The organism is Agarivorans sp. QJM3NY_25, from assembly GCF_050870875.2.
In the GTDB taxonomy this organism is placed as follows: domain Bacteria; phylum Pseudomonadota; class Gammaproteobacteria; order Enterobacterales; family Celerinatantimonadaceae; genus Agarivorans.
The window spans coordinates 288,148-518,833 of record NZ_CP194041.2 but is presented as its reverse complement, the minus strand read 5'-3'; the positions used below and the strand labels follow the sequence as shown (position 1 = coordinate 518,833).

The following is a 230,686-nucleotide window of genomic DNA, read 5'->3' as shown; positions in this document are numbered from 1 at the left end:
TGCCTTAGGTCTGGGGTTATTGGCGGTTGCTGCGAGTCAAGGTACTCTGTTAAGCCTAAAGGATGTGTTGTCGGCCAATCTCCCGCTGTTAGCCATGTTTAGTGCGGTGTCTTTTTTAGCGCTCACCAATAAAACCGACAATCAAACACCATTACCCAAAGGAACCGCGAGTATTTTATCTAGCGCGCTTGGCATTAACCTTTTAGGTGCGATCATCAATCTTTCGATCGTGTTTATCGCCGGAGATCGTCTCTCAGAAAAGAGCCCCTTAAGTGATGCGCAGCAAAAAGTGCTCACCCGCAGTTTTTGCGCTGCCGCATGGTGGTCTCCCTTCTTCATCGCAACCGCGGTCTCGATCACTTATGTGCCGGGTCTGCAGTGGAGTGATACCTTGTTACCCGGTCTGGTGATGTCATTGATTGCTCTCGGCTTCACGAGTACAGAAGTATATTTAAAACACCGAGATAACTTCGAAGGCTACCCAATCAAACCGGATAGCTTAATGATCCCGCTCTGCTTAGCGCTATTGGTAATTGGCTTGCACTTTGGTTTACCAGACTTAAGCATTATTTTAATCATCACCTGTCTTGCTCCTTTAGCAGCACTCGCCTTTAATCAAGGTACATCGCGCACTAGCGTTCGTCAGTTCATTAATCACAAACTGCCCAATGTCGGCGGTCAGTTTCTGCTGTTTCTTGCTGCAGGGGTATTTTCGGCAGGCATCAAAGGGATCCTGTTAGCCTATCCAGACACAATCAACCTCGCAAATTTTAGCTTTACAACCCCCGTATTTGCGACAGTATTGGCGCTGATGATTATTGCTGGCATCCTCGGTATTCATCCGGTGATTAGCATTTCGCTGGCCAGTCCCTTATTACTGCCGTTGGAGCCAAGCCCCAGCCAACTGGGTTTTTTGTTCCTAAGCTCTTGGGCCATTTCAACTGGTAGCAGCCCTCTATCGGGAGTGGGCCTCACCATGACCGGCCGTTATCATTGTTCGAGCCGGCGAATTTTGCAAAATAATTGGTACTATGCATTGGTGATGTGGTTACTCAGCGTGGCGATGAGCACCCTATTATAAATACAGTCAGCATTATTTCTCCGAGCGGGATGATAAAGGTCTGATGATTCTCCATGCCCCTCAGCCCATTTAACAACCACCCATACGGAAAGTTTGGTCAAGCTCAAGTAGTCTGCTCGCGCCGCTGGGGACTGCTGTTGGTAGCCGCTAGACTAACAAGCCACCGTCTGAAGCTCGGGCCTAACCCCCAAAGTATGACAAATCGCATAAGAGAGTTCGGAGCGATTGAGGGTATAAAAGTGGAAATCCTTGACCCCTTCACGCGACAAGACTTTCACCATTTCGATAGCCACGCTCGCCCCCACCAGATTACGAGTCATCTGATCATGCTCTAAACCTGCAAACTGTTTATGTAACCACTGTGGCACCTTCACGTTGGCAAAAGAAGCAAACTTCTTCAAAGTATTATAATTAGAGACAGGTAAAATTCCCGGGACAATTTCGCCCTCAATACCTATCGCTGCACAACGGTCACGAAAGCGCAAATAACTTTCAACATCAAAGAAAAATTGCGTAATAGCCCGATTAGCACCCGCATCCATTTTTCGCTTTAAAGCCAACAAGTCTGCCTGCGCACTCTTTGCCTCAGGATGCATTTCAGGATAAGCCGCTACCGAAATATCAAACTCAGCCTCTTCCCTCAATAAACTGACCAAGTCACTCGCATACATCTCGGGTTTGGCCGCTCCGACCGGTAAATCACCACGCAGCGCAACAATATCCCGGATCCCACTTTGCCAATAATCGCGAGCAATTTGCCGTAATTCTTCAGGGGTAGAATCAACACAGGTAAGATGAGGCGCGGCAGCTAAACCAGTTCTGTCTTTAATCGCCTTAATCACCTTATGGGTGCGATCACGAGTCCCTGAATTCGCGCCATAAGTGACCGAGACAAACTTCGGTTTTAGAGTGTGCAAACGCTCGATAGAAGCCCAAAGCGTTTGCTCCATGGTTTCGGTGGTTGGCGGGAAAAACTCAAAAGACACGTTAATATCACGATTAAGTTCGCTTAAGCTTTGATTGAGTGATTCAATTTGTTGTGCGTGATGAAATCCCATTAACCTTCTCCATAAAAGACATTTAGACGTCTATACCGCTAAATATGAAGAAAAGTTTCTATATAGTCAATCAGCTCATGTTATTACTTGCTTTAAATGAAAATAATTCAACATCAGCAAATTAGGCTCAGTGCTCAAGATCCATCCTCGTACTCTTCAAATGCTTGATATTGAATCGCCGTCACCCACCATTCCTTGATGCCTGCAGGAGTATTCACAAATACATCGTCATCCACTTGTTTGCCAATTAAAGCACGCGCCATCGGTGAATCGATGGTGATATAACCCAGCTTTGGATCAATCTCGTCAGTGCCAACAATTCGATAACGTACCTTATCCCCATCCTCATTTTCTAAGGCGACCCAAGCCCCAAAATAGACCTTGCCGTTTTGTTGCGGAGAATGATCAATAATTTGCAGTACATCTAAACGTTTATTTAGGAAACGCAAACGAGAGTCGATACGGCGTAACTCTCGCTTCCCTTCTTTATATTCAGCATTCTCCGAGCGGTCACCCAAGGCGGCGGCCTCAGAGACGGCTTGAGTCACCTCCGGACGTTTTATCTTCCACAAGTATTTCAACTCTTGGTCGAGTTTATGCCAACCGGCACGAGTTATTAAATTACTTTTCATAACATCCAGGCCTCTAAGCGCAGTTTGTCTTTGGTGATTAAATTTATAGCTGTTGGTTATTGATTTAGACTGAAAGCCGATCGAATGCGCGCCCTATAAATCAAGCACCGAACTTGCTAGGTGGTTCGACCTTGCGAGCAGAGCTTATGCCAATTACTAGCCGAGACCAATTTATACTTGAAGCAAAAACAGAACGCCATATGATAGTGGCCATTATCTGCCGCCTTGCGGCTCTCTCAATGTAAGCAAGCATATGTCAACACTAGAACAACAAATTGCCGCCGATATTCAGGCGAAGCCAGCGCAGGTCAGTGCTGCAATTCAATTACTAGACGAAGGCTCCACCGTTCCTTTCATTGCCCGCTACCGAAAAGAAGCCACCGGAGGTTTAGACGATGGTCAACTGCGATTATTGGAACAGCGTTTAACTTACCTGCGCGACTTGCAACAACGACGCAGCAGCATTCTAAAATCGATTCATGAACAAGAAAAATTAACCCCGCAACTCGAACAGCTAATTATGGGAGCCAATACCAAAACTGAGCTCGAAGATCTTTATCTGCCTTACAAGCCAAAGCGCCGAACCAAAGGACAAATTGCCATTGAAGCGGGTTTAGAGCCACTGGCAGAGCAACTATTAGCTCAACCCGATACCGCCCCCGAGCAACTTGCCACGGCCTACTTCAATCCACAAGCAGGCTTCCACGACAGTAAAACCGTCCTCGATGGTGCCAAGTTTATTCTCATGGAACGTTTTGCCGTTCAAGCACCACTGCTTGCATCACTCCGCCAATTATTACAAGCACAAGGCTTAGTGAGTACAACGGTCATTGAAGGACAGCAGCAAACAGGCCAAAAATTCCAAGACTACTTCGATTACCAAGAAGCGCTCAGTAAAGTTCCTTCCCACCGCGCCTTAGCGATTTTACGCGGCCGCAACGAAGGCATCTTGATGCTTAATCTGGTTATAGCTCAGCAAGATCAGCAGCAGAGTCACCCAGCAGAGCAGCTCATCCGAGATTACTTTCAGCTTGCGCCTAAAGGCTACGCCAGTGACACTTGGCTGAATACAGTGGTGCAATGGACTTGGCGAGTCAAGCTTAAGCTCCAGTTAGAAACTGAATTACTCAACCAGCTTCGAGAACGCGCCGAAGAAGAAGCCATTAGTGTCTTTTCCCGTAATCTCAATGATTTATTAATGGCGGCGCCAGCAGGCCCCAAAGCAACCCTCGGTCTCGACCCAGGGTTGCGCACTGGTGTAAAGGTTGCAGTTGTGGATGCCACTGGTAAATTACTCGCTTACGACACCATCTATCCCCATGCGCCACGCAATCAATGGCAGCAATCTTTAAATACTCTCGCCAAGCTAGTCCAACAACATCAAGTTAAATTACTGAGCATCGGCAACGGTACCGCCTCCCGAGAAACCGATAAACTTGCCGCCGATTTGCTCAAGATGCTTCCTAAACAGAATTTGCAAAAAGTCATGGTGAGCGAAGCTGGTGCCTCGGTGTATTCGGCTTCAGAATTGGCTGCTCACGAATTCCCCGACTTAGATGTATCAATCCGTGGAGCGGTGTCCATTGCTCGCCGTCTACAAGATCCATTAGCCGAGCTGGTAAAAATTGAACCAAAGGCCATCGGGGTAGGCCAATACCAACATGACGTGAGCCAAAGTAAACTGTCACACCAGCTCGAAACCGTGGTGGAAGATTGTGTGAATGCGGTCGGAGTCGACATCAATATGGCTTCGGCTCCACTACTGAGTTTTGTCGCCGGGCTTAACCCGACTATTGCACACAACATTGTTAGTTATCGCGATGAACATGGTGCCTTTCAGTCACGTAAACAAATTAAAAAGGTCGCCCGCTTAGGTCCTAAAGCCTTTGAACAAGCTGCTGGTTTCTTAAGGATCCCTCAAGCTGCCAACGCTCTGGATAGCTCAGCAGTGCATCCCGAGGCTTACCCTCTAGTCGAGGCCATCGCGAATCATAGTCAATGCCAAGTGAGTCAGCTGATTGCCAATTCCGAGCGCTTGGCTAAACTCGACCCCAAGCAATTTACCAATCAACAATTTGGTTTACCCACGGTAACCGATATCATCGCTGAATTGAACAAACCAGGTCGAGACCCTCGTCCAGAGTTTGCGACCGCCAATTTTAAAGAAGGCATCGATAGCATTAGCGATCTGAAACCAGCGATGCAACTCGAAGGGGTCGTGACCAATGTCACCAATTTTGGTGCCTTTGTTGATATCGGAGTTCACCAAGATGGCTTGGTCCACATTTCTTGCTTGGCCGATCACTTTGTCAAAGATCCTCATCAAGTGGTGAAGGCGGGCGATATCGTGAAAGTTAAAGTGCTAGAAGTCGAGGTTCAACGCAAACGAATCGCCTTAAGCATGCGCTTAGATGATGAGGTGCACAGCGGCCCTAAATCTGCAGACCGCTCTGATAAAAAACCAGCCTACAAGGCTCGCCCAGCGAAAAATACCAAGCCAAGCACGACGCCAGTGAATAGTGCCTTTGCCGATGCTTTTGCTAAAGCTAAAAAATAACGGGTAACAAATGGGGCTGCATCTTCACTCAAAGACTCGGCCCCTTCCTCGAATATAGAACCCAGCAAATTAGGCTGAGTCCAAATCAGCAACATCAACCAATACCAGTTTTATCCCCGCTTAAATGGGCCTCCAATCGCAGCCGATGCCTGAGTTGAAAGTTGCTTTAAGAGATTCACAACTTAGCTGTCGAATAGTCCTTGATAGCTATTCGACCCACAAGGCTAGTGCCTCAGTTAAGACTGAATAAGTAGACCATCAAATAATCGACTCGATAAAACCTACAGCAATGAGCAGAGACTTGTTTCGCTTAATTGGAGTGTAATTTGATGAACTGGTAACGACAGCGTCTACCACTGACAGAAGAGCTTTGAAATAGTTAAGCCATTAAACTGAGTTGTGCGCTCTGCCTAAAATGACTGACACTGGCATAGCGCTGCTGAATCTGCTGATTTCTCTGAGCCATTTGTGCGGCAATATCAGGATAACGTTGTTGTAAATCTTTCGCTTGTTGCTGCTGAAGTTGCTGATAATCGCTCGGTGCAGCTACATCATTGACTGCCGATTCAAAAGCAGATTCTTGCTCATCGGAAGCCAACAAGCCTGGCATCTGAGTTTGGCTAAGCTGTGCTTGAGCCGCTGCCGCTTTTTGTTGTGCCTGCGCAGCAACCTGACGATCTTGTGCTGAGGGCTCGGCTGGCGCTAACGCAGCACGTTGCACTTGATCCATCTTTGCGATAGTCGCCTGAGGATCGCCAGCGACTTCACTGGTATCAATAGATACCTCTCCGCCAACCGCATACTGCTTACCGTCGGCACCGCGTTCAAGCTCAAAATTAGCACCACTGGTGTATTGTCCACCAACCGCTTGATGCTGAGATTCATGTAAACGAACTTCACGATCACGCGCGACGAGCTCATCCAGCGCCTTCTGTTCACTTTCACTAAATTGATTTTGGTTGGTTTGCTTGCTGCTGGCTTGATCTCCACCAGATTTTTGCTCTGACTGCTGCTGTGAGTCTTGTTGTTCTTGCTGTTGCTGCTGTTCACGACCTTGCGCATCACGCTCTGTCACTTTAGTGAATTGCTGCTCTTGAACACTGGGGTACTGGACCGGAAGCGAAGGTTTGCCGCGGTCCTTCTCGGCCCCTACCTCTGGCTCTTTCGCAAAGCTGCCAACCTCTTTAGGCTGAGCAATCACTTCACGCCGCATATTATCCCGTTTGGCTGAATCGGTCGGCGGACTCAGCGTATTAGGAAAAACATTGGGAAGGCTCACGCTAATGTTCATGTTAAGCCTCAATATCCAAGATTGAGCCGAGCATTTTTGATTCGGTATCAATCACTTTGGCACCCGCCTTAACGTATAACTCAGCCTGATTCAAACTCACCACAGCATCTACAACTTCATTCTGTCGTGGCTCACGCCCCGCGGCGACCTCAGCGAGGGATTGAGCACTTTGGCTAACTTGTTGATTAGCATTGGCAATAATTTGAAAGCCATTGCTCGCAGCACCAATCTGCATTTCCCCCTCCCAATATTTGCCAAAACTTAAGCGATCACTAAACAAATTGTAGCAAACTGCTCACTTTTAAACCACTAATGACCGGGAAAAGTCGATCAGGCGCTCAGCAAATAACTGCTTCTCTGAAATAAAAGGAGCGTGTGAAGAGCTCGCAAAGCAATATTGCTGTGCGTCGAGATTCAGCTGCGCATGCTCGGCGATAGCAGCCTTTGGCACCAGCGAGTCATTACGACCATACAGTTGTAACCACGGCAAATCGATTTGACCCACTTGGGGACGCAAATCTTCACTTTGTAACAAACTCAAGCCCTGCCTCAAAGCGTCTAAGCAAGGCAAAGGTCGCTCTGCTAACAAATGACGCAGTTGTTTAATATCCTGCTTCGCATGAGGACTTCCCATTGCTTGAATTGCCAGAAATTGCTGCAGGGTTTTGACAAAATCGAGTTCTAAGCCCTGAGCAAACCCTTGTAGCACTTTACTTGGGATCCCGGGCCAATCATCCTGTGCGACAAAATGTGCGGAGCTAGCCACACTCACTAATGACGATAAATGCTCTGGAAAACTTAAGGCAGCTTGCATCGCCACCAAGCCGCCCAAAGACCACCCCAACCAAATAGACTGCTCCGGCACCTGCTCAGCAACAGCCTCAGCTATGTTTTGTAAGCTTAACTGTGGCAAAGCGGTCGAATAACCAAAACCAGGTAAATCCACCATATATAAACAAAAATGGGGACTGAGCAGTTCGCTTAGCGGCTGCCAAACCGCACTATTCAAGCCCCACCCGTGAAGTAATACTAAAGCAGGCCCTGCTCCTTGACTCTCACAATACAACTGACTCATCTACACTTACTTATTGATCATTAGGAAAGAATGAATGTTATCGAGTTTCGCAGCCACTTTAAACCGAACTCTCAAGCAATCCAGCCAATGTGACTTTTGCTTACAAAGCAAAGCAGTCAACTTGGCATGCTGTGAGCATTGTGCCCGCTTATTACTCGGCCAAGCGCATCCCCGTTGTGAACGCTGTTTCTTGGCCCTCGCAGAACCCGGAATATGCGGTGAGTGCCAACAACAAGAACTCTATTTTGATCATATATTTTGTCTCGGCGATTACCAGTGGCCCTTAAGCCCAGTGATAAAAACTTATAAATATGCCAAACAAGCTCATCTAGCCAAACCCTTAAGTCAGCTACTTTGGCAGCAAATCGAACGCCAGCCCATGGCCCGACCCGATGCACTATGTTCGGTCCCCATGCATTGGCTGAAACGCTGGCGACGCGGCTTTAACCAAAGTGAATTACTCTGTCAGCAAGTCGCAGCGCTATCGGGCCTCCCCTATCAAACCGTGCTAAGCCGCCCACACGCAGGAAGCAATCAAGCCACCCTGAATCGCACCCAACGCCAGCGTTCATTGACAAGTAGTTTTAGCTGCAAAATCAGAAACATACAGCCCCACTGGGCGTTGATTGATGATGTTGTCACGACAGGGAGTACCGCTAATGTACTGGCTAAGTTACTTAAACAAGCTGGCGCTCAACAAGTAGATATTTGGGCACTGGCGCGCACCCCGAAGCCCAACTCATCCAGCCAAGCATAAGCTAAGTCACAGACTATTCTTGCTAACCTTCATGATAAAATTTACCCTAGTTACTATCGTCAGAATTGAAAAACCATCGCTAGCCATCAATAGACCCTAGTCGTGCGAATAAAAAAGCCGTACAATATAACCTAGCAATTTACTCAGGTATCGAGGAAGCAGATGGTATCGATCTCAGAAACAGCACAACAACATTTTGTTAAGCTGCTAGAACAACAGCCTGAAGGCACTAACATCCGTGTATTCGTCGTCAACCCCGGCACGCCTAGCGCCGAATGTGGTGTATCTTACTGCCCACCAGAGTCAGTTGAAGATGATGATGTGCAACTCCCCTTTAACGGCTTTAACGCAATGGTAGACACCGCCAGTGCACCCTTTTTGGAAGATGCCGAAATTGATTTTGTGACAGACAAAGTAGGCTCTCAGCTCACACTAAAAGCACCGAATGCAAAAATGCGTAAAGTGGATGATGACGCATCATTGATTGAGCGTGTTGAATACGTCATTGAAACGCAAGTGAATCCAAATCTTGCCTCACATGGCGGAAAAGTAAGCATTATTGAACTCACCGAAGAAGGCGTGGTGATCTTACAATTTGGTGGGGGCTGTAATGGTTGTAGCATGGTTGATGTTACGCTCAAAGAAGGGATCGAAAAACAGTTACTTGAAGCCTTCCCCGGCGAACTCACGGGAGTGAAAGATGTCACCGAGCACCAAGCGGGTGAGCATTCTTATTATTAGTGCGCGAACAAAAAAGCCTACGCTAGCGTAGGCTTTTTTAACTCTGGTAGCACTCACTATTCTTCTCGCTGATCGCGAGCCAGTAAATCAATGGCCGCTTGTTGGGCTGATTTCGCTTGATACAAGACCTGATAAACTTGCTCAACAATCGGCATTTCTACGCCCATACGTTGTGCCAGCATATAGACTTCTTTAGTATTGCGATAACCCTCAACCACTTGACCAATTTCAGTTTCGGCTTGCGCAAATGATTTCCCCTGACCTAAGGCTAAACCAAAGCGACGATTACGACTTTGATTGTCGGTACAGGTCAGAACTAAATCACCAAGCCCAGCCATTCCCTTAAAGGTTTCCGGATCCGCGCCTAAGGCTTTCCCCAAGCGAGCCATTTCACGTAAACCCCGAGTAATCAGTGCTGTACGCGCATTTGCACCAAAACCCAATCCATCTGCCAGACCCGCACCAATGGCAATCACATTCTTCACTGCGCCGCCAAGCTGTACCCCAACAATATCGTTATTGGTATATACCCTAAAGCTACGCTCACAATGCATGACCTTCGCTAAGTAACGAACAAAATCAGCATCTGAAGAAGATGCTGAAATGGCGGTCGGTAAACCGGCAGCTAACTCTTTGGCAAAAGTAGGTCCCGAAATTACAGCAATTGAACGCTGTTCTCCCAGAACTTCCATTGCAACTTCAGAGAGCAAATGACCAGTATTTGCCTCGAGCCCCTTAGTCGCCCAAGCAACCCGCGAATCTTGGTTCAGCATCGGTTTAATTTGCCGCATCACATCGGCAAACGCAAAGCTTGGTACCACCACTAACAAGTTATCGCTTTGAGCGACAGCTGTAGCCAAATCGGCCTCTAACTCCAAGCTATCGGGAAAACGGACACCGGGTAGAAAGTCTCGATTCTCTCGATCGGCACTTAAGGCCGCTACGTGCTCAGGCTCATGACCCCATAACACCGTACGTTGTCCATTGCGCGCAATGGCGATAGCTAATGCAGTCCCATAGGAACCTGCACCCAATACGGTCATGGTGGCTTTCATAGTGCTCATTAAGCGTCTGCTGTCGCCGCTTGTTGTTGTTCTGCTTGCTGTTGCACATAGTTAGCAAACAACGCATCAAAGTTAACTGGTGCTAGGTTGATTTGTGGGAATGAACCGCGGTTCACTAGGTTCGATACGGTTTCACGTGCATAAGGGAACAAAATGTTTGGACAGTAGGCATTAATCGCGTGCGCCAATTGAGGCTCAGGCATATTACCAAGAGTAAAGATCCCCCCCTGATGAACTTCGCATAAAAACGCAGTTTTATCTTCAACGTTCGCAGTCACAGTCAGCGTTAATACAACCTCGAATACGTTATCCGCTAACTTATTGCTAGAGGTGTCGAGGTCAACTTTAATTTCTGGTTTCCATTCTTTCTGAAATACTTCTGGTGAATTTGGAGTTTCAAAAGAAATGTCTTTGGTGTAGATGCGTTGAATTGAAAATTCTACTTGTGGCGCTTCGGTGGTTGCTGCTTCAGCCATAATAATTACCTTAGAAATATGTATTTAAAATTGTTTCATCGCAACTCAAATTGCGATTTAAAACGCGATCTTACTTCTTAGTGATCGGTAGATTTGCTGATTTCCACTCGGTCATACCGCCACGTAAGTTATACACTTTGGTAAAGCCGCCTTTAATCAGTGCGTTAGCCGCTGAGCCAGAACGCATCCCTGTTTCACATACCACGATAATGGGGCTAGTCTTTAAGTTTTCAATGGGCTTGAAGTTATTAGCCTGGATTTGAGTCAAAGGAATGTGACGAGCGCCCGCAATAAAGCCTTTTTTATACTCATCATTGGTTCTGACATCTACCACAACCGCATCTTCTTTATTGATCAGCAAAGTCGCTTCATGATTACCCACCGAAGTCACTTTTGACAATAGTGGTTGAATAAAACTGTAGATAACGGCCCCAAATAAACCCACCCAAGCCAATGAAAGGATGGGGTTATTTCCAAAAAATTCGACAACTTGCTGCATAGTAAGCGTATTCCCAGTTAAGCAAATAGTTAGTGATATTGGGGCGAGAGTATACACCCGAGCGTAAAAAATAGCAGCTATCCGCAACGCAGAAGCGTGTAAATTCACCAACAAAAGAGTAAGCAACTAAAAATCAGAGATAAAACAACTAATCTCGGCTGAATTGCGTTCAATCAGGTGACTCAGCCAAAAAATGTAGTAATATTTCAGGAATTCGTTTCTATTTTTACATTTACCGATTGAGGAAATTGCAATGTCTGCAAGCAAAAAGCCTTTAGCATTAATCATTATGGATGGCTGGGGCCACCGCCAAGACAGCGCCAATAACGCTGTGGCAAACGCCAACACTCCAGTACTAGACAACCTTTGGAACACCAATGCCAGCACCTTAATTTCAGGCTCTGGTCTGGATGTAGGCCTGCCGGATGGACAGATGGGTAACTCCGAAGTAGGACACACCAACATTGGCGCCGGTCGCGTGGTTTATCAAGAACTGACCCGTGTCGGTAAAGCAATTACAGACGGTGACTTCTTTAGCAACGAAGTATTACTTGGTGCAGTCAATAAAGCGGTTGCCGCTGGTAAAGCCGTTCATATTATGGGTCTATTGTCTCCAGGTGGTGTTCATAGTCATGAAGACCACATGCTTGCTGCCATCGAATTGGCCGCCAAACAAGGTGCAAAAAACATCTACTTACACGCTTTCCTTGATGGCCGTGATACACCACCTCGCAGCGCGCAAGGTTCAATTGAAAAGTTCGATGCTAAATTTGCCGAAATTGGCACTGGCCGAATTGCTTCATTGGTTGGTCGCTACTACGCCATGGATCGTGATAACCGCTGGGAACGTGTAGAAGAAGCCTACCAATTGCTGAGCGAAGGCAAGGCTGACTACAGCTACGCTAACGCAACTGAAGCTTTAGCGGCTGCTTACGCGCGTGAAGAAAACGACGAATTTGTGAAAGCTTCGGTGGTCGGAGAAACTGCCGCCAGCATGAATGACGGCGATGCGGTTTTATTTATGAACTTCCGTGCCGACCGCGCGCGCGAAATTGCGCGTTGTTTTGTAGAGCAGGACTTCAACGGTTTTGAACGCGCTAAAGTACCAGCTTGTGAGTTTGTAACTTTAACTCAGTACGCAGCTGATATTAAAGCGCCTTGCGCCTTCGGCCCTAGTGACTTGGTAAACACCTTGGGCGAATGGCTAGAAAAAAATGACAAAACACAGCTACGTATTTCAGAAACTGAAAAATACGCGCACGTGACTTTCTTCTTTAATGGCGGCAAAGAAGATGCGTTTGTTGGTGAAGATCGAGAGCTGATCCCATCGCCTAAAGTTGCAACTTACGACCTGCAACCAGAAATGAATTCTGAAATATTAACGGATAAGTTTGTGGCTGCCATCGAAAGTGGTAAATACGACGTGATCATCTGTAACTACCCGAATGGCGATATGGTTGGCCATACAGGTGTTTACGAAGCCGCAGTAAAAGCCTGTGAAGCCGTCGATAAATGTATTGGCCGTTTAGTTGAAGCACTAGACAAAGTCGGCGGTGAATGCCTGATTACCGCAGACCATGGTAACGCAGAACAAATGGTAGACCCAAAAACTGGCGGGATCCACACTGCACACACTAACTTACCTGTACCGCTGATCTACCATGGTCGTGCAGCCACCCCCGTTGAAGGAGGTCGCCTAAGCGATATCGCACCAACCATGCTTAGTTTAATGGGTTTAGAGACCCCTGCAGAAATGACTGGCAAGGTATTGATGAATTTGAAATAATGGTTTAATGAATGAGCCTATTTCACACTTGTTTCAGCGTGTCGTAAGGCACTTTGTTAGCTTGAATCGCGCCAGCCTTATTGCTGGCGCTTTGCTATTGCTAAGCCCTCAACTTGCCGCGAATCAACAGCAGCAATTAATCGATGTACAGCAGCAACTCAAGCAGCAACAGCAACAACTGACGCAGCGTAAAACTCAGATAACCAAAGCACAACAGCAACTGCGACAACAAGAACTTGCTTTAGCTGATTCCAATCAACAGCTACGCAGCCTCAATCTACAGTTAGCAGAATCCAAAGCCCAACAACAACACATCCAAGCCAATATGCAGGGTTTGGAACAACAACTTCAGCAGCAACAGCAAGCCCTAAAAGCACAGCTCAAGAGTGCCTATCAAGCAGGCCACAGTGACTATCTGAAGATGCTACTCAACCAACAAGATCCTGCGCGATTAGAACGAATGTTGCAGTACTATCATTATTTAGCCAAAGCTCGCCGTGAAGCGTTAGTAGCTGTCGCGGATAAACAGCTTGAACTGAGTCAAGCGCAACTGCAGCTCAATGAAAATCGACAGCAGTTAGCTCAATTACTTGCCCAACAACAACAACAGCAACAGCAATATCAAAAACAACAGCGCCAACGCAAACAACAATTACAACAACTCAACCAACTTCAAAGCAGCGAAAAAAGTCGCTTAGAACAGTTGCAAATTAACGAGCAACATTTACAACAGCTGATCAGTCAACAAATCGAACAGCAACAACAGCTAGCCCTCAAACAGCATCTCGACAAAGCACCATTGCTAGGCCTAAGTAAGACCAAGGGCAAGCTACCATGGCCACTGAAGGGTAAAGTATTACATCGCTATAATAGCCAAAACCAAGGGCAAACTCGTTGGCAAGGTATGGTCATCGACTCTCATCCTGGCACCGAAATCAAAGCCATTGCGCCGGGAAATGTGGTTTTTGCCGATTGGCTACGCGGTTACGGATTAGTTGTTGCCATCGACCATGGCAAACAATATTTAAGCTTATACGGGTATAACCAAAGCCTCAACGCGACCATTGGCCAACGGGTCAATACCGGAGAAACCATCGCCTATGCAGGGAATAGTGGGGGCCAGAGCACTAACGCCTTATTTTTCCAAATCCGCTACCAGGGTCAAACCCAAGATCCACAAAAATGGTTAGAGTAATCCTTATTTGGCTTAGCCTATGTGGCTGCAATACCGCGAGCGCGGGTCTGCTCAGTATCATTGTTGATGACGTGGGTAACGGCTATCAAGACTATCAACTACTCCAGTTAAACCCAGCAATCACCCTATCGGTCCTACCGGCAAGTCCCTACGCCAAAAACATCGCAGTACAAGCTCAACAACAGCCGCGAGAGGTGATGCTACACCTGCCCATGCAGGGAAGTCGCGATCTGAATTTAGGCCCCTACGGGCTGAGTACACAACTCGATGAATATGAATTCAAACGACGGGTATATGCTGCCATTCAAGATTACCCTGAAGCCACTGGTCTCAATAACCATATGGGGAGTCAGCTCACCCAACAGCCTCAAGAAATGGGCTGGTTGATGCAAGTATTGAACGAGCAACAGCTGTTTTTTGTTGATAGTCGAACCCACTTGGGCAGCGTCGCAGAAAAAACCGCTTTAATGTATCAAGTCCCCGTTTTACGTCGACATGTCTTTTTAGATCATATCGATAACCCGGTGAGTATTTACCAACAATGGCAACTGGCACTCAAGCTGAGTCGTAAATATGGTCATGCGATATTAATCGCCCACCCGCGGCCTAATTCGCTAGCCCTATTGCGCCAACTTACGTTGCCTACAGATATTCAATTGGTAGGTTTAGCGCAACGTTTAGCATGGCAAAAGCAGCAATCATCCAGCGATCCCAACTTACGCATCGCCAACACAAACATCAATCAACAGCGCCCATCAATCCAAGACGGGGATAAATAAGCTGTGAAGCGCTAGCTCTGTGTTTGTATTTCTAAATGAATGAGATTGTCTAAGGCTTGCTGGCGGGTATCACCACACAACCAATGTGCCGCTTTAAAATCACGACACACTTGCGGCCGCTCTGGTTGCTCAAATATTTGACACAAATTGTCGATGTTCAAGTGGATACAACGCTCACCAGCGGCTTTATTTAAAGAGCTAATTGAAGGTGCGATACAACAAGCACCACAACCCATCCGGCATTGCATACTATGGTTCTCGGTAGCCAAAAGAGGCTAGTGTAGCAGAACCGCATATTAGACTCGCAACTAATAATTATCGAACTAATTATCTGTACATTCTTGCTAGCGCAAATCACCACTAACTGCGTTATGTCTCTTGTAATTGGAGCCACTAGCTAGCGCAAATCGGTAAACAATAGGCCTTGAATAAATTAAATACCTGACATGATGGCCCTTGACTTCTTCTAGTAGACGCTAATATAAAGTGCGCAAACTTAAGCGGCCAGTTGGGGATTGGTAATCATCAAAGCACTTCACCGTTCCATCACTCAAAGTAATACAATTTTTCTCAATAATGCCTTCTTCTTTAACAGCATTATCTTGATCGAGATTGGGATTAATAATCACCGTTGGAGAGGATGGGATCCCGCCTTCCACAAGCTGATGAGAGCTATCATTATTAATGGTGTCGCCTTGATCATCTGCGTCGGTGTTCCCCTCGGTACCAGTGTTCCAAGTTAAACCAGAATGTAGGTTCATTTCCATGTACCAACCACTCCCCCCACCCGCACAAGCATCCGCGCTGGGCAATAAACTAGTAAAACTCAATTTATTGGCCAACAATAAAGTATTACTCACTTGGCGCTCACCATAATTATTGGTATTACCATCTGCGGTATTTATCAGGTCTAAATACCACCCCCGATGTTGACTCCAATCGATAACATTTTCGCTCAACAGTCGATTGCCGATCCGCGTGGCAGAATTAAAATCTTCTTTCTCGATGGTTTGCCGTAATAAGTTGTTATAAACATCTAAGCCATCAACCTTAGAGCGGCTCGAACTAAAAGCAACGTCATCTAATTTATCCCAAATTGCATAAACACTCTGAGTCGCTTCGCCAATCGCATTATTGTCGGTGGTCTCGATATATTTACCGGTACCAAAGGCCACCAAAACTCCAGCGGTAATGCCTTTAGGATGAGCGCCCACCGAAGGTCTAGAGGTAATCGCCTGCGCAGTGTAATTTACATCTGGCTTGTCTGGACTAACGGCCTTAAATAAGGGTTTATCACCCGCAATCGCGATCCCCCAACGACTGGAACTGGTCGCTGACACATCAAAAGCCCACATATTTCCAAACAAATCGCCCGCATAAATACGATCCGCAACCCCATCGCTATTGATATCGACTACCGCAGGGCTGGCTAAAGCATTCGGTCGCTGTTCACCCGTGGGATCATCGGCACTATCGACATGTGTATGCAGCGTCGCGATCAGACTACCGTCATCCAGATCCGCAATATAAAGCTTAGCTTCCGAGTCATCGGCGTTATAACCATTGGCAAAAATAACCCCAACTTTACCATTGGCCAATTTCGCGATAGTTGGCGCTGCCGCGCTCAAACCCAAGCCCGAAAAATCGCCAGTGGCACTAATTTCCCATTTTATCTTATCTTTATTCACGCGACTCATGTCGCTAACATCGATGGCATAGAAGCCCTTCGCGCCAGTACCTAAACGACCGACCGCCGTTGTCCGTGCCGAGGAGCCAACGCCATCGGTATAAGCCGTCACTCCACCATCAACAAAATACTGATGACTGTAAGTACTGCGCGTGAGGCTATTTAGCTTGCCATATACTTGACTCGGGACATAGGCCATCGCCTCTTCGCCGTTGGACGCATTTATCACATGCACCATGCCATCATTAGCACCAAATACCAACACAGGGGTAGTCACTCGATGACCATTCACAGGCGCGACATAATAGGGGATCGAATGAATCACATCTCCTAGCACCGCCTCCCGAGCTCGCATACTGTAGCTCAAATCAGAAGCTTCATAAGTTCGCTCTCCCCGTAAATAATTAACCACCGCTGCGAGATAAGCGAGCTTGCTTTCATCGCTACCCTGTTGCCCAGCCAGTAAGTCATCAATCTGCGCTTCGCTTAAACCATGACTATCACCAAGCAAACTACTAGGGGGAGAAAACTTAACAATTTCATCACTCTCTGGATTACGGGTATAAATACTGCGTGAAGAGAATGCCATCGAGTCAATTTGCGCAGCCACACTCCAGATAGCTGAGGAGCTTAACTCGCCGTCAACATCAACCGAATAGGCTTTCACATCTCCATTCCAATGTTCACTATTAAAAGATGACTGATAGAGCAGCGTATCACTTTGTAGAAAATTGGAATTAAACACAGGCGAGCTCGCGGAGCGATCTCCTGCTAAGGTTTTATCTAAGGCTTTGGTGATTTGAGCCCCCAATTGTCCTGCATTAGTCACAGGGAAATAGCCATCGGGTTGACCGCTCGTTTCTGCATCCCATTCATTCGTATCGGGGAATTCGCTGCCATTCTCATCGTTAAACCCCCCCCACTTTGCCGCATACCAAAGTGGTGACTTTAACTGGCCTGCTGTATTCCCATTTGGAAAAAAGTAGCGCGTGCGAGTCCAAGGTAAATCGGCAGTACTCGCTTCAAGCTTTCGAGTATTATTGGGGAAGGGCGCTTCTCTCTCACTAGGCGTATCAAGATAGTAGTTCACATGACCACCATCTTGATCTTTAACATCCAAATAAATACCGTCTTTGGTTGTGCCCGAAATCACATACCCGGCATGTTGGTGAATATCGCCTCTAGCGTAGGTCGAATCAAGGGTCAGCGCGACTCCCTTGGTCTTATTACAAGTGGCTTCGTTATCGCCAACATGAGGACATAAATCTTTGACCTCATAGCTATATTTAACCACCATATCCATATCATGATCGGCCCCTTGCTCAACGTCTTCGAAGGCAATTCGAAAAACCCCAGAAGTATCACTAAAGGATTCAACATAATAATCAACGATGGTATTAGTCGGTTGAAACGCCCCTTTATTCTTATTGATGCTATTTCCACCCACTGACTTGGCAAAAGGCACAACCGTAACCACCTTGTCATCAACTTTCACCCTCACCTCTGGCAAGGGAGAAGAAATCGCTACCACGCTGGTTTGAATATTCTGCTTACCTGATTTTGCTGGGAACAAATCTGTTTTATGTCCGTAATAAGCCACTCCAGCAGCGGAATAACTCCCCTCTTTAGTCGGCTCTTGAGGTGATAAACCTCGAATTTTAGCAAGTGAAGTCACCGCTTTAGCCGTAGGAGCCCCCCTAGTATCGGTGCTATCATCAATCGACTCACCAATAAAATAATTACCGGTAATGCCCTCTGTGGTAGAAATTGTATTCAGTAAGGTCGAAAGAGAAAAACCATCCAAGGTAGAGCCTTGGTAGGCATTGGTGAATTGGCCGCCAGGAAGTTCATCGGAGTCATAGGAAGGGTTAATGTCACTAATCACCAGATTATATGGGGCCGCACAGTACTCACGACCTTCAAAGGGGTCATCCCAGCTAGCAATTGGCAAACCGAGGCCGTTGTCGATGCTCCCATTAGCAATGCTATATGACGGGCTCGCCAGTTTTTCACCATGAAAATACCTTAAGCTCTCATAGAGCATTTCGCCCAGCGGGTTCCCCCACGATGAACATTCTCCATCAACGATCGCCCGGGTCGACACCCAACCACAATGATCGTAAGAGCTCCCGTTATAACCATATATTTTCAACTTGTCGATGCTGCGAACGATACCGTTCACGCCACTATTAAAGATCCCATTATTAGTATTAAGTTCGTCGCTAAAAGGGCCTACCCGTTTACGTAATACTCCTCCGGATAAGTTTTTTTGGTAACTGCCAGTGATTAAGCCAAAATCAATACTGCCATCCTCACCGTACTGATGTAATAACCCGGTCGGCTTATCATTGCCATTGGGATAATGCTTACAATTACTCTCAAGCTTACCACTCACACAAACTTGAACTCGCACCACATAAGATTCATCAACACTGCCAGTCAGGACCGGAGCTTCCTTACTCGCCCAGTACCAAATATCGAATTCATCTTCAACAGCGGTCACATCAATTCCAAAGTTATTCCACTGTGCATTGTTCTTATTAATATTTTTAAGCATTACCAATTTTGGCTGAGCGTTGTCATTACTGGAAAAAGTAGCGGTACCAAAAAAATGCTTATTGCCCGATAGCGGATTATCGAAAGGAGTGTAAGCACTCAGGTCATAATGATTGACCGCCTCAGAGGTATAGCTTTTCCCCCAAGAATGGGCATCCTGTGGAATATAAGCTCGCTCTAAGACCGTTTGACTAGAACTATCGACGTCTCGAAGACCACCATACAATACCGAGCGCAGTACATCCATACGAGACATGGTGAGGTAATTTAGAAAATCGCCACTCCACTGCGCTGCACCGCCACAGGTTTTTGAACCTGAAGTAGCCGCTTCGCCGGGCTCAAATTGTTGTTGCTGCTCGTTATAAGCATAACAACGCTGGCTATCGAAATAGCCGTAATAGTCAATTTGCGTTGGCTGATAAGTCGTATCTAATACCCCATCGCCATCTAAATCAGAAGCATCGTTATAGGCCTCATAGTACAAAGTATGATCACGCCCCATCACTAACATCACCATTGGTGCAGGTACAGTTGCGACATATAAAGGGACATCAGCAAGGTTTAAATTCGCCGCATTCAGCGAAAGTGAAGCCACACTAAAAGGCAATAGTAATAGGCCTAAAACCAGCTTTGATAGCTTGTGAAAGGTACTCATTACCAACACCCGCCACTAGAGGGTGTCGTTAAACCAGTACTATTAATGCTCATGGTGCCACAATGATCGCTGGCCTGAGCGGCCGTTGATTTTGGCGTCGCTGATAAGGTGTAGGCTGAAGCACTCATACCGCTCGTACTAAGCGTGTAATAATCACTAAAATTATGAGTGGGTGTATAAATAGTGAGGCTACCAGAGCTCGCGGCACCACTATAAGTCAAATTCATCGAGTAATAACTTTCCATATGTTGCGCAGCCTCTACCAGCGTTCGTTTTGCTTCCTCACGTCGAGTGGTTTGCACATGACTTAAATAACTGGGATATGCGACAGCCGCCAAGATCGCTACTATCGCCACAGTAATCATCACCTCTATCAGGGTAAAACCTTTAATCTGCTTCACTGCGACTACTCCATAAATGCAACATAGGATTGTAAATAAGTAACGGCACCACCCTCTCCTTGAGCACGAGCAGTAATTCTTAAAAAGCGTCGTTTCGGGATATTCACCCCCAATACCAAACCTGAATCAACCCCCGCATCTTCGATAATATAACGGGGCTCACCCGCTAACGCTTGGCCATTGGCATCTTTAACCACAACCATCTTATGCGCGGTATCCCAATTACTGTTGGTTTGCCACCAATCTGCTGAGCCAAATTTTGCAGCTACCAACGAATTTGCAGTTGTCGGTTTGAGTAAGGCATCCACCGAGTAAGCCTGCTCTTTCACCATCTGCTCCGCTTCCCAAATGCCTGAATTGGCTCGAGCATAACTGACAGTATGGTCCTGATAGATTGCCGAGTTTTTACGACCACTACTCACCTGCTGGGTAATAGAGACCCCTATCATCGCGATAATAAGCACCATAATCAGCGACATAATTAACGCCATACCGTATTGTCGTTGGAATTGTGGCATCGCTAAGATCCTACGTTTATTAGCAAAATGGTTTCGTTGACCACTTGCCGAAGTTTTTTATCTGAGATCGCGATATCTTCATCAAGCACAGAATAACGATTCTGATTGCTGAGGTTGCCCATCGGGACTTCTTGAGCGACCAACAATGCAACTTTAACTCGATTTATTTGCCGCCAGTCACTCACTTCACTGGCTTTATAATACTTATACTCATGTTCGTCCCGACTACCATAGAGTAACTGTAAACTATCGATATCCTGATCGAACACGGTGTCACCGCCGCTATCACGACATATCAGTTGATTGGTCGTGGATACGAAAAAGCTCAGGCTGGTACTACTATTGGCGGCCAATTCGTCGCCGTTGCAGCTAAAAATACTACTGTTAGGTAGTGCGGCACCATAAAAACGCAAACTCACGACATCGGTATTGGGTTTGGCGCCAAGATAACTATTTTGATTCTCGAGTCCTTGAATAAACTGGCCTTCATCCCAAGTAAAACCCGCGCTATCTTCGCTATTCACCTGAGGTAAAAGGGTATTCTGGTAGAGCTGCTGAAAATCACGAAAACCCGCTTGTTGTAAATAAATCTGCAGTGTTTGCATACTCATTCTATTTTTACTAACTAATAAATGATTTGCCCGAGTCGCCTGGTAACTTTTTTTATCACCAATCAATGCGGCGTACAGCCCTCCCACCACCAATAAGGACAGCATTAAAGCAATCATCATTTCAACTAAACTAAAGCCTCGCTGTTGGCCCATCACCTTACCCACACGGCAACCTCGCTGCATTGATGCGCATTTCCCGATCGGTCCGCATCGCAATTGGCCACCCCAGAACCGGTCAAGTGAGCATCCCAAGTCATTCTCAGAGTCACCAAATTATTGACATGTTGTAAAGAGAATCGAAGCTGGGGAATGGAAGGGCTCACTCTGTCATACCAGTTACCAACCTCAAACGCAGCAAATTGTGCGCGAGTACAGCTCACACTCCCAGAATCACAGTTAACAAAACTAGGCGCGACACCACTAGTCAAGTTTTCGGCATTAAACTCATTATTGCGCGCCGCCTCAGGCAAAGCCAAGACACGCTGTATCATATCCAACATAGCGGTATTTGCAGTTTGCGCAAAACGCGCTTGTTGCGCGGTATTCACCGACTGAATTTGCAAAGCCGCGTGACCCAGTAAACCAATCGAAACCACTACCAAAGCAATCAGCAATTCGATTAGAGTGAAGCCCTGAACCTTAGGGGCAATAACTGGTTGATGGCGACGCATACTCGATCCTCCCCATGCGTGTCAGCTCGATCCTTTGATCTTCAAACGCAGCCGATGGGCTACAAATTGTAAATATCCCAGCTAACGCGTGGCCGGAAGGGAAAAAACGCAGTAATACGCTATTTGAAGAAGTGGGGGTATATTGAAGTTTTGCCGACTTTGGGCTGGGATAGCTAACGATGATTTGATTAGCGTCACTTAAGCTGCCATCGCGATGTTCATCTAAATAAACCAGCCAACCAGTATTACCTCCCCAAGCCGAAGCACAACTGGTGCCACTCGATGTGGGACAAACATAGGTAGACAAATTATTACGAATCGCTTCTTGCTGTGCAACATTGAGACTACTGGCCAATAGATCCCGAGTGACACGCTGCTTACTATCTTCAATAAAACTTTGCATCGAGGGAACGGCGACCACCATAATAATCACTAAGATAGCGACGGCGATCAACAATTCAATCAGGGTAAATCCTCTATGCCTCAAGGTTCGTTTGCTTATACTGGGCATTGCTTATCATCCGTAACAGCGTTCTCTTCTAGCCACAACCTTGGAGAGAACATCCTATTTAATCAAGAATGTTGATTAAAGTCGGTAATATTCCAAAAAAACAACATATTAGAAACGGTATTCTGACAAACATCAAAACTTTGTACAATAAGCAAACAAATAATAATAGACAGCAGTCATAGTTCCAACTAGCGGATCCTGCCCTGCTTGCTTTACATCACCAGATACAAGCTTTAAAAAGCTTAATTAAGCGCTGGCAAACACAAAATCGATATTAAATATAGCTAATCGAGTTCAAGCTATTGGTTTGTGGGCAGAGAATGTGTAATCTAATTCCATCATTTTCTCAGCACCATATTTATGAAACTAATGCCCCTCCCCTCCTACGTTGATGAAGCTTATGTCAATAATGTTGTGAGCGATTGTATCAGTTTTATGAAAGGTACCGCCCCCTGGTGGATTCAGCAGTCGAGTTTGAATTGCCGAGAATCAAAGCAACTCATCAATCTTTTACTCGTCACTTTTAGTACTTGGCGAAAACGACAAACTCAACCGAACCATAAACGTAATATCGAACCAAACAATTTGTTTGATTTGAGTCCTTTGGTTTTCGATCTGAGCCACACCATTGACCAGTTGGCGAAGCTCGATCTTGAGTATTTAGACAATAATTTAAAGAAATCGCTATTGATGATTTGCCAGGAATCACAGTATTTTCTTAAAGACTGGCACAATTTAGATATCGAACAAATGTCTAAATCACCGCTTTCCAAAGTTTCCTAAGCAATCGTTACCGAAATCATGCGTTTATCTTTTCAGACAGCTACAATCTTGCCAAGCTTTTCCAAGGATTTAACTAAAATTTCACCCCATGTGAGCGAACAGCAATGGAGCCATTGGCAACAAGCGGAGCGACTCTATTACTGCGTATTTAATCAAAAAATAGTTGCTTATTGCCTACTAAGCACTGCGGGCAGCGGACTTCAAGTGAATCGTTTTATCGTGCGAGATATCACCCGACGACGCGGCATCGGCTTATTTATGTTTCAGCAATTACTCCAACTGGCTCAGCATAAACAATTAAATAAGCTGATATTTCCAAACAGTAATGATTCACCAGCTCTCGCTTTCTATCAGCATCTCGGACTTAATAACCAGTTAGAGTTTCAATTATAAAAAAACCAGAGCACTACTCTGGTTTTTGCTATTCACTCAAACAATCATCGCCTATAAGATAACGGCTTTAAGGTCTTCATTTTTACGGTCAAGGTAATGCGTTGATTGGATCTTGCGAATGGTCCGTGTTTTACCACGAACCAATAGCGTTTCGGTGACCGCAATATTCCCTTGACGGTTGATCCCTTCCAGTAAATCACCTTTAGTAATGCCCGTTGCTGAAAAGATAACATTATCGTTTTTCACCAAATCGTTCAGCTGCAATACACGATTCACTTGAATACCTTGCTCTTCACAACGACGAATTTCTTCAGCCGCAATGACTCTATTTTCAGCATTGTCTTCTTTTACTTGATTACGAGGAATTAAACGGCCCTGCATATCACCGCCCAAGGCCCGGATCACAGCGGCAGAAATCACGCCTTCAGGAGCACCACCAACACAATACATCATGTCAACTTCACTCAGCGGCATACAGGCCAATACCGAAGCCGCCACATCCCCATCGGGAATAGCAAACACTCTCACACCAAGCTTTTGCATCTCTGCAATCACTTGATCATGACGGGGCTTCGCCAAAGTAATCACCGTCATATCACTAATATTTTTGCCCAACACCGAGGCAACCATTTTAATATTGTGTTCAATAGATTGTTCAAGATCGATGGTGCCCTTGGCATTTGGTCCTACCACCAGCTTTTCCATGTACATGTCAGGCGCACGTAAAAATGCTCCCTTTTCACCCACAGCTAATACGGCCACTGCATTATTTTGACCCATCGCGGTCATGCGAGTCCCTTCAATCGGGTCAACCGCAATATCGACCGCTTCACCGCCAGTTCCCACCTTCTCACCAATGTATAACATTGGCGCTTCATCGATTTCGCCTTCACCAATAACGACTTCGCCTTCAATGTCCATATCATTAAGCATGATACGCATCGCCTCTACCGCTGCATTATCGGCAAGGTTTTTATCGCCTCGCCCCAACCATTTATAACCAGCCAATGCTGCAGACTCAGTAACACGGGAAAAACGAAATGCCAGATCTCTTCTCATCAGAAATGCCTAATCAACTAAAAACGGGCGAATACTAGCATAAGATTAGTATTTAATCAGCTGACTTCACGAAGCCAACGCCAGCTTAATCAGGTCACTCGCCTCACTTGACAGCTTTAACGCTAAGGCCGCCTCGTGCCCTTGCTCCGACATTTTCCCCCAAGTTTTTTTAACGATACTGAGTACCTTATCTTGTTCATGTTTAGCCGCAAAATCGATAAAGTAATACTCTAGAAAGACCAAACAAATCACATCTTCCAAAGCTTGCGTTAGTGGGTTGCGTTTTAGCTTTTCTTTACGTAATAAGCCACAGACCTGCTCGATGCTGGCTTCCTCAAACTGATGTCGGCGCATAATATCACTACATAACTGTGCATGTTTTTTAGACAAATCGGTTCGCCATTTTAAATAACCTGTTCTACCCTCAGGATAATCACCTCGTGGCGACAACCAACGACCGATATGCTGGGCTCGAGCAGCGATCTGTAATTCAGGAGAAGGGGATGGCATAAACTCAAACAAAACTTTTGACATTCTTTGCCCATATAAAAGTTCTTTAGGATGTTCATAACCTAGTTCATCTAACTGCAGGTTTGGATCATTGAGGTTAAATAGATCAATATCGTCTAAGACCTTATTTAGAATATTTTGCTGCATACTTTGCCCCATTCTCATGACTTTGTTTTAGTCTTTAACATACTCTCAACATATCCTACCGAAAGGCAGAACTCAAGGCAGAACCTTAGACTAAAAATGTGTTGCATTACTGGTGTTATTCACTATATTTTAAAAAAAAGAGCGGCATATATGACCAATATATTATATTTAAAAGGAGTTAAAAACTATGCTTATTGGCGTACCTAAAGAAATAAAAAATCACGAATATCGTGTTGGAATGACCCCAGCCAGCGTAAACGAACTGATTCAACATGGCCACCAAGTGCTTGTTGAAACTAACGCAGGAGCTGGTATTGGTTTTGCCGATAAAGATTATCAAGCGGTGGGTGCAAACATCGCGAATGATGCTGCCGAAGTTTTTGCCGCTGCTGACATGATTGTCAAAGTTAAAGAACCACAAGCAAGCGAGCGGGCAATGCTACGCGAAGATCAATTACTCTTCACCTACCTACATTTAGCACCCGACCCAGAACAAACCAAAGACCTCGTGAAATCTGGTGCCGTATGTATTGCCTATGAAACCGTCACCAGTGCGAAAGGCGGTCTACCACTACTTGCCCCAATGTCTGAAGTCGCGGGACGGATGGCCATTCAAGCCGGTGCTCTTGCGCTAGAAAAGTCAAAAGGTGGTCGCGGTCTACTATTGGGTGGCGTCCCAGGGGTAGAACCCGCTAAAGTCGCGATTATTGGTGGTGGCATGGTGGGACGCAATGCGGCACAAATGGCCGTTGGAATGGGGGCTGATGTTGCAATTTTAGACCGCAACATCGATGTACTACGAGCGATTGACGCCGAATATCACGGTAAAGTGAAAACCGTTTATTCAACCACTAGCAGTATTGAACAACATGTACTAGAAGCAGATTTAGTGATTGGCGGTGTTCTTCTACCAGGTGCTGCAGCGCCCAAATTAATCACCAAAGACTTGGTTAAACGCATGAAAGCGGGCAGTGCGATTGTTGATGTTGCAATTGACCAAGGCGGCTGCGCTGAAACCTCTAAAGCAACGACTCACCAAGATCCGATTTACATTGTTGATGAAGTTGTACACTACTGTGTTGCCAATATGCCTGGTGGCGTAGCCAGAACCTCAACCATGGCACTCAATAATGCCACCCTGCCCTACATCATTACTTTAGCCAACAAAGGTTACAAGCAAGCCTTATTAGATGACGAGCATCTACGAAACGGCTTAAATGTGATGCATGGAAAACTAACCTGCGCAGAGGTTGGAGAAGCGCTTCAACTAGAAAGCATCGACCCCTTAAGTTTATTAGCTTAAGTGTTAAGTGGATACTCTTAGCAAATACCAAGAGCGCGATTAAGCGCTCTTTTTCTTTCTCGTTTAGCGTTTCTTGCCATAGCCGCGATCTTTCAGGCTACGTCCCCACTTATCTAGCCAAGCATCCAGTCCGCTACGGGCGTTTCCGGCAATTAAACAAGCCGCCGAACTCGGACTAGAAAACTGATGATCACGCATAAACTCATAACCCTCGCCCTGACGGCATAATACGTGTTCTTCCAGGAGCTGCTCACGCAAGGCCAACACTGCAGGGCGCAGCGACTCAGCCCCCCCGCCGTTAGCGGTAGAACCTTTGATCACTATAAAACCAGGTTTATTCTTAGCACCAACCGGATAACCATAGGCAACCGCCTGCTTTACACTAAAGGAATAATCGGCACTCAGTTCTTTGGTATTGCTCTGTGCCACTAACTCGCGCAAAGAAAGAAGTTGCTGATAGAGCTCTATCGGTATGATCGCCGCAGTTTTCCGGCCATCCCCATCAATCACAAAGTTTACTTTTGATAATTCGAAAGGACTGTCCATGTCAGGGCCATATTGAGAAGTTTGTGCAAATTTAACACAGCGGTGGGGCAGATTTGAATATAAAAAACCTCGCTAAGCGAGGTTTTTTATAAAGTTGTTATTCCATCGCAGCTTTCAGCTTTTTCATGGCATTTTTTTCTAGCTGGCGGATCCGTTCTGCCGATACTTGATAGTGGTCGGCCAACTCTTGCAAAGTAGCTTTATTATCATCCAACCAACGACGTTGTACGATAAAAGCATTCCGTTCATCTAAAGTGGCCAACGCGGCACGCAAGCGATTTGCGGCGGCAATTTCCCAATTTTCTTTTTCGACAAACTGCGCAACATCAGAAGATTTATCTTCTAAATACTGGATCGGCGCAAAACTGCCTTCACGCTCGTCATCATCAGAAGCCAGATCAAAAGCCTGATCTTGAGCACTCATCCGAGATTCCATTTCCAACACATCTTTGGTCGTCACACCGAGATTTTCGGCCACCATATTCACTTCGTCGCGACTAAACCAACCCAAGCGTTTTTTTGACTTGCGTAGATTGAAAAACAATTTACGCTGCGCTTTAGTGGTCGCAATTTTTACCATTCGCCAATTACGTAATACGTATTCGTGGATTTCCGCTTTAATCCAGTGCACTGCAAAAGATACCAAACGAACACCAACACTCGGGTCAAATCGTTTTACGGCTTTCATTAAGCCTACGTTGCCCTCTTGAATCAAATCTGCTTGAGGGAGGCCATAACCCCCATAGTTTTTCGCGACATGAGCAACAAATCGCAGATGCGACATGACTAATTCACGAGCGGCGCTTAAATCACCATCTTCAAACAAACGAGTCGCGAGTTCTTTCTCTCGCTCAGCACTCAGCATCTCAATCCGATTTACTGATTGGATATAGGCCTCGATACTCCCTTGCGGGACTAACGCCATAGATGCAATCTTTTGATCCATATCAACCTCAATAATTTACTCGGTCAATGAGTCTATCATAGCCATTCAGCAAGATCTAACCCCTAAAACTTCCACTGGAACCTGCCTATTCAAGTATCTCAGCATGATAAATAAGATGCCACACATTGAATATAGTTCACAATTTATAATTTATTTAAAGTACGTTAAGCCACTGTTTAAATGGATTCATCTAATCAAGCACATCTTATGCTGGTTAAGCTATAACAATAAAACCGCTAACATGATGAATAGCAAAAGATTTAATAATTAAAGATAAATATGGCTGTTTTACCACAAGGGGACAAGGCACAACCCTCGCCACCTTCAATTTGATTGCTTGCTTCTTGGAAAGCAAAATGGGCTTGAGTACCACAGCGGCCATAAATGATTCATTGGATAGAGATTCTGCTTACGTCAAAAATAAACATCACCACTCACTAAAAGCTGGGTAGGAAATCAGGACTGTCCGCAAAAATCACAAGCACTAACTCGGTTCTATTTCTCGAATATGTCGACTCACAGACAACCAAGAAGCGGCTAAAGCAAGCAGCATAGAAAAACCAATTAAACTGCTAAATTCTCGAAAGGACAAACCCGCTAAATAAATCTCTTGCTGGTAGAGCAGACCGATCTGTTGTAGTGCATACTCGGTCCAAATCAGTAAAATATTGCATAATACCCAAGTTAATAAGCCACCAATTAAGCCGAACCAAAAGCCAGTATAAAGAAATGGACGACGAATAAAGGCATCAGTGGCCCCCACTAGCTTCATCACTTCAATTTCGCTACGACGGTTTAGAATATTCAAACGTAGGGTATTAATCACAATCAGGGCGACGGCACTCACTAACAGCAGAATTAGCAACCATGCCGACTGCTGTAACATACTAATAATCGTATCCAGACGCTGCAACCACTGCACATCTAAGCTGGCTTGTTGAACCAAGCTATGTTGTTGCAGACTGTCAAGCAGAGCTTGAGCTGCACTTGCATGACTAAAATCTAGGCTAGGTTGCACCAGCAATACATCAGGTAGGGGGTTTTCGGGAAGTAAAGCCAATACATCGTCAAATCCGCTGGTCTGCTGAAATTCAGCTAGGCCTTGTTGCTTACTGACTAAATCGACCCGCGCGACCTGTGGCATATCAGCAATATTTTGCTGCAGCTCATCACGCTGTTGTTCAGTGATATTCTGTTGTAAAAACAAACTAATTTGCGTATCACTTTGCCAATAACCTGTGAGTTGCTGGATGTTCTTTGTTGCCAGGTAAAAACTTGCTGGCAAGGCCAAACATACACCGATCACCGCAAGGGTTAGCATGGAACTGGCGGGGGTTCGCCATAGTTCACCTAAGCTTGCAACGCACTGCTGTAAATGACGAACCACAAACATAAGTATACGCTGCGGCAATGCCACTTTTACTGTTGGTTTCGCGCCTCTCATAAGGTTTGCTCCGCACCAGCACTCGACGAGGTCAGTAATTGACCATGTTGCAACACCAGCCGTTGGTAATGCAATTTTGCAATCAAGCTTAAATCGTGGCTGGCAATTAACACCGCCACGCCGACTCGATTAAACTCTTCAAATAAGCGGAAGATTTCTAAGGATAAAGCGGGATCTAGATTACCTGTCGGTTCATCGGCAATTAAAATCATCGGCTTATTGACCACTGCACGGGCAATCCCGACCCGCTGTTGTTCTCCACCCGATAGTGCGACCGGTACGCAATGAGCTTTATCCAGTAACCCCACCTTATCTAAGGCCGCGGCAACACGACGCTTAATATCATTCATACTATAACCTTCAATCACCAAAGGCAGCGCGACATTATCAAATACGCTTCGATCCATCAGTAATTTATGATCCTGAAAGATAACTCCCATTTGGCGACGTAGATAAGGGATCTTGCGATGAGCTAAACGGCTAATATCATCACCGTTGACCCATACTTTACCATCACTGGGTCGCTCCATTGCCGTAATGAGCTTGAGCAAAGTACTTTTACCCGCGCCCGAGTGACCCGTTAAAAAGGCCATTTGTCCTTGCTCTAAATGAAACGACACTTTTTGCAAGGCTCGTTGACTGCCGGGATATACCTTACTCACTTGCTCAAAACGGATCATAAATAGTCAAACCTTTCCTTAATCATCTGTCGCTAAGGCTACTCGCTTTCTTCGCGACTAAACAAGGCATCCACAAAGGGTTGCGCAGAGAACTCTCGAAGATCATCAATCCCTTCACCAACCCCAATGTAACGGATCGGCAAGGCAAATTTGTCTGCTAAGGCAAAGATAACGCCACCCTTGGCTGTGCCATCTAACTTAGTCAAAGTCAATCCCGTCAAACCAACCGCCTGATTAAACAAATTGGTCTGGCTAATGGCATTTTGACCAGTACTTGCATCAATAGTTAACATAACTTCGTGAGGGGCTGCATCGTCGAGTTTACGCATGACACGGACGATCTTTTTCAGCTCTTCCATTAAATGTGCTTTATTTTGCAAGCGACCCGCCGTATCAGCAATCAATACGTCAACTTTTCGTGACTTCGCAGCTTGAAAGGCATCAAAAATAACCGAGGCGCTATCTGCACCAGTATGCTGGGCAATCACCTGGATCTTATTTCGCTCACCCCAAACTTGTAGTTGCTCCACTGCGGCAGCGCGGAAAGTATCTCCAGCAGCCAACATCACCGACTTACCCTGACTCTGATATTGTTTGGCTAATTTACCAATGGTGGTGGTTTTCCCCACACCGTTGACTCCAACCATTAAAATAACAAACGGGCCTTCGCTTTGATTGAAATCCAGTGGCGCCTCAACTTGATTAAGCATCTCAGCCATGTCTAACTTCAACTGCTCATAAAGGGCTTCGCCATCTTGCAGCGCACTACGCTTAGCATGTGCGGTCAATTGGTTGATGATCTTCAAGGTAGTATCAACCCCGATATCTGCAACCAACAGCTGTTCTTCTAACTCCTCGAATAGCTCATCATCAATTTTTCTCCCCTTAAATAAAGAGAAGAAACCCCAGCCTAAGTTCTGTCGAGTCCGCTTTAAGCCCGCTTTTAAGCGCGCAAACAAGCCTATTTTTTTTCCCGGTTGAGTTGCTTCATCTTGTGCTTCCCGTTCGGCTTGCGCTTCCCGTTCGGCTTGGGCTTCTCGTTCAGCTTGGGCTTCGCGTTCGGCTTGGGCTTCGCGTTCGGCTTGGGCTTCGCGTTCGGCTTGGGCTTCGCGTTCAGCTTGAGCTTCGCGTTCGGCTTGTGCTTCCCGTTCGGCTTGGGCTTCGCGTTCGGCTTGGGCTTCGCGTTCGGCTTGTGCTTCGCGTTCGGCTTGGGCTTCCCGTTCGGCTTGTGCTTCGCGTTCGGCTTGGGCTTCGCGTTCGGCTTGGACTTCGCGTTCGGCTTGGGCTTCGCGTTCGGCTTGTGCTTCCCGTTCGGCTTGGGCTTCGCGTTCGGCTTGGGCTTCCCGTTCGGCTTGTGCTTCGCGTTCAGCTTGGGCTTCGCGTTCGGCAGTTTGTTCTGTTAGCTGTGATTCTGTCGACGAATCTGTTGAAATTTGTTGCTGATCATCTTTTTTTCGGCCAAACCAAGAAAATAGGCCCTTCTTTTTTGCCATTACTGCAAAACCTTTTTACCAGTAAACGAAGTTGGCTGTTACAATGCCAACGTCCAGTCAATATTGTTCGGATTTTATCACAGTTTCTCAATGGTCTAAGTAAATGACACGGCTTTCCTCAAGAAAACATTCAAATCAAACGAAACCAGCTAGCAAGGGCTGCGGACAAGTACGCATCATTGCTGGCCAGTGGCGCGGTAGAAAACTAAAAGTTCTCAATAGCCAAGGCTTACGCCCTACCACTGATAGGGTCAAAGAAACCGTATTTAATTGGTTAAGCCCCTATTTGCCCAATAGCCATTGTTTAGACCTTTTTTCTGGCAGCGGTAGTCTCGGTTTTGAGGCTCTATCACGCTTCGCTGCTTTTACAAGCTTTGTAGAAAAAGACCCTCAAGCGGCTCATCAACTGAAAGTCAACTTGCAGCTATTAGATGTTTCTAGCCAGCAAGCAAAATTAATCAATCAAGATGCCTTGCAATGGTTAAAACAAACACCCGCAGAGGGCTACGATATTGTATTTATCGATCCCCCTTTTCGCTGTGACCTACTGGAAGTCAGCTGTCAACTACTCAATGAAAATGGCTGGTTAAACACCAATGCTTTAATGTATCTCGAGTATGAGAACGAAGCCGTAGAACCCAAGCTTCCCGCCAATTGGAACTGCATTAAAAGCAAACAAGCCGGTCAAGTTAATTTTCGTCTCTATCAACTCAGCTAAGAGCTTAAAACTATGTTTATTACCTTGGGTAAAACCTTAATGGCCTTGATGTGGTTAACCATTTTAATCGGCATCTTCATGTTCAGCGCGCCTTTTAATTGGCTATTACCAATCGTTGGTGCGCTACTATTGCTGCTGCACGCCCTGCAATTATTTGCCATACGCGATAGCTTGCAGCAAAGCGGCGCACTACAAAAAGGCGACAGTCTACAACTATTATTATTTGGGGTATTTGCGATGTGGCAAATTCATAAACGTACTTCGAGTAAAAGCGCTTGAACCATGGGAGACCCGCTTTACCCCTTTTCGGTTGGCTAAGCTTCCCCTGTCTCGCCATGAACGTCACTCTCATTGATGATGCCCAACATCAGCGCTCTGGCCCTTGGACACAAGTGATCCCCTATGGCTTTTATACTGAAAACCTAGAATGGGGAGTCGGGGTCGGAGTCGGCTCCGCTGGCCAAATCCAAGCAAATGCAAGCCTCATTGCAACGGCAATGGTGACCAGCAACGATAGTTGGATGGGATATCTATATAGCGGCGATTACCAATTACCCTTCGCTGACCGAGTGTTTTTTGATACCAGCATTTATCAAACAAACTACACCCGAGACCCACAATATATCGATGGAAACAGCGAGTTTAATGGCGAAACTGCTGGCAGTAACGACTCTAACAAAAGCAATCGCATCTATACACATACCCAAGGTCAAGAATACCGCGCTCGCTTTCGCTATTTGCTGCCAATCGGTGATGGCAAAAACTCTCCCATACACACCTTTAAGATCCGCCAAGGTCAAGTTTTATCAGGCTATGAAGCTGGTGCGAAACGGTGGGATCCACTCACCAGCGGCCGAACGATCATCCAACTAGAGCCCTATTACTGGCAGCAAGATGTTGGTGAATATAATCAATTGCAAGCATCCACCCGCTCTATGGGGTTAAAGTTCGAATTAGAATACGACAATCGCAACTATAACCAAAACCCCACCGCAGGTAGTCATCAACGGATTAGTATCACTCACGATTGGGGCAGCAGCGCTCAAACGTCATGGAGCATGTGGGAGTTTTCTGCCGCTAAATACATCAGCCTACCGAAGATGCCTTGGTTGCAAAACCATGTATTGGCCCTGAATGTTGCAACTGCGGATACCCCAAGCTGGAATAAAAGCTCCGATATCAAGGGCGAATCTCGCTTTCATCGACCGGCATGGTTTGCCGGCGCTACCCTTGGTGGGATGAACCGCTTAAAAGGTTATGAAACAGCACGTTATCATAGTCGCTCGATGCTTTACTACTCTGCAGAATATCGCTTTACCCCCCATTGGAATCCCCTGCCTAAAATCCCAGTGGTGAACTGGTTCAACGTTCCAGCTTGGTATTGGGTGGCGTTTGCGGAGCTGGGGCGAGTTGCCGATGAATATAGCTTAACCACCTTACACCAGGATATGAAATACAGTATTGGCGGTAGTCTTCGGATCATGCTAGAAGGAGTGGTATTGCGCGCCGATTTTGCCAGCAGTGGAGAGGATAAGGTGTTTCGTTTAGGGATCAACCATCCCTATTAGTTATAGGCCTTACTCCTAGACGAATATAGGCGATATAAAGCGATGGGCGGATTAACTCGCCGAAGGAGTAATACGCCCAAGATTTATGATTATTGGGAGCCCAATTATAGCGATTGCCAATAATCAGCAATACCATCAAGAAACATCTGAACGGACAACATGACCAATAACATCCCCATCAAACGCTCCATCGCTGTTAGACCTTTTTCACCTAATAAACGTAATAAAAACCCGCTAAACATGAAGATAATCACGCTCATTCCCCACGCCATCAGCAAAGCCAGAGACCAATCAAGCATCCTACTGCCATCTTGATTGGCCAGAAGCATCAACGACGCCAAAATTGAGGGGCCAGCAATCATCGGGATCGCCATCGGCACTAAAAATGGCTCTTCTCCCGCGGCAAGTCCCGCCACTCCGCCAGGTTGAGGAAAAATCATCTTTAGAGCGATCAAAAATAGGATAATTCCACCAGCAATACTCACCGCCTCTTGACGAAGGTTGAGAAAACCGAGGATCTGTTCTCCAGCAAATAAGAAAGCAAACATCACCGTCAATGCAAACATCAATTCACGCATCAACACAATGCGCCGACGCTTGGGATCAAGATGCTTAATCATACTAAGAAATACCGGAAGATTACCCAGAGGATCCATAATCAAAAACAGCATCACCGCTGCTGATAACATATCCATTCATCACTCTCTTATTAACGACAATATTGTCTACGCATAGAAAAAGAGCCAAAGCATAACACCCTGACTCTAATTGTTCTTTGGTTTGTTAGTTGCCTAAAAAACTATAGAAATACCGGATGAACGAATTTTTATACTTATCCGAATAACTAAAGAGCCCAAACGTTGCGTATATTACGGCGGAGCGAACAAGCTAGAAATCAAAGCGAGCAGTGATTCAATCAGCAACAACAATCAGCCAAGTTAAACTCGCAGAACTCAGCTAAAAAGCCATGTTGGTGAAATAACACGTTTTAATATAAGCCTTGATATTTCAAGCAGACTCAATGATGTGAACAGATCTTCGATTGGCTAGTGGTAAAACCTTGCTTAGATTCTACAAATTTACCCCTTTCTGCCAGCAACACGATTAATTGCTGAGCATTCATCCCTTGTTTGCTACAAGTGTGATAAACGCTGTTTTCACCAAATGTTTGATGCAATAGAACCTCTAGAGACTCCGAACTAAAGCTACCGCCCGTTTCTAACATTAATTGCATCACTTGATGCCCATGAATTGACTGACTCATTTTGACCCCCACAAAAAACGACGCTCACTGTAGCAGTGTCGCGTCGTCATATGTTTGAGGAAAAACAACTTATAGAAGTTTCTCTATATTCCTTGAAGATAACTGTTGCTGATACGACTGAATATTACTTTGCAATAGAGATTCATTTTGCGCTTGCTGAGATGTCGACTGCGCATAATTGGTATCGAGGATGCGAGAGCGTGCCGCGGTTTGCGCTTCAAGTGCCGCTTGCGTCGAACGATAAGAAGATTCAGCAGCATTACTTTGTGCTCCCAATTGGGCTTGACTAGCATCGGTGGTCTGTTGCGCAGCTTGCAAAGTAGCCTGAGCACTGGCTGGATCAGATAAATCAACACTATCAACGCCTAGCTCATTGGCATTAGGGATCGCCGCGGTATTGGCATCCACCTGAGCCTGTAACGCCGCAATATCATCAGCATTATAAATGCCATTACCACTTTGCACCGTTAAAGCCTGATTTTGCTGTAACAAATCGGTTGTCGACTGCAACTGCGCAGACGCAATATTATTTAAGCTAACCTTGTTTTGATAAATATTCGCGTACGCTTCTTGCTCATTAATACCGCTGGTTAAACGATTTGAAATCTGCAGACCTGCAGGATCGTCGGCGGCCGAGTTAATCCGCTTACCAGAGGCCAGCTTTTCATCTTGCTCTTCTTGACGCTTCTTAACCTGATCGAGATAAAAGCTCGATGGATTTGAACTGGATACTTGATTAATAGACATAGCATAACCTCAACAAACGACTTGTACGATAGCCATCCTAGCTGTATATATTTTAAGCTTATCACCGTTTAGTCAAAAATGCATTGCGAAATTATCTATATTTTATTGCTTGTCACACTGGCAAGACCAACAAAAATCGAAGCTACTGGGGTTACGCTCGCCACACTGGTCACAAGCCCAATCATATCCATTCTGTTGTTCATAATCGAAAACCGCCTGTTTTGCCCTATCCCAATTAGTTAGCGCCACTCGAATAGTCACCTGAAATACATCAACTGGCAGCTCTCCAGCTGCCGCCATCGCGAATTCCCCATCTAAGCGTGTATCAATTCCTTGCTTGATCAACATGCCTTGCAACAGCTTCGCTTCTAATAGATTTGCTGCAGAATAAAACACATGCCATTGCTCCATGCTATCTCCATTGCTCGCTTCAGTGGCTTAAAAATGGAGTTAACCATTTCATTGGATTGCATTTTTAAGTCTAGACCTAATTAAACCAGAACGACGAATAAGCACCTAAGCAAGCAAAAATCCAGTGAGCCGCTCGCAAGCATGGACTTGAAGCACCAAGTTAAACCAAGAATGCACCAAAAAAGGTCAACCCTATCAATATTTAATATAAATTATGCACCAAACAGGCGCTTAATCTTACGAAACATTTGTTATCAAGCAGTTAAATCGCTTTAATTGCATCAACTTAGTGCTAAATATTCGAAAAACCACACACTCAGGCCTAATTATTGCTTCTTTTTGGCGCAATTGAATATATTAAAAAGATTAGGAGTATTTTAAGTGGATAATATTAGTGCAGCCATCGACACTCTGTCGCAGAGCGCAAACACTTTATTCATTTTGTTAGGCGCCATCATGGTGCTCGCCATGCATGCAGGATTTGCCTTTTTAGAAGTCGGTACCGTTCGTCATAAAAATCAGGTCAATGCCTTAGTGAAAATCATCACCGATTTTGCATTTTCTGGCGTAGCCTACTTTATTGTGGGTTACTACATTGCCTATGGTAACCACTTCTTTAATAGCGCAGAAATGCTCGTGCAAGGAAACGGTTATGAATTAGTCAAATTCTTCTTCTTACTCACCTTTGCCGCAGCCATTCCGGCAATTGTCTCCGGTGGGATCGCCGAACGTGGTAAATTTTATCCTTTCCTCATTTCTTCTTCGTTAATTGTTGGCTTTGTCTACCCCTTCTTCGAAGGCATTATTTGGAATGGCAACTTTGGTTTTCAAGGCTGGTTAGAAGCACAATTTGGCGCCGCCTTCCATGATTTTGCTGGCTCGGTCGTGGTACATGCGATGGGCGGCTGGATAGCTCTGGTCGCAATTAAGATCCTCGGCGCACGTAAGGGCCGAAAACCAGGTGTCGCCTTTGCGCCTTCCAACATTCCTTTTTTAGCACTTGGCGCTTGGGTGCTCACCGTCGGTTGGTTTGGCTTTAACGTAATGTCTGCCCAAACCATGGATGGCATTAGCGGCTTAGTGGCGGTAAATACACTGATGGCGATGGTAGGCGGTACAATCGTCGCTTTATTACTTGGCAAAAATGACCCTGGCTTCGTGCACAACGGTCCTTTGGCTGGTTTGGTTGCCGTTTGTGCAGGCTCTGATTTAATGCATCCGGTTGGCGCATTAATAACAGGTGGTATTGCAGGGGCACTGTTTGTTTGGGTATTCACTTGGCTGCAACAACATTCTCGCTTAGATGACGTTCTCGGTGTATGGCCATTACATGGTTTATGTGGTGTTTGGGGAGGCGTTGCCGCAGGGATCTTTGGTAGTAAAGCACTGGGCGGATTAGGCGGTATCTCCTTGAGTAGTCAAATCATTGGTAGCCTAACGGGGATCGTTGTGGCTCTGGTGGGTGGGTTCATCGTTTATAGTTTAGTTGACAAAATTGCCGGATTACGACTGTCGGAGGAAGACGAGTACCACGGTGCCGACTTGGCCATACACAAGATTAGCGCGACCAATAAAGACCGCTAAACACAACTCAGATTAACCGCCTCACTCGATGCGGAGGCGGTTAATAAAGCTACAACTCAATCACATCCAACTTATAGTTGATCACGCTTAAGTATTGCTGTTCATTTTCTAAATCGGCTCGGGTCAGGGGGTTATTCTGTAACCACTGCTGTTCGATAAGCAAACTCATTTGTTGTTCAGCAGCCCTAAACTGAATATCTGGTAAGCTCTGAGCACGCTTACCACGACTAAAGATAACGGATAAACGCAAGATCAAGCACGCTTTAAGCAGATCGCTGTTACGTAGCGGAAACTGTTTCACTGGGAAACTACGTCTATGGGCTAAGACTAAGGCCGCCAACTGCTGCTGCTCTATTCGGGAAAAACCAGCTAAATCAACATGCTCAACAATATATGCGCCATGTTTATGGTAGTCGCTATGAGCAACATCAAGTCCAACTAAAAATAGCATTGATGCCCACTTCAATAGCTTAGCTGTTTCAATTTCATCAAGCGCCCACATTTCTGCAACCTGATTCAGCAATAACTGACTGGTCTCATCAACACGGCTGCTGTAGGTCATATCTACATGATAACGTTCGGCCAAACGTTGCACACTCGTCGGACGAATATCAGTGTGCTCTAAACGCCCTTTGAGTTCATATAAGAGACCTTCACGTAAAGCCCACTCGGCGGCGTGCATTCTAGAGATATGAAGCGCTTGAAATAGCGCTTGCAATACAATCACCCCGCCTAAAAATACCGGCTGACGCTCTTCCGATAAACCTTTAAACGCCAAGTCTGATTGACCCGCTTCCAAGTAACACTCAAGAATGGCCTCTAAGCCGCTGAGGGTAATATCTCCATCACAGAATTTATTCTCTGCACAAACCTTGGCCACAGCCTTAATCGAACCAGAAGCACCTAAACACTCATTCCAGGTATGATCTAAATAGTCATCGGCCACTGCAAGTAGCTCCTGAGAGCAATAAACACTGGCTTTAAGCAGGCGATTTTTGGTCACTCGGCCACTCTTAAAAAAGCGTTTGGTAATTGACACACAACCCATATCTAAGCTGTCTTTGAGCTTCAATTCCATGCCCTCACCGACGGTCACTTCGGTACTTCCTCCACCAATATCAATAACCATTCGAGGGCCATTCGTCGGGGCTTTATAATGCGCGACTCCCAAATAAATGAGGCGAGCCTCTTCTTCTCCCGAAATCACTTCGACCGGATGACCTAGACGCTGTTCGGCAGCTTGTAGAAAAACATCGGCGTCAATGATACTACGCAAAGTTTTGGTGCCAACAACCCGTACACTACCCGGTTTAAACTCTCGTAAACGCTCACCAAAACGTTCTAAACAGGCCAATGCGCGACTCCAAGCGGCTGCATCAAGGCTACCATCATCTTGCAAACCCCAGCCTAAACGAACCATTTCTTTAACCTTATCGCGAACCTTTAATTCACCATCTTGCCAATCAGCAATGATTAAGTGAAAACTATTACTGCCTAAATCAAGTGCCGCGAGTTGTTCAGTTTTGGGACTAAGTAAACGTGATAAGTTAAACATGAATTACCCTAGACAGAATTTCACCGTCAAGTCAAAGAGCCTTAATTTACTTTAATATAAGCACTTTTAACATAGCTTCAAGCGGATTAGTCACCGATATCAAAAAGGAGATACCTCTACTGCTGGCAATCGAGCTGAATTTGTAAATTTAATGCCACAGTCCTCGCTTAAAAGTCACTCATGTTCCAAGCTATAGACATTGAGTGAAAGGTGGGGTTTGTTTTAGGATAACGAACATAAACATCAACATTTAATGAATTAATACAAAATAGCGATCTATATCAAACACATTATTAATGTTTTCAAATAACAAAAAGCTACACTGAATAGATGATTGTAGATGTTTTAACGTTTTTCATATTAACCACCCTCGTCACCGTGGTATCGGCCACTGTACTGACACTTATCCGCTATTTTCACGGAAAACAAGCGGCTCTCGACTGTTGGATCATAGCCTCCTATGCTCAAGTCTTAAGTTTGGCGATACATATTGCTGTCAGCGCCCCCTCTGCGCTCAGCTTATTGTTTCAAAACGCCTTATTTGCTGGAGCCTTCCTATTTGTAACCGCTGGTCATCACTTTTATTTACGCCTTCCGTTAAAAGTAGGCCGACTCGCTACAACATTGGTGCTTTACTGCTCAATTATTTGGTACTTTTCTTCAATTGAACCATCACTACAAAACCGTGCCATTGTTTTTTCAAGCAGCGCCGCCTTGTGTTGTTTCTATAATGCTTACTTATACCTGAACCACTGGCGGCAAAAACCCAGCAATGCTCTTTGGATAGTGATCGTGTTATATCTATTTTTTGGGAGCTGCTTTGCCATACGGGGGTGGATTACATTACAGGCTGAAGCCTACAATCAGCACCTACTACTAGGGGTTCCTGGATTACTATCACTGGCGCTATTTGTTGGAAATGCCCTACAAACCTATGTATTTTACTTTTTATTGCACTGGCGCCAAGTTGTCCAACTAGAGCAATTCGCCAACTATGATATTACTGGCGCAATGCGCCGTAGTTACTTCATTCAACAACTCACAAAACTCACCCAACGCGCCGAATTTTCCGGTGATCAAGTCTGCGTCATTTTTATCGATTTAGACCGGTTTAAATCCATAAATGATGACTATGGACATGACTACGGCGACCAAGCTTTGATGCACTTTTCCCAAATAGCAAGTCGTAACCTAAGGGCTGGAGATTTGTTTGGTCGCTTCGGTGGCGAAGAATTTATCATCGCACTCAATCACACCACTAGCGAACAAGCTTATGCTCTCGCCAATCGGATCCGCTGCCAGCTTCATCAACAAGCCCTCGCAAGCAATAAAGGGAAAATATTCATGAGTGCTAGCTTCGGGATTGCCACAAGCAAATCCAGCAGCGAGCTTAGCGATTTAATCAACCACGCAGACCAAGCGATGTATCACGCAAAAAATCAGGGGGGAAATCGAGTCAATCTATATGACAATCTAGAAGTCGTTTAGCGCGCATCGCATAATCATCTGATTTTTAATTAAATTCTACTTTACCTCCTTACTCTCTGCTCTTAATCTTTAGCCTTAATTGGATAGTCACACTATCCCAATCAATCATGTTTTAGGAGTCTCCATGACCATCGGTATCGGCGGCAGTCATGCCAGCGAACAACTCGCCTTACTTCATTCCATGTGTGGTGATATGCCAAGTATTCCAAAAAGTGAATACCTGCAGCGTCAAGCAAAAGCCTGTGAATTAATGAAACAACAAGCGATCAGTGCCTTATATCTCAATGCGGGTACCAACCTATATTATTTTACGGGTTTAAAATGGAGTGCCAGCGAGCGTATGGTTGGCGCACTACTATGCGCAAACGGAGAATTACACTATATTGCTCCTCATTTTGAACAAAACTCCTTGAAAGATTTTTGGCTCATCGAAGCGCCCTTGCATAGCTGGCATGAACACCAAAGTCCCTATCAATTGTTTGCTAAACTTGTCCAACAGCAGCAATTAAACGGTGCGATTGGCATTGACCCAAGTGCCCCATTTTTTCTGGTAGATGGCTTAACTAAAGCCAATAACAACATTCACTTTGTGAATGGCGACACGATTACCCAAGCTTGCCGATCTCAGAAATCAGCAAATGAGATAGTCCTAATGCAACGCGCCAAAGACATGACCATGGCAGTGCAAAAAGCGGCGGCTAAAATCCTGCGTCCAGGGATCTGCAGCAGTGAGGTGATGGATTTCATCAATCAAGCACATCAAAGGGTCGGAGCCAGCGGCTCTTCCTTCTGCATTGTGCTATTTGGTATCGCCAGCTCCTATCCCCATGGAGTGAAACAGCCGCAAATTTTACAAGATAATGATTGGGTACTCATCGATACTGGCTGCTTATTAGAAGGCTACAACTCTGACATCACCCGCAGCTATGCATTTGGTGAAGCTAGCCAACAACAACAGCAAGCTTGGTTAAGCGAGCAAAAAGCCCAATTAGCCGCCTTCAACGCGGCTAAAATCGGTGCGCCCTGCGCCGCGGTTGATGCGGCCGCACGACGCTCACTCGAAGCCGATGGCTATGGGCCAAACTATGCGCTTCCCGGCCTGCCACATCGCACAGGTCATGGCTGCGGTTTAGACATTCACGAAAGCCCCTATTTAGTGGCTGGCGATAATACTCCCCTCGCCGAGGGCATGGTGTTTAGTAATGAACCGATGCTGGTCATTCCTGAGCAGTTTGGGGTGAGGCTGGAAGATCACTTTTACATGAGCGCCAATGGGCCTGTTTGGTTTACCCAACCTAGCCCAAGCCTAAACGACCCATTTGGCTACCAAATTAAATAAACTGAACGCCAAATCGTCCACTGCAGAGCTCGATGGTCCCAAATTGGCTATTGAGTATACCATTAAATGCGCTTGTCTAAACCAAGCTAAAACGCGGTATTGAGCCCGTTCATGTAGACAAGTGCGGCTCCCCCTTGGCGTAAAGCGCATCTTGGGTAGAGCTACGGCTGCAACGAAATTCCGTTTCTAAAGTATTAAATAATTGAACCAAACTAGGATCAAAAGCTTTACCACTCAGCTGATTAATGATCGCCTGTGATTTTTCAAAACTATAAGCAGGTTTATAAGGGCGCGCCGACATCAACGCATCAAAACAATCCACTAAACTCACAATACGTGCTTCGATAGGGATATCTTCCCCTACAATTTGCAGTGGATAACCGGTACCGTCCCAGCGTTCATGATGGCAATGCACTATATTTTCCGCCACTGGGCTTAATCTAAAATCACATAATAATTGGTAGCCGTTCACCACATGCTGTTGCATGATCTCCCACTCAAGCGGATCCAATTTACCAGGCTTACCTAAAATGGCATCGGGGATCGATATCTTGCCAATATCATGCAAAGAAGCGAACAGATGAATATCTTCTACTAAAGGTTTCGCCAAGCCCAGCCTTTCGGCCATCAATCGCGAATAATCAGCGACCCGTTGCACATGGCTGCCAGTCACCGGATCGTCACTTTCATGGAGGCGTTCAAGCATTTCAGTAACACCTTGCAATACCTTATGCATCTTCGCCCGTTGGATCCGTTCATCAATTTGCTTTTGAAATCGCCAATAAACATAAACCCCACAACTCACCAGCGCTAACGACAACCACAGTGTCAGCCACCATTGATAACTGCGAATCAGCACCTTCATCGGGCTCAATCGTTGAGTAAATTGAGGCAGATAACTCGGTTTATAAGCCATGATCAAATTCGTACCACTCATCAGCGGCTCAGAGCCAAGCCCTAAAGGAGCCACTGCGGCTAGCGAATCACTAAAATAGCTCAAGCCTTGCTGCGATTGAACCAAATCGGAATCATTAAACAGCTGCTGACAAGATAGCTCGGCACAATACAGTGCTTTAGCTAATGGGTGGACAAGAAATTGATGGTTTTGAGCGACCACAAACAGAGACACCCCGCGAGGCAGTATACGGCTTAACTGCTGATATACAGTTTTCATGTCGTAATTAAACATCAGTGCTCCAAGCAGTGGGTAAGAGTCGGCACTTACCTGCTTGGCGATCCGCAATACTGGACGATAAGGAAGTTCAAGCACCCCGTAATCGACATTTAGATCCACAGCCGAAAGATAGGTTCGATTCACCGGTAATTGCAGCAACTCGCGCACATAATAACGCTTCGACTTATCCTGTAACTCCAACTCACTGAGGCGTACCGCCTGACCACCGCGATTAATAATTTTAAATACTTCTTTACCCTGAGGATCCAACAAGCGGGCCTGAACGATACTGGCTTTAGAATTCATTAACTTCATCAGCAATTCTTGCAACAACGAATAATCTGCATCATTCAAGGCTCGCTGCACCACATCCAAACTCGCAAAATATTCAAGCTCTCGACGATTTTCGGCTTCATAATACTCAAGGGTGGCGGCCATCACACTGGCCTGTTTGCTGATATCACTAGACAGCTGCATCACCGTTTGCTTATGTTGATTCAGCAAAAAAAGACTACTTAAGCTCATCACTGCGGCGACACATAAGGTACTAATAGCTAGGTAGAGTGTTAAACGCGACATAATTTGTCCTCCTTAGCTCAATAAAACTATGGGGCAGACTCAGCAATAACGCTAATTAACAATTAAATTTATATACAAAAGTATCACTCTTATTAAATACAAACGCTTCGTAATAGCGTTAAATAAAAAAACCTAATACAAGGAAGAAAACATGGATAAGCAAATTTTAGCCCAATGGCATTGTTTCGAATTGGCCAGTCAAACCCAGCGACTGCCCGATCAACGAGAACGTAACATCACCACCTTACATCACCCCGGCGCGGTGGTTATTCTGGCGCTAGATTCGCAAGGACAGATCATCATGGAACGCCAGTATCGTAGTGCAATTCAGCAGTGGTTAATTGAATTACCCGCTGGCACTCTGGAAAAACATGAACAAGGCCCACAAGGGATCCTCGCCTGCGCTCAGCGCGAATTACAGGAAGAAACCAATTTACAGGCCGCCGAATGGCAGGCTTTGGGTAAGCTCTACCCAGTACCCGGCTTCTGCGATGAAATCCAATACCTGTTTGTGGCCAAACAACTGAGTGCCCAGGCAGGCCAATGTGATGAAGATGAATTTATCGAAATTTTTAGCATGAGCTGCGCCGAGTTTGAACAAGCCATCGTCGATGGCACCATTAACGATGCCAAAAGCATTGCCTGCTACACGCGAGCCAAGCTCAGCGGTTTATTAATTTAAGGAAGCGCAGCCTTTTTGTTCCGCTTGTTTTGACTGGCCAGAGGAAACAACTTGTCGTAAGCCAAATTATAGAAATAGGCAAAAAACAAATCGTAAACAACCATTGCTGCGTCCATCAGCAAAGCGCTGAGTAAACTCACGCCCAGCCACCAGGCGATTATCGGAAGGCTAACCGAATTCAAAGCCTGAAACATATACGACACGTTGCTACTGGGTTTTATCGCTATGGCCCGGCCTCGCGAGTAAGTAGCGGTCAACTCATTTTAAGTGCAGGCCATTGACGGCTTAGGGCGGTCGCAACCTTCACAAACATCTCAACAAAAACAGTTAAAGTAAAAAGCAGTCCACTTCACCGACGCCCCTATCAATATCAAGAGATTGAGAGATTGAGGTTTTGAGGTTTTGAGTAAGGGACCATCGCTAAATAATTGAAAGTGCTACAGGAATTAGCGACTAAATTACCTATATTTCATCCTAAGCCCGAATAAGTACCAATCATTGCAATCTGAGTCAGGCTTCGCTGACAAAATTAAGCGCCTGAACTTTTTTAAGGTTCAAGCGAAGCCCGAATGAGCAACGCTGCTCATTCATTATCTAGCAAAGCTTCAAAAACTCATGATGACTCAGCCGTCAGACGCTCGACTAAACCAGAGCGGCGTTGGGTTTTATTGCGACAAGCGGCGCGAATGCTGTCGGGTTCGGCATACAAACTGAATTCACTTTTGGCGCGGGTAATCGCGGTATACAACAGTTCTCTATTCACCAGCGCTTGTTTAGCAGGCGGCAGTAACATCACCACTTGGTCAAATTCACTGCCTTGGCTCTTGTGCACCGTCATCGCGTAAACACTCTGGTGGGCAGGCAAGCGGCTAGGTAATAACCAACGCAAACCATTGGCCGACTCAAATGCCACCATCAGCTGGCCTGAATCATCGGCGGCACAAATACCGATATCCCCGTTATACAGTTGCTGCTCGTGATCGTTTTGCTCAATCATCACCGGACGGCCCACATACCAGACGCTGTCGGAGCTTGCCGGTAGCGCGATCAAACCCTGTCTCTGCAACAAGCTTTCCAGCCGCTGATTCAGCCCGCTGACTCCGAGTTCACCCTTGCGTAAAGCCACCAATAGCTGGAAGCGATGAAACAGAGTAAATACCTGCTGCATCGCCTCGCCCTGTTGCAGCGCGCTCAAATACGGCTGATAACCCTGCACCACTCGCCCCAGCAAATCCTGATAAGTCGCTTGATTGAGTGCTTGATAGGGTAAATCGGGGCGCTGTGACATTAACAGTTCCAGCGCCTGAGCGGCACGGCCCTGATTGACTGCGCCAGCTAATAAGCCAATCCCCGAGCGGGCATCAAAGCGGTAGCTTTTGCGCAACAAACAGAGCTTATCGGCAATCGCTAACGGACTAGAAGCTTGCTGTTGCGCTAAATTAAAACCACTACAGGCTTGCAAAAATGCCACTAACTTTGCGCTATAACCGTGGCTGATAAAGGCGCATAAATCGCCAAGTACTGCACCGGCTTCTACCGAGGCGAGCTGATCCTTATCACCCAGTAAGATCAGCCGCGCCTGTTTTGGCATCGCCGCCAATAACTTCACCATCAATGGCAGATCGATCATCGAGGCTTCGTCCACCACCAGCATGTCTAAAGCCAAAGGATTATTGGCATGATGACGAAACTCGGCCCTGCCCGGGATCACCCCTAACAAACGATGAATGGTCGATGCTTGCTCCGGAATGGTGGCAATGGTTTGCTCACTGGCATTCAACTGATGCTTCGCGCCAATAATCGATTCACTTAAGCGTGCTGCCGCTTTACCGGTTGGCGCCACCAGCTGAATACTCAGGGGCGGCTTACCAGCGCTCAGCTGTAAGTCTTGCAGTAATGCCAGCAGCCGTGTCACGGTGGTGGTTTTGCCGGTACCCGGCCCTCCACTGATCACTAATCGAGTCTGATAACAGGCCTGTAGCGCAGCCAGCTGCTGCCAGTTGATTTGACTGCTGGCAGCAATGCCATTGACGAACTCATGTAAATCTTGCGCTTCAGTGATAGCTGCCAGCCGATTAAGCCAGCCGCGATTACTCAGTAAAACCGGGTCATTCACATCTAAAAACTGCTCAGCGTACACCGCCATTTGCTCGGCCGGATAACTCGATTTTGCTTGAAGCAACATCGCCCAGTCACTGCCAAACAAGGCTTGGATCCGAGTGCTAATGTCCACAGGGGAAAAGGCGCAAGCCGCCCCGATGTCGGAAAAATACTCGGCAACCTGCTGTTCGTAATGCCAGTAACGATGCAAATACAAACGCTGATACTGTAAGACCAGAGGTTTAGCTTGCTGCTGAGGGTCATTGGCTTTCGCGGCACTGTCGGCTTGTTGCACTGCCTCCGACTGGCTCAACAAGGCCAGCCAAAAACGACTCTCTTGATGGTGCTCTATCGGACAAGCCCCCAGCAACTCACAGCGCCTGGCCAAACTCGCCATATCAACACAAACGTGGCCCGCACTGAGTTCGTTGCTAACAATGGCCGCCGCAATCATTAAGGGCTCTCGATGCTCGCTGTGGGCAAAGGATTGAGCAAAGTGAAAATCTAGGGCGCTGATGGCCCCCGTTTGTTTCAGTTGTTGTAACCATGCGCTTGCCGGCGATGATTGGATTGCCGCTAAATCACTCATCAGCCAGGCCCTCGGCAGGTTCTGAAAGGGGCAACTCGGTGGGCAGAGTCTGCCCGGCAAAGAGCTGGTCGAGATAATGAATAAAACGCGCCTCCGGTCGGCTAAAATAAACCCCGTTGCGGCTTGCAGTTACAGCCTGTAACGGCTCAGCCATAGGGTCAGAGACTTGCTCGCCACTCATGCCACGTAAAAACAAGTAATACACCCCACCAAAATGTTGCTGATAGTCGTAGTCAGGTAAACGCTGGCCCAACCAGCGATGCAAAGCCAAGCTGTAAAGTTGATATTGAAAATCATAACGGTGCTCGACCATCGCCTCCATCATTGCCGTTTGACTATAATCTTCCACCTTGTCGCCTAAATAATTCGACTTATAATCCAGCACGTAGTAGCGGCCATCGTGCTGATACACCAAATCGATAAAACCTTTTAACATGCCCTGCACCGTAGCAAAATCCAACCCACTGGCTCCGCGGCTCAAAGGATCAAAATGGCGGATCAAACGATTGACTTGGCTGGCCTGAAGATTGGCAATCGGCAGCAAAAACTCCATTTCCACCAAACGCTGTTCCAAAGCAAGTTGATTCAGCCGATAGGGGCTGAGCCTGCCGCCATCATCCAGAGGGGTAGCGCACACCTGTATAAACATCTGCGCCAAGGGCGCTAACCATTTCAGTTCGCCTTGCGAGTTTAACTCGTTGTAGCTGGAGGCTTGCAGTAAGGCCGGCAAACGCTGGCGAATTTGTACGATGTTGGCCTGAAAATCCAGTTCTTCAAACAGCAAGTGCAAGAAAGTACCCGCCTCGGCGCCGCGCGGGAAGTCAAAAATGCTGAGCTGTTGCTCGGCCTGATTATCCACCTCGACCATACTCAGTTCTTCGCCAACGTCTAACCACGCCATATCGCTACTGGCATCAAAACCGGCATGATGCCCTTGCTGACGGCTTAAGGCGGAATAACTGGTGAGCCACCAATTACGGTTAATTTGGCTGGTGAATGCTCGTGCGGCATAACTGGGCTGCGCATCGCTGAGTCCTTGGTAGGGCGTGAGTGTTTGCTCACTGACCATTTGCCAGCCAATATCTGGATGCTGGCCGAGCTCATCCAAAATGGCGACTAAGGCGCCCGCTGGCAGCGGCTGATTTTTTTGCAGTAAATAACCCAAGGCACTTTGGTGTACATCGCTATCGCCCTTCTGAGCATTGCCTTTTTTCAGATCGGCCACACCTAAATAACAGCAATATACGGCGCGCGTAACCGCCACATACAACAAGCGTAAGTCTTCGGCTAAGCGCTCCTGACAAGCCGCTTCCATGGCCGGTTCACTCGCATCTAAGTCGTAAATAAAGCGCTCCCCTTGGTGATACAAGGCTTCACTGGCTTCGCGAAAGCCGAGAATAAATGGCAACATCACAATCGGATATTCCAAACCCTTACTCTTATGAATGGTAACAATCTGTACCAAGTTGGCATCACTCTCTAAGCGCAGCTGTTGCTCATCGGCATTGCCATCGGGCTCAAGCACTTGCTCGGCAAACCAGCGCATTAAGGCAGCATCACCATCGAGCTCAGCACTTTGATTTTGCAGTAATTCAGCTAAATGCATTAGATTAGTGAGTAAGCGCTCACCATAATTGTCATTCTGGCTTACCCAACGTTCACTAATGCCTCGCTGGCTCATCCACGCATAAAACATTGCCAGTACGCCACGCTGTTGCCACAGCTGCTGATAATCTGAAAACTCTTGGGAATAACGCTGCCAACAGCGCTCATCAGTATTTAAATCATCCAGTTCTTGCAAACTCAAACCGAGCATTTTACAGGCTAAGGCGGCGCGCAACTTACGGTCGTTATGAGGCTCCTGACAGGCTAAGAGCTGCAAATAAAACTGGTAGGCCTCGGGGCTTTCAAACACGCTATCGCGATTGGATAAACTCACGCTGGCAATATTTTGTTTGGCTAAAGCGGCGGCCACTTTGTCACCTTCGCGGCGAGTTCTCACCAACACGGCGATATCACCCGCGGAAACGGTTTTGCCGCTATCACCTAAGGTGGCCGCGCCAGTTTGGCCAGCTTCCAGCAAAGCTTGGATCTGTTGAGCGCAGACCAATGCTTGGCCATTAATATAATCTTCACTACGCACAAAGGCCGGGTTTTGCTGATACAAGAACTGCATCGCGGCCTGGCTTTCACCGTTGATCTGCAAGCCACTCAACTGCTTTTTGGCGGCATCAACCGCCATAAACTGGATCGCATCATCATAAATAAAAGGCCGCTGATGCCATTCAAACAGTTGATTACAGGCATTCACCATGGCCCCCGTAGAGCGCCAATTGGTGGGCAAGTTGTAACGCGCGACCACATTGTTGCGCGCCTGCATGTAGGTGAAAATATCGGCACCACGAAAACCATAAATCGCCTGCTTGGGGTCACCAATTAGCATTAAGGCGCAGTCGGCTCGGTCCATGTATAGCTTGCTGAAGATTTGATATTGCTGGGGATCGGTATCCTGAAACTCATCAATCATCGCCACCGGATATAACTCGGCAATCTGCCTGGCCAGCACCTCGCCCTGCGGCGCATTCAGTGCAGTGGCTAAGCCTGCCAGCAAATCATCAAAACTCAGCAGCTGTTGCTGCTGTTTTAGCTCGCTAAAGCGCTGGCGAATTTGCGGTAATAACTGGGCCAACAACAAGCTTTTGATGCTCTGCTCCTGGCTAAATAAACGCTCGATAGCCACAAAGGCCGGATGCTCCGGCGGCTGCCCCTTCGCTTTCACTCCATTGGCTAAATTCTCGGGTGTGAATTTTTGCAAAGCCTCACGCAGAGGCTTGCCAAGAAAGTCGCTGTCGGTTGGCGCATCGACAAATTGATTAATCAAGTTTAACCATTTTTCCAGCGAGGCTTTGCGAAACTTATTCCCATTCAGTGGCGCACTGGCAAGCAACTCGGCAATATCCTGAGCCGCTGGTTTCCACAACTGTTTAAAGGCCTCGATACGGGCAATTTGCTGGGCAAAAAAGGCGGTCAAGTCTTGTTCATCTGGCACCCCTTGCAACTCAAAGTGACTTTGATTGAGCAAGCTGCCAATTTCCTGATGCAGCTGCTGTGGGCTGGCCCAACATTGAACAATTCGGCTAATCAGTGGCACCGGTAGCGGGTAAAATCGCAACCGCCAGCAATCTTGCACCGCCTGCAAACGCAAATGAATTTCGTTAGTTAAAAACTCCATTTCAAAGGGCAAGCCGCTCTCAAAGGCGTGTTGTTTCAGCATTCGCTGGCAAAAACCATGAATGGTGAATACCGCCGCCTGATCCATATTTTGCTCAGCCAACAACAGACGTTGCGCCGCAAGAGAGTGATCGCTCACCTCATCTAATAATTGCGTGATAAAGAAGTCGCTACTTTCCCCTCGTAAAAAAGCGAGGCGAGCCTCATGAATTTTTTCACGAATTCGCCCACGTAATTCTTGAGTGGCCGCTTCGGTAAAGGTCACCACCAAAATTTGTTCTATATTCAGTGGGGTCAACTGGCCGTGCTGACTAAACCCCTGTGCAACATCTCGTGCATGCCCTAGCAACAAACGTAGCACTAAAGCGCCAATGGTATAAGTTTTACCGGTGCCGGCACTGGCCTCGATCAGCCGCGCACCATTCAGCGGAAAGCTAAAGGCATCTAAATTCTGGCTAGCTAAAGGTGACTCAGTGTGAGCTTGGGTATTTGAATCAGACATTAGCAAACGCCTCCAGATGTGCCATTAAGGGTTCGAGTAAACGCCGAGTATTGGCTTCGAACTGTGGCCAGATATCTTCTAAGTCACTAAGCTGGGCCTGAATATACGGATCATCGCCTTCGGCTTGAGCAAAAGCCCCTCCCGTAAACTGAGTGCGCGCGGCGCGGCGGGCTTTCTCTAGATTGACGTCACTGAATTCGATGCTGCCGGTTTTTTTATCTTTGCATTGGCTGATCCACTGCCAGGCGCTTTCTATCGGTAATAACAGCGGTTGCTGCAAGCCAGCATGCAAACAAGTCAACCAGTCACCCAAACATTGCACAGCCAGCCCGGCCTCTATCGGAGCAAATTGCCAGCCATTTTTGCGACCCATGATATAGCTGCTGATGGCTTGCTCGGGTTGCGCCGCATGAAACACCAGATGCCATAACCAGGCTGCCACTAAATCTTTTCCGCGAATACTTCCGGGCCGATAAGTCACCAGGCCTTGCCCGTAGCGATGTTTCAGCCAGGCCGATAAGCGGGTTTGCAAAATACTATCTTCAGCGACGTAGTCGATATCGATGAACAGCTGCTGAGGCTCTAAGACACCGCCCGCTAATAAGGGAAACAGCGTGTCGGCCAAGGGCTGCATCTCTTGCCATTGTTGCTCAAATGAGACCTCTGCAAAACCGCCGTGGGGTAGCGCGCCTGCGGCATGTAAATAGTCAAACTGTTGCTGTTTATCGGCATTCTCCAATTGTTGCTCGAGTAGGTGTAACTTCATGCTGTAAGCGGATAAGCCTTCCACCACAAAGGGTTCGGTTTCTTCTAACTGTTCCGATATTCGTGGAAAACTTACTTTTAAACGCCGCTGATAAAAATAAGCAATTGGCGAGCGACTAAAAGCCAGTAGCTCATCCATTTCCAGATCGGCTCCCCCCCCCTCCGAAATCAACGGCGCGGCTTCCACGGAGGATATTTTAACCTGCTGCTGTGCCGCCACCGCCGGTAGCCAGCGCTGCGCATAACTAAAAATTTTAGGTGAATCTTCACCGGGCGAACCGCTCGCGAAGGCAGCTTGATAATACTCCGCTGAAAAAGGCTGCAAAGGATGTTTGCAACGCAGCTGTGCCAACAGTTTCTCGCCTGACTGATCCACATTCAGCTTTTCATCTCCCACCAGCGCACAACTTTGGCTAAGGTAGTCACACAGCTCTGCCACCAGTACCGAGGGCGTTTGTTCGCTATTATCTTTGGCGCTATGTGCGATATAAGAGATATATAAACGCTGCTGCGCCGCTAACAGCGCTTCCAGGAATAAATAACGGTCATCGTCTCGGCGGCTCCGGTCGCCACGCTTTGGCGGATTATCCGCCATTAAGTCAAACCCCAAACTCGGTACACTGCGTGGGTACTCGCTGTCGTTCATCCCCAGCAAACACACGACTTTAAAGGGAATGGCGCGCATTGGCAGCAGCGTGCAAAAATTGATTTGACCCGCCAGAAAACGCTGACTGCCTCGCTGTGAATTGAGTTGATTACGGCAATAATCAAGGATCAGCTCTGGGCTGATATCGTCTTTATAATCACTTGCCGTGCATTGCTCCGCCAGCGTTTCAAACAGCTTCAATAAACGCAGCTGCTCAGCTTCATCATCACTATCAAAACGATAGATATGTTGCAGCAAAACTTGCAAGCGCACTCGCCACTGCTCGGCCGGAACTGCGGCTAATAGTTGCTGTTCCAGTTGCATCAGCTGATCAATAAAATCGGCCAACTTGCCCACGGCTAAGGCACGCTGCCCCTGCACCTCATCATAAGCCAATATGCCCTGATACAAACCCACCTCGCTGGGCATGGCATAACCGAGTAACATCCGTTTTAGACCAAATAACCAAGAATGGGTTTCATCTTCCGGGGCTTGCCAGCGACTGCGATCACTGCCATCTAAACCCCAACGCACTCCGGCTTCTTTGACCCATTGACGCAAGGGTTTTAACTCATCCTGAGTCAGCTCAAAACGGCGCATAATCGCCGGCACTTCTAATAGCGCTAACAGCTCGGCGGCCGATTTACGCTTTTGCGGTAGGGCCAGCAGCTCTAAAAAGCTTAATAACACCGGATTTTCTTGGGTGGCACTGCGATCAGAAATGGCGAAAGGCAAACGGGTTTCGGCGCTGGCGCTGCCAAATACCGCCTGAATCATCGGCCCATAACGGTTTACATCTGGCACCATCACAATCACATCTCGCGGGCTTAACTCGGGATCTTGCTCAAACATCGCCAGCAACTGATCATGTAAGACTTCGAGCTCACGACGTGGGCTATGACAAAGATGTAGCTGAATACTATGATCACCGGGCTGAATCAGCCGTTTATGTTGACTGCTGTCAACTTGCTGATAATCAATCGGATCGTGCAACTTGAGGATATCGTCTTGCAACAAAGACAATAAACGAGGGCTTGCTTGCTCAGCGACATTACTGGCAAAAATGTCGGTTTCTTGTTTATTGAGTGGGTGCAGCAACTCGATGTAGTCACGCCCCAGTTTGCCCATTGACGCCAGTAAGGGATTCCCCACTCGCTCAATCTCTGCTTGTTGCTTCAGCAGCGTCATCACATCACGCACATCGCCCCAATAGTGCTCCGAAGGGTTAGTTAAAAATAGGTGGATATTGGTGTGTCGCGCCAGAGCATCTAGGGCCTCGATATAGGCGGGTGGCAGCGCCGAGATACCAAAAATAAACACCTGCTCGGGCAGGCCTTCAGGTGCTGCACTACTGAAACGCAGCTGCTCAACAAAATCGATATACATATTGCCACGGTGATAGGGGGCGTCCATCGAGCCTACGGTGTCGTCCACCAAATCACGCCATAAAATCGGTTGCCAGGGTTGACTTTGGCTCACCTCGCTTAAATCATCGCCATCTTCCCAAGCACTGATCCACTCGCTACGATAGACCAAGTATTGGTCATAAATATCGGCCACCTTTTGCGCCAATTGCCATAACTTACGGCCTTCAATGGCGGCACTTTCATCGTCACCGAGTAAATAATGGCGCAGCGGCGTAAATTCAGCTTCACGAAGTCGTTGTGGCAGTAAACGCATTAAGCGCCAACTCATGGCTTCTTTGTTAAAAGGGCTTTGTTCGGGCACATCTTGCAGTACCAAATGGAACATTTGCCAAATAAAGCTCGCAGGTAGCGGAAAAGCCACGTTTGCCACAATGCCTTGCTGCTCAGCCAGTTGCAATTTCAACCACTGTGCCATGCCCGGGCTTTGCACCAATATTTGTTGCTGAGTAAATGGGTTAGCGGGAGCCTGTAAGGCCATCACTTTGCTTAGCAGTATTTGCAGTGTGTCTAAATGATTACTTTGATATAGATATAACAAGAAGGCGACTCCCTTGAGCTAGGCAGCCTGTATTGTGCCAGAAAAATACTACGAGAGAAGAATGGCTTTGGCAATTGTTAGCTAAACCCGCTCGGTCTCTCTTGAAAGAAAGCTACTTGGAAAAAATAATTCTGCGCAGCGCCGAATAATCGAAGCTGGTATAACCACCGTAGCTATTTCTGGCGACAAATAATCCCTTGGCTTGCTCAGGAGCTGGCAGCTTAAAGCTCAGGCCGCTATGCGTAATGGCAACATATTGATTTGACACATAGTAGTAGCGATTGGCAGCTTGAATAAAAGCCAGTTCACTCAACGATAAGTAGATGGGTTTACCGTCAACATCAAGTGCCAGCATGCGCTGCTTGAGGCTGCCGTCGGAGCTTTGAACTTGTAAATCACTCATTTCCATCCACTGAGAGTCATTGCCGGTTTGCAACCACACCCGAAGGCCTTCTGCATTAGCACTGCCAAATAATAGAGAAATGCCTATCAGCATCCATTTCATCATCTACTCATCTTCCTCATTGAAAGCGCCATCAATACTAGAGGTCATACTGAACCGCAGAAATTCTTAATTAGCAGCATTTTGATATTCGCTTATTGACCCGCACCGATGAACAAGTAAGCTCAAGCAATCGTCACATAAAAACAATCACAGCTACGATTACACATGCAGCTAATTTCCTTGAACATCAACAAATTGAACGCGAATTACAATACAATTGCCAGCCAAATCATTGCTATTTTATCTCGACCAACAGTAAATCATCGGTCCGTCAGTAAAAATGAGAGCTAGGCCGCACTTGGCTCAAAGCAAAATCCGCTTAGTTAGACAAACGATGCAGCAAACGATCCATGGCCCGATAACTCAAGGCCTCTACTAAATCTTGACGCTGAATATCAGCTTGCTGTTTCAGATCAGCAATGGTTCTGGCTAAACGCCATACTCGATGGAAGGCCCGTGCCGACAAGCCTAGTTGGCTAATGCTCTGTTCCAAAAACTCGCTATTGGCTGGATTTAACTCAGCATCACGATGCAGCTCTTTACCGCTTAGTTGGCTGTTGAGTTTACCCGCTCGACACATTTGCAGCTGCCTTGCCCTACTCACCCGCTGTTTGATCTGCTCACTGGACTCGCCTGTTGCATGTTTGGAAAGGGTGCCCTGCGGTAGTGCCGTGACTTCCACACTCAAATCAAAACGATCTAAAAATGGCCCCGACAACTTACCAAGGTATTTCAAGATCTGATCGGGGTTACTGCGCAACTGCTGTCCCTGATAATAACCACAGGGCGAGGGATTCATCGCTGCGATCAATTGAAACTGAGCAGGAAAACGCACCTGCAAAGCAGCACGCGAAATGTGCACTTCACCGGACTCCAGCGGCTGGCGCAGGGCATCGAGGGTGGCCCGAGAAAACTCCGGTAGTTCATCTAAAAATAAAACGCCTTGGTGCGCCAAGGTGATCTCACCGGGCCGAGGATTGGAACCGCCACCCACCAAGGCGACCATCGAGGCACTATGATGAGGGCTGCGAAACGGCGGAACATACCATTGCCCCAATTCGCGCTGCTGAGAGCTTACCGAAGCAATCGCCGCCACTTCAATCGCCTGCTGCTCAGTTAAGCGAGGCAAAATACCCGGCAAGCGACTGGCTAACATGGTTTTTCCGGTCCCTGGGGGACCCAGCATCAACAAATTGTGTGCTCCCGCGGCGGCCAATTCGAGTGCGCGCTTGGCCAGATGCTGGCCCTGTACCTCGCTCATGTCTAATAAATTATTGACTTGACTCGGTTCTTCAGGACTGGCCACTTGCAGCACAAAGGCCTGTTGGCCATTCAGCGTGGCACTCAAGGCTTGCAAACTGGCACTGGCATGTACCTTGGAATCCGGCACTCGCGCTGCCGCTTGCGCGTCTTGTTCTCCGGTCACCAACGTGAACCCTTGCTCACTCATCGATAGCGCGGTGGCAATCGCTCCGCTCACAGGGCGGATCGCCCCCGATAACGCCAACTCACCACAAAAGGCCATTTCGTCGAGGCAAGCTAAAGGAACTTCGGCCGCGGCGGCTAAAATACCAATGGCAATCGGCAAGTCGAAACGACCGCCACTTTTCGGCACATCGGCTGGCGCTAAGTTAACGGTAATTCTCTTAGCAGGAAATGAAAAGCCGCTATTTAATATCGCACTACGCACTCGATCTTTAGCTTCTTTGACCGAAGTTTCCGGTAAACCAACAATATTAAACGCCGGTAAGCCGTTGGCTAAATGCACTTCTACCGTGACATCTAGAGCCTCCATCCCCAATAAGGCACAAGTACGTACAATCGCTAATCCCATGAACACCCCGACACTATTAACTAGTTACATAGTAGACGTATTTATCGGTGACTGTCCTTGAAGCATCTCATAATTAAAAAACGAAGGGGAGCTTGGTACGTTGTCGGCCTGATAAGACTATCCTGAGGCATCTCATAATTAAAAAAACGAAGGGGATCTTGGTACGTTGTCGGCCTGATAAAAGTGCGCCCTCAAAACAGGCATAGCCACTTTGAATGATTAAGCCTCGAAAGATATTGTCACAAGGCGTAGAAGGAGCGATACGCCGCGGATAAAAGCCGCTACCATATGCTTTCCCACATAAAAAATCCCCAGCAAAAGCCGAGGATTGATTCATCGCACTTGATCAAATCAGTTATCGCTCACCAACAATACACTGCCTTGAATCACAGTCGGGCCGAATGAAATAATCTCGGCATTACGGACATCAAATGTGAAAATTTCACTCGAAAGCTGAACATGAGTGTTACTCCAAACATAGGCTCTAATATCACCAGCACCATAGCTTTCCTGATTGGTTGAATAAGGAAAAGCGTTGGCGAAGGCTTTTCCATTTAAAGCAGGGTTCCGGCATGAACGTTCAGCCAAAGTAACCAATTCTTTAATATTGGGCATGCGCCAATTCGCTTTATCAGCGAAATGATACAGGGCATGATTTGGGCTGTTATTAATCGCCTGTACATCATTCAAGGCAGCCTGCCAAAACATTGCTTGCCCTTCTCCCTCACAGCGCTGTTCGGTGCTGCTCCAGGTTTTCCCCAGCGGGCAGCGCATCCAAGTTAAACCGGTACTTCGATCACTCACAGTTCCATTCGCATTAAATTGATAGCGGACATTGGGCGCTGTTTTCGACATCGTTGAAGAACATTCTTGAGCCGCCATTCCAAGCATAGGCACCAACAGCAGTAATACACCAAGTTGCAAGCATCTCATTAGTTTGACTCCACTTTTGATACTAATCGAATAGGTAATTGATAAGACGTCCAAAGATCGGGTTCGGTCTGATCACTGTAAATAGCAACTGGATAGGTCGTTCCTCGATAAATACCGCGAGTCATTGCGGCTAAAATATAGCGACTGCCCGGAATTTTGATATCTTCATACTCGGTAAAGAATTCATCAGAAGTCCAAACTTCCCCCGCAGCGAGGTCACTGGCAATACTTTGTCGCGGAAAGTAAGCACGCGTCAGCCCATAAACATCACCCAATTCATCCTGCTCTGATTCGCCAAAATCAATTAAGTCATAAAATTCAGCAAATTTGGGTAAACGCCAATGCTCTAAGCCACAAACCTTCTGCTCATTTAAATACTCAACATAATCTTCAGTTGAGCAAATACCATCCTCACAGCTAATGGCCGCTAAATCTTCACTGTAAGGTTCAAAGGTACCTCTCACTTGGTAAACAAATAGTCGATCCTTAAATTGAGGTGAGGATGGCTCATCCGTTTTGTTCTCCCATATCAAGCCGCTGCGTTCGTCTCTCACACAAGACCAATGTACTGCAGTCGATGGTAAAGCCGCACCATTCTCATCTAACTTAGTAAAATGAAATCCGTCATTGAGACTATCATGACCAAAATCAGCATCTTGACCGGGATAATCAACTGGAGCATTTGTGGTATCACCACCATCGCTGAAATAGGTCTGCAGCCCGGTATCATTAAGATCTTGCTGACGGGTGCCGTAACTCAACTCTGCAAGTAATTGAGATACCGCATTATCTGACGGAGCACCCGCCAATAGCAGGGCTTGATAATCCGACAAATTGGAACTCAATACCCCAAGCTGCGTGTCAGGTTGCGACTTATCCATGGCAGAAATCACCAGCAATAAGTTTTGCTCTAATTGTGCATACTCGCTATCACTTCCTTCATTAAGCAACTCATCCGTTGCTGAGAGTCCCATCGCATGAAGCTGTTGCTTGACATGCTCGATCGCATCAGACAAGACTGCTCCGCTCGCTACCTTTGCAGCAACGAGAGTGGTGATTGCATTAATCTGATTACCACTCGCTTTTCTTTGTCCAGGCGCGACCAGCAGTGCATTTGCCCCACCACTTTGTGCATTGACCTTGAGCGAATGTGATGTTGCTGTCACCCCTGTATCCAGTTCAACAACCAAAGGCGCGTCTAGAATGGCCTTATTAGTACTGCTAATGGAAAAGCTACCATTACTGCTGATTGCGCTGGGTTCATTCGCGGCACAAAGAAAATCGCCATTCAGATCGGCACAGACCTTTTCGTCCCCCTGCGCAGCCAGCGCAGTGATCGTTCCTGAGACCTGATAAGTGGGAGCACTGATATCGGAGCCTCCGTCCGAGCCACCACATCCGCTTATGAGCAGAACAGCAGCAGCTATAGATAATTTTGTTTGCATAGACTTAAGTTCTTTTATTTGATTTAGATTGAAAAAAATGACGACGCCACAGCAAAACCAATCCAATCACTAGAGAACTCCATGAAACGGCCCCCCCAGCACTTGAAGTATTCGTCGCGTTATCGCCAGCCCCTGTTGAATCGGTCTCGGTGGTACAGTTATATTGTTTGACACGTCCAACGGCCCACTCAAGCAAGTACCCTGTATTTTCTGGCACATAGTCCGTTAACTCTAAGCGCCAAGTGCCAGCCATGCGCTCTGCAGAAAAAGCCTGAATAATCGGATCGTGTTTCGCAACCCAATAAAAAGTTCGCGATGGTGATGAGTAACGAGTCGGCTGCATAAGAATTTGACGTTTCCCCGAAGGTGCAACCAGTGTAATTTCTAAGTCAGAGAACTGACTGTGTTGCAACTTAAGGTAAATACCCAGCTCATCAGCCGCCAAGGCGTCGTCATCGGTAATGATGAAATTGAAACTCTTAAAACCGTAATTCAAGGCACCCGAGTCAGAAAGCGTTGCATCAGGAATCAATGATTGTTGCAGCCTCGTTGGCTGATTGAGTTCGGGGAGCCCAAAAACCAGAGCAGATGAGTGAGACCAATCAAGTGATTTTAGCGTCGTGTCATACTGATAAGATAATTGAGTGTTAAGTTTGAATGACTCGCCACAAGTAGCGGAGTCAGTAAGACTTAGCTCGGTTGAAAGTTGGGTAAATTTATCTGATTGAAGCCGCTGAGAAACCCCAGTAGACGTTTCAATTCTACCCGCGACACTTGCTTCTCTTCCCTGACTAAAAAGACGTATCGCCAAAGGAGCAGTAGGCGTGACGTAGCGACTATCCATTTCTATGCGAAATGGCTCTTTGACTAAACCATGCGCTACAAAGTTATCTTGTAGCAGCGTGTGGTAAACACGTTCTGGATAAAGTTGCTTGGCCACATACAACATGCTTTCCACAAGATCATGCATCTTCATGCCACGGCCCATGCCATACATGGATTCCAGAACTAAACGGTCGACTTCTTCAAAGGCCACCTCACCATAAAGTTCCACCCCTTGTTTTAAGGTTTGAAACAAAGGGCTTGACCAAAGTTCATCCCCCAATTCGCCAGCTACACTTTCGTGAGCACGGTACTCGCTTTGCTCAAAATAACGCGCGCGTTGATTCCACAAACTACGGGTTGAAATTTTATTTCCAAAGTAGCCATCCCAGTTAAACAGTGTATCTATTTCAAAATCACTTCCTTGCTGGTAAAGCTTGCGATAACTATTAGAACCCGCCCAATAGTCCGCAAAGCCTTCCGCCATCGCACCACTGTGCCCATAACCCCAATCTGGAACAATGTGATAATGGATTGCATGACCCAATTCATGCACCACAACATCAGCATCGAGTGCATCTGGTGAGCCACCCCCCAGTCCAAACATCACCGCTTTGGGCCCCATAAAATAACTAGAGTTGTTATCGCCTAAGCCTCTGGCATCAAAACGAATGGGCCCAGAGAAAAGGTGATAACCCAAGGATTCGAGATACTGTATGGATTGATCAAGTTGATAAAAAGCCATCAACTGGGTGAATTGAGGGCTAGCAAACTGCAGCGTCTGTATATCAGCGAGTTGTGAAAATTGGCTGATCTCTTCTTTTGCGAAAAACGAAGCGCTATCGCTTTGAGACCACTCTAAAGTTTGTGGATCCTGCGCTTCTAAGTACTCGGCATCAACCTCTGAGACTCGACTATTAGACAAGTAATATTTGCCACCACTATTTAATAGCTCAACTTGTCGAGTGACCAAATGTGGTGCCAGAGGGTAATCAGAGGCCTGCTGCCAAACCTGCTCTGGGGCAGGCAAGCGATCCATGGTTCGTAGATCCGGATCGACAACCTCAATATTAGCCTCAACAATAACGCCAGAATCCAGAGCCGGTGGCGCATCGGCTTTCAAACGCCGAGCGTGCTCCAGTTCGCCCGCCACTGAGGCAACGCCATCACGCAAAATCGTATCATCTAAACTTTTAAAAACTCTCTGGACTAAGCCTGAATGATCACTATGCACCACGATAGTTCGCTGGGGTTTATATTCCCCATCCAGCGTGATGTTAAAATTATACTGATGGCCCAAGCGACTTTCGCTCTGATAACGGAGGCTAAGCTTACCAATCGTTGGATAATGGGACTCTACATAACGTTTCGCTTCTTGCTGATCAAGCACCACGTTATTGCTTGCTGGATAATCCCACTGGCCGCCCAAAACACCAAGAGGCGTTCCAAATAACACCAGAAATATTAACCGTTTCATGCTCTCTCCTTAAAATACATAGCGCGCATTGACGGTAAAATAGCGCCCAGGCTGAGTGGAATATTTGGTCTGCGAAACGCCTACACCAGCAACATCCTGATAACGGGTATATTCTCGATCGAGTAAATTAATCACATTTAGATTCAGCGAAAGATCTTGACTCAATGCGATCCCAAGCCCGAGATCCAAAGAATACCAAGCCGTTGTTTCTGCACACTGGCTTACGAGGCCGAACGCATTGGAACAGCTCGGAGTCCGATCCATCGCGTCAGCCCAGTTAATCCGGCTGTAAGCGTCAAATATGCCCTGCTCAAAACTCAGCGATAAATTTCCTTCCAGGGGGGTAATGGCACGAACATATTCACCCTCGTCGTTTTTCCCGTTGACCCATCCAACTGCGCCTGACAAGCTCCAAGCTTGATTCAAGGCATATAAAGTAGAGAGCTCGGCACCATATGTATTCACGCCACTGAGGTTTTCATAGCGTTTCTCAAACAATCCGCTAGACGCATTAAAGCCTGCGTCGACAACACTGATGAAATTTTCGAATTGGTTATAGAACACTGCCGCGTACACGCGTAATACGCCATTGTCGAACTTACTTCCAAGTTCAAAGCTATCGCTGGTTTCCGCTTTCAACTCAAAGTTAGGCAATACAACAAAAGGTGTAATCGGCACGAACTCATGACTGATATAGCCGTAGGTTTTGTCGTATTCTGGCGCCCGATAACCGTGCTTATAACTGATATAACTATTTAACTCAGGGGTAAATTGATAGGCGAGCGAAAAACTCGGCGACAGCTCACTACTGCGATTATCTCGAAGGCCATCAAATTGGATCGCTGAACTATCGTCAGCCGTCAACTGATGCGCATCAAAACGCAGTCCAATCATGCTGGTCCATGCATTCAAGGAGATAGAGTCTTGTAGGTACATACCAAGAGAATAACTACGAGCAGGAGCAAAAGGAGTCGATGCAGTGGAAGTCGAACCATTCCAATCAGAACGGGCATCATGAGTAGGACGATCATGATACGCCGTTTCTGCGACGGCACCGTAGACAAGCACATGGCTGAGACTACCGCTGTACAGTTCTTTATTCAGATCAATGGACCATCCCAACAATTGGTCGTTAAACTCACGTTGATCCAACTCACGACGTAGTTCTCTAATCCCGTTATTGTTGCGGTCCATCAGGCGATTTGTATCTTCATCAAATTCGCTGACCCGATAATATAGCTTGGTCTCTAGGTCATCCATCCACGCCTTGGAGGCTTGGTACTCAGCACCTAGCCATGCGAGATAAGTGGTCGTAGTATCTTGCTCGGTATAATCAACAATGTCCCAAGCCCCATCGGCCTGCACCGATGCAGTGCCCTCGCGGGTATTCATTTGCTCACGGTAAATCTCAGCTTTCGCTTTCAACAACAACTGGTCGCTTACATCATGATGCACGCTATATTCAAAACTAACGCCTTCAAGATCTCGCTGATATAAGTCTTGTTGATAGTTTCGTGTTTCTTCACCGGTCCAATAAGCGCCCGAAATCAGACTACTGGTATCACCGACCCGAAAAGCCAAATTAGAAGCCACTCGATATTTATGACTAATCCCGCTATAAGTTGTTGCTATATCAGTATAAAAGTCCTCATCTCCTAAATAGTCTTCCGGACTGTAAGATTTAAGAATAACCACCCCTCCGATTGCACCGGAACCATAGCTGGTTGAGCTCGCCCCTTTTACCACTTGAATTTGTTTTAGCGTGGCGACATCGAAAGAATTTCGTCCAGCGCTGTCATTTAAGTCATCTGCCCCAAATCCATCTGATGTAGCAATACCATCTTTCACAATCGCAACTCGATTCCCCACCATGCCTCGGATAGCAATGTTCTGGGGCCGACCAGCGCCTCCCGTGACGCTAATCCCCGGCTCCTGATTTAGCACATCATATAATTCTGTCGCCCCCGCCTTACGCATATCATCATTGTTAATCACCGCCACGCTGCCAGCCGTTTTTGAAAGATCTTCTTCGTACTTGTTGGCAACCACAACGATGGTTTCTAAGGGGGCGATGTCAGATTCGGCGTGCACAAAGCCAGCAACAATTGCGCTTAACACAATCATGCTTAGTCGAGACGGTTTCATTTACAACTCCGTTTGCTCAGATGGTAGTAAGTAGTGGATCAAAAATGCGTAGTCCATGGCCTGCTGGGCCAACGCCTGGCGCCGGTCCATAGCATGTCCGCTTTGAAAGTCGGTTAATAATAAATAGGGGCCGCGGCCTTGGCTGCGCGCAGCTAACAAAGAAAGGTATTTAGCCCCCTCCCAATACGGTACTCGGCTGTCATGCCAGCCCACTCGCACCATCGTGGCAGGATAATCCAACGCCCCAACGTTATTCACCGGATCATAATCAGCCATAACCGCCAGTTCATTAGCCTGCCTGGGATTACCCCATTCATGATATTGCTGTGCCGTCAAAGGCTGTGAAGCGTCAGACATACTCGCCACCACATCCACAAAAGGCACATTGAGGCTTACCGCTGAAAAGTACTCAGGATGTTGATTAACTGCCGCCGCGATCAGCGTTCCGCCGGCACTGGATCCCATTGCTGCTATTTTCCGTTGTCCTTGTTTAAAACTCTGCAAAGTCTTAGCCGCCGCAACAAAGTCGGCGATACCAGCAGGTTTATTGACCCCTTTACCTGCGGAATGCCATGCCTCTCCGTAATAGCCACCGCCCCGTACGTGAGCAATCGCGTAAATAAAGCCTTTATCCAATAACGAGATGATTTGCGACATAAAATACGGCCGCATCGTAAAACCATAAGCACCATAGCCATATAACAAAACCGGTGATTGCCGATGTAGCATGCTGCTTTTGTAAGCCAGCGTAACTGGGACGCGCACCGAGCCCGACTGAATACTAATTTGCTCCGTTCGGTAGGCTGATTGCTGAAACCCCGGATAGGCATCTTCACTAATCAACGAACGTTGAGCATTACCAATATGAAGACGCTCCCACTTCGCGGGCTGAATCATTGACATACTTCGAATATGGACAATATTGCTGTTAAAATCACCGATGCGACTAATCCAACCAACGGCCCCCTCCGGAGCCATCGCTAAGTGCAGAGGCTCCGCTTTGTCATAGCCAATAATGACTAACTGATCCCGCCCCTGCTCGTGTTCGTGGATCAGGATGCCTGCGGCAAAGAGATAGAAATGCTTCAGTTCTGCTGACGATTTGGGGATATATACGACTTGCCATTGTGATGCACCTAAGGCACTTTGGTATAAACCAAAATTGCCGGTATGGTTGCTGTTAATATAGAGCTTGCCATGCACCACATTAGCGTAATACTCAATACCATTTTGGCGTGGCCGAATAGGCTCTAACAGCGCTCCTGTAACGAGGTTGAGTAGTCGCTGCTCCGACATCACCTCATTATTTAGCTGGATGACCGCATATTCCGGATCACTTGCCACATAGGCTGACAAGATCCACTGAGGATCGGACTCCATCAACTTTAGTTGAGACCGTCCAGTATCAAGAAAGTGCTCGTAGAGAGCCACTCCAGCAGGCTCTGTACTCAGGTGTTCAATCGTATATAAGCGACGACTATCGCGTCCCCATAACAAAGCGGTTTCACTCTTGGTTGCCACTTGCAGAGCCGTCGATTGAGCTAGATTAATCACAACGATACGGTAGTTTTCATCGCCCACGACGTCTTCAGCCAAGGCAAGGTGTTTTCCATCGGGGCTGAGTGACCAATTGGCTAAGCGATAATAATCATGTTTTGCAGCCCGCTGTTCGATATTCAATAATATGCTTTGAGACTGGCTGTTTCGCTTACGCCGAGCAATCACCCGCTCACCATTCAACCAAATTTGATTGAGTTCGTCATCACCTCGAATTAACCAAGGACTTTCAGCTTTAGCTGATGCAGCATTCTGCCACTGCGCGATCAAGGATTGCTGCAAAGGTTTTAAGGGGTTTAGCGTTAGTTGAGCGGAGCGATTTTGTTGTTCAAGGTAGGCTCTAACCGAAGCTTCATTATGAGGTTCAGCTTTTAACCAGGAAAAATCATCAGCAGCATAACTAGAGTGCTCCACTACGACACCGAGCAAAAGCAAAAATACAGACATCCATTTCATACAACAAAATCACGGCAAACCATAAATAGTGGCCGTATTCTGCACCCAAATACAAATGAGATCAATTATCATTTGTATTTGAGTGCAATTTATTGAACTTGTTTATTCACTGAAACTAAAATTTTCAGTGAACTCAAACCTCCGTGTATCCAAATTTTATTTCGGAAAAAGTTCACAAAAATCACTGTTCAAACCGTAAAATTCAATCCTCTAAATACCACATAAAGGTGATTATTCAGTTCGCTGTTATATGATTTTTATACCTATTTATCATGCAGATAGATAACAATCATCGCCATTCAATCATTCGTTTAGACAATTCAAATCAGCGCTAAAAACGAGTTTACCAATGTCCACATAACATTCACGTCTACTATTTCCGATCAACAAAACATTGCTGTTGGTGATGCTGCAGCGCCACTAACACTGCTTTGCGATCGATTAAACCAATTAACTTGCCAGCTTCCACCACCGGATAATTTTTGGGTTTGTTCTCCAGCATTTGCTTGGCCAGATCTAAAACACTTTCAGCAGGGCTCACGCTCAACACATCTCGATTCATGATGTCTTCGACCAACGCACTCTGCTCACAGTAGTAGCCTGCTTGCAGCATTTGCGCCACACAATCCTGCTCGGAAACCCAACCCAATAAATGATTTTGTTCATCTACCACTGGGGCACCGATTTGTTGTGACACAATCAGTTTTTCACTCACGTCACTAATGTTTTGTTTCAGCTTTAAACTCAAGAATTGAGTTTTCATATAATTTTTAATAGTTAGGTTTTGCATAAGACCTCCTTGTTTGGCCATTTAAATGACCGATTAGTTCTAACTATAGTTGGCAGGGAGGAGGCTGTGAAATGGCTAATACCTATTAGATTGATAGGTGCGAGGCAATTAAACGTTTGTCGTTCAAGGATATGAGAGCCGCGATCGAAACAAGTTTTTCGCGTAAAGAGCAGTCACACTGCGATAAACAAAGCAAACTAGCACCCTGCTGATAAAACAGCAGCGTGCTTTGGCTCCATCAAGTCACAGGTTTCTGGCCAAAAATGTTCTTGCGACCCAATTATCGGGCAATTTCAGCGAACACTTGATCGAGAGTCGACACGATGAAGTCTGCTTCTTGTTGGCTCAAAGTGAGCACCGGACACAAACACAGGGTATTATTAAAACTTGTGAAGCTACGGTTGGTGCGACCAATGATCAGACCTTTTGCCATGCACATCGCCGCAATTTTTACCGCCACGCTCTCGTCGACCGGAGTTTTCGAATCGCGATCACTGACCAGTTCAATACCCAGTAATAAACCCTTACCCCGCACATCGCCAATGATCCCATGTTTGCTCTGCAAGTGCTTGAGTTGAGCCAGCAAATAGTCGCCCATCACCTTACTGTTATGCACCAATTCTTCTTGCTCAAGAATGCGCATATTTTCTAATGCCGCGGCAGGGCCTGCGGTACAACCGGCAAAGGTACTAATATCGCGAAAATAAGCATCACGATCGCTGCTGTCGGCAATAAACTCATTGAAAACTTGTTCGGTAGTCACGGTGCAGGAAATTGCGGCATAACTCGAGGCAACCCCCTTCGCCAGAGTAACGATGTCAGGTTTGATGCCATAATGCTGATAACCAAACCACTCGCCAGTACGACCTAAACCGCAAACCACTTCATCAATGTGCAGTAATACATCATATTTTTTACAAATTTCCATGATGCTTGGCCAATAACCTTCAGGCGGAGTAATCACCCCACCACCAGCAGTAATCGGCTCTAAAATCACCGCGCCCACGGTATCCGGTCCCTCCCGCAGTATAACTTTTTCAAGCTCTTTGGCGGCCAACACCCCGTAGTCTTTCACCTCGCCAAACTGACTCCGATATTCACAGCAATGCGGAAATTCGACAAAACCAGGTACAAAGGGGCCATATTGCATGCGCCGCTCTTCCTGACCGGTGGCACTTAAGGTTGCAATGGTTGACCCATGGTAATCGCGTTCACGATAAAGGATCTTATGCTTCTTACCGCCATATTTTCGATGGGCTATCTGGCGCACGATCTTAAAGGCTTTTTCGTTAGCCTCAGAACCTGAACTGGCGTAATAAACGCGGCTCATACCGGGCATTTTAGCTAACAGTTTTTCGGCAAATTCAGCTGCTGGGATCGTGCCTGCGGTGCTGGCAAAAAAATTAAGTTGGGTGAGCTGTTGACTAATCGCCTCAGCGATGGAACTACGTCCATAACCTACGTTCACGCACCATACGCCCCCCGCAGAAGCATCTAAGTAGCTATTCCCTTTGGCGTCCCATACGCGCGAACCTTGCCCCTTCACCATGACCATTGGATCTTGAGTTGCTAACACGCTGTGCTGGCTAAGGTGATGCCAAACATGTTGACGATCTTGCTCGATGGCCGCGGCATTAACTAATGACATATCGCTACTCCCTGAGACGAATGACTGACATAAAACATGAACAGACCTTAACTCGGCAACACAGCAATGCTTAGGACCAGCAATTCGAATCCATGGAGCCAGACAAAAAGAACAAATTATTGGGAGCACACTGGCCTAACACTTAGTTTCATTGGCCCTATAGTAAGAACTTCAAAGCAGGCAAACTCAAGCTTTTGCTCTAGGGAGTGAGCATGGACAGTATTGGCTTAATGGTACCGGTGGTCATGCTGGCAGCCTTCGTTCGAGGCTTCACTGGGTTTGGTTTTGCTGCGATCGCCATCATTGGTATGAATCTGTTTTTTACCCCTCAGCAGAGTGTACCTGTGATTTTGTCGCTGGATTTATTGTGCAGTTTGAGCCTGTGGTCTCAGGCGCGACGACAGGCGGATTATTCGAGTTTAAAAAAACTAATGTTCGGCTCTTTACTGGGGATCCCGCTGGGCTTAGGTCTACTGATTTTACTGCCAGCAGAATTGCTCAAACTGTCAATTTGTGTATTCATTTTGCTATTTTCGTTATTCCTTGCCTGCAACATTCGCTTCCCCCACATGGATAAACCCTTAACTGCAGTCCTATTTGGTTTTCTATCCGGTGCAGGCACCGCCAGCGCTTCGGTCGGGGGACCAATGGTGGTGTGTTATATGCTGTCGAGTCCACTCAAACCACAAACACAACGCGCCACCATGATTTTGTTTTTTATCGTGAGCGAGCTGTTATCGGTGCTGGGCTTAATCGTGAGCGGAGTGTTTAATTGGCAGGTACTTAGCCACATAGGCATATTGCTATTACCGACCATGCTGGCCGTAAAGATCGGCCAAACGGCGTTTAATCGTTGGCCGCCACGCAGCTTTAAACATATCGCCCTACCGGTGATGGTGCTAGTCGCCTTACTCGGCATGGGTGCTTCAGTAGAGAAGATATATTAAGGCCGGAACGCGCCGTCGCTTAAGTGTCGCGAAACAAACGGCAACGGCTGCCCCCTCAATAGGGAGCAGCAACGTCTATTTAGCGCTTGCTTAAGGCTTGATCGATGTCTGCCGCACTATGGCGCTCGGCAAGGAATTCACCAGCTTCACCAGACGAACGATTCACAATACGTCCACGTTGAACGGCTTCACGAGCGGCGATGGTTTGCGCCCAAGCAACAACATGGGGATAAGAGCCTACATCTAAAAATTCAGCAGCATCATAAAGTTTGCCCAGTGCCAAGTTGCCGTACCAAGTCCAAATCGCGATATCTGCGATAGTGTATTCTTCACCCGCTATAAATTTATTGTGAGCCAAACGCTTATCCAGCACATCTAACTGACGTTTCGCTTCCATCGAGAAGCGATTGATCGGGTATTCAAACTTCTCTGGCGCATATGCATAAAAGTGTCCAAATCCACCACCTAGATACGGTGCGCTACCTTGCAGCCAGAATAACCAGTTTAAAACTTCCGCTTTAGCCGCTGGCTGTTTGGGCAGCAAGCAGCCAAATTTTTCGGCTAAATAAAGTAAGATGGCGCCCGATTCAAATACTGAAATGGGGGTCTCACCGGAGCGATCCACCAAGGCCGGGATCTTCGAATTAGGATTCACCTCGACAAAACCTGATGAGAACTGATCGCCCTCACCAATGTTAATCAAGTAAGCGTCATACTCAGCTTCCGTCACGCCCAGCGCCAATAGTTCTTCGAGCATAATGGTCACTTTTTGCCCATTTGGCGTTCCCATCGAATACAACTGCAAGGGATGCTCCCCTACCGGTAGGTCCTGTTGATGCCGGGCTCCCGAATCCGGTCGATTCACACTCGCCCACTTACCACCATTTTCATTGTCCATCGTCCAAACTGTTGGAGGGGTATACTGCTCTGCCATCGTGCTTCCTTCTAGTTTATTGTCTAGGATCATTATCGCCAGTTAAAACCTTCTCACTTCATTTTTCCAGCCGTTTTTGATTGGTTTAGTAATTAATTGAAATATATAACTTAAAATGGCGGTTAATCCGCCCTCAAAAATCTAAGCCTTCGCCTCTATATTTCGCTTAGTGCGCGGACAAAGCAAAGCTTGTGTGGCCTGTCTCAAGCATTCAACTTAGATATTTAGAATATATTCACTAAAGGTCTACAATCATTGTAAGTTATGTTTTCTATCAGAAGCGCCTATGAAAAACCTATTCTTCAGTCTGCTAATCAGCTTGCTAATGGCCTGCAGCAGCACAACCATTAAATCACCAAGCCTCGCCAAAGCAGAGCCCAAATGCCTCGGTAGTGTAGCGCTACCCGCAGATATGCAAGACCAATTCGAAGTGATTGATGATCAGCAACTGTTAAATCAAGCTTTAGGCAAGCCAAACCAAGGGAAACTGTGTCAGGGACAAGTTTATCGAAGTAAGCTTGCCACTCAAGTCACCGTTTATCGAGCATGGAACAGCACCAACCCCAATAGTTAATTTGGCCAATGGTGGGCGTTTCAGCAACCCTCTGGGGAAATCGCAAAATACCGCGCCGACTATGAGATCTGTTACCAATGGTCCCCGCTCGACAAATTGGTTCGCTGCACTTTAAAGCCGCAGACAAAAGTGGTGGTCGGTAACGGCCAAAGTGCCGAATGCTCGGCCTATTTAAGCTACCCAGTTTCCTCTGAGCAACAAATATATATCGACGATGCCGAGAACTCGTTGCTGGAATGCAATACACTTAATGGTGAATTTAACTGGAAATAATCGACAACCAAGCTCTTCCTGCAATACTTGCGATTTATTTGCCGAAAGAATCTTTCACTTTCAACAACAAAATTGCCGATGCGAGGGTGAAAGTGATGATATTAGCAATAATAATCGGTAAATCTTCGAGTAAAATGCCATAAACCAACCATAAGAAAACGCCTAATACGAACAGCGCATACATACCGAGCGATATCGAACTGGTATCTCTGGTCTTCCAAGTATGGATCACCTGTGGAATGAAAGCACAGGTAGTACAAAATGCAGCGAAATAGCCTAGAATTGTCGAGTCGATAGACATGACGATTTTTAACCTCTTCAATTTATTTTCAAGCTGCCCAGTATGCACCTTTTCTTTGAAAAACAAAGTACTAACTCACAAATGTGTCGTTAATATGAAACTGTAAAATTAACTTGAGTTCAGAATAAACACCGCAGCACAAACCGGATATAACTTTATTACGATGCAACGCCCAACGCCCATGGTCAAACTTCAAATACCCACTCAAGAACATTTAATCAAGCAACCGCCTTTCGCTCACAGCTCAATCGATATATCACGCCTAAAAAGCCTCTGGTTGGGGCTGATAATATTTGCCCTTATATTGGTCCCATATATAAAAAAGCCCGGCGAACCGGGCAAACAACATGTCAAAGCTAAATCTTTACGCTACATCAGTATTTAGTTATAACCCTTCCATGGGATCAATTTGCTTTCGAGGAAGCGCATCATCAGATCAAAACAATAGGCAATGATCCCAATCACCACGATGCCAGCAATCACCACGTCGGTCACTAAAAACTCAGATGCGTTCAGCACCATAAAGCCGATACCTCGCTCGGCGGCAACCATTTCTGCAGCCACCAGCGTCGTCCATCCAAAACCAATCGCGATCCGCATACCGGTCATAATATCTGGCAGAGCGCCTTTGGCGATCACTTGCGTCACCACCTGCCAGCGACTTGCCCCCATTGAATAAGCCACTTGAATTTGTTCGATTCGCACCGAACTCACCCCTGAACGAGCACTCAGAACGATTGGTGCCAACATCGCCAGAAAGATCAGCGTGACTTTACTCGCTTCATCAATCCCCAACCAAATGATCACCAGTGGTAAGTAAGCTAAAGGAGGCAGCGGTCGATAAAACTCAATCAAGGGATCAAACATGCCACGAATCACTCGACTACAGCCAATGGCCACCCCAAGTGGGATCCCAATCAAACTGGCTAACAAAAACGCGCCGAAGATCCGACTTAAGCTCGCCCCTAAATGCTCTGCCAGCGTAGCCCCTGCAAAGCCGTCAATTAACACATCCCATAAGCGCGCTAATACGTCGAAAGGGGAAGGTAAAAACATCGGTTTGATCATGCCTGCTTCGGTGACCAAGGCCCACAAGCTAAGACAGAATAAAGTAGAACACAGCGCGATGAGCTTACTGTCTCCAGCACCAGGGGTGCCAAAGTACTCACCACTCGGGACCGCTTTGCTGGCTCCGATTTGCTGTGTGGTATGTAGTACTTTTTGGGCCAGCGGGGTAAGCTGCTTCTGGTGAGCAGGCACCGCAATATAGTCCGCCGACGGGCGTTCCGACTCAGCTTGGTTCAGATGGCTGGCGTCAATGGTATTTGTGGTCATAATCTGCTCCTTAGGCAACGGCTGCTTCATCGCCATGAATAATCGCTAGTACCTGTTCTCGCATGGCAATAAAGGCGGCGCTCGATTTCACCTTGCGGGCATCCCGACAAGCTAAAAATTGTTGATTGAAATCGATTTTAAACTCATGGGTAATTCGCCCGGGACGAGGCGACATCACAATTAAACGCGTCGCCAACAGCAAGGCCTCATCTACGCTATGGGTAATAAAAAACATCATTTTGTTGGTTTCGCGCCATACGTCTAACAACAGTTCTTGCAAAGACTCTCGCGTTAAGGCGTCCAAGGCACCTAAGGGCTCATCGAGTAACAGCATTTCTGGGTTATTGGTCAGCGCTCGGGCGATCCCCACCCGTTGCTGCATCCCGCCGGAAAGCTGATAAACCTTGTGCTGATGAAAATCTTCCAGGCCCACCAATTTTAAATAGCTGGCAGCGCGCTCGCGGCGCTGTTGTTTGTCTACACCTTGCAGTTTTAAGCCAAACTCGGTGTTTTCAATCACATTCAACCACGGCAACAGTGCGTGTTTTTGAAAAACCACACCGCGGTCAGCCCCAGGCCCGACAATTTCATCCCCAATATCCAAACCACAGGCCACCCTGGGATAGCCCTCTATCACACTGTCTCCCAGCGTTAAGTAGCCCTTTGTCGGCGAAATAAAACCAGCGATCAAATTGAGTAAGGTGGTTTTGCCGCACCCCGATGCACCCAGCGCAACCACAAAATCACCTTGCTCAATGTTTAAGTTCACCTCAGATAAGGCGGTAACCGGATCACCGCCTTGGGCTGCAGGATAGACTACCGATACATCGTGAATTTCCAGCGTATTCATTTTAAGTCTCCTGTATCACTCACCTGTTCGGCTTACATTTTTGCGGCAGCAGCGGCAAATGAGGGATTCACAAACTTGCTATAGTCTGGCATGAGGTCATTAATTTTCTTTTGCTCTTTCAAAAACTCAGAAGTTGATTTGAGCGACTTACTGGCACCACCCTCGGCACCACAACCTAACCAACTGCAAGAAAGCTGGGTTTTCATGTCTGGAAACTCGTATAGGTCTAATACTTCGGCCACCGTGTTCACATCGCCACCACTGATTTTAGCGATCGATTGTGCGATTGGGTTGGAGGCATCAAAGCTGGTTTTATGCTCTCGATAATCGGCATCTAAATCTGCAACAACCTTAATCATTTTGCTGACAAAATCAGGGTTTTCCGCGGCGAACTCTTTATTTGCCACGAGGCCGTCGAAGGTCGGTTTTCCCCAAGCGCTTAAAGTTGCAGAAGTAATCAACACCTTACCGCTTTGTTTAATTTTTCCCAGAGCTGGATCCCAAATAAAGGCACCATCAATATCACCTCGCTGCCAAGCTGCGGCAATCGAGTTGGGTTGCATATTAATCAGCCGAACATCTTTTTCGCTTAAGCCAAATTGCTCTAGAGCAAACAAGGCATGGAAGTGAGTCGTAGATACAAATGGCACTGCAATCCGTTTACCTTTTAGATCTGAAGGTGCATTAATTCCCGATCCATCGCGAACCACTAAGGCTTCCGCATCTGCGATATTTTCTAAAATCCAAATCAGTTCTATATCAACGCCTCGGCTCACGGCACTGGCGATGGGGCTGGAGCCCGCGGATGCAATATCCAAAGCACCCGAAGCCATTGCCGTCATTGCTTTCGCGCCCGAGTCAAAGCGACGCCATTTGATGGTATAGCCAGTCTCTTTTTCCACCAATTTTTCGTTAATCGCGTGTTTCCATGGATTAAACATCCCCTGATAACCAATGGTGACGTCTTTAGCGCTTGCCGTCGATGCCAGCATCAAAGTGGCCAAAGCCGCTATCGCCGTTTTTATCTTTAGCTGTTTCATTGTTAACTCCTTGTTGAACCTGACACGATGCGTGTTGTTTTAAGTTACTGCCTGTAAAAAACCAGCTATAGGGCCAATTTTTTTCAATTGCAGGTCCAAGAAATCACAAACGATAATCCGTCAATTTGGCCAATAAATTGCAGACAATCACCTGTAAAGCGCAGAGAACGATAATATCTCTAGCGAGTTTCATAGGATGTATGGCATGAATGACTTGATGATGAACATTGAACTTCGCCCAGGTAGAAGTTTACAACAGCAAATCAGAGAGCGATTAGTCGAGCTAATTCAACATGACTACTTTGGCGCCAAGGCGCTTCCTTCAAGCCGTAAGCTCGCTCAGCTACTCAAGGTATCGCGCAACACCGTAGTCTTGGTGTACGAGAGCATGGTGGATGAAGGTTACTTAATCGCACATGAGCGGAGCGGCTTTTATGTCAACCCCGAATTAGCGCAACAACCCGCTCTCAAATTGGTGCAATCTCGCCCAGCATTGGACCAGACTCAGGTAAATTGGCAACAAAGGCTACGCAGCACCCCTGCATCTTTTAGCACCTTAAATAAAGATAAAAATTGGCTACGCTACCCCTATCCCTTCATTTATGGACAAATAGAACCAAGCCACTTTCCAATCTATCAATGGCGTGAATGTTCGCGGATCGCGCAAAACCGTAATTGCGTACAAGACTGGGTCGAAGATTACATCGACGTCGACGATAAAGAATTAGTCACCCAAATACGCCAACAGATTTTATCCAAGCGTGGCATTACCGCCAGCAACGAAGAAGTTCTGATCACCCTTGGCACTCAAAACTCACTGTACCTGCTCGCCTCATTATTAGTCACAGAGGACGTTAAGGTAGGGGTCGAGAACCCAGGGTATGCCGATCAACGACATATTTTTAATCAGTGTGGTTCGCGCCCCATCCCATTAACTCTCGATGAACAAGGCCTGCAATTAGGTCCACAACTAAGTCAGTGTGACTATGTCTGTATTACGCCCAGCCATCAATACCCAACAACAGTCACCATGCCCATTGAACGACGCAAGGCGCTTTTAGCACAGGCCAATGCGGACGATTTTGTACTAATTGAAGATGATTATGAGAGTGAAGTAAACTTTAAGGCACAACCTCTACCAGCGCTCAAAAGTATCGACCAACATGGTCGTGTCATCTACATCGGTAGCCTATCTAAATCACTCTCTCCGGGCTTACGGCTTGGCTACCTTGTTGCCAATAAACAACTGGTCGCAGAATTGCGTGCACTGCGCCGGCTGATGTACCGCCACCCGCCCGCCAATAACCAGCGCACCGCCGCGCTATTTATTGGTCAAGGTTATTACGATAGTCATGTGCGCCGGATGCGCCATGTTTATGAACAGAAATGGCAATTTATGTATCAGGGCTTACAACAGCACCTGGGTCAATGCGAACTGCACGCCACCCCAGGAAGTTTCTGCTTTTGGTTGGCATTACCAAGCAATGTCGCAAGTACAGAACTGGTCATCGAAGCAGCAAAACAGGGGATTTTAGTGGAATCTGGCGATAGCCTATTTGCCGAAGAGCATGCGCCCAAAAATTATATTCGTTTAGGATTTTCAGCAATTGAAAACAGCAAAATTGAAACTGGCCTGGCGCAACTCGGCAATGTGCTCAAGCAATTACAGCACAGCAAGCTCGCCAAGCACGCCTAGCCAAGCAAGGGTGCTTACAAAGATTATCCAAAATTCACGTCTCTTTGCTGAGCACCCTCCAACTATCTTTAAAGCACCTTTTGTGATTCGGCATTATAGCTGGACAGGTGCTCGTTTTAACAACATCAGGCGTGGGAGCAACAGTCCCGCAATCACAATTAAAATACCTAGTAATTGAAGCTGAGTGACCGCCTGCCCCATCAGGAACGAAGTGAAAACAGCAAATATCGGAACCAGGTTGAAAAACAGCGAGGCATTCGATGCACCGAGATGACGAACCCCATTCAGCCACAGCAAGTACCCGGCAACAGTGCCAAAAACACCAATATATACTAGATCCAGAACACTCAGCAAAGAGCCTTCAAGCACTTCAGTGAGCGGATGAACATTGGGAGTAAGCAAGCACATCAGACCAATCACAGAAGCACCACTCAGCATCCCAAGCAAGGTATATGGAATAACCGGCATCCAACGGCTGATCCCTTGGCTACAGTAGGTATACAGGCTCCAAGCCAGCATCCCCAAAAATATCAGTTTATCGCCATGGTTAATTTTCATTGATACGAGCGTTTCAAGATGCCCATTGGTGACCACCAACAAGACTCCCGATAAGCTAACCAACAAGCTAAGGCATTGCGCAAAAGATGGTAATTTACGTAACACAATACAAGCAATCAGCGAGGTCATTAATGGGCTTAAAGCCATAATCAGTGAGCCATTGGCTGCATTGGTATAAGTTAGTCCAGTAAATAAACCTAAGTTAAGCCCACCCACACCGATTACACTGACCGTAACCACCCATAGCCACTGGTTTAAAGATAGACTCAGTTTCTGCATGTCAGCCCACAGCAAATAAATAAGTAAACACCCTGCTGCAATTACAAATCGCCAAAAAACCAAGGTTAAAGCATGCACTTCATTTAATGCATGTTTACCAATAGGAAAGCAACTCCCCCAAAAAAAGGTACAGAAAACAAGCAACACAACTGCTTTGGTAGTGGAAGAAAAAGTCATGGTCACTCCTAGCGACTTGTCAAAACATGAAGCATAGTGTATTGATTTTATTATCTGGATAAAGAAGCAAAACTAAGACGGTAAATTCCATTTATGAAACCTACTTATTCTCTTGACGATTTACGTTGTTTTTGTGCCGTAGCTCAACTTGGCAGCTTCAAACAAGCCGCAAACCACTTAGGGATGCCCCTATCAACCTTAAGCCGAAGAATTAGCCAATTGGAACAAAATCTCCAATTAAGACTATTGAATAGGGATGCACATCGTGTCTCCTTAACTCATACTGGCGAGCAGTATTTTCAGCGTTCAAGTTCTTTATTTGAGGAACTGAATGATATCGATGAAGATCTACATCAAGAAAAGCATCAACCTAAAGGCAAAATTAGAATCACCGCACCCGTCAATGCTGGCGCACAGTTTTTACAAACAATCTTCTATGATTTCTTATTGCAATACCCTGATATCAAATTAGATTTAAGTTTTTCAAATGCCTTAACGGATATTGAAGCGGCAGCGGTAGACGTGGCTTTTCGGGTCGGTAATCCGGCCCTTGAACATTGGATCATCCGCCCCCTAAAACAGATACACTTTATCTTATGCTGTCATCCAGAGCACCCAAGCTACAACATCACCCAGCCCCAGCAACTATGCGCCCATTCAACGGTGATCTGCCGTCCTATGATTCCTTGGCAACTCGTTCACAAGGCCAGTGGAGAAGAGTTTAATCACCATCCGATTCAATCAGTGCGCCTAGAGGTGAATGAAATATTGCTAATGACAAATGCCGTGAAAGCTGGATTAGGTATTGGTTATATTCCAGATTATTTTGCTTTGCCGATGATTGAACGAGGAGAAATAAAGCAAGTGCTCCCAGAATGGCGCAGCCAAGCCCGTACCCTATCAATGTTATATCGTGACCGAAATAACTTACCACTCCGGGTGAGACTACTCGTAGATTTTGTGTTGCAGCATTTTGATAAGCCCAAGATATCCGAAGCATAAAGTAAAAATGCACGCGAGCCCCTGCAGCCAAATAGTCTACTTCGGTAATGTTTAACCTAAGGGAATCGCCCCCTCTGCCAATCTGGATTCAAAACGCCATAGCCCTGGGCTTAACGTCGCACCATTGCCCCACCGAATCCTGGGATGTAAATGTGTAACGCGAAGCGCCCTTGGCAGTGCGAAAGTACGACATCTTCAAGCTTTTTCTCACTCACGATGCGGTCAGTGCCTTGGTCCCTTCGGTTCAACCTTTTGGCTCTATAACGAGCAGAACTAACTTCGTTAAGCTGAGTTTCATCAAATAAGCCCTTTAGCGAGACGAGGGCGACCCTCTGCAGCTCAGCATGAAAACAAGGAATTAACTATGAACAACTGCGTCTTCATTACCGGTGCAACTTCGGGCTTTGGTCTGGCCTGCGCCAAGTTATTTGCTCAGCATGGCTGGCCGCTGATCCTCACCGGACGACGCCTGGAGCGCTTAGCCCAGCTAGCCGATGACTTGGGCTCGCAATGCCCGGTTCACTACGCCAGCCTGGATGTACGCGACAGCCAGCAAGTGGCCGATTTAGTCGCCGACTTACCAGAAAACTTCAAGCAAGTAAGTGTGCTGATCAACAATGCAGGTTTAGCTCTGGGCACCGACCCAAGCCAACAGGCCAAATTGAGCGACTGGCACACCATGATCGATACCAATGTCACCGGGCTGGTGAATGTGACTCACGCCTTACTGCCAAGCTTAAGCCAGCAACCAGTCGCCTCAGTGATTAACTTGGCCTCGATTGCTGCTAACTGGCCCTATCCCGGCAGCCATGTTTACGGCGCGTCGAAGGCTTTTGTGGCGCAGTTTTCGCGGAATTTACGCTGCGATTTAGTGGGCACCGGCGTGCGAGTCACCAGCCTCGAGCCGGGTCTGTCGGAAAGTGAATTCAGCTTGGTACGATTTGCTGGCGACCAGCAAAAATATGACCAGCTGTATGGCAACAGCAATGCCTTACAGCCGCAAGATATCGCCAACATCATTTATTGGATCGTCAGCCAACCCGCCCATATCAACATTAACAGCTTAGAAGTGATGCCTTGCTCGCAGGCCTGGAACAACTTTAATGTGGTGAAACAAAGCGAGTCCTAAGGCTCTACTTACACCGAGCTAATCTTCTGCTTGCTCGGGAACGTCTCGTACGTACCGGGCAGGTACGCCAGCCACCACCGTTCTGGCTGCAACATCTTTATTTACCAGCGCCCCGGCGGCGATCACGGCATCGTCGCCAATGTTCACCCCCGGTAAAATATTCGCTCCCATGCCTACCCATACCCGGTCTCCAATGATGACTGGCAAAGCACGCTCTAATCCCGCTAAGCGTTGTTGGCTATTTAAAGGATGTGTCGCCGTAGAGATATGTACTGCTGGGGCAAACATCACGTCATCACCGATGGTTACCGGAGCGCCATCGAGGATCACACAACCATGATTCGCGTAGAAATTCTTTCCGGTAGTAATGTTATAACCATAATCACAAAAAAATGTGGGCTCAATCCATGGGTCAAGGCTGTTTGGCAGCAGTTCTGCCAGCACTTCCGACCGCAGGTCTTCTTCTGGATGCAGTAGATTTAACTCGTAACATAAAGACTTCGCCTCGTGTCGCTCCTCAACCAATTCGCCATCAAAGGCCAAATACAGCTTACCAGCTAACATCTTTTCTTTTTCGGTCATGGCATATCCTTAAATACAATACAGATATGTCTCACATTAGCATGTTTATCAGCGATGCCCAAAACCCTCACTGATTGCCCCAGCAGCCACCCCTCCCACTAAAAAATGAATTAATACCAAGAAAAATCGACTTAATTTTATGCTGTAAATGCAATATAAATAACCAGTAAAAAACAACAAATTGGAATATAGAACTGATGGATCACACTTAATTAGCAAATCAAACTACAATTCGTTTATTTATCCAACAGCCAGCGGAACTTTGCGGAAGAAAAGCAAGCTTGAATCATATTTTATCCTGTGATACTTGTAGCCTATTGTTCGAGGAAAATTATTAAATATGTCTTTTTCAGTTGCTCTAGTCATTAGCGTCGTCCTTGTGGTGATTATTTTATCACCGCGCGGGGATGCGCTGTTGTAACTGAAATAAGCAAACAACACCAAACCCCCGCGCTGCAAAGCTCGGGGGTTTTTTGTTAACGGCGGAAAGGAAATGGGAATGAATGGTGCTCAACAAATTGTAGCGGCTCTAAAAGAACAGGGCGTAGAACAAGTCTTTGGTTATCCGGGGGGCGCAATTATGCCGCTCTACGATGCGCTCTACGACGGAGGCATTAAACATATGCTGACCCGCCATGAGCAGGGCGCAGCAATGGCGGCGGTGGGCTACGCCAGAGCGGGCGCTAACCGCGGCATCAAAGTCGGGGTATGTATAGCCACCTCTGGCCCCGGCGCAACCAACCTGGTCACCGGCCTTGCCGAAGCTCAGCTCGATTCAATTCCGCTGGTGGCCATTACTGGACAGGTTGCCCAGCCAGTGATCGGCACCGACGCCTTTCAAGAGGTCGACGTTTTAGGCATGTCCCTGGCCGTGACCAAACATAGCTTCATGGTTACCGACATCAGCGAGCTCAAACGCACCATTGAACAAGCTTTTGTCATCGCCACCAGTGGTCGCCCGGGTCCGGTGTTAATCGATGTGCCTAAAGACATTCAGTTAGCCGAAATTGAAGAGAGCCTGCCCTACCTCGCCCCAGCCCTGCAGACCAATCCTCCAGAAACGGATGCACTCAAGCAGGCGAAACGCCTACTCAGTCAAGCCAAGCAGCCCATCGTCTATGTCGGCGGCGGCGTCGGCATGGCGAACGCGGTTAGCGAATTACGCGCGTTTTTAGATTACACTCAGATCCCGAGTGTCAGCACCCTCAAAGGCATTGGAGCCATCACCGAGCAGCAAGCTTGTTACCTCGGCATGTTAGGCATGCACGGCACCAAAGCCGCCAACCTCAGCGTTCAGGAATGCGATGTCTTATTAGTCATTGGGGCTCGCTTCGACGATCGGGTCACTGGTAAACTCGATGAATTTGCCCCTCACGCCAAAGTGATCCACCTCGATATTGATGCTAGTGAGTTTGGTAAACGCCGAGAACCCGATGTAGCCTTAAGCAGCGACTTAAAACTCACATTGCCGGCACTGCACTGCTTGTGTGATATTCAGCCATGGCGCGAGCTGGTCACCCAACGTAAACATGATTTTGCCTGGCGCTATGACCATCCGGGCGAGCATATCTTCGCGCCCAGCATGCTGCATCAACTCAGCCAAATGATCGACCAAGACACCGTGGTTGCCTGCGATGTGGGTCAGCACCAGATGTGGGTCGCCCAGCACATGCAATTTAACGGCCCCGAAAACCACCTGTCTAGCGCCGGTTTGGGGACCATGGGCTTTGGCCTGCCAGCAGCCATTGGCGCTCAGTTTGCCCGCCCCAACGATACCGTAATTAATGTCTCCGGTGATGGTTCGTTCATGATGAACGTACAAGAGCTGACCACCATTAAACGTGCTCAGTTACCGGTCAAGATGCTGCTTATCGACAACAATCGTTTGGGTATGGTACGCCAGTGGCAAAACTTGTTTTTTAATGGTCGCTTCAGTGAAACCATCCTCGATGACAACCCTGATTTTGTAAAATTGGCTTCCGCCTTCGATATTCCCGGTGAAACCATTTGCAATAAAATAGAGATCCCAGCTGCCTTAGATAGAATGCTCAACAGTCAAGGGCCCTACCTACTGCACGTTTTAATCGATGCCGAAGAGAATGTATGGCCGCTAGTACCACCTGGGGTCGCCAACGACAAAATGATGGAGGAATGCTAATGGAACATGCACTCACAATCGAAACCCGTAACCAAGCCGATGTACTGGAACGTGTATTACGGGTGACACGTCACCGCGGTTTTTTAGTACAATCGATGAATATTGAACTCAACGCGAAAATTTACTCAATTGAACTCACAGTAAGCAGTGAGCGTCCGGTCGCTCAGCTGTATAATCAATTGATTAAATTATTCGACGTTGAGCAAGTCACCATACAACAATTACAGGTGATGCCCGCTGCCAAAGTGGTCATGGCCTAAACCCAAATATGCAAACGCAAACCAGATTAACGGAGTAAACAGCAATGCCTAAACTGCGAAGTGCCACCACAACCGAAGGCCGTAACATGGCCGGAGCCCGTGCCCTATGGCGTGCAACGGGAACCAAAGAAGAAGATTTCGGTAAGCCGATTATCGCAGTGGTGAATTCATTCACCCAGTTTGTCCCGGGTCACGTTCACCTAAAAGATCTTGGTCAAATGGTGGCTGGCGCAATTGAAGAAGCAGGCGGCGTTGCCAAAGAGTTTAATACCATCGCGGTGGATGACGGCATCGCCATGGGCCACGGCGGCATGTTATACAGCTTACCCTCTCGCGATCTGATTGCTGACTCGGTTGAATACATGGTGAATGCGCATTGCGCCGATGCCATGGTCTGTATTTCTAACTGTGACAAAATCACACCGGGGATGTTAATGGCCGCAATGCGGATCAACATTCCGGTGATTTTTGTCTCGGGCGGACCAATGGAAGCCGGTAAAACCAAACTGAGCGACCAAATCATTAAACTCGATTTGGTGGACGCCATGGTGATGGGCGCCGACAAAAATGTTTCCGATAGTGACAGCGAAGCAGTGGAACGCAGCGCCTGCCCTACCTGTGGTTCTTGTTCTGGCATGTTCACCGCAAACTCGATGAACTGCCTGGCGGAAGCACTCGGTTTAGCCCAGCCGGGCAACGGCTCAATGCTTGCCACCCACGCCGATCGCAAGCAACTGTTCTTAAATGCCGGTAAACGCATCGTCGATTTGTGCACTCGCTACTACCAACAAGATGATGCCAGCGTATTACCCCGTTCTATTGCAACCTTCGAGTCCTTCGAAAATGCCATGACCCTTGACGTAGCCATGGGTGGCTCCACCAATACCGTGTTGCACCTGCTCGCGATTGCTCAGGAAGCTGGCGTGGATTACACCATGCAGCATATGGACGAATTGTCCCGTAAAGTGCCTCAACTGTGTAAAGTTGCCCCCTCAACCAATAAATACCATATGGAAGATGTACACCGCGCCGGTGGCATTATGGGCATCCTCGGTGAACTGGATCGCGCCGGTCTCATTCACCGTGAGGTGCCCAACATCATGGGCGAAACCCTCGCTGAAACGCTGGCTAAATGGGATGTAATGCAAACTCAGGATCAGGCCGTGAAAGATTTTTATCGCGCGGGTCCTGCAGGTATTCGCACCACCCAAGCCTTTAGCCAGGATTGCCGCTGGGATGAACTCGATACCGACCGTGCCGAAGGCTGTATTCGTAGCTTGGAGAATGCCTTCAGCCTGGAAGGAGGCCTGGCAGTCTTAAAAGGAAACGTTGCTCTGGACGGCTGTATTGTGAAAACTGCTGGCGTCGATGACGACAACTTGGTATTCCGCGGCCCGGCTTGTATTTTTGAAAGCCAGGATGATGCAGTTGCCGGGATCTTGGATGGTACGGTCAAAGCGGGTGACGTGGTGTTAATTCGCTACGAAGGCCCAAAAGGTGGCCCCGGCATGCAAGAAATGCTTTACCCAACCTCTTACCTTAAATCCATGGGCTTAGGTAAAAAATGTGCCCTGCTAACCGACGGTCGCTTCTCTGGTGGTACCTCGGGTCTGTCAATTGGCCACATTTCGCCAGAAGCCGCCAGTGGTGGCGTGGTTGGTTTAGTTGAACAGGGTGATATCATCGATATCAACATTCCTGAGCGCAGCATTGTACTGGAAGTGAGCGAAGAGCAATTGGCCACACGCCGCGCCGCAATGCAAGCCAAAGGCAGTGACGCCTGGCGCCCAGTGGGACGGGAGCGTGAAGTGAGCACTTCACTGAAGATGTACGCTCACTTCGCCACCAGCGCCGACAAGGGTGCTGTACGCGATAAGAGCAAACTCGGCTAAGCCCTTTCTCGATATCATATTCAGCCCGGTTCGCCGGGCTAATTTAATGCAAGTTGTAGGTTACACCATGTCTCAAACCTTACCCAGTGCCAACGATTACCTTCGCCGGATCTTACTCTCCCCAGTTTATGAAATCGCTCAGGTAACGCCCTTACAAGAACTCCCCAAATTATCCAAGCGACTGGGCAACCAAATTCTGTTGAAACGCGAAGACCGCCAATCGGTGCACTCTTTTAAGTTACGCGGCGCCTACAATAAAATCGCCCAATTAAGCGAGGCTCAGCGCCAGCGCGGGGTGATTGCCGCCTCGGCCGGTAACCATGCTCAGGGCGTAGCAATGTCGGCGCAACGGCTCAATATTAATGCGATCATCGTGATGCCCACCACCACCCCAGAAATCAAAATAGACTCGGTGCGCGCCATGGGTGCCGATGTACGTTTGATCGGGGACAGTTTCGACGAAGCCAGCCTCTACAGTAAACAGCTCGCCGCGGAACGCGGCTATACCCTGATCCCGCCCTTCGATGATGTGGATGTAATCGCCGGACAAGGCACCATTGGCAAAGAGCTACTGGAACAAGACATGCACCTCAACGCGATATTTGTGCCGGTAGGCGGCGGCGGCATCGCCGCAGGGGTGGCGGTATATATCAAACAGCTGATGCCACAGATCAAGATTATTGGGGTAGAAGCGCAAGACTCGGCCTGTTTAAGCGCCGCACTGGCCGCAGGCAAACCGACCCCGCTGGAACGCGTGGGACTATTTGCCGATGGGGTCGCGGTCAAGCTGATTGGCACAGAAACCTTCCGGCTCTGCCAGCGCTATCTGGATGAAGTGATCACCGTCAATTCCGATGAAATTTGTGCGGCAGTCAAAGACATCTTTGAAGATACCCGGGCCATTTCAGAACCTTCCGGCGCACTGGCGCTGGCGGGTTTAAAAGCCTATGCCCAGCAACACAATTTACAAGGCCAGCGCTTGGCGGCGATTTTATCTGGGGCAAACGTTAATTTTCATAACCTGCGTTATGTCTCGGAGCGCACCGAGCTGGGTGAGAAAAAAGAAGCGGTAATGGCGGTGAATATTCCCGAACGCCAGGGCGCTTACCTCGAGTTTGTGGAACACCTCGGGGGCCGAGCCATTACCGAATTTAACTACCGCTATGCCAATGAGCAACAAGCCAGCATTTTTGTTGGTATTCGGGTTAGTAATAGCGAACAGGAATTGCCGGCACTGCTCGATAGCCTGAGTGCCAGCGGCTATGCGGTGACCAATCTCAGCGACGATGAACTTGCTAAACAGCATGTGCGTTATATGGTGGGAGGCAAACCCGGCAAGGTATTAAACGAGCGGCTATTTAGCTTTGAGTTTCCCGAACAACCCGGTGCCTTGCTCAAGTTTTTACAAACGCTGGGCAACCATTGGAACATTACCCTGTTCCACTACCGTAATCACGGCTCCGCTTACGGACGGGTATTGGCCGGCTTCGAATTACAAGACCGCGATACCGCAGCCTTTACCCAGCATCTGGCACAACTCGGTTTTGACTACAAAGATGAAACCGACAATGCCGCCTATCAATTCTTTTTAGCGCAAAACTAGAGGTTAGAGTCGTGAGCCACTGCCTTAGCACAGTGGCCTGGCAAAGCGCTCACCCTGCAAGCGACTTTGAGCGCGGAATTTGTTGAGTAATGCAGTGAATATTACCGCCGCCCAACACTATTTCGCGGGCCTCGACGCCAATCAGCTGATGTTCAGGGAAGGCCTGTTGCAATACATCCCGAGCCTGCTGATCGGTGCGTTCATCCAACAGCGGAAAGATCACCTGACCATTACTAATCAGAAAGTTTGCATAAGACGCCCCCAAGCGCTCTCCCGCCTGACGTTTCATCCCGGCACTTGGCTCGATCCCTTCAGCTTCTTGCTCACTCATATAAAGGGGACCGGGCATCGGCAGCTGATGTACCTTAATCGCTCGTCCCTTGGCATCGCTTTGGCTGCTTAAAACCTGATAGGCCTTCTTGCTGATGGCATATTGCGGGTCACTGGGGTCATCACAGCAGGTAAGCACCACTTCTCCCGGCTTAACCACATGCATAATGTTATCCACATGGCCATTCGTCTCATCGTCATATAAACCTTGTGGCAGCCAAATCACCTTGTCAATCCCAAGATAATTCTGTAAGTGAGTTTCGATTTGTCGCTTAGACAATCCCGGATTACGGCTGGGATGAAGTAGGCACTCTTCGGTCGTATATAAGGTGCCCTCGCCATCACTGTGGATCGAACCACCTTCCAAAATAAAAGGTGCGCAATAGATATCATCCTCAGTGAGGTTCAACATTTTCTCAGCCACAGCATTGTCGAGATCCCAAGGGAAGTACAGCCCATCGACTAAGCCGCCCCAAGCATTAAATTGCCAACTCACTCCGCGACGCTGCTGCGCTTGATTGAGTAAATAGGTTGCCCCCATGTCACGCATCCAGCAATCGTTATAAGACATTTCAACCACTTTAATCTGCGCTGGTAGTTGCATTCTCGCATTGGCATATTGGGCGTGATTCACCAACATCACCACTGGCGTTCGCCGGGCGATAGCGCTGGCCACCGCAACAAAAGCTTGCTGCGCATACTTTGCGCCCATCCGCCAATTGTCTGGTCGCATCGGCCATGACATCCACACCTCACTATGTGGCTGGTGTTCACCGGGCATGCTAAAACCATCTTCCGCTGGCAGCGTTTTTCGCTGTTGACTCATATATAGCTCCCTCATTGCTTGGCTTGCCATCTCCCCACAGATTGACCAACAGCCAATCAAGGGAGCATCACCATTTAAAATTATTTGTTTAAGCGACCATCAAGGGTAAGTAGATGTGGATACTGCTCGGGACGACGATCTCTAAACAAGCCCCAGGCGCTGCGCTGAAATGCAATAGCATCCAGATCAAACTGATGCACCAACACCGTTTCAGTTTCACGATCGGCCTTAACGACAATTTCGCCAGTCTCGTCGGCAATAAACGAAGAGCCATAGAAAGTCAGTGCTAAATCGCGTGATGTCGCTTGCTCGCGACCAATTCGATTCGATGCAATCACCGGAACTTGGTTGGCCGCAGCGTGGCCCTGCATCACCCGTTGCCAATGGCTTTGCGAATCCATCTCTGGTTGGCTGGGTTCACTGCCAATTGCGGTAGGAAATAAGAGCAGTTCAGCCCCTTGCAGCGCTAAACTTCTCGCGGTTTCTGGAAACCACTGATCCCAGCAAATCCCCACCCCGATTTTTGCGTAGCGAGTGTGCCAGACCTTAAAGCCTGTATCTCCCGGGCTAAAATAGTACTTTTCCAAATATCCATCACTGTCTGGAATATGGGTTTTGCGATAAATACCAAGCAAACTGCCGTCGGCATCGATCATGGCCACCGAGTTAAAACGCACGTTGCCGGCGCTTTCAAACCAACTAAAAGGCAATACCACCTGTAACTCTTTAGCGAGCGCGGTTAAACGCTGAAAGGCCAGATTATCTTCAAGCTCGGAGGCCAGACCCAAATGTGATTCTTGGATCTCGATACAAAAATAAGGGGTTTCAAACAGCTCTTGTAACAAGATAATTTGTGCGCCCTGCGCGGCGGCCTGGCGAACTAAACGCTCGGCTTTATCCATATTATCGTTCACTTGCCAGGAACAAGACATTTGTGTTGCGGCGACGCTTACCTTTCTCATCAACTATCCAACCTCAGTGCTTAAAACAGAGACACATTGTCTACTTGATTTGGTTATAATAAAAATGCATTTTTTTCATTTCTATATGAGAGAGTTCGATAACGATGGATATCGACATTAATCAACTTCGCCTATTGGTGGTACTACACCGAGAACGCAACTTATCCAAAGCCGCCCAGAAACTGTATATGAGCCAATCGGCCGCCAGTCACGTGCTGGCAAAATTACGCAAGCGCTTTAACAACCCACTGTTTATTAAAACCCAAAGCGGCATGGAGCCCACCCCACTCGCCTTATCACTGATGCCCAATATCCAAAAAGGCTTGAGGGCGATTGATACGGCCTTCGATCAAATGAAGCCATTTGATCCGCAACGGGATGCCAAAACTTTTTATATCAGCGCCATTGATTACTTCGAATTTTTTGCGCTACCACGACTCACTCAAATGCTGGAGAGCAATGCACCGAACATCCGGATCGCGATTGATATTCTTTCGGAAAACACCCAGATGGAACGCATTGAGCAGGGCCGTATCGATCTCATCTTAGGCGTCGACGAGCTGCAAGATATGCCGCGTTATTATCGCCGTTATCCCTGGCTGAGCGACCCCTATGTTGGCTTGGTGGCGCAGCAGAGTCGCTTCCCCGAACAGTTCAATCTAAAGACTTTTGTGCAAACACCTCAGGTTCACCTGCCCTTAATCAATTCCGGTGCCGATCCCATCGACCGTTGGTTACTCAAACAACATCAGGCTCGTCAGATTGCCACCACCATCCAAAGTTACGCCGCCGGCGCCAAGGTGATTGCCAACACCCATTACCTAATGTGTGTGCCGTTGCAAATCGCCCAGGAGCTTGCCACAATGCTGCCAGTTCGAATCGTGCAACTGCCCGCCGACCTACCCAATTTATCGCTGAGCATCTTCACTCACCAACTGTATGACAGCCAAGACAGCCTGCAATGGTTAATCAAACAAATCCAAAAGTGCGCCGAATAACAGGACTCATCCCCTAGTTTTTCCATCGCTTAAGGCATAAAAAGCGGTCATTGCAAACTGTGTTCATGGCATTCCTTGTTGCCACCAGCCATCGCATCCTTCGTTTATGACTCGATTATCAAGTTGTGTTCTATCGTGCTGAAATTGCTAAAAAGGAGTGATATGGTGTTAAACAATCAATGGGAGAAAGGGGTGAGATTATCTTGTTCTAACAAGGTTAATTTTCCTTATGAGAAGTTGTTAGCATATAAGTAAACGAAACTTGCTTCATAAATAGAGAATTTAATATGTGGGATCAAATATACGATACAGAAGAATATGTTTATGGGAAATTGCCGAATGACTTTCTTAAAAGTCATTACGATGCAATCCCCAAAGGAAAAGTGTTATTACTTGCTGAAGGTGAAGGAAGAAATGCAGTTTTTCTTGCCAAATTAGGATATTCGGTAACAGCGGTAGACATATCTAGTGTAGCCATTAAAAAATTGGAAAGGCTGGCTAAAGAAAATAACGTAGTGATTGAAACTATTTGTGCCGATTTAGCAACATTTGATCTTGGAGAAAGTAAATGGGACGGTATTGTCTCTATATACTGTCACCTACCACCAACACTCAGGCAAAATTTATATAGGAAAATTGAATTAGCAATTAAACCTTCTGGTGTTTTTTTACTAGAGGGTTATAGACCTGAGCAGCTAGCATATAAAACGGGTGGTCCTCCAGTAGCTTCAATGATGATTTCAAAAGAAACGTTAATAAAAGAATTACCCAACTTTTCATTTAACCACCTTGAAGCACTCGATCGAGTGGTAAATGAGGGGATTAATCACCATGGGATTGGGGCTGTAATTCAAGCCATTGGCTCACTAAAATAGCCCTATATTCGGGGCAAGAATAGGGTGTAGTAGCTCAGAGCTGAGCTGAGCTGAGCTGACAGTTTCCCAATTTCTAGGGTGTTTTGGCAGCTTAGATTTGAGCTAAATCCTTTTCCGCCCAAATCGATTTACTCGTCCAAATATTTTTTGCCGTTATTATTAAGCACCCACCTGAGTGACGCAGCCAATGCTCGCTGAAGCGATTCGACACATCAGTAATGAAGAATCTATTTCTGCAATATTCTGATAGTAAGCATATTAAAATATGATCTTTTATTTGGGCCCATTAAATTTGTAGGGTTTATCTGTATTGCATTAGGCAATGGCGTATTCGCGTCGCTGAGCTAATATGGACATGCCTCGAAGTAATTTATAATATTCACTTTTAATCATTCCCAAAGTCACTCTTATACTTAATTAATCGAATATGTATACATGGCCTTTATCAGGTTGACGTATATTTTATTTACTCTATTTTTAATAGTATTCCAGCAATCCAATTATTTAATAACACCAATTATCCACGCCCTTGAAAATAATGATAAATCGATCGGTTAAATATTTCAGTGCACTAAAAAAGGGCCGCACGCACCAATAAGATCAAATAATTGCATAAAACATAATCATTTAGGATGCTATTTATTCTGTTTTGATCCTAATGTCTTGTATGGCACAGAAGATGCCTTTAAAGCTTGTCAATTTCATTTTAAGGAGTAATGAACATGAGGAAGCAAGCACTTGGCATAGCGATAGCTGCAATTCTATTTGGAGGAAATGTTTATGCCGTCGAAAATGTAGAAAACTACACCGTGACAGAAATCATTAATGACATCAAACATAAAAAAGTTACTGCTGTTGAATTAGTACAAGCATACATGGCTCGAATCGACAAAATTGAAAGCTCCAAGAAAGGCTTTAATGCTATTCTCACACAAAACCCCGATGTGATTGAAGAAGCAAAGGCGCTAGATAAACTCAACGATAAATCGAGTCTTTCACTTGCTGGAGTCCCAATTTTTGTTAAAGACAATATTAATACATCTAACATGCCAACCAGTCATGGTAATGAAGCATTAAAAGAGTATCAGCCTGCCCATAACGCTGTGGCGGTTGATAGGCTTATCAAAGCAGGTGCATTGATAATGGGTAAAACAAATATGGCTGAATTTGCTATGTTTTGGGATACCTTATCGAGTGCGGGCGGAAGAACATATAATCCTCAAGATCGTACAAAAAATATTAATGGTTCAAGCGGTGGTTCTGCTGCTTCTGTTGTTGCCGGTTATGCACCAGTGGCTCTTGGTACTGAGTCGTGTGGGTCGATTACAGATGTAGCATCATTCACCTCGCTCGTTGGATATCGCCCATCTCCCGGTATAGTTCCTACCACAGGAATGGACTATAACACTCTTGGCGATACCATAGGCCCGCTAGCAAAAAACGTAATTGATGCTGCAACTGTTGTTGATGTTATGGCTGGTGAAGATCAAAAAGATGCCCTAACTCACGGTCATGCGTTGACAGAGACTTTGGTACATAGTCTAAACGATAATAAATCTTTGAAAGGGAAAGTACTCGGCTATGTTGTTGCTCCTTTCGGTGGATGGACAGCAGAGATAGCTATCACACCCGAGATCTCTGCGACAATGCAGAAAGCACTTGATGAACTTCGCGCTCAAGGCGCTATTATACAAGCTATTCATATTTCATCTGATTGGTGGACAGAATACGGTTCCGGTTCTTACTGGGATGCCACCGGCAAAGAAGATTATTTCGTAAGAACCGAAGCTAAAATACCAAAAGGACTTAAAGAGCAAACAGAACCTTTTGACGTATTGAACTACGGTGACCTTATTGCGAAAAGCCCGAAAATGAATGCGATTACTAAAGACTGGTTAAGCTACAGTGATAACAAACCGCTTGATCCTAAAACCTTTAATGAAGCTGTCGAGAGTCGAGTGAAGTTTTCGAAAGGTGTTGATAAAATTTACAAAGAATATGGTCTAGATGCGCTTATTTACCCTACCGTCTCTTTACCACCTGCTGAAGTTGAAGATCCAGAAACTTTGATTGACCCTAATCAGCTAGGTACTCATTGTGGTTGGGCGAACTTTACCGGAAGACCCGTGATAAGTGTACCAGCCGGATTTTCAAATAATTTCCCTGTTGGCTTAAGCTTCCTTGGTAAGCGTTTCAAGGATGGGAAACTTTTAGGTATGGCGGCTGCGTTTGAAGAATCAACTACGCATCAAAAATTACCAGTCTTATAAATTTATGTTTAAGTTATGATTAATAAACCCGATAGTTTATAGATGAAAAAATATCCCCAATTCATAATCAAAGTTGGGGCTATATAAATAAGACGCAGTGTTCACATTGCTACGTCGCGATGACAAAACTTAAGTCTGCTTTTTAGCTGGCTTAAGTCGCCTAATCGATAAATGAGCTAATACGTTTAAGATAACTAGACCGCCAGCCAAACGCCAATAGCATCAAAGATATAAGCACCCACCCGAGTAGCCGCGCCGATGCTCACTTCAGCCATTCGTATTTAGAAGAAATAACGTGACTAACCTCAGATCGGTTTAAACCATCGCCATCAACCCTGTTTTTTCAGTGCTCGTGATGTTTAGCGATGGTTTTTCTGGTTTCAGACTGTATGCGATTAGTCCTCCAAGTAAGTTCAACATAAATCCATGCAGGCTCCGATGGCGGGAATGCTCTATCTGAGAGATGTTTTTCAGTTGGTCATTAATGGTTTCGATAATGAACCTTTTTGACAGCATCGCTCTATCCCAAGCGGCAAGTACTTTCGGTTTCATGTTCTTACGGTGGGTCGTAATCAGGGTGATTCCGTCCTCTTTTAAATCTTCGGTAAGTGCTTTACTGATATAGCCTTTGTCAGCATACAGCTTGTCGAAAAGGCCTTTGGATAGTTCCCGAACAGGCTTTCTATCATCGGTATTTGCAGGTGTAAGTTTGGCTGCAACGATATCGCCGAGATGGTTGGTAATGATGTGAAGCTTAAATCCATAGAACCAGCCCATTGTACCTTTACCTCTTGCCGCAGTTCCTTTGAAAACCTTATGCCTTGGAATGCGTAAATTGTGGCAGACCTTAATACTCGTAGAGTCAATAAACTCAATGCCTGTCGGCTCTCCTTTAACATGAGTAAAAAAGGAGCTCAATGGCACGAGCACAGAAGACATTACTTCAAGAAACCGTGTGTAACTGAGTCGTGTGGGAAAATCACTCTTGTAGTGACGGCGTACGATTCCAAGGTAAAAGTTTTTGAAATCACGCTGATGAGACATATGGAAAGCGATAATTATTGTCATGATTTCGCTTTCGGACATTCGACCTTTGCGGTTGCGCTTACGTTCGCCGCTTTCAAGCTGAAGTTTTTGCCACTGAGGTAGAAAAGCCTTACAAAAGTCATCGACATGACAAAATAAGTCCACTAATTTATGCATAGCTGGTTCCTTTGCGATGGTTCTCTCTTGGTCGAAAGATCTGATCGCAGAACCAGCTTTTAGTTCCCTTCTTTTTATCCCGAGTTCAGGTTGACTAAGCTAAATGCGTTGCAAAACCATGTGGAAAATACGTATTAGTCGCTTAATACCATTGCTTTCGCATCCTCTCCAGCAACAATCCACATCGGACTTTTGTCATCGGTGGCAGCTTGCCAGATTGCTTCAGCGACATCTTGTGAACGGGTCACTTTTGCTTGTTTTGGCCTATTCAAAAACATTTTATTGGCTAAATCCAGGTAGGGTTCTGGGAAAGCATTTTCCATGCGAGCTTTTGCATTCGCGCCAAACCGTGTAGCGGGAGCCTGGCCTGGTATCACCAAGTTCATTCGAATATTAAAGGGCTCTAATTCAATAGCTAAGGACTCAGTAAAAGCATTTATCGCCGCTTTACTCGCTGTATAAACCGAAAGTAAAGGCAACGCTTTTAGCGTGACAGCGGAAGAAACATTAATAATCACACCCGATTTCTGTTGCCGAAACTGAGGCAAGAAGGCCTTAACCATATTGATATAGCCAAGTGTATTGGTTGTAAACAGAGTTTGAATCACTTCATCTGAGGTGCCTTCCAACGCTGCAAGCATACCGACACCCGCATTGTTAACAAGTACATCAATATAATCTACCGAATACACTAAACTTTTGATGCTCTCCATGTTAGTAACGTCCAGCGGCAATATGCTTAGTTGCCCAGACTCTGGCAAACTGTTGTCTGCAGGGTTACGCATGGTAGCGATAACTTTCCAACCTTTTGCAAGAAAGTATTTTGCAGTTTCAAGGCCAAAGCCAGATGATGCCCCTGTGATTAAGATCGTTTTCATAAAGATTCCTCAGGTGATGAATCTGTTAACTTTATAGGCTGGCGATGGCATGATACATAACGTAAAGTACACAATTCATTATCTATGGTATTTATGATGGACCCTCTCTCCAATATCGTGTCACTTTTGCAACCCCGGGCGAGCTTTTCTAAAGTGGTGCAGGCGGCAGGGTTATGGCGAATTAGGCGTGAAGATGTTAGCGACCCGTTTTACTGTGTGGTCCTAGATGGAAGCTGTGAGTTCTCACCTGATGGCGAAGCACCGATTAACTTAGTCGCTGGAGATTTTGTTCTCATTCCAGAATCGAATAGTTTTACTTTTAGCAGTCTCGATTCTCCCCCGCACAATGAAAAACACTCGGTACCAGTCGAAATTTCTCCCAACGTGTATTGGGTTGGAGAACAAGACAGTTCATTAAATGCACATGTATTAGTGGGGCATTGTAAGTTTGCTACGCGCGACTCAACAATTCTACTCGCACTTCTGCCAAAACTTGTCCATATTCGTAAAGCAGCAAGACTAACGGCACTGGTTGAGCTAGTTATAGAGGAATCTCGAGCACAGCGCCCAGGCAGAGAATATGTGTTGGCTCGTTTATTAGAAGTCCTTTTAATTGAAACATTTCGAACCAAGATGGATACGCCGAATGTTCCCGGTTTATTAGTTGGATTGGCCGATGAGCGACTAGCCGTCGCGATCCGAAAAATACACCAAGATGTGAGCCAATCATGGACCGTTGCTCAGCTAGCAAAAGAAGCCGCATTGTCTCGTTCGGTTTTTTTCAAACGGTTTCACAATGCGGTAGGATTTACACCAATGGAATACGTTATTGCATGGCGAATGGCTATTGCCAAAGGTCTGTTGCGGAGTCATTCTCACACGATGGCAGATATTGCGGAACGAATAGGCTACAAATCTGCCAGTGCTTTTAGTTCCGCTTTTAGCAAGCACACGGGACTGTCCCCATCGAAATTTGCGGCTCATAGTCTTGCTTAGCTTCGATACCGAAAGCCCAAGCGCCACTGTTCTAAGTTTCCGGCCCCTTCTTTAAGTGAATGACCGTTAGAGCTGGCTCAGCGCTTTTATACTGGCCATTAACGCGATAGTTTGGCGATCTATGTCTTTGCGAGTCATGTTTTTTCCGCTGATAATCATGCGCCAATACAGCGCAGCTGGCAGCATGTCTAATACCATTTCCCTGTCGATGCTTTCGGTGATTTCACCACGGGTAATGGCCCTGTCTAATAACTGATGACCCAATTGCCGACGAAAGTCGGATAACCCTTCAATCAATGGGGCTAGCTCACCAGAGCGCAGCCGCTCGGCGTATAGATCTGGCAAGATTCTTCGTACTAAGCGATGACGTAAACTGCGACGGAACATCAGCAAATAGGCGTGTACATCAGCTTCCAAAGAGCCGTGATCTTTTACATCGGTCAGCGCAACGGTAGCGGTTTTAATGGCCTCAGAAGCGAAGGCAAACTTCGATGGCCAGCGCCTATAAATCGCCGCTTTACCTGCACCGATACGCTTTGCTACTTTTTCAAGACTAGTGCCGGTGTAGCCATTCAGAGCCCATTCTTCAAATAAGGAAACAAACAAAGCTTCGGTTAAGTCTGTTCGCATTACGGCAGCGCCAGAAGGCTTTCGTTTATTGTTTTTATGGGTATCACTTTTTTCGTCGATACGCTTGCGTTCCATTCTTAAATCGCTCATAATTTTGGTTGATACGATAGCGTTTCAACCAAAAAAGGTAAAGTAATATGGCGAATAGTAGCGACGGTTTTTCGAGTTTGTCAGCTCTTTTAAGAGAAGGCTTGGGGGAGGCGTTAGCGCCAAACGCCGAAACACTGCTTGATATGCTGAGCGAAGATATTTTATTTGAGTTTCCTTACGCTCTGCCTGACGGTATCCACAGTGTTGAAGGAAAGACGGCATTTACGGCTTATCTACAAAAAGTAGCGGGGCTATTAACTGTTGAATCCATGTCGCTGCATCGTTCTATTCTGTCGACCGATGGTCAAAATGCCGTATTGGAATTCTCTTGTAAAGGACATGCTGATAATGAAAATGCTCGTTATGACCAAGATTATGTGTCGGTGATTGACCTTAAAGATGGTCTCATTAGTCGATACCGAGATTATTGGAACCCGCTGGTTGTGATGAATGCTTTTGGGGGCGCTGCACAAATAAATAAAATGCTAAGCGGAGGTGGCCATGGCAACTAATGTATTGGTATTAGGCGGTAAAGGAAAAACAGGCCGTTATGTCGTCGAAAAACTGACTAATCTTGGTGTATCGCATCGCATCGCGACTCGTTCTCCTCAACAGCCGAATGAGGTGGCATTTGACTGGATGCAAGCTGAGTTGGCAACGGCCGCCTTCAAAGACACTCGAGCGCTTTACATTGTTGCGCCAACCAACTCCAGTGAGCATGGCACCTTGATGCTGCCTATTCTGGAGCAAGCCATTGTGCAGGGCGTGCAACGGTTTGTATTACTGAGTGCGTCGTCTTTACAAGCTGGAGGACCAATGATGGGCGAGGTTCATGCCTGGTTGATTAAGCATGCGCCAGAATGGGCAGTGTTGCGACCAACTTGGTTTATGCAGAATTTTTCTGAGCAACAGCATTTGCCAACCATTTGTGATGAACAGGCGATTTATTCGGCCACGGGCATGGGACGAGTGGGCTTTATCGATGCACAAGACATTGCCGAAGTGGCCGTAGCGGCATTGGTTGCGGAAACCGCATGGAACAACGATTTTATTCTAACAGGGCCCGACGCCATGACCTATGGTGATGTCGCGAATACCTTGAATGAGGCGCTTGATTATCCCGTGTCCCATATTAATTTGACGAGCGCTCAACTGGTAGAGCGCTTTCAACAACAAGGCATGGATCAAAACTACGCCCAAATAATGGCGAGTATGGATGCGGCTATTGCACGAGGTTCGGAAGATAAAGTAACAGATAATGTCGAGACGCTGACCGGGCGAAAACCAACTTGCTTTGCGGATTTTGTAGCGCGTGAAATCCAGCGCTGGCAGTCGCTTGCAGTAAAGAGTGACGGTTAGGGATCTTTCATCGCGCTCTTACTATAGGGGTATGTTTTAAAAGGATTATCCTTTACCAGAGTCTGTCACGAGCCCTGCCGGCCAGTCCCTTAGTATCGGAGGAATTTCGTCTTATTTGTGGAAGAGGAAGCCTTTCTGGTTTAAGCATTCAAATAAAAAACTGTCCGAGCCCCTTCTATTAGCGGGATTGCCCTGAGTGTCATGTCATAGTTATTCTAAAGCTTTTTTATTTCACATTTTCCACAATGTAGTGGTTCAACTCTTCATAAGAACTGAACTTGCCTAAATCGATGAGTTCGTTTCCAATGAAGATTGAAGGTGTAGCTCGAAGACCTAGTTCTCTAAATTGCTCCATGTTTGTTTCAACTTCCAAGAACTCCACTTGAACACCATGTTTGCTTGCAAATTCAGTCAGATTGCTCTGCTTGGCATCCGCCAACATTGACGAGCATCGCTAGAACCAAGATTAATTTTTTCATTTGAACCTCATTAACAAAAGAAACCGAAGTCTCTGGTAAGCCCCTAGTTTCGAGACACTTAACAGTTTCTCATTATATTATTTTTCGAACTGCTGAGTGACGAAGCGTTATTGCCTAAATAAGAATGCACCTCTCTGGGTGAATGCTTTGTTGTATGATTTCCAGTTAGCTATGTTGCTTTTTGCTTTACCCATAATGTGACCGGATGATTTCTGAACTTCATCCAGCTAACACGAAAGTATCTAAGCAATTTAAAAAGATGATGAATTACCACTTCTTTAATCGTCGTCGGCCCAGTTATATTTACTCTCGTCTACACCATTCTTGGCTTCGTTAATCCGTTCGCGGCGACGCAGCTCTTCTTCTCGAGCCGAGTCAATTTCTTGCATAATTGCGGCAAGGTCGGCCACCGTATCCTCTTGGGTAAACTGGCCAGTCAACTCGGTTTCAGCAGCTAATTCACCTTTTTCAAAAAGTGCCCAGATTTCTTTCGCGTACTCGGTCTTTAATAGCTCTGGCGCATATTGACCATAATAATCACGCATATTGTTGATATCCCGCGCCAGCATCCACTCTGCATTATTATTGGCGGCGGCATCCACCGCTTGAGGGAGATCGATAATCACCGGACCATACTGATCCACCAGCACATTAAACTCCGACAAATCACCATGGATCAAACCCACACATAACATGCGCACCACATAGCGCATCATCATTTCGTGATCTTCTACGGCTTGCTCCGCCGACATCATCACATCATTCAAACGCGGCGCAACATAGCCCTCGTCATCGGTCACCAACTCCATCAGCAATACCCCGTCAAAGCAGCCATAGGGTTCAGGCACCCGAACGTCCGCCGCAGCAAGCTTGTAAAGCGCATCCACTTCGGCGCTTTGCCAGACTTTTTCTTGCTGCTCACGACCAAATCCTGAGCCTTTTTCCATCGCCCGGGCACGTCGACTATTGCGCACCTTACGTCCTTCACGATAAGCGACCGCTTGCTTAAAGCTGCGTTGGCTGGCTTCTTTATAAACTTTGGCACAGCGGATCTCATTCCCACAGCGTACTACGTACACAGAGGCCTCTTTGCCGCTCATTAACTGACTTTGCACTTCGTCGACCAGACCATCATCAACTAAAGGCTGTATTCGTTTGGGTATTTTCATAGCGCCCTTATACCTTAGTTCGTCGAAGGATGGAATATCCATACCGTTTTACGCTAGTAAATAATCGACTCAGCGCGGGTTGCTCAACCAGTGGCGGTGTTGTGCGGGTGAAATAAAGCTCCAAGCCACAAAACGACTAATTTTATTACCTTGACCCATCTTGATGGTCTTCACTTGCGCCGGCTTTAATCGTTCTAACGTTTGATAAATGCCTTTTAGGTTGGACTCTTTAGAGACTAGGCTGGTAAACCACAAGCATTGCTCTGCAAAAAGTTGGCTCTCTACCAGCATGTTTTGAATAAATTTCAGCTCCCCGCCATCACACCAAAGCTCGTTACTTTGACCACCAAAATTCAAACTTTGTTGATATTTACCACGCGCCTTCAGGTTGCTTTGCTTACGCTGGCTACCACTGCGAGCCTCTGCCGCCGAACGATGAAAAGGCGGGTTACATAAGGTCAAAGCAAAACGCTCATCGGCTTGAATCATCCCCTTAAAAATAGCAGCAGGTTGGCGCTGCAAACGTAATTCTATTTGCGACACTAAATGCGGGTTTGCATCCACAATCAACCGCGCCGATTGCAATGAGGCGGCTTCGATATCACTCCCCACAAACGACCAGCCATATTCCGCACTACCTACCAAGGGGTAAACACAATTCGCCCCCACGCCAACATCTAAACAGCGCACACCGGCACCTCGCGGAATATCTCCCCCCTGACTCTGCCCGAGCAGATCAGCAAGATAATGGATATAATCAACGCGTCCGGGAATTGGCGGACAAAGGTTGTGCTTGGGAATTTGCCAGCCCTCAATATGGTAGAAATGCTTTAACAAGGCCTTGTTTAAACAGCGTACCGCTTGAGGATTAAAGAAATCGATGGACAGATCTTGGTAGGCATTTCGCGCAACAAAGGCCTTGAGCTCTGGGCAAGTTTTAATTAATGCGACAAAATCATAACGCTGGCGGTGTTGATTGCGCGGATGAAGCTGGCTTTTCACCCTTGGATGAGCTTTCTTGTTATCTCGCATCAAGCAAATCGGCCTTATCTATGTATCAAGCTCAGCATTATAAAGACAAGCAAGCTCGAAGGCTTGCCTTTCAGGCTAATAAACGCCGCAATATGTGCTCGCTGACAAGCCAGCACATGTCGAAGCCATTCATATTTGTAAAGATTTGAGAGTGACTCGCAACGCGTGGCGATTTCACTCCAATTTGAATTTTCTACAGTACAATGGTTTAGTTTGATGTTATAGCGTGGTCACACCTTAATTGGGCGTTATGCCTCAGGAGCAAGGAGAAATGATGAAACTTCTGGATTTTGATAGTCAGCTTAAGGTCCGTTTAGCTGAAATACAGAATCCGCGTCCGTTTGTATGCACTGGCAATCCACTGGAGTGTAAGGTGTTTATAGTAGGGTTTAATGCAGCCACAGAGATGAAGGCCCAGTTCTGGAATTTTTGGAGTAAGGATTATGGGTTTGATAAAAAGGCCAGGTTCGATACTTACGTTAAGGAACGTGCAGAAAAACCTTTGAAGGAAGGTAAGACTAGGCGTCTGAAGGTTAGTCGGACTAGGAGCTGTATTGAGCTTATAACGGGTGCGCTACTTCCTGAACAGACTTTAGAAACAAACTTATATATCACAGCGACGACTCGAGCTAATGAGTTGAAAAAAGAGTCAATGGATCCATCTACGTTTAGTTTTCTACTTTCAACAATTAAGCCTAAGTATCTGCTAGTTCACGGAAAGGAAGTGAAGACTTATTTTGAAAATCTAACGCAAAGTACTCTAGAGCAAAATCGTCCGAATAAAGTGATCATACACGGCGTACAATCAATAGTTTACCCAGTAAGTCATTTATCGAGGGGATGGTCAAATGAACGCTGTAAAGCTTTGGGTGCAGAACTAAAAGATTTAATCGACACGTCAGAAGAGGCATAATCGGGCAGCGAGAGTTCACGAGCCTCTAGCCCCACGATACCCTGCATACGGTTCCGCACTAGGCGTCTCACTTCGAGTAGCAAAACTTAATCCATCCATCTCGAAGCACATTGAGATGCTAGGTAAGCATTCGATAATGCGCCTGTCATTCGCGAGCCCTTAGCGTTTAATAACAAAACGCTAAACTTCCTATAGGTAACTTTCAGCTCGTTGACGCCCATGCTGGGCGTACACAGCGCATCAAAATAGCCGCCTAACCGTTAGTAACGTTTTACGGTGGCTGGCTTTATTCATTGCGCATATATCTAAATTTATATGCGGATTATTTTTTGGATTGAACAATCAAAACTACGCCAGCTATAAGTAACAGCGCACCAACAATAGTGCTTATATTGTGCTTTGATGGCAAAGAAGTATAGAAGCTATCGGCGATGATGCCGAATATTAATTGACTGCCAACTAATACTGCTATTGTTGTTGCCACACCGACATGTTTGTAGCCAAAGATGCTTGAAAATACGAAAAATGAGCCTAAAACCCCAGGAAGTAAAGACATTGGGCTGATATGCCGTACTGCTTCATAAATACCTGCCATTCCATTTTTTATACACAGAATAATCAGCAATATAAATAGACCACTGATTGAATTCAGTAATAACGTAATGGTTACTGTAGATACCTTATCAGTAATTCTAACCATAATGATATTTTGAATCACCAAAGAGATACCTGCTGCGATCAAGATAAATAAAGTGGTATAAGATTGCATGGAGCATCTCCTATGTAATAGTTACTCTCTATTTTTCAGTTGGTGATGTTGGGGTATCTAATACGAGTTGATAAAAAACTAAATTCAGCCAACGGCCAAACTTGAATCCGACTTCAGGTAGAGTTCCTACATGCTGAAACCCATGTTTTTTATGTAAAGCGATACTGCCGAGGTTATCAGCATCTATACCGCCAATGATGGCGTGATAATTATTTTCTTTTGCTGATTTGATGAGCAATTCAAGTAGAATTCGGCCTAGGCCATTACCGCGGAAATCCTTATGAACATAAATAGAATGTTCAATCGAGTATTTATAAGCAGGCCGCATTCTAAAAGAACCGTAGCTAGCAAATGCCATCAATTCACCATTTAGAGATTCCAATCCAAAGACTGGATATGCACCGTTTATTTTGGTTTCAAACCATCCAATCATACTTTCCATTGAGAGTTTTTCGTACTCGTACAAAGCTGTAGATGTTTCAATAGCATCATTAAATATATCTAGGATGCTTCGTGCATGCTTTTCATATGTACAGGTTATAACCTTATATTCCATCATTTGTTCTCCTTGAAAGCGGGAGGCTGGTAAGTGTAATTAAATACCTGGCTTCTGTGTTATTAGGGTTGAAGTATGTGGTGTGTTCCTTTTGTTGAAATGCTAAACAATCGCCTTCTTTGAGATGCCATGTTGAATCATCATCATATATTTCAATCTCGCCCGAGATCACCCATACCTGCTGATGTATTTCGATATGTCTGAGCATGTTTTCGAAAGTAACGCTTTGCTTTGGAGGAAAAATAATTTCGGTTAATTCAACTGGTGAAGAGGAATTTTTCGGCGTAAGTTGACGGCGAATGTAACCAGACTCTGGATCTCGCCAGGTTTTTTGCGTCTCCAAATTAGACACCGATAGAGAGTCATTGCTGGCCTTTTCTGAGTCATCAGAAAACAGTTCTGGAAGAGAGATCCCCAAGGCATCAGCCAATTTGTTTAGTACCGTTGCGGTTGGACTTGATTGACCACGTTCAATCAACGAAATCATTGATCGACTAATGCCACTTCGCTCCGCTAAGGAGTCTAGCGTTAAGTTTTGTCTCTTACGTAACCTTTTGAGTTTGGTTGAGATTAGAGAGTCTACGCTCACGAATTCCACCTTATTAAAAATAAAATCTATTAAACTAGAAAAAATAAAGCTTATCAATAAAAAATCTCAAAAACTAATAATATATTGAAATTCACAGAACTATTTTGGTGGTATATTGGAATTTATATGAAGAAAGAAAGTGCGCCTACAGCTCAAGAATTTCTGAAAATACGGGAATAAATTGGGTGGGCGACTCCTTCAGAAAAAGTCATTTTCAATAGTATTAATAACTCATTATTTTGGGCAATCATTTATAGTTCAGGTGAACTCATAACTACAGGTCGTGTTGTTGATGATGGAGAAATGTACTTTATATTCAGGATGTTACCGTACAACCAGAATACCGGAGACAAGGCCTTGGATCTGAAATAATGAGCCTCATAGAAAAATACTTGAATTTAGCATGTGAGTCGGGGCAACAATAGGTTTGCTGTCAGCAAAAGGTAAAGAAGAGTCCTATGCAAAATATGGTTATTCAGTAAAGAATGGTAACCGACTTGGTTTGGGAATGTGCAAATTTGTGTAATCAAAATTCTAACAATACGAGCCAGCAAAAGGATGATGTTATGAAAGTAGTATCACTATCAAAAGATGAAGGACATAATTTCTCCAAGAAAACATATGAATCATTATGCTTTCTTAAAGGGATGGGAATAGAAGGGGATGCTCATTGCGGCAAGACTGTTAAACATAGGTCGCGTGTCAAAGCTGACCCATCACAACCAAACCTTCGTCAAGTTCACTTGCTCCATTCTGAACTTTTTGTAGAACTAAGAGATAAAGGTTTTGAAATTGAAGCTGGTACCATTGGTGAAAATGTTCTAACCGAAGGCCTAGAACTCCTTTCTCTCCCAACGAACACAGTACTCAAGCTAGGTGAAAATGTTGTTCTTCGAGTCACTGGTTTAAGAAACCCTTGTGCACAACTCGATAACTATCAAAAAGGATTAACTAAAGCAGTTTTGGATAAAGATGCTGAGGGAAACTTGATAAGGAAAGCCGGCATTATGGCTACGGTGATAAAAGGTGGGATAGTCAAACTTGAAGACCAAATTACTGTTGAACTCCCAGAACCACCGCACTTGCCTCTGAAAAGAGTTTAGTGCTAACAAGTATAGGCGCTCTAAAGGGAATGTTTAATGAGCAATTTTGAACAAATTATTACTAAAGCTAAAGCGACTGACAATTATTCCCTTGAAGCATGGGAATCACGAGGGTTAAACATTTCAGTTCCTGAAGTCGTTAAGCTATTAAATGAAACTACTATCTGTTTCCTTGATAAGTTGAAATCAGTTGGCATTTTAGTTGAAGATGCAGAGCAAAGGTTTTCGGATGTAAACGATCTGGTAGATGATTTACCTTGGGATGACTTAGATACTGAAGAGAAAGAGTTCTTAGCTGATGTACTTGTTCCCTGTATCGAGAGTCTTGGCCTAGATGCATGGTCAATGTTTTAAAAAGGACTCATCGGGTAGCCGGTAACCTCAAGCCCCCGTATGCGGCCCCGCACAGGGCGTTTCCTGAAAGTGTTTAAGATACAACGGTCGATTAGCCCCTTTGTACCCCAGTGATGGCTTCTGTTTTGGCGCCACCGTTCCTAAGTCCGGTCGGATATAAAACGAGTGAGTTAAACGTTCGCTGGTTAAGCAGACCTCCCCACTCTTTGTTTATAAGAAGTAGAACATGCACTTTCTCTTTTCTCGCACACTGCTGCATCATTTACGGTGACCGTTAGATAGCTTGGCTTCGTTGTCTTGTGCCAACTCGCCTCCTGCCTATGCCGCATAAGATGTTTTTCATTAGCTCGCCCTCTCTTTAGATAAAAAACCTTTGGCTTTCTTCAGGCATTCCCTCACGGTAATGCCCTTGCCATTCGCGAGTTCTTAGCGTTTAATAATCAAAGTGTTATTAACACGCTAACCTTCCTGCAGAGGACTTTCACCTCATTAGTTTATGCCCATGCGGGGCGTACACAAATCAAGCAAGTGGGACGCCGAAAAGCGGCGCCCTTCTTGAAGCATTATGTTTTCGAAGGAGTTCAACATGTATCAACTAAGAATTTACAAAGTTAATCCTGAAAAGCGTGAGGCGTTTCACGATAGATTTAAGAATCATGCTATGCGTATTATGAAAAAATATAAATTTAATATTGTTGGCATGTGGGAAGTAGGTGCTGAATCCGAGATGGAGTTCGTCTATATTCTTGATTGGTCGAATACTGAAACTATGGAACGTCAATGGAAAGCATTTCTAGCAGATCAAGAGTGGATAGATATTAAGAAAAAGATGGATCTTGATATAGGAGAACCAGTTCTTCAGGCAACAGGTCGAGTTCTGAAAGCTATTGATTATTCACCTCTATCTACAATACAAGTCCCGTAATTTTTTGGCTCGATGATAGTTTTTAAGCATACATAATCGGGTAGCCGGAGGTATCTAGGAAAAATTAGCTGACACAGGATTCTGAACGCCCTCTCTTTAGATAAAAAAACCTTTGGCTTTCTTCTGGCATTCCCTCACGGTAATGCCCTTGCCATTCGCGAGTCCTTCGCGTTTAATCATTACACGGTGAGCCTCCTGCAAAGGTTTTTCACTGCATTCATGCCGCTGCGGGACATACACTAGCGCATCAAAAAGGCCGTCTCTGATATTTAAGGAGTGACTCTTGTTCAGTTTAAAAGTAGATAATGATATTAAGTTGTCATTGGTTCAAAAGTCTTTTGCTCCAATATACGCTCAATTGGCCCAAGAAAATTTACCCTATCTTGAGCAGTGGTTAGTGTGGCCTCCACACTGTAAAACGGAGCAGGACTTTGCTTCGTTTATCCAAAAATCTCTTCATGATTACGCCGATGGGAAATCAATGGTCTGTGGCGTATTTTACAATGAAATACTCGTTGGTAATGTCTCCTTCAACACGATTAATCACGAATTAAAAAAAGTCGACATTGGTTATTGGCTTATAGAATCCGCTCAAGGCAATGGAATTATGACTCGTGTTTGTAAAAAACTGATAGACATTGCATTTGATGAATTACAAATGCATAAAGTTGAAATATCCGCCGCTACAGAGAATTTGGCGAGTAGAGCCGTCTGTGAACGTTTAGGTCTGAAACTAGAAGGGGTTATTTCTAATGCAGAAAATCTAAATGGGCGAATCGTTGATCATGCCATTTACGCCCTTCATGCATAAATATAGTTGGGTAGCCGGAGGTAGCCTGCAGCCCCTGTCGACTAATCAAATACCGTCACCATTTGGCGGCTAATGGCGAGCAGTTCGCCATCTCGATCCCAAATATTGGCTTCACAATGCGCATACCCATCGGCAGCTTGGCGAGTCTGGGCCTGATAAGCTAACCAATCACTTGCGGCAACCGTGCGCTGTGGATGAACAAACTCCAGATTCCAAGTCATGGAACTGGCGGGAGCGCGTTGTTTCATCATCTGAATCACGGCTGGTGGCCAGGCATCCACTAAACAAATCAGATGGGCGTCACTGAAGGCTCGAGGCGGCTGTTTAAAGCGCATCCAACCATGTAAATGGGAATCCTGACTGGCGCTATAAGGTAAGCCACCCGCGGCAAGCGCCAAATCAATATGCTGCATATAACGAGGGATCAGCCCCTCTACATCTGGTAAAATCGCTAAACGCTCAGGCAACGACAACTGGTGACCCATTTGAGAGTTTACCACCAGTCGAGAGTTGCGAGGCAGAGCGAAACTAGCTTGTTGAGTCACCGCCACCTGCCCTGCTTGAACGATTCTGGCATTGATGTGGCTAGCGTTGTTTCCTGTACGAAGTAATTCAAGTTCTATCGAAAAAGGCATATCAGCCAATAAGGGGCCAACAAAACTGGTGCTGAGAGAGCGTAATAGTCGTTGCGAATCACTCACGAGAGTTTGCATCGCATCAGACAATAGTGCGGCGGAAAGCCCACCAAATACGGTTCGCCCTTGAGTCCAGCAACTCGATATCGTAAGTGTCTTGCCCTGCGGGACTCGCTCGGCAATTTCGGCCAAGAGTCTATCAATATGCATACCACACGCCTTGTTAATATTTTGTTAAAAACAATTGTATCTGGTCGGAGGTGTGGAGGCAATCCTCGAGTGAGTGTTCGATCTAAGAGCTCACACCCGCACTCAAAGAAGGCATTGGTTTTTCAAGATCCGGCTATGGTATAACTGACGTTTATTTTTAAGGAGCCTCAAATGCTCAAACGCCTTGGCTGGAAACTCAAACAAGCCTTCACCAGTGTCATGGTGGAGCAACAACGTGTCTGGATCATTTCGCGACATGATAGCCTCAGCCAGCAAGATATTTATCCACTGGGCGAAGCCGAACTGAAGCAACGTAGCTGGCAACAGCGCGGTTTTGATGCTGTGCATCAATCTCAAATCGAACAACTAAGGCCGGGCGCGATACTGCAAGTGTTTTGTCAACAGCATTCAATCAGCATTACCCGCGTCAAGTAATTCAAGCAAGGAAGGATGCATCACAACACCATCTCAGTAAGTTAACGCGGGTATAGCAGCGACCTTCAAGGCCAGTTAACGCCCATGCCATCGCCTTACTATCCGCAAACTCTGGGACGCTCGGTGGCTAAGTTCATCGCCAACGAGTCTGCCTTGGCTGGCCAGCCCGCCCGACGCCTGTCAAATTGATGATCCCAGAGTTCCGCTTAAAGCGGTATCCGTATCATCACTGAGCCAGAGACACAAAACTGCCACATTGCTGTCCTATGCTAAGGGTTTTCATAAATACTCGAGATCAACATGGAAGCAAACCACACGATACGGATTTACAGCAGCTTAGCCTTGCTGGTCGGTGCAAGTTTTTCTATTCAAACCGCTCAGGCAAGTGCCATTCAAAGCATCCAAGACCTAGACATAAACTGCCTCACAGAAGCAGCTTTGATCCAAAAACAAGGTCTAAACAGCTTAAAAATGAAGCGCGTCGGCAGTCACTTTTCCGGCAGTGAGTTTGCCAGCTCGTCGGCAGAAATCGTCTCCTATGACAGCTGTCGCGATAAGCTCTATGTAGTGAATGCCAAAGATCAGAGTATTGATGTATTGCGCTTATCTGCGGAACAAAGTGCGCCCAGTAAAGACGGTAAAATTAACTTACAAGCCGCCGCCCAAAAAGCCGGGATCGCCATCGGCGATGCCAATAGCGTGGTGGCAAAAAACGGCATTGTGGCGGTCGCCATTCAAAACCAAAACAAGCAGCAAAACGGCATTATCGCGCTCTATCGCTCCGATGATTTAAGCCTGATAAATACTTACCCCGCTGGCGCTCTGCCAGACATGGTCACCATGACAGTCGATAGCCGTTATCTGCTTAGCGCCAACGAAGGCGAGCCCAATGGAGATTATTCTCAAGATCCTGAAGGTTCGGTAACCATCGTTGATCTAGCGAACGGGTTTGGCGACCAACAAGCGCAAATCCATCAAGTACGCTTTAGCGCATTTAACCAAGGTCAGGCACGGCATGGCGAACTCAAAGATGTCCGCTTGCCGAGTCCCTTTGGTGCCAGTGTCGCGCAAGATCTTGAGCCGGAATACATTGCTTTAACAGAACATGGGAAAGCGCTTGTGGCCTTGCAGGAGAACAATGCCATTGCCATCATCGATATCGCCAGTGCGCAGATCGAGTCGATTAAGGGGCTAGGGGTAAAAAGCTGGGCCAGTGTTGCAGCGGGGGGCGATGGCGCAAAACTCGATCTCAGCAACAAAGACCAACAATTTAGCCAAGCCAGCTACCCGCAGTTGGTGGGCTATTATATGCCAGACTCCATTGCCAGCTTTAACATCGATGGTCAGGATTACCTGATTACCGCCAACGAAGGCGATGGCCGAGAGTATATTTACCCCACCACCCAGCAACAATGTGAACAAGCGGGACACCAATGGGATGGCGATGACTATAAAGAGGGTGGCAAACATCAGAATGCCGAGCAATACCAGCATCATATCGATGATTGTATTTCCTATAGCGACGAAACTCGTGGCTACAAACTGAACGTCGATCCCAAGCACCCGCTAATGGATCAGGCAAGATATGGCAAAAAAGGCACCATCGCCAACAAAAAATCCATTGGTCGAATCAAGGTGGTCGCCGACAATAAAAACATCGGACCGAACGACTTGATCTATACCTTTGGTGCCCGCTCTTTTTCGATTTTTGACTTAGCCGCAAACCGGATCTTCGATAGTGGCAACCAATTATCAGACTTAGCCAACAGTCCACAGCACTGGAACGCCAGCAACGACAATCAAAGCAACGATGACCGCTCGGATGACAAGGGCGTCGAGCCCGAAGCCATCACCGTTGCCAAGATCAACGGCGCAACCATTGCCTTTATCGGTCTAGAGCGTCAAGGGGGCGTCGCCGCTTACGACATTTCCAAACCTGCGGCACCAGTGCTGTTGGATTTTGTGAATAATCGCGACTTTAACCAGCCAGTTTGTAGCCAAGTTGATCAGGATGGTGATTGTGCCAACGCCACTTATAATCCGAAGGCGGGAGATTTAGGGCCGGAGTCTATCACTTACTTCTCACGGATCGGCCAGCACTATATCGCGGTAGGGAACGAAGTTTCCGGCACCACCACGGTTTACCAACTGGCCATTGACTAATTCTTGAAGCCAATCCTGAGCGCCCAGCATTGGCTGGCGCTCAGACTTAGTTCTAGTCTAGTAAGCCACACCAATCCGTTGTTTGGGATGACGGCCACTTTCTAACTCGTCGATCACTGCAACCGCATAATCACTCACCGAAATCCGGCTATTGCCCTGTTCATCACTAAGCAGCTGCTCGCCACCGATACGATAGTCCGCTTGTTTATCGCCAGGAAAAATTTCAGCCGCAGGGCTGATGTAGGTCCAGTTAACGGAGCTGGTGGTTTGTTTAAATACTTGCAGCGCTTCGGCCTGCGCAGTGGATTCTGCTTTATATTCGGCGGGAAACTCAGGGACCGAAGCGAGAGTGACGCCGGGAGCCACTTCTAAACTGCCAGCACCGCCAACCCACAACAAGCGCTCAACGCTGCTGTTTGGTAACTGTGCCAACAATTGCTCTGCGGTAGCGGCAACAATTTCATGGTTGCCAGCGGCTCGGCCACTAATTGAGGCCAGCAATACATCCACCCCTTCAAGCTGCTCGCTCAATTGATCTGCTGACTGCTGAATGTCAAACTGACGCACTTCATAAGCCGGGTCAGTAATTTTACCTGGCTCACGCACTAAGGCGAGCACTTGATGACCACGCTGCTTGGCTTCTGCTGCAATATGACTCCCGATCCAACCACTTGCACCTAATACTGCTACTTTCATATCAATCAGTCCTATTCTGTTTTGTTCTAAATGATTAACAACTGCTGCAGTTTAATATCTAGGTTTTTCGTGATAAATAGCCAATAATGATGCATATTGTATCCAAATAGAGCACTAATAAGCTAATGGACAAACTCGATGCCATGCGCAGCTTCATTGAAGTGGCCAATACCCAAAGCTTCACTAAGGCCGCAGAGCAGCTTAACTTAAGCCGCTTACAAGTCTCACGACACGTGCAGGAGATAGAGGCCTGGTTAAAACAACGGCTATTACACCGCACCACCCGCAAGGTCAGCCTGAGCTCGGCTGGTGAAACAGCGCTGCGCCACTGTGAGCAGATCATCGCTCAAACGGTGGCGATGCAACTACAAGCTCAGCAACAAATTGGCCGCTTGATGGGCAGCATTCGGCTCACCGCCCCAGTCGCCTTCTCACAAAATATATTGCTGGATGTAGTCACCCAGTTCTGCCAGCGCCACCCTGAAGTCAATATCGACATCGTCGCTTCGGATCGCTTCACCCAACTGGTGGATGAGCGGGTAGACATAGCTTTTCGTTATACCCAAGCCCCCGATGAACAGTTGATCGCGCGCCGCCTGATGCGAGTGGACTCGGTCATTTGTGCCGCCCCCGCCTATCTGAAACAGTTTGGTCGCCCCAGCGACTTAAATGCCTTGAAACAGCATAATTGTTTGCTCCACCTCGGACATAAGCAATGGGAGTTTATTCGCCACCAGCAAAGCTATAAAGTGGAGGTTTCCGGTACCCTGCAAGCCAACGAAATGGGCCTGCTCCTGAATGCAGCGCTAAAAGGTCGAGGGATAATTTTACTGCCCTGCGATCAGGCGAATCCCTTGATCAGGGCTGGAAAGTTGCAGCCGATACTCAATGAGTACCACCTGCCACAGCACGCCTTATGGGCGGTGTATTTGTCGCGCAGCTATCAATCTCCACTGGTTCGACAATTTATCGATTTTGTTGCCGAACAATGGCAGCAAGATATATTAAGACTCGATGAAAGCGAGCTGCAGCGCTCCCAACATTAGTCTTCATCGACAATCAAGCTCAGCAGATCGGTCACTCCCACATCAATACCAAATTGCGACAAGAGGGTGCTAATTTGACCACGATGATGGGTTTGATGATTAAAAAAATGCAGGAGCAAACTGGCAAAATTCTTTTTGTAAGGCAGTCCTTTGCTATTGTGATAAAGCAGATGATGCTGCAAATCCGACTGGCGAATTTGCCCGATAAAATCAATAATCAGCTCATCCATCAACTCTCGGGCCTGCTGCAATTCCCCCAAATTCGAATACAGAATTTGCTGCAAACCGGTCGGCACAGGCAGACTCAACACTGGCTGCAAGGCACGAAAAGCACTAGGATGTCGGGCAAAGCGCTGCAACCACAGGATGTCCCCGACCAAAATATGATTGAGCGTGGCAAAGATCGAACCAAAGTAGGCACCCCGCTCTTGCTTTACGTCGTGTTGGCTCAATTGAGCAGCGCAAGCATAACACTGCCGATTCAGCTGCCGATTGTAGTTCGCCATTAAAACAAAGGCCTGCTGCATCACAATTCGCCCTTCACTGAACTGGCTCCAGAGGTAAGTGGTAGTGAATAAACTCACGATCGACCTGATAAGCTAAAGATTGATACAGCGCCTGTGCTCGATGGTTATCGGTGGCAGTGGCTAATTCAAGTGCCACCGCCTGGGTGGCTAAAGCATGCTGTTTTGCCGCATTCATCAATTGTGGCGCAATCCCCTGACCACGCGCCGCCGGCGTGACGAACAAATCATTGAGGATCCAGATCCGCGCCGCGTTAGTCGACGAAAAGCTAGGATAGAGCTGAGTAAACCCCAAGGCTCGCCCCTCAGCGGATAAAGCTACAAAAATCACAGATTGCTGCAGCCGCATCCGTTCGGCGATAAAATCGCGAGCCAAGTTTAAATCACTGTTTTGTTTATAGAAAACTCGATACTGGTCAAACAATTCGGCAACCGCTTCAAGCTGCGCCAAATCTGCCATGATCACTTGCACTGCCATGTTCATTCCTTCATTTAAAGCAAAGGGGCAAGCCGAAACTTCCCCTTCGGATCTGAGCTTAGCTGCTAAGCTAACCAGACATCACCCGCTTTGGCTAGTTTAATTCTCCACACTACGCAACTTCATCAGGCTGCGACTCTGAGCTGCTGCCCTCATCCTCTTGATTAAAATAAGCTAAGTCGCGGGTGTTTTTTTGCACCGATACCGCAGCAAATAAACTCAAACAAAAGGCCATGCCATAAAAACCTTTCTCACTCAGCGCTAAAGACGCATTAAACAAGCCTATGGCCAATAGAGCGATAGCCGCAGCCAAGGAAAACCAGCTGAGCGAGAAATAAATTGCAGTGACCTTGATACCCTCTAACTTATCACGCACCGACTTTTGCAAAGATACCGAAGAAAATAATCCGAATAACAAGAGGGTAAAGTAATAACCCTTTTCGTTGAGCTGCATCTCGGCATTCCATAGGCCAAGTAGGTAAGCCGCAGCACCAAGTAATAAGGCGGCCCAAGAGGCTGCAATAAAAGCAGCGCTGGGTTTTGGCAAGTGATGATGTTTCATGTCGCTTTTCTTCCTGAAATTAAATGGGCCCGGAACATGGTTGCTCTCTGGCTGATGAATTTGCGGTTCACTGTTGATGAATTGAGTCATAACGTCCCCTAAATTATACGAATTGTAGATTTAATCAATATATCTAAAGTAAAGGCTGATAAGCATCGTGCGGGTAGAGCACCACCGCATCCTGAATTAAATCTTTCTGCTGTAAGTAGCGAGCGATCGAAGTAAAGGTTGCGGTCTTTAACTTACCAGTATGATCTTTAGTCGTGACCTCATCGAGAAACAAACCGCCCATCAACAACTTAAAGCGATTGATTTTAAGCACCTGCGGTTTAAATTCGGCTTGAGCGTGTGCTTTCAGTTGCTGGCGGTTGGTGGTATCAAAAATTGCCGCGTTGAGCATATCCAAAGTATATTCAGTACAATTTTGAAACTGAGCATTATAAGGGTTAGCCAGTACCGAGTAGTTGGGATTATGCAAAGTTTGATAGCGATTATTGGCAATTAAGGCCAGCAAGCCCGCTTGTACTTCAGGCTTTGGGATCACAATGCCAGCTTTTAAACTATCCACTCCCCAGAAAAAATCCACCGGATAGTCGGTCACTAAACTGCTATGACCCAAGTCTCCCTGATTCTGGTAGAGATTATAGATAGCATAACCCTTGGTGGTTTCTCCCGAAGTGAGCTTCAACTGTGAATAAACGGCCAAAGCGGTATGAGTAAACTGGATCCCCTTGGGCAAATCTTTTTGCGGCCGCCCAACCCGACCAATGATGAACACATTGGCATGATGGGCGGCAGCGTATTTCTCGACCTGCTTGGAGAATTGAGCAATAGCTGCCGGTTCAAACTTCGCTTCATCGGCCGGCGCACTGCCGGCCAAACAATAACCGGTAAAGAACAACATTGAGACGATGACGAACTGTTTTAATACTTTCATTTTGAGCATCCTTGTTATTGAGAGCGGCAGACTAGTTACAACCCACGACGATGGCGTCACCAATCTCCAAAGGCACCGAGCTATCCGCCGACTCGGCTAAAGCCATACCGGATGCCAGTACCGCGCTACCAGCCACCACTGTTGAAGCCCCCACCACTACAATCGGGGTTGCCACTACGCTGGCAACCACTTGCCCGCTGCCCTGTAAACCATTTGAAGCGGCAAGGGCGGAGTGTTTCGCCGATTGAGTGAAGTGCTGTCCTGAGTCGGCAGCGGCAAGATTGAAACTACTTAAAGCGATACCGGTGATGAGCAGTGATTTCCATAATTTCATGATGTTTCCCTCTTGGTTAAGTTCGAATTAACAATAGGGATTAGTCTATTTACTGTAAACCTCGGCGTAATATGTTTAGTATGAGTGACCATTTAGTATAGTATTTATATACCATGAGCCAATTACAGCAGATCCGCGATACCCTCAAGCAAGTATTTAAGCAGCAAGGGTTCACCTATAAAGATGTCGCCCAGCGTTTGCATATGAGCGAAGCCAATATTAAACGCATGTTTTCTACCAATAGTTTTTCTCTGGAGCGCCTGGAAGCAATGTGTCATATCGTTGATCTCAACCTGATCGATTTGTTTCTATTGGCCGATCAAGAAAAAGATAAGCTAAGTCAGCTCACCAGAGAGCAAGAACAAGAGTTGATGGATGACCACAAATTATTGCTGGTGGCGGTGTGTGTCCGCGATGGTTGGAGCTTTGACGAAATCATCAGCCGCTATCAGATCGACCAACACCAATGTATTCGCCTGATGGCCCGACTCGACAAGTTAAAGATGATCCAACTGCTGCCGAACAATGCCTATAAACTGCTAATCGCTCAGGACTTTAAATGGATCAGTAACGGTCCGTTGGAGCGTTTCATGGAACAGCAAGTGCTGAACGAATTTATGAATTCTCGGTTTGAAGATGATGATAGCTTTCGTTTCTACCTGCGCGGTCACTATTCACCAAGCTCAATAGAAATCATTCGCCGTAAACTCAATCAACTCACCAAGGAAGCGGCGGCGCTCAATCAACAGGATGCCAGCCTGCCTTTAGATAAACGACGCCATACCGGACTGCTACTGGCGATGCGCCCTTGGGAAATCTCGATATTTGATCAACTGGAGAGGAAGTCATAAATAATCGCTCCACAACAACGATGCTTGTGTCGAGTGCCCTCATGGCTGCGATTTGGTCCCGAACCAAAGATCCGGTCGAATCGGCCTCACCGACGCTCGCGCGATGCCTGCCAAAATGCCCTTTCTCAGCAACAGTTTTAGCTGGCATATTAACCAAAGGGGGAATCAGGCAACACAAGCAAGCGCCGCTTCACAAAGCATATAACAATGGCTAGCCAAGCCTTCATTTTATTTGATAGGTTTATTTATATATGCTGGCTAGGCTCATCAATTGAGCGGTCAAGCCCATGAGTGCTATCCGCAAGCAATTCCATGGATGGAAGGAAGGCATGCTCGCTTAAGAGCTGTCGAGCTTCACCACAAACTTGGCCGCCAAGTTTGTCAATCGAAGCTGACAAAGCGATGTGAAACACATCTAGCCAACGGTTTTGAGCTGAGCTCAATAAGTCATACACAAGGACGGAAAATAATGAGTATTCTGAAGCTAATCAAACTATGTTTGCTTGCGGCACTAATGTCTGGTTGTGCAATCTCTAATGAAGGTGCCACCGACTACCGGTATTATAACCCCACCGACAATACTGCCGGAAAATACATCAAACCCAAAGATGTCAAGAACTCGCAGCTCGCCATCGGGGATGGCTTAGTTGTTTCAATCAAACAAATGTATATTCAAGAGTTTACCGAATGGCGTTCGCCACTCAGTGTGCTCCGTGGAGAACCTACGAATGGCGAGATAGCGATCGTAGTGAATGCCTTTGAACAAGGCACTGAAAGCTTAAACTTTGGCTCCAAGGGATTGGAGAATGCGCGAGTCGTTTTCTTTTCCGATGATGTAAGAGAGGGGCAAACGCTTAACTTTTCAAACCTAAGCACCATCTACGGGCCACTGAAATATAACGGTAATAATTTTGTCATTGATCTTTACATCGTCGAATTTGATAAGCCTGGCGAACAATTAAAGCAACTCATTAAAAACTTAAGTGAGTTAGGTTCGACTTTCTATCCACCAGCATCCCCCTTATCTGGAGCACTATCTCAGTTAGCTGGAAGTTTGGTGACCGACCAACAAGAAGATCGCGTTTTTCATTACACTTACGAGCTGAAACCAGTCGGCGGAGATCCAAACTTAGAAACCGGTATCTTGTTAACCGGAAATTATGCCTTCATAAGAGAAGATGATCGGCACAATATTACAAATTGGGCAGAGCTAAGCATCAACCCCAAAAATGGCCGAATCGTCTATAAAACCATAGAGAAAAAAGACGCCGACAATAAAATCATCAGCATCGATTGTAATGACCCAAGCAAAGAATCGCCTGCTGAATGTTTTTATACTGACAACACCTATATTGTTATAGAAGTTAATAAAGCAAGCTCCTCTCTCAAGAATGATACTCAGCAAATGGTTTATAAGGATTTAGTCAGCAATCTGGCGAGCACTTCGGCCGAACTTTACCGTACTGATTTACCAGAGACATTGCTGAGCAATTTAGTTCAGGGCGTATCTGAGCTTCGAACATCAGAGCAAATTATCAGTGAATTAGAAATATTAAGCTCTGCTGACAATACCCTTGATAGTAATAATGCAGCACTGGCCAGCTTTCTTAATCTCTGGTTCTCGCTTGATCTGGCTAACCACAATGAATCAAGATATCAGCTGAATTCATTAGAACAGCAGCGGCTTGAACGAAAAATCGTCGCGCTGGTTGCGCAATGTACGCCGGATCAAAGTGAAATTGTTTCCACAATGGCGCTGATTAGAGACCGGGTCGCCGGACTGCCAGCGGCAAGCAGCCAACAAGTCATCGACTCCCTGTCCTGCCACCACCAATAAGTTGCGACGACAAAAGCTAAGGGGGATGGGCGCTTCATAACTCTTAGCGATTCAATGACTTTAGTTGCAAACTCAGCGATTACAAAAAAATCAACTGCGACTAGGCTACTGAATTTTTTATCATTACAATAGAGCGCTATTAACTATCTATCAGCGCTCCCATTCGCGAAGGATCAGCATGAAGCATGTTCAAATTTGGCTCGGCAAACTTTTTTTAAGTAGCACACTGTTGCTCTCAGGCCTTAGTCTGGCTCAAAGTGAGCCAGAAAACTGCGTTAATATTAATCAACGGCAAGCGCTGATTGAGCAATACATTGAGCAGGCACCCTATCGTCAGGCACGAGAAGGTGGCAGCGCTCACTTTAGCTACCAGCTGCAACAAAGCTATCCACAATACCTGGATTATGCGCGTCAGGTTATCGCCGAGAGAAATCCACGCGCCAACATGCAATGCCCCCTTAGCACCACGACCTATCGTTGGTTGGCCAAACAACAACAGTGGCAAGGTAAAGCCAACGTACAGCAGTTATTGGCACCATTTCAGCTGACTCACCCCAATAAGCAAAAGCTGGTGTTATTGATCCACGGCTTAACCGACTCGCCCTTTCATTTTCATGACTTAGCCTGGCAGTTTTACCAGCAGGGTTTTGATGTAAGAACGCTGCTATTGCCCGGTCACGCGACCGCTCCGTCCGATTTGCTAAAGGTCACTTATCAACAGTGGCAACAAGCGGCAGACTACGCCATCGAGCGCAGTCTCAAAGACTACTCCCAGGTCTACCTCGGCGGTTTCTCTACCGGTGGAGCCTTAATTCTTAGCCACCTATTGGCCAACCCACAACACGCGGCACAGGTTCAGGGGGTCATGTTATGGTCTCCTGCATCCAAAGCACACAGCGGCCTTGCCTGGCTGGCAAAATATGTGAGTTGGTTTAGTCGCTGGCTGGATAAAGAAGGCGATGTAGACTTCGCCAAATACGAATCCTTTGCCTATAACGCCGGGGCGCAGGTGAACGACTTGATGAACCATCTAAACAAGCAGTTTCGTAACAGTAAACACTTACCCAATGTGCCGCTTTTAGTGGTTGCCAGCGAGCAGGATCAAACCATCGATACCCGCGCGACCCTGGCCATTCTAGAGCAATGGCATCAGCCCGCCAAACGCAGTGCCACCGCTCAGGACATGCTGATTTATTATGGCGATCCGGCAAGCATTCCAGCCACTCTGGCCAAGGACTTAAGCATCAGCACGCCGCGTTGTGCCACCGCCTCTTGCGAAGCAATTCAAGGGATTGCCCATACCGCAACCATTAATGCGCCGAGCAATGCCCATTATGGGGAAAACGGCGACTATCGAAACTGTAGCCACTACCTCAAAAACCTAAAGCGCTACGCGCAGTGCAAGCAAGACAATGACGTGGTGAAGGGCGAAATAAGCGAACAGAACTTAAGCCATAACCCCAAATTGCAACGGCTGAGTTACAACCCTTATTTCCAGCAAATGCTCGGCAGCATTCAACAATTTATTGCTGCGACTGAGCAATAACACAGCGCCAGATCTGAAGCCCGGCAGCGGCACCTTGGCTGTGCAAAACAGCAACATGAGAAACCGCATGCCATGGTCTCGGGTGAGTGGAACCCGCCCACCCGAGAGAACGCTTAAATCAACTGTAAAGAGGCCAGAGTCACCAAACCTACGCTCACACTGAGTGCACTAAACATCGTGGTAAAGGCCACAATTTCGCCGGCCATTTGGCCATGTTCAGTCATCTTGCTGGCCATAACATAACTAGCCGCCGCAGTAGGGGTGCCCATCATTAAGAACAGCAGGCCAATATCACTGCCACTAAACTGCATATACAGTGCAAGGGTCACCGCCAACAATGGAATAATAATCAGCTTACAGGCACTGGCCCAGAGCACTGGCGACAAATTACTTTTAAAACTCTGCCATTGCAGACTGGCACCGATGCAGATCAAAGCCAAAGGTAAGGTCATGTTGGCAAGATACTGACACGTTTTTGCTACAACATCTGGCAGTTGCAGCCCCAACGCCGAGCATAGCAGACCCGCCAAAATAGCAATGATCAGTGGATTCTTAAGCAAGCTACTGATGATACGGCTACGCTTGGCACCCAATAGTGCAACCGACACCACATTAAAGGTCATCGTCATGAAAGCCAGGAATAACGCTGCTTTGGGTAATACATCCATGCCATAGGCATTGAGCACCATGGCAATGCCAATAATCCCCATATTGCCGCGAAAAGCCCCCTGAATAAACACACCTTGGCGTCCACCGCGCAGCCAGGGTCGACTGACAACAAACAGCAGCAGCACACTAGTCAGGGTAAATAGCACCCCCAATATCACCAGAGAGAAATCTAAAGAGTGGCTCAGGGGATTAGAGGCGGTGCTCAAAAATAGCAAACTCGGCAAGCTGATGTTAAACACCAGACTATTGCCTTGTTTGATGAAATTCTCATTCAACACTTCACGACGGCGCAAAAACCACCCCAAACACAGCATTAAAATAATCGGACCGGTGGTCGAAAGAGCAAACATCCAATGTTGCATTGGTATTACCGCCTTAGCATATTATAAAAACAACCAAACAAAACATATTAAACCACCAACCAAACCACGCGTGGTTTTATTAACTCAAATCAAAGAAGAATACAGTGAATTAAACTAATTTACCGGCGATAGTTTTCTTTATGCCCAGTCAATAGGGTTCAATCACAACAAAATCAACTGAACCAAAGAGTTTAGAATATAACCTAGAGGTAAATATGAGTTCAACAACTGCCACACCCACTGCCAAGGGTGGCGTCGCCCGCATGCTTGACACTGTAGAACGCGTTGGCAATAAACTACCGGATCCCGCGGTATTATTTTTAGGCGCCCTATTTTTGGTGTGGGTGGTGTCTGCACTGCTCGCCAATGTCCAATTTGCTGAAATTGATCCACGCACTGGCGAAGCCATTTTTGTCAATAACTTATTAACCGGAGAGGCGCTTGCCGGCTTCTTGTCTGGCATGGTAACCACCTTTACCAGTTTTGCTCCACTGGGGGTGGTACTCGTTGCCATGTTAGGCGTGGGGGTTGCCGAGCATTCTGGCTATATTAGTGCCGGTTTAAAAATGATGCTCAAGGTCACGCCGAAACAACTGCTGACGCCTTCCATCGTATTAGTCGCAATCATCAGCCATACCGCAACCGATGCCGGTTATGTACTGGTGATCCCGCTGGCCGGGGTGATCTTCTATGCCGCTGGACGGCATCCGCTGGCCGGCATCGCCGCCGCATTTGCAGGCGTGAGTGGTGGCTTCTCCGCAAACTTTATTCCATCGGCGATCGACCCGTTACTGCAAAGCTTTACTCAAAGTGCGGCGCAGGTTTTGGATCCAGCGATTCAAATCAACCCGCTCAACAACTGGTTTTTCTCCTCGGCCTCCAGTCTGCTGATCATTTTAATTGGCTGGTATTTGACCGATAAAGTTATCGAGCCACGCCTCAAAGATACCCCCGTGGATGGCAACCCGGAAGATATTCCTCGTTTCGATGAAATCACCCAAAAAGAACGCTTTGCCTTTAAAGTTTCTTCGGCGGTGATGTTCGCAGGCCTAGCAGGCTTATGGGCAGTCTCGGCTCCTGAAAGCTCCCCTCTACGCTCAGCCAGCGGCTCGCTGGCCGAATTCTCGGCGCCATTAATGCAGTCAATCGTACCGCTGATTTTCTTACTGTTCATTATTCCGGGCACCGTATTCGGTTTTATCGTGGGGAGCTTTAAAGACTCACGAGACGTGATCCAGGCCATGAGTAAATCGATGAATGGCATGTCTTACTACATTGTGATGGCCTTCTTCTGCGCGCTCTTTATCGCCGCCTTCAGTCAATCTAACATTGGTGCTCTGATGGCTCTGAAGGGTGCCGATACGCTCAAACAGCTGGCCTTGCCTAGCGCTGTGACCGTGGTGGGAATGATCCTCTTAGTCGCTTTTGTGAACTTGTTTGTGGGTTCTTCTTCGGCGAAATGGGCGCTGATTGGGCCAATTCTGGTTCCGATGTTAATGCAACTGAATATCTCGCCCGACTTAGCCCAGGCGGCTTACCGGGTCGGAGACTCGTCATCCAATATCATTACTCCCTTAATGCCTTACTTCCCACTAGTGGTCGTGTACTGCCAGCGTTATGTGAAAGGCACCGGCATCGGCACGCTGATGTCACTGATGCTGCCTTACAGTCTGGTGATGCTGGTGGTATGGACAGCATTTTTACTCATCTACTGGGGACTGGGTTTACCACTGGGCTTACAAGCAAGCTACAGCTACGGCCTGTAGCTCTCAAACTTTAGATATAACAAAGGCGACCCTATGCATTGGGCCGCCTTTTATATTCAGAGGCATGTAACTCGCGTAACTAGATTTTATTGACCACTAAATACGTCTATGGAAGGCAATACGTTACCTTCAAAGTCGAACATATTTTGGTTGTCCCAGTTATTTCCTTCATACCAAACATCATTATTATATTCCATGCCGGCAGCAGTAGCCCAAGTTACGCCCTTCACTGGCAACACCGCAGGTTCCCAATAGAACATACCCAAACCTTGTTGCTTGTCCAAAGTGTCAAGCATATTCATTAGATCGGCTAAAAACTTAGCTTGGCCTTCAATGGAAGCCTCATAACCGTCTACCAAATTACTTGCAGTAAAGGTATTCTCTAAGTCATCACCATTATCTAAAGTAAATGCGTAAGCCGTTTCAACCACCATCACTGGCTTACCCGTTTCCGAAATCCCCGCTTCTAAAACTGACTTTAAGTTACTGAGCGAACCATGCCAATAGGGATAATAAGACACCCCCATAATGTCAAAGTCGATGCCATAAGCGACAGCCTCTTTAAACCACCAATCGATCTGATTTTGAGGATTGGCAATATGCAAGATGATCTTCACAGTTTCGTCTTGCTGATAAGCGGCCCGCACAGCGTTAGCGCCGGCATCAAATAATGATAAGGTTTGATCCCAGCCAGCTTTCCAAATATAACCATAAGGCCATAACATACCGCTATTGGTTTCGTTACCGACCTGCACCATATCCGGCATCACGCCAGCAGCACGGTGAGCAGCCATCACTTCCGTCGTATAAGAACCCACTTTGGCAACCAGTTGAGAATAATCGAGATCTTTCCAAGCTTTTGGCATCGTCTGATGACCAGGATCCGCCCAAAAGTCGCTGTAGTGAATATCCAACAGATATTGCATCCCTAAAGCATGGGCTCTTTTTCCCATGTCGATAGCCTGGGCCAAAGTGCTGGTACCGCCACCGTATGCTTCTCCATCTTGATTGAAAGGATCGACCCAAACACGCATTCGAATCGCGTTTAATCCATGTTGTTGCATAATCGCTAAAGGATCGGTTTGCACACAATTGTCAAAGTATTTGCCTCCATGCGCTTCCACCGAAGGAACATAAGAAACATCAGCCCCTTTGATAAATCCGGAGTGCAGACTAGGCACCGGAATAGAGAGTTCCCCAAAGTCCACCTCACACCTTGCGGCCTCCTCAGTCGAACTCGACCCACAAGCAACCAAAAATAAGCTGGCTAGCACTACGACAAGCCAATAAAACTGTTTTCCTATTTGCATACTTCATCCCAAGCATCAGCATACAGTCTCGGTTGAATCCAACATCTAAGATTCAGATAACTATAGCTGTCCATTTAAATTTAAATACACGTACACCATCTAAATAAAATCGCATCTAATGAATAAAATTAGACACTATTAGTCATGTACACCCAATTAAAGAATCGATTAAATATTACCTCAATAAAAACAAAACATAACACCATTAAAAATATAAAAACTCAAAACATAAGCTCTAGCAAAGTTATATAAAATAGATGGTAAAAATTTACCGATATTATTAAGTAGCGCTCTACTTTAAAATTCATATTTTAAGAAACACTGTTTCAAGAAAAAGCAAGAAACTGTAGAAGGAACGAAGCGTACGCTTTACATATTAGCATTTAAAATCAATCAGATGACTTTCGAAACGTCTTTTTGAATATTAGAGGATTAGACGCTCCATGAACTTGAAATAAAAAAAGACCCTACATTATAAGTGAAGGGCCAAAGACAAAAAGAATTAAGCCAATAGAATATAAAATACGAGACTTAAGGCATATTAGTAAAGGGGCTATTTATATTCGAACACCATCTTTATCAAACAAATGACATTCATTACTACTAAATGTCAAATTGAAATTATCATTCTCTTCAGATAATTCTCGGTCACGAGGTAAGTGCACTTTAAAATGTTCAACACCACAAGCTTGACCAAACATATAAGTACTATTACCCAACCTCTCAACTAAATCACACTGAAAACGAAAACGAACATCCCCTTCTCCTTCGACTTCTAAATGCTCTGGACGGATCCCTAATTTAACACCTTGACCCGGATGAACATTCGCAACATTTGTGTCGATAAGTAATTGCTGCTTATCCAAAGTACTTAAAGTGACATGATGACCATTCACTTGTTCAACACGAGCCGGAATAAAATTCATCTTAGGTGAACCGATAAACCCTGCAACAAATTGATTCGACGGACGATGGTATAAATCCATTGGTGTTCCAACTTGTTCGATATTGCCATCTTTTAAAACCACAATTTTGTCGGCCAATGTCATCGCTTCCACCTGATCATGAGTCACGTAGATCATGGTGGTTTTTAGTTTTTTATGTAGCTTGGATATTTCGATCCGCATATCCACTCGTAATTCTGCATCAAGGTTAGAAAGCGGCTCATCAAATAAAAATACCTTAGGGTCGCGCACTATAGCCCGGCCAATCGCGACTCGCTGACGCTGCCCTCCAGATAATTCTTTCGGCTTACGTTCCAGTAAATGACTGATTTGCAAAACTTCAGCAGCCTCAGCAACCAATTTATTGACCTTATCTTTAGGATGCCCATTCATCCGTAGGCCAAATCCCATGTTTTGCTCAACGCTGAGATGAGGGTAAAGAGCGTAAGACTGAAACACCATTGCCACACCGCGCTCAGAGGGATCCTTTTGGTTGACCAAGTCCTGACCAATATAGATATCTCCATCGCTGATCGATTCCAAGCCGGCAATCAATCGCAGCAGCGTCGATTTACCACAGCCCGATGGTCCAACAAAGACCACAAACTCACCATCCTCAACCTGTAAATCTATGCCATGAATAGTTTCAAGCTTACCAAAACGTTTGATGACTTTTTTTAACTGTATATCAGCCATAATAAATCCTATCTTTTAATCCTAAATGCTTGGAGTACACAGCCTACTTAACAGCCCCAGTCATACTCGCCACAAACTGTTTCTGCATGGCAAAGAAAATAAATAAACTCGGTAAGGTAGAGATAACCGTTGCTATCATGATCAAACCGAAATCTGGGGTATAAGCAGAAATAAAACCAGACAACACCAAATTAATTGTTTTCAACTCGCTCGATTGCAACACAATCAGCGGCCACAAAAAGGCATTCCACGAAGCCATAAACACAATAATGAAGGCTGCGGCATAACTAGACTTCATGATTGGCATATACACAAAGGTAAAGATCTTCCATTCCTTCACACCATCGACCCTAGCCGCATCAATCAATTCTCGGGGGAAAACTTTAGTGCACTGACGAAAGTAGAAGATGATAAAAGCACCGGATACCGTTGGTAAAATTACCGCAAAATGGGTATTCAATAACCCAGCCTTAGCAAACATAGTGAACAAGGGGATCATTAATGCGGCAAAAGGGATCATCATGGTTGCCAACAACGCGACATAAACGCGATCTCGAGCCTTACTTTTAAAAACTTCGAAGGCATAACCCGCCAACGAACAAATCAGTAAAGTAAAGATAGTGCTAAGAATGGCGATTTTGCTGGTGTTCCAAAAAACCCGAGCAACATCAATCTGATCCGTTAAGTTGTTGAAATTGACCATCAGCTGGTCGCCAAAGCTCAATTTACCACTATTGATCTGTGAGCTACTGTTAGTACTAGACACCAGCATCCAATAGAAAGGAAACAAAGAAACAAAGGTCATCACAATTAAAAAGCCATACATTGCGATACGACCAAATCGAAATTTAATCAAATTATTTATCCTTAGCGACTTTAAATTGGATCAATGCAAGCACAGCAGCAAAAGTAACAATCACGTAAGATACGGTTGCTGCATAACCAAAGTTAGGTACAAACTTAAACGATAAGTTATAGATGTACATCGACAAGGTCATCGTCGAATTTGCAGGCCCGCCACTGGTGATGTTAACCACCTCATCAAAGAGTTGCAGAGTCCCTATGGTCGAGGTAATACTGGTAAACAAAATCACAGGTTTTAATAAGGGGATAGTAATAAAGAAAAACTGTTTAATAGGGTTAACCCCGTCAATTCTTGCCGCTTCATAAATGGACTTATCGATATTTTGCATCGCCGCCAAATAGAAGATCATGTTGTAACCCGTCCAGCGCCAAGTAATCGCGATAATAATGGTCACTTTTGCCCAAAACGGATCCGATAACCACGGAATTGGGTCGGCAATAATCCCAGTCCATAACAGAGCGACATTCAGTACACCATCAAAACCAAACATGCTCTTAAACAAAATCGAATAGGCTACTAATGATGTCACACAGGGTAAAAATATCGCGAGTCGAAACCAACTACGAAATTTCAATTGAGGAGCGTTTAAACAAGATGATAAAGCTAGCGATAACAGGATCATGATCGGCACCTGCACCACTAAGAAGATTAAGGTGTTACATAAAGCTTGCTTAAATACGGGGTCATAAAATAATCGAATAACATTACCGAACCCGACAAACTTAGTCACCACCCCCTTACCCGAATGGAGAGATAACCATAACGAGCTTACGATGGGGTACAAAGTCATCAATGCCACTAAACCCACGGCAATACTTACAAATAGCCAGCCATTAATATCGTACATACGATGGAGCTTGGCTTGTGTTCTAGACATCGAAACACCTTCCAGAAAAAAGCGACTTAAAAGTTGAATGCGAAGGCCACGAAAGTGACCTTTTAACCGCCTTACTTATTGAATTTGGTACTTAAGATTATTATTTAAGCTTTCCAATATCTCATCTACTGGCGTACCAGAAAGTAATGATGGGATCAGAGCCGACAAAGCATTGTCCACTTCTTGGGTATACATACCGTAAGGTACTTTCGGGATCTGAGCGACCCACTTGGAAAAGTCGCCATAGACTTTTTGTCCGCCAAAGAAGGCATCATCGACTTGGTAGGCTTTACCCGTTTTAGCTGGCAAATAAGTACTTAAAGCCCCCCGCTCAACTAACAATTTCTGGTACATATCAACATCGCCACCAAAGGTTTTATCCAAAAAGTCGATGGCCAATTGAGGCTGTTTACCCGCACTCAATACGTACCAGCTAGAACCACCTTGGTTAGAAGCATGAACGGAATTGGCCAGATTCAATTTAGGGATCGGTGCGACACCCCATTGACCAGATTGGCTGGCTTCACTTTTCACTGAGCCAATCATCCACACGCCAGAAGTCACCGAAGCAACCTTGCCGCTGTTGAAGCTACCCACAAAATCAGACCAGCCCGATACCGGACGAACAATTTTTGCATCATGGATCGCTTTCACTGTTTTCAATGCTTCTTTTAAAGCCTTGTTATGCAAAATGTTCAAACTACCATCATGATTAAAGAACCACTCGCCACCCGACTGCATCAAAATATGGATAAACACGGTGTCTTGAATATCAAACCCCATCATATATTTGCCTGTGGTTTGCTTCACTTTCTTACCGATATCGATGTACTCATCCCAACTGATACTTTGCAAATCATCGGCACTGATTCCCGCCTGCTTCAACAAGTCACGGCGATAAAACAACCCCGCTACCCCTGAATCAAAAGGCAAGCCATACACGTCTTGACCAACAGTCATCACTTCGACTTTGTAAGGTGCAAATTGACGATAGTCAACCACCGACTGCATAGCTTGAAACGAACCGGGGTAGGCATTCAAATATTTTTGAGCGTTGTAATCTTCGATCAATACAATATCAGGTAGGGCAGACGTCACGCCCGAGGCTAGCATGGTGTGTAATTTTTGCTCCACATCTTCTTTACCTGAAGCAATCACATTTAAGGTAAAATCAGGATGATCTTTTTGATAAACGCTTGCCGCTTCCTTCAATGCTGCAACGTTAAAATTAGGATCCCAAGCCCATGCCGTAATTTCAGTGGCTTGAACACTACAGCTAGCTAAAGCTGCAATACTTAATAGTTGCAAACGATTCATCTCTCCAATCTCCATACTGAATGCTGAATGACAATAGTGGTAACGTTTACATTATTAAGCTTACGATGAGTGCTTACAACATCTAGCAAATTTCATTTCGGCCTAAAAGCGCGTGGCATCACATCTTTTGTAGTTTTTATGCGAAATATAAAACAAGGACGGCAATTCACAGGTAAAAATTTACTAAATTTTACCTTCAACTGAGAAATACAACAAAATGCCAACAAATAACCAACAAACATGCTGTTCTATCACTCGAAATAAGATAATTTATTTGCCGAGGGGGAATCAACTTGGAACCCACCACTAGTTTAATCGTATACTGCTACCTCTAGAGCAATCCGCTAGATATCTGAAGGATTCGAAGAGATTAAAATATGGCAAAACTCAGCGATATCTCGAAAATGACCGGAGTTTCACCGTCAACGGTGTCGCGCGTCATTAATCAAGATCCAACCTTATCGATTAGTCATGACAAACGTGAAAAAATATTAGAGGTAGCCGCCAACCTAGCTTACCTTTCACCTAGGCAGCGTAGACAAAACCAACCCGAGCAGCAACGTATTATTGCTCGGGCCAATTACCAACGCGGCCACCAAAGCCCAATTCAACTGTGCGTGGTTTATCATCATTCCGCTGAGCAAGAGTTAGATGACCCCTATTTCACCTATATTCGCCTTGGTCTAGAACACAAATGCCAAATGCATGACATCACGCTTAAACGAGTATTTAAAAAAGACTTATCGAAGCATGAACGGGAACTGAGCCAGTCAAATGGCGTGATTTGTGTCGGTAACTTTACCGATGCAGAGATCGACTATATATTGTCGCTTAATGCCCAGTTGGTCTGCGTTGATTATTCCCCCAACGCATTAAATGTCGATACGGTCTTATGTGATCGAACCAAAGCTGCTGAATTCGTGGTCAACACCATGCTGAAAAATGGCACGCAACGGCCAGCCTTTATTGGTAATCAAGATGAGCGACTCCAAGTTTTTAGAGCTTTAACCCAACAACAAGGGCTCTACGATGCCGCACGCTGCATCGTCAGTGAACGCTTTTGTATCGACTCTGGTTTTGATGGCATGAACAAAATGTTAAGAAATTGTACGGCGCCCGATATACTATTTGCTGCAACCGACATTGTCGCAATGGGCGCGATTAAGGCGATTCATCAACATGGAATAAGGATTCCTGAAGATATTCAAGTGATTAGCATTAATGACATCCCAAGTGCAGAACATCTACATCCCAGTTTATCCACCTTACGACTCTACCCCCACGATATGGGAGAAACGGCAGTATCACTGCTGCTTGAACGGTTCGAAGGGCGGTGCGTGAGTAAATCAGTGATCGTCGGTTTTCAATTTATTTGGCGTGATAGTTTTTTGAAAAACAAAAGTAATAAGTCTAAATAGACGTTTCAATCCGGCATAAAGCCAACAAAAAGGAAAACGATTACCCCGAATGTATCATCCATTTGAATAAAATTGTAACCTTCACGCTGAGAAGAGAACTAATTTTGAGTCATAAATAACAAATGACTGCAAAAATTGTAAGACTTTGATATAGCTTTTATTCTTCAGTTAAAAATAGCTTGCTCAAGTCGATTTATACTGAGATATTAAATTGATAATACAAATCGTCAGTCTTGTTCACGCATGAAAACCGTCGATTTTAATCAGTAAACCGTTAACTAGAGACAAAGCTCCCATTTTCAGGGATATTGATTCGCTGAGTGAGGCATTAGTCATATGCACTGCTGAATCAGCACCTATGTGCCTTTCATTGACCACACTAAGTTATAAGGAGACAACTTAAGTGAAGGAGCTTCTGCGCTATTGTTTGCTACTGACTCTCTGTCTTGCCTGCCCAACCAGCTACGCCGCAGAAGGAAAGCAGCACATTCTGGTATTACATTCTTATGACTCAGATTATGAATGGACCCGAGAATTTCAACGAGGCATTAGAGACGCAGCCGATGCTGCAACCCACCCACTTAAGCTATCCGTCGAGTATATCGATAGTAAACGTTTATACTCCCAAGCCTACTATCAGAAACTAAAAGAATATCTGGCAATAAAGTACCAAAATTATCATTTTGACGGAGTACTGCTTACCGACGATAACGCCCTTCGCTTTTTCAAGCGTTTAGATATTCCCAATCTGAAAAATCTACCCACCGTTGCGGCAGGCATTGGTGATTTCGAAGCCACTCTCAGCCCGACCACAAACAAAGGTACCGTCCTTTTTGAACTCGACAATATTCAAGAAAATTTAGCACTCATTATTAGACTCAGGCCTAAGTTGAAACAACTTTATTATCTGGCTGATTCCGGGGTTTCCTCTGAGCTATTAAGAACGCGCATTATGACTGCCTTAAAAGGCTTACCCAACTTAAAATTAGTCGAAATAAGGGATAAAACGCTGCAACAAACCAGCAATATTCTCGCTCAGATATCCCCTGATGATGCAGTGTTATTAACTCACTTTAATACCGAAGTGAGCAACAACATTTATCATGGCTATACCAAGACCGCACTAGAACTATCCGCAGCTAGCAAAGCCCCTATATTTGTACTTTGGAACTTTTACCTCAAAGGAGATGTATTAGGAGGCTACGTCAACGGCTCCTACAAGCAAGGCGTGCAAATGCTGGATATTTTGGGGCGACAATTGCCAAAACCAGTTAAGACCCCCATCGAAGTAAACTCCGATCAAGCGCCAGTATTTCAATACCACGCCTTAAAAAAATACCAAATCGACGAATCATTATTGCCAACAAACTCAAAGGTAATCGGTCGACCGATTTCATTTTGGGAACGCAATCACCTGCTGTTTTTTATCGCGGGTAGCATTATCTTTGCTCTCGTTTTAGTGATTGTGCTACTCAGTTATCTGCTTAAACGTCGCCAAGAAATGAGTAAAAAAGATAAGCAGATCGTTAACCTACAAAGCCAAACACTGCAGATCCAAAAAAAATTAATTCATGTGCTAGGTAACTCGATTGAAACCCGCTCGGGGGAAACAGGCAACCATGTGAAGCGAGTGGCCAAACTTTCGGCTCACCTCGGTAAACTGATAGGGCTTTCGGCCAGAGATTGCGAAGTATTAGAAATTATTAGCCCGATGCACGATGTAGGAAAAATTGGTATTCCAGAAGCGATTTTAAATAAACCTGGGCGGCTCAGCGCTGAAGAAAGATCATTAATGGAGACCCATACCCAAATTGGCTACCAACTGCTACATAATGACGATGGCGATATCATTGCGTTGGCGGCCATTGTCGCGCTAGAACATCACGAACATTGGAATGGCAACGGTTATCCACATAAAAAGTCAGGAGAAAAGATCCATATTTACTCCAGAATTACGGCGATTGCTGATGTATTCGACGCATTAAAAAGCCAACGTTGCTATAAAGATGCCTGGCCTCTCGAACAAGTCATCGAGTATTTCGAACAAAGTAAAGGTGCACAATTTGACCCAAACTTGATTGATCTTTTTCTAGAGAACATTGATGAATTTGTGTCGATACGAAATCTATATCCCGACTAAGGCATTAAGGCAGCGCCTTCAGCGGAAACATAATCTTAAATGAGGCTCCTTTCCTAGGATAGGGCTACAACGGATTTTTCCTTGTAGTCCTATCACTTCACCGATGTAGCTATAAAGATTGAAGCAACTCAGCTCTTCGCCCGAGACATCAACTGCAAGCTGTTTAAAGCCACTGAGCTTTCAAAGGAATCTCAAGAGCTAAATAATCTGCTTCGCCAATTTAAATTAAAGCGCTAAACAACGAAACGAATACGCAACAAGCCAGCTGTTATACAAGGTGGCTTGCTCAGCCTCAATGTAACTTCCTGTCCATGGTTTAATATTCTCCTGTCAATCCCCTGAATTTAATCGATGGTCAAATCCGCCAATTTATACCGCACCTTAAACAGCACTATGCCGCTAGCCCATCCTTCGTTGTTTACACCAACCATCGATAGATGCGCTTCAAGCAATCGCCAATCAAATCGGCGCTAACAAATGTGGTGGCTTTGTTTAAAACTTGTTAAATAGCCCACAAAAAATCATCAAATACAAAATTAACAATGAAATTTTAATTCCATATAGCTAGAGTAATGAAAAATACATTTTATCTTAATCGATGGAGTATTCACTTATGCCTCGCTTGTTATCTAAATATCAACCCCACAACAATCAAGGATTAGTCCAAGAGATCACCCCCCAATCGGCAGGTTGGCAATATGTTGGTTTTAAAGTCTATGAACGGCAACGGGGTGAATCGTTTACCCTAGACGCAAGCGACAATGAAAAATGTTTGGTGTTGGTCTCTGGGCGGGCAACCATCAAAACCCCACAACAAACCTTCGCTAATATTGGCGACCGTATGAGTCCCTTTGAAAAGAAAAAACCCTATGCTGTCTATGTCGCTATCAACGAAGCGGTGACCATTGTTGCGAATAGCAAGCTTGAGTTGGCTGTCTGCGAAGCACCCGGAAAAGGAAATTATCCAACACGACTGATCACACCAGCGCATATTGATGCAGAGCATCGAGGCCAAGGCAGAAATCAACGTTATGTTCACAATATTCTCCCCGATAGCAAAGAAGCCGATAGCCTGCTAGTGGTAGAAGTTTACACCGAAGAAGGTTGTACCAGTTCGTATCCCAGCCATAAGCACGATCAAGATGCCGAGCCTAACGAAACCTATTTGGAAGAAACCTACTATCACCGCCTCAATCCACCGCAAGGCTTTTGCATGCAACGAGTTTACACCGATGATCGTGAGCTCGATGAATCTATGGCAGTCTATGACAAAGACGTGGTGATGGTGCCCAAGGGTTATCATCCGGTAGCGACAATTGCTGGCTATAACAGTTACTACTTAAATGTAATGGCAGGACCCACTCGAAAATGGTTATTTGCATGGGAAAAAGATCACGCTTGGATTAACTCTGCAAGCTATGTCAGCGCATAACTCGAGGCAACAATGAAGCTTCAATTAATTTATGTAAGGCCCCCATTACCCAAACGTAAACCCGCTCAATTATGTTCAACGGTGGGTTTTCTTCTGTCACACCCGTAAGGAGCACAACATGTTTAATATCGCACTGTTCGGTGCAGGACGGATTGGACAAGTCCATGCTGTCAATATTGCCAATCATCCACAAACACGCTTGTATTCGGTGATCGACCCCTATGATGTGAATGCCGAGCAACTCTGCCAGCAGTATGGCGCGCAACGTCAGACTCTTGAACTAGCCATGCAAGATGAGCAGATCCATGGCGTATGTATTTGTTCAGCAACAGACACCCACGCCGATTTAATAGAACTTGCCGCCAAAGCAGGGAAAGCGATCTTCTGTGAGAAACCGATTGACTTAGATATCAGCCGTGTCCGCGATTGCCTGGCCGTAGTGAAAACCCATCAAGTACCGATCCTAGTAGGCTTTAACCGCCGCTACGATCCTCAATTTCGGGCATTAAAACAGCAGTTGGACCAAGGCGCGATTGGCGCACCAGCCACCCTCACGATTACCTCGCGGGATCCTGAGCCACCACCAGCCGAATATAGTCAAGTGTCTGGCGGCATCTTCCGAGACATGACGATTCATGATTTGGATATGGCCCGTTTTATTCTCGGGGAAGACCCGCTGTCAATTTCAGCGCATGGCAGTTGTAAAGTCGATCCTGCGATTGGTGAAGCGGGTGATATCGATACTGCGGTACTGATCCTCAACTTCCCCTCGGGAGCCATGGCGGTCATCCAAAATAGCCGTCGCTCAGGCTATGGCTACGATCAGCGACTCGAGTTACATGGCGAACTCGGGATGCTTCAAGCCGAAAACCAACGAGAAAGTCTGGTGAGCCAGTGGACACATACCGGGCAACATGCAGCAAAACCGATGCTTTTCTTTCTTGAACGCTATAAGGACGCTTACATTGCAGAGTGGCAACACTTTGTGGATGTGCTGAATGGCGCAAGCCCAGAATGTTCAGGCGATGATGGGGAATTGGCACTAAAAATGGCAGATGCCGCTTTACTATCGCTCAAGTCAGGTATGACTGTGGCCCTATAAGCGCCTCCTACCAGACAAGGCTTGAGATTCAAACAATTTTTTCTGTCGATAAAAACAAGCAAAGCCGCGTACACGGCTTTGCTTGTTCTCTCAATCACTTTACTCTCGCTCTTCAAAGGCCATTGAAACCGCCAGCGTTTGCGCCAAACAAAGCGATGCAGATTGAGAACGAAACGCGTCAACTTTAGCTTCTTTCACCACAAAACAGACATCACTAAATGAGGCCAAAGGGCTGATCTGACTATCGGTAATCACAATTTGCTGTGCCCCCGCTTTAGATGCAACTTCACTCAGCATCACCGTTTCTTGAGCGTAAGGACTAAAACTAATCGCCACCACGGCGTCTTTTGGGCCAATCATACTCAATTGTTCTTTAAACATCCCCCCCAAGCCATCGATTAAAAATGCCCGTTTATTGAGATGCCGGAAAGCATAAGTCAAATAAGAAGCCACGTTAAACGAACGACGTAGACCAATCAGATAGATATTTTCCGCACGCTGTAAGATATCAACCGCCTGCTGCAGGTTTTCTTCGGAAATTTGCGACACTAAGTGATTCATCGCCTGACAGTTTGCCCGGGCGAATTCTTCCAAAATCCCCTTCGGCGTTTCCGGTGGTAACGGGTCACTTTCCAGCTGTTTATATAAACGCGCCCGATCGGTATAACTGGTTGTCTCTTCAACTAAATTACGACGAAACAACTGTTTCATATCGTTAAAACCACTAAAACCAAAGGCATTGGCAAACCGAATCAGTGTAGATGGCGGCACTTCCGCTTGCTGCGCAATGACAGCCACCGTATCAAAGGCAACACTATTCGAATTATCAAGGATATACTTAGCAACTTGCTGGAGACGTTTACTCAGATCCGCGTAATTATGACGAATATGTTCCTGCAGTTCACTCAGCGAATCGGCAGCTTTCATTAGACTCTCCTGAACTAAAAATTGAAATACATTTTCCGTAAATATACCGTATACCAAAAGTAAATGAAATTTTTGTTTCGAAATGTGTTTGATATAAGGAATGGATTGAAACAACAAAGAGAGCGATGAGACGGAATAGAATAGCAGCTCAATTATCGATTATCGGAACGAATGTAGGATCATTGCCATCAAACTGATCCTACATCATCTCACTTAGATACCGACAGAACTTAGTGTCCCTTACGGTGACGTTTCATATCAAACATAACGGCACCAATGATCACCAAGCCTTTAACAATTTGCTGCCAATATGCGGAGATATTCAGCAAGTCGAGACCGTTTTGTAAAACCCCCATTATCATGGTTCCGATAATAGTTCCCTGAATAGTACCAATACCACCGGCATGAGAAACACCACCAACCGTCGCAGCCGCAATCGCGTCTAGCTCGTACATCACCCCTAAACCCGGTTGACCCGAGTTAATGCGAGCAGAGAGGATCAAAGCCGCAATCCCTGCCAGCGTGCCGGCATAGGTATACACCAAAATCTTGTACTTTGTGACATTAATACCCGATACATAAGCGGCAGTCTCGTTGCCACCAATCGCGTAAGCGTACTTACCAAATCGGGTATAGTTCAACAAAATGTAGGATAACACTGCAAGTGCAATGAAAATCAGGATCGGTACCGGGATCCCTAGAATATTCCCCTGGCCAATCCATTGGTAGGAACTTGTCAGGCTGCTAATCGGGCGGCCATCGGAATACAACAGCGCAGCGCCACGAGCAACGATCATCATCCCCAAAGTCGCAATAAAGGGCGGGAGCCTGGTATAGGCAATCAAGGCACCATTAATGTAACCACACACTGCGCCGACCGCTAATGCCGCTAGAATTGGAACAATAACCGGCAGTTCCGGCATATTAGGATACATCCGCATCCCCCAATCGATAGTTTGCGCCATACTGGCAGACACCACCGCAGCCACCGCCAAAACAGATCCCGAAGAAAGGTCGATGCCGCGGGTGATAATAATAATTGTCACACCCAAGGCCAACAGACCAACACTGGCCATCTGAGTCGCAACGTTCAATAAATTAGCAACCGAAAGAAACACCGGTGATAAAATCGACATCACGATACACATGGCGACAAAGACGACATAAATCGCGTACTTAGAAACAAAACGTTTCATATTGTTGTTCGACGCCTCAACACTGGGGCTCGCCTTAAGCAGTTTCGCAATCATCACTCTATTCCTTAAATAGTTTTTCTAGCTACTTAGCTTTCTTTTCACACTCTGAAAGCTAGCTCAGCGCCATCGTCATAATTTTTTGTTGGGAGGCATCAGATCCTGCGACGGCACCTTTAAGCTGACCTTCATGCATCACCAGAATATGATCACTCATCCCCATCACTTCTGGCAGTTCGGATGAGATCATCACCAGACTCTTCCCCATTCCCGTTAGTAAGCGCATTAATTTGTAAATTTCTGATTTCGCACCAACATCGATACCGCGAGTCGGTTCATCAAGAAACAAAATGTCCGGCTTGGTCAGCATCCAACGCGCCAGCAATACTTTTTGTTGATTTCCACCACTGAGGTTATCGATGGTTTCATGCATATCAGGGGTTTTAACCTTGAGCTTCTTACAGTGCTCGGCACTATCGGTACGCATTTTCCGAACATCTAAGACATTCACTACTTTGTTACGGTAGGCATCGAGGTGGGCAATCGAGGTATTGGCAAAGATATCCAGCATCAGGTACAAGCCCGATTGGCGTCGATCTTCGGTCAAAAATGCCATTTTATGGCGAATCGCATCTTGCGGTGTTTTAATATCCACCTCGTTGCCATTGATACGAATCAAGCCCGCATCTTTTTGACGCACCCCAAACAAGGTTTCAATTAGCTCGGTTCGTCCCGCGCCAACTAATCCTGCGATCCCGAGGATCTCTCCCTCACGAAGATCAAAGCTAACATTCTCAAATGAACCTTTAACCGTCAGATCACGCACTTCTAAGCGAGTTTTGCCCGGTTTAGCGGTTGGTGGTGGAAAAACATCCCCCAGATCTCGCCCCACCATCATTTGCACCAATTCGTCATTATTCGTGTCTTTGGCCTCGCGTTCACCGATAAAGCACCCGTCACGAAACACCGTGATATCATCGCAAATACGAAAAATCTCATCCATTTTGTGGCTAATATAAACCACCGCACAACCTCGAGACTTCAGCATATCGATGATCTTAAATAGGTGAGCGACTTCTTTATCGGTCAGCGCCGAAGTCGGTTCATCCATAATGATAATCTCTGAGTTGTAGGAAATGGCCTTGGCAATCTCCACCATTTGTATGGTGGCCACCGTCAGATCGACCATCGGCGTTCTTGGATCTAAATGAAGATCGAGTTTTTCCAACAAGGCTTCTGTATCACGATACATTTTTGGATGGTCAATCAGTTTTAACGGGCCTTTTAACGGCTCCCGTCCTAACCATATGTTTTCAGCAATACTACGGTGGAGGATCGGCGATAACTCCTGATGAATCATCGAAACCCCAGCTTCTAAGGCATCTTTAGCCCCAGAAAATTCAACCGCTTTTCCTCGATAAAAAATGTTGCCACTATCGCGTTGATAAATACCAAACATCACCTTCATCAGTGTGGATTTACCAGCGCCATTTTCTCCCATCAAGGCCATAACGCGACCTTCTCTTAAGGTTAACCGAACATTGTCTAATGCTTTGACACCCGGAAAACTCTTGGTGATACCACGCATTTCGAGTAAAACTTGACTCATATTGAATACTCCCCAAAGGGCTCCACCACAGCAACTATAGAAACATGGGATAGAGCCACAACATAAATGACTAGCGTGTGACCAAGCTAAACAAGCCGCTGCGCGCTTTAAACATTGGCTTGTCTAGATTGGTATCACGTGAGCGTTTGCGACGCACAATTTAGCTTTTATGTTTGGCTTCAAAGGCAGCCAAATTATCTTTGGTGACGAGTTCTGCTGGGATCCAAGTAATCTGCTCATGCGGTTTCCCTTTTACAGCATCAACCGCAGTATCAATCGCCGCACGGGCTTGACCCGAACCGTCTTGGAATACCGTGGCATTCAACGCACCACTTTTAACCGCCGTCAAACCATCGGGTGTTGCATCAACACCAACCACTAGTGTGTCATCAAGTTTACCGGCGGCTTGCAAGGCCTGAATGGCACCCAAAGCCATGTCATCATTGTTGGCTAAAATGATGTCGAGCTTATCGCCAGAATTCAGCCAGTTTTCCATGACCGACATCCCTTGGGTACGCTGCCATAAACCGGTTTGTTTACGTACCACCTTAAACTTAGGTTTATCGGCGAAATAATCTTCGACACCCTTGGTTCGCATAATCGCCGCTTCTTGAGTCAACATCCCCATTAAGATCCCAACATTGCCACCTTCTTTAGCTTTCGCGGCATAGGCTGCTTGAGTTTCACCAAACTTCAACTCTTCGGATCCCACATAAGACACTCCTTGCGGGAGGTAAGAAGGACGACGATTCAAATAAACCAGTTTAATACCCGCCTTCACGATGCTATCAGTCATCGGCTGCGTTGCTTCGGTGTTCACTGGCACTAAGACAATCGCATCCATTTTCTGAACAATAAAGTTTTCAACCTGACCCAATTGTTTGGCGGTGTCTTCCTTCGCATCAACAAACAACAGTTCAACTTTTCCATTTTGCTGCTTTGCATATTTGTCCATGGCATCTTTCATATACACCATGAAGGTATCGTCAAAATTAGGGATCGCCACACCGATCCGGGTGACATCACTTTTCGCCTCTTCTTGACCACAAGCCGTCAGCAGCAAAAAGCCTGCGACAACCAAAACACCTTTAAGCATAGAGAAGCTCATTGTCATGAGTTGTCTCACGGGACTAAGCCCCCGGGTGAGGTATTGTTTAAATGATGGCATGAATATCTCCTTTGTTATTGATCAACCATCAGGACTCAAAATGAAATTTTCATTTCATATTGAACGATAGAACGTCCTGTATTTCATACAAAAATTTCAATTCTTATGGCGTATAACCTAGTAAAAGCCTTGCCGAAAGTCTTGAATAGTAATTATTTTCCCTTGGTATTGAACTATAAAATGATGTTGTAAATATAACCAGCCCCAATGTTTCTTAATTGTTAAAAGTGTTAAGCTGGTCTCATTGAAATTTATATTCCATTTTAAAAATAATAGATAACTAATTGTTTTACATTCATTTAAAGTTGTAAATGGTAATTGCGAGGATTTATTATTGTTACCGATAAATCTTTGTGGAATTTTCATTCCACTTATTGAAGTCTCGTTTTAGGCGATAATTGCGAGTCAGAAATGAAATCATTTGCCCTTCGATTTTATGGTAATGAACGAAAAACAGATCACCGATCACACTTCAGATTAAATATTTCGATTTAATTTTGATTCGAAACGTATATTTCACATAAGGTGTAAGATAAAGCGGATGCTAGCTAAGTATCCTAGGTGAGAAACCAACACGTTTTTAAGGAGTGACGAAACAATGAAGGCTCTTGATAAGAAGCTTGATCTGATTTGTATGGGGCGAGTGGCGGTTGACTTCTATGGTCAACAAATAGGCGCACGTTTGGAAGATATGGGCTCTTTTTCCAAATACTTAGGCGGATCTTCCGGGAATGTCGCCTATGGGACCGCCCGCCAAGGACTGAAGTCTTCAATGTTCGCACGGGTTGGTGATGAACACATGGGACGTTTCTTACGTGAAGAACTACAGCGTGTGGGCGTTGATACCAGTCACCTTATCACCGATAAAGAACGCCTCACAGCACTAGTTATTTTGGGTATTAAAGATGAAGACACCTTCCCGCTCATTTTCTATCGTGACAACTGCGCCGATATGGCGATTCGTGCAGATGATGTCGACGAAGGCTATATTGCCTCCGCCCGATGCTTAGCAATTACCGGGACTCACCTGTCTCACCCAAACACACGCGAAGCCGTAATAACCGCTCTCAAATATGCGCGTAAACACGGCGTAAAAACCGCACTGGATATTGATTATCGACCGGTGCTTTGGGGCCTTACATCACTGGGTGATGGAGAGACACGCTTTATCCAATCAACGGAAGTTACCCGCCAATTACAAGAGGTATTAGGTTTATTCGACCTGATTGTCGGGACAGAGGAAGAGATCCATATTGCCGGAGGGTCAACCGACACCCTTAACGCGTTAACAAGCGTCCGTGAAGTATCCAATGCAACGCTTGTTTGCAAACGCGGAACCTTGGGGTGCTCAATATTTACCGAAGCTATCCCCAACAATCTAGATGCAGGTATTAACGCCTTAGGCGTACAAGTGGATGTATTAAACGTACTTGGCGCTGGCGATGCCTTTATGTCCGGCTTATTACGCGGTTACCTAAATGATGAAAGCTGGCAACAAGCGGGCGCTTACGCCAATGCCTGCGGTGCCTTAGTGGTGTCACGCCACGGTTGCGCGCCAGCGATGCCTAGTAAAGAAGAGCTCGATGATTATCTGTCGCGTGCCGCAGTAGTGCCACGTCCAGATTTAGATCCACACTTAAACCATCTCCACCGCGTCACTACCCGCGATAGAAGCTGGGGAGAGTTATGCATATTGGCCTTTGATCACCGGATCCAGTTTGTCGAAATGGCGCGTGAAGCAGGTGCCGACCTCAGCCTTATTGCTCCCCTAAAGCAATTGATTTTTAAAGCTTGCCAAGAAGTTACCGCAGAAGCAGAGCTACAAGGAAAAGCAGGCATTCTATGTGATAGCCGCTTTGGTCAAAGGGTATTAAATGAAGTCACCGGAAGCGACTGGTGGATTGCCAGACCGGTAGAGCTTCCAGGTTCACGACCACTGGCGATGGAACACGGCAATATTGGTTCACAACTCATCGAATGGCCGCTGGAGCACATCGTAAAATGTTTAGTGTTCTTTCATCCAGAAGATGCCCACCCACTGCGCCTCGCACAGGAGAAGCAGATCCAAGAGGTGTACGCCGCCTGTTGTCAATCGGGCCATGAAATGCTGTTAGAAGTCATTCTACCCGCCGATATGGCTCGTAACGACTCGCTGTACCTGCGCGCCATGCAGCGCTTCTATAACTTGGGAGTGAAACCAGATTGGTGGAAACTTCCACCCATGCAAAGCGATAGCTGGCGACAAATTGAAACGCTCATCGCAGAACGCGATCCCCACTGTCACGGGGTGGTCCTACTTGGTCTAGATGCTCCCGAAGAAGAATTACGAGCAGGCTTTAATCAAGCCGCACCCAGCAAACTAGTTAAAGGCTTTGCGGTGGGGCGCACCATTTTTGGCAAGCCTGCACAAGCTTGGCTGGCGGGGGAAATTGGCGCCCAACAACTGAACCAACAGATCAAACGCAATTACCATAGCCTAATACGCATGTGGCGTGAACGCGGCTAAGAGGAAATTCAGATGACAACAGCAAAAACCGTGCGTTTAACCATGGCTCAAGCCTTGGTGAAGTTTATGCAGGCACAGAAAGTTGAGATTGACGGTGAAATTCAAGCGATTTTCCACGGGGTATTTGCCATTTTTGGCCACGGTAATGTCGCCGGACTAGGCGAAGCCCTGTATCACGTCAACGACAGCTTACCAACTTATCGAGCCCATAATGAACAGGCGATGGCTCACAGTGCCATCGCTTTTGCTAAAGCAAATAATCGCCGACGCATGATGGCCGCAACCAGTTCGGTCGGTCCAGGGGCTCTGAATATGGTCACCGCAGCCGCTCTCGCCCATGTAAATCGGCTGCCGATTTTACTGTTACCGGGTGATACCTTTGCCACTCGCGAACCCGATCCGGTATTACAGCAAATCGAAAACTGGAGCGATGCCACCATCACGCCCAACGATTGCTTCAAACCGGTCAGTCGTTTTTTCGATCGCATCACCCGGCCAGAACAATTGCTCAACAGCTTACCGCAAGCGATGCGAGTACTCACCGATCCGGTCGAATGTGGACCAGTCACCTTGGCGCTACCACAAGATGTGCAAACCATGGCCTTTGACTACCCCGAGCATTTCTTTGCCGAGAAAATTCATCATGTTCGCCGCATGGGAGCCGACGAATTTGAACTAGCCCAAGCAGTGGCGTTGCTACAACAGGCCAAGCAACCACTGGTGATCGCAGGAGGAGGGATTCACTACTCCGAAGCCACCGCCGAATTTAAAGCCTTTGTCGAAGCTTATCAGCTGCCAGTTGGTGAAACCCAGGCAGGTAAGGGTGCTTTACCTTGGGATCACGTCTGCAACCTGGGGTCGATTGGCGTCACTGGTTCCGAAGCCGTCAACCACCTGGCCAAAGAAGCCGACGTGGTGATTGCTGTTGGCACCCGTTTGCAAGACTTCACCTCTAGTTCGCGGGCCTTGTTCAAGGCCGATGCTCGCATCATATCCATTAATATCAACGGCTTCGACGCCAGCAAACATTACAGCCAAGCCTTGGTTGCAGATGCTAAACGGGTTCTACCGCTGCTACAAACGGCATTAGACGGTTGGAGCAGCACTGCCGACTGGCGCGACCAAGCCGAACAGTACCGTCAGCAATGGAATCAAACCGTATCGATTGCCATGACCGATCGCCACAGCTCTCTGCCTACCGATGCAGAAGTGATTGGGGCGGTGAACCGCAGCGCTGACGAGCAAGATATCGTGGTATGTGCCGCCGGTGGCTTACCCGGTGAACTGCATAAGCTATGGCGTACCCGCTACGACAAAGGTTATCACCTCGAATATGGCTTCTCTTGTATGGGCTACGAAATTGCCGGGGGTCTTGGGGTTAAAATGGCAAAACCAGAATCGGAAATCTTTGTGATGGTCGGCGACGGCTCTTACCTAATGCTTAATTCTGAAATTGCCACTTCGGTGATGCTGGGGCAGAAGCTGATTATTGTGGTTCTTGATAATCGCGGTTATGGCTGTATCAACCGTTTACAACAAGCTTGTGGCGGCGCCGGGTTTAATAATCTACTGCAAGATTGTAATAGCGTCGAACAGGGTGCCCCAAAAACCGATTTTGCGGCGCATGCCCGTTCGTTAGGTGCACAGGCTGAGCAAGTGACCAACATTTCAGCGCTTGAACAAGCTTTACAGCGCGCGAAGGCTTCTCCCATTAGCTATGTGATTAGCTTGGACACCGATCCACTTAGCACCACGGAATCGGGCGGTTCCTGGTGGGAAGTGGCGATACCGGAAGTCTCGGTTCGCGAACCCGTTCGCGCCGCACGTCAACGCTATGAAGCAGCAAAACAACGTCAAATAATTTAATAGGAGGGCAGCAATAATGACCGTACAAATTGGAATTAACCCACTCACCTGGACCAATGATGATCTACCGTCTTTAGGTGCCGAAACCCCCTTAGAAACTTGCCTCTCAGAAGGTGTATTAGCTGGTTTCAGTGGATTTGAGTTGGGAAATAAATTCCCTCGTGAAGCCAGTGTATTAGGCCCCATTCTTGCCCAACACCAGCTTCAATTAGTCTCGGGGTGGTATTCGGGAGAGCTGCTAAGCCGTAGCGTGGAGCAAGAAATTGAGGCAGTTCAAGACCATCTCACCTTACTTCGCGAACTCGGAGCCAAGGTGATGGTATTTGCCGAGGTCACCCACTGTATCCACGGTAAACAAGACACCCCAGTCCACCTTCGTCCGCAATTCCCAGCCGAGCAATGGCAGGACTATGGTAAGAAGCTCACCGAATTTGCACGCTACACCCGAAGCCAGGGGGTTCAGGTTGCCTATCACCATCATATGGGAACGGTGATTGAATCAGCCGCAGATATCGACCAACTAATGCAACACACCGGGGATGAAGTCGGCTTATTGCTGGATACTGGTCATCTTGTGTTTGCTGGTGACGACCCGCTGAAAGTCGCTAAAAAATGGGCCCATCGGATCAATCATGTCCATACCAAAGACATTCGTCTGGATATCCTCGCTGATGTTAAAAACCGTAAAACCAGCTTTCTTGACGCGGTCCTAGATGGTGTTTTTACCGTTCCTGGAGACGGTGGTGTGGACTATCCGCCGATTCTGCAAGTCTTGGCTGCACATCAATATCAAGGCTGGCTGGTGGTCGAAGCAGAACAAGATCCTGCCATTGCGCATCCCCTCACCTACGCCAAGTTGGGTTACAAAAATCTCAATCAAATGGCCGCTGATGCTGGCTTATTCAATCACTAGGGCCAACTAAGGATTAATAATGGAAACCGTTCAGAATTTTATCCACGGTCAAATCCGTGAAACTCGCAGTCAGCGCTTGGCTGCTATCTACAATCCCGCGACTGGCGAGCAGACTAAACAAGTCGCCTTAAGCAGTGCGGAAGAAACTAGAGAAGCGATTGCCGCTGCCAAAAATGCCTTTCCTGCGTGGGCCAAAACTTCGCCTTTAAAACGCTCTCGAGTGATGTTCAAATTTAAAGGCTTACTGGAACAAAACATCGATCGCCTAGCTCGCGTGATCTCCAATGAACACGGTAAAATATACTCCGATGCCGTCGGCGAAGTCACTCGGGGTTTAGAGGTGGTTGAATTTGCTTGTGGTATTCCACATTTACAAAAAGGCGAACACTCTGCCAATGTCGGAACGGGTGTGGATAGTCATTCCTTAATGCAGCCGCTGGGAGTTTGCGTCGGGATTACACCATTCAACTTCCCCGCAATGGTGCCGATGTGGATGTTCCCGATCGCACTGGCAACCGGTAATAGCTTTGTACTAAAGCCTTCGGAAAAAGATCCCTCACTCAGCCTGATCATGGCAGAACTGCTCAAAGAGGCGGGACTCCCCGATGGCGTGTTTAATGTAGTCAACGGCGACAAACAAGCTGTCGATGTGCTATTAAGCGACCCTCGCGTGCAAGCGGTCAGCTTTGTTGGTTCCACCCCGATAGCCGAATATATTTACGCTACCGCATCTGCCCATGGTAAACGTTGTCAGGCCTTAGGCGGCGCCAAAAATCACTGTATCTTGATGCCCGATGCCGATCTGGAAATGGCAGCGAGTGCCATCATGGGAGCCGCTTTTGGCGCCGCAGGTGAGCGCTGCATGGCCCTGTCAGTGGCGGTTGTAGTTGGCGATGAAATTGGTGATGCCTTGCTTGAAAACCTGCAACATAAAATCGCCCAGATGCGAGTTGGACCGGGCATTGTCGATGGACCAGAAAACGACATGGGGCCGGTGATTTCCGAACCACATAAGCAGAAGATCTATCAATATATCAGCTCAGGGGAAAGCCAAGGGGCAAGCATTGTGGTAGACGGTCGAAACTTCAGCGTAGCTGGTCACGAGGCTGGTTATTTTGTGGGCCCAACTCTGATCGATCAGGTCACCCCGGAGATGACCCTCTATCAAGAAGAAATTTTTGGTCCGGTACTGGCAATTGTGCGTGTCAGCGATTACGACACTGCTCTGGCCCTAATCAATCGTCATGAGTACGGCAATGGCACCGCTATCTTTACCCGTGATGGTGAGACCGCCCGTCAGTTTAGTGAAGATGTTCAAGTCGGGATGATCGGCGTGAATGTGCCCATTCCAGTACCGATGGCCTTCCACAGTTTCGGGGGCTGGAAGCGCTCTATTTTTGGGCCGCTCAATGTCCACGGCAACGACGGAGTGCGCTTTTATACCCGTATGAAAACAGTTACCAGTCGTTGGCCAACTAGCGTCCGTTTAGAGCAACATAGCAGCACGTTTGTAATGCCAACCATGGATTAGTGAACCAAGCTGTCGTCCACGACTCATCAATACCCGGTTTACCGGGTATTTTTATCGGTAGCCGAAGAGAAATGCCCATCACTTTTAACTGATGGATAACGTAAAAGGAGGCCAAAACCAGACGACGCATACACTGCCGTTCAGCAGGTTTCATATCACGCCTGTGTCGGTTTATGCTCCCTACATCAAAGACAGTCTCAACTGATAATTCTTCAAAATCAACCAGCCTAATATCGAACGACCAGTCAAATCCTAGCCAGAGATGACAAACGGCGTTGTTGCCTAAATTAGAATGAACCTTTCGGGCTTTCCGCGATCTAATCGTTAAGCCGCTACATTTAGGTCGTGCCATAGACAAAGTAAAAAGCAACATCATTAACTGGAAGCAATACAACATGGCCTTAACCTAGTGAGGTTCAATTACTGTTGGCTGAATGAGTCAACACGCAACTGGTCGTCGAGATCGCGGCGACACCGATAGTAATACCGCCATCGGCCCGGCATGCACTGCACTGCACTGATGATAGAAACTATGTTTAAGCTTCCGCTTGGCACCTTGGTAGGCCTTATCAACTCTATATTCCTACTGATGAATGTCGACCTTCAATCACCTGACTACAGCTGTATTCGTAAACCAACAAAAACGGTGAATGTGAGCTATCGCTGACGCAATAGAGGCCCAATTAACCTCCTCGTGATTGATTCAACGGACCTAAAAGTGTTTGCTGAAGGCGAATCGAGGGTTCGCAAGCATGGAAAGGAAAAGCGCCGAATATGGCGTAAAGTTCATCTTGCTGTCGATGCAGATACACATGAAGTGGTGAGCATGGTGGCTTCGCTCAATTCAGAGCATGATGGCAACGTTTATCGACACTCTCAAATCCGCTTCGTCGTAAAATAATCCAAGTCTCAGCAGATGGTGTCGATGCGACCAAGCACTGTTATACGCGATTGAAACGCAAAGGCGTTATTCCTGCCATCCCGCAAGCAAAAACGCCAGTTGCAGGGAAGAAAGCCCCCCCTTGTAGTCAAGAGCTTAAAGCGCTAAAGAATGAAATGCTGAAGAGTGGAAAAACCAATCGGGCTACTATGAGCGCTCATTATCCGAGACGGCGATGCACCGTTACACACGGCTGCTAAGTGGAAAACAGAGCTTGTGTCATTACAATACGCAAGTGGGAGAAATGATGGCAAGTGTAGGGGCGGTAAACAGAATGACGAGTCTAGATATGCCTGTTCGTCAGGTAACTGGCTAAATAGCGGAACAGCCTAGGATGGCTGCGCCTTAAGCTGGGAGTTGACCAACAACGCCACTGAAGTGGCCAATGAGAGTGAGGATTCAGCGTCATTTAGATGCATCTGATAGTGATAAATTATTTTAGGAAACAACGCAGTCAATTTAGATTCAATAGCGAAATTAGATCCAACAATTAAATACCAACCAGTAAGAAATTAAAAACCTATAAACCGAACTAAAAATAAAACAAACAGCAAATAAAAAATCATTCGAGCACTCACAAGAACTAGTAAAAACAATTAACTAGCAACTCACCTGTATCGATAAGTTTACATTATATATTTATATAAACTAAGTGCAGCATACAAGTGAAAGAATACTTCCACGCGAATAAATTAATGTAACGATTAAAAAAATCAATTACAAATAAATAAAAAATCAAACAAAAACAATGAATTACATTAAAATTAACTTGACTCAATAATTATAAATCAAGCCTGATTTAACTTGCTTGATGCCTATTATCCACTTCATTATAAAAACAAAATCGTCATTAATTATGTGTTTTCTATACAAATAAGTTAAGGCCGCTGATGAAAAGCAAAGATAGGCGTACTTAGAAACGAAGAGGGGGGTTGGCGAGTTAAAAAAATATAGATATAGTTAAAATCATTAATATTTTGGTTTTTGTTAAGATACTTAGCTTCTACATTTATCAAGCTATAAAACGTTCATTACCAAATGATGAACCGATTCACCCAAATATATAAGCCAAAAATTATTATCATCGTTCATAGGGAATATTCGAAATATTAGGTGATTTGATTACAAGGCGAGATAAATACAATAAATTCATCCACAAAAAGATATAAAAAATTTAATTTATTTTGTAGCCGCCGACTAAAAGTATATTTACTTAAATAAATATGGACATTAATCAAAAATAAGGAGGGCCTATCAATCATAGATATTCTGGGCTCAATAAATAAGCGAACAGGAGTTCGGCTACCTGAAGTAAACCTGACGTTAATTTACTCATTCGGCTAAGCAAAGTACACCAAACGAAGCTTATGACTAGGTCTATTTATCTTTGTAAATTGTTGCGTTGTTAAAGGCATAGTTAGGCCATCCAGTAAGCTCTGTAAAGCCTTCTAAAGTAACGATAAACACTAGCTAAAGTTCGACAAGAAGTTGCGTTACACCTTTCTTATAAAGAAAGGCTTGAGCAATACTGACTGAACTCTAGGCATACTCATCTGAGTGATGAAATCGCTCTTATCTCGAACAAAAATGGATCACGAAAGACCAATAGGCTTAAAGCCCACAGCTTTAATTAAATGGATTAAACCGCACGCATATTCGGTTTATTATTGATCATGGATATAGGCTATTTTTTTATGAAATTACAATCGATTCAATCAAAAATTGCACTCGTTGCTGGTTCCTGCTTATTAATCTCGGCAGGGATCTTAGTCGCACTGAGTGTCTATTCAGCATCTTCATCTCAGCAATTGGTATCAAAAAAAGTCTCAGCCTTAGTGGAAGATGCCGCCCTAAAGCAGCTCGGCGCAACGGCATCAAACTATGCGGAATCAGTCAGCCGCCGCTTAGAAGAAGGATTAAGCGCAGCTAGGGCTTTAGCGAACGCCGCCTCTGCCGCTAAATCCGATGATATGTCTCATCACACCACCACCATAGATCGCCCCGTATTTAACGACATATTATTGGAAGTCTTAAAAAGTAACCCCGACTTAAATGGTACTTATAGTTGCTGGGAGCCCAATGCATTTGATGGAAACGATCAGTTATTTAAAAATGGGAAAGACGGTAACAACGCTCAAACTGGACGCTTCACCCCTTATTGGACCCGTGATCATTCTGGCAAAACTGAGATTCAATCCTTGGTTGAATACGATTCGCTAGCCCAACATCCTAATGGCGTCGTCAAAGGCGCTTGGTATCAGGTGCCCAAAAATCAACGCCATGAAACGGTCACCGCACCATTACCTTACATCGTACAGGGCAAAAATATCTGGCTCGCGACGCTGTCGGTACCAATCAGCGCTAATGGCCAATTTCTTGGCGTAGTTGGCGCAGACTACGACTTGAGCTTTGTGCAACAGCTTAGCGAACAAGTCTCCAAACAGATTTATCAAGGAAATTCCAAGGTTTCGATTATTTCCGCACAGGGCTTATTTATTGCCAACAGTCGTCAGCCAAAGTACGTTGGTCAATCGATCTCCAATGTTTCAGGCCTGAATAGCCAACAAGTTATCTCAACCATCCAATCCGGTAAGTTAACCATTAATACAATCGAAGCGGATAATAGCTTACAAGTCTATGCGCCGATTACCTTAGGCCAAACTGGCGTTCAATGGGCTATCGTAATCACCATCGACAAAGACTTGGTGTTGGCCGAGGTTCATGCGCTATCCAAAACGCTTTCCGATAACAACCTCAGCGATATAAATTGGCAAGTCGGCGCGGGTTTAATCATTTCACTACTTGCCATCTTCGTCCTGATTGCTATGGCGAAAAAATTGACTCAACCGATCTTAAAAGCCGTTGAAATGGCTCAGTCGATTGCCAAAGGTAACTTTAAGCAGCGCTTAAATTTTAACAGTGCCGATGAAACTGGCCAGCTGTCGATGGCCCTCGATAACATGGCCGATAGTTTGCAACACCAGGTGGTAATCGCTGAGCGAATTGCCAAAGGTGACTTAGATCTCGAGGTCACACTCGCTTCTGAGCAAGACCAATTAGGTAAGGCTTTAGTGCAAATGGTCGGTGACCTGAACCAACTGGTAGGTCAGATCCGACAACGTTCTGAAGTCATTGGCGACAATGCCGGTAAAGTTTCAGATCTGAGTCATGATTTAGCCAGTGGCGCTACACAATCCGCCTCTGCGGTCACCGAAATTAGCGCCACAATCACCGAAATTGCTGCTCAAATCCGTCAAAGTTCAGGCAACGCGGACCGAGCCAATCAACTGTCAGTGCAATCGGTTAACTCAGCCAGCTCTGGCAACCAACTGATGACCGAGCTACAAGGTGCCATGAAAGACATCGAAAACTCAGGCAATGAGATCAACAACATCATCGACACCATCGAGTCAATTGCAGAACAAACCAATTTGCTGGCCTTAAATGCGGCCATTGAAGCTGCGCGAGCGGGCGAGCAGGGACGAGGATTTGCGGTGGTCGCAGACGAAGTGCGTAAGCTGGCCGCACGTAGTGCCGAAGCGGTACAGCAAACCGCGATATTAATCGATACTTCAGCCAAACACACCCAGCGCGGGATTGAACTGTCTCATCAAACTGGCAGCGCCTTAGATGCAATTGTAAAAGATGCTGGCGAAGTGGCGGTATTGGTGAATGAAATTGCCCAAGCGGCCAACGAGCAGGCCTCAGGCGCCGAGCAAGTCAGTCTGGGGATTAATCAAATCGACGAGGTAACCCATCAAAATAGCAATAATTCGGAGAGTTGTGCCAATGCATCCAACGAACTCTCTAGCGAATCTCGAGAACTGAATAATCTAATTCAGCAATTTAAACTCAAGTCTTAATTTATGGTGTAAGAGAATAAAATGGCCAACCATCAGTATTGGCCATTTTATTTGCCAAACAAAGCTCCCACAAGCTAACGTCCTCCACGAAAGAGCTAGTTTTCACATCACCATCAGTGTAACAAGAGCTCAATTGTAAACTCATTTTGCCGCCACCTTCTTCCGGTAATGGCTTCGCTTTCCCCTTCTAGCCGCTCCTTTAGCTGCGGGTTTGACTAAGCCGACAAAGGCTTGCGCATTAATGTTGGCACTGTGCTTAACCAAATCACTTAACTGCGCTTGCATACCTTGCATAAAGCCCTGATAACTTTGACTACGTTGGCTAATACCATTGAGCTGCATTTCCCAATGAGCAGTCATATCCGGCCAGGTACATAACTCAGGCAAAGCCATAACCAGAGCCTTGCCACTGTCGCTGGCATGAATTTGTTTAGCCTGACGCTGTAAAAAACCGCGCTTAAATAACAGTTCAATAATTCCCGCCCGAGTCGCTTCAGTACCTAAACCATCGGTTTCTTTGAGCACTGCTTTTAAGGCCGGGTCTTGCACATACCGCGCAATTCCGGTCATCGCCGCCAGTAGGCTAGCATCAGTGTAAGCCTTAGGCGGCTGCGTTTGTTTATCGAGCACCACACCCTCGATACAGTGCAACGCTTGCCCCTGAGTTAAGGGCGGTAATAACAGCTCATCTTCAGTATTTTTTTTCTTGGGAAAGAGACTCTTCCAACCAAGCTCTAGCAGCTGATTGGCGCTGGCTTTAAACATCCCATCAGCAATCTGAATCAGCGCTTCGCTATGGGCATAACGATAGTGAGGGTAAAACTGAGCAATATATTGACGCGCAATCAATTGATATACCCGTCGCTCTGCCTCGCCAAGATTTTGCGCCAGATAGCGCTTTTCGGTGGGAATGATGGCGTGATGCGCATCCACCTTGGCGTCATTCCAGGCTTTACTTTGACGACGAGGCACCGCATCGTCAACCGCATCGGCCAAGTCACTGCTATTATTTTTAATCGCCGCCAGTACCTTGGGTGCGTCGCCATGATGTTGCTTGGGTAAATAGCGGCTATCGGAGCGAGGATAGGTAATCAGCGTATGCCGTTCATATAAGTTTTGACAGATATCGAGAACTTGTTTAGCGCTATAGCCGTAACGCTTCGCGGCATCGATCTGTAAGCTTGAAAGATTGTAAGGCAAGGGCGGCGCTTGTTGTTTATCTTGCTGCTTTAAACTTTGCAAGAAGGCAGCCTGAGCGCTGATCCGCTTCGCCACGTGCTCGGCAAGGGGACGACTAAGCACACGTCCTTCTTCGTCTTGATAGGGTTTACAGGCTTCGCTGGGCTGCCAAAAGGCGCTGAATAACTCACCGCTTTCGGTGCGCAGCTTCGCCTCCACTTGATAAAAAGGACGACTCACAAAATTTGCAATTTCCTGATCACGCCTCACCACCAAACCTAAAATTGGAGTTTGCACTCGACCCACCGACAGCACCCCGCCGTAGCCCTGCTGTTGCCCTTTTAAGGTATAGGCACGAGTTAAGTTAATGCCATACAACCAATCGGCGCGTGAACGGGCTAAGGCCGAGGTCGAGAGCGCGGCAAATTCTTGATTTAATTTTAGTTGTTTCAAGGCACGACTCACCGCAGCAGGGTTTAAGTCGCTTAACAGTAAACGTTGGCAGGACTTCTTCAGAGCCACCTTCGCCTTACAGTGCTCGATGACTAAATCCACCAACAACTGACCTTCGCGATCGGGGTCACCAGCATGCACCAACTCACCAGCCTGTTTAATCAAGCCCTTAATCACTCGCAGTTGCGCCGCCGTTTTCGATTTCGCTTGCCAGTGCCACTGCTCGGGAAAGATTGGTAAATGCTCCAAACGCCATTGCTTAAAACGAGCATCGTAGTGCTCCGGTTCTGCCTGTTCCAACAAATGGCCAATACACCAAGTCACACAATCGCCGTTGGCGAGCTGAATATAACCATTTAGCTTTTGCTGAGGCTTGGGTAATACCGCAGCAATCGCGCGGGCGAGGCTGGGTTTTTCTGCAATATAGAGACGCAAGGGCTACAACACCTGTTTGTTTATACAGTTATTGTAGCCAATACCAGCCACTTAGCCAAACATTTGTTGACTCAGCCTCAGCGTCGCAGCCACGTTACGAGCAGATACATAGAGGTTGGATTCCGCCTCGGCAAGTGCTTGCGGCAAACTACAAGTACCCGGAACGATGGAAAATACCGCATTAATACCATGTTCATGCACCACTTCGTAGCCGGGCAGCATCGCGCCAGCCAAGGCGATCACCGGCACCTGGTACTGCATCGCAATTTGCGCCGCACCATAGGGGGTTTTACCCGCGATGGTTTGACTGTCGATCCGCCCCTCACCGGTAATCAATAAATCAGCACCTTCCATGGCACTGGCTAAGTCCACAGCTTCGGTCACGATTTGTACCCCTGGACGCAGCTGAGCTTGCATAAAGGCCAACAATCCCGCCCCCATACCGCCTGCAGCGCCACTACCAGCGGTGTGCATAATATCGATGCCAAACTCACTAAACACCACTGCCGCAAAACGACCTAAGGCGGCATCAAGCTGCTTGACAACCTCTGGCGTTGCACCTTTCTGCGGGCCAAAAATAGCACTGGCGCCATGTTCACCACAGAGTGGATTATCGACATCACAGGCCACCTCTATTTCAACCTTAGCCAAACGGGGATCGAGACCAGAAATGTCGATGCTGGCGAGATCAATCAGCTCACCACCACCACGCTTTAAGGGTTTGTTAAAACGGTCGCGAAAATTAGCGCCCAAAGCTTGTAGCATGCCCACCCCAGCGTCGTTTGTGGCACTACCACCCAAACCAATAATCAACTTGGTAGCACCAGCATCGAGGGCGGCGCTAATCAGCTCTCCAGTACCATAGCTGGAAGTCTTACGTGGGTCACGCAGCGCATGATCCACCAGATGCAGACCCGAGGCTGCAGCCATCTCAATCACCGCGGTCTGCTTATCACCCAATACGCCAAAGAAAGCCTCAACCGGATTGCCACGCGGACCCGACACCAAAACAGGCATGATTTGTCCGCCTGTGGCATCAACCATCGCCTGCACGGTGCCTTCGCCACCATCGGCAAGCGGCACTTTCAGATAGTCGGCATTAGGGAAAATCTCTTTAAAACCTTGCTCAATCAGCTCTGCCGCTTCCATGGCACTCAGGCTTTCTTTAAACGAATCAGGCGCAATTACTATCTTCATCGGCTTTCCTTGTTCAGTTACAAATTAATGCTCAAACCCAGTCTCTAACCCTATTGTGGTAAACAAGTCTGAGTGTAGGCACGGATCTGTTCACTTAGCTGTCTCATTAACTTACCCGCTAATTGCCAATGATGCCAGTATAGCGGCACCCTAAGCTGAAAGTCGGGCAAAATGTTGACTAAACGCCCCGCCGCAAGGTGTTGCTCCATCTGCAAGCGCGGATTCAAACTATAGGCACCACCAGCCAGTGCTAGCTCGATAAACGCTTCCGACGAACGCACCGTATGGCAAGGATATTGTCCTGGATGCAAAGCAAAGTGCTCTAACAAAAACTGGATATGCATATCGTCATGTTGATCAAAAGACATGGCTGGAGCCTGACTAAGACTACGCTGATCAACCCCATCGGAAAAATAACGTTGAATAAAATCGGGGGTCGCCACACATAGATATTCCATATACCCTAAAAAGTGGCTTTCACTTCCAGCGATTGCTTGCGCCTTGCTGGTAATACAGGCGAGCGCTTCGCCACTACGCATCCTTTGCCAAGTGCGCGATTCATCTTCTACATATAAATTTAGCTCGATTTGGGTACGTTGCAACAAAGGTCTTAAGGCGGGAATTAACCAACTGGCCAGGCTATCGGCATTCACCGCTAAAGGCATAGCCTGAAAAACCTGCTCGTCCACCTTGAGCTGTTGGCTTAATTCGGTTTCAAGCTGTAATACTCGTTGATAGTGGCCTAATAGTTGTTGACCTAAAGCCGTGGGTTGTAAGGGTTGAGCACGGATCAACAACGGTTGCCCCAGCTGACTTTCCAATAACTTAATCCGCTGCGAAACCGCCGACTGAGTGAGGTGTAGACGCTGCGCAGCCCGCTCAAAACTCTGCTCCAGGACGACCGCATCCAAAGCTTTTAGCAGCTTGTAATCAAAATCAGTAGAAGCCATTTACTCTCATTAGATATTTTAATTATCCATTAAAATTATTAGCTATATTAAAGCAGATGCGCTGGTTATAGTCCTGTAATATTTTAATAACGCAAGGCAATACATGTTCAGCACTTACTTTACCGGACTCACCCTCATGGCCAGCCTGATCATGCCTATCGGCATGCAAAATGCCTTCGTATTAAATCAAGGGATCCGCCGACGCCATCATATCTTGGTGGCCACTATGTGCTCGTTTGCCGACATTTTTTTTATGAGCCTTGGGGTTTGGGGCGGTGCTCAACTCTTTAACGCTTACCCTTGGCTGCTTTATAGCATTAGCATTTTGGGCGCGGTATTCATGCTAGTCTACGGCTACCAGTGTTTACGCAGCGCCTACCAAGCCGAAGATAGCTTAAATCAGGGCGAAGCAAAACATGAGTTAAAGGCAATCATTCTCGCCTGCTGCGCCTTCACCTTTTTAAACCCCCACGTCTACATCGATACTATTGTGATCTTGGGTGGATTTGCCGCTAATATCAGCGCAGAGCAACGCCCGATGTTTGTTGCTGGCGGGGTCAGTGCCTCTTTCGCTTGGTTCTTCAGCCTCGCCTTACTCGGGGCAAAGCTGGCACCAATACTTGCAAAACCGCGTGCCCAGCAGCTGATTAATTGCCTGATCGGCCTAATGATGTTTGGCTTGGCTTTCTACCTGCTTAAGTTTGTATTTGCGTAGACAGCATCATGAGAATAATCGTTTTGGTTTCGTGCTCTGAGCACTGAAAGCCGAAAAGTCACTCAAATTTGAGCAAAAACGTCCGACAACACCCATAAAAAACGGGCCCTTGGGCCCGCTAGTTCAAATAAATAAGCTGCGCTTAGTTTGCCGTAAAACTAAACTTCTGTCCGCCGATAGCCGCTTCATACATTAAGCCACCTTTTGCCAAGGTAAACACCGCATAGCCACTCACATAATTGGCCTTGGCTTGTTCACTACCTGCTGCTGCGCCAGTACCAGAAGTACCTGCTTGCGCCGATGCGCCAAGGGTTAGCGCGACGGCACTGGCTTGCGCGCCAAACTCAAAACTACCGCTGGTAAATTCGTCGTACGCCCGCTTGTCTTGCAAAAACACAATTTGGCTAAACGCTTGACCACCGAGCTGAAATCCAATGGTAACTTGGCCCATTTTTACGGTGCCTGTTGTTTGACCACCGCGATAGACTTTTCCTTCACCATAAGCACCACCAATGCCAATGCCTCCCTTGCCAATGGTTGGAAATACCGCATAGCCATAGGCATTGTTAAAAAATGAAGTTGTTCTATCGGATTTTTTAAAATCCTGAATAGTTGCTTGGTAATCATCCGCCATCGCTGGAAAACTCAGCGCGAATATACCGATACACATTACCCACCACTTCTTCATGTTGAAACACCTTTAAGCTAATGAACCAATCAGCAGCATACACCATGTTCTAGTATATCGACATCCTGTTTATTTTTATTCAACACACAGCTATTCAGCTGGGTTGATATAGTCGATAACAAGTTTGGTAAGCATATTTTTCGCCTGCATTTAACCAACAGCTTTGATGCGGCCAATCGGAACGGTTAGGCGAATCAGGAAGAAACTGAGTTTCCAAAGCTACCCCGCTATGTGCAACATAACTCTTGCCATCACGTGCCGGGTTACCGCTTAAAAAATTTCCTGTATATAACTGGATTGCTGGTTTATTAGTATAGACTTCCAAAGCCAAAGAGCCATCATCAGCAATTAAACGAGCCACAGCCCCTCCCTCTTTTAGCACCGAAGACTGCAATAAATAGCTATGGTCATAGCCGCCAACCAGCAGCTGATCTGGATCTTTATTCAAGTCGGCGGCAATCGACTTTGCTTGCCGAAAATCAAAACCACTACCAGCCACCTCTTTTAAGCCATCGACAGGAATACCTTCGGCATCCACTGGAAGATAGTAATCAGCGGCAATAAATAAATGATGTTGCAAAATATTACTTTGCTCAGCGTTAAGATTAAAATAGCTATGATCAGTAAGGTTTACAGGGCAGGCTTGGTCGACTTCAGCGCTGTAATCTAGTTGCAACTGATTTTCTTCGTCAAGGGTGTAGGTCACTTGTGCGGTCATGTTACCCGGGTAGCCTTGTTCTCCATCGGCCGAGAAAATACTAAAACGAGCCTTATTGTCAGCCAACTGCTCACCCTGCCAATCACGATGACTCAAATCGTTGGCCCCATGTAACTGATGCGGCCCTTGATTCGCCGTTAACGCATATGATTGCCCCTGATGATTGATTTTTGCCAGCTTAATTCGATTTGCATAGCGCCCCACAGTTGCGCCTAAATAAGCGCCTTGCTGCTGATAATTTTGTAGGCTGTCACAACCTAACACCACCTCCCTTAACTCACCGCTACTGAGCCTGATTTTTAAACTGGCAAGGGTTGCCCCCCATGTCAGTATGATAGCCACACTGCCTTGAGCATTCTTAAGGGTAAACGTTTTCCCCAAAGAATTCTGACTAGAAGACATATACAACTCCTCAATGATTTTTAAAATAAATGAATCGTGAACGCAGCCCGAAACTTACGATGCGCTATTTGTAGAAGCAAATAGAGCCGAGGCGCCTAATCATGACACGATAGTGGATTTGACCAACAAAGCTAGCATAGTTCTAAAAACATCAATCATTTAGCCATCATTTTGTGAGCCATATCGCCTTATCAAAGCACCTTAATAACTTTTTTGTCACCTAATGATGCCATAAATATTTATAGATAATGGAACAAACTACATAATTCTCTATTCTAATGAGCAATACCAATCTGATTAATTATATGTGCAGCTTATTGCGCAGAATAAATCTGCCGATAATCAGGCAAGAAGTGCAAAGTGCAGTAACCAGTGGATCTAATTACAATATACATCAATCAGTTAGCGGTGATTTAGGCGAGCAAGAATGACCAGATAATGAGTTAGCTTGGTATAAGATGAGCATCGAGCTCGCATGCTTTCAGTTAACAGTTCAGGGATTTCGCCTCCGTATGCGAATACATTGTCGTAATTAGCAAAAAAGCCCCGTCATTGCTGACGGGGCTTTTATGAAGGTGGTCGGTGATGAGAGATTCGAACTCCCGACCCTCTGGTCCCAAACCAGATGCGCTACCAAGCTGCGCTAATCACCGATAATTTTGTGCTTGATATTTAACCAGAAACCAAAGCTCTGGTCCCACTCTTAATGAGCTTCGCGATGATGCGCTACCAAGCTGCGCTTTTTCTATCATTTATTTTAGCTAATTTCAGAAAATTATCCCAAGGCTTAACTTTGCCTGTTTCGGTCGCAACGAAATTCGCTACACCTAAATAATGGGGTGAGTAATGGGGTTTGAACCCACGACAACCGGAATCACAATCCGGGGCTCTACCAACTGAGCTATACCCACCACTGAGTACCAGAGCATCTTCCTTCGAAATGGCGCACCCGACAGGAGTCGAACCTGTGACCTTCGCCTCCGGAGGGCGACGCTCTATCCAGCTGAGCTACGGGTGCTCAATGCTGGCGGAGGCGTATGTTAGGGTGTTCGCTGCCCTCTGTCCAGACATTTTATAAAAAAACTGCCAATCGAAGAGTTTTTAGCCAATCCTTTAAAAAACCTGGCTATGCGTACCAGAAACCACCGCAGAAATACTCACTAAACGACAGAGAATAAGCTTTGATTTTATAGCTCGAGACATATGACCTGATGATCAAATAAGCTAAGATACGATCACTTTCTTTCACACCAACTGCTGTATGGGTAGGCATCAATTCGGAGCGAGTGATTAGCGAATGAAAACACGGTTGCAAAAAATACGTTCATTACTTTCCACCCTCACCAGTATCAATCCCAATCTGGATGAAGAACTTGCATTAATTGTTCAAGCCGTTGGAGGCTTAAACAACATCATCTCGACCATGGCTTGCACCACCCGCTTGCGCCTATGCATCAAAGATATGAGCTTAGTAGACTCAAACAAATTAAAGATGCAAGGCGCCATCGGCGTGGTAATCCTCGATCAAAATAACCTACAAATTATTTACGGTTTAAAAGCCAACGCTTATTCGCAGCAACTGGAGCAACAATTAGTTGCAGAATCAAGCTAAATCAGCTTAAAAAACAATAGCATATACCTGCGCAAATTGAACACCGATGATGAGTTCGCTTTTAAAACCTTTGAACGTCGCATAAACATCCAAGAGGACACCACCAAGTCCACACCGGCGGTCACGATTACACGGTATAACAACTGATGCTTCAGTCCAATATCCACCAGCAGTTCTGGCGCTACTCCATCCCCTCGGTCGTCGCCATGGTCGTCAACGGGATTTATCTAATCGTAGACGGCATGTTTATTGGTCAGGTACTGGGGGCCTCTGGTTTAGCCGCTATTAATCTCGTTTGGCCGCTCATTTTTGTGGTTAGTGGATTTGGCTTAATGGTGGGCGTAGGAGCAGGGAGTTTAATATCGATCGCCTGCGGTCAAGGCGAACAACGACGCGCTCAACAGTTACTCAGCCATGCCCTGCTGATGCTGCTATTGCTTGCCGCTGTCATATGCAGCGTATTAGCGGTGCTGGGGATCAGCCCTATTACCCTGCAAGGGGCGGAGGCAGAAATTACACGGATGGGCGAGCACTACCTTAGCATTATGGGCCAAGGCTCGTTAATTGTACTAGGCAGTACAGCCTTACCCATTTTGATACGCAACGATCATTCGCCAAATTTGGCTACCTTACTGATGATACTTGGCGCCTTAACGAACATCCTGTTGGATTATCTGTTGATTGTTTGCTTTGATTGGGGGCTCGCGGGAGCCGCCTATGCCACGCTTGGCGCACAGGCGTTGGTAATCACATTGGCTCTCGCCTATTTTCTGTCGGATCTTAGTGAACTGCACTTCCAATGGCGCGGATTTGTATTACAGCCTCGTGAACTGGTACGTATTACCAACCTTGGCTTCAGTAGTTTCTTAACCGCGCTATATACTGCCTTTATTACCGTAGTTCATAATTGGCTATTTCTACGTTATGGCACAGTCACCGAGACTGGTGCCTATGCCATTGTGCTTTACCTCAGTGTCATCTATTACTTTATCGCTGAAGGTTTTGCCAATGGCATGCAGCCGCTGCTCTCCTACAACTATGGTGCACAACGCTATCACAACATGCTCAAAATCATGCAGCTCGGCTTTAGCATTATCATTGGTTCTGGTTTACTCGCGGTGTTGTTGATGAATCTATTTAGCGAATTGAGTGTCGGGATTTTCAACCAGGATGACCCCGCGCTACGCCAAGCCACCGTGGCTGGGATCCGCCTACATTTGTGGGCCATGCCTCTCGACGGCCTAATTTTCACCTCCGCCATGGTTTATCAAGCCATCAATAAAGCAAATCGCGCCAACCTGATCTCATTAGCCAACATGGTGATCCAACTCCCCTTCATGCTATTGCTTCCCACAAACTTTGGGGTAACGGGGATTTGGTTAATCATGCCGCTTTCCACGGCGCTATTAAGCCTACCGATCGCTTATGGCTTATACCAATTATTAGCCCGGCTCAAGCAAGCAGCCTCATCAGCCTTGCTTCAATAATATCAGCCAAGCAAATCGGCTAAGGCAAAGCTTGGCCTCGCGAAGTGACAAACAGTTGATACCATTGTTCACGACTCAGCTGAACCTTAGTCGCATCGGCACAAGCGCGGATCCGACCCACATGGGTACTGCCAATCACAGGCTGAATCGCTGCCGGATGGCGCATTAACCAAGCAAGAACCATGGCCTCGGGCGAGCAACCATATTGTTCGGCATACTGGCGCACTAAAGCTGCCGTATCGCGCTGCGCCTGACTGGCTTGCGAAAGATCGGCGCCACTAAATAAACCGCGACATAAACTGCCCCAGGCCTGCACTTGCAGCTTGTTGATAGCGCAATATTCTATGGTGCCAGCAGTAAAGCTATGGCCTCTGACCTGCTCATCATTCACTGCCACACTATGATTCAGCCAATCTAACTTCGTTAAACTGAGCTCCAGCTGATTTGCCACCAGAGGAAAGCCTAGCGCAGCTTGCAGGTAAGCGATTTGTGCACCGCTCATATTCGATACCGCAAACTGCCGCACCTTACCGCTCTCTTTAAGCTGCTGCAGAGTCGCGGCCACTTCATCCATTTCCGCCAGAGGGTCGGGGCGGTGTAGCATCAACACGTCGATATATTCAGTTTGTAGGCGCTTGAGCGATGCTTCGACGCTCTGTCGAATATAATCCGCTGACCAATCGTAACGCCCACACCATTGCTCATCGGCAAAACGGATCGCACATTTGGTTTGCAAAATAATCTGCTGGCGCAACTGCGAACGCTCAGCCAGAACCTGACCAAATACTTGCTCGGCCTTACCCAGCGTGTAAATGTCGGCATGATCGAAATAGTTAATGCCTATTTCTAAGGCGGCATCAACGGCCGCATGCGCCTGCGCCAGATGTTCAGGGCCATAAGGCGTAGCATCCCAGCTGCCGCCAAGCCCCATACAACCGTAAACTAATTGACTCGCCTGAGGGAAGAATTGATGAATTGCTAATGCTGCCATAACCAAATCCTAATGGGTAATAATTGGCCTCATTATAGCGATAGTTGTTGTATTTGAAGACTAAGATTTGATTTTTGTGTCAGCCATGAATTCGCGGCGAGTGCCGAGAAAGTCAGCGCTGCAAGCGGCTAAGCTGCAGCGCTCAAGCGCTCACTATAATAAATCGCGTAAGCGATAATAGGTCATCGCCATGACTAGTGCAGGAGTGCGCAGTAAACGACCACCAGGGAAAGGCATATGCGGGATCTTATCGAAGATATCAAAACGTTCCGAAGTTGCCATAATCGACTCCGCCATCAGTTTGCCAGCCAAGCCAGTGGCCGCAATACCATGTCCAGAGAAACCCTGAGCAAAATACACATTTGGCGCAAGCTTGCCAAAGTGCGGTGCACGGTTGATGGTAATGCCGACATTACCGCCCCAGGCAAATTCCACTGGCTCATTAGCCAACTGCGGAAATACCCAGTCCATGCGTTGTTTCATGGTTTTCGCTAAATCTCGTGGCTGCACTCCGGAATAACTCACTCGGCCACCAAATAACATCCGGTGGTCAGCCGAACAGCGATAATAGTCGAGCACGAAATTAATATCACACACCGCCATATTATTTTTAATCAAGCTACGAATGCGTTCCTCGCCAAGCGGTTTAGTGGCACAAATATAAGTACCCACTGGCATCACTCTGCTTTCCAGCTTGCTATTCAGACCTTCCATGTAAGCGTTGCAGGCAAGCACCACATGAGAACAAGTCACTTTCCCCTGAGCAGTACTTAAAGTCACTTTAGTCCCGTGTTCAATCTTAGTGACTTTACTTGCCTCGTAAACTGATACACCCGCTAATTCGGCAGCTTTGACCAAACCAAGAGTATAATTGAGCGGATGTAAGTGACCACTATTAGGATCGAATAAAGCCCCCAAGTAGCGCGGACTCGCCAGTTGCTCTTTAAGCTGATCCTGCTCCCAATATTGCAAGCCCTGGTAACCATAATCATCACTGAGCTGGGCCTGCCAAGCTTTCAGCTCTTTCACATGGCGAGGCTTAATCGCGACATGGCTTTGCCCATCTTGCCAGTCACAATCAATGTTATACTTGGCAATGTTTTGTTTAGTCACGGCAAGCGATTCGACCGACAGATCCCACATATTCTTGGCATCGTCTTTACCCATCATTTTTTCCAAGGTGGATTGCTCGGCGGCCCATCCAAAAATCGCCTGCCCTCCACTGCGTCCAGAGGCGCCCCAAGCGACGCGCTCGCCCTCAAGTAAGATCACCTTATAACCTTTCTCGGCTAACTCTAGGGCCGTAGTCGCGCCGGTGATACCGGCACCGACAACGCAAATATCGGCCTGATGATCACCCGCTAATTGCGGATAATCGAGTTGCAAATTTGCACTCGCCGCATAATACGAATTAGCATGTTGCTGTTTCATTTACTCACCTTTGATGTCATTACGAAAGCGTTGCTATCCTTGCCTCAGCTTGAATCTGGAATTTATACCATTTGCTGATACCATTGCTGCTCCAACGGCGTCACCTGTGCCTCAAAACGTTGCCATTCATTGAGTTTATTGGCGTGGTAAACGTGGCTAAAATCTTCTCCCAGCAAGTCCCAGAGAGTCGACTGATAAAATACTTGTAAGGCCTGCTCCCAAGACGTGGGTAATTCGCAGGCGTCTACATAGGTCGCATCACCGGTAACTGCCGCAGGACAAACCAATTGCTGTTCAATGCCGTGCTGAATACCCGCAAATAATGCGGCCACCACAATGTACGGATTACAATCTGCGCCAGAAACCCGATGTTCAATCCGAGTATTGGCTTTGGTTCCCGAGGGGATGCGTAGCGCCACGGTTCGGTTATCCCAGCCCCAAGTCGCCTTTAATGGAACAAACATGTCGGGTTGAAAGCGACGATAAGAGTTTGCATTAGGGGCCAGCAAGGCAATCGCCTGTGGCATGGTTTCTAATAGCCCGGCCAAAGCCTGCTCCAGCAAAACTTGGTCTTCTGCAAAGCGGTTATTCCCTGCGTCGTCCAACATACTGATATGCACATGGCAACCATTGCCCGAATGCTCAGCGTAGGGTTTTGCCATGAAGGTTGCCACATAACCATGCTCTTTGGCCACCGCCTTAATGGCACGCTTTAAGAGGATCGCTTGATCACAAGCCAGCAAAGGATCAGTCTGATGCTGTAAAGTGACTTCAAATTGACCGGGAGCATATTCGGCGATGACGTTATCACTCGGGATATTTTGGGTATGACAGTAGGCTTGAATATCTTTGATAAACGCAGCGAATTCGTCTAATTCATCCAATGAGTATACTTGAGTTTGCTCCATCCGTTGTTGAGACAACGGTAACAGAGGGGGTAGCGGCTGTTCGGTATCGGCTTGCGCGTCGAGTAGATAGAATTCCCATTCGATAGCAACACAGGGATAGCATTGTTGCTGATGTAATCCTGCTAAGGTTTTACTTAATAGCTGACGAGGATCTGCAAAAAATGGGCGACCATCCACCTCATACATCGTCAATAAGGCCTGTGCTGAGTTTTCCTTCCAGGGGACCAAACTTAAACTATGCGGCAGCAACTGGCATATTCGATCACCATCTCCCTGCATAAACCCCAAACCAGTTTCTTCAACCGTTTCCCCACAAATATCCAAGGCAAAAACCGAAGCGGGTAAACACATACCTTCGTTGGCAATCTTCAGCAATGAAGCGGGTTCAATACGCTTACCACGGATCACCCCATTCATATCTGAAAGCATCAAATCGATACTTTCTAAACGAGGGTGAGCGTCAAGAAATTTTTGTACTTGTTCAACCCGCGTAATTCGCTGCGTTTGCGGTTGGTGTTTCAACATAATTAACAGTCCCCTGATAAAAGCATCCCTTATACCTTTTAAATTTACACCATAGTGTTAATTATAATGCAAACTTTTTTGCTGGATCGGCAATAAAAACCGATAAATTTAGTTTTTATTTAACACTAGGTTGACATTCATCCCATTTCATGACAAATCTTATTAGCACGGAGCAAAAATCCAACAGCAAGTGTTTTTGCCACGTTTTACTAAACAGACGATGACAGGTGATTATGGATAAGGTCAGGAAGTGGTTTGCAGAAAACCGGATAACCGAGGTTGAGTGTCTAATTCCCGATATTACGGGGAATGCGAGAGGGAAAATTATCCCCGCAAATAAATACCTGAAAGAAGGAGGGATGCGACTACCAGAGTCGATCTTTTACCAAACGGTTACCGGGGACTGGCCTGACGACGATGTAGAATTGTTTGATTGGACCGAAAAAGACATGAGCTTAGAGCCGGACTGCGATAGCCTGCGTTTTGTTCCTTGGGCTAAAGAGCCAACCGCTCAGTTAATTCATGATTGCTACAAAAGCAACGGCGAATTAGTTGATATGGCACCTCGTTCGGTTCTCAAAAAAGTGCTAGCCCTCTATGAAAAAGAAGGTTGGAAGCCAATTGTAGCGCCCGAACTAGAATTTTTCTTAGTCAAAAAGAATCTCGATTGGGATTATCCTCTCGAACCACCAATCGGTCGTAATGGCCGTCCTGAAACAGCTCGCCAATCCTTTAGCATCGATGCCGTAAACGAATTTGACCCCTTATTCGAAGATATGTATGACTATTGCGAAGCACAAGGGATCGAAGTGGACACCTTGGTACACGAGTCTGGTGCCGCACAAATGGAAATCAATTTCGATCACGGCGAACCCGTTTTGGCCTGTGACCAAGTATTTTTATTTAAACGCACCATGCGCGAAGCCGCATTGCAACACGATACCTATGCCACCTTCATGGCGAAGCCAATGGAAGAAGAACCTGGCAGTGCGATGCATATCCACCAAAGTTTGGAAGATATGGATGGCAATAACTTATTTGCCAACAGCGATGGTAGCAACAGCGATTTATTTTTAAGTTATATCGCAGGTTTACAACAGTTCACCCCTGCCAGCATTGCCTTCTATGCGCCCAACGTAAACAGTTATCGCCGACTCATGTTTGGCGATTCAGCACCGATCAACCTGCAGTGGGGAATTGACAACCGCACCGTGGGCTTGCGAGTGCCACTCTCCGGAGCGCGTAATCGCCGAGTCGAAAACCGCTTTGCAGGGGCCGATGCCAACCCTTATTTAGCCATGGCCTTAACTTTGGCTTGTGGTTATATCGGCATGAAGAAAAAACTCAAACCTTCGGCGCAAGAAGTCGGTGACGTCAGTGAAGATCGCTACACTCTGCCAGGGAATTTAGAAGCTGCCTTGGTCGAACTGGAACAATGTGATGAACTGAAAGAAATTTTGGGTGAGCGTTTTATTGGCTGTTATGTCGCGGTAAAACGCAAAGAATATCAAACATTTTTCAAAGTTATTAGTTCTTGGGAACGAGAGTTTTTATTACTCAACGTCTAAGCCATTCATTCAATCAGCCACAGGAGGCCAAATGAACACAGCAACTTTGACAATCCAGCAACAAGACAGCGCGCATTGCTTGCACCCTTTTACTAATTTTAAAGAGCTAAATGCCAAAGGCGCAAAGGTGATTGAGCGTGGTGACGGAATTTATGTATACGACAGTGAAGGGAATAAACTGCTCGATGCGATGGCTGGCTTGTGGTGTGTGAATTTGGGCTACGGTCGCCAAGAACTGGTCGATGCCGCCGCCAAACAAATGCAGCAACTTCCTTATTACAATCTATTTTTTCAAACCACTCATAAACCAGCGGTCGAATTAGCAACGGTATTGGCCGAACTCACCCCGGAAGGGCTAAATCACGCTTTTTTCACAGGCTCTGGCTCTGAGTGTAACGACACGGTAGTGCGAATGGTTCGTCATTACTGGGCGAGTAAAGGTCAACCCGAAAAGCTAGAAATTATTAGCCGTAATAATGCTTACCACGGTAGTACCATGGCTGGTGCCAGCCTTGGTGGGATGAACTTTATGCATGCGCAAGGCGGTCTGCCGCTACCGAATATTTGCCACATCGACCAACCTTATTGGTTTACCGAAGGCCAAGGCCAAGACCCAGAGCAGTTTGGCCTAGAGCGAGCGCGTCAGTTAGAGCAAAAGATTCTCGAACTAGGTGAAGACAAAGTCGCCGCCTTTATTGCCGAACCAATCCAAGGTGCGGGGGGGGTGATTATTCCTCCCGACAGCTATTGGCCCGAGATTCAACGGATCTGCGATCAATACGATATCTTATTGATCGTTGACGAAGTGATATGTGGCTTTGGTCGCACCGGTGAATGGTTTGCCAGTCAAACCTTTAATATTAAACCGGATTTGATGTGTATGGCGAAAGGGATTACCTCCGGCTATCTACCGCTAGGTGCGGTGATGGTGTCTGATGACGTTTCCCAGATACTAACCGAAGCTGACCAAGAGTTTGCCCATGGTTTCACCTACTCCGGCCATCCCGCCGCCTGTGCGGTCGCACTGGAAAATATTCGCATCCTGCAACAGGAGAACATTATTCAGACGGTACGTGAAGAAACCGCGCCCTATCTAGCCAAACGTTGGCAGGAATTAGCTGAGCACCCAATTGTTGGAGAAGCCCGCAGTAAGGGCCTAGTAGGCGCCTTAGAATTAGTCGCCGACAAAACCACCAAGCAACGCTTTGCTAAACACTTAAATGCAGGCACAGTATGTAGAGACTTTTGTATAAACAATGGTTTAATCATGCGTGCTTGCGGCGAAACGATGATCATTTCGCCGCCACTCATAATAACAAAATCACAAATAGATCAGTTAATCACACTGGCGAAACAAAGTTTGGATGACACTCTACGAGCATTGAGTTAATCCGGGAAGCAGTACGAGAATCACCTCAAGGAATTGGAGAACAATGATGAACAAAGCAACAGTGAAGCTAACGCTTGCTTCGATTTTAGCTGCCACCGCCATAAACGTGCAGGCCGCAGAAGATAAAGTCCTGAATGTGTACAACTGGTCTGACTATATTGCCGAAGATACCATCGCTAATTTTGAGGCCGAAACTGGCATTAAAGTAGTCTACGATGTATTTGACTCAAACGAAGTATTAGAGGCAAAAATACTATCTGGTTCAACCGGCTTTGATATTGTGGTTCCCTCTTCAGACTTTCTCGCCCGCCAAGCACAGGCTGGTGCGTTTATGAAATTGGATAAAAGCAAGCTCAGTAACTACAGCAACCTCGATCCGAAGATTATGAGCATGTTGAGTGACACTTCTGACCCAGGAAACCTCTATGCCGTCCCTTACCTTTGGGGAACCACTGGTATTGGTTATAACGTCGATAAAGTAAAACAGGTATTAGGTGATGACGCCCCAGTGAACAGCTGGGACTTAGTCTTTAAACCAGAGTATATGGAGAAGCTGTCACAATGTGGCGTGGCTTTCCTCAATGCGCCCACCGAAATTTATGGTGCAGCCTTGCATTATCTCGGTAAAGATCCAAATTCGACCGACATTAAAGAGTACAAAGAGAATTCGGAAGCCTATAAGCTACTGAAATCAATACGTCCTTATGTGACTTATTTCCACTCTTCGCAATTCATCAACGATTTAGCCAATGGTGATATTTGTGTGGCCATCGGTTGGTCGGGTGATATCTTGCAAGCCTCGGATCGCGCAGCAGAAGCGGACAACGGCATCAATGTAAAATATGAGATCCCCAAAGAAGGTACCTTGGCTTGGTTTGACCTAATGGCGATTCCAGCCGATGCACCGCACAAAGAGAACGCCTACGCCTTCATTAACTATCTATTACGGCCTAAGGTGATTGCAGAGGTCTCTAACTTTGTTTGGTACGCTAATCCAACCCCTGCATCGAAAGAATTTGTTGATCCAGAAATAACTTCACATCCAGGAATCTATCCAAGCGATGAGACTTTAGCTAAGCTCTATGGCTCGAAAGTTATGCCAGCGAAAGTGTCTCGAACTCTGACCCGCTCTTGGACTAAATTTCTACAAAACTAAGTAATACGCTTGCCACTGTTGGGTGGCAAGCGCGCTTTTATATCTTAATGGAGGATCCGCAATGGCGGCGGTACCAGATATTTCTGTAGAGCCGGTGAAAGATGCACCGGCGCCACAACCCTTATTACATATTGAAAACATCAGTAGAAACTATGATGGCGCGATTGCCGTCGATAACGTAAGTCTAACCATTAATAAAGGTGAAATTTTCGCGCTACTCGGTGCTTCAGGCTGTGGTAAATCAACGCTACTTCGGATGTTAGCCGGCTTTGAACAGCCGAATGCAGGCAAGATTATTCTTGATGGCCAGGAATTAATTAACGTGCCGCCGCATCAACGCCCTGTCAACATGATGTTTCAGTCCTATGCCTTATTTCCGCACATGAGCGTAGAACAGAATATTGCCTTTGGTCTCAAACAAGACAAGCTCTCGAAAACTGAAATCAGAGACACTGTCGTCAACATGCTAGAACTGGTGCATATGACGGCTTACGCCAAACGTAAACCCCATCAACTTTCCGGCGGTCAGCGACAACGGGTGGCGCTCGCCCGCAGTCTGGCGAAACGCCCCAAGCTGTTATTACTCGACGAACCGATGGGTGCGCTAGATAAAAAACTACGTGGCCAAATGCAACTTGAAGTAGTTGATATTCTTGAAAAAGTAGGCGCAACCTGTGTGATGGTGACTCACGACCAAGAAGAAGCCATGACCATGGCCAGTCGCGTCGCCATTATGAACCGCGGACAATTTATTCAGGTCGGTGAACCGGAAGAAATTTACGAGTATCCAAATTCTCGTTTCAGCGCCGAATTTATTGGTTCGGTAAACATCTTTGAAGGCGTGGTCAGCAATAACGAAAATGATAGTGCGGTGATCGATTGTCCCGACTTAGGTTTCCCAATTCATCTCAACCATGGGGTATCGGCAGCGCCCGGCGTGCCTTTCATGATTGCCGTTCGTCCCGAGAAAATAAGTATTTTTAAGACTCTCAAAGGGCGCAGCAACAATCTTTGTCAGGGTAAGGTCGAAGACATCGCCTATCTCGGCAACCAATCCATATATTATGTGCGTCTTGCTAGCGGTAAACGAGTGACCGCCGCGATGCCAAATAGCAGTCGCCATCGTAACAATATGCCCACTTGGAATGACCCAGTGTATCTATGTTGGCAGGCAGACAGCTGCGTGGTACTGAAAATATGAGTACTTTAGCCACCTCCAAAACCAGACAACGTATCGCTCGATTGATTCCCAAAGGTCGCTGCATGGTCTTGGCCGTGCCTTATTTTTGGTTATTCCTATTTTTCTTACTGCCATTTTTCATCGTCTTTAAAATTAGTTTTTCCGAGGCGATGATCGCGATCCCACCTTATAGCCAACTGGTGACGATGGTCGATGAGCAGGTCCAAATATTGCTCAATGTCGGTAACTATTTCTATTTAGTCAATGATGGCCTTTATTTAAGCTCCTATCTGCAATCTGTAAAAATTGCAGGCATTTCCACCCTGCTGTGTTTGATCATTGGTTTTCCGATGGCGTGGGCGATTGTTCACTCCAATCCAGCGAATCGCAATATCTTGTTAATGTTGATTATTTTACCTTCATGGACCAGCTTTCTGATCCGAGTTTATGCTTGGATCGGGATTTTAAAAAACAATGGTTTCCTGAATAATATTCTGCTGTACACCGGTATAATCGATGAACCCTTACGCATATTGCACACCGATACCGCGGTCTACATCGGTATTGTCTATACCTATCTTCCGTTTATGATTTTGCCACTTTATACCGCATTAATGCGAGTCGACTACTCGCTCATCGAAGCCGCCAGAGACTTAGGTGCCTCGACCGCCACGGTATTATTTAAAGTCCTATTACCATTGACCAAGTCGGGCATTGTTGCCGGCTCAATGTTAGTGTTCATCCCTGCAGTTGGTGAATTTGTGATCCCAGAATTACTCGGTGGGCCAGATTCGATCTTGATCGGCAAAATTTTATGGCAAGAGTTCTTTAACAATCGAGATTGGCCAGTCGCTTCGGCAGTTGCATCGGTGATGCTACTGTTGCTAATGGTGCCAATATTATTCTTTTATCGTTATCAGAAACGTGAAATGGAGGCCGGCTAATGAACGCGATTCCGGTTTACAAAAGCAAGTGGAAATGGGCCATTTTAAGTGTTGGTTTAGCCTTTCTCTACCTGCCAATTCTTAGCCTAATCATTTACTCATTTAACGCCAATCGCTTGGTTACGGTCTGGAGTGGCTTTTCCACCAAGTGGTACGGCGCACTCTTCCAAGATGACTTGCTAATGCATGGCATCAGTCTAAGTTTAACCATTGGCGTGTTATCCGCGAGCGCAGCAGTGGTGCTTGGTACCATGGCCGCTTTTGCGATGACCCGTTTCGGTAACTTTAAAGGTGAAACCAGCTTCGCATTTATGATTACCGCCCCCTTAGTAATGCCCGAGGTGATTACTGGTTTAAGTTTGTTATTGCTGTTCATTGCTTTGAGTCAGGTATTCGACCTATTTAGTCACCGTGGCATGCTCACCATTTGGATTGCTCACGTCACCTTCTGTACTGCCTATGTGTCGGTGGTGGTAAGCTCTCGGCTACGGGAGCTCGATCAAAGCATCGAAGAAGCTGCCATGGATTTAGGCGCAACGCCGTTGAAAGTATTCTTTTTGATTACTCTGCCAACGATTTTTCCAGCGATTGTGGCTGGTTGGTTACTCGCCTTCACCTTGTCGCTCGACGACTTAGTTATTGCCAGCTTTGTGTCGGGCCCGAGTGCAACCACCTTACCGATGGTGGTGTTTTCTAGTGTAAGATTAGGGGTAAGTCCCAAAATTAATGCACTTGCTACCCTGATTATTGGTGTAGTATCTGTCGCTACTCTTATTGCCTGGTGGATTATGGCCAGAGCCGAGAAACGTCGTTTGCTCGACTTGAGAGCGAGCAACAGTGCTTAATCGGTACCAACCAAGGAACAAGCTATAATGGATGTTGGAAAACGATTGAAAAGCATCCGCTTAATGCGTGGGATTTCCCAGCGGGAATTAGCCAAATTAAGCGGTGTCACCAACAGCATGATTTCACAAATTGAGCAAAACCAAGTGAATCCTTCAGTGGGTTCGCTAAAAAAAATCCTCGACGCTATTCCGATTTCAATGGGTGAATTCTTTACCTTAGAAATGGAAAGCGAAGATAAGATTTTTTATAGTGCTGAAGAACTCACGGATCTGGGGGATGGGAAAGTTAAAATGCTACTGGTCGGGAGCAAACACACTGGCCGACAACTAGCGATTTTACGCGAGATCTATCCAGCAGGTGCAGATACTGGCACCGAGTTTATTCAACACGAAGGGGAAGAAGGTGGCATTATTATCCGTGGTGAAATCGAAATCACCGTGGGTAGCAAATCTAAGGTTCTCAAAGCTGGTGACTCCTACTATTTTGAAACCCGCAAACCACATCGTTTTCGCAATAAAAGCAAAGAGGTGTGTGAACTGATTAGTGCCGCCACCCCACCCACTTTTTAACCCGAAGCCCTCTCATAACAAAGCCGCTATATAGCGGCTTTGTTATTTGTGAAAAGCCCTTCTCATGCGGGCTAAATCGAAGCAATCACAGCCTAATCCAAATCAAGACTAATGGGCAATAGTTGGTTCACCCACGGAAGGGATCTTACGTTTTCCCTTGGCGATCATAGAAAATACCACGGGTACAAAAAAGAATGACAACATGGTAGTCAGTACCGTGCCGCCAGCAATCGCAACCGCGAAGGGTGGCCAAAAGCCTCCCCCTTCTAAAATCAAAGGAAGAAAGCCACCAACCGTTGTAATGGTGGTCGAGCTAATATGTCGAGTACAACTGAGAACCCCGAAACAAATTGCTTCAGCATCGCCATCACAGGCCTTAGCATCCGATTTCAGTTCCGCCACAATCACAATAGCAGCATTAATCGCCAAACCGATCAGTCCTAATAAACCAATAATAACCGTAAAGCCAAAAGGATAACCGCCCAAGAACACACTTAACAGCCCCAAACCTGCGGCTTGAATCGCTGTCACCATAATCAAAAAACTCAACCTGAAAGAGTTAAATGACAAAACCACCACCGTCACCAACAACACCGCGATAATACCTACACTTGCGAGCAAGTTATTAACCGCTTCGTTACGCTCAGCACCTTCCCCACCAAACTCTAAGCTATAACCAACGGGCAATAAGACCTGCTCCTGCGCTAACCTCGCCTTAAATGCTTCTAATACTTCCTCGGGCAGTACATCGGTGCGTAAATAACCTTCTACCACATTCACCCGCCGTCCGTCGCGTCGAGGCACTTCACCCCGAGTTGGGCGAATTTCCAGCTCAGCTAGGGAAGCTAAAGGGATATTGCCAGCCATCTCACTAGTTAAAGTAATATCGCCTAGATTTTCTAATTCTTTACGCTGCTCATCGGCTAAACGAATTCTTACCGGTAAGGACTCACTGCCCTCCAAAACACTGCCATTAATTAGTCCTTGCAAGCTAGCTTGTAGCTGACTGGCTATTTGGGTTAAGGTCATGCCACTTAAACGCGAGGCTTCTTCATCGACTTTAAGCCATACCTTAGGTGTTCCGGCCAGCAACGTTGCACGCGTATGAGTCACGTTTGGCACCTCGGAGAGGATCCGCCGATAGTGATCACCCAATTCTTTAAGTTGGTCTAAATTGGGACCAAATACACGCAATTCAATCGGAGCATTAAAAGGAGGCCCCTGTTCTAACTTGCGTACCAAAATTTGCGCTTGTGGGTACTGTGCATCAAACTCTTCCTGTAAGAGCGGGATCAAACGATTGGCCGCACGAAAATCATCGGTTTTAATCATTGCTTGGGCATAGTTTTTTGCCCCTAATTGACGCGGCATTAAGTTGTAGTAAAACGACGGTGCATTATTCCCCACAAACCAACTCACAGATTTGATCCCGTCCTTGGCATACATATGTTCAGTTAACTGCTCGGTTAAATGCTCGGTGGCATAAATGCTGGACTGTGGTGCCATGTACACCTCTATCTGAAACATATCGCGATCAGACGGTGGGAAGAATTGCTCAGTCAAACCGCCAGCGCTGTAAAAGCCATAAATAGGCAAGGCTGAAACCAGTAATAAAGTCAATTTAGGAAAACGCAAACAGCCATGTAAAAGGGCCTGAAAGGCTCTACTTAACCAAGCAAACTGAACCCCTTTATTATACCAATGGTCAGCACTTTGATGAGAAGGTAGAAAATGTCCGGAAAAGCTGGCCACTAAAGTGTGAGAAATAAAATAAGAGCCAATTAGTGAGAAGATCACGCTTAAGGCAATGCCACTCACAAATTCTCCGGCGGGTCCCGGCATTAATACGATGGGCAAAAAGGCCAAAATGGTGGTTAAGGTGGAACCAAGTAAAGGCAGCCAAAGATGGTTAAGCGATTCTTTTACCGCCTGTAAACCCGATTTACCTTGCTGGCGCTTTTGCGCAACGGTATCGGCCATAACAATGGCATTATCAACCATGATCCCCAGAGCAACCACCAAACCGGTTACTGACATTTGATGAATTGGCAAGCCGTAGAATTTCATGCACGCAAGGGTAAACATCACCGTGAGCGGTAAAGATAAACCAACAATAAGGGCCGAACGCCAACCGAGGGTAAGTAAAAGAACCACCACAATAATAGCAAAACCGATCAATACATTAATCACCAACTCCCCTAAACGAGTCGAGGTATAGCCATCTTGCTCAAAAATAACCTCGGCGCTTACATTGCTTGGTAGTATCTGCTGAAATTCCTCCAAGGCCAGATTGACTCGAGAGCTCCACCGATCCACCCGATATTCAGACAACATCCGAACACCGATCACCACCGCATCTTGGCGTTCCACCACAGCAATTTGCTCCGGCGGGGATTTCAGCTGTCGACTCACCTCCGCCAAATCGCCTAAGTGATAAACAAAGCCATTCGCGCTCGCGCCGACAGGGATGCTGCGGATCCGCTCTAAAGAATCGAGCTCACCTTCCAGCTCAAGTTGCATCAGGGTATTGTTATTGGTCAATTCACCAGCCGACACTTTCGCATCAGCGGCAGCAATCATTTGCGACACTTGCTCGGTACTCAGTCCGATAGCGCTAGCTTGATAGGGGTCTATTTCGACCAGAATTTCTTCTTCACCATTCCCCTGCACATCGACAAAATCGGTCCCCGCAATATTACGCAAACGGTTCTGTAATTCTTTCGCATAACGCCCCAATATTGCTAAATCAGATTCACTTTTCCCCTGCCAGCGCAGTGCAATTAAAGTGGTAAAAGCATAGCCTCGGTCTTCATCCACCAGCGGAGTCGAACTACCAAGCGGTAACTGTGGTGCCAATTCACTAACCAAATCACGAACCCGCGCCCATACAGGTACAACTTCCATCACTTGGTCTTTCAATTCCACCTGTAGCACCGAGAAACCAGGTCGAGAAGAAGATTGCACTAGTTTTATTTCTGGCAATTTTCTAATTTTATTTTCGATGAGTTCGGTCACTAAGGCTTCCACTCGCTCTGCCGAAGCCCCCGGGTACTGGGTAATAATACTAGCAAAACGACTAGTAATTTTAGGATCTTCGCTGCGCGGTAAAGTGCTAATCGCACCAATCCCCGAAACCACAATCAACGCAATCAGCAGCGCAATTAAACGTCCGTTGTTATAAATGGCGGCAATCATGATTATTTAGCCTCATCAACAAATGAGCTGGGTAGAACTCGTTGCCCCGGGACATAGCGATGCATCCCGGTCGCTACAATCGACTCTCCGGGTTGTAAGGCGCCAGTCACAAAAGCTTGCTCTTGGGTCGCATAGTGAACGCTTACATCGCGCCGCTCTAATACAAATTCACCATTACTTTGCTCAACAATCGCATACACATTCCATAAGCCACGGATACCATCAACAATCGCACTGACCGGCACCCAATAGCCCGGCTGTTCAACGCTTTCAACCACATGCAAATAAGCTAATTGCCCACTCACCAAGCGATCATCTTCAGGGAGCGCAAAACGCAATTGAACGGTGCGGGAAACTGGATCAACTTGTCCACCAGAAGCCACTAACTCCACTGAATAATCATGTTTAGCCACAGTGACAGAACTAGGTTTAGCCAAATCTACTTGCGCTAATAAGCGCACCGGTACACCAACGATCACTTCATTGCCGCCCAGCTGTAACACCGTTAAAACTGGCTGAGAAGCGCCCACCACCGCGCCCTCGGACACGGTTCGACTATCAACGATGCCAGTATAGGGGGCGATTAAAGTAGATTTTTCAATGCGAGTTCGGTTGGCTTTAATTGAAGCATCAATTCTTGCCTTATTGGCTTTGAGCGATTTTTGTTGTGCAACCAATTCATCAACACTCTGAGCGGAGGCGTAACCATCACTTTTGAGCGACTTCACTCGTTTTAAATTGGCTTTGACTAAGGCGGCATCGGCGGCGACTTGTTGTAATTGAGCCTGTAAATCGATGAACTCAATCTCTAATAATTCAGTATCGAGCTGCATCAAGATAGCACCTTGCTCAACCCGATCCCCTTCATCGACAAAGATTTTCGAAATTTTACCCGCGAGCTCAAACCCGAGGTCTGCACGCTGCTTGGCGATCACCTGCCCCACAAAGCGCCGCTCAATCGCATAATGCTCAACTCGCTGCGGGGGAAACGACTTCACCGGTGCGACATGTTGTTCATCTTGGGGGAGGGATTCACTACCCTGCGCATATGCAGGCAAGGTCACGGCACTTGTCACAGCCAACAAGGCTAGCCAAGGTAGAATTGAAAAATTTAATGAAAATAACGACCTAAGCATAGTAACGTTCCGTGTGACTAAAGTGATAAATACATTACTCAGTGTAGAAAGACTGTGGTTCACTGTCTAGAGTCGGTTTGTTGATTCTAGCGGCAAACCGCTCCTCTACCGAGTAATCGCTCGCTATAATAAGTGATAAATCATAACAAAGCTGTAAGTAACATAGCCAAAGGGCACCCCGCCTTGGAACAATCCAATATAAACACTTGTAGTTCACCTAGCGCTCATAGAAAATTACCAGCGAATAATATATTCCTTTAAGGAAAGCCATGAGTACCCTCGCAGACCACCCCGACTATTCCTTATATTCCAATGCCAGCACGTTTCTGCGCCAAGCTTTGGATCATAAACCAGCTCAGAGTAATGCCGATGTGGTGGTCACTGGTCTGCCCTTCGATTTAGCCACCACGGGTCGCCCCGGCGCCAGGCTTGGTCCCGATGCAGTGCGTCGCGCCTCGGTCAACTTGGCTTGGGAAGAAACCCGTTGGCCGTGGCATTTTAAATTATTCGAACAATTAACAATGATCGATGCTGGTGACCTCGTATTTGATTGCGGTGAACAGCAACAGTTTACCCAGCGCTTAGAAAGTTATGCCAAGCAGCTACTCGAAGCAGGAAAAACCATGTTAAGTCTGGGCGGCGATCACTTTGTGACCCTACCGCTATTACGAGCCCACGCCAAACACCACGGTAAACTCGCCTTACTGCATTTTGACGCACACACCGATACCTATAGCCAGGGCAGTCACTACGACCATGGCACTATGTTCTATCATGCACCGAAGGAAGGGCTCATTGACCCAGAGCATTCCTTACAATTAGGTATTCGTACCGATTACGAACGGGATAACCATCCCTTCATGGTGATTGATGCCGATCAAGCTAATAACTTAAGTCTTGAGCTAATGATTCAACAAATTCGCCAACGAGTGGCCGACCACCCCGTCTACATCAGTTTCGACATCGACTGTCTTGACCCGGCTTACGCCCCCGGCACTGGTACCCCAGTCTGCGGCGGTTTAAGCAGTAATCGGATCTTGCAAATACTAAGGGGCTTGCAAGGCATCAATCTGGTTGGAATGGATGTGGTGGAAGTTGCGCCCGCCTACGATCAAAGTGATGTAACCGCACTTGCTGCAGCCACTATCGGCCTAGAGCTATTGCATCTATGGGCAGTGAGACCCCGCTAAAGATTTACCCAAACACATTCAAGGCGCAAATCTGCGCCTTGAATGTCATTCTACGCTTATCCCACAAGCACCAGTAAAGAGTTATTTAACTGCAAGTGGCGCATACGGACCATTCGGCAAGAAAGTTGAAGGGTCTGTATAAAACACCTGATAATTAGCGACTCGAGTCAAAGGCATATAATCTGGCGCAGCTCTATTAATAGCCGCGGTCACAACAGCCCCAATTAAATCGCCCAGCAAATTCCCTGTAGAAGAACTTTGAGGTGTATACTCTATGTGCTTATGAGCCTCCCAAATAATATCTCCAGTTGGATTTTTAAATTGATAAGAAAAATCAACAACAGTGGTACTAGAGAGTAGAACAAAGGTCGTATCCCATTTTTCTATTGTGACATAGAGAATGGTATCGGCGCCGAACATTTCAGCCAAACTACTGGTAGGTAAATTATGAATTTCGCTTGGTTCATACAATCCTTCATACTCTAAGACTGTTTTAACCGTATTGGAGGGGTAAACATAGTAGCCTTTTTCAGCGAGCATCACTGGTAAAGAACTATATACAGCAAGTGGCGCATCAACATCTACACTATGGTTAATCACTGGTAAAATTAATATTGAACGAGGCTTAATGTCCTCAAACCCTGTTTGTCGAGGCTCAGTCGGTACGCTTTGACAAGCTGCAAGCAATAAGCTGCCGAATAAAATGATAACTAATTTATACATAATAACTACTCTTTAGGAAGCTGCTTTTCTAAGTTTTGGATTATTGCGTCCATCAAGGGTTTACTCTCCGGCCAGGTTTCCGATTCTTTGGTGTAATAATTAATTGCCTTAGGGACATCTCCAGACTTCAAATTAAAAGTTCCAACTTCGGCATATAAGCCGGGTGCAGCTTTCTGGCCATTCTGTTCAACTTGTAGAAGATGTTCTTCTAAGGCTAATGGAAACTCCTCAGCTGCGACAGGATCATGATAATACTCATATAAACTTTCATCGTAGCCGCCCCAGTCATACATCGTTTTGGTCGTTTGACATCCCGATAGAAAGGCCATTGATGTCATAAAAAAAATTAATTTAAGCGTCTTCATTTTATAATTACCGTTTTAGTCACACCATCTCCAAGGTATATTTTTTGCTTTAATACCGACTTATCACCATCGAATACCTCTACCACATGTGTGCCAGACAATAACTTAAGAGCCTTATTTCCGTCATGATAATCCACAATACTTCCCATCTCTAAGCCATCGACCTGCAAAGTATAAGTAGCCAAATCTTTAGTGCTTCCTGCCGAAGAAAAGATTAATTGAGGACGATTATCAAGCGTACTACTGGTTGATGTGGGCATTTGAACACAACCACTAAGCGCCCCAAGAATTAGAGCTGAAACTAATATTTTACTTATCATCATTTCATCTCCACTACATTTAATTTAGTTAGATCCATGTCAACTATCGAACCACCCGTTAATGTAGCAACCGAGCCTTCATTGGTTTCATTATCACCAAATAATTGAATAACTTTAATTTCTGCTACTGACTTACCAGGTAAAGTAATCATAAATCCAGTTTGCTTTGATTTAACTTCTTTACCTTGAGTTTCAATTGAAAAAGCCATGCCTTCCGTTATTCCCTGACTTTTACCACCGCTTAAATAAATTAACCCATCTTCTAAAGCTAAAATGTCGGTCTTCCATGGCCGCGATTGGATCTCTTGGGTTAACTTACTGATTGCATCAGATATGGCATTAGAGATTGCAAGGTCGTTAAGCGTGCCATCATAGGATGCCTTAGAACCAAAACCAGCAACCGAAGCTGACTCAGTGCTTGCTTCGCCCGCACCAGATAACGAGTGATATACCAAGCCAGTTTTACTATCAACAAGCCTTAAATCCATTTTTGCATAAGCAATCTGCTTCTTGGTGGACGATAAAAAGCCACTTTCGCCGACGGTTTTTCGACCAAATTCGGTTAAAGAACCGATAATCAGTGTATCAACACCAACAAAATCGGTTTTTCCACCGGTTAGTTGAGCTTCGTCTTGCAACCTGGCGATGTCAGGGCGTTCAAATACAAGATATTGTCCCGACTCAGTCAACGCTTTAGAAAGCATATCGGTGACTTGTTTTCCCAACACGTCCCCTTTTGAATCTCTTAATAAGCTTTTACCGTAAATCGTTTCATTAGAGATCCTGCCTAGAGCGACCTTTCGTTTCAAAGTTGGCTTGGCTGGGGCTTGCTGTTGCAAGGTCTGCGCTTCCCGTTGTGCTTCCTGAGAGTGGGCACTTTCAACTGATTCAATTTGAGGGCTTTGGGTTGAACATCCGCTCAAAAAGGTGATAAAAAAAGCCGCTATCCAGCCACCTTTATTTTTCATTAAAAACTTCCTTAATAATAATGCGATAATGCGTTGAATTTATTGAAACAACATCGATCGTCATATTATTAACAATATCCATATGAAAGCATAGATATTATTGTAATATATTCATTTCATTGAGATTCAATCTATAGAAAGTTAATCCGTTGAGTAGGAGCACTGCTAATGAACCTGAGCGACTTTACTCGCGATTCTGTAAGCCGTTCTCTACTCGTTGACGCCGAATTGCATCTTTGTTTACCGCAATATGATCGCGCATTCCCACTAAACCGTTTAACACTGCCGCATAAACCGCTTGATTTGACGCCTTACCTAAAAATCCATCGGCATGTGAATGATGCCAATCGATGGCCTGGTTGATCACTTCAACCCATTCATCCACATCACCAGCAATATACTCATTTAATGGTCGACCAAGCGTATCCATTAACGAAGCAAATAGTGCGGCATCTGCAGATGGATCCAGATCAGGTCTGGCCTTTAAATAGGCACGATAGCGAATTTGCCCCACATAGAACCACTTCACCGCTTGCCGCTTATAGCCTTGTTGAAAGAGTATTCCGGCTAATTCTAGGTAACGACTAGGATGTTTATCCTGTATCCCCGCCACTAAGTCAGCAAGCTGATGATTCTCAGCAGCTATTTGAGTTAAATCCTCCGTTTTGCTGGTTGCAGCACAAGTCCAAAGACTTAAATACATTAACAATACAACTAAATATTTCACTGTTTTATTCCTGCATAAGCCGCGCACCATGCTTGGCTGGTAAAGGTGTTACTGGTAAATACTCATCGTCCTCCAATCGCAACTATCGATTGATCAACACCTTACTGAATGAGAAATAATAAAATTAGACCTCCAGCAATACTTGTAAAAACATTCGGATATGCTTTAGACACGATAGAATGCCCAACGAGCCTATATGAAAGGAGATAATCAGATGAGACACAAGCATAAAGCAAGCGTCGATTTCACCGCGTTTACTTCAGCTTCCCCCACAATCTAGTTCTTTACCACGCAAGCATGGCTCAGCTTCAGAATATTCAAGCGAAGCAAATTATAAATCGTATTGCATTGATTTTATGTGATAAATATACATTTATTTAATATCAAATAAGGCGAGAAAAAGTAACAAATAAAACCATTTAACTACCCAGTCATCCAGACCGGGAGAACATTAACGTGATTTCACCGCTAGGCCTATGATCTATGTAGCGACACTCGCTCGAAAACCACTAAATACGACCCGAAAGCTTCCCTCCCAAAAAAGCTTGCCACCTTGTTCAGAGAGATTGCCACAATAACCCACGATTTTCGCCGCAAACAAAACACATCAACATTAAACAAAATTTAACCACAAAACATAAATAGAAGTAACAAACTATACTTAAAGCGGTTGTTAGAGAGGTGCCTAACATGAGTGATTGCTGCTTATTGCCCAAAGGAACAGATCTGATCCGTGCGGTGAAGTACATCGGAGAACACCATTGCCATGATTATCGTTCGCTAAACGAGGTGGCTTTTCGTTTCGACTTGAATCCGCTCGACCAGCAGTTCATTTTAGATCATTTTATTGAAACGCCCGACTCCCTCGAGTCGGGCAACTCAGGCTCATTAGAACTTAAGTCAGATCAATCCAAGTAGATTTAAGTTCGGTATATTTTTCAAGTGCGTGCAATGACTTGTCACGTCCATTGCCGGATTGTTTAAAACCACCAAAGGGCATGGTCATATCCCCGCCGTCCCAGTTATTCACAAATACCGTTCCGGCTCGTAAAGCACGTGAGGTACGCACTGCAGTATTCAGATCGGCGGTCCATACTGCGGCAGCCAAGCCAAAATCGGTATCGTTGGCCAGTGCAATGCCCTGCTCCAAATCATCAAATACTTGCACCACCAGCACTGGGCCAAATATTTCCTGCTTCACAATATCTAAGTCGGCCGCTACATCATCAAAAATAGTGGGCTGCACATAATAACCACCAGTTTCTTGCAACGCCTGCTCGCCACCACATAACAATTTAGCACCTTGAGCTTTCGCGCCTTCAATAAACGCTAATACCCGTTGCATCTGGGTTTGATCAACCATTGCGCCCATACTGGTGTTTGGATCCAGCGGATGACCCGGTTGCCATTGCTCAATTAAAGGCAGCATTTTCTCAATCAACTGTTGGTGAATGCTGCGATGTACCAGCAAGCGCGAAGCAGCGGTACAGACTTCACCTTGGTTATAGAATATCGATCCCACCGCAGTTTCGGCTACCTTGTCCAAGTCTGCCGCATCGGCACACACCAAATTAGGGCTTTTGCCACCACATTCCATGAAGGCCCGCTTCAAATTCGATTGTCCTGAGAACTCCACCAGTTTTTTACCCACGCCGGTAGAGCCAGTAAAGGTGATGCAATCCACATCCATATGCAAGGCCAGCGCTTGTCCTGCAGTATGACCATAACCGGGCAATACATTAAAGACGCCATCGGGGATCCCAGCTTGCTGAGCTAATTTTGCCAAAAATAATGCACTCAATGGTGATTTTTCAGAAGGCTTCAGGATCACCGAATTGCCCGTAGCCAATGCCGGTCCAAGCTTCCATGAGGCCATCACCAAAGGGAAGTTCCACGGCACAATCGCGGCAACCACCCCCAAAGCTTCACGGGTGACCAAGGCCAAAGCGTCTGAGGTGACGGGGGCCACTTCATCATAAATCTTATCAATAGCCTCAGCATTCCAAGCGATACAGCGGGCGGTTGCCGTGGCATCGTAAGATAAAGCATCGCCAATTGGCTTCCCCATATCTAAGCTTTCTAACAATGCTAACTGCTGCTGATGTTGTTCAATTAATTGAGCAAAGGTTTGCATCACTTGCTTGCGCTCGGATGGGGCCTTACCCGACCAAGAACCACTGCTAAAAGCCTTTCGAGCGGCGCTCACCGCCAGTTCCACATCGGCGGCATCACATTCGGCCACCTCAGCTAAGGGCTGACCATTGGCCGGATTAATGCTCGTAAACGTTTTTCCTGATTGCGCGTCGACAAACTTTCCATTGATAAATGCTTGTGTTGGAAAATCTAATTCGAGTGCCTGTTTTTGCCAATACTGCAAATCATACTGAGCCATGTTCCCTCCGGGCTAAATCATCATTCGTTGTTTAATAATTAACAAAACTACACAAATATTGCATATTATTCCAGACTTGATACGATTTATTTAACAGCGAACTTTTAAATTTAAATTAACCATTGGACTGGTAACATGCATATAGCCATTATTAATTGCGACAAAGTTGACTCCAATTTAGCCAAGCACTACGGTGAATATTCTGATATGTTTATTGCCCACCTCGGTGCCCAAGACGCCAGTTTAACTTTTGAAGTATTCAATGCCTTAGAGCAACAGCTGCCCTCTTTGACTGATTTCGACGGCTATCTGATTACCGGGAGCCGTCATAATGCCTATGACCAAGACCTTTGGATCAACGCGTTAATTCGCTGGGTGCAAGAGTGTGAGCAAGTACAGGCGCCCTTAGCTGGTATCTGTTTCGGTCACCAACTGATCGCGCGCGCTTTGGGTGGCGAAGTCGCTAAGTCAGACAAAGGCTGGGGCTTAGGCGTTGCGAATAATCAACTCATCAAGGCTCCGTCTTGGGCTGAACAACAAACGGCTCCAGAACGACTACATATCTTAGTCAGCCATCAAGACCAAGTGCTGCAACTTCCCGAACATGCCGAACGCTTAGCCAGCAGTGATTTTTGCCCTAACTTTATGTTTCAGATTGGGCAGCATATATTGGCAATTCAAGGTCATCCAGAATTTGAATATGGCTACGCTGAGGCGCTGATCGACAAACGACAGCAGTTATTGTCTCCCGAAGCCTTTCGCTGCGCCAAACAGAGCCTACAGCAAGCGCTTGATGCCGATTTAGTGTTTAATTGGATATTACAAATGTATCGCCATGCTAAGTGCTAGCGCAAATAGTCGTAAAATTTATGCGACAACACTCGACATCAGCCAGCTAGCCACGTTAAATAGCACTTAATAAATGGATAGTTAAGTCACAAGGAATAAGATGCTGCGGCTTTTATGGATCTGGCCAATCTTGGCAAGCACAGTGTTATTCGGCTGTAGCCTTAAGGCATCGCCACCTCAGCAGGCTCCTCTGGTGGCCAACAGTCACTGGAGTAGCCATTATCGGCAAGGAACCTTTGCCGATCATCATTTTGAACAAGCGCTCCCGGCACCGCTACAAAACTTGCTCAAAGAAGCCTTTCAGAATAATCCCAATTTACAGCAAAGCGGCTATGCCCTCGATCAACAGCTCTACCAGATCCAAATTCAACAAGCTCAGCAATGGCCCAATATTGAAGCTTTTATTTCAGGACAACGCAGTGGTACTGATGCAGCCAGCAATGCTCAATTTAAACTGGGACTTAACTTCAATTGGGAAATCGATTGGTTAGCAAAGCTCGATGCGCGCCAACAAGCCGCTATTCTGGATGCTAAGGTCAGCTTTGAGCAATGGCAACAGGCACAAATTAGTTTGGCAGCGACCACCGCAAAGCAGTGGTTCAGCCTTATTGAAGCACAAATGCAACTCGCCTTGGTGAATCAACGTTACGAAAACCTTGGTGCTAACCTGCAAATCATTCAAGAAAACTACCAAAGCGGCCTCAACAGTGCGCTCGACGTCTACCTCGCCCGTGCCGACTTAAGTGCAGCTCAAGTACAGCAAAATAACCGCCAACAACAATTACTCAAAGCCCAGCGCCAACTGGAATTACTACTCGGTCGCTACCCAAGTGGCAGCATCAAAGTGCAAGGCGAACTGGCCGAAGCACTACCAGCGATGCCTGCAGGTTTACCCTCCGAACTGTTACTACGTCGTCATGATTTGAAAGCTGCGCAGTATCAATTGGCTGCCGCCGATCTGCGCGTTTATGCGGCTTATCGAGATCGCTTCCCCAGCCTAAAACTCACCGCCAGCGGCGGGAGTCAAAGCCCACAATTGCAGCAATTAGTGAATGGCGAGTCACTTATTTGGTCGCTGTTTGCAGGCCTGACAGCCCCCATGTTTGATGCTGGCCAACGGAAAAATATACAACTGCAACAATATGCCAAGGCGCAAGCTTTGAATCAGTCTTACTTAGAGAAAATATTGAATAGTTTTGCCGAAGTGGAAAACAGCCTCAGCTTGGAACCAAGTCTCTATCAAAGTGCTCAATTGCTGGCTGCCGCAGCGGAGGATTCGATGCAAGCCGAGACGTTAGCCTTCGAAGGTTACCTGGCAGGCCTCAACGAATACGTGACGGTACTGGAATCGCAGCGGCGTGCCTTCGACGCCCGTAGCAGCGCAATTAGTGCACTCAATTCGCAGTTACAAAATCGTATTGAACTCTACCTCGCCTTAGGCGGCGACCTCAATCATTCACAAACCCGCCGCCAAATCTTTTCCTCAGACGACTTACGTTAACCAGGAGTACTGCCAATATGGCCAAATTACTACGACTTAGCTTGCCAGTACTGATCATCATCTTGGGTATTTTGCTTAGCCAGTATATTAAACAAAACAAACCACAAGCTCAGAAAAAAACTGTCCAACAACAAACCAAATTAGCAGTAGAAGTCAGCCGCTTGCAACCGCAGGATTATCAGGTATGGATTGCCTCCTATGGTAGTATTCAAGCCCATACTGAAACCAAGTTGATCGCTCAGGTGGCGGGTACCATCACTAATGTTTCCGATAATTTTCGGGAAGGGGAGTTTTTTAAAAAAGGCGAACAATTACTCAAAATAGATCAGCGAGATTACCAAAATGCGATCACCATTGCCGCTGCCGAACTACAAACCACGCAACTGCAACTCGCCGAAGAGCAAGCCAAAGTCGTCCAAGCATTACGCGATTGGCAGCGTTTAGGGAAAGGTAAACCAGCCAACGATTTGGTTTTACGCAAACCACAACTCGCCGCCAAACAAGCCGCTTTAGCCTCGGCTCAAGCCAAGTTAAGTAAAGCCAAATTGGAACTAGAACGGACCGTGATCCGAGCCCCTTACGCGGGACGGGTGATCGACAAGAATGTCGAGCTTGGTGAATACGTGAGCAGCGGCAAACAACTGGCAAGCAGCTATGCCATCGACTACCTAGAACTGCGTTTACCGCTTAGCTTAAGCGATCAAGCGGTACTGAACATTCCCGAGAACTTTCGCCAAAGTCACAGCAGCATCAGCAAGCCCTTGGTCAAGCTTTATACTCAATTAGGAACGCAACAATACCAATGGCGAGCTCAAATCGAACGTAGCGAGGCAGCACTCAATAGCACCAGCCGCCAACTTTACTTAGTGGCAAAAATCGACGACCCCTACGGACCCAACAATGAAAATAAACCGCCTCTAAAAATCGGTCAATTTGTCAGCGCCAATATTCAAGGGAAAACCTTAAAACAAGTCTATGTGATCCCTCGTAGCGCCTTATATCCAGACCAGCAGGTAGTCATCCTGGAAAATGGTTTATTACAGCGTAAAAAAGTCTCACTGATCTGGCAAGATCCACAAAGTTATATCATCGATGGCGGCTTAAATCCTGGTCAAACATTAGTCACCACCCCGCTAGGCAGGGTGATCAGTGGCACCCCAGCTAGAGTCATAGGAGACTAAGCGATGCATGGTCTAATTGCTTGGTTCGCCCGTAACCACGTAGCCGCCAATCTGTTGATGGTGCTGATTGTCGGCTTGGGTTTATACTCCGCCCGCTACCGTTTACCTTTGGAGGTATTTCCTGAATTTGAGCTGGATATGGTGAACGTGAGTATCGCCTTGCCCGGGTCAAGTCCCGAAGAAAGTGAACAAAGTTTAGCGATCCGCATTGAAGAAGCGATCAGCGATATCGAAGGCATTGACCAAATATCCTCGATATCTCAGGAAGGTGCCGCGCGCGTCAGTGCCGAAGTAAATCCTCACTACGTCACTCGTGATGTGATGGACGACATTAAATCTCGGATCGACGCAATTAATACCTTCCCGAGTGATGCCGAGCGCCCTGTCGTCAGCCTCAGTCAGCGCAAACGTGAAACCATCTCGGTAGCTGTTTCTGGTGCCCTTCAAACCAAAGAACTGCGGCTACTGGCGGAACAGATCCGTGACGAACTATTGCAACTCCCGGAACTAAGTCAGGTGGAACTGGATGCGGTCGCCCCCTACGAAATTTCTATCGAAGTCTCCGAAAGAAAGCTGCGTGAATATGGCTTAAGCCTAAGTAAGGTCGCCGAATCCATTCGACTCGCCTCCTTAGATCTTTCTGCAGGCTCGGTAAAAACACAGGGAGGGGAAATTTTACTGCGCACTAAAGGCCAAGCTTATATTGGCGAAGAGTTCGCGAATTTATTAATCATCAGTCAAGCCGATGGTACTCGTATTAAACTCGCTGATATCGCCACAGTGGTGGATGGTTTCGAAGAAACACCGATAGTGAATCGATTTAATAAACAACCCGCAGTGATGATTGAAGTCTATCGAGTCGGCGATCAAAGCGCCATTGTCGTGGCTGACGCTGTGAAAAACTACATCCTTGAAAAACAGAGTCAATTGCCCGCAGGAGTATCGGTCAATTATTGGCGCGACCGCTCCAGCGTGGTAAAAGCCCGTCTCAATACGCTCAAGAACAGCGCCCTGCAAGGCTGTTTATTGGTCGCCTTACTGCTTGCTATTTTCTTACGTCCGGCCATTGCAGTATGGGTCTGTGTTGGCATTCCGCTAAGCTTTATGGGCGGTTTACTGGTGATGCCTACCCTCGATGTCACCATCAACATCATCTCGTTATTTGCCTTCATCATGGTACTGGGAATTTTGGTCGACGATGCCATCGTCACTGGGGAGAATATTTATACTCACCTTAAAGCTGGCGAAGAACCACTATATGCAGCGATTAAGGGGACCCAAGAAGTCGCAGTTCCAGTGACCTTTGGCGTCTTAACTACAGTTGCCGCCTTCCTGCCACTCCTGATGATTGATGGGGTTCGAGGCAAGATATTTGCGCAAATCCCGATGATTGTGATCCCGGTCTTGTTGTTCTCTTTGATCGAATCAAAACTAATTTTACCAGCCCACCTGAAGCACCTCAAACCACTCAATAAGAATCATTCTAGCCGCTTTAATCGCTGGCAACATGCCATCGCCGATGGCTTTGAAAATGCAATTTTACGCTTCTATCAGCCACTCTTGAAACGTGCACTATCCCGCCGTTTATTAACCCTCAGTCTCGCCATCAGCATCTTCTTAGTCGTGCTATCCTTAGCAACCTCTGGCTGGGTACGCTTTGTTTTCTTTCCAAGAGTGCCAAGCGAAACGGCACGGGCCAGCTTAGTACTACCAGCAGGCACAAGCTTTAATATCACCGATAATTATATTCAACGGATCTTTGAGGCCGCCCGTCAGTTACAAGATCAATACCGAGACTCAGAAAGTGGCGAGAGCATCATTCTCAACATTTTAGCCACTAGTGGCTCTAGCGGCGGCTCTGGTAGCGGCCAAAGTAATACTGGCCGTGTAATGTTTGAAATTGAACCCCCCGAGAGCAGAACCAACCCAGTCACCAGCGCCGATTTAGTGCGTCAGTGGCGGCAACTCATCGGCCCACTTCCCGGAGCAGAGAGCCTTACCTTCCGAGCTGAAATCGGCCGAGGCGGCTCACCTTTAGACATTCAGTTGAGTAGCAATGACTTTTCGGCCATGTCACAAGTTGCCGAACTGACTAGAAAAAAATTAGCCGAATATCCTGCGGTATTTGATATTGAAGATAGTCTAGCCAACGGCAAACAAGAACTACAACTAAACATAAAGCCACAAGCACAAGCCTTAGGTTTAAGCTTAAACGAGCTCGCCCAACAAGTGAGGAGTGCCTTTTTTGGCTATCAGGTACAGCGGATCCAGCGAGGACGTGAAGATGTCAAAGTTTATGTCCGTTATCCAGCGGATGAGCGTCACTCGCAATATAATCTCAATAAAATGCTAATTAGAACAGCCAGCGGCGCTGAACTGCCCTTCGATGAAGTTGCCACATTGCGTCCTTCACAAAGCCCGGCCACGATTACCCGGATCGATCGCTTGCGTACCCAAAATATTCGCGCCGACGTCAACAAACAGCAAGCCAACATCGAAGTGATTAAGAGCGAGCTCCAACAATGGCTCACTCAAACACTTGCCAGCTATCCAGAGGTTAACTTCAGTTTAGAAGGTGAAGCCAAAGAACAGCGCGAATCCTTTACCAGTCTGGCGATTGGCTTAGCATTTGTGCTATTTGTAATTTATGGACTACTTGCCATTCCTTTCCGATCATATTTGCAACCACTGGTGGTGATGTCGATCATCCCCTTTGGTTTAGTCGGCGCGGTACTCGGCCACATGATCATGGGTATGTCGCTAACGGTTATGAGCATGATGGGCATGCTGGCTTTAACCGGCGTTGTAGTCAACGACAGCCTTGTGCTGGTCGACTACATTAACCAGCAACGAGCCAAGGGAATCGACTTGTTCAGTGCGGTCACTAAGGCTGGGGTTGCTCGCTTTAGAGCTGTAATCCTCACCTCGTTAACCACCTTTGCTGGTTTAATGCCTCTGATTTTCGAGAAGAGTACTCAAGCACAGTTTTTAATTCCAATGGCTGTCTCACTTGGTTTTGGGATTATTTTTGCCACCATCGTGACTCTATTGATCGTACCAGTAAATTATTTGTTACTCGAAGATGCTCGTCAGGCAGGAACGAAGGCCAAAAGGTGGTGGCTGGCTGGTTTCGAAAAACCAAAGAATTAATCTACGGCGTACCAGCCCACGCACACAAAGTTGAGCAATCAAGCAAACCGGGCTCGCGACAATTGTGTTCTTAGATGTTACTCATGGTCACCGCATGATGAGCTTGCTCGGTGGCCTCTTCAAGCAAGCTAGGTGCCTTACTCTTATTCAGTGCGATTAACTCACAAAGCGGTGCTGGCAAATTATTCGCGACCAACTCAGCACTTAAACCGGCATCAAGGGCATGATGAGCAAAAATAGCTAAACGGATCAACACCGCTGGTTTTGATACTGGATCAAAATCCACCGGATTCAACTGCTGTTCGATGGCATCGGTAATCACCGGAGAGAAGTTCCAACGCTGCGCCAATTCACCACCGATCTGGGCATAATCTAAACCGAGAGTTTGGCGCTGCGCCGATACCCGAGTTTCTCCCGATTCTAAACTCAGCTCAATCAGGCCCGCTTCTTCTGGAGTCGCAATGGCAATCATCAGCTCACCAAAATTATGTAGCATGCCACAGGTGAAGGCTGTATCTGGATCAACATCGGTACATTTAGCGAGGGCTTGAGCCAGCATCGCTACGTACATCGCCTGTGTCCAAAACTGTTTTTGATCGAAGTTTTTATGCGGCATCATGCCGTTCAGTCCCGCCGCAACCACTAACGAGCGAACCCTTTTCAAGCCCAAGCGAATGGCAGCAGCCTCAATTGAATCAATTTGCTTGATCCCGCGGAAGGCGACCGAGTTAGCCATCTTTAATACATTCGCCCCGAGGGATTGATCGGTCGCAAGCTTCCTTCCCAAATGATGCAAGTCGACATTTTCATCGTTAATGCTCATCAGCAATTCCTGCATGATTTGCGGCATCACTGGCAGTTTCTTTACTTGCTGGAAAAAGGCTTCCAGTTCCATGTATGGCTCTCCCAAAAATAAGTGTGAAGCGCGCCCTGCTTTCACACCCCGATGACTCAAATATTAAGCCCTAATTCACAATCTGTAAGCTAGCGAAGGTTCAAATTGTTAAATTGACCCAAACTGAACATTATATCAACAGCTAGTTTGACCTGATAAATATGGAAAACATAGTGATTATTGCACAAAATGACAGGAAAGCTTGGGCCAAGGATAAGCTCGCGTCACAACATTTGTCAGATCAACGACTTACAAATTTAATTATAGAAAACAGAACTTTAGACTACAGCCATTGGCTAGATTGTTTAGGCGCTGAACAACTGGTCGATTCCCAAGAATATCCCAGCGTTCCGCAAAACCAAATGATTAATAACACCTTAACGTAAGAAGCTCGCCGGAACAGGATCCTGCAATACCATCAAACGAATTTTATCTAACATCACCTGAAACCAGTTAAATTGTTGTAAGTGTTCTTGCCGACTCATGCCAATGGTGCCTGCCATGAAGTTTCGCGTAAAGTTATAGAAATAGATACACACGCTAGTCAGCGCTTCATCATCCCAAGCGGACCCTTTTTCGACAAAAGATTGTTTTGCCTGAGTAATCATAATTCCCCGATACCAATCCTCTAGCGCCTTGAAGTCATTATCGTGGGTAAATAATTCATGAAAGCTGACTAACATCACAGCCGTCTCTGGCAACTCATTCACGCGACGCTGACCACTATCTGAGTAATCTTTAATACCGCCGGAAGCCAAATGAAAATTAGTTTCATCAAGCACCACCAGCACCTTATCAAACCATCGATGAGCTAAAGCAAAAAAGATCGACTCTTTATTCAGAAAAAAACGATATAAAGAGGCAATGTCAATCTCTGCATGCTGAGCAATTAAATTAGTATTCACCGCAGCCATGCCTTGCTCTCTAATTAGCGTTAATGTGCTATCTAAAATGTGCTCGACTAGTCGTCTAGTACGCTCTTGGCGTGGCTGCTTACGCATCGCCAAATGCTCAGGAACGACATAGTTTTCCATAATTACCTCTTTCTTCTATAAAAACAGCTCAACGACTGACAAAATTAAAATTAAGATTAAATAAAATATTCCTTAAAATATTTACAGCAGCTTATACTCCACCTCGCCTTACGAAACAACTGTGATTTAACTCATTGCGAGATAAGTTTAGTAAAATTGACAAACTTTATTCTCGACAATGTACGCATATATGCAACAATAACTATATATTTGATTTTTTAATCGAATTTTATAAATAGCTATTCGCGGAGAATACATTGGACCACTCGGCCGAAGATTTAGTTAGCTGGTTTCGCCAATCAGCCCCATATATCAATGCCCATCGCGGTAAAACCTTTGTCATCATGCTCAGTGGTGAAGCCAGCAGCAGTGCCAACTTTAGCAATATTATTCAAGACATTGCTCTGCTCAAAACTCTTGGCGTGAAAATCGTTCTGGTGTGTGGCGCACGTCCGCAAATCGACGCATTAATCCAAGCACATCACCACAGTTGTGAGTTTGCAGGCGAGCAGCGTATCACCGATGAGCGCAGCCTTGACATCATTAAACAGGCGGTCGGTCAGATCCAAATGGACATCGAAGCGCAATTATCGATGGGCTTGGTTAACTCACCTTTACATCAAGCACACATTAATGTGGTTCGTGGTAACTTTGTGGTCGCACAACCGATCGGCATAGAAGACGGCATCGACTTCCTACATACTGGTAAGGTTAGACGAATTAACCATCAAAGCATTAGGCGCCAGCTCGATCATGGTGAAATTCTCATGGTGTCACCGCTGGGAGTCTCGGTAACTGGCGAGTTGTTTAATATTTGCTCTGAAGATATCACCACTGAAATCGCAGTCGCCTTAAACGCCGATAAAGTCATCTATTTCTGTCCAGAACAAGGGATCCATGACGAAGACGGCCAACTGGTGAGTGAGCTACTTCCCGATGCCGCCAATCAACTGATGTGTTCTGAGGCGTTTCTCAAAGCAACAGATAAAGACACACTTCGTTATTTAGCGGCAGCCATTCGCTGCAGTGACCGAGGGATCCAACGTTGTCACCTGGTCAGCTATCAACAAGATGGCTCGCTATTAAACGAATTGTACACTCGAGATGGCAGTGGAACTCAATTGGTCCAATACAGTTACGAGCGAGTTCGCGAAGCAAAGCTGGATGACATTAATGGTATTATCGAACTGATCCGCCCCTTAGAAGAACAAGGTATATTGGTAAGGCGCTCTAGAGAATTATTAGAAATGGAAATAGAGCGTTTCACCATTGTTGAACGCGATGGCATGATTATCGGCTGTGCCGCGCTATATTTGTTTGCTGGCGAGAGTATGGGAGAGCTTGCTTGTCTGGTGAGCCATCCACAATATCGTCAATCTAGCCGCGGCGACCGCTTGCTCCAAGCTATTATTAAGCGGGCGAGAAGCAAAGGCTTAAATCAATTGTTTGTACTCACCACCAAAAGTATTCACTGGTTTAGAGAGCGTGGATTTTCGCCTGCCGATTTCAGCGACCTACCCGCAGAAAAACAGGCTATCTATAATTTGCAACGCCGTTCTAAGATTTTATTGATGGACATTACCGCTTAATCACACACCGGGTAAATACCGCTCAAGGAAAATTGAGCGGTATTGACTTAGAACATCAAACGCCTGCTCTTTCACCGCGATGAATGAATACTCGAACTGCAGCCATAAATGAACCACAGAAGCACAACAAATCCTAAGGTTAGACTTTCTCGCCTATTATTGGCTGCTGCACAAGCAGCTCGACCGGATTAAACTTCAACTCCGTGGCTGGCGAGGCTAACCATTTTTCAACATGCTCTGGCAAACAAGGCTTAGCAAAGCCAAAACCTTGAAACTGCTGACAACCTAAATGCAGCAATTGGTCGAGTTGCGCTCTTAGCTCAATCCCTTCCGCTAATACCTCAATATCGAGGCTGTCACACATGGCAATAATAGTTTTGACCATTTGTGCGTGTTTGCTATTTTGATGAATATTAACGACAAACTGTCGGTCAATTTTCAAGCGAGTCACAGGAAAAAGAACCAAGCGTGACAGATTAGAATAGCCGCTACCAAAATCATCAATAGTAATGGTGAATCCCCAGTTATATAGCACCTCAACCACTTCGCTGGCTCGCTTGGTACTCATACCTAAGGCTGACTCCGTTAATTCGAGTTCAATAAAGCGCGGATGGATCTTATACTTAGTCAAACGGTTCAATAAAAAAGTTACAAAATCAGCTTGTTCTAAATCTACCGCCGAAAGATTGATTGCCACCGATACTGGCGTTAAGCCCTTATCCAGCCATTCCCGGATCTGTTTGCAGCTTCGTTCGATGACCCAACGAGTAACAGCGACCACCAAACCGCGCTCTTCAGCAATCGGAATAAACACCGCTGGCGATACCGGGCCTAATTGCGGTGAAGTCCAACGTAACAAGGCTTCCAAACCAATCAGCTCGCCGCGTTGATTAACTTTCGCTTGATAGACTAAGTACAGCTGCTGTTGCTCACTCTGTAGCATATCCGCCAATACATCAGCGATTTCCTGACGCGCAAAAAACAAATTCATTTCCTGAGGGTTAAACACACAAGCATGTTTAGGAAACGCGTTGGATGAAGCGTAAATGGCCGCGCTAATCAGCTCGTTCGGTGTTTGCCCATGTTGTGGCATCAGAGCAATACCACACTTCACCTCAAACTTAATTGGCTTGTCCTCGAACATAAAACTGGCACACAAACTTTGGTGATGTAGATTCATCTTGTTTACAATTTGCTGCTGACTATCGCCAATGCAAATAAAACCCAAACTAAATTCGCCCACCCGCGCCACAGCCATGGGGGCAATAGGTAATTGACGTATAGTTTTAGCTAAGGTCTGCAAGGCTAAAGATACACCTGTTGAGCCACATTTTTGCTTAATATATTGGCTATTGGCCAACTCAACCACCACGATCGACAAGCCGGTGGTGTAACGTTCAATTAATCGCTCGATATGCTGCCGAAACCACATACTATTGGGTAAGCCAGAATAGGCATCCAAAGACTTCATCTGCTCGCTATTTTTTTGTTCCGACTCTAACTGTTTAGTGAGGGCAATTTGGCTCGATACATCTTCAAAACTCACCAAACTATAATACTTACGCGACATACTTTTCACGCTATAACGTAACGTGATATCAAACCCTGCTTGACTAAGATGAATAATGCCTCGTTTATTTGCCATATTGAGCTGGGGTAACAAGCGGCTAATGGTTTCACTTTTCTTTATCTGCTCGCTGTTCAGCTTAAATAAACGACTGGCCACCTGGTTGAAGTCGACCAAGCAACAATGTCGATCCAACATAATATGCGCATTTGCGGCATCGGCAAACAAGGAGCGGTATAGATCATGATGCATCGATAAAGCTTCATTTTTAAATCTCTGTTGCTTGCCAAGCTTAGCTGCGGCGGCAATGGTTCGGGCAGCCGCTAAAGGTAAACAGATGTTAAACACCAAAAAAATCAAGCTATTTAAATACCAATTGGTATTTTCTAAAACAATATCAAAAGGAAGCCATTGGTAAAACGTAATCCCTTCGGCAGAAATATATAAGGGAAATAGATTAAATAGCATACAAGCTATCGCTGCTCGCATCCCCAATAAAACCAAGGCCACCATCGGTAACGAATAAACCACGATAGAACCGAATAACACCAAATGGGGATCAGAAATAAATAGATGAATACATATTCCAGAAAGGCCAATAGTCAGTAATAACAGCCACGAAACTTGATGATAATAACGCCAACTACATATTAACTGCAGGATAAGCAAGGTATAGAAAAATAGAGTAATGACAAAAATATGATAGTAACCAAGGGCATAAGCCACACGAGAACTATCAACGACAATCGCAGCAGTAAGAATCAGACAAGCGAGCAAAATGATCCGAAGTGCGCTAATTTTCCAATTTTCAATCACTGGATGGACTTGCTCACTATCGTCAAGCAACAGCCAAGCCTTTATCCATAAACCGACTGAACTAAGCAATCCCATTTCCCAATATACTAATTAATGACAAATTTACCTTACCCGATCCCTTCACTAATTCAACATTATTTTACTTGTGTGCTATCGCTAAAAAACAAAAAAAGGCTCCTTAAGAGGAGCCTTGAGAAGTAAACAGGAAAAGGTCGTTTATTATATTGCTAATCGAGCAAGAACAAACCTTTAGAAGTCGTAACGTACCGCTAAAGTAAACTCATCATCTGCACCGTCGATTTGATCAAGCGCGTAAGCAGCAACAACACGTGCTTGCTTGGTTAAGTCGTAACGACCTTCAAGCATCACCCGATCTTTTGCATCTTTATTCTTGGTATCATTCTTATCGTTTTGATAAACCACTTGGGCGCGTAATGCCTTGGTAAATTTGTAACCCAATGCGGCTTCTGTTGCTTTAAATTTATCATCTTTACCACGATAAGCTTCACGTTCGCTGTAGGCCGCCATCATATAAGCATTAGCAATTGAATAATCGGCACCAATAATCCATAAAGAACCATCTTTCACACCATCAGCACTGTTGTTTTGCGCACGATAACCAGCGCCAACATTTAGGCCAAAATCAGAGTTGTAAACTAATGATGCGCCATAAGATGAATCAGCCTTGATGCCGTTGGCATCAGATTGAGAGTCATTATTTTTAAGCTGGTAATCAGCAGTAATATTAATATTTGCGAAGTTACCTTGGTACTTCAGGACATTACTTAAACGCTTACCACCATTGTTTACGTAACCATATTGGTTCGTAAAAGAAACATCGGTGATATCACCAGAGATAGGGTCTAAAGCATCTTTTTGACGACCGTATGTGACTTTACCAAAGTCACCCCCCAAGCCCACGTAAGCTAGGCGTGTTTTAATATTGCCATTTTTATCATCGGTGGCATCGCCATCGGTAATGTCATGCTGTAATTCGTAACGAGCAATGGCATTCAAATTGCTGGTCATGGCCGATTTTAATTTCGCCCCGAAGCGAACATAGGAATCATTTTCACCATCTTGGCCGATATCTGAATTTTCGCTACCCGAGATGTAACCCGCATATACACGACCATAAATATCGACCGCATGCGTATCATCTTCGTATACTTTAGCAGCGTTAGCAGAACCAGCAGCGGCAGCAACCGCAAGTGCAATAAGAGTTAGCTTTTTCATTTTATTCCCTAAAAAATGTGAACTACATCAACTAAAAGTTGAGCAAATATTAGGGTTGACGGATGACAGGCAGGTGACTGAAAAATTAAAGATTTATGACATAGGAACCATTCATGGATAGATGTAAGCCATTGATAATAATAAACTTTACTGGAAACCCAGGTTTAAAAATGACTAGGTGGATAACGCCAGTCAACGGAAAACCATCGTGAATGCCTAATTTTGAAGCGAATAACAAACACTGCGGCTATAAAATTAAAGCAGAAAATCAGATTTGATTCTCTGCAGTTTCAATCTCCACATCACTCGCTATCGAACTTTAGTTCCAAGAAGAGAAAACAACGATTCAGCGCAGCAGGGCCTTCGAGTCGTCACGGTAAACGACTCAATAGGCTATGGTCCAAACCACTCAATGGGACGAATTAAATCGCCTTAAATTGATTACTGATCGCATCATAGTGATAACCAATACTTTCTAAGCGGCGCGACAAAGAGCGCTCCTCACAACCCAAGGTTAAGGTAAGGTCTTCTAAACTATGACATTCCAAACGTAATTTTTCATTCACGATGCCCAACAAAATACTCGCATCTAAGTTAAGCAAATAACTGGCGTCCATCATCGGCTCCTTTTTCGCAATGTACCTCTCTGTTTGAGCTTAGCCAAAAATAAAACAATTGATGCTGAACAAGTAAAAAATTATAGAATTTGAGCGAGAACAAGCGAATAAGAAGGGGCAAACAGGCCCTTAAGCCATGATTAACGAAGCCGACTGTTATTTAATACCGTTCAAAATGATCTGCACCGTGTGTCCATAAGAGGCTTATGGCTAACAGCCAGAGTGGCCTCTGGCTTCATCTATTATCAACTTAGCTTTAAAACTCAAACTGTTCGCGCATGAAAGCCTCATATTCATTACAACCACCAACATGCTTTTCATCAACAAAGATCTGCGGCACGGTTTCTACAGGTTTACCAACCGTTTTTTCTAAGTCTGCTTTAGAAATCCCTTCGGCATGAATATCGATATAACGAAATTTATAATCTTCATGTTTTTCACTAAGTTGTTCAGCAATCTGTTTAGCTCGAACACAAAAAGGGCAACCTGGACGACCAAAAATTACAGCAAACATTGTTAAACTCCATGAGAATAAGATGCGATCATACTATAACGGCTCAAACATAAATAAAAATTGTATCTTACTTTTACAGTGATAGGTCACGGCTATCAAAGCAACGATCTCACTTTATGGCAAATACTTAAGGCGAAGAAGTCATTCAAGCTGACGTATATTTGAGCGAGACTAAAAAGTACTGCCAACAAAAGCCTCCGTGTAATAAGCCTAGGCCTATATAATTAAACCAAGCACGAGACTTGGTTTAATTTGGGCGTTGGGTAAACACCTATTGGTTAGCGATTAAACGCCAAGGCTAGACTAACGGATCTTGATTTTATGTTTTTCTGCCTCCTCTAATTGGACTTTGGGTGCTCTGAGCATCAATAAACCATTGACTAACTCGGCGCTTATTTGATCTGCCTGAATAGACTTCCCGACATTGATACTGCGACTAAAAAAACCGGAGCGACGTTCCTTACGCAATACGTTATCGACATCAGATTGATGCTGTTCAGCTATCTTCGCTTGGATAGTCAACACACCACCCTCTAAGTCAACATCAATGTCGTCTTTCGCGACGCCGGGTAACTCAGCCACAAACAAATAACTATCATCTTTGTCGATGATATCGACACGCGGTTCAAAAAACCCATCTCGACTATTAAAAAAATCAGACCCGACAAGCTCATTCCAAAAATGGTCAGAATCAAACCAGCGGTCTCTAGGAACGAGTTTCATGTCAACCTCCTTAGTCACACGATTAACAGAACCGATCCATAGTTTAAATCTAGTCCATTACGCTAATTTTAGATAGGCCATAGATCTTGCAAAATAGTCAGATTTGATATGCCGCAAGTTGCGCAGAGACAGGGTAACCAAGAGAGAGTAATCGGTACGGTTTATGCCAATGATCCAGAGAGGCGTTCGCTTGCAAACAAGAGATAAAAAAAACCGCTAGGGATTAGCCTAGCGGTTTTTGATGTGAATAGCGTTATATTAAGTCACGAGTTAAAAGGCAACTACCAAAGTAGTTTACTCGGCCGCTTCAACATCTGAGTCGCATTCTTTTGCTTCCATTTCTTCAGTGATGGGCAGGCGGACAAAAAAGCCCTTGCCCGTGGCAAAACAACGCATCGTTGGTTGCTGTTCTTGTTCCATGATGGATATACCTCCTAAAGTTATTACAAGTGTAAAAAGACAAATTTTCGGTTCATTCTTCGTTATTGCCACTTGCGAAAGTAAGGCTAGCTAGTGAATAAAAATTACACAAGAAATAAAATGAAAAGCGCTTCCTTTGCTTATGATTTCTTGATCTAGCTCAGTCTTGCGGGGACTAATCTATAGGTTTTTTTCCAAAATGTGAAGTGCTAATTTAATAGGCTTCAATTTGCCCAAAACCAGCAATAAAAAAATACCCAATAAAAACAAAACCTTACAAATGCTAAGTGAAGTGTAAATCGACCAGAAACGCCCACTCCGGCAGTGCCAAGCACAACAACAGCAAACACTGCGGAAATTAAATCATGATGATAAAAATAAGAACAATTGAATCAATCACTTACTGTGAGAATACAATAAGCAGATAAGGTGTGAATAGATATTCACAAAAATCGTTACTAACAAATCAGACTTTAACAAAGTTCTGCTGTAAGCCCCTAACCAAAAGGGCTAACGCTTTTTCATACGAGTAATATCCATCAGTAACCATAGCGCCAAAATAACCGCTGACACGGAGGCACCATAATTGATATATATTTCGATATAACCCAGTAAAAAACTCACCAAAGGAAGTACAACAACTAGCAATAAGGCCAACAGCAAATAGCCCACAGGATCCCCCTTATTTTTTGTTGCTATTATATCGACTTGGGAATGCGGTAGAAAGCTTATTCGAAATAAGATTTCAACTGTAGTTGGACATAACCATCTTTCCAAACTGTCGTCTCTAAATGCGTTTTGCAAATTGCACATAGCATTCGAGTTGGCAAGCTTAAGTGACCCGATATACGGTTCCCTTTCACTTTAAAGAGCAAATTTTGCTGAGCTTGCCAGCGCACGCCTCCACGCCAACTAGAGCGCCATTGCGGCACTTGTTGGTACTGTAATAAGGCTTTTTGTTGATAATCCTGACTCGGTTCCAAGACTTTATTAGTTCGAAATGCGACCCTTTGTTGCTCTTGTAACCAGTTAATATTGCTAAATAAATCACCAGTAGATGGCGGCTGTTTCAATTGATTTTCGAGACTAAAATCAAACCCAACTTTAGATTGAGCCTGTAAGTTACTCGCCCACAATAATGCCGCTATTAATATCGATAATATAATACCCATAACCAGCTCTCCCCCGTGAATTAAACATTCAACAACTGACTATTCTTATGCAATGCTTAACCAACGACTCATCACCAAGAGGCTAATACCTATACTTAAGAATAGTTGACGCTACTGATTAGTGCTATTTTCATGCCAGTACGCTGCTCGCATTACATTTTCGCAACCTAATGCAACCTCCAGATAACACTCAAGACCTTGTTTGTTACAAAAGAGCGTCTACCATTGGCACTAACTTCAAGTTTTGTGCGAAGTTACTTGACTGTTGGCCCGTAGTTTTCTTTCATATCAGACCAAATGGATAAAATTCACCATTTGGCAATCGCTAACATTTATTCAATAAGTAAAAAGATGTTGTTAAATCGCAACTCTACAAAACAACCATTAGCAGGAACACACTATGCAAATCGGAATACCTAAGGAGATCTTCGACCAGGAGAGCCGGGTAGCCGCCACCCCAAAAACCGTGGAACAGCTATTAAAACTTGGCTTTTCTGTGGCAGTGGAAAGCGGCGCTGGAACAGCAGCCAGCTTTAATGACGAGGCCTATATAGAAGCAGGCGCAGAAATTGTAAGCACAGAGCAAGCTTTTCAAGCTGACTTGGTGTTTAAGGTGAACGCTCCGCTTGATGGCAGTGATAACAGCACCGATGAAATTGCCCTATTAAAGGAAGGCGCAACCTTAGCGAGCTTTGCTTGGCCAGCCCAAAATCCAGAGTTACTTGAGAAATTTAAAGCCGCAAAAGTAAACCTGCTGGCGATGGACATGGTGCCACGGATATCTCGCGCTCAATCTCTTGATGCTCGTAGCTCGTTGGCCAACGTTGATGGTTATCGCGCAGTCATCGAAGCGGCCAACCATTTTGGTCGTTTTTTTACCGGTCAAATCACCGCCGCAGGTAAGGTTCCCCCTGCAAAGGTATTAATTATTGGTGCTGGCGTCGCGGGCTTGGCCGCCATCGGCACAGCAGGTAGTCTAGGAGCGATTGTACGTGCCTTCGACACCCGTCCTGAGGTGAAAGAGCAGATCAATTCGATGGGCGCCGAATTCCTCGAACTTGAATACGAAGAAGAAGACACTGGCAGTGGTGACGGTTACGCTAAAGAAATGAGCGCCGCCTTCATCGAAGCCGAAATGGCCCTATTCCGTGAACAGGCCAAAGACGTAGATATCATCATTACCACGGCTTTAATCCCCGGACGCCCTGCACCAAAACTTATTTTGGCCGACATGGTTGAGTTAATGAAGCCCGGCAGTGTAATTGTCGACTTAGCGGCTGCGACTGGCGGGAACTGTGAATTAACCGAACCCGGTGAAATTGCAGTAAAACACGATGTGACGATCATTGGCCTAACCGATATTTCGCGTCGCCTACCGGCACAAGCTAGCCAGCTATACGGCACCAACTTAGTCAACTTACTCAAGCTATTAAGCCCAGAGAAAAACGGCGAAATTAACATCAACTTCGAAGACGAAGTACTACGTGGTGTGACTTCAGTGAAAGACGGTGAGATTACCTTCCCACCGCCAGCCATTCAAGTCAGCGCTCAACCGAAAGCTGCCGAACCGACTCCCGTAGTCGAAGCAGTTGAAGAGAAACCCAACAAGCCATGGCTTAAGCCATTGATTGCAGCTGCCGGAGCGGCGGCGTTTGCTTGGATAGCCGATGCTGCTCCAAGTGACTTCCTACAACATTTCACGGTGTTTATGCTGGCCTGTGTGGTGGGTTACTACGTGGTATGGAATGTAAGCCATGCACTACATACGCCTCTAATGAGTGTCACCAACGCCATTAGCGGTATTATTATTGTGGGAGCCTTGGTGCAAATGAAAGCCGATACCTCATGGGTAGTTTTACTACTTTCAGGCATTGCCATACTGATTGCCAGCATCAATATTGCTGGTGGTTTTACTGTGACTCAGCGGATGCTGAAAATGTTCCGTAAAGACGTCTAAGGAGAAATAGTCACATGTCTCAAGGTATTGTATCAGCCGCTTATTTAGTCGCTGCCTTATTATTTATTTTCAGCTTGGCAGGCCTCAGTAAGCAAGAAACCGCTCAACGCGGCAACATCTTTGGCATCGTAGGGATGGTAATCGCGGTACTCGCGACCCTCGCCAGTACCCAAGTTACCGGTGGAAGTTGGATTATCACCATCGCCATGGCGATTGGTGCGGCCATTGGTATACGCTTAGCGCTTAAAGTTGAAATGACCGAAATGCCAGAGCTGGTTGCCATCTTGCACAGCTTCGTAGGTATGGCTGCGGTATTAGTTGGCTTTTCCAGCGCTATCGACCACAGCTCGTTAATTGACACTGTCACAGGCCTGATCGACCCTGTCGCCAAATCAATCCACGACGTTGAAGTTTTCCTTGGCATTTTCATTGGCGCGGTCACCTTTACCGGTTCAGTGGTTGCCTTTGGTAAACTTCGCGGTTTGATCAGTAGTGCCCCTAAAGCGCTACCAGGCGCACACTGGTTAAACTTAGGCATGATTGTGGTCTCAATCTACCTAGGTAGTATCTTCATGGACTCAGAGTCAATGTGGGCGCTGGTGTTCATGACCCTCATTGCCTTTGTATTTGGTTATAACTTAGTGTCGGCGATTGGTGGTGCAGATATGCCAGTCGTGGTTTCAATGCTCAATTCCTACTCTGGTTGGGCTGCAGCCGCCGCAGGTTTCATGCTCGGCAACGACCTATTAATCGTCACCGGTGCTTTGGTGGGTAGCTCTGGTGCAATCCTGTCTTACATCATGTGTAAGGCGATGAACCGCTCATTTGTGAGCGTGATCTTAGGTGGTTTTGGCACCGAAGGCGGCACCGTGGTTGCCGATGTAGACCAAGGCGAGCATACCGAAGTTCAGGCCGAAGACGTCGCCGAAATGCTGAAAGAAGCCAACGAGGTCATTATTGCTCCAGGTTACGGCATGGCCGTCGCACAAGCACAATATCCGGTGGCTGAAATTACTAAGCAATTACGAGCGAAAGGCATTAAGGTTCGCTTTGCGATCCACCCCGTTGCTGGTCGTTTACCGGGCCATATGAATGTGTTGTTAGCCGAAGCCAAAGTCCCTTACGACATCGTGATGGAAATGGATGAAATTAACGAAGACTTCGCCGCTACCGACGTTGTTTTAGTGATTGGTGCCAACGATACAGTGAATCCTGCTGCGAAGGAGCCTGGTAGCCCAATTGCAGGTATGCCAGTACTGGAAGTATGGGATGCCAAGAAGGTGGTAGTATTTAAACGTTCAATGGCCACCGGTTATGCGGGTGTACAAAATCCATTATTCTTTAAAGAGAACACCGACATGTTGTTTGGGGATGCTAAAGAAACGGTACAGAAGATCCTTTCTCATATCTAAGCAGATAATGTGTTGATGAAACAAAGCCGCTCCTAGAGCGGCTTTTTTGATTGTCAAATCAAACACTGTTAATGATTCAATCATTATCGTTTGGTTTAAAATTATCAGCCAAAGGATTCAAATATTTTACGAAGAAATATCCGATAATTATGAATCTTCGCTAGACAGGAAGCTAAAGGACAGCATTAAGCTTTACTCCGCTAAATTAGAGCAATGCAAAGCGCAACCTATAAGGCCTGATTTTAACACTGATCCAATTCAACTCATCAAGCGAAGGCTTTCACTTCACTCTTTAATCACCATCATGCCCACGGAGTATCGCACTCAATCAGCGATGAAGTGGAGTACTAGGGAGCAGACGACTTGGGCGTAGCAAGTTTCCTTAGGCGCGTTGGTTGATGAGAAACGCAAGATTTAAGGGAATACGGGGTGACCTTTGTTCTGTGTACGAAGCTTTAGCCAGCAAAGCTTAGTATCGCCGTCAAGGTGAAACCCAAACGCACCATAAAAACTAATGCGAAATAAGCCCCCCAAACCATAACAAAAAAGCTCCCGAGGGAGCTTCCAATCAATCACATCAAGCCAATCACCAAAATAGAACTTATGAGAATTTAGTTTCTTTCAGCTTTTGCGCTAATACACGACGTTCTGTCGACAATTCAGCATTTTTGATCGTATATTCATCCACGCGATCTTCATAGTCGCCACGCATATTTTCAATAATCAATTTAATTTCTTCGACACTCATACCCGCTTGAATGTAGTTACTTAGGTTATCGAGTAACTCAACTCGTTTGCGGTTATCGCGAATTTTTTTGTCCACATCGGCCATTTCACGCTTCAATTTGTTACGTCGACGACTCATAGAAACAAACTCCAAAACCAGCGCTACGTTTTCTACATTTTTGTTTTCCATTACTACTCCTAAGTGGTGAGAATTCACAAATGCACACTCTAAGCTTAACTTACCCGCTTAAGTTTTTTCAGCAACGTTTATTTCAACAAAAGTCTATTCGACTTTAGCTAGATCAAAATAATACCAGTGCTGAATCATCTGATAGGCGGCCCTGATTAACCACACAAACCAGTCCAATGTCGCTACCTGAGCGCAATATCATCCGTTACAAATAAAAATAAAGCTCCTCAAGGCGCTATATTTGGCTTACCACATCAAGTCGTCAGGCACTTGGTAATCGGCGTAAGGATCATCTTCGTCAATCACATCCTGACTAGGATCGTTGATCAGCACCACTACGTTTTCATCACGCTGGGCAACCTTTTCAGCCACGATCGTCGGTACCACTTGGTATGCCTCACCTAAAGTCACAATGGCTAAGCGACCGTTACTCAGTTGCTTGCGCAACTCTTCGGTGACAAAAATCTTTTTAATCACCCCGTTGTGAGTAAAGTTATAGCCTTCGTCTCCGCGCTTCCGATCAATCATATTCATTTCGATCAGCTGTTTAATTTGTGCGGCAACCGCTTTTTTTGCTTTTTCAGCATTTTGCTGCTGAGCTAATTCGGCATCCCGTTGCTGTTGTTCTATTTTGACTTGTTCAGCGGCAGCTTTCACTTCTTTAGCCAAAGTGCGTGATTTTTTATTGGTTTTACCGACTTTCTTAGCTTTTTTCTTGTCAACTAAACCTGCTTTAAGCATTTGCTCTTGCAGTGATAATTTGGCCATGAGAACTGAACTACCTTCACTAAGTTGGAATTAAAAATGGCGGTACCGCCGTAGTCCTGAATGATACGCCAAGCCACTTGTAAATTGAACCTTGAAGTCACTTAAACCAAACAAGCTATCGGCTTTAGGCGATCGGCTTAAATTCAACTCTGGCTCTTGATTTCGACTTAAGTTCATTACAAGAGCTAGAATTACAGAAATAACTGGCAGCCCCACAGGCTGCTAGCTTTTCTAACGCTGCGTCACAGTCTGGGCAATAGGCCAGCTTCTGATAATGCAGCTGACAACTTGCGCAATAGTATTGCCCATCCCAGTCCAGCGCTTTCCCACAATCGGGACAGTCATTATTCGCACTCATGATCGACTCCTGTTGAATTTTTCCGCCAATATATAGCATATGCCATTATTGGTAAATATGATCTTGGCAAATATTAAACCACTACAATACTTAAGCGAGCAGCAAGCAAGTTGAGCAAGCAAGTAATATTCATGAGAAAATTCATATATACTTCTTACATGATCATATTTACAGTGGTTTCCCGTGGAACTTAGCAGCCTGCCTGTAACGGCCCTGAAAGGTGTTGGCGATAGACTCGCCGAAAAGTTATTACGACTGGAGATTCGTAGCGTCGGTGATTTGCTCACCCATTTACCCCTGCGCTACGAAGATCGCACCCATATTTGGCCTATTCACGACTTGTTGCACGGCAGCCATGTTTCAGTTCATGGCGAGATCACTAAAACCGAATTAATCTATGCACGTCGCCGTATGCTCACCTGTCGCATCAATGATGGCAGTGGCAGTATCACCTTACGTTTTTTTAACTTCAATAACGCCCAGCAAGCAGCCATGCAACAGGGTTTATGGATGCGCTGCTTTGGTGAAGTGAAACGCGGCAAGCACGGTTGGGAGATGATTCATCCCGAATACAGCATTGTGAGCGATGTTAGCGCCCCCTTAGTTGAAGAAAAACTCACTCCTGTCTACCCAACCACCGAAGGACTCAAGCAACTCAATCTACGTAAACTTAGCGAGCAGGCCTTCGCCTTACTAGAACAATATCCGCTAGTCGACTGGCTCCCCAGCCACCTGCGCCCGCACGGTTTAGACATTAACCAAGCCTTAAAGCTATTACACCGCCCGGAACCAGATTGCCAACTCAGTCTATTGGAAGAAGGCCGTCATCCGGCCCAGCAACGCTTAATTATAGAGGAATTGGCCGCTCACCAGCTCAGCATGCTTAAGCTACGCCAACAACAGCAACGCCAGGCAGCTATTGCCCTACCCTTGGTGAGCCAACTCGAACAACAATTTCTAAGCGCGCTGCCTTTCAAACCCACTCGGGCCCAGCAGAAGGTCACCGCCGAAATAAAGCAAGATACCCAACAAGCCCATGCGATGATGCGCCTAGTGCAAGGCGATGTGGGTAGTGGTAAAACACTGGTCGCAGCGATGGCAGCCATACAGGCCTTGGGCAATGGCTACCAAGTGGCTCTCATGGCTCCCACCGAAATATTGGCAGAGCAACATGCGCTTAACTTTCAAGGCTGGTTCGAGCCCTTAGGTATTAAGCTGGCCTGGCTCGCTGGAAAACAAAAGGGCAAGGCACGCCAACAAGCACTCGCCGAGATCGCCTCAGGCGAAGCGCAAATGGTGGTGGGCACCCATGCGATTTTCCAAGAACAAGTCCAGTTCCACAAACTGGCTTTGGTGATTATTGATGAGCAACACCGCTTTGGGGTGCATCAACGGATGGCACTACGGGAAAAAGGTGCAGCTATCGAAGGCAGCAATACCCTACCTCACCAGTTAATTATGACCGCCACTCCAATTCCGCGAACTTTAGCGATGACTGCCTATGCCGATTTAGAGCTTTCGATCATCGATGAATTACCGCCGGGGCGGACTCCCATAACCACTGTAGCACTGCCCGATACTCGGCGGGAACAGGTGATTGAGCGAGTCTACCAAGCCTGCCACAAAGATGGTCGTCAAGCCTATTGGGTCTGTACCTTAATTGAAGAATCGGAAGTATTACAGTGTCAAGCTGCCGAAGACACCGCCGAAACCCTACAAAAACAATTACCGGATCTGCGTATTGGGCTGGTACATGGACGAATGAAAGCCCAAGAAAAGCAATGGGTGATGGCGCAATTTAAAAACCACCAACTCGATCTACTCGTCGCAACCACGGTCATTGAAGTCGGTGTCGATGTGCCAAACTCCAGTCTGATGATTATTGAAAACCCAGAACGACTGGGTTTAGCACAATTACATCAACTTCGTGGCCGGGTGGGACGAGGTGAGGTAGAAAGTCACTGCGTATTGATGTACCACAGTCCGCTCTCAAAGACTTCAAGCGCGCGCTTAAGTGTTTTACGCGACAGTACCGATGGCTTCGTGATCGCTCAGCGAGACATGGAATTACGAGGCCCCGGTGAACTACTCGGCACCAAACAAACTGGCCTTGCCGAGTTCAAAATTGCCGACTTAGTCAGAGACCAAGCACTAATTCACGAGGCGCAAAGCCTCGCCAAACAACTACTGCAACAACACAGTGCTAGTGTTACGCCACTCATTAGCCGCTGGTTAGCCGAACGCGAGCAATTTGCCCAAGCCTAACAACAGCCAAACTTACAATCACTGTTCGGACATACCGCACCATGTCCTGAGAATATGCGCTATGCTGGCTGCTCCGCATCTAGATTAGAAAATGAACGACAACTGTCTACTGCCCGCTGCCAGCCTTGATACAACTGCTGACGCTGTTGCGCTTGCATATTCGGCGTAAAGCAACGCTCTGTCGAGTTAATCTCAGCCAAACTCTCAGTGCCATCCCAATAGCCCACCGCTAAACCAGCAAGATAAGCCGCACCTAAAGCGGTTGATTCGATCAATGAGGGGCGTAATACCTCCGTAGCCAACAAATCCGCTTGAAACTGCAATAAGAAATCATTGGCCACGGCACCACCGTCCACTCGCAGTTGTTGTAAACGGATCCCGGCATCGGCCTGCATCGCATCTAATAAATCACGACTTTGATAGGCGATCGACTCCAGTGCTGCTCGAATTATATGGTTACGATTGGCCCCACGAGTTAAACCGACAATACTGCCACGAGCATGTGGATCCCAATAAGGAGCGCCTAAACCCACAAAGGCAGGCACCAAATAAACGCCATTTGTATCAGCGACCTTAGCAGCAAAATATTCGGTATCGGCGGCTTCGCGGATCAAGCCCAACTCATCACGTAACCACTGAATAGTAGCTCCCCCCATAAAGACACTGCCTTCCAAGGCATAACTCAATTGACCATTCAGGGACATCGCAATGGTGGTGAGCAAACCATGACTCGACTTCACCGGTTTATCACCCGTGTTCATCAACAAGAAGCAACCAGTCCCGTAAGTATTTTTGGCCATTCCTTGGTGCAAACACTGCTGACCAAATAAAGCAGCCTGTTGATCGCCAGCGATCCCGGCGATTGGGATCCGAGTTCCTCCCTTCCCCCCAATATTGGTTTTTCCATAGATCTCGGAACAAGACTTTAGCTCCGGTAACATTTGTCTGGGAATATCAAACAGCGCCAGTAAAGTCTCATCCCACTGTAAGCTATGAATATTAAACAACATGGTACGGGACGCATTGGTCAGATCGGTGGCATGCACTCGCCCACCAGTTAATTTCCAGAGTAACCAAGTATCTACGGTCCCAAACAATAAATCTCCCGCTTCCGCTTTAGCTCTCGCACCAACAACGTTATCGAGGATCCATTTCAACTTTGAAGCAGAGAAGTAAGCGTCTAATACCAAACCGGTATTCTCTTGCACATAGTCTTGCCAGCCTTGCTCTCGTAATTGTTCGCACAATTCGGTGGTTCGGCGACATTGCCAAACAATCGCGTTATACACTGGCTGACCGCTGTGTTTGTCCCAGACAATGGTCGTTTCACGCTGATTGGTAATACCAATCGCGGCGATATGCTCGCTGGTGATGCCAGTTTTGGCCATCACCTCAGTAAGAGCCGCACTTTGGCTAGCCCATATCTCCATTGGATTGTGCTCTACCCAGCCTGGTTTCGGGAAATACTGAGTAAATTCGCGTTGTACACTACCGACAATTTCAGATTGATGATTAAAAATGATCGCCCGAGAACTGGTTGTGCCTTGATCGAGAGCCACGATATAACGTGCCGGTTCCATAAAGACTCCACTATATTGAGGAATTATTTGTATATTATGCTCGAAATCGAACATTAAGCTGATATTTGGCAAGTTTCCGTGACTACGGTTCAATTTACTCGCTACATTTATTGCTAAGTTTTAAGTCAAATAACGCTGCAGTTCCGTCAAAGCCACAAATAAAAGCTAAACTGCATGTTCCTAAGAAAATGAGAGCACGTGTCGTGAAACAAACCCAACGCCACCAGCAAATATTGCAAATATTAAAAACTCAAGGTTTTGTAGCGACCGAGCAATTCGTTGAATCGCTGGCCGTCAGCCCACAAACCATTCGCCGTGATCTGAATAACTTAGCCGAGCAACAACTCATCCATCGCCATCATGGTGGGGCCTCTTTACTCAGTAGCAGCGTCGTGAACGACTCTTACGCCAAGCGAAAAATTAAACAAGCGACAGAAAAACAAAGTATTGCACGTAAACTCGCCGAACAGATCCCCAACGGCGCATCGCTATTTTTAGACATCGGCACCACCTCGGAAACCCTTGCGAAGGCTCTGCTTAAACACCGCGACTTACGCATCATCACCAACAACATTCATGTGGCAAACATATTAATGTCTAAAGATGACTTTCAAGTCATTCTGGCGGGCGGCACCCTGCGCAATAAAGATGGAGGGATTGTTGGCGAAGCCACCACTGACTTCATCCATCAGTTTCGTCTCGACTATGGATTGATCACCGTCAGTGGCATTGATTTAGACGGTTCTTTACTCGATTTTGATTATCATGAGGCACGGGTCACTCAGGCCATCATCGCTTGCTCACGCAAGGTGATCCTTGCTGCAGACCACAGCAAGTTTGGTCGTAATGCGATGATCAACATCGGCAATATCGCCCAAGTAGACCAGTTCTACAGTGACAGAGCCGTGCCACAAGCCATCGCAGATATCTTAAAGCGAGCACAAATACCGTTGGTGCTATGTCCAGACCCGATTAATTTACTTGCTGAAACTTAACCCTATTGATGCCCTGCCTACTTTTTCGGCATGGCTTAAATACGGCGCATAAAAGCGCAGCCTATCAGCCATGAAATTCAACTGGAGCAGTCCGCCATCCCCAGAACCTCAATCGCGCAAAGCGAGCGTCTCATCTCACCACTCCTGCTCCGATAGCGCCCAAGCTGTAGCATCTATAAAATTGTTCTTAATTTAATCAATAAATGTCGTTTGTTGATTGTTTTTTAAACTGAATGTGTTCTATTATGTTCGTTAACGAACATAAACGAAAATATATTCAAGAGGCCAGCCATGCCAACTACTGAGCTTGAAAGTCACTATGAGATGATCGTGATTGGCGGAGGCATCAATGGTGTCGGTATCGCCGCAGATGCGGCAGGCCGTGGCCTCAAAGTCGCTTTATTCGAACAAAATGATCTCGCCAGCGCCACCTCTTCAGCCAGCTCGAAGTTAATTCATGGCGGGCTACGCTATTTAGAATATTACGAGTTTCGCTTAGTAAGCGAAGCATTAAAAGAGCGAGAAGTATTATTAAACATGGCGCCTCACTTAGTTGAGCCGATGCGCTTTCGCCTACCACATCGACCTCATCTTCGCCCTTGGCTATTGATTCGCATGGGTTTATTTCTCTACGATCACCTTGCTAAACGCAGTACTTTAGCAGCGTGTAAGGGCTTGTACTTTGGCCAAGACAGCGTGCTAAAAAGCGACATCAGCAAGGGCTTCGAGTATTCCGATTGCTGGGTCGACGATGCCCGCCTAGTGGTTAGTAATGCCCTGTTAGCCAAGCAACAGGGCGCCTATATCGCACCTCGCCACCAAGTCATTTCGGCAAAACGCGAAGCACAGCACTGGCTGGTTGAAGTACTCAACCAGAATACCCATCAACGCCAACAACTTCGCTGTGATAGTCTGGTCAACGCTGCAGGACCTTGGGTACAACAATTCATCGAGCAGGCAATGCACCTCATGCCGCCACGTCGTATTCGTTTGGTCAAGGGCAGCCATATTGTGGTGCCCAAACTTCATGCCCAAAGCCAGTCCTACATCTTACAAAATAGCGATAAACGGATCGTATTTGTAATCCCCTACCAGCAAGACTACTCGCTGATAGGCACCACCGATCTTGAATATCACGGCGATCCCGCCAAAGTGGCAATTTCCACATCAGAAATAAGTTACTTGTGCGATGTGGTAAATCAGCACTTTCAGCAGCAAATTTCCAGCAACGATGTTATCCATAGTTTCTCTGGGGTGCGCCCACTGTGTCAGGATGAATCCGACGACCCCTCTGCGGTCACCCGCGATTACACCTTAGAACTCAGCGAAGCCGAACAAGGTGCGCCACTATTGTCTGTATTTGGCGGTAAGCTCACCACCTATCGTAAACTCGCCGAGGCAGCCTTAGCCTTATTGGCCCCTCGCCTATCAGCGATGGGAGCCCCCTGGACCAGTAAAGCGACCTTACCTGGCGGCAAATTAGAACAACCGCTCGCAGAATTTATCGCACAACAACAAGCGCTCGCGGCAGAGCTCGACCCAGCCTTAATCGAACGTTGGTGTCACCAATTTGGTCGCCAAATTCAAACATTACTTGCGGCGGTAAAACATCATGGTCTAGGCCTACACTTTGGCGGCCAGCTCTACCAAGTTGAAGTAGACTACCTGCAAGCTGAAGAATGGGCCTTCACCGCCGAAGATATTTTATGGCGACGCACCAAACAGGGTTTACAGCTTAATGCTGACCAACAACAGGCTTTAGCGGACTATTTACAAGAGTCTCGAAACGTCCCCTATCACGACCTTAAAAATGTAGTCACACTGTAGTGTTAAAACCCAATAATGCTATAAACAGACGGCCGCACAGGATCGACCTTCTAATCAAGCTGCAAACTTTCTTTTAATTACTTGCTCAGGCTATTGTTTTTAACAAAACAATAGCCTGAGCAAGTCTTTGGCGCTTTCTTTAAGCAGGCTAGGCGGTTAGACTTTCTGCGTTTTAACAGTAATTGTTAAATAAAAATATTAAAACGCTTAGAGAGAAACCGATGGAACAAAAATTTCTACCTCTTTGTCGCCCCGCGATCGAGCAACCAGAAATCGATGCCGTAATTGAGGTATTAAAATCGGGATGGATAACCACTGGCCCCAAAAATGCTGAGCTCGAAAACGTAATCAAAGCCCATACTGGTGCCCAACACGCGGTGGCTTTAAGCAGTGCGACGGCGGGTCTTCATCTGAGCTTAGTCGCTTTAGGGATCGGCCCCGGTGATGAAGTAATAACCCCATCCATGACTTGGGTATCGACGGTGAACCTGATTACCCTCGTCGGAGCCAAACCAGTCTTTGTGGATGTAGATGCCGATACCTTGATGACCACCGCAGAGCGGATCGAGTCCCTTATCACCGATAAGACCAAGTTGATCATCCCTGTGCATTATGCTGGCGCCCCCTTAGATTTAGATGCCATTTATGCCTTGGCAGAGCGTTACCAAATCCCATTAATTGAAGATGCTGCTCATGCCATCGGTTGTGAATATAAAGGCCGCCCCATCGGTCAAACAGGACATTGCATCTTTTCCTTACACGCTATTAAAAATGTCACAACAGCGGAGGGTGGGATATTCACCACCAACGATGCGCAGCTGGCAGAACGGATCCGCCGTCTTAAATTTCATGGCCTTGGTGTTGACGCCTTTGATCGCGAGAACCAAGGCCGCGCCCCCCAAGCCGAAGTGATCGAACCCGGCTTCAAATACAACATGCCGGATCTCTGCGCTGTACTTGCCCTCGGACAAATGCAACGTTTAACAAGGATCACTCAACAACGCCAAAAACTGGTCGCCCATTATCGTCAATTGTTAGCTAAGCTGCCCGGCATTCGCCCTCTGCAGGTCCCCGAATATGACCACCAACACTGCTGCCATCTGATGATTATCCGAGTCGAGCCTCATCTTTGTGGCTTTGACCGTGACCAATTAATTAGCCAATTAAAACAACTCAACATCGGCGCAGGCATTCACTTCAAAGCCTGCCATAGCCAGAAATACTATCGAGACCATTACCTGAGCCGCTTCGGTGAAATAAATCCTGATCTACAAAATACCGAGTTTAACAGTCAGCGGATCTGCTCCTTACCCCTATTCCCCGATATGCAACTGAGCGATGTCGAACGAGTGGTAAACGCCATCACCCACTTTATTGGAACTTCTAATGAAACATAAGCAAGAGATTCACTTCGTATCCATCGTGATCCCGGTTTATAACGAAGCAGCAAGTCTACCAGAACTAATGAAGCGCACCTGTGCCGCAGCCGATAGCATGGGCAAGGACTATGAATTACTACTGATCGATGACGGCAGCAAAGACAACAGCGCCGAACAAATTGAAGCGGCTGCAGCCGAAGAAGGCAGCCACGTGGTGGGCGTCATTCTCAACCGTAATTATGGACAACATAACGCAATTATGGCGGGCTTTGAGCATGTACGCGGTGATCTAATCGTCACACTAGATGCCGACTTACAAAACCCTCCCGAAGAAATTCCTAACTTGGTGGCCAAAGCCGAAGAGGGTTACGATGCGGTAGGGACCGTACGTAAAAATCGTCAAGATAGCCGACTCCGTCGTTACCCCTCGATGCTGATCAACAGAATAGTCAAACGCTCTACTGGCGTAGCCATGAACGACTACGGCTGCATGCTGCGAGCCTATCGCCGACATGTGGTTGATGCGATGTTACAGTGTCACGAACGCAGTACTTTCATTCCCATCTTAGCCAATGGTTTTGCTCGACGCACCGTTGAAATCGACGTAGAGCATAGTGAGCGCCAACAGGGAGAGTCGAAGTACAACGTAATGGGCTTAATCAACTTAATGTTTGATTTACTCACCAGCATGACCACCGCACCGTTAAGAATGCTCAGCATTATGGGCGGGGTAATTGCCACCCTCGGCGGATTATTTGGCTTGGTATTGTTATTAATGCGACTTATGTATGGCGCGGAATGGGGCGTAGATGGAGTATTCCCCTTATTTGCACTGCTATTTATTTTTGTCGGGGCACAATTTGTAGGCCTTGGTTTACTGGGTGAATATATCGGCCGGATCTATTCTGATGTAAGAGCTCGACCACGTTACTATGTGCAAGATGTACTACTAGGTGAAGCGACTAAGCATCCGCGGACCCACAATGAAACTCATAAAAAACAGCAATAACTAAATTTAGCGATTACTTCTAAGGAATAACCCATGAAAGCAGTGGTATTTGCCTATCACAACATTGGTTGTATTGGCATTCAAAGTCTTCTCGATGCGGGGATCAATATTGCCGCAGTCTTTACCCACCTCGACGACAGTCAAGAAAATGTATTTTTTGACTCGGTCGCCAAATTAGCTGCACGACAGGGGATCCCGGTATTTGCACCTGAAGACGTCAACCACCCGCTATGGCTGGAAAAAATTAAGGCGTTACAGCCCGATGTGATGTTCTCGTTCTATTACCGTTCAATGCTTAGCCAATCGCTTCTCGAGATTGCGCCCAAAGGCGGCTTTAACTTACATGGTTCTTTACTTCCGGCTTATCGTGGCCGCGCGCCAGTAAATTGGGCCCTAGTGAATGGCGAAACCGAAACCGGAGTCACGCTCCATACCATGACCGCAAAAGCAGACGCTGGCGACATTGTGGCACAGCATAAACTTGCCATCGATGCTAATGACACAGCCGCCACTTTGCACCAACGACTCACCAAACTCAGTGGTGAGTTGCTCGCGCAAACCTTGCCCAGTATTATCGAGGGTAGTCATTGCTTAACCCCCAGGATGAAAGCCTCGCCAGCTGTTATGGTCGCCGAAGCCCAGCCGACGGTGAAATTAAATGGTCCGATAACGCCCAAACCATTTTCAATCTTTGTCGCGCGGTCACCGAACCTTACCCTGGCGCGTTTACCTTCTTAGGTGAACGCAAGGTGATTTTTTGGAGCACCAGCATCAGCGAGCAAGATTATGATGCAAGCCCAGGAACCATTGTCGCGACCACGCCACTAACCATTGCTTGCACTCAAGGCTCCATCGTAGTCAATACTGGCCAAAGTGAACAGGGTTTATATCTCAATGGCCAGCAACTCGCCAGCGAGTTACACCTCGTCGCAGGCATGCGCTTTGGCCCACAAGCCAGTTCACTGATCGCCGCCAAAAAACGGCAAAAAGTACTCATTTTAGGAGCCAATGGTTTCATTGGTAATCACTTAACTAAACGCTTACTCGACGATGGCAAGTATGAAATTTACGCCATGGATATGAGCGCCAACCAGATAGAACAACATTTAACCCACCCAGATTTTCACTTTGTCGAAGGTGATATCACCATTCACAGTGAGTGGATTGAATACCACATTAAGAAATGTGACATCGTGTTACCTTTAGTCGCCATCGCAACGCCCATCGAATACACCCGTAATCCACTGCGCGTATTCGAATTAGACTTCGAAGAGAATCTCAAAATTGTTCGCGAGTGTGTCAAATACAACAAACGCATCATCTTCCCTTCCACTTCGGAAGTGTATGGTATGTGTACCGATGAAGAATTTAACGAAGATAGTTCGCCATTGATTACCGGTCCAATTAACCGTCAACGATGGATTTACTCAACCTCTAAGCAATTACTCGACCGAGTGATCTGGGCCTATGGTAAAAAAGACAACCTGAAGTTTACCCTGTTCCGTCCCTTTAATTGGATGGGGCCTCGCCTAGACAGCTTAAACTCGGCGCGGGTGGGTTCCAGCCGGGCGATTACTCAGCTGATCTTAAACTTAGTAGAAGGTACGCCAATTAAATTGATTGATGGCGGTGAGCAAAAACGTTGCTTCACAGATATCTCCGAAGCCATTGAAGCCTTATTCCGGATTATCGAAAATAAGGATGGTCTGTGTGACGGGCAAATCATTAATATTGGCTCACCAGACAACGAGGCAAGTATTAAGCAAATGGCGGAAACTCTGGTTGAAAAATTTGCCGCGCATCCACTACGCGATCGCTTCCCTCCTTTTGCGGGTTACCATTTAGTCGAAAGTAAAACCTTCTATGGGGATGGTTACCAAGATGTTCAGCACCGTCGACCTAGCATTCGCAACGCCAAGCGTTTACTCGATTGGGAGCCGACTATCAAGATGGGAGATACCATCGAAGAAACCCTCGATTTCTTCCTAAAAACGGCTGTTGACGAATAACCATGAGTGTCCAAGATACGATTAAAGTTGGCCTACGGATCGATGTTGATACCTTTCGAGGCACGCGCTTAGGCGTACCCAAGCTATTAGACATCTTCCAAGAGCACCAAATTAAGTCTTCATTCTTCTTCACTGTTGGTCCAGACAATATGGGCCGCCATATTTGGCGGCTGCTGCGTCCAGCCTTCTTAAAGAAGATGTTACGCTCTAAGGCCGCCAGCCTTTATGGCTGGGATATCATTCTGCGTGGCACATTTTGGCCAGGGCCGGTGATCGGTCACAAGCTCGCGTCAGTCATCAAGCAAGCAGATTTGGCTGGCCATGAAATTGGCTTGCACGCTTGGGATCATCACAAGTGGCAAATGAAAACCGACAGTATGTCACCCACCGAGTTAGCCAAAGAGCTCAGCAAAGGCTACCAGATGCTCTCCGATATTATCGGCAAAGAGATCAGCTGCAGCGCCGTTGCTGGCTGGCGCTGCACCGAAACGACCCTCGATGAAAAGGAAGCCTTCCCATTTCGTTACAATAGTGATTGTAGAGGCAAGTCGATCTTTGTTCCCAAGTCGGGCATGGCCCCCCAAATTCCAGTGACACTACCCACCTATGATGAACTGATCGGTCAAGAAGGCGTAGACGAGCATAACTATAACCAAGCCATTCTCGACAAAATTAAACCGAATGCACTCAATGTTTATACCATCCACGCTGAAGTGGAAGGCATTGTTTGTGCGGAAATGTTTGAGCAATTGCTGATCCAAGCGAAGCAGCACAACATTGAGTTTGTGCCACTGAGCGACCTACTCGATCAGCATTACGAGACTTGGCCGCAGGACAGTATCTTAAACATTGAAATAGAGGGTCGTGAGGGCTGGCTGAGTCACCAAGCCTCGCTTGTGAGACCAATCAGTAGCTAAGCTAGGAACAAACATGCGTCACACACAACTTAAATTATCTAGCTGGGTTCCCATTTTCTTTATCCTACTGTATTTACTGCCTTTAGGGCTGCGCGATCTCTGGTCTCCCGACGAATTACGTTATGCCGAAATCTCACGAGAAATGGTCGCCACCGGCGACTGGATCGTGCCGCACTTTAATGGTCTACGTTATTTCGAGAAGCCCGTGATGGGCTATTGGATGAACGCTTTGGCGCAGCTGGTATTTGGCGAAAACAATTTTGCAGTGCGAGCTTCATCAGCCTTTAGCGCGCTTGGCGCAGCTTTCTGCCTATGGTTATTACTCTGGCGGTTTGCTTCACGCTCAATTGCCTGGCTCGCTAGTGGGATCTATCTCAGTATGTTCATGGTCTCTGGGATAGGGACTTATAGTGTGCTCGACAGCATGTTAAACCTTTGGCTCACCGCCAGTTTTACCGCTTTCTATTTTGCCATCCGCAGTGACACGACCCGGCAACGCGCTAAATATTATGGTTTGGCCGGTTTATATTGTGGTTTTGCGGTACTCACCAAGGGCTTTCTGGCCTTAGCGCTACCGGTGCTGGTGGTCGTGCCTTATATGCTGTGGAGTCAGCAATTTAAACAAATTATTAAATGGGGCTGGTGGGTGATGTTACTGGCCCTGCTGGCTTGCCTCCCTTGGGCCTTAGCCATTCATGCTGCCGAGCTCGATTATTGGCATTACTTTTTTTGGATTGAGCATATTCAGCGTTTTGCTGCGGAAAATGCCCAGCACTCGGCACCAATTTGGTACTACTTGCCCTTTGTTGCCGCCGGAGTATTACCTTGGCTATTTTGGTCCCCCAGCGCACTGCGTCACTTAAAAGGGCAAATGCATCTTCCCCTGTTACGCTATGCCCTTCTCTGGGCAATATTACCCTTGCTGTTTTTCTCCCTAGCAAAGGGTAAATTGGCCACCTACATTCTGCCTATTATGGCACCCTTGGCGATTTTGTTTGCCTTTGGCATTCAGCAAGCCTTTGCGCGTTCCTGTCGTGGGCTCAATTGGGGATCCTGGCTAAATGCGCTGTTGTTCGCACTCTTGGCAATAGCAACTTTAATTCTTAATTTCAGTGGCAAGTTACCCTTAGACGCCGATGAAAGCTATCGACCTTGGCTGCTATTTAGCATCTTCGCCTTTTGGTCAGCAATGGCGGTCGTCGCAGTTAAAGCCAACAGTTTAAATGGTAAGGTAGCCAGTTACATGCTGATGCCCTTGGCGCTATTTATGCTGGCTTGGGCGACTTTCCCCAACCTCAGTATTTATTCAAAAATGCCGGCCAAATTTGTTCAACAAATTGAACACTTGGTCGATGCTAACACCGTTTTGGTTGCCGATTACCCCGATACCATGTCAGCCCTTAATTGGTATTTCAAACGCAGTGATGTGTATTTAACCAGCGCCAAGGGTGAACTCGAATATGGTCTAAGCTACCCCGATGCACAGCAACGGTTTGTCCCCAGTGCTGCGCTAGCGACATTCATTGAACAACATCGTAAAGTAGCACCAGTATTGATTTACTTTCGTGATAAACCCCATTTCGGCGATACCCTTCCTGCCACCGACCAACGCATTCAACGCGGCCGCTACACTGTACTTTACTATCAAGCCTTGCCGAGTCAGCCGTGAGCATTTTTTTATTACTGACGTCAATCGCCTGTAGTTCCTTGAGCCAATACTGGCAGAAACGAGCCGCGCTACTATTCGTTGCGCAGCCCAATATGGGGATCCGCAGCAAACTATTGGCAAAACCGCTATTGTTGGGGATCGTGTTTCTGGCGCTCGGGGCCATCTCCTGGCTAGGCGTGCTCAGCCAATGGGATGTTTCAGTGGCCTATCCGCTGCTCAGCAGCAACTTTGTGATTATGTTGTTGGTCTCCAAGTTCGCCTTTAAGGAACAAGTGCATACTCGCCAGTGGTGGGGCGTGCTCTTGATTGTGATCGGCGTAGCTATTTTAGGAGGCGCCAGTCAATGGCTATAAAAGCGCCCCCATATAACCTCAGCCTGGCCTTACTCAGTGTGCTATTTATTTCATTAGCACAACTGGCCATGAAATGGGGCATGAGCCAACTCAACCTGCATTTTTCATCACTGAGCGAGCTTTGGCTTCAGCAGCAATGGGGCTTATTATTCAGCGCGATCTACCACTACTTACTCGCGGTGATATTTGGACTTGGCTGTTATGGGCTGTCGATGTGTTGCTGGGTGATGGCCTTAAGACATCTCCCCCTGTCATTAGCCTACCCTTTGCTGAGTTTAAGTTATGTCTTGGTCTATATAGCGGCTGTTAGCCTGCCTTGGATAGACGAGACATTTAGCGGGCTGAAAGCGCTTGGCATCGTCTTTATCTTATGCGGAATAGCCTTGGTTGTACCAAGCTCTAAACGCAAAGATAAAGGTGATTAACGATTAAAGACTCAGTTTTAGTTAAGCTAGGACTAAGCGGCTATGAATAATAAGCAGACTCAAGTATTGTAGCTACATAGCCAACTTATTAATATTACGTTAATTAGTCGCAAGGAAACGCTGCCTACATGAAACGCCTGCTTGACTTATTTGCCATTTTTTTATTGCTAATACTGGCAACTTCAGTCTTTTTCTTGTTTTCTTTTCACCCCGATCGCTACAAAAGCGATTTCCTGGGTTGGTTCAATCAACAAAGTGACTGGCAGTTAACTTACCAAAGTAGTAACTGGTCTTTGACTGATCCGCTGAGTATTGAAATCTACGGTCTAGAACTCGCCAAATCAGAGCAAGCCGCTCTCATGGCGAAAAGCGTTCAGCTAGAGCTTGCAGCCCTACCACTTCTAAAGGGCCAGTTAAGCTTAAAATTAGTGACTCTAGAAAATGCTCAACTGGCAATGAGGCCCGAGCTGCTGCAAGCAAGCAAGCTCGCGGATGGTCACTCAACCCAACAAGACTTTTCGCTGCTTTGGATAAATCAATTACAGATCAAACAATTACAACTCAAAGACAGCGACGTACTATGGCAACAAGGCCAACAAAGTTATCACCTAAAACAGCTTAAATTAAGCATCGAAGACTTTGCCGTAGACTTAGCTCATCCTTCCCCCAGCGATTGGCAATTTAGCTTACAAGCCAGTGCCGAAAAGCTGGACAATCCCTATCAAGAGGTGCAACTGCCACAGCTCAACCTTCAATATAGCAACCAAAAGCTAAGCATCACACATCTTGGAGCCGACCTCTGGCAAGGTTCATTTTATGGTTCAGGAGAGCTGAGCAACAAACACTTACAAGTTCAACAACTGGTATTGAACAATGCTCGAATCGAGCACTTTACTCAGCCTAAAGATAAATCACCATTAGCCAACCAAGCATCCACTCAGGGCCAACAATTCCCTTCTTTCAGTTGGCTTGAGCAAATTGATATCGATAGTATCTTGCTCAATAAAATCAGTATGGCCACGCAAGTTTCGGGGCATAATCTGGTGCTCAACCACTTTACCGGTGAGTTGGAAAATATTCACAGCCGCTGGCCTCTCAAGCAAGAGCAAGTCACCGCTAACTATGCCTTTATCGCTGATGAGGTCACCTTCGACCAATTTCAATTAAGTGAACTCACCGCCAGCGGAGCGGTCGCTCAAGGGCGCTTTACCCTCGATGCTTTCCGCAGCGATGTCTTTAAAGGAAAACTGAGCTTAGCGCTAGACTACCATTGGCAACAAGCGGCGCTAAACATCCAACAGCTCACCTTGAGCAATAGTGAAATCCCAATTCAACCTAGTTGGCTAAGCCTGATGCAAACGAAGGACAATGCTACTGAACAAGTCTCCCAAGCACTGACGACAAGCCCTCGATTACAACAACTTAATATTGAGCAGGTCAATTTACAACAGGTAAAACTGCTGTCTTATTTGGATCAGTTTCCATTCTCAGCTGAAGGCTTAAATGTTGAGTTACGTCATTTAGCGCTGCTCAAAGATGGCCAATGGCAGAATATCGAGCAACTCTGGCAACCCAGTGCTCAATTATTCATTGAAGCGCCAGAACTGGCCTTTCGAGGGATCGCACTGAGCCATGTCAGCATGGATGTCGGAGCAGAACAACAACTAGGCTATTTCAATTTATACGGGGAACTACCGCTGGGCCAATTTGAATTACAGGGACAAGCTTTATTAGATCAACAGCACAAACCTTGGAAAGCTGAAATTTCAGGATTGTTACTCAACTTAAGCTCATTGGCGAGGTTAGCCGATAATCGCGATTTCAAATTATTAGGCGATCTGACCTTTAGCGGCAAACTACACGGCAAGCTGCAAGACTTTAATCATAATATCGACGGTAGTATCGATTTACATAGTCAGTTATTGCAACTCCCCGGTGTCGATCTGGAAGTCACCCTTGACCAAATCATCGAAAGCCCTCGGCAATACTTCGAAGATCCCAATCCCTTGATTGCCAACGGACTCGCTGTTTTTTGGCAAGCACCGAACAGCTTACCAAAGGGCTTGACTCAATTTACTAATCTGGCGCTTAGCGCCACCATTGGTCAAGGGAAGTTAAGTTTTGCCCCCCAACGCTTACCCGGTTTGCGCTACCAACTTACCCTCCAAGGTGATATCGATTTAGCCGCTCAACGCTTCGACAATTTGCAGTTTGTGGTCGCCGACCAGCCTTGTTGGCGCTTAGTGCATACCATTGATGGTCGCTGGAGCGCACCGACAATGAGCTTCGACCACTATCGTTCGCAACGCCGTTATCTTGTAGAACAACATCAATTTGTCCAAACGCCACAAGTACAGCCGTGTCGCTATCCTCTCAACCAAGTACAGCCCTAGCTAAGCTTGCGGTGCCCCTTCGATGAGCCTCGAGCATCACCGTTCGCAACGCCGTTATCTTGTAGAACAACATCAATTTGTCCAAACGCCACAAGTACAGCCGTGTCGCTATCCTCTCAACCAAGTACAGCCCTAGCTAAGCTTGCTGTGCCCCTTCGATGAGCCTCGAGCATCACCGTTCGCAACGCCGTTATCTTGTAGAACAACATCAATTTGTCCAAACGCCACAAGTACAGCCGTGTCGCTATCCTCTCAACCAAGTACAGCCCTAACCAAGCTTGCGGTGCCCCTTCGATGAGCCTCGAGCATCACCGTTCGCAACGCCGTTATCTTGTAGAACAACATCAATTTGTCCAAACGCCACAAGTACAGCCGTGTCGCTATCCTCTCAACCAAGTACAGCCCTAGCTAAGTAAATCTAAAGAAGGATGTGGAATAGAGCCGGTATTTAGGGACAGCGCCTGTTCAATCAAACAGTCACGCAATGGGTTTTGGCTACTATCTTTACGCCACACAAAATTGAAACTACGACGCATATCTAAATCGGGAGTCGTTAAGCGCACAAGCTGGCCTGCCTGCACTGCCTGCTCAACGCTACGCCAGGGCAAACAACTTAAGTAAGCCCCATTCGCCACCAGTGCAATCAAGCTGGGGACGTGGTTGTATTCCCGCCATACCTTCAGTCGAGTAATTTTGCCATGAATCGCACCGTTAAAGATCTCTCGAGTCCCCGAACCGCCTTCTCTTAATACCCAACGGGCCCGACTTAAGCTGGCTAAGTTCACCTGCGACTTGGTTGCTAGTGGGTGTTGCTGACCCGCCACCACCACCAGATGATCTTCACACCAAACTTGTTGCACAATCCGGCTATCCACACAGTGGCCTTCTATCATGCCCAACTGCAGTCGATAATCGAGTAAGCCCCCCACCACCGATTCGGTATTACTAATCTGTGGGCTAATCACTAAATCCGGATAGTCTTGGTCGAGACGAGAAATGATCTGAGCGAGAAAATACTCAGCAATGGTTTGACTGGCCCCCACAGCCAACTCTCCACTAATAATTTGCTGGCCAGCAAATCCTTGCATCACATGCTGACTTTCCATCAATATCCGCTTCGCTCGGGGACGTAACCAATGGCCCCAATGATTCAAGCGTAAGCGCTTCCCTTGACGTTCAAATAAACGTTGCCCCAAACCTGATTCTAATTGGCTTAATGCCATGCTGGCCGCTGACTGGCTCATCGCAAGCTGCTGTGCCGCCACACTCACACTCTGAGTTTCAGCGATGGTGACAAACACCGATAACTGTTTGAGGCTAAAGCGATAAAGATGTTGCATATAAGCTTTCCAGATGAATCGATGAAGATCTATTTACGTAGCTAATATAACAATAATTCCGCGAAGCAAAAATAAATCAGCGAACAATCATCAAATCGCAGCCGTCGACGCTTCATGATTTGCCTCGGTCCGAGGCAAAATGATGTAAAATCCTTTGAATTCAGCGGCCAATTTTTTCTCACAGTAAACTTCAACAGTGACCGTCATCTTACATTTTTTAGCGTCTAACAAAGGCAGTAAACTACCCTTCATTTGACTCTTATTCACGGTTGCGAGAGCATCGTCACTAATCGCTTTACGGTGTTTAATTTCCCCCTTTGCCAAAACAATATCACCAGCAAAACCATGCTCTTCCAACATTAACCAAATCATTCCCCAACCCGACAACACCGCTTGGCTATAGATGCTGCCAGCAAACATGGTCGAATGCGGATTACTATTACCCGCCAGCGCGAGCCTGGTGGTAAGCTGCTTTCCGGTATACTGGTGTAAACGCAAGCCCATTTTTTCACTCATTGGGATCTGCTGATTAAACATTTGCTGTAAGGCTGTGCACAACTTTGGTTGACGAACAAAACGATGCTCAGCAGAAAGCTCTTTCACCATTTGCTGAACTTTAACTTTTACCTTATCAAAATTTGGGCTCCCTGCGGGCTCAAAACCACAACTACGGAAGAAAGCTTGCGACTCACCCCGAGCATTCACCACGATACGCTGCACCCCCTCTTCGTGAGCCGCCGCTTCCAAGGCTAACATCAATAGCGTTCCCAAACCGGTTTTCCGCTGTTCAGGAGCTACCGCCACATGACGAATGAGAGCTTCTTTATTGTCGCTCAGAAACAAACGCCCGACAGCCAGCGCTTCACCATTACGGTCATGGATCATCCGGTGAATACTATGCGCATCATAAGCATCACGTTCACTCCCTAAAGGGAGTTGTAAAGGTTTATTTAATACTTCCCAGCGAAATTGGTAGTATTTGTCCATTTCACCGAGAGCTTCTGGGCAAACGACCTTATACATAAACTCATTCCTTATCGCTTATCAACCAACAAGTAAGCTAAACACAGGCGGCGACTCGCGCCAACCACTATTGATGATTAACTATTTTGTCAAATGAAGCCAAGTTTTACATCTTACAGTTAAATACAACAGTAAACCAACAATCAACATACTGGTTAACATATCCATCAGGCTGTGGTAGGCCAAGTGATACATTAACCAAAGATAAGCCCCGTAGGCCAGCCAACTCAGTCCCCGCCAACGGGGATACAGCTGCGCCAGCGCTATTTGAAGACTAAAGGCCAAGGCGGTATGGGTACTGTAATCAAGACCCAGACTTGGCCACCACGAATAATAATTGTCAGCCAACATCAGCCCATAAGTCATCCCCAGGCTCAAACCTAAGCGCCACCAAACGTCCCCCGAAGAATGCCTATTCAGGCGATGGCTAGCGTAAAATGCGGTAAGCAACAGTAATGCCTGGAGGGGGCTATAAAGACCAGCAAGCACCGCAAATAAATCATCCAAACTCTCAGTTCCTCAAATCCAAGCACAGCTCAGCCTACAGCATTCCTTAACAAATCCATATAGAATGACCAGACTTTGCATCGCTAGTTACCATCAATGGACCTGCTGAAATGAAAAAATTATTGCTCTGCGCGCTGTTACTACTCGGCTTACTTGGACTTGCTCAAGGCCTCGGCCATTATCAATATCAGCAGCAAGTCAGCCAATGGCTCACTCAACTCGCACAGCAACAGCAATGGCAACTGAGTCGGCAAATCGACAACAGCAACTGGTGGCAGCAGAACGAAACCTGGCAACTTCAAGGCGATTTGCAACAATTGGGTTTAGCTCCCCGAGCCGTGAACCTAGTGATTCAACAACGAGTGACCTTTTGGCCGCTGTGGTTAACTGGAGAATGGCAATTTGACCCGCAGCAAGCTGACTATCAAGCGCTACTGCAACATTACCAACTCGCACCTTTCGCGCATCAAGGGCGTTGGCAGGCAAATATTATCCGACAACGACTGACCCAGCAATTTAAGCTAGAGGGCTTTCAACAAACCTTGCAACAAGTCGAACTAAACGTAGCCCCTTTACAGCTTAATCTCACCAGCGACTTAGCCATGCAGCAAGGAGAGTTGAATCTCGATTGGCAAGGAATGCATTTAACTGACCACCAACAGCAAGGCGATTTCATCTCGATTGGGCAAATACAGCTCAGTGAACGTTTTACCCAACATCAGCAATGGACACTAGTCGAGCAAGCTAACTGGTCGGTCGCCAGCCTCAGCTTTCAACTCGCCGAAGCTCATATGAGCTTCGATTTACAGCAACTGAAGGTCAACAACCAATTTAGCGAACAGCAACAAAAGGCTTATTTGGGGATTAATGGCGAACTCGGTAAGCTCCATTTTTCAGAAGGTGAACAACATCTCACGATGGAGAAACTGCGCTTACGCTCTCAATTAGGGGGGATGCCAATGGATAGTTTAATTCAATTGAGCCAACTCAAACAGCAGCAGACCCAAGCAAGCGCGCTGGATCCACTGGTACAACAAATCGTCGCAGCGGGACTCGACTGGCAGCTTGATCAGCTCGCCGTGAACATCGATTCAAATTACTCACAAACCGTACTAAAGGGCGATCTACAACTTTCTGGACTGGCCAAGCTATTGCCCTTTGAGCTCACCGAGATATCTAAGCCCTTACAGCTCTTACGTTATTTAGACTTAAAACTAAACATCGATGTGAGTGACCAGCTATTTAGCTACAGCCCCTTGGCTGCCTATATTTTGGCACTACGTCAGGCGGGTTACTTAGAGCATCAAGCAGGCCGAGACCAGAGTCAGCTAGTGTTCAACGACAGTGAATTTAGCATGAATAAAATCGCAGTGAATTAAGTAGATTAGGCTGTCAACAAGTGGCTGCCTAATTACACCTGCAACCAGAAGGTCATTGGCCCATCATTGACCAAGGAAACCTGCATATCGGCGGCAAAAGTGCCCGTTTCCGTAGCCAGCCCTCGGTCCCGGCAAGCCTCCACGAAAAATTGGTAAAGAAATTTAGCTTGATCCGGGGTGGCCGCCTTAGAAAATCCCGGTCGTAAACCTTTATCGGTTTCTGCGACCAAGGTAAATTGCGATACCACCAACAAACTGCCGCCGGCCTGTTGTAGATTTAGGTTGGTTTTCCCCTGAGCGTCACGAAAGACTCGATATTTAATCACCTTCTCGCAAAGTTTAATTGCTTTGGCCTGATCATCAGCTTGCTCTACACCGAGCAATACTAATAAGCCAGCACCAATACTTGCGGTCATTTCCCCCTCAATGCTAACACTGGCTTGGCGCACTCTTTGAATCAATGCAATCATGACGATTCCTCAATAACAGAATTTGGCGATGAATTTTTCAACTGAGTAAATTCACCTAAAGCGGCAGTAATTTCAGCACCAAACAACACCACAATCCAACTTAAATAAACCCAAACAAACAAGATAGGAATACTGGCTAGTGCGCCATAAATAACTTGATAGGAAGGAAAAGACGAAACGTAAAAGGCAAAGCCACGTTTACACACTTCAAACAACAAGGCTGCAACCACCGCACCAGTAAAACCGTGCACAAAGCGGATTTGCTTATTCGGTACCAATAAATAAAGCAAACAAAAGGCTCCAATAGAAAACAGCAACGGTACCACCCGTAGCAATTGGTTCCAGATCCCCAATAGAGTCTCATCGGCAAATAACTGTATCGAGAAAATATAAGAACTCAGCGCCAAACTGCCCCCCATCAATAAGGGACCCAGCGTCAAAATCATCCAATAAATGGGAAAGGCGCTGCGCCAGCGACGCTTAACCGTCACTCGCCAAATCATATTTAAACTTTTATCGATGGAGGAAATTAACATCAGTGCGATCACAGCTAAGGCAACAATCCCAACGGTGGTCATTTTCGACGCGTTATCCACAAAGCCACGCAAATTCTCTCGCACCACATCGCCAGAGGCGGGAACGAAATTATTAAACACAAAATCTTCGATCAATTGTTGAAAACCAGCAAACACCGGAAAGGCGCTGATGATGGAAAAAGTCACTGCAACCAGAGGCACTAAAGAGAGTAAGGTCACATAGGCGAGAGAACTGGCGATCATGGTCAGTTTGCCATCTTTGATCCGTTCGAGCAGAAATCCGCTAAAGTCCTGCGCCTCAACCCACAGCCCTTGCCAGCGACTTGCCGTTAACCATTGCGCCATGATCCCTTGCCCCAAAAATAATTATTCTTGCAAAGAATGACTCAGTTAAGGGCGCAACTCAAGTTTAACAAGGGCTTATGTATCTTTATCGAGCACTATAGATACTTATTTGGGTGATGTTTTTTTGAACTAAATCACATTTAATGCTAGAATCCTGCCCCATTTCGTTTCGTTGTTCACCGGATCCTAACTACATGTTTGAATTTCCAAGATTTAGAGGAGCCACGGTTAAAAATGACCTGCTCTCAGGTTTAACCGTCGCACTTGCACTCGTCCCCGAAGCGGTCGCTTTCGCTTTTGTTGCAGGCGTCGAGCCCCTCGTCGGCTTGTACGCGGCCTTTATGGTTGGTTTGATTACTGCAATCATCGGAGGCCGCCCCGGAATGATTTCCGGTGCTACAGGTGCATTAGCAGTGGTGATGGTTGCACTGGTCGCCGACCACGGCGTGCAATACTTGTTTGCCACGGTAGTATTAATGGGAATACTGCAAATTCTGGCGGGTATATGTCATTTAGGTAAATTTATCCGGATGGTGCCCCATCCGGTGATGCTCGGCTTCGTCAATGGCTTAGCCATTGTGATTTTCTTAGCTCAACTGAGCCAATTTAAAGTTAGCAATGCCCTCGGTGACTTAGAATGGATGCAAGGAACCCAATTGTGGACCATGTTAGCTTTAGTGGCAGCCACCATGGCAATAATTCATTTTCTACCCAAACTTAGCAATGCAGTGCCAGCCTCGCTGGTTGCAATTGTAGGCGTAACTGTAGCGGTTCACCTGCTCGGTTTAGACGCCCGTACGGTGGTAGATTTTGTGCGTAGCATGACCGGACACGCTGATGCGACCATTGCTGGTGGCCTACCCAACTTTGCCATTCCAAGTGTTCCGCTGAATCTTGAAACTTTAACCATCATCTTGCCCTATGCCGTGGTACTCGCAGCGATCGGCCTGATTGAGTCACTATTAACTCTGACCGTGGTTGATGAGATGACCAGCACCCGAGGACACGGTAATAAAGAATGTATTGGCCAAGGGGTTGCTAACGTGACCACAGGCTTCTTTGGCGGGATGGGTGGTTGTGCGATGATAGGCCAAAGCATGATTAACATTCGTTCCGGCGGCCGCGGTCGTCTCTCTGGGATTACAGCCGCACTCGCACTACTTTGTTTCATTTTATTTGGGTCTTCTCTAATTGAAATGATCCCTTTAGCTGCCTTAGTTGGGGTGATGTTCATGGTGGTATTAGGCACCTTCGAATGGGCCAGTCTACGAATGATGAATAAAGTTCCTAAGGCCGATTTTTTCGTGATTGTCTTGGTCTCGGTGGTCACCGTATTCACCGACTTAGCCATCGCCGTAGTGATTGGCGTGATCGTATCGGCGCTGGTCTTCGCATGGCAACATGCCAAACACATCTATATCACCACCGAGAGTGTTGATGAAGAGCACAAAGTTTATCTGTTAGATGGTCCATTATTTTTTGGCTCGACAGCCAACTTTCTCGAGCTATTTAATCCCGAGAATGACCCAAAAGATGTCGTGATCGATTTCGCTAAATCACGAGTGAGTGACCACTCAGCTATCGAAGCTATCGATACCTTGGCCGAACGTTATGAAAAAGCAGGTAAAATGCTGCATCTTAAACACCTTAGCCCTGAATGCCGTAAGCTATTAAGTAAAGCCGGAAGCATGGTTGAAGTGAATCTGATTGAAGATCCAAGCTATAAAGTAGCGAGTGACACCTTAGGTTAACGCTCAGCATTATCGCTCACCGAAGCCGCGCCTCTCTAGTCGCGGCTTTTTTATTGAATTCATGCTAATTTTAAACTCTATCATTTGAACTGGGGTGAGAAGCTGTTGTTAGATACCGTCTTATCTGATTTAGCGCTACTAATTTATTCCCTGCTGATCATTGCGGTGATCTTTCAAGTGGTGATCAAACGCCGCCCTGTCGGTGTGACTCTGAGCTGGCTGCTACTTATTATCGCAATTCCGCTACTCGGTATTATTTGCTACCAATTATTTGGTGAGCGCTATCTAGGACGCTTACGCGTGAAACGCGCACGCTTAATAGAAGTAAAGTATAAACAAAGCATCCATCAATTTAGTCGCTCTCCTTATGTGCAGGAGCATGCCTGCTCTGCCCAAGCAGAGCCACTCAATCGACTCACCCGACGACTGCTAGGCCTACCGATCCTAGGCGGCAATCAACTCACCAATTTAGATGACTCGCTGGAGACTTTACGACGACTCACCGAAGATGCCTCTCAAGCACAACAAAGTATTTATTTTGAATTTTACATTGTGCAGGAGGGCGGTTTAGTGGACCCCTTACTGGATGCATTAGCCGCTGCAGCAAGCCGAGGACTCAGCGTTTACCTGCTCGCCGACTCGGTCGGCTCTCGGCAGTTTCTTCGTTCCGTGAAACGACAGCAACTGGCACAAGCGGGGGTCAATGTTGTGGAAGCGCTGCACGCCAATCCGATACGGATGTTACTGCAACGTGTCGACTTACGTTTGCACCGAAAAATTGCCGCTTTCGATCAGAAAATCGCTTATACCGGTTCAATGAATTTGGTGGATCCTCGATTATTTCAGCAAACCAGTGGCTTTGGGCTATGGGTCGACTTGATGCTACGGGTCGAAGGCCCTGCTGCCATCAACCTACAAGCGGTGGTGGCCTACGATCTTGAGATGGAAACCGATACGCCATTAATTGAGGCCATCAGTTTTGAAGCCTCATTTGCAGTTAAGGGGCAGCAGTCAATGCAAATTATGCCTTCGGGACCGGGCATCTTTGGAGACCATATCATCCAACTGCTGCTAACTTCTTTGTATGTCGCACAACAGCAAATTATATTGACCAGCCCCTATTTTGTTCCCGACGAAAGTCTACAAATGGCCTTGGTTAGCGCAGCTAATCGCGGTGTAGAAGTGGTGCTAATTTTACCTGCACGAAATAATTCTTTCTTAGTTCGCTATGCCAGTCATTCATTTTACCAGCAATTATTAGATGCTGGCGTTAAAATTTACCGCTTCAAAGGAGGATTGTTACATACCAAAAGCTTGCTTATCGACCAACAAGTAGCTCTGGTGGGCAGCGTAAACTTAGACATGCGCAGCCTTTGGTTAAACTTTGAAGTCACCAGCATCATCGATGATCATCAATATGCTCAAAACTTATATCAGACTGTACGAACTTATCTAGATCAGAGCAGCCAAATTGACCCTATCGCCTGGCGTAAACGCCCTCTTTACCGACGCCTCATCGAGAACTTATTACACGTGGTGAGTCCCCTGCTTTGAGTAATACCAAGCTGATTAATTATATGCTCAACTTGTTGCGCTGAATAAATCCGCAGATAACCAGACATGAAGCGCAGTAATTAATGGCTCTAATCACAAAATACATCACGCAGTTAGCGGTGATTG

At 46.3% G+C, this 230,686-nt stretch carries 199 protein-coding genes, 3 tRNA genes and 1 pseudogene (1 of these 203 cut by a window edge); 89 read left to right on the top strand and 114 right to left on the bottom strand.

From position 1 onward, the window contains the following. On the top strand, positions 1–1,081 hold the 3' portion of the coding sequence (locus ACRRSW_RS02290) for a hypothetical protein (RefSeq protein ID WP_432454771.1). The gene continues 167 nt to the left of window position 1, outside the view; 1,081 of the gene's 1,248 nt are visible here — the last part of the coding sequence; the start codon falls outside the window, past its left edge; the stop codon is at positions 1,079–1,081. Positions 1,082–1,233: 152 nt separating this feature from the next. Here ACRRSW_RS02290 and metF read toward each other — a convergent pair whose 3' ends face one another. Both metF and greB read right to left on the bottom strand, forming a co-directional pair. Beyond that, positions 1,234–2,139 carry a methylenetetrahydrofolate reductase gene (metF, locus tag ACRRSW_RS02285; RefSeq protein ID WP_432460770.1) on the bottom strand — a complete coding sequence of 302 codons (906 nt, stop codon included), beginning with the start codon at positions 2,137–2,139 and terminating at the stop codon, positions 1,234–1,236. Positions 2,140–2,273: 134 nt separating this feature from the next. After that, positions 2,274–2,771: a transcription elongation factor GreB gene (gene greB, locus ACRRSW_RS02280; RefSeq protein ID WP_432454773.1), complete on the bottom strand. Its 498-nt coding sequence runs from the start codon at positions 2,769–2,771 to the stop codon at positions 2,274–2,276. 253 nt (positions 2,772–3,024) lie between these two features. Here greB and ACRRSW_RS02275 point away from each other — a divergent pair, with 253 nt between their 5' ends. After that, positions 3,025–5,328, top strand: coding sequence for a Tex family protein (locus ACRRSW_RS02275; protein WP_432454774.1), 2,304 nt, complete (start codon positions 3,025–3,027; stop codon positions 5,326–5,328). Between the two features lie 379 nt (positions 5,329–5,707). On the opposite strand, the gene ACRRSW_RS02270 is transcribed toward ACRRSW_RS02275, so the two are convergent. The 3 genes from ACRRSW_RS02270 to bioH all read right to left on the bottom strand — a co-directional run bounded on the left by ACRRSW_RS02270 (position 5,708) and on the right by bioH (position 7,694). Continuing rightward, entirely contained in the window at positions 5,708–6,619 is a 912-nt protein-coding gene (locus ACRRSW_RS02270; protein WP_432460769.1) for a putative metalloprotease CJM1_0395 family protein, read from the bottom strand. A 1-nt stretch (position 6,620) separates the two neighbouring features. Continuing rightward, on the bottom strand, positions 6,621–6,854 hold the full coding sequence (locus ACRRSW_RS02265; protein ID WP_432460768.1) for a hypothetical protein: 234 nt from the start codon (positions 6,852–6,854) through the stop codon (positions 6,621–6,623). A gap of 66 nt (positions 6,855–6,920) precedes the next feature. After that, positions 6,921–7,694 carry a pimeloyl-ACP methyl ester esterase BioH gene (bioH, locus tag ACRRSW_RS02260; RefSeq protein ID WP_432460767.1) on the bottom strand — a complete coding sequence of 258 codons (774 nt, stop codon included), beginning with the start codon at positions 7,692–7,694 and terminating at the stop codon, positions 6,921–6,923. Between the two features lie 34 nt (positions 7,695–7,728). On the opposite strand from bioH, the gene ACRRSW_RS02255 reads away from it, so the two are divergent. Both ACRRSW_RS02255 and nfuA read left to right on the top strand, forming a co-directional pair. Further along, positions 7,729–8,451 (top strand): ComF family protein, encoded by a 723-nt coding sequence (locus tag ACRRSW_RS02255; RefSeq protein ID WP_432460766.1) that lies wholly within the window; start codon positions 7,729–7,731, stop codon positions 8,449–8,451. A 162-nt stretch (positions 8,452–8,613) separates the two neighbouring features. Next, positions 8,614–9,192 (top strand): Fe-S biogenesis protein NfuA, encoded by a 579-nt coding sequence (gene nfuA, locus ACRRSW_RS02250; RefSeq protein ID WP_432454779.1) that lies wholly within the window; start codon positions 8,614–8,616, stop codon positions 9,190–9,192. Positions 9,193–9,248: 56 nt separating this feature from the next. On the opposite strand, the gene gpsA is transcribed toward nfuA, so the two are convergent. From gpsA to ACRRSW_RS02235, 3 genes are all read right to left on the bottom strand, one after another. After that, positions 9,249–10,256 carry an NAD(P)H-dependent glycerol-3-phosphate dehydrogenase gene (gene gpsA, locus ACRRSW_RS02245; protein WP_432460765.1) on the bottom strand — a complete coding sequence of 336 codons (1,008 nt, stop codon included), beginning with the start codon at positions 10,254–10,256 and terminating at the stop codon, positions 9,249–9,251. Next, positions 10,256–10,732 carry a protein-export chaperone SecB gene (gene secB / locus ACRRSW_RS02240; protein WP_432460764.1) on the bottom strand — a complete coding sequence of 159 codons (477 nt, stop codon included), beginning with the start codon at positions 10,730–10,732 and terminating at the stop codon, positions 10,256–10,258. Before secB ends, gpsA begins: the two co-directional genes overlap by 1 nt. A gap of 70 nt (positions 10,733–10,802) precedes the next feature. Continuing rightward, positions 10,803–11,231: a rhodanese-like domain-containing protein gene (locus ACRRSW_RS02235; RefSeq protein WP_432454782.1), complete on the bottom strand. Its 429-nt coding sequence runs from the start codon at positions 11,229–11,231 to the stop codon at positions 10,803–10,805. Between the two features lie 253 nt (positions 11,232–11,484). Here ACRRSW_RS02235 and gpmM point away from each other — a divergent pair, with 253 nt between their 5' ends. From gpmM to ACRRSW_RS02220, 3 genes are read left to right on the top strand one after another with little or no spacing between them, the layout of a single operon-like run. Continuing rightward, positions 11,485–13,017, top strand: coding sequence for a 2,3-bisphosphoglycerate-independent phosphoglycerate mutase (gpmM, locus tag ACRRSW_RS02230; protein ID WP_432460763.1), 1,533 nt, complete (start codon positions 11,485–11,487; stop codon positions 13,015–13,017). A gap of 7 nt (positions 13,018–13,024) precedes the next feature. Continuing rightward, positions 13,025–14,212, top strand: a complete 1,188-nt coding sequence (locus ACRRSW_RS02225) for a murein hydrolase activator EnvC family protein (protein WP_432460762.1) — start codon at positions 13,025–13,027, stop codon at positions 14,210–14,212. After that, complete coding sequence (locus ACRRSW_RS02220; protein WP_432460761.1) at positions 14,200–14,991, top strand: divergent polysaccharide deacetylase family protein; 792 nt, start codon at positions 14,200–14,202, stop codon at positions 14,989–14,991. The genes ACRRSW_RS02225 and ACRRSW_RS02220 overlap by 13 nt, the downstream gene beginning before the upstream one ends. Before the next feature lie 11 nt (positions 14,992–15,002). Here the strand turns inward: ACRRSW_RS02220 and ACRRSW_RS02215 are convergent, their stop codons facing one another. The 7 genes from ACRRSW_RS02215 to ACRRSW_RS02185 form a co-directional block, all read right to left on the bottom strand. After that, a complete protein-coding gene (locus ACRRSW_RS02215; protein WP_432454786.1) occupies positions 15,003–15,239 on the bottom strand; it encodes a YkgJ family cysteine cluster protein in 237 nt (78 codons plus the stop codon). Between the two features lie 228 nt (positions 15,240–15,467). Further along, positions 15,468–19,889 (bottom strand): pilus assembly protein, encoded by a 4,422-nt coding sequence (locus tag ACRRSW_RS02210; RefSeq protein ID WP_432460760.1) that lies wholly within the window; start codon positions 19,887–19,889, stop codon positions 15,468–15,470. Further along, positions 19,889–20,290, bottom strand: coding sequence for a type IV pilin protein (locus ACRRSW_RS02205; protein ID WP_432454788.1), 402 nt, complete (start codon positions 20,288–20,290; stop codon positions 19,889–19,891). The genes ACRRSW_RS02210 and ACRRSW_RS02205 overlap by 1 nt, the downstream gene beginning before the upstream one ends. Before the next feature lie 5 nt (positions 20,291–20,295). Then, a complete protein-coding gene (locus ACRRSW_RS02200) occupies positions 20,296–20,808 on the bottom strand; it encodes a pilus assembly PilX family protein (RefSeq protein WP_432460759.1) in 513 nt (170 codons plus the stop codon). A gap of 2 nt (positions 20,809–20,810) precedes the next feature. Then, positions 20,811–21,602 (bottom strand): PilW family protein, encoded by a 792-nt coding sequence (locus tag ACRRSW_RS02195; protein ID WP_432460758.1) that lies wholly within the window; start codon positions 21,600–21,602, stop codon positions 20,811–20,813. Further along, complete coding sequence (pilV, locus tag ACRRSW_RS02190; protein ID WP_432454791.1) at positions 21,572–22,090, bottom strand: type IV pilus modification protein PilV; 519 nt, start codon at positions 22,088–22,090, stop codon at positions 21,572–21,574. Before pilV ends, ACRRSW_RS02195 begins: the two co-directional genes overlap by 31 nt. Further along, complete coding sequence (locus tag ACRRSW_RS02185) at positions 22,059–22,601, bottom strand: GspH/FimT family pseudopilin (protein WP_432454792.1); 543 nt, start codon at positions 22,599–22,601, stop codon at positions 22,059–22,061. Before ACRRSW_RS02185 ends, pilV begins: the two co-directional genes overlap by 32 nt. A 360-nt stretch (positions 22,602–22,961) precedes the next feature. Here ACRRSW_RS02185 and ACRRSW_RS02180 point away from each other — a divergent pair, with 360 nt between their 5' ends. Together ACRRSW_RS02180 and ACRRSW_RS02175 are read left to right on the top strand one after the other, a co-directional pair. Beyond that, positions 22,962–23,384 carry a hypothetical protein gene (locus tag ACRRSW_RS02180; protein ID WP_432460757.1) on the top strand — a complete coding sequence of 141 codons (423 nt, stop codon included), beginning with the start codon at positions 22,962–22,964 and terminating at the stop codon, positions 23,382–23,384. An 18-nt stretch (positions 23,385–23,402) separates the two neighbouring features. Continuing rightward, positions 23,403–23,777 carry an acetyl-CoA sensor PanZ family protein gene (locus ACRRSW_RS02175; protein ID WP_432454794.1) on the top strand — a complete coding sequence of 125 codons (375 nt, stop codon included), beginning with the start codon at positions 23,403–23,405 and terminating at the stop codon, positions 23,775–23,777. Between the two features lie 51 nt (positions 23,778–23,828). On the opposite strand, the gene glpX is transcribed toward ACRRSW_RS02175, so the two are convergent. Both glpX and ACRRSW_RS02165 read right to left on the bottom strand, forming a co-directional pair. After that, positions 23,829–24,836 (bottom strand): class II fructose-bisphosphatase, encoded by a 1,008-nt coding sequence (glpX, locus tag ACRRSW_RS02170; protein ID WP_432460755.1) that lies wholly within the window; start codon positions 24,834–24,836, stop codon positions 23,829–23,831. Positions 24,837–24,902: 66 nt separating this feature from the next. Next, the gene (locus ACRRSW_RS02165) at positions 24,903–25,493 is read right to left on the bottom strand and encodes a DUF4202 domain-containing protein (protein ID WP_432460754.1); all 591 of its coding nucleotides are present in this window, start codon (positions 25,491–25,493) and stop codon (positions 24,903–24,905) included. Positions 25,494–25,680: 187 nt separating this feature from the next. Here ACRRSW_RS02165 and ald point away from each other — a divergent pair, with 187 nt between their 5' ends. Next, positions 25,681–26,796 (top strand): alanine dehydrogenase, encoded by a 1,116-nt coding sequence (gene ald / locus ACRRSW_RS02160; protein WP_432454797.1) that lies wholly within the window; start codon positions 25,681–25,683, stop codon positions 26,794–26,796. Between the two features lie 63 nt (positions 26,797–26,859). Here ald and ACRRSW_RS02155 read toward each other — a convergent pair whose 3' ends face one another. The 5 genes from ACRRSW_RS02155 to ftsY form a co-directional block, all read right to left on the bottom strand. Then, positions 26,860–27,342, bottom strand: coding sequence for a DUF4357 domain-containing protein (locus ACRRSW_RS02155; RefSeq protein WP_432460753.1), 483 nt, complete (start codon positions 27,340–27,342; stop codon positions 26,860–26,862). A 97-nt stretch (positions 27,343–27,439) separates the two neighbouring features. Beyond that, entirely contained in the window at positions 27,440–28,288 is an 849-nt protein-coding gene (rpoH, locus tag ACRRSW_RS02150; RefSeq protein WP_432454799.1) for an RNA polymerase sigma factor RpoH, read from the bottom strand. Between the two features lie 484 nt (positions 28,289–28,772). Next, positions 28,773–29,732, bottom strand: coding sequence for a permease-like cell division protein FtsX (ftsX, locus tag ACRRSW_RS02145; RefSeq protein ID WP_432454800.1), 960 nt, complete (start codon positions 29,730–29,732; stop codon positions 28,773–28,775). After that, entirely contained in the window at positions 29,729–30,412 is a 684-nt protein-coding gene (ftsE, locus tag ACRRSW_RS02140) for a cell division ATP-binding protein FtsE (RefSeq protein WP_432454801.1), read from the bottom strand. The genes ftsX and ftsE overlap by 4 nt, the downstream gene beginning before the upstream one ends. Positions 30,413–30,450: 38 nt before the next feature. Continuing rightward, positions 30,451–31,905, bottom strand: coding sequence for a signal recognition particle-docking protein FtsY (gene ftsY / locus ACRRSW_RS02135; protein WP_432460752.1), 1,455 nt, complete (start codon positions 31,903–31,905; stop codon positions 30,451–30,453). Positions 31,906–32,008: 103 nt separating this feature from the next. On the opposite strand from ftsY, the gene rsmD reads away from it, so the two are divergent. The 3 genes from rsmD to ACRRSW_RS02120 are packed head-to-tail and all read left to right on the top strand — an operon-like array spanning position 32,009 to position 34,191. Continuing rightward, the gene (rsmD, locus tag ACRRSW_RS02130) at positions 32,009–32,623 is read left to right on the top strand and encodes a 16S rRNA (guanine(966)-N(2))-methyltransferase RsmD (protein WP_432460751.1); all 615 of its coding nucleotides are present in this window, start codon (positions 32,009–32,011) and stop codon (positions 32,621–32,623) included. A 12-nt stretch (positions 32,624–32,635) separates the two neighbouring features. Next, complete coding sequence (locus ACRRSW_RS02125) at positions 32,636–32,902, top strand: DUF1145 domain-containing protein (RefSeq protein WP_432454804.1); 267 nt, start codon at positions 32,636–32,638, stop codon at positions 32,900–32,902. A 56-nt stretch (positions 32,903–32,958) separates the two neighbouring features. Further along, entirely contained in the window at positions 32,959–34,191 is a 1,233-nt protein-coding gene (locus tag ACRRSW_RS02120; RefSeq protein WP_432460750.1) for a BamA/TamA family outer membrane protein, read from the top strand. A 104-nt stretch (positions 34,192–34,295) separates the two neighbouring features. On the opposite strand, the gene ACRRSW_RS02115 is transcribed toward ACRRSW_RS02120, so the two are convergent. The 4 genes from ACRRSW_RS02115 to ACRRSW_RS02100 all read right to left on the bottom strand — a co-directional run bounded on the left by ACRRSW_RS02115 (position 34,296) and on the right by ACRRSW_RS02100 (position 36,613). Beyond that, positions 34,296–34,886 (bottom strand): YhgN family NAAT transporter, encoded by a 591-nt coding sequence (locus tag ACRRSW_RS02115; protein WP_432460749.1) that lies wholly within the window; start codon positions 34,884–34,886, stop codon positions 34,296–34,298. A 323-nt stretch (positions 34,887–35,209) separates the two neighbouring features. Next, positions 35,210–35,455: a YecH family metal-binding protein gene (locus tag ACRRSW_RS02110; RefSeq protein ID WP_432454807.1), complete on the bottom strand. Its 246-nt coding sequence runs from the start codon at positions 35,453–35,455 to the stop codon at positions 35,210–35,212. Positions 35,456–35,524: 69 nt separating this feature from the next. Continuing rightward, positions 35,525–36,202: a flagellin gene (locus ACRRSW_RS02105; RefSeq protein WP_432454808.1), complete on the bottom strand. Its 678-nt coding sequence runs from the start codon at positions 36,200–36,202 to the stop codon at positions 35,525–35,527. 102 nt (positions 36,203–36,304) lie between these two features. Beyond that, the gene (locus tag ACRRSW_RS02100; RefSeq protein WP_432454809.1) at positions 36,305–36,613 is read right to left on the bottom strand and encodes a putative signal transducing protein; all 309 of its coding nucleotides are present in this window, start codon (positions 36,611–36,613) and stop codon (positions 36,305–36,307) included. A gap of 381 nt (positions 36,614–36,994) precedes the next feature. On the opposite strand from ACRRSW_RS02100, the gene ACRRSW_RS02095 reads away from it, so the two are divergent. Further along, positions 36,995–38,197 carry an ammonium transporter gene (locus ACRRSW_RS02095; protein WP_432460748.1) on the top strand — a complete coding sequence of 401 codons (1,203 nt, stop codon included), beginning with the start codon at positions 36,995–36,997 and terminating at the stop codon, positions 38,195–38,197. Positions 38,198–38,246: 49 nt separating this feature from the next. Here the strand turns inward: ACRRSW_RS02095 and ACRRSW_RS02090 are convergent, their stop codons facing one another. Next, a complete protein-coding gene (locus ACRRSW_RS02090) occupies positions 38,247–39,752 on the bottom strand; it encodes a Ppx/GppA phosphatase family protein (protein ID WP_432460747.1) in 1,506 nt (501 codons plus the stop codon). A gap of 330 nt (positions 39,753–40,082) precedes the next feature. On the opposite strand from ACRRSW_RS02090, the gene ACRRSW_RS02085 reads away from it, so the two are divergent. Both ACRRSW_RS02085 and ACRRSW_RS02080 read left to right on the top strand, forming a co-directional pair. Next, complete coding sequence (locus tag ACRRSW_RS02085; RefSeq protein ID WP_432454812.1) at positions 40,083–41,240, top strand: GGDEF domain-containing protein; 1,158 nt, start codon at positions 40,083–40,085, stop codon at positions 41,238–41,240. A gap of 124 nt (positions 41,241–41,364) precedes the next feature. Then, a complete protein-coding gene (locus ACRRSW_RS02080; protein ID WP_432460746.1) occupies positions 41,365–42,579 on the top strand; it encodes a M24 family metallopeptidase in 1,215 nt (404 codons plus the stop codon). A gap of 109 nt (positions 42,580–42,688) precedes the next feature. On the opposite strand, the gene ACRRSW_RS02075 is transcribed toward ACRRSW_RS02080, so the two are convergent. Next, positions 42,689–44,332 carry an HD domain-containing phosphohydrolase gene (locus ACRRSW_RS02075; protein WP_432454814.1) on the bottom strand — a complete coding sequence of 548 codons (1,644 nt, stop codon included), beginning with the start codon at positions 44,330–44,332 and terminating at the stop codon, positions 42,689–42,691. Positions 44,333–44,483: 151 nt separating this feature from the next. Here ACRRSW_RS02075 and ACRRSW_RS02070 point away from each other — a divergent pair, with 151 nt between their 5' ends. Continuing rightward, on the top strand, positions 44,484–45,014 hold the full coding sequence (locus ACRRSW_RS02070; protein WP_432454815.1) for an NUDIX hydrolase: 531 nt from the start codon (positions 44,484–44,486) through the stop codon (positions 45,012–45,014). Here the strand turns inward: ACRRSW_RS02070 and ACRRSW_RS02065 are convergent. From ACRRSW_RS02065 to ACRRSW_RS02005, 13 genes are all read right to left on the bottom strand, one after another. Beyond that, positions 45,011–45,208, bottom strand: a complete 198-nt coding sequence (locus ACRRSW_RS02065) for a chlorhexidine efflux transporter (protein WP_432454816.1) — start codon at positions 45,206–45,208, stop codon at positions 45,011–45,013. The genes ACRRSW_RS02070 and ACRRSW_RS02065 overlap by 4 nt on opposite strands. 419 nt (positions 45,209–45,627) lie before the next feature. Continuing rightward, positions 45,628–47,703, bottom strand: a complete 2,076-nt coding sequence (gene recD / locus ACRRSW_RS02060; protein WP_432460745.1) for an exodeoxyribonuclease V subunit alpha — start codon at positions 47,701–47,703, stop codon at positions 45,628–45,630. Continuing rightward, positions 47,696–51,436 (bottom strand): exodeoxyribonuclease V subunit beta, encoded by a 3,741-nt coding sequence (gene recB, locus ACRRSW_RS02055; protein ID WP_432460744.1) that lies wholly within the window; start codon positions 51,434–51,436, stop codon positions 47,696–47,698. The genes recD and recB overlap by 8 nt, the downstream gene beginning before the upstream one ends. Continuing rightward, complete coding sequence (recC, locus tag ACRRSW_RS02050; protein WP_432460743.1) at positions 51,429–54,812, bottom strand: exodeoxyribonuclease V subunit gamma; 3,384 nt, start codon at positions 54,810–54,812, stop codon at positions 51,429–51,431. Before recC ends, recB begins: the two co-directional genes overlap by 8 nt. 112 nt (positions 54,813–54,924) lie before the next feature. Beyond that, a complete protein-coding gene (locus ACRRSW_RS02045; RefSeq protein WP_432460742.1) occupies positions 54,925–55,320 on the bottom strand; it encodes a hypothetical protein in 396 nt (131 codons plus the stop codon). A 316-nt stretch (positions 55,321–55,636) separates the two neighbouring features. Next, positions 55,637–57,151, bottom strand: a complete 1,515-nt coding sequence (locus tag ACRRSW_RS02040; protein ID WP_432460741.1) for a YifB family Mg chelatase-like AAA ATPase — start codon at positions 57,149–57,151, stop codon at positions 55,637–55,639. Between the two features lie 351 nt (positions 57,152–57,502). Further along, a complete protein-coding gene (locus ACRRSW_RS02035) occupies positions 57,503–58,084 on the bottom strand; it encodes a DUF1566 domain-containing protein (protein WP_432454852.1) in 582 nt (193 codons plus the stop codon). After that, positions 58,084–59,529, bottom strand: coding sequence for an Lcl domain-containing protein (locus tag ACRRSW_RS02030; protein WP_432454853.1), 1,446 nt, complete (start codon positions 59,527–59,529; stop codon positions 58,084–58,086). The genes ACRRSW_RS02035 and ACRRSW_RS02030 overlap by 1 nt, the downstream gene beginning before the upstream one ends. A 4-nt stretch (positions 59,530–59,533) precedes the next feature. Beyond that, on the bottom strand, positions 59,534–61,828 hold the full coding sequence (locus ACRRSW_RS02025; RefSeq protein WP_432460740.1) for a proprotein convertase P-domain-containing protein: 2,295 nt from the start codon (positions 61,826–61,828) through the stop codon (positions 59,534–59,536). Positions 61,829–61,837: 9 nt separating this feature from the next. After that, on the bottom strand, positions 61,838–63,973 hold the full coding sequence (locus tag ACRRSW_RS02020) for a TonB-dependent hemoglobin/transferrin/lactoferrin family receptor (protein ID WP_432454855.1): 2,136 nt from the start codon (positions 63,971–63,973) through the stop codon (positions 61,838–61,840). Beyond that, entirely contained in the window at positions 63,974–65,977 is a 2,004-nt protein-coding gene (locus tag ACRRSW_RS02015) for a prolyl oligopeptidase family serine peptidase (protein WP_432454856.1), read from the bottom strand. Positions 65,978–66,359: 382 nt separating this feature from the next. Continuing rightward, on the bottom strand, positions 66,360–66,776 hold the full coding sequence (locus ACRRSW_RS02010) for a CBS domain-containing protein (protein ID WP_432460739.1): 417 nt from the start codon (positions 66,774–66,776) through the stop codon (positions 66,360–66,362). 280 nt (positions 66,777–67,056) lie between these two features. Beyond that, positions 67,057–68,424 carry an aspartate aminotransferase family protein gene (locus ACRRSW_RS02005; RefSeq protein WP_432454858.1) on the bottom strand — a complete coding sequence of 456 codons (1,368 nt, stop codon included), beginning with the start codon at positions 68,422–68,424 and terminating at the stop codon, positions 67,057–67,059. Positions 68,425–68,636: 212 nt separating this feature from the next. Between ACRRSW_RS02005 and ACRRSW_RS02000 the strand changes: the two genes are divergently transcribed. Then, a complete protein-coding gene (locus ACRRSW_RS02000; RefSeq protein WP_432454859.1) occupies positions 68,637–69,371 on the top strand; it encodes a sulfite exporter TauE/SafE family protein in 735 nt (244 codons plus the stop codon). A 79-nt stretch (positions 69,372–69,450) separates the two neighbouring features. Here the strand turns inward: ACRRSW_RS02000 and yghU are convergent, their stop codons facing one another. After that, on the bottom strand, positions 69,451–70,305 hold the full coding sequence (yghU, locus tag ACRRSW_RS01995) for a glutathione-dependent disulfide-bond oxidoreductase (RefSeq protein ID WP_432454860.1): 855 nt from the start codon (positions 70,303–70,305) through the stop codon (positions 69,451–69,453). A 286-nt stretch (positions 70,306–70,591) separates the two neighbouring features. Between yghU and ACRRSW_RS01990 the strand changes: the two genes are divergently transcribed. Further along, on the top strand, positions 70,592–70,879 hold the full coding sequence (locus ACRRSW_RS01990; RefSeq protein ID WP_432460738.1) for a hypothetical protein: 288 nt from the start codon (positions 70,592–70,594) through the stop codon (positions 70,877–70,879). A gap of 307 nt (positions 70,880–71,186) precedes the next feature. Here the strand turns inward: ACRRSW_RS01990 and ACRRSW_RS01985 are convergent, their stop codons facing one another. From ACRRSW_RS01985 to tauA, 4 genes are all read right to left on the bottom strand, one after another. Beyond that, the gene (locus tag ACRRSW_RS01985; protein WP_432454862.1) at positions 71,187–71,453 is read right to left on the bottom strand and encodes a SemiSWEET transporter; all 267 of its coding nucleotides are present in this window, start codon (positions 71,451–71,453) and stop codon (positions 71,187–71,189) included. Between the two features lie 381 nt (positions 71,454–71,834). After that, positions 71,835–72,788, bottom strand: a complete 954-nt coding sequence (locus ACRRSW_RS01980) for an ABC transporter permease subunit (RefSeq protein WP_432454863.1) — start codon at positions 72,786–72,788, stop codon at positions 71,835–71,837. Positions 72,789–72,798: 10 nt separating this feature from the next. Next, on the bottom strand, positions 72,799–73,638 hold the full coding sequence (locus ACRRSW_RS01975) for a taurine ABC transporter ATP-binding protein (RefSeq protein ID WP_432460737.1): 840 nt from the start codon (positions 73,636–73,638) through the stop codon (positions 72,799–72,801). 32 nt (positions 73,639–73,670) lie between these two features. Next, positions 73,671–74,678: a taurine ABC transporter substrate-binding protein gene (gene tauA / locus ACRRSW_RS01970; protein WP_432460736.1), complete on the bottom strand. Its 1,008-nt coding sequence runs from the start codon at positions 74,676–74,678 to the stop codon at positions 73,671–73,673. Between the two features lie 205 nt (positions 74,679–74,883). On the opposite strand from tauA, the gene ACRRSW_RS01965 reads away from it, so the two are divergent. Further along, positions 74,884–76,374 carry a PLP-dependent aminotransferase family protein gene (locus ACRRSW_RS01965; RefSeq protein ID WP_432460735.1) on the top strand — a complete coding sequence of 497 codons (1,491 nt, stop codon included), beginning with the start codon at positions 74,884–74,886 and terminating at the stop codon, positions 76,372–76,374. A gap of 93 nt (positions 76,375–76,467) precedes the next feature. Here the strand turns inward: ACRRSW_RS01965 and ACRRSW_RS01960 are convergent, their stop codons facing one another. After that, complete coding sequence (locus ACRRSW_RS01960) at positions 76,468–77,388, bottom strand: DMT family transporter (RefSeq protein WP_432454867.1); 921 nt, start codon at positions 77,386–77,388, stop codon at positions 76,468–76,470. Between the two features lie 93 nt (positions 77,389–77,481). Between ACRRSW_RS01960 and ACRRSW_RS01955 the strand changes: the two genes are divergently transcribed. Next, positions 77,482–78,390 carry a LysR family transcriptional regulator gene (locus tag ACRRSW_RS01955; protein WP_432454868.1) on the top strand — a complete coding sequence of 303 codons (909 nt, stop codon included), beginning with the start codon at positions 77,482–77,484 and terminating at the stop codon, positions 78,388–78,390. Between the two features lie 364 nt (positions 78,391–78,754). Further along, positions 78,755–79,519: an SDR family NAD(P)-dependent oxidoreductase gene (locus ACRRSW_RS01950; protein WP_432460734.1), complete on the top strand. Its 765-nt coding sequence runs from the start codon at positions 78,755–78,757 to the stop codon at positions 79,517–79,519. An 18-nt stretch (positions 79,520–79,537) separates the two neighbouring features. Here the strand turns inward: ACRRSW_RS01950 and ACRRSW_RS01945 are convergent, their stop codons facing one another. Continuing rightward, a complete protein-coding gene (locus ACRRSW_RS01945) occupies positions 79,538–80,101 on the bottom strand; it encodes a sugar O-acetyltransferase (RefSeq protein WP_432460733.1) in 564 nt (187 codons plus the stop codon). Between the two features lie 499 nt (positions 80,102–80,600). On the opposite strand from ACRRSW_RS01945, the gene ilvG reads away from it, so the two are divergent. From ilvG to ilvA, 4 genes are all read left to right on the top strand, one after another. Continuing rightward, complete coding sequence (gene ilvG, locus ACRRSW_RS01940; RefSeq protein ID WP_432460732.1) at positions 80,601–82,259, top strand: acetolactate synthase 2 catalytic subunit; 1,659 nt, start codon at positions 80,601–80,603, stop codon at positions 82,257–82,259. After that, a complete protein-coding gene (gene ilvM / locus ACRRSW_RS01935; protein WP_432454872.1) occupies positions 82,259–82,519 on the top strand; it encodes an acetolactate synthase 2 small subunit in 261 nt (86 codons plus the stop codon). The genes ilvG and ilvM overlap by 1 nt, the downstream gene beginning before the upstream one ends. A 44-nt stretch (positions 82,520–82,563) precedes the next feature. After that, positions 82,564–84,411 (top strand): dihydroxy-acid dehydratase, encoded by a 1,848-nt coding sequence (ilvD, locus tag ACRRSW_RS01930; RefSeq protein WP_432460731.1) that lies wholly within the window; start codon positions 82,564–82,566, stop codon positions 84,409–84,411. Between the two features lie 67 nt (positions 84,412–84,478). Continuing rightward, on the top strand, positions 84,479–86,014 hold the full coding sequence (ilvA, locus tag ACRRSW_RS01925; protein ID WP_432460730.1) for a threonine ammonia-lyase, biosynthetic: 1,536 nt from the start codon (positions 84,479–84,481) through the stop codon (positions 86,012–86,014). A gap of 49 nt (positions 86,015–86,063) precedes the next feature. On the opposite strand, the gene aguA is transcribed toward ilvA, so the two are convergent. Both aguA and aguB read right to left on the bottom strand, forming a co-directional pair. Further along, the gene (gene aguA / locus ACRRSW_RS01920; RefSeq protein ID WP_432460729.1) at positions 86,064–87,170 is read right to left on the bottom strand and encodes an agmatine deiminase; all 1,107 of its coding nucleotides are present in this window, start codon (positions 87,168–87,170) and stop codon (positions 86,064–86,066) included. 80 nt (positions 87,171–87,250) lie between these two features. Continuing rightward, positions 87,251–88,132 carry an N-carbamoylputrescine amidase gene (aguB, locus tag ACRRSW_RS01915; protein WP_432460728.1) on the bottom strand — a complete coding sequence of 294 codons (882 nt, stop codon included), beginning with the start codon at positions 88,130–88,132 and terminating at the stop codon, positions 87,251–87,253. A gap of 104 nt (positions 88,133–88,236) precedes the next feature. On the opposite strand from aguB, the gene ACRRSW_RS01910 reads away from it, so the two are divergent. The 3 genes from ACRRSW_RS01910 (at position 88,237) to ACRRSW_RS01900 (ending at position 92,275) form a co-directional block, all read left to right on the top strand. After that, positions 88,237–89,130 carry a LysR family transcriptional regulator gene (locus tag ACRRSW_RS01910; RefSeq protein WP_432460727.1) on the top strand — a complete coding sequence of 298 codons (894 nt, stop codon included), beginning with the start codon at positions 88,237–88,239 and terminating at the stop codon, positions 89,128–89,130. 287 nt (positions 89,131–89,417) lie between these two features. Further along, on the top strand, positions 89,418–90,005 hold the full coding sequence (locus ACRRSW_RS01905) for a class I SAM-dependent methyltransferase (protein WP_432460726.1): 588 nt from the start codon (positions 89,418–89,420) through the stop codon (positions 90,003–90,005). 722 nt (positions 90,006–90,727) lie between these two features. Then, a complete protein-coding gene (locus ACRRSW_RS01900) occupies positions 90,728–92,275 on the top strand; it encodes an amidase (protein ID WP_432460725.1) in 1,548 nt (515 codons plus the stop codon). Between the two features lie 315 nt (positions 92,276–92,590). Here the strand turns inward: ACRRSW_RS01900 and ACRRSW_RS01895 are convergent, their stop codons facing one another. Further along, positions 92,591–93,478, bottom strand: coding sequence for an IS982 family transposase (locus ACRRSW_RS01895; protein WP_432460724.1), 888 nt, complete (start codon positions 93,476–93,478; stop codon positions 92,591–92,593). 134 nt (positions 93,479–93,612) lie between these two features. Next, positions 93,613–94,356 carry an SDR family oxidoreductase gene (locus tag ACRRSW_RS01890; protein WP_432454880.1) on the bottom strand — a complete coding sequence of 248 codons (744 nt, stop codon included), beginning with the start codon at positions 94,354–94,356 and terminating at the stop codon, positions 93,613–93,615. A 93-nt stretch (positions 94,357–94,449) separates the two neighbouring features. On the opposite strand from ACRRSW_RS01890, the gene ACRRSW_RS01885 reads away from it, so the two are divergent. Next, positions 94,450–95,352: an AraC family transcriptional regulator gene (locus tag ACRRSW_RS01885; RefSeq protein ID WP_432460723.1), complete on the top strand. Its 903-nt coding sequence runs from the start codon at positions 94,450–94,452 to the stop codon at positions 95,350–95,352. 66 nt (positions 95,353–95,418) lie between these two features. On the opposite strand, the gene ACRRSW_RS01880 is transcribed toward ACRRSW_RS01885, so the two are convergent. Beyond that, entirely contained in the window at positions 95,419–96,057 is a 639-nt protein-coding gene (locus tag ACRRSW_RS01880) for a TetR/AcrR family transcriptional regulator (RefSeq protein WP_432454882.1), read from the bottom strand. 62 nt (positions 96,058–96,119) lie between these two features. On the opposite strand from ACRRSW_RS01880, the gene ACRRSW_RS01875 reads away from it, so the two are divergent. Both ACRRSW_RS01875 and ACRRSW_RS01870 read left to right on the top strand, forming a co-directional pair. Next, positions 96,120–96,584, top strand: coding sequence for a nuclear transport factor 2 family protein (locus ACRRSW_RS01875; RefSeq protein ID WP_432454883.1), 465 nt, complete (start codon positions 96,120–96,122; stop codon positions 96,582–96,584). Next, positions 96,574–97,431, top strand: a complete 858-nt coding sequence (locus tag ACRRSW_RS01870; protein ID WP_432460722.1) for an ergot alkaloid biosynthesis protein — start codon at positions 96,574–96,576, stop codon at positions 97,429–97,431. Before ACRRSW_RS01875 ends, ACRRSW_RS01870 begins: the two co-directional genes overlap by 11 nt. Positions 97,432–97,657: 226 nt before the next feature. Here the strand turns inward: ACRRSW_RS01870 and ACRRSW_RS01865 are convergent, their stop codons facing one another. The 3 genes from ACRRSW_RS01865 to rlmF form a co-directional block, all read right to left on the bottom strand. Further along, positions 97,658–97,873, bottom strand: coding sequence for a DsbA family protein (locus tag ACRRSW_RS01865; protein WP_432454885.1), 216 nt, complete (start codon positions 97,871–97,873; stop codon positions 97,658–97,660). Positions 97,874–98,188: 315 nt separating this feature from the next. Beyond that, positions 98,189–99,079: a PA4780 family RIO1-like protein kinase gene (locus tag ACRRSW_RS01860; protein WP_432454886.1), complete on the bottom strand. Its 891-nt coding sequence runs from the start codon at positions 99,077–99,079 to the stop codon at positions 98,189–98,191. A gap of 69 nt (positions 99,080–99,148) precedes the next feature. After that, the gene (gene rlmF, locus ACRRSW_RS01855; RefSeq protein ID WP_432454887.1) at positions 99,149–100,111 is read right to left on the bottom strand and encodes a 23S rRNA (adenine(1618)-N(6))-methyltransferase RlmF; all 963 of its coding nucleotides are present in this window, start codon (positions 100,109–100,111) and stop codon (positions 99,149–99,151) included. Between the two features lie 271 nt (positions 100,112–100,382). Between rlmF and ACRRSW_RS01850 the strand changes: the two genes are divergently transcribed. Next, on the top strand, positions 100,383–101,024 hold the full coding sequence (locus tag ACRRSW_RS01850; RefSeq protein WP_432460721.1) for a hypothetical protein: 642 nt from the start codon (positions 100,383–100,385) through the stop codon (positions 101,022–101,024). Positions 101,025–101,346: 322 nt separating this feature from the next. Here ACRRSW_RS01850 and ACRRSW_RS01845 read toward each other — a convergent pair whose 3' ends face one another. The 3 genes from ACRRSW_RS01845 to ACRRSW_RS01835 are packed head-to-tail and all read right to left on the bottom strand — an operon-like array spanning position 101,347 to position 102,938. Beyond that, positions 101,347–101,793 carry a DMT family transporter gene (locus ACRRSW_RS01845; RefSeq protein ID WP_432454890.1) on the bottom strand — a complete coding sequence of 149 codons (447 nt, stop codon included), beginning with the start codon at positions 101,791–101,793 and terminating at the stop codon, positions 101,347–101,349. A 28-nt stretch (positions 101,794–101,821) separates the two neighbouring features. Beyond that, positions 101,822–102,352 (bottom strand): GNAT family N-acetyltransferase, encoded by a 531-nt coding sequence (locus ACRRSW_RS01840; protein WP_432454892.1) that lies wholly within the window; start codon positions 102,350–102,352, stop codon positions 101,822–101,824. Next, complete coding sequence (locus tag ACRRSW_RS01835) at positions 102,339–102,938, bottom strand: helix-turn-helix domain-containing protein (RefSeq protein ID WP_432454893.1); 600 nt, start codon at positions 102,936–102,938, stop codon at positions 102,339–102,341. The genes ACRRSW_RS01840 and ACRRSW_RS01835 overlap by 14 nt, the downstream gene beginning before the upstream one ends. Positions 102,939–103,252: 314 nt before the next feature. Here ACRRSW_RS01835 and ACRRSW_RS01830 point away from each other — a divergent pair, with 314 nt between their 5' ends. The 5 genes from ACRRSW_RS01830 (at position 103,253) to ACRRSW_RS01810 (ending at position 106,131) form a co-directional block, all read left to right on the top strand. After that, the gene (locus tag ACRRSW_RS01830) at positions 103,253–103,363 is read left to right on the top strand and encodes a GNAT family N-acetyltransferase (protein ID WP_432461089.1); all 111 of its coding nucleotides are present in this window, start codon (positions 103,253–103,255) and stop codon (positions 103,361–103,363) included. Positions 103,364–103,504: 141 nt separating this feature from the next. After that, positions 103,505–104,041 (top strand): MOSC domain-containing protein, encoded by a 537-nt coding sequence (locus tag ACRRSW_RS01825; protein WP_432454894.1) that lies wholly within the window; start codon positions 103,505–103,507, stop codon positions 104,039–104,041. 36 nt (positions 104,042–104,077) lie between these two features. Beyond that, complete coding sequence (locus ACRRSW_RS01820; protein ID WP_432460720.1) at positions 104,078–104,395, top strand: hypothetical protein; 318 nt, start codon at positions 104,078–104,080, stop codon at positions 104,393–104,395. A 586-nt stretch (positions 104,396–104,981) separates the two neighbouring features. Then, a complete protein-coding gene (locus ACRRSW_RS01815; protein WP_432460719.1) occupies positions 104,982–105,320 on the top strand; it encodes an NIPSNAP family protein in 339 nt (112 codons plus the stop codon). A 283-nt stretch (positions 105,321–105,603) separates the two neighbouring features. Continuing rightward, entirely contained in the window at positions 105,604–106,131 is a 528-nt protein-coding gene (locus tag ACRRSW_RS01810; RefSeq protein ID WP_432460718.1) for a GNAT family N-acetyltransferase, read from the top strand. Positions 106,132–106,172: 41 nt separating this feature from the next. Here the strand turns inward: ACRRSW_RS01810 and ACRRSW_RS01805 are convergent, their stop codons facing one another. Further along, positions 106,173–106,976 (bottom strand): acyl-CoA thioesterase, encoded by an 804-nt coding sequence (locus ACRRSW_RS01805; RefSeq protein WP_432460717.1) that lies wholly within the window; start codon positions 106,974–106,976, stop codon positions 106,173–106,175. A gap of 171 nt (positions 106,977–107,147) precedes the next feature. Here ACRRSW_RS01805 and ACRRSW_RS01800 point away from each other — a divergent pair, with 171 nt between their 5' ends. Then, positions 107,148–107,411, top strand: coding sequence for a hypothetical protein (locus ACRRSW_RS01800; protein ID WP_432454900.1), 264 nt, complete (start codon positions 107,148–107,150; stop codon positions 107,409–107,411). A 300-nt stretch (positions 107,412–107,711) separates the two neighbouring features. Continuing rightward, positions 107,712–109,574: a choice-of-anchor I family protein gene (locus ACRRSW_RS01795; protein ID WP_432460716.1), complete on the top strand. Its 1,863-nt coding sequence runs from the start codon at positions 107,712–107,714 to the stop codon at positions 109,572–109,574. A 57-nt stretch (positions 109,575–109,631) separates the two neighbouring features. On the opposite strand, the gene ACRRSW_RS01790 is transcribed toward ACRRSW_RS01795, so the two are convergent. Beyond that, positions 109,632–110,270 (bottom strand): NAD(P)-dependent oxidoreductase, encoded by a 639-nt coding sequence (locus ACRRSW_RS01790; protein ID WP_432460715.1) that lies wholly within the window; start codon positions 110,268–110,270, stop codon positions 109,632–109,634. 125 nt (positions 110,271–110,395) lie between these two features. Between ACRRSW_RS01790 and ACRRSW_RS01785 the strand changes: the two genes are divergently transcribed. Next, positions 110,396–111,316, top strand: coding sequence for a LysR family transcriptional regulator (locus ACRRSW_RS01785; RefSeq protein ID WP_432454904.1), 921 nt, complete (start codon positions 110,396–110,398; stop codon positions 111,314–111,316). On the opposite strand, the gene ACRRSW_RS01780 is transcribed toward ACRRSW_RS01785, so the two are convergent. The 5 genes from ACRRSW_RS01780 to ACRRSW_RS01760 form a co-directional block, all read right to left on the bottom strand. Continuing rightward, entirely contained in the window at positions 111,313–111,900 is a 588-nt protein-coding gene (locus tag ACRRSW_RS01780; RefSeq protein WP_432460714.1) for a DinB family protein, read from the bottom strand. The genes ACRRSW_RS01785 and ACRRSW_RS01780 overlap by 4 nt on opposite strands. Then, positions 111,857–112,318 (bottom strand): GNAT family N-acetyltransferase, encoded by a 462-nt coding sequence (locus ACRRSW_RS01775; RefSeq protein WP_432454906.1) that lies wholly within the window; start codon positions 112,316–112,318, stop codon positions 111,857–111,859. The genes ACRRSW_RS01780 and ACRRSW_RS01775 overlap by 44 nt, the downstream gene beginning before the upstream one ends. Positions 112,319–112,430: 112 nt before the next feature. Continuing rightward, entirely contained in the window at positions 112,431–112,880 is a 450-nt protein-coding gene (yiaA, locus tag ACRRSW_RS01770; RefSeq protein WP_432456113.1) for an inner membrane protein YiaA, read from the bottom strand. A 133-nt stretch (positions 112,881–113,013) separates the two neighbouring features. Next, positions 113,014–113,817 carry a DUF2145 domain-containing protein gene (locus tag ACRRSW_RS01765; RefSeq protein WP_432460713.1) on the bottom strand — a complete coding sequence of 268 codons (804 nt, stop codon included), beginning with the start codon at positions 113,815–113,817 and terminating at the stop codon, positions 113,014–113,016. Between the two features lie 31 nt (positions 113,818–113,848). Further along, positions 113,849–114,151 (bottom strand): hypothetical protein, encoded by a 303-nt coding sequence (locus tag ACRRSW_RS01760; protein WP_432460712.1) that lies wholly within the window; start codon positions 114,149–114,151, stop codon positions 113,849–113,851. Positions 114,152–114,264: 113 nt separating this feature from the next. Here ACRRSW_RS01760 and ACRRSW_RS01755 point away from each other — a divergent pair, with 113 nt between their 5' ends. The 3 genes from ACRRSW_RS01755 (at position 114,265) to ACRRSW_RS01745 (ending at position 118,385) form a co-directional block, all read left to right on the top strand. Continuing rightward, positions 114,265–115,002 (top strand): helix-turn-helix domain-containing protein, encoded by a 738-nt coding sequence (locus tag ACRRSW_RS01755; RefSeq protein ID WP_432460711.1) that lies wholly within the window; start codon positions 114,265–114,267, stop codon positions 115,000–115,002. Between the two features lie 469 nt (positions 115,003–115,471). Next, positions 115,472–116,839 (top strand): hypothetical protein, encoded by a 1,368-nt coding sequence (locus ACRRSW_RS01750; RefSeq protein WP_432460710.1) that lies wholly within the window; start codon positions 115,472–115,474, stop codon positions 116,837–116,839. Positions 116,840–117,017: 178 nt separating this feature from the next. Further along, positions 117,018–118,385, top strand: a complete 1,368-nt coding sequence (locus ACRRSW_RS01745; RefSeq protein ID WP_432460709.1) for an alpha/beta hydrolase — start codon at positions 117,018–117,020, stop codon at positions 118,383–118,385. A 113-nt stretch (positions 118,386–118,498) separates the two neighbouring features. On the opposite strand, the gene ACRRSW_RS01740 is transcribed toward ACRRSW_RS01745, so the two are convergent. Next, positions 118,499–119,416: an AEC family transporter gene (locus tag ACRRSW_RS01740; protein WP_432460708.1), complete on the bottom strand. Its 918-nt coding sequence runs from the start codon at positions 119,414–119,416 to the stop codon at positions 118,499–118,501. A 215-nt stretch (positions 119,417–119,631) separates the two neighbouring features. Between ACRRSW_RS01740 and ACRRSW_RS01735 the strand changes: the two genes are divergently transcribed. Next, positions 119,632–121,182, top strand: a complete 1,551-nt coding sequence (locus tag ACRRSW_RS01735) for an AbgT family transporter (RefSeq protein ID WP_432460707.1) — start codon at positions 119,632–119,634, stop codon at positions 121,180–121,182. Positions 121,183–121,268: 86 nt separating this feature from the next. Here the strand turns inward: ACRRSW_RS01735 and ACRRSW_RS01730 are convergent, their stop codons facing one another. The 5 genes from ACRRSW_RS01730 to ACRRSW_RS01710 form a co-directional block, all read right to left on the bottom strand. Then, entirely contained in the window at positions 121,269–122,492 is a 1,224-nt protein-coding gene (locus ACRRSW_RS01730; protein WP_432460706.1) for a glycoside hydrolase family 53 protein, read from the bottom strand. Between the two features lie 557 nt (positions 122,493–123,049). Continuing rightward, positions 123,050–124,132: an ABC transporter ATP-binding protein gene (locus tag ACRRSW_RS01725; protein WP_432460705.1), complete on the bottom strand. Its 1,083-nt coding sequence runs from the start codon at positions 124,130–124,132 to the stop codon at positions 123,050–123,052. Between the two features lie 43 nt (positions 124,133–124,175). Then, the gene (locus ACRRSW_RS01720) at positions 124,176–124,988 is read right to left on the bottom strand and encodes a carbohydrate ABC transporter permease (RefSeq protein WP_432454916.1); all 813 of its coding nucleotides are present in this window, start codon (positions 124,986–124,988) and stop codon (positions 124,176–124,178) included. 1 nt (position 124,989) lies between these two features. Next, positions 124,990–125,874: a carbohydrate ABC transporter permease gene (locus ACRRSW_RS01715; RefSeq protein ID WP_432454917.1), complete on the bottom strand. Its 885-nt coding sequence runs from the start codon at positions 125,872–125,874 to the stop codon at positions 124,990–124,992. A gap of 75 nt (positions 125,875–125,949) precedes the next feature. Further along, positions 125,950–127,191: an ABC transporter substrate-binding protein gene (locus ACRRSW_RS01710; RefSeq protein WP_432454918.1), complete on the bottom strand. Its 1,242-nt coding sequence runs from the start codon at positions 127,189–127,191 to the stop codon at positions 125,950–125,952. Between the two features lie 377 nt (positions 127,192–127,568). On the opposite strand from ACRRSW_RS01710, the gene ACRRSW_RS01705 reads away from it, so the two are divergent. From ACRRSW_RS01705 to iolG, 4 genes are all read left to right on the top strand, one after another. Beyond that, a complete protein-coding gene (locus ACRRSW_RS01705; RefSeq protein ID WP_432460704.1) occupies positions 127,569–128,609 on the top strand; it encodes a LacI family DNA-binding transcriptional regulator in 1,041 nt (346 codons plus the stop codon). 403 nt (positions 128,610–129,012) lie between these two features. Continuing rightward, complete coding sequence (locus ACRRSW_RS01700) at positions 129,013–130,749, top strand: HD domain-containing phosphohydrolase (RefSeq protein ID WP_432454921.1); 1,737 nt, start codon at positions 129,013–129,015, stop codon at positions 130,747–130,749. Positions 130,750–131,362: 613 nt separating this feature from the next. Then, a complete protein-coding gene (gene iolB / locus ACRRSW_RS01695; protein ID WP_432454922.1) occupies positions 131,363–132,181 on the top strand; it encodes a 5-deoxy-glucuronate isomerase in 819 nt (272 codons plus the stop codon). Between the two features lie 118 nt (positions 132,182–132,299). Then, on the top strand, positions 132,300–133,283 hold the full coding sequence (gene iolG / locus ACRRSW_RS01690; RefSeq protein WP_432454923.1) for an inositol 2-dehydrogenase: 984 nt from the start codon (positions 132,300–132,302) through the stop codon (positions 133,281–133,283). 99 nt (positions 133,284–133,382) lie between these two features. Here the strand turns inward: iolG and ACRRSW_RS01685 are convergent, their stop codons facing one another. The 4 genes from ACRRSW_RS01685 to ACRRSW_RS01670 all read right to left on the bottom strand — a co-directional run bounded on the left by ACRRSW_RS01685 (position 133,383) and on the right by ACRRSW_RS01670 (position 138,180). Continuing rightward, positions 133,383–134,210 (bottom strand): MurR/RpiR family transcriptional regulator, encoded by an 828-nt coding sequence (locus tag ACRRSW_RS01685; RefSeq protein ID WP_432454924.1) that lies wholly within the window; start codon positions 134,208–134,210, stop codon positions 133,383–133,385. Between the two features lie 230 nt (positions 134,211–134,440). Beyond that, on the bottom strand, positions 134,441–135,460 hold the full coding sequence (locus tag ACRRSW_RS01680; RefSeq protein ID WP_432460703.1) for an ABC transporter permease: 1,020 nt from the start codon (positions 135,458–135,460) through the stop codon (positions 134,441–134,443). Positions 135,461–135,518: 58 nt separating this feature from the next. After that, on the bottom strand, positions 135,519–137,012 hold the full coding sequence (locus tag ACRRSW_RS01675; RefSeq protein ID WP_432460702.1) for a sugar ABC transporter ATP-binding protein: 1,494 nt from the start codon (positions 137,010–137,012) through the stop codon (positions 135,519–135,521). 160 nt (positions 137,013–137,172) lie between these two features. Beyond that, positions 137,173–138,180 (bottom strand): sugar ABC transporter substrate-binding protein, encoded by a 1,008-nt coding sequence (locus ACRRSW_RS01670; RefSeq protein WP_432454927.1) that lies wholly within the window; start codon positions 138,178–138,180, stop codon positions 137,173–137,175. A 598-nt stretch (positions 138,181–138,778) separates the two neighbouring features. Between ACRRSW_RS01670 and ACRRSW_RS01665 the strand changes: the two genes are divergently transcribed. The 6 genes and pseudogenes from ACRRSW_RS01665 to ACRRSW_RS01640 all read left to right on the top strand — a co-directional run bounded on the left by ACRRSW_RS01665 (position 138,779) and on the right by ACRRSW_RS01640 (position 149,799). Next, positions 138,779–140,686, top strand: a complete 1,908-nt coding sequence (locus tag ACRRSW_RS01665; protein ID WP_432460701.1) for a bifunctional 5-dehydro-2-deoxygluconokinase/5-dehydro-2-deoxyphosphogluconate aldolase — start codon at positions 138,779–138,781, stop codon at positions 140,684–140,686. Positions 140,687–140,698: 12 nt separating this feature from the next. Then, positions 140,699–142,552, top strand: a complete 1,854-nt coding sequence (gene iolD / locus ACRRSW_RS01660; RefSeq protein ID WP_432460700.1) for a 3D-(3,5/4)-trihydroxycyclohexane-1,2-dione acylhydrolase (decyclizing) — start codon at positions 140,699–140,701, stop codon at positions 142,550–142,552. Between the two features lie 16 nt (positions 142,553–142,568). Beyond that, complete coding sequence (gene iolE / locus ACRRSW_RS01655; protein WP_432454930.1) at positions 142,569–143,465, top strand: myo-inosose-2 dehydratase; 897 nt, start codon at positions 142,569–142,571, stop codon at positions 143,463–143,465. Between the two features lie 19 nt (positions 143,466–143,484). Further along, complete coding sequence (locus ACRRSW_RS01650) at positions 143,485–144,996, top strand: CoA-acylating methylmalonate-semialdehyde dehydrogenase (protein ID WP_432460699.1); 1,512 nt, start codon at positions 143,485–143,487, stop codon at positions 144,994–144,996. Between the two features lie 350 nt (positions 144,997–145,346). Beyond that, positions 145,347–146,252 (top strand): annotated as a pseudogene (locus ACRRSW_RS01645) (IS5 family transposase). 1,378 nt (positions 146,253–147,630) lie between these two features. Further along, a complete protein-coding gene (locus tag ACRRSW_RS01640) occupies positions 147,631–149,799 on the top strand; it encodes a methyl-accepting chemotaxis protein (RefSeq protein ID WP_432460698.1) in 2,169 nt (722 codons plus the stop codon). A 141-nt stretch (positions 149,800–149,940) separates the two neighbouring features. Here the strand turns inward: ACRRSW_RS01640 and ACRRSW_RS01635 are convergent, their stop codons facing one another. Genes ACRRSW_RS01635 through ACRRSW_RS01625 form a run of 3 tightly spaced genes read right to left on the bottom strand, consistent with a single transcriptional unit; the run spans position 149,941 to position 154,013 of the window. Continuing rightward, positions 149,941–151,866: a DNA topoisomerase III gene (locus ACRRSW_RS01635; RefSeq protein WP_432460697.1), complete on the bottom strand. Its 1,926-nt coding sequence runs from the start codon at positions 151,864–151,866 to the stop codon at positions 149,941–149,943. Between the two features lie 51 nt (positions 151,867–151,917). Beyond that, positions 151,918–153,063 (bottom strand): glycerate kinase, encoded by a 1,146-nt coding sequence (locus ACRRSW_RS01630; RefSeq protein ID WP_432454935.1) that lies wholly within the window; start codon positions 153,061–153,063, stop codon positions 151,918–151,920. A 50-nt stretch (positions 153,064–153,113) separates the two neighbouring features. Continuing rightward, on the bottom strand, positions 153,114–154,013 hold the full coding sequence (locus tag ACRRSW_RS01625) for a LysR family transcriptional regulator ArgP (protein WP_432454936.1): 900 nt from the start codon (positions 154,011–154,013) through the stop codon (positions 153,114–153,116). Positions 154,014–154,116: 103 nt separating this feature from the next. Here ACRRSW_RS01625 and ACRRSW_RS01620 point away from each other — a divergent pair, with 103 nt between their 5' ends. Beyond that, positions 154,117–154,728 (top strand): LysE/ArgO family amino acid transporter, encoded by a 612-nt coding sequence (locus ACRRSW_RS01620; RefSeq protein WP_432460696.1) that lies wholly within the window; start codon positions 154,117–154,119, stop codon positions 154,726–154,728. A gap of 142 nt (positions 154,729–154,870) precedes the next feature. Here the strand turns inward: ACRRSW_RS01620 and ACRRSW_RS01615 are convergent, their stop codons facing one another. The 5 genes from ACRRSW_RS01615 to ACRRSW_RS01595 all read right to left on the bottom strand — a co-directional run bounded on the left by ACRRSW_RS01615 (position 154,871) and on the right by ACRRSW_RS01595 (position 157,554). Continuing rightward, positions 154,871–155,416 (bottom strand): YSC84-related protein, encoded by a 546-nt coding sequence (locus ACRRSW_RS01615; RefSeq protein ID WP_432460695.1) that lies wholly within the window; start codon positions 155,414–155,416, stop codon positions 154,871–154,873. 94 nt (positions 155,417–155,510) lie between these two features. Beyond that, entirely contained in the window at positions 155,511–156,536 is a 1,026-nt protein-coding gene (gene galM, locus ACRRSW_RS01610) for a galactose-1-epimerase (protein ID WP_432460694.1), read from the bottom strand. 576 nt (positions 156,537–157,112) lie between these two features. Next, positions 157,113–157,189 (bottom strand) — tRNA-Pro (locus ACRRSW_RS01605). 182 nt (positions 157,190–157,371) lie between these two features. Next, a tRNA-His gene (locus ACRRSW_RS01600) sits at positions 157,372–157,447 on the bottom strand. A gap of 30 nt (positions 157,448–157,477) precedes the next feature. Next, positions 157,478–157,554 (bottom strand) — tRNA-Arg (locus ACRRSW_RS01595). 279 nt (positions 157,555–157,833) lie between these two features. Here ACRRSW_RS01595 and ACRRSW_RS01590 point away from each other — a divergent pair. Together ACRRSW_RS01590 and ACRRSW_RS01585 are read left to right on the top strand one after the other, a co-directional pair. Further along, positions 157,834–158,148, top strand: coding sequence for a glucose PTS transporter subunit EIIB (locus ACRRSW_RS01590; protein WP_432460693.1), 315 nt, complete (start codon positions 157,834–157,836; stop codon positions 158,146–158,148). 146 nt (positions 158,149–158,294) lie between these two features. Beyond that, entirely contained in the window at positions 158,295–159,635 is a 1,341-nt protein-coding gene (locus ACRRSW_RS01585; RefSeq protein WP_432460692.1) for an MATE family efflux transporter, read from the top strand. Between the two features lie 19 nt (positions 159,636–159,654). Here the strand turns inward: ACRRSW_RS01585 and ACRRSW_RS01580 are convergent, their stop codons facing one another. From ACRRSW_RS01580 to ACRRSW_RS01570, 3 genes are all read right to left on the bottom strand, one after another. Then, the gene (locus ACRRSW_RS01580) at positions 159,655–160,626 is read right to left on the bottom strand and encodes an aldo/keto reductase (protein ID WP_432460691.1); all 972 of its coding nucleotides are present in this window, start codon (positions 160,624–160,626) and stop codon (positions 159,655–159,657) included. Positions 160,627–160,779: 153 nt separating this feature from the next. Further along, positions 160,780–162,057, bottom strand: a complete 1,278-nt coding sequence (locus ACRRSW_RS01575) for an NAD(P)/FAD-dependent oxidoreductase (protein ID WP_432460690.1) — start codon at positions 162,055–162,057, stop codon at positions 160,780–160,782. Positions 162,058–162,119: 62 nt separating this feature from the next. Then, positions 162,120–163,490: a glutamine synthetase family protein gene (locus tag ACRRSW_RS01570; protein ID WP_432460689.1), complete on the bottom strand. Its 1,371-nt coding sequence runs from the start codon at positions 163,488–163,490 to the stop codon at positions 162,120–162,122. Positions 163,491–163,723: 233 nt separating this feature from the next. Between ACRRSW_RS01570 and ACRRSW_RS01565 the strand changes: the two genes are divergently transcribed. The 7 genes from ACRRSW_RS01565 to ACRRSW_RS01535 all read left to right on the top strand — a co-directional run bounded on the left by ACRRSW_RS01565 (position 163,724) and on the right by ACRRSW_RS01535 (position 171,143). Next, positions 163,724–165,058, top strand: coding sequence for a glutamine synthetase family protein (locus tag ACRRSW_RS01565; protein WP_432460688.1), 1,335 nt, complete (start codon positions 163,724–163,726; stop codon positions 165,056–165,058). Between the two features lie 31 nt (positions 165,059–165,089). After that, entirely contained in the window at positions 165,090–166,448 is a 1,359-nt protein-coding gene (locus ACRRSW_RS01560; protein WP_432460687.1) for an aspartate aminotransferase family protein, read from the top strand. A gap of 43 nt (positions 166,449–166,491) precedes the next feature. Next, on the top strand, positions 166,492–167,604 hold the full coding sequence (locus ACRRSW_RS01555; protein WP_432460686.1) for an extracellular solute-binding protein: 1,113 nt from the start codon (positions 166,492–166,494) through the stop codon (positions 167,602–167,604). Positions 167,605–167,665: 61 nt separating this feature from the next. Further along, positions 167,666–168,805, top strand: a complete 1,140-nt coding sequence (potG, locus tag ACRRSW_RS01550) for a putrescine ABC transporter ATP-binding subunit PotG (protein ID WP_432454951.1) — start codon at positions 167,666–167,668, stop codon at positions 168,803–168,805. Next, on the top strand, positions 168,802–169,728 hold the full coding sequence (gene potH, locus ACRRSW_RS01545; RefSeq protein ID WP_432454952.1) for a putrescine ABC transporter permease PotH: 927 nt from the start codon (positions 168,802–168,804) through the stop codon (positions 169,726–169,728). The genes potG and potH overlap by 4 nt, the downstream gene beginning before the upstream one ends. Further along, positions 169,728–170,573: an ABC transporter permease subunit gene (locus ACRRSW_RS01540; protein WP_432454953.1), complete on the top strand. Its 846-nt coding sequence runs from the start codon at positions 169,728–169,730 to the stop codon at positions 170,571–170,573. Before potH ends, ACRRSW_RS01540 begins: the two co-directional genes overlap by 1 nt. Positions 170,574–170,600: 27 nt before the next feature. Then, positions 170,601–171,143: a cupin domain-containing protein gene (locus tag ACRRSW_RS01535; RefSeq protein WP_432454954.1), complete on the top strand. Its 543-nt coding sequence runs from the start codon at positions 170,601–170,603 to the stop codon at positions 171,141–171,143. A gap of 108 nt (positions 171,144–171,251) precedes the next feature. On the opposite strand, the gene ACRRSW_RS01530 is transcribed toward ACRRSW_RS01535, so the two are convergent. Together ACRRSW_RS01530 and ACRRSW_RS01525 are read right to left on the bottom strand one after the other, a co-directional pair. Further along, positions 171,252–174,338 (bottom strand): efflux RND transporter permease subunit, encoded by a 3,087-nt coding sequence (locus tag ACRRSW_RS01530; RefSeq protein ID WP_432460685.1) that lies wholly within the window; start codon positions 174,336–174,338, stop codon positions 171,252–171,254. A gap of 2 nt (positions 174,339–174,340) precedes the next feature. After that, a complete protein-coding gene (locus ACRRSW_RS01525; RefSeq protein ID WP_432460684.1) occupies positions 174,341–175,474 on the bottom strand; it encodes an efflux RND transporter periplasmic adaptor subunit in 1,134 nt (377 codons plus the stop codon). A gap of 269 nt (positions 175,475–175,743) precedes the next feature. Between ACRRSW_RS01525 and speB the strand changes: the two genes are divergently transcribed. Next, entirely contained in the window at positions 175,744–176,664 is a 921-nt protein-coding gene (gene speB / locus ACRRSW_RS01520) for an agmatinase (protein WP_432460683.1), read from the top strand. A gap of 81 nt (positions 176,665–176,745) precedes the next feature. Here the strand turns inward: speB and ACRRSW_RS01515 are convergent, their stop codons facing one another. The 5 genes from ACRRSW_RS01515 to ACRRSW_RS01495 all read right to left on the bottom strand — a co-directional run bounded on the left by ACRRSW_RS01515 (position 176,746) and on the right by ACRRSW_RS01495 (position 179,767). Continuing rightward, positions 176,746–177,387, bottom strand: a complete 642-nt coding sequence (locus ACRRSW_RS01515; protein WP_432460682.1) for a DUF799 domain-containing protein — start codon at positions 177,385–177,387, stop codon at positions 176,746–176,748. 5 nt (positions 177,388–177,392) lie between these two features. Beyond that, a complete protein-coding gene (locus ACRRSW_RS01510; protein WP_432454959.1) occupies positions 177,393–177,752 on the bottom strand; it encodes a DUF4810 domain-containing protein in 360 nt (119 codons plus the stop codon). Beyond that, complete coding sequence (locus ACRRSW_RS01505; protein ID WP_432454960.1) at positions 177,749–178,075, bottom strand: hypothetical protein; 327 nt, start codon at positions 178,073–178,075, stop codon at positions 177,749–177,751. The genes ACRRSW_RS01510 and ACRRSW_RS01505 overlap by 4 nt, the downstream gene beginning before the upstream one ends. Next, positions 178,072–179,040, bottom strand: a complete 969-nt coding sequence (locus tag ACRRSW_RS01500) for a CsgG/HfaB family protein (RefSeq protein ID WP_432454961.1) — start codon at positions 179,038–179,040, stop codon at positions 178,072–178,074. Before ACRRSW_RS01500 ends, ACRRSW_RS01505 begins: the two co-directional genes overlap by 4 nt. 184 nt (positions 179,041–179,224) lie before the next feature. Next, on the bottom strand, positions 179,225–179,767 hold the full coding sequence (locus ACRRSW_RS01495; protein WP_432460681.1) for a hypothetical protein: 543 nt from the start codon (positions 179,765–179,767) through the stop codon (positions 179,225–179,227). Positions 179,768–180,457: 690 nt separating this feature from the next. Between ACRRSW_RS01495 and ACRRSW_RS01490 the strand changes: the two genes are divergently transcribed. Continuing rightward, positions 180,458–180,685 (top strand): hypothetical protein, encoded by a 228-nt coding sequence (locus tag ACRRSW_RS01490; protein ID WP_432454963.1) that lies wholly within the window; start codon positions 180,458–180,460, stop codon positions 180,683–180,685. Here the strand turns inward: ACRRSW_RS01490 and ACRRSW_RS01485 are convergent. Continuing rightward, a complete protein-coding gene (locus ACRRSW_RS01485; protein WP_432460680.1) occupies positions 180,663–182,159 on the bottom strand; it encodes an aldehyde dehydrogenase in 1,497 nt (498 codons plus the stop codon). The two genes, ACRRSW_RS01490 and ACRRSW_RS01485, sit on opposite strands and share 23 nt — an antisense overlap. Before the next feature lie 135 nt (positions 182,160–182,294). Here ACRRSW_RS01485 and ACRRSW_RS01480 point away from each other — a divergent pair, with 135 nt between their 5' ends. The 4 genes from ACRRSW_RS01480 (at position 182,295) to ACRRSW_RS01465 (ending at position 188,840) form a co-directional block, all read left to right on the top strand. Continuing rightward, positions 182,295–183,008, top strand: coding sequence for a glutamine amidotransferase-related protein (locus tag ACRRSW_RS01480; protein WP_432454965.1), 714 nt, complete (start codon positions 182,295–182,297; stop codon positions 183,006–183,008). A 100-nt stretch (positions 183,009–183,108) separates the two neighbouring features. Next, complete coding sequence (locus ACRRSW_RS01475) at positions 183,109–184,509, top strand: TolC family protein (RefSeq protein ID WP_432460679.1); 1,401 nt, start codon at positions 183,109–183,111, stop codon at positions 184,507–184,509. Positions 184,510–184,526: 17 nt separating this feature from the next. Then, complete coding sequence (locus tag ACRRSW_RS01470; protein WP_432460678.1) at positions 184,527–185,690, top strand: efflux RND transporter periplasmic adaptor subunit; 1,164 nt, start codon at positions 184,527–184,529, stop codon at positions 185,688–185,690. A gap of 3 nt (positions 185,691–185,693) precedes the next feature. After that, positions 185,694–188,840, top strand: a complete 3,147-nt coding sequence (locus ACRRSW_RS01465) for an efflux RND transporter permease subunit (protein WP_432460677.1) — start codon at positions 185,694–185,696, stop codon at positions 188,838–188,840. Between the two features lie 70 nt (positions 188,841–188,910). On the opposite strand, the gene ACRRSW_RS01460 is transcribed toward ACRRSW_RS01465, so the two are convergent. Both ACRRSW_RS01460 and ACRRSW_RS01455 read right to left on the bottom strand, forming a co-directional pair. Next, entirely contained in the window at positions 188,911–189,735 is an 825-nt protein-coding gene (locus ACRRSW_RS01460; protein ID WP_432454969.1) for an HDOD domain-containing protein, read from the bottom strand. A gap of 377 nt (positions 189,736–190,112) precedes the next feature. Then, entirely contained in the window at positions 190,113–190,769 is a 657-nt protein-coding gene (locus ACRRSW_RS01455; protein WP_432454971.1) for a TetR/AcrR family transcriptional regulator, read from the bottom strand. 257 nt (positions 190,770–191,026) lie between these two features. Here ACRRSW_RS01455 and argA point away from each other — a divergent pair, with 257 nt between their 5' ends. Further along, positions 191,027–192,358 (top strand): amino-acid N-acetyltransferase, encoded by a 1,332-nt coding sequence (gene argA, locus ACRRSW_RS01450; RefSeq protein ID WP_432454972.1) that lies wholly within the window; start codon positions 191,027–191,029, stop codon positions 192,356–192,358. 139 nt (positions 192,359–192,497) lie between these two features. Here argA and ACRRSW_RS01445 read toward each other — a convergent pair whose 3' ends face one another. The 8 genes from ACRRSW_RS01445 to ACRRSW_RS01410 form a co-directional block, all read right to left on the bottom strand. After that, positions 192,498–194,810, bottom strand: coding sequence for a putative bifunctional diguanylate cyclase/phosphodiesterase (locus ACRRSW_RS01445; protein ID WP_432454973.1), 2,313 nt, complete (start codon positions 194,808–194,810; stop codon positions 192,498–192,500). A gap of 180 nt (positions 194,811–194,990) precedes the next feature. Further along, positions 194,991–195,977 carry a porin gene (locus ACRRSW_RS01440; RefSeq protein WP_432454974.1) on the bottom strand — a complete coding sequence of 329 codons (987 nt, stop codon included), beginning with the start codon at positions 195,975–195,977 and terminating at the stop codon, positions 194,991–194,993. A 422-nt stretch (positions 195,978–196,399) separates the two neighbouring features. Further along, positions 196,400–196,597 (bottom strand): DUF4250 domain-containing protein, encoded by a 198-nt coding sequence (locus ACRRSW_RS01435; protein ID WP_432454975.1) that lies wholly within the window; start codon positions 196,595–196,597, stop codon positions 196,400–196,402. A 253-nt stretch (positions 196,598–196,850) separates the two neighbouring features. Then, on the bottom strand, positions 196,851–197,108 hold the full coding sequence (locus ACRRSW_RS01430; protein ID WP_432454976.1) for a GrxA family glutaredoxin: 258 nt from the start codon (positions 197,106–197,108) through the stop codon (positions 196,851–196,853). Positions 197,109–197,411: 303 nt separating this feature from the next. After that, a complete protein-coding gene (locus tag ACRRSW_RS01425) occupies positions 197,412–197,831 on the bottom strand; it encodes an Hsp20/alpha crystallin family protein (protein WP_432454977.1) in 420 nt (139 codons plus the stop codon). 294 nt (positions 197,832–198,125) lie between these two features. Beyond that, positions 198,126–198,251, bottom strand: coding sequence for a hypothetical protein (locus tag ACRRSW_RS01420; protein WP_432454978.1), 126 nt, complete (start codon positions 198,249–198,251; stop codon positions 198,126–198,128). Between the two features lie 510 nt (positions 198,252–198,761). Next, positions 198,762–198,923 carry a hypothetical protein gene (locus tag ACRRSW_RS01415; RefSeq protein WP_432454979.1) on the bottom strand — a complete coding sequence of 54 codons (162 nt, stop codon included), beginning with the start codon at positions 198,921–198,923 and terminating at the stop codon, positions 198,762–198,764. A 56-nt stretch (positions 198,924–198,979) separates the two neighbouring features. Further along, complete coding sequence (locus ACRRSW_RS01410; RefSeq protein WP_432454980.1) at positions 198,980–199,423, bottom strand: hypothetical protein; 444 nt, start codon at positions 199,421–199,423, stop codon at positions 198,980–198,982. Between the two features lie 400 nt (positions 199,424–199,823). Here ACRRSW_RS01410 and ACRRSW_RS01405 point away from each other — a divergent pair, with 400 nt between their 5' ends. Further along, a complete protein-coding gene (locus ACRRSW_RS01405; protein WP_432454981.1) occupies positions 199,824–201,380 on the top strand; it encodes a Re/Si-specific NAD(P)(+) transhydrogenase subunit alpha in 1,557 nt (518 codons plus the stop codon). A gap of 14 nt (positions 201,381–201,394) precedes the next feature. Further along, the gene (gene pntB, locus ACRRSW_RS01400; RefSeq protein ID WP_432460676.1) at positions 201,395–202,792 is read left to right on the top strand and encodes a Re/Si-specific NAD(P)(+) transhydrogenase subunit beta; all 1,398 of its coding nucleotides are present in this window, start codon (positions 201,395–201,397) and stop codon (positions 202,790–202,792) included. A gap of 601 nt (positions 202,793–203,393) precedes the next feature. Here the strand turns inward: pntB and ACRRSW_RS01395 are convergent. The 3 genes from ACRRSW_RS01395 to ACRRSW_RS01385 all read right to left on the bottom strand — a co-directional run bounded on the left by ACRRSW_RS01395 (position 203,394) and on the right by ACRRSW_RS01385 (position 204,834). Further along, positions 203,394–203,708, bottom strand: a complete 315-nt coding sequence (locus ACRRSW_RS01395) for a DUF496 family protein (RefSeq protein WP_432454983.1) — start codon at positions 203,706–203,708, stop codon at positions 203,394–203,396. A gap of 246 nt (positions 203,709–203,954) precedes the next feature. Next, positions 203,955–204,476, bottom strand: coding sequence for a DUF2058 domain-containing protein (locus ACRRSW_RS01390; RefSeq protein ID WP_432454984.1), 522 nt, complete (start codon positions 204,474–204,476; stop codon positions 203,955–203,957). A 124-nt stretch (positions 204,477–204,600) separates the two neighbouring features. Further along, positions 204,601–204,834, bottom strand: coding sequence for a zinc ribbon domain-containing protein (locus ACRRSW_RS01385; protein WP_432454985.1), 234 nt, complete (start codon positions 204,832–204,834; stop codon positions 204,601–204,603). Positions 204,835–205,017: 183 nt separating this feature from the next. Between ACRRSW_RS01385 and recG the strand changes: the two genes are divergently transcribed. Continuing rightward, positions 205,018–207,099, top strand: a complete 2,082-nt coding sequence (recG, locus tag ACRRSW_RS01380; RefSeq protein WP_432454986.1) for an ATP-dependent DNA helicase RecG — start codon at positions 205,018–205,020, stop codon at positions 207,097–207,099. A gap of 59 nt (positions 207,100–207,158) precedes the next feature. On the opposite strand, the gene glpK is transcribed toward recG, so the two are convergent. Continuing rightward, complete coding sequence (glpK, locus tag ACRRSW_RS01375) at positions 207,159–208,679, bottom strand: glycerol kinase GlpK (protein ID WP_432454987.1); 1,521 nt, start codon at positions 208,677–208,679, stop codon at positions 207,159–207,161. 203 nt (positions 208,680–208,882) lie between these two features. Between glpK and ACRRSW_RS01370 the strand changes: the two genes are divergently transcribed. The 11 genes from ACRRSW_RS01370 (at position 208,883) to ACRRSW_RS01320 (ending at position 221,655) form a co-directional block, all read left to right on the top strand. Beyond that, entirely contained in the window at positions 208,883–209,674 is a 792-nt protein-coding gene (locus tag ACRRSW_RS01370) for a DeoR/GlpR family transcriptional regulator (protein ID WP_432454988.1), read from the top strand. A 291-nt stretch (positions 209,675–209,965) separates the two neighbouring features. Further along, a complete protein-coding gene (glpD, locus tag ACRRSW_RS01365; protein WP_432460675.1) occupies positions 209,966–211,501 on the top strand; it encodes a glycerol-3-phosphate dehydrogenase in 1,536 nt (511 codons plus the stop codon). Between the two features lie 221 nt (positions 211,502–211,722). Beyond that, positions 211,723–212,898 (top strand): UDP-4-amino-4-deoxy-L-arabinose aminotransferase, encoded by a 1,176-nt coding sequence (gene arnB / locus ACRRSW_RS01360; RefSeq protein WP_432454990.1) that lies wholly within the window; start codon positions 211,723–211,725, stop codon positions 212,896–212,898. Further along, complete coding sequence (gene arnC / locus ACRRSW_RS01355) at positions 212,888–213,889, top strand: undecaprenyl-phosphate 4-deoxy-4-formamido-L-arabinose transferase (protein WP_432454991.1); 1,002 nt, start codon at positions 212,888–212,890, stop codon at positions 213,887–213,889. Before arnB ends, arnC begins: the two co-directional genes overlap by 11 nt. A 33-nt stretch (positions 213,890–213,922) precedes the next feature. After that, positions 213,923–214,627 carry a formyltransferase family protein gene (locus ACRRSW_RS01350; RefSeq protein WP_432460674.1) on the top strand — a complete coding sequence of 235 codons (705 nt, stop codon included), beginning with the start codon at positions 213,923–213,925 and terminating at the stop codon, positions 214,625–214,627. Next, positions 214,543–215,898 carry a bifunctional UDP-4-amino-4-deoxy-L-arabinose formyltransferase/UDP-glucuronic acid oxidase ArnA gene (gene arnA, locus ACRRSW_RS01345; RefSeq protein ID WP_432461088.1) on the top strand — a complete coding sequence of 452 codons (1,356 nt, stop codon included), beginning with the start codon at positions 214,543–214,545 and terminating at the stop codon, positions 215,896–215,898. The genes ACRRSW_RS01350 and arnA overlap by 85 nt, the downstream gene beginning before the upstream one ends. 2 nt (positions 215,899–215,900) lie before the next feature. Beyond that, positions 215,901–216,815, top strand: coding sequence for a 4-deoxy-4-formamido-L-arabinose-phosphoundecaprenol deformylase (arnD, locus tag ACRRSW_RS01340; protein ID WP_432460673.1), 915 nt, complete (start codon positions 215,901–215,903; stop codon positions 216,813–216,815). A gap of 13 nt (positions 216,816–216,828) precedes the next feature. Further along, positions 216,829–218,484: a lipid IV(A) 4-amino-4-deoxy-L-arabinosyltransferase gene (gene arnT, locus ACRRSW_RS01335; protein ID WP_432460672.1), complete on the top strand. Its 1,656-nt coding sequence runs from the start codon at positions 216,829–216,831 to the stop codon at positions 218,482–218,484. Further along, entirely contained in the window at positions 218,481–218,837 is a 357-nt protein-coding gene (locus ACRRSW_RS01330; RefSeq protein ID WP_432454995.1) for an EamA family transporter, read from the top strand. Before arnT ends, ACRRSW_RS01330 begins: the two co-directional genes overlap by 4 nt. Next, positions 218,828–219,262: a 4-amino-4-deoxy-L-arabinose-phosphoundecaprenol flippase subunit ArnF gene (gene arnF, locus ACRRSW_RS01325; RefSeq protein ID WP_432460671.1), complete on the top strand. Its 435-nt coding sequence runs from the start codon at positions 218,828–218,830 to the stop codon at positions 219,260–219,262. The genes ACRRSW_RS01330 and arnF overlap by 10 nt, the downstream gene beginning before the upstream one ends. 128 nt (positions 219,263–219,390) lie before the next feature. Next, positions 219,391–221,655 (top strand): hypothetical protein, encoded by a 2,265-nt coding sequence (locus ACRRSW_RS01320; RefSeq protein ID WP_432460670.1) that lies wholly within the window; start codon positions 219,391–219,393, stop codon positions 221,653–221,655. A 404-nt stretch (positions 221,656–222,059) separates the two neighbouring features. Here ACRRSW_RS01320 and ACRRSW_RS01315 read toward each other — a convergent pair whose 3' ends face one another. From ACRRSW_RS01315 to ACRRSW_RS01305, 3 genes are all read right to left on the bottom strand, one after another. After that, on the bottom strand, positions 222,060–222,995 hold the full coding sequence (locus ACRRSW_RS01315; RefSeq protein WP_432454998.1) for a LysR substrate-binding domain-containing protein: 936 nt from the start codon (positions 222,993–222,995) through the stop codon (positions 222,060–222,062). Positions 222,996–223,085: 90 nt separating this feature from the next. Continuing rightward, positions 223,086–224,018: a YiiD C-terminal domain-containing protein gene (locus ACRRSW_RS01310; RefSeq protein WP_432454999.1), complete on the bottom strand. Its 933-nt coding sequence runs from the start codon at positions 224,016–224,018 to the stop codon at positions 223,086–223,088. 81 nt (positions 224,019–224,099) lie between these two features. Then, positions 224,100–224,525: a hypothetical protein gene (locus tag ACRRSW_RS01305; protein ID WP_432455000.1), complete on the bottom strand. Its 426-nt coding sequence runs from the start codon at positions 224,523–224,525 to the stop codon at positions 224,100–224,102. Positions 224,526–224,635: 110 nt separating this feature from the next. Between ACRRSW_RS01305 and ACRRSW_RS01300 the strand changes: the two genes are divergently transcribed. Then, positions 224,636–225,904 carry a hypothetical protein gene (locus ACRRSW_RS01300; RefSeq protein ID WP_432455001.1) on the top strand — a complete coding sequence of 423 codons (1,269 nt, stop codon included), beginning with the start codon at positions 224,636–224,638 and terminating at the stop codon, positions 225,902–225,904. 32 nt (positions 225,905–225,936) lie between these two features. Here ACRRSW_RS01300 and dtd read toward each other — a convergent pair whose 3' ends face one another. Together dtd and ACRRSW_RS01290 are read right to left on the bottom strand one after the other, a co-directional pair. Then, positions 225,937–226,374: a D-aminoacyl-tRNA deacylase gene (gene dtd / locus ACRRSW_RS01295; RefSeq protein WP_432455002.1), complete on the bottom strand. Its 438-nt coding sequence runs from the start codon at positions 226,372–226,374 to the stop codon at positions 225,937–225,939. Then, positions 226,371–227,255, bottom strand: a complete 885-nt coding sequence (locus ACRRSW_RS01290; RefSeq protein WP_432455003.1) for a virulence factor BrkB family protein — start codon at positions 227,253–227,255, stop codon at positions 226,371–226,373. Before ACRRSW_RS01290 ends, dtd begins: the two co-directional genes overlap by 4 nt. Positions 227,256–227,449: 194 nt before the next feature. On the opposite strand from ACRRSW_RS01290, the gene ACRRSW_RS01285 reads away from it, so the two are divergent. Both ACRRSW_RS01285 and cls read left to right on the top strand, forming a co-directional pair. Then, positions 227,450–229,006 (top strand): SulP family inorganic anion transporter, encoded by a 1,557-nt coding sequence (locus ACRRSW_RS01285; RefSeq protein WP_432455004.1) that lies wholly within the window; start codon positions 227,450–227,452, stop codon positions 229,004–229,006. 105 nt (positions 229,007–229,111) lie between these two features. Then, entirely contained in the window at positions 229,112–230,560 is a 1,449-nt protein-coding gene (cls, locus tag ACRRSW_RS01280; protein ID WP_432455005.1) for a cardiolipin synthase, read from the top strand. The last annotated feature ends 126 nt before the right edge of the window (positions 230,561–230,686 follow it).

Excerpts from the sequence above, each read along its gene's own strand:
- ilvA (WP_432460730.1), top strand. The coding sequence starts at position 84,479 with ATGTCTCAAACCTTACCCAGTGCCAACGATTACCTTCGCCGGATCTTA.
- ACRRSW_RS02210 (WP_432460760.1), bottom strand. The coding sequence starts at position 19,889 with ATGAGTACCTTTCACAAGCTATCAAAGCTGGTTTTAGGCCTATTACTA.
- ACRRSW_RS01750 (WP_432460710.1), top strand. The coding sequence starts at position 115,472 with ATGAGTATTCTGAAGCTAATCAAACTATGTTTGCTTGCGGCACTAATG.
- ACRRSW_RS01555 (WP_432460686.1), top strand. The coding sequence starts at position 166,492 with ATGATGAACAAAGCAACAGTGAAGCTAACGCTTGCTTCGATTTTAGCT.
- ACRRSW_RS01565 (WP_432460688.1), top strand. The coding sequence starts at position 163,724 with ATGGATAAGGTCAGGAAGTGGTTTGCAGAAAACCGGATAACCGAGGTT.
- ACRRSW_RS01525 (WP_432460684.1), bottom strand. The coding sequence starts at position 175,474 with ATGCTTAGGTCGTTATTTTCATTAAATTTTTCAATTCTACCTTGGCTA.
- ACRRSW_RS01515 (WP_432460682.1), bottom strand. The coding sequence starts at position 177,387 with ATGTATAAATTAGTTATCATTTTATTCGGCAGCTTATTGCTTGCAGCT.
- ACRRSW_RS02220 (WP_432460761.1), top strand. The coding sequence starts at position 14,200 with ATGGTTAGAGTAATCCTTATTTGGCTTAGCCTATGTGGCTGCAATACC.
- ACRRSW_RS01680 (WP_432460703.1), bottom strand. The coding sequence starts at position 135,460 with ATGATTGCGAAACTGCTTAAGGCGAGCCCCAGTGTTGAGGCGTCGAAC.
- ACRRSW_RS01900 (WP_432460725.1), top strand. The coding sequence starts at position 90,728 with ATGAGGAAGCAAGCACTTGGCATAGCGATAGCTGCAATTCTATTTGGA.
- ald (WP_432454797.1), top strand. The coding sequence starts at position 25,681 with ATGCTTATTGGCGTACCTAAAGAAATAAAAAATCACGAATATCGTGTT.
- ACRRSW_RS01740 (WP_432460708.1), bottom strand. The coding sequence starts at position 119,416 with ATGCAACATTGGATGTTTGCTCTTTCGACCACCGGTCCGATTATTTTA.
- dtd (WP_432455002.1), bottom strand. The coding sequence starts at position 226,374 with ATGATTGCATTGATTCAAAGAGTGCGCCAAGCCAGTGTTAGCATTGAG.
- ACRRSW_RS02215 (WP_432454786.1), bottom strand. The coding sequence starts at position 15,239 with ATGCAATGCCGGATGGGTTGTGGTGCTTGTTGTATCGCACCTTCAATT.
- ACRRSW_RS01875 (WP_432454883.1), top strand. The coding sequence starts at position 96,120 with ATGGCGAATAGTAGCGACGGTTTTTCGAGTTTGTCAGCTCTTTTAAGA.
- ACRRSW_RS02120 (WP_432460750.1), top strand. The coding sequence starts at position 32,959 with ATGAACGTCACTCTCATTGATGATGCCCAACATCAGCGCTCTGGCCCT.
- ACRRSW_RS01480 (WP_432454965.1), top strand. The coding sequence starts at position 182,295 with ATGCATATAGCCATTATTAATTGCGACAAAGTTGACTCCAATTTAGCC.
- ACRRSW_RS01570 (WP_432460689.1), bottom strand. The coding sequence starts at position 163,490 with ATGTTGAAACACCAACCGCAAACGCAGCGAATTACGCGGGTTGAACAA.
- ACRRSW_RS01455 (WP_432454971.1), bottom strand. The coding sequence starts at position 190,769 with ATGGAAAACTATGTCGTTCCTGAGCATTTGGCGATGCGTAAGCAGCCA.
- ACRRSW_RS01745 (WP_432460709.1), top strand. The coding sequence starts at position 117,018 with ATGAAGCATGTTCAAATTTGGCTCGGCAAACTTTTTTTAAGTAGCACA.
- ACRRSW_RS01560 (WP_432460687.1), top strand. The coding sequence starts at position 165,090 with ATGAACACAGCAACTTTGACAATCCAGCAACAAGACAGCGCGCATTGC.
- iolG (WP_432454923.1), top strand. The coding sequence starts at position 132,300 with ATGTTTAATATCGCACTGTTCGGTGCAGGACGGATTGGACAAGTCCAT.
- ACRRSW_RS01905 (WP_432460726.1), top strand. The coding sequence starts at position 89,418 with ATGTGGGATCAAATATACGATACAGAAGAATATGTTTATGGGAAATTG.
- ACRRSW_RS01965 (WP_432460735.1), top strand. The coding sequence starts at position 74,884 with ATGAATGACTTGATGATGAACATTGAACTTCGCCCAGGTAGAAGTTTA.
- ACRRSW_RS01825 (WP_432454894.1), top strand. The coding sequence starts at position 103,505 with ATGAAAGTAGTATCACTATCAAAAGATGAAGGACATAATTTCTCCAAG.
- ACRRSW_RS01775 (WP_432454906.1), bottom strand. The coding sequence starts at position 112,318 with ATGGCAGTGCAAGTGATCATGGCAGATTTGGCGCAGCTTGAAGCGGTT.
- ACRRSW_RS01880 (WP_432454882.1), bottom strand. The coding sequence starts at position 96,057 with ATGGAACGCAAGCGTATCGACGAAAAAAGTGATACCCATAAAAACAAT.
- aguA (WP_432460729.1), bottom strand. The coding sequence starts at position 87,170 with ATGAGTCAACAGCGAAAAACGCTGCCAGCGGAAGATGGTTTTAGCATG.
- ACRRSW_RS01665 (WP_432460701.1), top strand. The coding sequence starts at position 138,779 with ATGAAGGCTCTTGATAAGAAGCTTGATCTGATTTGTATGGGGCGAGTG.
- secB (WP_432460764.1), bottom strand. The coding sequence starts at position 10,732 with ATGGCTGAAGCAGCAACCACCGAAGCGCCACAAGTAGAATTTTCAATT.
- bioH (WP_432460767.1), bottom strand. The coding sequence starts at position 7,694 with ATGAGTCAGTTGTATTGTGAGAGTCAAGGAGCAGGGCCTGCTTTAGTA.
- ACRRSW_RS01460 (WP_432454969.1), bottom strand. The coding sequence starts at position 189,735 with ATGGAACTGGAAGCCTTTTTCCAGCAAGTAAAGAAACTGCCAGTGATG.
- ACRRSW_RS01285 (WP_432455004.1), top strand. The coding sequence starts at position 227,450 with ATGTTTGAATTTCCAAGATTTAGAGGAGCCACGGTTAAAAATGACCTG.
- ACRRSW_RS01385 (WP_432454985.1), bottom strand. The coding sequence starts at position 204,834 with ATGAGTGCGAATAATGACTGTCCCGATTGTGGGAAAGCGCTGGACTGG.
- ACRRSW_RS01425 (WP_432454977.1), bottom strand. The coding sequence starts at position 197,831 with ATGAAACTCGTTCCTAGAGACCGCTGGTTTGATTCTGACCATTTTTGG.
- aguB (WP_432460728.1), bottom strand. The coding sequence starts at position 88,132 with ATGAGAAAGGTAAGCGTCGCCGCAACACAAATGTCTTGTTCCTGGCAA.
- greB (WP_432454773.1), bottom strand. The coding sequence starts at position 2,771 with ATGAAAAGTAATTTAATAACTCGTGCCGGTTGGCATAAACTCGACCAA.
- ACRRSW_RS01785 (WP_432454904.1), top strand. The coding sequence starts at position 110,396 with ATGGACAAACTCGATGCCATGCGCAGCTTCATTGAAGTGGCCAATACC.
- ACRRSW_RS02275 (WP_432454774.1), top strand. The coding sequence starts at position 3,025 with ATGTCAACACTAGAACAACAAATTGCCGCCGATATTCAGGCGAAGCCA.
- ACRRSW_RS01500 (WP_432454961.1), bottom strand. The coding sequence starts at position 179,040 with ATGAAAAATAAAGGTGGCTGGATAGCGGCTTTTTTTATCACCTTTTTG.
- ACRRSW_RS02180 (WP_432460757.1), top strand. The coding sequence starts at position 22,962 with ATGAAACTAATGCCCCTCCCCTCCTACGTTGATGAAGCTTATGTCAAT.
- ACRRSW_RS01590 (WP_432460693.1), top strand. The coding sequence starts at position 157,834 with ATGAAAACACGGTTGCAAAAAATACGTTCATTACTTTCCACCCTCACC.
- ACRRSW_RS01815 (WP_432460719.1), top strand. The coding sequence starts at position 104,982 with ATGTATCAACTAAGAATTTACAAAGTTAATCCTGAAAAGCGTGAGGCG.
- ACRRSW_RS01640 (WP_432460698.1), top strand. The coding sequence starts at position 147,631 with ATGAAATTACAATCGATTCAATCAAAAATTGCACTCGTTGCTGGTTCC.
- ACRRSW_RS02000 (WP_432454859.1), top strand. The coding sequence starts at position 68,637 with ATGGACAGTATTGGCTTAATGGTACCGGTGGTCATGCTGGCAGCCTTC.
- ACRRSW_RS02155 (WP_432460753.1), bottom strand. The coding sequence starts at position 27,342 with ATGGACAGTCCTTTCGAATTATCAAAAGTAAACTTTGTGATTGATGGG.
- ACRRSW_RS02110 (WP_432454807.1), bottom strand. The coding sequence starts at position 35,455 with ATGAGTCAGTCAATTCATGGGCATCAAGTGATGCAATTAATGTTAGAA.
- ACRRSW_RS01910 (WP_432460727.1), top strand. The coding sequence starts at position 88,237 with ATGGATATCGACATTAATCAACTTCGCCTATTGGTGGTACTACACCGA.
- ACRRSW_RS01650 (WP_432460699.1), top strand. The coding sequence starts at position 143,485 with ATGGAAACCGTTCAGAATTTTATCCACGGTCAAATCCGTGAAACTCGC.
- ilvG (WP_432460732.1), top strand. The coding sequence starts at position 80,601 with ATGAATGGTGCTCAACAAATTGTAGCGGCTCTAAAAGAACAGGGCGTA.
- ACRRSW_RS01710 (WP_432454918.1), bottom strand. The coding sequence starts at position 127,191 with ATGAATCGTTTGCAACTATTAAGTATTGCAGCTTTAGCTAGCTGTAGT.
- ACRRSW_RS02175 (WP_432454794.1), top strand. The coding sequence starts at position 23,403 with ATGCGTTTATCTTTTCAGACAGCTACAATCTTGCCAAGCTTTTCCAAG.
- ACRRSW_RS01440 (WP_432454974.1), bottom strand. The coding sequence starts at position 195,977 with ATGAAAAAGCTAACTCTTATTGCACTTGCGGTTGCTGCCGCTGCTGGT.
- ACRRSW_RS02035 (WP_432454852.1), bottom strand. The coding sequence starts at position 58,084 with ATGAGATGCTTGCAACTTGGTGTATTACTGCTGTTGGTGCCTATGCTT.
- ACRRSW_RS02200 (WP_432460759.1), bottom strand. The coding sequence starts at position 20,808 with ATGCCACAATTCCAACGACAATACGGTATGGCGTTAATTATGTCGCTG.
- ACRRSW_RS01465 (WP_432460677.1), top strand. The coding sequence starts at position 185,694 with ATGCATGGTCTAATTGCTTGGTTCGCCCGTAACCACGTAGCCGCCAAT.
- ACRRSW_RS01535 (WP_432454954.1), top strand. The coding sequence starts at position 170,601 with ATGGATGTTGGAAAACGATTGAAAAGCATCCGCTTAATGCGTGGGATT.
- ACRRSW_RS01870 (WP_432460722.1), top strand. The coding sequence starts at position 96,574 with ATGGCAACTAATGTATTGGTATTAGGCGGTAAAGGAAAAACAGGCCGT.
- ACRRSW_RS01865 (WP_432454885.1), bottom strand. The coding sequence starts at position 97,873 with ATGTTGGCGGATGCCAAGCAGAGCAATCTGACTGAATTTGCAAGCAAA.
- ACRRSW_RS02225 (WP_432460762.1), top strand. The coding sequence starts at position 13,025 with ATGAATGAGCCTATTTCACACTTGTTTCAGCGTGTCGTAAGGCACTTT.
- arnF (WP_432460671.1), top strand. The coding sequence starts at position 218,828 with ATGGCTATAAAAGCGCCCCCATATAACCTCAGCCTGGCCTTACTCAGT.
- iolD (WP_432460700.1), top strand. The coding sequence starts at position 140,699 with ATGACAACAGCAAAAACCGTGCGTTTAACCATGGCTCAAGCCTTGGTG.
- ACRRSW_RS01730 (WP_432460706.1), bottom strand. The coding sequence starts at position 122,492 with ATGCAAATAGGAAAACAGTTTTATTGGCTTGTCGTAGTGCTAGCCAGC.
- ACRRSW_RS01980 (WP_432454863.1), bottom strand. The coding sequence starts at position 72,788 with ATGACCACAAATACCATTGACGCCAGCCATCTGAACCAAGCTGAGTCG.
- ftsE (WP_432454801.1), bottom strand. The coding sequence starts at position 30,412 with ATGATCCGTTTTGAGCAAGTGAGTAAGGTATATCCCGGCAGTCAACGA.
- ftsX (WP_432454800.1), bottom strand. The coding sequence starts at position 29,732 with ATGAGAGGCGCGAAACCAACAGTAAAAGTGGCATTGCCGCAGCGTATA.
- rsmD (WP_432460751.1), top strand. The coding sequence starts at position 32,009 with ATGACACGGCTTTCCTCAAGAAAACATTCAAATCAAACGAAACCAGCT.
- ftsY (WP_432460752.1), bottom strand. The coding sequence starts at position 31,905 with ATGGCAAAAAAGAAGGGCCTATTTTCTTGGTTTGGCCGAAAAAAAGAT.
- ACRRSW_RS02270 (WP_432460769.1), bottom strand. The coding sequence starts at position 6,619 with ATGAACATTAGCGTGAGCCTTCCCAATGTTTTTCCTAATACGCTGAGT.
- ACRRSW_RS01985 (WP_432454862.1), bottom strand. The coding sequence starts at position 71,453 with ATGTCTATCGACTCGACAATTCTAGGCTATTTCGCTGCATTTTGTACT.
- ACRRSW_RS01575 (WP_432460690.1), bottom strand. The coding sequence starts at position 162,057 with ATGAAACAGCAACATGCTAATTCGTATTATGCGGCGAGTGCAAATTTG.
- ACRRSW_RS02100 (WP_432454809.1), bottom strand. The coding sequence starts at position 36,613 with ATGGAGCAATGGCATGTGTTTTATTCTGCAGCAAATCTATTAGAAGCG.
- ACRRSW_RS02185 (WP_432454792.1), bottom strand. The coding sequence starts at position 22,601 with ATGCCCAGTATAAGCAAACGAACCTTGAGGCATAGAGGATTTACCCTG.
- ACRRSW_RS02255 (WP_432460766.1), top strand. The coding sequence starts at position 7,729 with ATGTTATCGAGTTTCGCAGCCACTTTAAACCGAACTCTCAAGCAATCC.
- ACRRSW_RS01845 (WP_432454890.1), bottom strand. The coding sequence starts at position 101,793 with ATGCAATCTTATACCACTTTATTTATCTTGATCGCAGCAGGTATCTCT.
- recD (WP_432460745.1), bottom strand. The coding sequence starts at position 47,703 with ATGAGTGATTTAGCGGCAATCCAATCATCGCCGGCAAGCGCATGGTTA.
- rlmF (WP_432454887.1), bottom strand. The coding sequence starts at position 100,111 with ATGCGAGATAACAAGAAAGCTCATCCAAGGGTGAAAAGCCAGCTTCAT.
- rpoH (WP_432454799.1), bottom strand. The coding sequence starts at position 28,288 with ATGGATCAAAAGATTGCATCTATGGCGTTAGTCCCGCAAGGGAGTATC.
- yghU (WP_432454860.1), bottom strand. The coding sequence starts at position 70,305 with ATGGCAGAGCAGTATACCCCTCCAACAGTTTGGACGATGGACAATGAA.
- recB (WP_432460744.1), bottom strand. The coding sequence starts at position 51,436 with ATGTCTGATTCAAATACCCAAGCTCACACTGAGTCACCTTTAGCTAGC.
- arnB (WP_432454990.1), top strand. The coding sequence starts at position 211,723 with ATGGAACAAAAATTTCTACCTCTTTGTCGCCCCGCGATCGAGCAACCA.
- ACRRSW_RS01805 (WP_432460717.1), bottom strand. The coding sequence starts at position 106,976 with ATGCATATTGATAGACTCTTGGCCGAAATTGCCGAGCGAGTCCCGCAG.
- ACRRSW_RS01885 (WP_432460723.1), top strand. The coding sequence starts at position 94,450 with ATGATGGACCCTCTCTCCAATATCGTGTCACTTTTGCAACCCCGGGCG.
- ACRRSW_RS01320 (WP_432460670.1), top strand. The coding sequence starts at position 219,391 with ATGAAACGCCTGCTTGACTTATTTGCCATTTTTTTATTGCTAATACTG.
- iolB (WP_432454922.1), top strand. The coding sequence starts at position 131,363 with ATGCCTCGCTTGTTATCTAAATATCAACCCCACAACAATCAAGGATTA.
- ACRRSW_RS01675 (WP_432460702.1), bottom strand. The coding sequence starts at position 137,012 with ATGAGTCAAGTTTTACTCGAAATGCGTGGTATCACCAAGAGTTTTCCG.
- ACRRSW_RS01620 (WP_432460696.1), top strand. The coding sequence starts at position 154,117 with ATGTTCAGCACTTACTTTACCGGACTCACCCTCATGGCCAGCCTGATC.
- ACRRSW_RS02040 (WP_432460741.1), bottom strand. The coding sequence starts at position 57,151 with ATGGGATTAGCGATTGTACGTACTTGTGCCTTATTGGGGATGGAGGCT.
- ACRRSW_RS01820 (WP_432460720.1), top strand. The coding sequence starts at position 104,078 with ATGAGCAATTTTGAACAAATTATTACTAAAGCTAAAGCGACTGACAAT.
- ACRRSW_RS01435 (WP_432454975.1), bottom strand. The coding sequence starts at position 196,597 with ATGATGGACGCCAGTTATTTGCTTAACTTAGATGCGAGTATTTTGTTG.
- ilvD (WP_432460731.1), top strand. The coding sequence starts at position 82,564 with ATGCCTAAACTGCGAAGTGCCACCACAACCGAAGGCCGTAACATGGCC.
- ACRRSW_RS02165 (WP_432460754.1), bottom strand. The coding sequence starts at position 25,493 with ATGCAGCAAAATATTCTAAATAAGGTCTTAGACGATATTGATCTATTT.
- ACRRSW_RS02265 (WP_432460768.1), bottom strand. The coding sequence starts at position 6,854 with ATGCAGATTGGTGCTGCGAGCAATGGCTTTCAAATTATTGCCAATGCT.
- ACRRSW_RS01765 (WP_432460713.1), bottom strand. The coding sequence starts at position 113,817 with ATGAAAGTATTAAAACAGTTCGTCATCGTCTCAATGTTGTTCTTTACC.
- ACRRSW_RS01490 (WP_432454963.1), top strand. The coding sequence starts at position 180,458 with ATGAGTGATTGCTGCTTATTGCCCAAAGGAACAGATCTGATCCGTGCG.
- ACRRSW_RS01390 (WP_432454984.1), bottom strand. The coding sequence starts at position 204,476 with ATGGCCAAATTATCACTGCAAGAGCAAATGCTTAAAGCAGGTTTAGTT.
- speB (WP_432460683.1), top strand. The coding sequence starts at position 175,744 with ATGAGTACCCTCGCAGACCACCCCGACTATTCCTTATATTCCAATGCC.
- ACRRSW_RS01890 (WP_432454880.1), bottom strand. The coding sequence starts at position 94,356 with ATGAAAACGATCTTAATCACAGGGGCATCATCTGGCTTTGGCCTTGAA.
- nfuA (WP_432454779.1), top strand. The coding sequence starts at position 8,614 with ATGGTATCGATCTCAGAAACAGCACAACAACATTTTGTTAAGCTGCTA.
- ilvM (WP_432454872.1), top strand. The coding sequence starts at position 82,259 with ATGGAACATGCACTCACAATCGAAACCCGTAACCAAGCCGATGTACTG.
- ACRRSW_RS01485 (WP_432460680.1), bottom strand. The coding sequence starts at position 182,159 with ATGGCTCAGTATGATTTGCAGTATTGGCAAAAACAGGCACTCGAATTA.
- ACRRSW_RS01310 (WP_432454999.1), bottom strand. The coding sequence starts at position 224,018 with ATGTATAAGGTCGTTTGCCCAGAAGCTCTCGGTGAAATGGACAAATAC.
- ACRRSW_RS01725 (WP_432460705.1), bottom strand. The coding sequence starts at position 124,132 with ATGGCTGATATACAGTTAAAAAAAGTCATCAAACGTTTTGGTAAGCTT.
- arnD (WP_432460673.1), top strand. The coding sequence starts at position 215,901 with ATGAGTGTCCAAGATACGATTAAAGTTGGCCTACGGATCGATGTTGAT.
- ACRRSW_RS01670 (WP_432454927.1), bottom strand. The coding sequence starts at position 138,180 with ATGCCATCATTTAAACAATACCTCACCCGGGGGCTTAGTCCCGTGAGA.
- ACRRSW_RS02025 (WP_432460740.1), bottom strand. The coding sequence starts at position 61,828 with ATGAAACGGTTAATATTTCTGGTGTTATTTGGAACGCCTCTTGGTGTT.
- tauA (WP_432460736.1), bottom strand. The coding sequence starts at position 74,678 with ATGAAACAGCTAAAGATAAAAACGGCGATAGCGGCTTTGGCCACTTTG.
- arnC (WP_432454991.1), top strand. The coding sequence starts at position 212,888 with ATGAAACATAAGCAAGAGATTCACTTCGTATCCATCGTGATCCCGGTT.
- ACRRSW_RS02125 (WP_432454804.1), top strand. The coding sequence starts at position 32,636 with ATGTTTATTACCTTGGGTAAAACCTTAATGGCCTTGATGTGGTTAACC.
- pilV (WP_432454791.1), bottom strand. The coding sequence starts at position 22,090 with ATGCGTCGCCATCAACCAGTTATTGCCCCTAAGGTTCAGGGCTTCACT.
- ACRRSW_RS01430 (WP_432454976.1), bottom strand. The coding sequence starts at position 197,108 with ATGTTTGCTGTAATTTTTGGTCGTCCAGGTTGCCCTTTTTGTGTTCGA.
- ACRRSW_RS01630 (WP_432454935.1), bottom strand. The coding sequence starts at position 153,063 with ATGAAGATAGTAATTGCGCCTGATTCGTTTAAAGAAAGCCTGAGTGCC.
- ACRRSW_RS01735 (WP_432460707.1), top strand. The coding sequence starts at position 119,632 with ATGAGTTCAACAACTGCCACACCCACTGCCAAGGGTGGCGTCGCCCGC.
- ACRRSW_RS02105 (WP_432454808.1), bottom strand. The coding sequence starts at position 36,202 with ATGTCTATTAATCAAGTATCCAGTTCAAATCCATCGAGCTTTTATCTC.
- ACRRSW_RS01795 (WP_432460716.1), top strand. The coding sequence starts at position 107,712 with ATGGAAGCAAACCACACGATACGGATTTACAGCAGCTTAGCCTTGCTG.
- ACRRSW_RS01510 (WP_432454959.1), bottom strand. The coding sequence starts at position 177,752 with ATGAAGACGCTTAAATTAATTTTTTTTATGACATCAATGGCCTTTCTA.
- ACRRSW_RS01945 (WP_432460733.1), bottom strand. The coding sequence starts at position 80,101 with ATGACCGAAAAAGAAAAGATGTTAGCTGGTAAGCTGTATTTGGCCTTT.
- glpD (WP_432460675.1), top strand. The coding sequence starts at position 209,966 with ATGCCAACTACTGAGCTTGAAAGTCACTATGAGATGATCGTGATTGGC.
- ACRRSW_RS01850 (WP_432460721.1), top strand. The coding sequence starts at position 100,383 with ATGATGAAACTTCTGGATTTTGATAGTCAGCTTAAGGTCCGTTTAGCT.
- ACRRSW_RS01300 (WP_432455001.1), top strand. The coding sequence starts at position 224,636 with ATGAAAAAATTATTGCTCTGCGCGCTGTTACTACTCGGCTTACTTGGA.
- ACRRSW_RS01625 (WP_432454936.1), bottom strand. The coding sequence starts at position 154,013 with ATGGCTTCTACTGATTTTGATTACAAGCTGCTAAAAGCTTTGGATGCG.
- ACRRSW_RS02195 (WP_432460758.1), bottom strand. The coding sequence starts at position 21,602 with ATGCAGCGAGGTTGCCGTGTGGGTAAGGTGATGGGCCAACAGCGAGGC.
- ACRRSW_RS01580 (WP_432460691.1), bottom strand. The coding sequence starts at position 160,626 with ATGGCAGCATTAGCAATTCATCAATTCTTCCCTCAGGCGAGTCAATTA.
- ACRRSW_RS02090 (WP_432460747.1), bottom strand. The coding sequence starts at position 39,752 with ATGTTTAACTTATCACGTTTACTTAGTCCCAAAACTGAACAACTCGCG.
- ACRRSW_RS02235 (WP_432454782.1), bottom strand. The coding sequence starts at position 11,231 with ATGCAGCAAGTTGTCGAATTTTTTGGAAATAACCCCATCCTTTCATTG.
- ACRRSW_RS01585 (WP_432460692.1), top strand. The coding sequence starts at position 158,295 with ATGCTTCAGTCCAATATCCACCAGCAGTTCTGGCGCTACTCCATCCCC.
- metF (WP_432460770.1), bottom strand. The coding sequence starts at position 2,139 with ATGGGATTTCATCACGCACAACAAATTGAATCACTCAATCAAAGCTTA.
- galM (WP_432460694.1), bottom strand. The coding sequence starts at position 156,536 with ATGTCTTCTAGTCAGAATTCTTTGGGGAAAACGTTTACCCTTAAGAAT.
- iolE (WP_432454930.1), top strand. The coding sequence starts at position 142,569 with ATGACCGTACAAATTGGAATTAACCCACTCACCTGGACCAATGATGAT.
- pntB (WP_432460676.1), top strand. The coding sequence starts at position 201,395 with ATGTCTCAAGGTATTGTATCAGCCGCTTATTTAGTCGCTGCCTTATTA.
- ACRRSW_RS01405 (WP_432454981.1), top strand. The coding sequence starts at position 199,824 with ATGCAAATCGGAATACCTAAGGAGATCTTCGACCAGGAGAGCCGGGTA.
- ACRRSW_RS01990 (WP_432460738.1), top strand. The coding sequence starts at position 70,592 with ATGAAAAACCTATTCTTCAGTCTGCTAATCAGCTTGCTAATGGCCTGC.
- ACRRSW_RS01540 (WP_432454953.1), top strand. The coding sequence starts at position 169,728 with ATGAACGCGATTCCGGTTTACAAAAGCAAGTGGAAATGGGCCATTTTA.
- ACRRSW_RS01960 (WP_432454867.1), bottom strand. The coding sequence starts at position 77,388 with ATGACTTTTTCTTCCACTACCAAAGCAGTTGTGTTGCTTGTTTTCTGT.
- ACRRSW_RS02075 (WP_432454814.1), bottom strand. The coding sequence starts at position 44,332 with ATGTCGCGTTTAACACTCTACCTAGCTATTAGTACCTTATGTGTCGCC.
- ACRRSW_RS01860 (WP_432454886.1), bottom strand. The coding sequence starts at position 99,079 with ATGAAAATACCCAAACGAATACAGCCTTTAGTTGATGATGGTCTGGTC.
- glpX (WP_432460755.1), bottom strand. The coding sequence starts at position 24,836 with ATGAGAAGAGATCTGGCATTTCGTTTTTCCCGTGTTACTGAGTCTGCA.
- ACRRSW_RS02010 (WP_432460739.1), bottom strand. The coding sequence starts at position 66,776 with ATGCAAAACCTAACTATTAAAAATTATATGAAAACTCAATTCTTGAGT.
- ACRRSW_RS01530 (WP_432460685.1), bottom strand. The coding sequence starts at position 174,338 with ATGATTGCCGCCATTTATAACAACGGACGTTTAATTGCGCTGCTGATT.
- ACRRSW_RS02005 (WP_432454858.1), bottom strand. The coding sequence starts at position 68,424 with ATGTCATTAGTTAATGCCGCGGCCATCGAGCAAGATCGTCAACATGTT.
- gpmM (WP_432460763.1), top strand. The coding sequence starts at position 11,485 with ATGTCTGCAAGCAAAAAGCCTTTAGCATTAATCATTATGGATGGCTGG.
- ACRRSW_RS01315 (WP_432454998.1), bottom strand. The coding sequence starts at position 222,995 with ATGCAACATCTTTATCGCTTTAGCCTCAAACAGTTATCGGTGTTTGTC.
- ACRRSW_RS02085 (WP_432454812.1), top strand. The coding sequence starts at position 40,083 with ATGATTGTAGATGTTTTAACGTTTTTCATATTAACCACCCTCGTCACC.
- ACRRSW_RS01715 (WP_432454917.1), bottom strand. The coding sequence starts at position 125,874 with ATGTCTAGAACACAAGCCAAGCTCCATCGTATGTACGATATTAATGGC.
- ACRRSW_RS01755 (WP_432460711.1), top strand. The coding sequence starts at position 114,265 with ATGAGCCAATTACAGCAGATCCGCGATACCCTCAAGCAAGTATTTAAG.
- ACRRSW_RS02070 (WP_432454815.1), top strand. The coding sequence starts at position 44,484 with ATGGATAAGCAAATTTTAGCCCAATGGCATTGTTTCGAATTGGCCAGT.
- ACRRSW_RS01505 (WP_432454960.1), bottom strand. The coding sequence starts at position 178,075 with ATGATGATAAGTAAAATATTAGTTTCAGCTCTAATTCTTGGGGCGCTT.
- ACRRSW_RS01840 (WP_432454892.1), bottom strand. The coding sequence starts at position 102,352 with ATGATGGAATATAAGGTTATAACCTGTACATATGAAAAGCATGCACGA.
- ACRRSW_RS01290 (WP_432455003.1), bottom strand. The coding sequence starts at position 227,255 with ATGGCGCAATGGTTAACGGCAAGTCGCTGGCAAGGGCTGTGGGTTGAG.
- ACRRSW_RS01895 (WP_432460724.1), bottom strand. The coding sequence starts at position 93,478 with ATGCATAAATTAGTGGACTTATTTTGTCATGTCGATGACTTTTGTAAG.
- ACRRSW_RS01395 (WP_432454983.1), bottom strand. The coding sequence starts at position 203,708 with ATGGAAAACAAAAATGTAGAAAACGTAGCGCTGGTTTTGGAGTTTGTT.
- ACRRSW_RS02045 (WP_432460742.1), bottom strand. The coding sequence starts at position 55,320 with ATGATGAAATGGATGCTGATAGGCATTTCTCTATTATTTGGCAGTGCT.
- ACRRSW_RS01685 (WP_432454924.1), bottom strand. The coding sequence starts at position 134,210 with ATGAAAGCTGCCGATTCGCTGAGTGAACTGCAGGAACATATTCGTCAT.
- ACRRSW_RS01470 (WP_432460678.1), top strand. The coding sequence starts at position 184,527 with ATGGCCAAATTACTACGACTTAGCTTGCCAGTACTGATCATCATCTTG.
- ACRRSW_RS01420 (WP_432454978.1), bottom strand. The coding sequence starts at position 198,251 with ATGGAACAAGAACAGCAACCAACGATGCGTTGTTTTGCCACGGGCAAG.
- glpK (WP_432454987.1), bottom strand. The coding sequence starts at position 208,679 with ATGGAACCGGCACGTTATATCGTGGCTCTCGATCAAGGCACAACCAGT.
- ACRRSW_RS02080 (WP_432460746.1), top strand. The coding sequence starts at position 41,365 with ATGACCATCGGTATCGGCGGCAGTCATGCCAGCGAACAACTCGCCTTA.
- ACRRSW_RS02015 (WP_432454856.1), bottom strand. The coding sequence starts at position 65,977 with ATGTCTGTATTTTTGCTTTTGCTCGGTGTCGTAGTGGAGCACTCTAGT.
- ACRRSW_RS02020 (WP_432454855.1), bottom strand. The coding sequence starts at position 63,973 with ATGAAACCGTCTCGACTAAGCATGATTGTGTTAAGCGCAATTGTTGCT.
- ACRRSW_RS01790 (WP_432460715.1), bottom strand. The coding sequence starts at position 110,270 with ATGAAAGTAGCAGTATTAGGTGCAAGTGGTTGGATCGGGAGTCATATT.
- ACRRSW_RS01475 (WP_432460679.1), top strand. The coding sequence starts at position 183,109 with ATGCTGCGGCTTTTATGGATCTGGCCAATCTTGGCAAGCACAGTGTTA.
- ACRRSW_RS01955 (WP_432454868.1), top strand. The coding sequence starts at position 77,482 with ATGAAACCTACTTATTCTCTTGACGATTTACGTTGTTTTTGTGCCGTA.
- arnT (WP_432460672.1), top strand. The coding sequence starts at position 216,829 with ATGCGTCACACACAACTTAAATTATCTAGCTGGGTTCCCATTTTCTTT.
- potH (WP_432454952.1), top strand. The coding sequence starts at position 168,802 with ATGAGTACTTTAGCCACCTCCAAAACCAGACAACGTATCGCTCGATTG.
- ACRRSW_RS01350 (WP_432460674.1), top strand. The coding sequence starts at position 213,923 with ATGAAAGCAGTGGTATTTGCCTATCACAACATTGGTTGTATTGGCATT.
- ACRRSW_RS01950 (WP_432460734.1), top strand. The coding sequence starts at position 78,755 with ATGAACAACTGCGTCTTCATTACCGGTGCAACTTCGGGCTTTGGTCTG.
- ACRRSW_RS02065 (WP_432454816.1), bottom strand. The coding sequence starts at position 45,208 with ATGTTTCAGGCTTTGAATTCGGTTAGCCTTCCGATAATCGCCTGGTGG.
- ACRRSW_RS01760 (WP_432460712.1), bottom strand. The coding sequence starts at position 114,151 with ATGAAATTATGGAAATCACTGCTCATCACCGGTATCGCTTTAAGTAGT.
- ACRRSW_RS01615 (WP_432460695.1), bottom strand. The coding sequence starts at position 155,416 with ATGAAGAAGTGGTGGGTAATGTGTATCGGTATATTCGCGCTGAGTTTT.
- ACRRSW_RS01800 (WP_432454900.1), top strand. The coding sequence starts at position 107,148 with ATGCTCAAACGCCTTGGCTGGAAACTCAAACAAGCCTTCACCAGTGTC.
- gpsA (WP_432460765.1), bottom strand. The coding sequence starts at position 10,256 with ATGAGCACTATGAAAGCCACCATGACCGTATTGGGTGCAGGTTCCTAT.
- ACRRSW_RS01975 (WP_432460737.1), bottom strand. The coding sequence starts at position 73,638 with ATGAATACGCTGGAAATTCACGATGTATCGGTAGTCTATCCTGCAGCC.
- ACRRSW_RS01705 (WP_432460704.1), top strand. The coding sequence starts at position 127,569 with ATGGCAAAACTCAGCGATATCTCGAAAATGACCGGAGTTTCACCGTCA.
- ACRRSW_RS01410 (WP_432454980.1), bottom strand. The coding sequence starts at position 199,423 with ATGGGTATTATATTATCGATATTAATAGCGGCATTATTGTGGGCGAGT.
- potG (WP_432454951.1), top strand. The coding sequence starts at position 167,666 with ATGGCGGCGGTACCAGATATTTCTGTAGAGCCGGTGAAAGATGCACCG.
- ACRRSW_RS02030 (WP_432454853.1), bottom strand. The coding sequence starts at position 59,529 with ATGCAAACAAAATTATCTATAGCTGCTGCTGTTCTGCTCATAAGCGGA.
- yiaA (WP_432456113.1), bottom strand. The coding sequence starts at position 112,880 with ATGAAACATCATCACTTGCCAAAACCCAGCGCTGCTTTTATTGCAGCC.
- ACRRSW_RS02115 (WP_432460749.1), bottom strand. The coding sequence starts at position 34,886 with ATGGATATGTTATCAGCAGCGGTGATGCTGTTTTTGATTATGGATCCT.